The organism is Pontibacter sp. HSC-36F09 (assembly GCF_024171605.1).
GTDB lineage: Bacteria > Bacteroidota > Bacteroidia > Cytophagales > Hymenobacteraceae > Pontibacter.
Genome location: NZ_JALKAA010000005.1, coordinates 1 through 230,686, shown reverse-complemented (window position 1 = coordinate 230,686; position 230,686 = coordinate 1). Strand labels below are relative to the sequence as shown.

Annotated in this window: 202 protein-coding genes and 3 tRNA genes (1 of these 205 cut by a window edge); 121 read left to right on the top strand and 84 right to left on the bottom strand. The window is 49.6% G+C overall.

The annotated features are described in order from the left end of the window. Positions 1-935, top strand: the 3' portion of a protein-coding gene (gene glf, locus L1278_RS15525) for a UDP-galactopyranose mutase (protein ID WP_253405933.1). Its footprint begins 268 nt before the window's first position; 935 of the gene's 1,203 nt are visible here — the last part of the coding sequence; the start codon falls outside the window, past its left edge; the stop codon is at positions 933-935. 59 nt (positions 936-994) lie between these two features. Next, positions 995-2,308: an amine oxidase gene (locus tag L1278_RS15520; RefSeq protein ID WP_253405932.1), complete on the top strand. Its 1,314-nt coding sequence runs from the start codon at positions 995-997 to the stop codon at positions 2,306-2,308. Here the strand turns inward: L1278_RS15520 and L1278_RS15515 are convergent. Together L1278_RS15515 and L1278_RS15510 are read right to left on the bottom strand one after the other, a co-directional pair. Continuing rightward, on the bottom strand, positions 2,305-4,041 hold the full coding sequence (locus L1278_RS15515; RefSeq protein WP_371927365.1) for an amino acid permease: 1,737 nt from the start codon (positions 4,039-4,041) through the stop codon (positions 2,305-2,307). The genes L1278_RS15520 and L1278_RS15515 overlap by 4 nt on opposite strands. 8 nt (positions 4,042-4,049) lie before the next feature. Further along, positions 4,050-5,165, bottom strand: a complete 1,116-nt coding sequence (locus L1278_RS15510; protein WP_253405930.1) for a lysylphosphatidylglycerol synthase transmembrane domain-containing protein — start codon at positions 5,163-5,165, stop codon at positions 4,050-4,052. A gap of 373 nt (positions 5,166-5,538) precedes the next feature. On the opposite strand from L1278_RS15510, the gene L1278_RS15505 reads away from it, so the two are divergent. Next, complete coding sequence (locus L1278_RS15505; protein WP_253405929.1) at positions 5,539-5,694, top strand: hypothetical protein; 156 nt, start codon at positions 5,539-5,541, stop codon at positions 5,692-5,694. Between the two features lie 326 nt (positions 5,695-6,020). On the opposite strand, the gene L1278_RS15500 is transcribed toward L1278_RS15505, so the two are convergent. After that, positions 6,021-7,448, bottom strand: a complete 1,428-nt coding sequence (locus L1278_RS15500; RefSeq protein ID WP_253405928.1) for an APC family permease — start codon at positions 7,446-7,448, stop codon at positions 6,021-6,023. A gap of 337 nt (positions 7,449-7,785) precedes the next feature. On the opposite strand from L1278_RS15500, the gene L1278_RS15495 reads away from it, so the two are divergent. Beyond that, positions 7,786-7,947 carry a hypothetical protein gene (locus L1278_RS15495; RefSeq protein WP_253405927.1) on the top strand — a complete coding sequence of 54 codons (162 nt, stop codon included), beginning with the start codon at positions 7,786-7,788 and terminating at the stop codon, positions 7,945-7,947. A 166-nt stretch (positions 7,948-8,113) separates the two neighbouring features. Here the strand turns inward: L1278_RS15495 and mnmE are convergent, their stop codons facing one another. The 9 genes from mnmE to L1278_RS15450 all read right to left on the bottom strand — a co-directional run bounded on the left by mnmE (position 8,114) and on the right by L1278_RS15450 (position 17,653). Next, on the bottom strand, positions 8,114-9,493 hold the full coding sequence (gene mnmE / locus L1278_RS15490) for a tRNA uridine-5-carboxymethylaminomethyl(34) synthesis GTPase MnmE (protein WP_253405926.1): 1,380 nt from the start codon (positions 9,491-9,493) through the stop codon (positions 8,114-8,116). Positions 9,494-9,563: 70 nt separating this feature from the next. Continuing rightward, positions 9,564-10,106, bottom strand: coding sequence for a thioredoxin fold domain-containing protein (locus L1278_RS15485; RefSeq protein WP_253405925.1), 543 nt, complete (start codon positions 10,104-10,106; stop codon positions 9,564-9,566). A gap of 74 nt (positions 10,107-10,180) precedes the next feature. Next, positions 10,181-11,059 (bottom strand): metal ABC transporter permease, encoded by an 879-nt coding sequence (locus L1278_RS15480; protein ID WP_253405924.1) that lies wholly within the window; start codon positions 11,057-11,059, stop codon positions 10,181-10,183. 348 nt (positions 11,060-11,407) lie between these two features. Continuing rightward, complete coding sequence (locus L1278_RS15475) at positions 11,408-12,691, bottom strand: iron chelate uptake ABC transporter family permease subunit (protein WP_253405923.1); 1,284 nt, start codon at positions 12,689-12,691, stop codon at positions 11,408-11,410. A 206-nt stretch (positions 12,692-12,897) separates the two neighbouring features. After that, a complete protein-coding gene (locus L1278_RS15470) occupies positions 12,898-13,689 on the bottom strand; it encodes a metal ABC transporter ATP-binding protein (RefSeq protein WP_253405922.1) in 792 nt (263 codons plus the stop codon). A 12-nt stretch (positions 13,690-13,701) separates the two neighbouring features. Continuing rightward, positions 13,702-14,634 (bottom strand): metal ABC transporter solute-binding protein, Zn/Mn family, encoded by a 933-nt coding sequence (locus L1278_RS15465; protein WP_253405921.1) that lies wholly within the window; start codon positions 14,632-14,634, stop codon positions 13,702-13,704. Between the two features lies 1 nt (position 14,635). Then, positions 14,636-15,292 carry an iron dependent repressor, metal binding and dimerization domain protein gene (locus tag L1278_RS15460; RefSeq protein ID WP_253405920.1) on the bottom strand — a complete coding sequence of 219 codons (657 nt, stop codon included), beginning with the start codon at positions 15,290-15,292 and terminating at the stop codon, positions 14,636-14,638. 146 nt (positions 15,293-15,438) lie between these two features. Next, a complete protein-coding gene (locus L1278_RS15455; RefSeq protein ID WP_253405919.1) occupies positions 15,439-16,437 on the bottom strand; it encodes a 3-oxoacyl-ACP synthase III family protein in 999 nt (332 codons plus the stop codon). 76 nt (positions 16,438-16,513) lie between these two features. Continuing rightward, complete coding sequence (locus L1278_RS15450; protein WP_253405918.1) at positions 16,514-17,653, bottom strand: glycosyltransferase; 1,140 nt, start codon at positions 17,651-17,653, stop codon at positions 16,514-16,516. Between the two features lie 51 nt (positions 17,654-17,704). On the opposite strand from L1278_RS15450, the gene L1278_RS15445 reads away from it, so the two are divergent. After that, on the top strand, positions 17,705-18,517 hold the full coding sequence (locus L1278_RS15445; RefSeq protein WP_253405917.1) for a 2,3,4,5-tetrahydropyridine-2,6-dicarboxylate N-succinyltransferase: 813 nt from the start codon (positions 17,705-17,707) through the stop codon (positions 18,515-18,517). Between the two features lie 90 nt (positions 18,518-18,607). On the opposite strand, the gene L1278_RS15440 is transcribed toward L1278_RS15445, so the two are convergent. Both L1278_RS15440 and L1278_RS15435 read right to left on the bottom strand, forming a co-directional pair. Continuing rightward, positions 18,608-18,997 (bottom strand): VOC family protein, encoded by a 390-nt coding sequence (locus tag L1278_RS15440; RefSeq protein ID WP_253405916.1) that lies wholly within the window; start codon positions 18,995-18,997, stop codon positions 18,608-18,610. Between the two features lie 2 nt (positions 18,998-18,999). Next, entirely contained in the window at positions 19,000-19,905 is a 906-nt protein-coding gene (locus L1278_RS15435) for a 3-hydroxyacyl-CoA dehydrogenase family protein (protein ID WP_253405915.1), read from the bottom strand. Positions 19,906-20,340: 435 nt separating this feature from the next. On the opposite strand from L1278_RS15435, the gene L1278_RS15430 reads away from it, so the two are divergent. Then, entirely contained in the window at positions 20,341-20,493 is a 153-nt protein-coding gene (locus L1278_RS15430) for a lmo0937 family membrane protein (RefSeq protein ID WP_140623340.1), read from the top strand. 66 nt (positions 20,494-20,559) lie between these two features. After that, a complete protein-coding gene (locus tag L1278_RS15425) occupies positions 20,560-20,709 on the top strand; it encodes a lmo0937 family membrane protein (RefSeq protein ID WP_007660460.1) in 150 nt (49 codons plus the stop codon). A gap of 74 nt (positions 20,710-20,783) precedes the next feature. Here L1278_RS15425 and L1278_RS15420 read toward each other — a convergent pair whose 3' ends face one another. Then, entirely contained in the window at positions 20,784-21,434 is a 651-nt protein-coding gene (locus L1278_RS15420) for a hypothetical protein (protein ID WP_253405914.1), read from the bottom strand. A 63-nt stretch (positions 21,435-21,497) separates the two neighbouring features. Continuing rightward, a complete protein-coding gene (locus L1278_RS15415) occupies positions 21,498-23,123 on the bottom strand; it encodes an ABC-F family ATP-binding cassette domain-containing protein (RefSeq protein ID WP_253405913.1) in 1,626 nt (541 codons plus the stop codon). Between the two features lie 333 nt (positions 23,124-23,456). Between L1278_RS15415 and L1278_RS15410 the strand changes: the two genes are divergently transcribed. Both L1278_RS15410 and L1278_RS15405 read left to right on the top strand, forming a co-directional pair. Further along, positions 23,457-23,927: a DUF4199 domain-containing protein gene (locus L1278_RS15410; RefSeq protein ID WP_253405912.1), complete on the top strand. Its 471-nt coding sequence runs from the start codon at positions 23,457-23,459 to the stop codon at positions 23,925-23,927. A gap of 54 nt (positions 23,928-23,981) precedes the next feature. Next, a complete protein-coding gene (locus tag L1278_RS15405; protein WP_253405911.1) occupies positions 23,982-24,440 on the top strand; it encodes a DUF4199 domain-containing protein in 459 nt (152 codons plus the stop codon). A gap of 88 nt (positions 24,441-24,528) precedes the next feature. On the opposite strand, the gene L1278_RS15400 is transcribed toward L1278_RS15405, so the two are convergent. Further along, on the bottom strand, positions 24,529-24,759 hold the full coding sequence (locus L1278_RS15400) for a hypothetical protein (protein WP_253405910.1): 231 nt from the start codon (positions 24,757-24,759) through the stop codon (positions 24,529-24,531). Positions 24,760-25,072: 313 nt separating this feature from the next. On the opposite strand from L1278_RS15400, the gene L1278_RS15395 reads away from it, so the two are divergent. After that, positions 25,073-25,471, top strand: a complete 399-nt coding sequence (locus L1278_RS15395; protein ID WP_253405909.1) for a hypothetical protein — start codon at positions 25,073-25,075, stop codon at positions 25,469-25,471. Between the two features lie 50 nt (positions 25,472-25,521). Here L1278_RS15395 and L1278_RS15390 read toward each other — a convergent pair whose 3' ends face one another. Next, a complete protein-coding gene (locus L1278_RS15390) occupies positions 25,522-25,911 on the bottom strand; it encodes a hypothetical protein (protein ID WP_253405908.1) in 390 nt (129 codons plus the stop codon). A gap of 269 nt (positions 25,912-26,180) precedes the next feature. Between L1278_RS15390 and L1278_RS15385 the strand changes: the two genes are divergently transcribed. After that, positions 26,181-26,996: a murein L,D-transpeptidase catalytic domain family protein gene (locus tag L1278_RS15385; RefSeq protein WP_253405907.1), complete on the top strand. Its 816-nt coding sequence runs from the start codon at positions 26,181-26,183 to the stop codon at positions 26,994-26,996. Between the two features lie 74 nt (positions 26,997-27,070). Here the strand turns inward: L1278_RS15385 and L1278_RS15380 are convergent, their stop codons facing one another. Next, complete coding sequence (locus tag L1278_RS15380) at positions 27,071-27,268, bottom strand: hypothetical protein (RefSeq protein ID WP_116543560.1); 198 nt, start codon at positions 27,266-27,268, stop codon at positions 27,071-27,073. 278 nt (positions 27,269-27,546) lie between these two features. Between L1278_RS15380 and L1278_RS15375 the strand changes: the two genes are divergently transcribed. Together L1278_RS15375 and L1278_RS15370 are read left to right on the top strand one after the other, a co-directional pair. Then, the gene (locus L1278_RS15375) at positions 27,547-28,344 is read left to right on the top strand and encodes a M48 family metalloprotease (protein WP_253405906.1); all 798 of its coding nucleotides are present in this window, start codon (positions 27,547-27,549) and stop codon (positions 28,342-28,344) included. 34 nt (positions 28,345-28,378) lie between these two features. Beyond that, a complete protein-coding gene (locus L1278_RS15370) occupies positions 28,379-29,290 on the top strand; it encodes a diacylglycerol kinase family protein (protein WP_253405905.1) in 912 nt (303 codons plus the stop codon). A 7-nt stretch (positions 29,291-29,297) separates the two neighbouring features. On the opposite strand, the gene L1278_RS15365 is transcribed toward L1278_RS15370, so the two are convergent. Continuing rightward, positions 29,298-30,527: a metallophosphoesterase gene (locus tag L1278_RS15365; RefSeq protein WP_253405904.1), complete on the bottom strand. Its 1,230-nt coding sequence runs from the start codon at positions 30,525-30,527 to the stop codon at positions 29,298-29,300. Next, entirely contained in the window at positions 30,527-31,162 is a 636-nt protein-coding gene (locus L1278_RS15360) for an LON peptidase substrate-binding domain-containing protein (RefSeq protein WP_253405903.1), read from the bottom strand. The genes L1278_RS15365 and L1278_RS15360 overlap by 1 nt, the downstream gene beginning before the upstream one ends. A 158-nt stretch (positions 31,163-31,320) precedes the next feature. Between L1278_RS15360 and mtgA the strand changes: the two genes are divergently transcribed. Together mtgA and L1278_RS15350 are read left to right on the top strand one after the other, a co-directional pair. Then, a complete protein-coding gene (gene mtgA, locus L1278_RS15355; RefSeq protein ID WP_253405902.1) occupies positions 31,321-32,058 on the top strand; it encodes a monofunctional biosynthetic peptidoglycan transglycosylase in 738 nt (245 codons plus the stop codon). Further along, positions 32,045-32,539, top strand: coding sequence for a DUF4440 domain-containing protein (locus L1278_RS15350; protein ID WP_253405901.1), 495 nt, complete (start codon positions 32,045-32,047; stop codon positions 32,537-32,539). Before mtgA ends, L1278_RS15350 begins: the two co-directional genes overlap by 14 nt. A 181-nt stretch (positions 32,540-32,720) precedes the next feature. Here the strand turns inward: L1278_RS15350 and L1278_RS15345 are convergent, their stop codons facing one another. From L1278_RS15345 to L1278_RS15330, 4 genes are all read right to left on the bottom strand, one after another. Next, a complete protein-coding gene (locus L1278_RS15345; protein WP_253405900.1) occupies positions 32,721-33,860 on the bottom strand; it encodes an App1 family protein in 1,140 nt (379 codons plus the stop codon). Positions 33,861-33,916: 56 nt separating this feature from the next. Beyond that, positions 33,917-34,753, bottom strand: a complete 837-nt coding sequence (locus L1278_RS15340; protein ID WP_253405899.1) for a M48 family metalloprotease — start codon at positions 34,751-34,753, stop codon at positions 33,917-33,919. Between the two features lie 216 nt (positions 34,754-34,969). Then, positions 34,970-37,819, bottom strand: coding sequence for a pitrilysin family protein (locus tag L1278_RS15335; RefSeq protein WP_253405898.1), 2,850 nt, complete (start codon positions 37,817-37,819; stop codon positions 34,970-34,972). A 90-nt stretch (positions 37,820-37,909) separates the two neighbouring features. Then, the gene (locus tag L1278_RS15330) at positions 37,910-38,320 is read right to left on the bottom strand and encodes a hypothetical protein (RefSeq protein ID WP_253405897.1); all 411 of its coding nucleotides are present in this window, start codon (positions 38,318-38,320) and stop codon (positions 37,910-37,912) included. Between the two features lie 141 nt (positions 38,321-38,461). Here L1278_RS15330 and L1278_RS15325 point away from each other — a divergent pair, with 141 nt between their 5' ends. After that, on the top strand, positions 38,462-39,529 hold the full coding sequence (locus L1278_RS15325; RefSeq protein WP_253405896.1) for a DNA topoisomerase IB: 1,068 nt from the start codon (positions 38,462-38,464) through the stop codon (positions 39,527-39,529). Between the two features lie 46 nt (positions 39,530-39,575). Here the strand turns inward: L1278_RS15325 and L1278_RS15320 are convergent, their stop codons facing one another. Continuing rightward, positions 39,576-41,174, bottom strand: a complete 1,599-nt coding sequence (locus L1278_RS15320; protein ID WP_253405895.1) for a hypothetical protein — start codon at positions 41,172-41,174, stop codon at positions 39,576-39,578. A gap of 47 nt (positions 41,175-41,221) precedes the next feature. Then, a complete protein-coding gene (gene pgi / locus L1278_RS15315) occupies positions 41,222-42,871 on the bottom strand; it encodes a glucose-6-phosphate isomerase (RefSeq protein WP_253405894.1) in 1,650 nt (549 codons plus the stop codon). 237 nt (positions 42,872-43,108) lie between these two features. Between pgi and L1278_RS15310 the strand changes: the two genes are divergently transcribed. The 5 genes from L1278_RS15310 to L1278_RS15290 all read left to right on the top strand — a co-directional run bounded on the left by L1278_RS15310 (position 43,109) and on the right by L1278_RS15290 (position 48,541). Continuing rightward, positions 43,109-43,297, top strand: a complete 189-nt coding sequence (locus L1278_RS15310; protein ID WP_253405893.1) for a hypothetical protein — start codon at positions 43,109-43,111, stop codon at positions 43,295-43,297. A gap of 113 nt (positions 43,298-43,410) precedes the next feature. Beyond that, positions 43,411-44,157, top strand: coding sequence for a beta-phosphoglucomutase family hydrolase (locus L1278_RS15305; protein WP_253405892.1), 747 nt, complete (start codon positions 43,411-43,413; stop codon positions 44,155-44,157). Between the two features lie 32 nt (positions 44,158-44,189). Continuing rightward, on the top strand, positions 44,190-45,011 hold the full coding sequence (otsB, locus tag L1278_RS15300) for a trehalose-phosphatase (RefSeq protein WP_253405891.1): 822 nt from the start codon (positions 44,190-44,192) through the stop codon (positions 45,009-45,011). Then, complete coding sequence (locus tag L1278_RS15295; RefSeq protein ID WP_253405890.1) at positions 45,004-47,406, top strand: glycoside hydrolase family 65 protein; 2,403 nt, start codon at positions 45,004-45,006, stop codon at positions 47,404-47,406. Before otsB ends, L1278_RS15295 begins: the two co-directional genes overlap by 8 nt. Before the next feature lie 196 nt (positions 47,407-47,602). Then, the gene (locus tag L1278_RS15290) at positions 47,603-48,541 is read left to right on the top strand and encodes a 1-phosphofructokinase family hexose kinase (RefSeq protein ID WP_253405889.1); all 939 of its coding nucleotides are present in this window, start codon (positions 47,603-47,605) and stop codon (positions 48,539-48,541) included. 56 nt (positions 48,542-48,597) lie between these two features. On the opposite strand, the gene fbaA is transcribed toward L1278_RS15290, so the two are convergent. The 3 genes from fbaA to L1278_RS15275 form a co-directional block, all read right to left on the bottom strand. Continuing rightward, positions 48,598-49,668: a class II fructose-bisphosphate aldolase gene (fbaA, locus tag L1278_RS15285; RefSeq protein ID WP_253405888.1), complete on the bottom strand. Its 1,071-nt coding sequence runs from the start codon at positions 49,666-49,668 to the stop codon at positions 48,598-48,600. A 106-nt stretch (positions 49,669-49,774) separates the two neighbouring features. Beyond that, on the bottom strand, positions 49,775-51,184 hold the full coding sequence (locus tag L1278_RS15280; RefSeq protein WP_253405887.1) for an exonuclease domain-containing protein: 1,410 nt from the start codon (positions 51,182-51,184) through the stop codon (positions 49,775-49,777). A 136-nt stretch (positions 51,185-51,320) separates the two neighbouring features. Further along, the gene (locus tag L1278_RS15275) at positions 51,321-52,469 is read right to left on the bottom strand and encodes an AI-2E family transporter (protein WP_253405886.1); all 1,149 of its coding nucleotides are present in this window, start codon (positions 52,467-52,469) and stop codon (positions 51,321-51,323) included. Positions 52,470-52,818: 349 nt separating this feature from the next. On the opposite strand from L1278_RS15275, the gene L1278_RS15270 reads away from it, so the two are divergent. The 15 genes from L1278_RS15270 to L1278_RS15200 all read left to right on the top strand — a co-directional run bounded on the left by L1278_RS15270 (position 52,819) and on the right by L1278_RS15200 (position 68,761). Beyond that, a complete protein-coding gene (locus L1278_RS15270) occupies positions 52,819-54,681 on the top strand; it encodes a DNA topoisomerase IV subunit B (protein WP_253405885.1) in 1,863 nt (620 codons plus the stop codon). After that, a complete protein-coding gene (locus L1278_RS15265) occupies positions 54,674-57,421 on the top strand; it encodes a DNA gyrase/topoisomerase IV subunit A (protein WP_253405884.1) in 2,748 nt (915 codons plus the stop codon). Before L1278_RS15270 ends, L1278_RS15265 begins: the two co-directional genes overlap by 8 nt. Before the next feature lie 61 nt (positions 57,422-57,482). Then, a complete protein-coding gene (locus L1278_RS15260) occupies positions 57,483-58,274 on the top strand; it encodes a lipopolysaccharide assembly protein LapB (RefSeq protein WP_253405883.1) in 792 nt (263 codons plus the stop codon). A 148-nt stretch (positions 58,275-58,422) separates the two neighbouring features. Beyond that, positions 58,423-59,499 carry a lipopolysaccharide assembly protein LapB gene (locus L1278_RS15255; RefSeq protein WP_253405882.1) on the top strand — a complete coding sequence of 359 codons (1,077 nt, stop codon included), beginning with the start codon at positions 58,423-58,425 and terminating at the stop codon, positions 59,497-59,499. A 20-nt stretch (positions 59,500-59,519) separates the two neighbouring features. Then, complete coding sequence (gene thrS, locus L1278_RS15250) at positions 59,520-61,460, top strand: threonine--tRNA ligase (protein WP_253405881.1); 1,941 nt, start codon at positions 59,520-59,522, stop codon at positions 61,458-61,460. A 117-nt stretch (positions 61,461-61,577) separates the two neighbouring features. After that, the gene (gene infC, locus L1278_RS15245; RefSeq protein ID WP_188499629.1) at positions 61,578-62,102 is read left to right on the top strand and encodes a translation initiation factor IF-3; all 525 of its coding nucleotides are present in this window, start codon (positions 61,578-61,580) and stop codon (positions 62,100-62,102) included. Positions 62,103-62,125: 23 nt separating this feature from the next. Beyond that, entirely contained in the window at positions 62,126-62,320 is a 195-nt protein-coding gene (gene rpmI / locus L1278_RS15240; RefSeq protein ID WP_076666337.1) for a 50S ribosomal protein L35, read from the top strand. 97 nt (positions 62,321-62,417) lie between these two features. Then, positions 62,418-62,762, top strand: a complete 345-nt coding sequence (gene rplT / locus L1278_RS15235; protein WP_220627401.1) for a 50S ribosomal protein L20 — start codon at positions 62,418-62,420, stop codon at positions 62,760-62,762. 230 nt (positions 62,763-62,992) lie between these two features. Beyond that, entirely contained in the window at positions 62,993-64,264 is a 1,272-nt protein-coding gene (locus tag L1278_RS15230) for an alginate export family protein (RefSeq protein WP_253405880.1), read from the top strand. Between the two features lie 199 nt (positions 64,265-64,463). Then, positions 64,464-65,642, top strand: coding sequence for a site-specific integrase (locus tag L1278_RS15225; protein ID WP_253405879.1), 1,179 nt, complete (start codon positions 64,464-64,466; stop codon positions 65,640-65,642). 3 nt (positions 65,643-65,645) lie between these two features. Further along, entirely contained in the window at positions 65,646-66,089 is a 444-nt protein-coding gene (locus L1278_RS15220) for a helix-turn-helix domain-containing protein (protein ID WP_253405878.1), read from the top strand. Positions 66,090-66,441: 352 nt separating this feature from the next. Beyond that, positions 66,442-66,810 (top strand): hypothetical protein, encoded by a 369-nt coding sequence (locus L1278_RS15215; RefSeq protein ID WP_116545457.1) that lies wholly within the window; start codon positions 66,442-66,444, stop codon positions 66,808-66,810. 78 nt (positions 66,811-66,888) lie between these two features. Next, the gene (locus tag L1278_RS15210; protein WP_253405877.1) at positions 66,889-67,227 is read left to right on the top strand and encodes a hypothetical protein; all 339 of its coding nucleotides are present in this window, start codon (positions 66,889-66,891) and stop codon (positions 67,225-67,227) included. Between the two features lie 151 nt (positions 67,228-67,378). Continuing rightward, positions 67,379-67,888, top strand: coding sequence for a hypothetical protein (locus tag L1278_RS15205; protein WP_253405876.1), 510 nt, complete (start codon positions 67,379-67,381; stop codon positions 67,886-67,888). Positions 67,889-68,146: 258 nt separating this feature from the next. Continuing rightward, complete coding sequence (locus L1278_RS15200) at positions 68,147-68,761, top strand: recombinase family protein (protein WP_253405875.1); 615 nt, start codon at positions 68,147-68,149, stop codon at positions 68,759-68,761. A 49-nt stretch (positions 68,762-68,810) separates the two neighbouring features. Here the strand turns inward: L1278_RS15200 and L1278_RS15195 are convergent, their stop codons facing one another. Both L1278_RS15195 and L1278_RS15190 read right to left on the bottom strand, forming a co-directional pair. Continuing rightward, the gene (locus tag L1278_RS15195; RefSeq protein ID WP_253405874.1) at positions 68,811-69,794 is read right to left on the bottom strand and encodes a phospholipase D family protein; all 984 of its coding nucleotides are present in this window, start codon (positions 69,792-69,794) and stop codon (positions 68,811-68,813) included. A 57-nt stretch (positions 69,795-69,851) separates the two neighbouring features. Next, positions 69,852-72,617, bottom strand: coding sequence for a DNA methyltransferase (locus tag L1278_RS15190; RefSeq protein ID WP_253405873.1), 2,766 nt, complete (start codon positions 72,615-72,617; stop codon positions 69,852-69,854). A gap of 1,321 nt (positions 72,618-73,938) precedes the next feature. On the opposite strand from L1278_RS15190, the gene L1278_RS15185 reads away from it, so the two are divergent. Further along, on the top strand, positions 73,939-75,708 hold the full coding sequence (locus tag L1278_RS15185; protein WP_253405872.1) for a hypothetical protein: 1,770 nt from the start codon (positions 73,939-73,941) through the stop codon (positions 75,706-75,708). Positions 75,709-75,796: 88 nt separating this feature from the next. Beyond that, the gene (locus L1278_RS15180; RefSeq protein ID WP_253405871.1) at positions 75,797-76,339 is read left to right on the top strand and encodes a hypothetical protein; all 543 of its coding nucleotides are present in this window, start codon (positions 75,797-75,799) and stop codon (positions 76,337-76,339) included. A 97-nt stretch (positions 76,340-76,436) separates the two neighbouring features. On the opposite strand, the gene L1278_RS15175 is transcribed toward L1278_RS15180, so the two are convergent. Next, a tRNA-Met gene (locus L1278_RS15175) sits at positions 76,437-76,510 on the bottom strand. A 135-nt stretch (positions 76,511-76,645) separates the two neighbouring features. Between L1278_RS15175 and L1278_RS15170 the strand changes: the two genes are divergently transcribed. The 8 genes from L1278_RS15170 to bshB1 all read left to right on the top strand — a co-directional run bounded on the left by L1278_RS15170 (position 76,646) and on the right by bshB1 (position 85,337). Beyond that, positions 76,646-77,047, top strand: coding sequence for an START-like domain-containing protein (locus L1278_RS15170; RefSeq protein ID WP_253405870.1), 402 nt, complete (start codon positions 76,646-76,648; stop codon positions 77,045-77,047). 100 nt (positions 77,048-77,147) lie between these two features. Next, the gene (locus L1278_RS15165) at positions 77,148-78,575 is read left to right on the top strand and encodes an LptF/LptG family permease (protein ID WP_253405869.1); all 1,428 of its coding nucleotides are present in this window, start codon (positions 77,148-77,150) and stop codon (positions 78,573-78,575) included. A gap of 117 nt (positions 78,576-78,692) precedes the next feature. Then, entirely contained in the window at positions 78,693-78,968 is a 276-nt protein-coding gene (gene rpsO / locus L1278_RS15160; RefSeq protein ID WP_116543530.1) for a 30S ribosomal protein S15, read from the top strand. A gap of 146 nt (positions 78,969-79,114) precedes the next feature. Continuing rightward, positions 79,115-81,253, top strand: coding sequence for a polyribonucleotide nucleotidyltransferase (pnp, locus tag L1278_RS15155; protein ID WP_253405868.1), 2,139 nt, complete (start codon positions 79,115-79,117; stop codon positions 81,251-81,253). Positions 81,254-81,447: 194 nt separating this feature from the next. After that, positions 81,448-82,311, top strand: a complete 864-nt coding sequence (locus tag L1278_RS15150) for an RNA polymerase sigma factor RpoD/SigA (protein WP_007656436.1) — start codon at positions 81,448-81,450, stop codon at positions 82,309-82,311. Positions 82,312-82,482: 171 nt separating this feature from the next. Continuing rightward, positions 82,483-83,421 carry a thioredoxin-disulfide reductase gene (gene trxB, locus L1278_RS15145; protein WP_188499624.1) on the top strand — a complete coding sequence of 313 codons (939 nt, stop codon included), beginning with the start codon at positions 82,483-82,485 and terminating at the stop codon, positions 83,419-83,421. A 135-nt stretch (positions 83,422-83,556) separates the two neighbouring features. Then, complete coding sequence (locus L1278_RS15140; protein ID WP_253405867.1) at positions 83,557-84,603, top strand: M23 family metallopeptidase; 1,047 nt, start codon at positions 83,557-83,559, stop codon at positions 84,601-84,603. Between the two features lie 14 nt (positions 84,604-84,617). Further along, on the top strand, positions 84,618-85,337 hold the full coding sequence (gene bshB1, locus L1278_RS15135; RefSeq protein WP_253405866.1) for a bacillithiol biosynthesis deacetylase BshB1: 720 nt from the start codon (positions 84,618-84,620) through the stop codon (positions 85,335-85,337). Between the two features lie 83 nt (positions 85,338-85,420). Here the strand turns inward: bshB1 and accC are convergent, their stop codons facing one another. Then, the gene (gene accC, locus L1278_RS15130) at positions 85,421-86,920 is read right to left on the bottom strand and encodes an acetyl-CoA carboxylase biotin carboxylase subunit (protein WP_253405865.1); all 1,500 of its coding nucleotides are present in this window, start codon (positions 86,918-86,920) and stop codon (positions 85,421-85,423) included. A gap of 209 nt (positions 86,921-87,129) precedes the next feature. Here accC and L1278_RS15125 point away from each other — a divergent pair, with 209 nt between their 5' ends. After that, positions 87,130-88,368: an aminotransferase class I/II-fold pyridoxal phosphate-dependent enzyme gene (locus tag L1278_RS15125; RefSeq protein ID WP_188499620.1), complete on the top strand. Its 1,239-nt coding sequence runs from the start codon at positions 87,130-87,132 to the stop codon at positions 88,366-88,368. A gap of 106 nt (positions 88,369-88,474) precedes the next feature. Then, positions 88,475-88,666 carry a histone H1 gene (locus L1278_RS15120; RefSeq protein WP_116543523.1) on the top strand — a complete coding sequence of 64 codons (192 nt, stop codon included), beginning with the start codon at positions 88,475-88,477 and terminating at the stop codon, positions 88,664-88,666. Between the two features lie 77 nt (positions 88,667-88,743). Here L1278_RS15120 and tyrS read toward each other — a convergent pair whose 3' ends face one another. Then, a complete protein-coding gene (gene tyrS, locus L1278_RS15115; protein WP_253405864.1) occupies positions 88,744-90,048 on the bottom strand; it encodes a tyrosine--tRNA ligase in 1,305 nt (434 codons plus the stop codon). A 417-nt stretch (positions 90,049-90,465) separates the two neighbouring features. Here tyrS and holA point away from each other — a divergent pair, with 417 nt between their 5' ends. The 9 genes from holA (at position 90,466) to trmB (ending at position 101,622) form a co-directional block, all read left to right on the top strand. Further along, the gene (gene holA / locus L1278_RS15110) at positions 90,466-91,515 is read left to right on the top strand and encodes a DNA polymerase III subunit delta (RefSeq protein ID WP_253405863.1); all 1,050 of its coding nucleotides are present in this window, start codon (positions 90,466-90,468) and stop codon (positions 91,513-91,515) included. Positions 91,516-91,745: 230 nt separating this feature from the next. Beyond that, positions 91,746-94,796, top strand: a complete 3,051-nt coding sequence (locus L1278_RS15105; protein ID WP_253405862.1) for a tetratricopeptide repeat protein — start codon at positions 91,746-91,748, stop codon at positions 94,794-94,796. 24 nt (positions 94,797-94,820) lie between these two features. After that, positions 94,821-96,509 (top strand): TonB-dependent receptor, encoded by a 1,689-nt coding sequence (locus L1278_RS15100; RefSeq protein ID WP_253405861.1) that lies wholly within the window; start codon positions 94,821-94,823, stop codon positions 96,507-96,509. Between the two features lie 6 nt (positions 96,510-96,515). Beyond that, entirely contained in the window at positions 96,516-97,625 is a 1,110-nt protein-coding gene (locus L1278_RS15095; RefSeq protein WP_253405860.1) for an SPOR domain-containing protein, read from the top strand. Between the two features lie 52 nt (positions 97,626-97,677). Beyond that, complete coding sequence (locus tag L1278_RS15090; protein WP_253406016.1) at positions 97,678-98,331, top strand: MotA/TolQ/ExbB proton channel family protein; 654 nt, start codon at positions 97,678-97,680, stop codon at positions 98,329-98,331. A gap of 2 nt (positions 98,332-98,333) precedes the next feature. Beyond that, positions 98,334-98,729, top strand: a complete 396-nt coding sequence (locus L1278_RS15085) for a biopolymer transporter ExbD (RefSeq protein ID WP_253405859.1) — start codon at positions 98,334-98,336, stop codon at positions 98,727-98,729. Positions 98,730-98,740: 11 nt separating this feature from the next. Continuing rightward, the gene (locus tag L1278_RS15080) at positions 98,741-99,658 is read left to right on the top strand and encodes a hypothetical protein (RefSeq protein WP_253405856.1); all 918 of its coding nucleotides are present in this window, start codon (positions 98,741-98,743) and stop codon (positions 99,656-99,658) included. 14 nt (positions 99,659-99,672) lie between these two features. Continuing rightward, entirely contained in the window at positions 99,673-100,965 is a 1,293-nt protein-coding gene (locus L1278_RS15075) for a folylpolyglutamate synthase/dihydrofolate synthase family protein (protein ID WP_253405855.1), read from the top strand. A gap of 3 nt (positions 100,966-100,968) precedes the next feature. Continuing rightward, entirely contained in the window at positions 100,969-101,622 is a 654-nt protein-coding gene (gene trmB, locus L1278_RS15070; RefSeq protein WP_253405853.1) for a tRNA (guanosine(46)-N7)-methyltransferase TrmB, read from the top strand. A gap of 478 nt (positions 101,623-102,100) precedes the next feature. On the opposite strand, the gene L1278_RS15065 is transcribed toward trmB, so the two are convergent. Next, on the bottom strand, positions 102,101-102,724 hold the full coding sequence (locus tag L1278_RS15065; protein ID WP_253405851.1) for a hypothetical protein: 624 nt from the start codon (positions 102,722-102,724) through the stop codon (positions 102,101-102,103). Between the two features lie 227 nt (positions 102,725-102,951). Between L1278_RS15065 and mnmA the strand changes: the two genes are divergently transcribed. The 5 genes from mnmA to L1278_RS15040 are packed head-to-tail and all read left to right on the top strand — an operon-like array spanning position 102,952 to position 109,624. Continuing rightward, a complete protein-coding gene (gene mnmA / locus L1278_RS15060) occupies positions 102,952-104,079 on the top strand; it encodes a tRNA 2-thiouridine(34) synthase MnmA (protein WP_253405849.1) in 1,128 nt (375 codons plus the stop codon). Then, entirely contained in the window at positions 104,079-104,813 is a 735-nt protein-coding gene (locus tag L1278_RS15055; RefSeq protein WP_253405847.1) for a hypothetical protein, read from the top strand. The genes mnmA and L1278_RS15055 overlap by 1 nt, the downstream gene beginning before the upstream one ends. Before the next feature lie 8 nt (positions 104,814-104,821). After that, entirely contained in the window at positions 104,822-106,462 is a 1,641-nt protein-coding gene (locus tag L1278_RS15050; protein WP_253405845.1) for a S8 family serine peptidase, read from the top strand. Between the two features lie 57 nt (positions 106,463-106,519). Further along, positions 106,520-107,173, top strand: a complete 654-nt coding sequence (rpe, locus tag L1278_RS15045) for a ribulose-phosphate 3-epimerase (protein ID WP_253405842.1) — start codon at positions 106,520-106,522, stop codon at positions 107,171-107,173. Between the two features lie 21 nt (positions 107,174-107,194). Beyond that, the gene (locus tag L1278_RS15040) at positions 107,195-109,624 is read left to right on the top strand and encodes a TonB-dependent receptor (protein ID WP_253405840.1); all 2,430 of its coding nucleotides are present in this window, start codon (positions 107,195-107,197) and stop codon (positions 109,622-109,624) included. Between the two features lie 58 nt (positions 109,625-109,682). Here L1278_RS15040 and L1278_RS15035 read toward each other — a convergent pair whose 3' ends face one another. Then, positions 109,683-110,549: a DUF2911 domain-containing protein gene (locus L1278_RS15035; protein WP_253405838.1), complete on the bottom strand. Its 867-nt coding sequence runs from the start codon at positions 110,547-110,549 to the stop codon at positions 109,683-109,685. Between the two features lie 1,663 nt (positions 110,550-112,212). Here L1278_RS15035 and L1278_RS15030 point away from each other — a divergent pair. From L1278_RS15030 to hisB, 5 genes are all read left to right on the top strand, one after another. Beyond that, entirely contained in the window at positions 112,213-116,772 is a 4,560-nt protein-coding gene (locus L1278_RS15030; RefSeq protein ID WP_253405835.1) for an MBG domain-containing protein, read from the top strand. A gap of 363 nt (positions 116,773-117,135) precedes the next feature. Then, entirely contained in the window at positions 117,136-117,987 is an 852-nt protein-coding gene (hisG, locus tag L1278_RS15025; RefSeq protein ID WP_188499603.1) for an ATP phosphoribosyltransferase, read from the top strand. After that, the gene (gene hisD / locus L1278_RS15020) at positions 117,987-119,276 is read left to right on the top strand and encodes a histidinol dehydrogenase (protein WP_253406015.1); all 1,290 of its coding nucleotides are present in this window, start codon (positions 117,987-117,989) and stop codon (positions 119,274-119,276) included. The genes hisG and hisD overlap by 1 nt, the downstream gene beginning before the upstream one ends. Next, complete coding sequence (gene hisC, locus L1278_RS15015) at positions 119,269-120,315, top strand: histidinol-phosphate transaminase (RefSeq protein WP_253405834.1); 1,047 nt, start codon at positions 119,269-119,271, stop codon at positions 120,313-120,315. Before hisD ends, hisC begins: the two co-directional genes overlap by 8 nt. Before the next feature lie 45 nt (positions 120,316-120,360). Continuing rightward, positions 120,361-121,455, top strand: a complete 1,095-nt coding sequence (gene hisB / locus L1278_RS15010; protein ID WP_253405833.1) for a bifunctional histidinol-phosphatase/imidazoleglycerol-phosphate dehydratase HisB — start codon at positions 120,361-120,363, stop codon at positions 121,453-121,455. Between the two features lie 75 nt (positions 121,456-121,530). On the opposite strand, the gene L1278_RS15005 is transcribed toward hisB, so the two are convergent. Next, a complete protein-coding gene (locus tag L1278_RS15005; protein WP_253405832.1) occupies positions 121,531-121,938 on the bottom strand; it encodes a hypothetical protein in 408 nt (135 codons plus the stop codon). A gap of 286 nt (positions 121,939-122,224) precedes the next feature. Between L1278_RS15005 and L1278_RS15000 the strand changes: the two genes are divergently transcribed. The 9 genes from L1278_RS15000 to L1278_RS14960 all read left to right on the top strand — a co-directional run bounded on the left by L1278_RS15000 (position 122,225) and on the right by L1278_RS14960 (position 130,176). Continuing rightward, positions 122,225-122,431 carry a hypothetical protein gene (locus L1278_RS15000; RefSeq protein ID WP_253405831.1) on the top strand — a complete coding sequence of 69 codons (207 nt, stop codon included), beginning with the start codon at positions 122,225-122,227 and terminating at the stop codon, positions 122,429-122,431. A 74-nt stretch (positions 122,432-122,505) separates the two neighbouring features. Then, positions 122,506-123,915 (top strand): anthranilate synthase component I family protein, encoded by a 1,410-nt coding sequence (locus L1278_RS14995; protein WP_253406014.1) that lies wholly within the window; start codon positions 122,506-122,508, stop codon positions 123,913-123,915. Position 123,916: 1 nt separating this feature from the next. Next, complete coding sequence (locus tag L1278_RS14990) at positions 123,917-124,480, top strand: aminodeoxychorismate/anthranilate synthase component II (protein ID WP_253405830.1); 564 nt, start codon at positions 123,917-123,919, stop codon at positions 124,478-124,480. 85 nt (positions 124,481-124,565) lie between these two features. Further along, positions 124,566-125,576, top strand: coding sequence for an anthranilate phosphoribosyltransferase (gene trpD, locus L1278_RS14985; protein WP_253405829.1), 1,011 nt, complete (start codon positions 124,566-124,568; stop codon positions 125,574-125,576). A 29-nt stretch (positions 125,577-125,605) separates the two neighbouring features. Continuing rightward, positions 125,606-126,430: an indole-3-glycerol phosphate synthase TrpC gene (gene trpC, locus L1278_RS14980; RefSeq protein WP_253405827.1), complete on the top strand. Its 825-nt coding sequence runs from the start codon at positions 125,606-125,608 to the stop codon at positions 126,428-126,430. Between the two features lie 39 nt (positions 126,431-126,469). Then, positions 126,470-127,111, top strand: a complete 642-nt coding sequence (locus L1278_RS14975) for a phosphoribosylanthranilate isomerase (protein WP_253405825.1) — start codon at positions 126,470-126,472, stop codon at positions 127,109-127,111. An 89-nt stretch (positions 127,112-127,200) separates the two neighbouring features. Continuing rightward, the gene (gene trpB / locus L1278_RS14970) at positions 127,201-128,391 is read left to right on the top strand and encodes a tryptophan synthase subunit beta (protein ID WP_253405823.1); all 1,191 of its coding nucleotides are present in this window, start codon (positions 127,201-127,203) and stop codon (positions 128,389-128,391) included. Further along, the gene (trpA, locus tag L1278_RS14965; RefSeq protein ID WP_253405821.1) at positions 128,381-129,169 is read left to right on the top strand and encodes a tryptophan synthase subunit alpha; all 789 of its coding nucleotides are present in this window, start codon (positions 128,381-128,383) and stop codon (positions 129,167-129,169) included. The genes trpB and trpA overlap by 11 nt, the downstream gene beginning before the upstream one ends. Beyond that, the gene (locus tag L1278_RS14960; RefSeq protein ID WP_253405820.1) at positions 129,166-130,176 is read left to right on the top strand and encodes a bifunctional 3-deoxy-7-phosphoheptulonate synthase/chorismate mutase; all 1,011 of its coding nucleotides are present in this window, start codon (positions 129,166-129,168) and stop codon (positions 130,174-130,176) included. Before trpA ends, L1278_RS14960 begins: the two co-directional genes overlap by 4 nt. A 141-nt stretch (positions 130,177-130,317) precedes the next feature. On the opposite strand, the gene L1278_RS14955 is transcribed toward L1278_RS14960, so the two are convergent. Then, a complete protein-coding gene (locus tag L1278_RS14955; RefSeq protein ID WP_253405818.1) occupies positions 130,318-132,366 on the bottom strand; it encodes a S9 family peptidase in 2,049 nt (682 codons plus the stop codon). Positions 132,367-132,801: 435 nt separating this feature from the next. On the opposite strand from L1278_RS14955, the gene hisH reads away from it, so the two are divergent. From hisH to hisIE, 4 genes are all read left to right on the top strand, one after another. Beyond that, the gene (gene hisH, locus L1278_RS14950; RefSeq protein WP_253405816.1) at positions 132,802-133,383 is read left to right on the top strand and encodes an imidazole glycerol phosphate synthase subunit HisH; all 582 of its coding nucleotides are present in this window, start codon (positions 132,802-132,804) and stop codon (positions 133,381-133,383) included. Beyond that, on the top strand, positions 133,380-134,102 hold the full coding sequence (gene hisA / locus L1278_RS14945; RefSeq protein WP_253405814.1) for a 1-(5-phosphoribosyl)-5-[(5-phosphoribosylamino)methylideneamino]imidazole-4-carboxamide isomerase: 723 nt from the start codon (positions 133,380-133,382) through the stop codon (positions 134,100-134,102). The genes hisH and hisA overlap by 4 nt, the downstream gene beginning before the upstream one ends. Then, positions 134,096-134,854, top strand: a complete 759-nt coding sequence (hisF, locus tag L1278_RS14940) for an imidazole glycerol phosphate synthase subunit HisF (RefSeq protein WP_253405813.1) — start codon at positions 134,096-134,098, stop codon at positions 134,852-134,854. The genes hisA and hisF overlap by 7 nt, the downstream gene beginning before the upstream one ends. Positions 134,855-134,971: 117 nt before the next feature. After that, positions 134,972-135,577, top strand: a complete 606-nt coding sequence (gene hisIE, locus L1278_RS14935; protein WP_253405811.1) for a bifunctional phosphoribosyl-AMP cyclohydrolase/phosphoribosyl-ATP diphosphatase HisIE — start codon at positions 134,972-134,974, stop codon at positions 135,575-135,577. Between the two features lie 51 nt (positions 135,578-135,628). On the opposite strand, the gene L1278_RS14930 is transcribed toward hisIE, so the two are convergent. From L1278_RS14930 to L1278_RS14920, 3 genes are all read right to left on the bottom strand, one after another. Beyond that, complete coding sequence (locus tag L1278_RS14930; protein WP_253405809.1) at positions 135,629-136,228, bottom strand: hypothetical protein; 600 nt, start codon at positions 136,226-136,228, stop codon at positions 135,629-135,631. Positions 136,229-136,293: 65 nt separating this feature from the next. Then, the gene (locus L1278_RS14925; RefSeq protein WP_253405806.1) at positions 136,294-137,151 is read right to left on the bottom strand and encodes an alpha/beta fold hydrolase; all 858 of its coding nucleotides are present in this window, start codon (positions 137,149-137,151) and stop codon (positions 136,294-136,296) included. Between the two features lie 24 nt (positions 137,152-137,175). Next, positions 137,176-137,730, bottom strand: a complete 555-nt coding sequence (locus tag L1278_RS14920) for a TetR/AcrR family transcriptional regulator (protein ID WP_220627178.1) — start codon at positions 137,728-137,730, stop codon at positions 137,176-137,178. A gap of 236 nt (positions 137,731-137,966) precedes the next feature. On the opposite strand from L1278_RS14920, the gene L1278_RS19685 reads away from it, so the two are divergent. Further along, entirely contained in the window at positions 137,967-139,670 is a 1,704-nt protein-coding gene (locus L1278_RS19685; RefSeq protein WP_253405804.1) for a DUF748 domain-containing protein, read from the top strand. A gap of 10 nt (positions 139,671-139,680) precedes the next feature. On the opposite strand, the gene L1278_RS14910 is transcribed toward L1278_RS19685, so the two are convergent. Next, positions 139,681-141,459, bottom strand: a complete 1,779-nt coding sequence (locus L1278_RS14910) for a chloride channel protein (RefSeq protein WP_253405802.1) — start codon at positions 141,457-141,459, stop codon at positions 139,681-139,683. A 188-nt stretch (positions 141,460-141,647) separates the two neighbouring features. Here L1278_RS14910 and L1278_RS14905 point away from each other — a divergent pair, with 188 nt between their 5' ends. After that, positions 141,648-142,460 (top strand): metallophosphoesterase, encoded by an 813-nt coding sequence (locus tag L1278_RS14905; RefSeq protein WP_253405801.1) that lies wholly within the window; start codon positions 141,648-141,650, stop codon positions 142,458-142,460. Between the two features lie 17 nt (positions 142,461-142,477). Here the strand turns inward: L1278_RS14905 and mnhG are convergent, their stop codons facing one another. From mnhG to L1278_RS14870, 7 genes are read right to left on the bottom strand one after another with little or no spacing between them, the layout of a single operon-like run. Continuing rightward, on the bottom strand, positions 142,478-142,879 hold the full coding sequence (mnhG, locus tag L1278_RS14900; protein ID WP_253405799.1) for a monovalent cation/H(+) antiporter subunit G: 402 nt from the start codon (positions 142,877-142,879) through the stop codon (positions 142,478-142,480). Positions 142,880-142,882: 3 nt separating this feature from the next. Further along, a complete protein-coding gene (locus L1278_RS14895; protein ID WP_253405797.1) occupies positions 142,883-143,152 on the bottom strand; it encodes a monovalent cation/H+ antiporter complex subunit F in 270 nt (89 codons plus the stop codon). Next, positions 143,149-143,646 (bottom strand): Na+/H+ antiporter subunit E, encoded by a 498-nt coding sequence (locus L1278_RS14890; RefSeq protein WP_253405796.1) that lies wholly within the window; start codon positions 143,644-143,646, stop codon positions 143,149-143,151. The genes L1278_RS14895 and L1278_RS14890 overlap by 4 nt, the downstream gene beginning before the upstream one ends. A gap of 1 nt (position 143,647) precedes the next feature. Then, positions 143,648-145,156 carry a proton-conducting transporter membrane subunit gene (locus L1278_RS14885; protein ID WP_253405793.1) on the bottom strand — a complete coding sequence of 503 codons (1,509 nt, stop codon included), beginning with the start codon at positions 145,154-145,156 and terminating at the stop codon, positions 143,648-143,650. 9 nt (positions 145,157-145,165) lie between these two features. Continuing rightward, positions 145,166-145,528, bottom strand: coding sequence for a Na+/H+ antiporter subunit C (locus L1278_RS14880; protein ID WP_253405792.1), 363 nt, complete (start codon positions 145,526-145,528; stop codon positions 145,166-145,168). Between the two features lie 3 nt (positions 145,529-145,531). Further along, positions 145,532-146,074, bottom strand: a complete 543-nt coding sequence (locus tag L1278_RS14875; RefSeq protein WP_253405791.1) for an MnhB domain-containing protein — start codon at positions 146,072-146,074, stop codon at positions 145,532-145,534. Continuing rightward, on the bottom strand, positions 146,071-148,386 hold the full coding sequence (locus tag L1278_RS14870) for a putative monovalent cation/H+ antiporter subunit A (protein WP_253406013.1): 2,316 nt from the start codon (positions 148,384-148,386) through the stop codon (positions 146,071-146,073). Before L1278_RS14870 ends, L1278_RS14875 begins: the two co-directional genes overlap by 4 nt. 161 nt (positions 148,387-148,547) lie before the next feature. Between L1278_RS14870 and L1278_RS14865 the strand changes: the two genes are divergently transcribed. Beyond that, a complete protein-coding gene (locus tag L1278_RS14865; protein ID WP_253405789.1) occupies positions 148,548-149,471 on the top strand; it encodes a universal stress protein in 924 nt (307 codons plus the stop codon). Positions 149,472-149,522: 51 nt separating this feature from the next. On the opposite strand, the gene L1278_RS14860 is transcribed toward L1278_RS14865, so the two are convergent. The 4 genes from L1278_RS14860 to L1278_RS14845 all read right to left on the bottom strand — a co-directional run bounded on the left by L1278_RS14860 (position 149,523) and on the right by L1278_RS14845 (position 154,122). After that, a complete protein-coding gene (locus L1278_RS14860) occupies positions 149,523-150,851 on the bottom strand; it encodes a Na+/H+ antiporter NhaA (protein WP_253405787.1) in 1,329 nt (442 codons plus the stop codon). Positions 150,852-151,044: 193 nt separating this feature from the next. After that, positions 151,045-152,118 carry an alanine racemase gene (locus tag L1278_RS14855; protein ID WP_253405785.1) on the bottom strand — a complete coding sequence of 358 codons (1,074 nt, stop codon included), beginning with the start codon at positions 152,116-152,118 and terminating at the stop codon, positions 151,045-151,047. A gap of 4 nt (positions 152,119-152,122) precedes the next feature. Beyond that, a complete protein-coding gene (locus tag L1278_RS14850; protein WP_253405784.1) occupies positions 152,123-152,575 on the bottom strand; it encodes a GNAT family N-acetyltransferase in 453 nt (150 codons plus the stop codon). Next, positions 152,515-154,122: a sodium:solute symporter gene (locus L1278_RS14845; RefSeq protein ID WP_253405783.1), complete on the bottom strand. Its 1,608-nt coding sequence runs from the start codon at positions 154,120-154,122 to the stop codon at positions 152,515-152,517. The genes L1278_RS14850 and L1278_RS14845 overlap by 61 nt, the downstream gene beginning before the upstream one ends. A gap of 455 nt (positions 154,123-154,577) precedes the next feature. On the opposite strand from L1278_RS14845, the gene L1278_RS14840 reads away from it, so the two are divergent. From L1278_RS14840 to L1278_RS14805, 8 genes are all read left to right on the top strand, one after another. After that, on the top strand, positions 154,578-154,982 hold the full coding sequence (locus L1278_RS14840; RefSeq protein WP_253405782.1) for a hypothetical protein: 405 nt from the start codon (positions 154,578-154,580) through the stop codon (positions 154,980-154,982). A 117-nt stretch (positions 154,983-155,099) separates the two neighbouring features. Beyond that, a complete protein-coding gene (locus L1278_RS14835) occupies positions 155,100-155,462 on the top strand; it encodes a DUF4180 domain-containing protein (RefSeq protein ID WP_253405781.1) in 363 nt (120 codons plus the stop codon). Between the two features lie 31 nt (positions 155,463-155,493). Continuing rightward, complete coding sequence (locus tag L1278_RS14830; protein ID WP_253405780.1) at positions 155,494-156,138, top strand: hypothetical protein; 645 nt, start codon at positions 155,494-155,496, stop codon at positions 156,136-156,138. 24 nt (positions 156,139-156,162) lie between these two features. Beyond that, positions 156,163-156,726, top strand: a complete 564-nt coding sequence (locus tag L1278_RS14825) for a DUF4256 domain-containing protein (protein WP_253405779.1) — start codon at positions 156,163-156,165, stop codon at positions 156,724-156,726. A gap of 79 nt (positions 156,727-156,805) precedes the next feature. Then, positions 156,806-157,873, top strand: a complete 1,068-nt coding sequence (locus L1278_RS14820; RefSeq protein WP_253405778.1) for a DUF5700 domain-containing putative Zn-dependent protease — start codon at positions 156,806-156,808, stop codon at positions 157,871-157,873. A 51-nt stretch (positions 157,874-157,924) separates the two neighbouring features. Then, positions 157,925-158,659, top strand: coding sequence for an acetolactate decarboxylase (locus L1278_RS14815; protein ID WP_253405777.1), 735 nt, complete (start codon positions 157,925-157,927; stop codon positions 158,657-158,659). A 327-nt stretch (positions 158,660-158,986) separates the two neighbouring features. Then, entirely contained in the window at positions 158,987-161,608 is a 2,622-nt protein-coding gene (locus L1278_RS14810; RefSeq protein WP_253405775.1) for a DUF5686 and carboxypeptidase regulatory-like domain-containing protein, read from the top strand. 283 nt (positions 161,609-161,891) lie between these two features. Then, positions 161,892-163,139, top strand: coding sequence for an aspartyl protease family protein (locus L1278_RS14805; protein ID WP_253405773.1), 1,248 nt, complete (start codon positions 161,892-161,894; stop codon positions 163,137-163,139). A gap of 1 nt (position 163,140) precedes the next feature. On the opposite strand, the gene L1278_RS14800 is transcribed toward L1278_RS14805, so the two are convergent. Then, positions 163,141-163,419 (bottom strand): hypothetical protein, encoded by a 279-nt coding sequence (locus L1278_RS14800; protein ID WP_253405771.1) that lies wholly within the window; start codon positions 163,417-163,419, stop codon positions 163,141-163,143. Positions 163,420-163,971: 552 nt separating this feature from the next. Here L1278_RS14800 and L1278_RS14795 point away from each other — a divergent pair. The 8 genes from L1278_RS14795 (at position 163,972) to argH (ending at position 172,570) form a co-directional block, all read left to right on the top strand. Beyond that, on the top strand, positions 163,972-164,640 hold the full coding sequence (locus L1278_RS14795) for a GNAT family N-acetyltransferase (RefSeq protein ID WP_253405769.1): 669 nt from the start codon (positions 163,972-163,974) through the stop codon (positions 164,638-164,640). An 8-nt stretch (positions 164,641-164,648) separates the two neighbouring features. After that, positions 164,649-165,845, top strand: a complete 1,197-nt coding sequence (locus L1278_RS14790; RefSeq protein WP_253405767.1) for an argininosuccinate synthase — start codon at positions 164,649-164,651, stop codon at positions 165,843-165,845. Further along, positions 165,845-166,846 (top strand): N-acetyl-gamma-glutamyl-phosphate reductase, encoded by a 1,002-nt coding sequence (gene argC / locus L1278_RS14785; RefSeq protein WP_253405766.1) that lies wholly within the window; start codon positions 165,845-165,847, stop codon positions 166,844-166,846. Before L1278_RS14790 ends, argC begins: the two co-directional genes overlap by 1 nt. Positions 166,847-167,088: 242 nt before the next feature. Then, a complete protein-coding gene (locus L1278_RS14780) occupies positions 167,089-168,237 on the top strand; it encodes an aspartate aminotransferase family protein (protein ID WP_253405765.1) in 1,149 nt (382 codons plus the stop codon). After that, the gene (locus L1278_RS14775; protein WP_253405756.1) at positions 168,237-169,187 is read left to right on the top strand and encodes an acetylornithine carbamoyltransferase; all 951 of its coding nucleotides are present in this window, start codon (positions 168,237-168,239) and stop codon (positions 169,185-169,187) included. Before L1278_RS14780 ends, L1278_RS14775 begins: the two co-directional genes overlap by 1 nt. A 41-nt stretch (positions 169,188-169,228) precedes the next feature. Continuing rightward, complete coding sequence (gene argB / locus L1278_RS14770) at positions 169,229-170,026, top strand: acetylglutamate kinase (protein ID WP_253405754.1); 798 nt, start codon at positions 169,229-169,231, stop codon at positions 170,024-170,026. Beyond that, positions 170,019-171,083 carry a M20 family metallo-hydrolase gene (locus tag L1278_RS14765; protein WP_253405753.1) on the top strand — a complete coding sequence of 355 codons (1,065 nt, stop codon included), beginning with the start codon at positions 170,019-170,021 and terminating at the stop codon, positions 171,081-171,083. Before argB ends, L1278_RS14765 begins: the two co-directional genes overlap by 8 nt. A 155-nt stretch (positions 171,084-171,238) precedes the next feature. Continuing rightward, a complete protein-coding gene (gene argH / locus L1278_RS14760; protein ID WP_253405751.1) occupies positions 171,239-172,570 on the top strand; it encodes an argininosuccinate lyase in 1,332 nt (443 codons plus the stop codon). Between the two features lie 79 nt (positions 172,571-172,649). On the opposite strand, the gene L1278_RS14755 is transcribed toward argH, so the two are convergent. Further along, on the bottom strand, positions 172,650-173,336 hold the full coding sequence (locus L1278_RS14755) for an MCP four helix bundle domain-containing protein (protein ID WP_253405749.1): 687 nt from the start codon (positions 173,334-173,336) through the stop codon (positions 172,650-172,652). A 187-nt stretch (positions 173,337-173,523) separates the two neighbouring features. Here L1278_RS14755 and L1278_RS14750 point away from each other — a divergent pair, with 187 nt between their 5' ends. The 7 genes from L1278_RS14750 to L1278_RS14720 all read left to right on the top strand — a co-directional run bounded on the left by L1278_RS14750 (position 173,524) and on the right by L1278_RS14720 (position 179,880). Then, entirely contained in the window at positions 173,524-174,246 is a 723-nt protein-coding gene (locus tag L1278_RS14750; protein ID WP_253405747.1) for a peptidase-C39 like family protein, read from the top strand. A gap of 3 nt (positions 174,247-174,249) precedes the next feature. Then, positions 174,250-175,725 carry a RimK family protein gene (locus L1278_RS14745; RefSeq protein ID WP_253405745.1) on the top strand — a complete coding sequence of 492 codons (1,476 nt, stop codon included), beginning with the start codon at positions 174,250-174,252 and terminating at the stop codon, positions 175,723-175,725. Continuing rightward, complete coding sequence (locus tag L1278_RS14740) at positions 175,715-176,971, top strand: glutamate-cysteine ligase family protein (protein ID WP_253405743.1); 1,257 nt, start codon at positions 175,715-175,717, stop codon at positions 176,969-176,971. Before L1278_RS14745 ends, L1278_RS14740 begins: the two co-directional genes overlap by 11 nt. Continuing rightward, positions 176,965-177,690 (top strand): N-formylglutamate amidohydrolase, encoded by a 726-nt coding sequence (locus L1278_RS14735; RefSeq protein ID WP_253405734.1) that lies wholly within the window; start codon positions 176,965-176,967, stop codon positions 177,688-177,690. Before L1278_RS14740 ends, L1278_RS14735 begins: the two co-directional genes overlap by 7 nt. A gap of 138 nt (positions 177,691-177,828) precedes the next feature. Continuing rightward, positions 177,829-178,431: a YqaE/Pmp3 family membrane protein gene (locus tag L1278_RS14730; RefSeq protein WP_253405732.1), complete on the top strand. Its 603-nt coding sequence runs from the start codon at positions 177,829-177,831 to the stop codon at positions 178,429-178,431. A 126-nt stretch (positions 178,432-178,557) separates the two neighbouring features. Beyond that, positions 178,558-179,493 (top strand): DnaJ C-terminal domain-containing protein, encoded by a 936-nt coding sequence (locus L1278_RS14725; protein ID WP_253405730.1) that lies wholly within the window; start codon positions 178,558-178,560, stop codon positions 179,491-179,493. 30 nt (positions 179,494-179,523) lie between these two features. After that, positions 179,524-179,880: a hypothetical protein gene (locus L1278_RS14720; protein ID WP_253405728.1), complete on the top strand. Its 357-nt coding sequence runs from the start codon at positions 179,524-179,526 to the stop codon at positions 179,878-179,880. Here L1278_RS14720 and L1278_RS14715 read toward each other — a convergent pair. Then, positions 179,866-180,615: a pseudouridine synthase gene (locus L1278_RS14715; RefSeq protein WP_253405727.1), complete on the bottom strand. Its 750-nt coding sequence runs from the start codon at positions 180,613-180,615 to the stop codon at positions 179,866-179,868. The genes L1278_RS14720 and L1278_RS14715 overlap by 15 nt on opposite strands. 94 nt (positions 180,616-180,709) lie before the next feature. Between L1278_RS14715 and L1278_RS14710 the strand changes: the two genes are divergently transcribed. Beyond that, entirely contained in the window at positions 180,710-180,910 is a 201-nt protein-coding gene (locus L1278_RS14710) for a hypothetical protein (protein WP_253405725.1), read from the top strand. Between the two features lie 2 nt (positions 180,911-180,912). Here L1278_RS14710 and L1278_RS14705 read toward each other — a convergent pair whose 3' ends face one another. Next, entirely contained in the window at positions 180,913-181,176 is a 264-nt protein-coding gene (locus L1278_RS14705) for a hypothetical protein (protein ID WP_253405723.1), read from the bottom strand. Positions 181,177-181,210: 34 nt separating this feature from the next. Further along, a complete protein-coding gene (locus L1278_RS14700; RefSeq protein ID WP_253405718.1) occupies positions 181,211-181,630 on the bottom strand; it encodes a hypothetical protein in 420 nt (139 codons plus the stop codon). 179 nt (positions 181,631-181,809) lie between these two features. Between L1278_RS14700 and L1278_RS14695 the strand changes: the two genes are divergently transcribed. The 6 genes from L1278_RS14695 to L1278_RS14670 all read left to right on the top strand — a co-directional run bounded on the left by L1278_RS14695 (position 181,810) and on the right by L1278_RS14670 (position 186,519). Then, positions 181,810-182,220, top strand: coding sequence for a hypothetical protein (locus L1278_RS14695; protein ID WP_253405716.1), 411 nt, complete (start codon positions 181,810-181,812; stop codon positions 182,218-182,220). Positions 182,221-182,267: 47 nt separating this feature from the next. Further along, complete coding sequence (locus tag L1278_RS14690; RefSeq protein ID WP_253405714.1) at positions 182,268-182,549, top strand: excinuclease ABC subunit C; 282 nt, start codon at positions 182,268-182,270, stop codon at positions 182,547-182,549. 119 nt (positions 182,550-182,668) lie between these two features. Continuing rightward, positions 182,669-183,664, top strand: a complete 996-nt coding sequence (locus L1278_RS14685) for a cation diffusion facilitator family transporter (protein ID WP_253405713.1) — start codon at positions 182,669-182,671, stop codon at positions 183,662-183,664. Positions 183,665-183,824: 160 nt separating this feature from the next. Then, the gene (gene msrA, locus L1278_RS14680) at positions 183,825-184,457 is read left to right on the top strand and encodes a peptide-methionine (S)-S-oxide reductase MsrA (protein WP_253405712.1); all 633 of its coding nucleotides are present in this window, start codon (positions 183,825-183,827) and stop codon (positions 184,455-184,457) included. Positions 184,458-184,550: 93 nt separating this feature from the next. Continuing rightward, positions 184,551-184,985, top strand: coding sequence for a phage holin family protein (locus L1278_RS14675; protein WP_253405709.1), 435 nt, complete (start codon positions 184,551-184,553; stop codon positions 184,983-184,985). 145 nt (positions 184,986-185,130) lie between these two features. After that, positions 185,131-186,519: a hypothetical protein gene (locus L1278_RS14670; protein ID WP_253405708.1), complete on the top strand. Its 1,389-nt coding sequence runs from the start codon at positions 185,131-185,133 to the stop codon at positions 186,517-186,519. A gap of 191 nt (positions 186,520-186,710) precedes the next feature. Here L1278_RS14670 and L1278_RS14665 read toward each other — a convergent pair whose 3' ends face one another. The 10 genes from L1278_RS14665 to L1278_RS14620 form a co-directional block, all read right to left on the bottom strand. Beyond that, a complete protein-coding gene (locus L1278_RS14665) occupies positions 186,711-187,844 on the bottom strand; it encodes a lipopolysaccharide assembly protein LapB (RefSeq protein WP_253405707.1) in 1,134 nt (377 codons plus the stop codon). A 73-nt stretch (positions 187,845-187,917) separates the two neighbouring features. Further along, positions 187,918-190,470 (bottom strand): DNA gyrase subunit A, encoded by a 2,553-nt coding sequence (gyrA, locus tag L1278_RS14660; protein WP_253406012.1) that lies wholly within the window; start codon positions 190,468-190,470, stop codon positions 187,918-187,920. Positions 190,471-190,537: 67 nt separating this feature from the next. Beyond that, the gene (locus tag L1278_RS14655; RefSeq protein WP_188499541.1) at positions 190,538-190,780 is read right to left on the bottom strand and encodes a hypothetical protein; all 243 of its coding nucleotides are present in this window, start codon (positions 190,778-190,780) and stop codon (positions 190,538-190,540) included. 147 nt (positions 190,781-190,927) lie between these two features. Next, positions 190,928-191,698, bottom strand: a complete 771-nt coding sequence (locus L1278_RS14650) for an SDR family oxidoreductase (protein WP_253405705.1) — start codon at positions 191,696-191,698, stop codon at positions 190,928-190,930. Between the two features lie 10 nt (positions 191,699-191,708). Then, the gene (locus tag L1278_RS14645; protein ID WP_253405703.1) at positions 191,709-192,728 is read right to left on the bottom strand and encodes a metal-dependent hydrolase; all 1,020 of its coding nucleotides are present in this window, start codon (positions 192,726-192,728) and stop codon (positions 191,709-191,711) included. A gap of 2 nt (positions 192,729-192,730) precedes the next feature. Next, on the bottom strand, positions 192,731-193,897 hold the full coding sequence (locus tag L1278_RS14640) for a hypothetical protein (RefSeq protein ID WP_253405700.1): 1,167 nt from the start codon (positions 193,895-193,897) through the stop codon (positions 192,731-192,733). 168 nt (positions 193,898-194,065) lie between these two features. Next, positions 194,066-194,138: transfer RNA gene (locus L1278_RS14635), tRNA-Thr, on the bottom strand. A gap of 22 nt (positions 194,139-194,160) precedes the next feature. Further along, positions 194,161-194,233: transfer RNA gene (locus tag L1278_RS14630), tRNA-Thr, on the bottom strand. A gap of 130 nt (positions 194,234-194,363) precedes the next feature. Beyond that, positions 194,364-196,511 carry a DUF349 domain-containing protein gene (locus tag L1278_RS14625; RefSeq protein WP_253405699.1) on the bottom strand — a complete coding sequence of 716 codons (2,148 nt, stop codon included), beginning with the start codon at positions 196,509-196,511 and terminating at the stop codon, positions 194,364-194,366. A gap of 26 nt (positions 196,512-196,537) precedes the next feature. Then, entirely contained in the window at positions 196,538-197,107 is a 570-nt protein-coding gene (locus L1278_RS14620; RefSeq protein WP_253405697.1) for a YqgE/AlgH family protein, read from the bottom strand. 276 nt (positions 197,108-197,383) lie between these two features. Between L1278_RS14620 and pdxH the strand changes: the two genes are divergently transcribed. The 4 genes from pdxH to L1278_RS14600 all read left to right on the top strand — a co-directional run bounded on the left by pdxH (position 197,384) and on the right by L1278_RS14600 (position 201,293). Continuing rightward, on the top strand, positions 197,384-198,034 hold the full coding sequence (pdxH, locus tag L1278_RS14615; RefSeq protein ID WP_253405695.1) for a pyridoxamine 5'-phosphate oxidase: 651 nt from the start codon (positions 197,384-197,386) through the stop codon (positions 198,032-198,034). A 59-nt stretch (positions 198,035-198,093) separates the two neighbouring features. After that, complete coding sequence (locus L1278_RS14610; RefSeq protein ID WP_253405694.1) at positions 198,094-199,392, top strand: DUF1015 domain-containing protein; 1,299 nt, start codon at positions 198,094-198,096, stop codon at positions 199,390-199,392. Then, positions 199,358-199,939 carry a Maf-like protein gene (locus L1278_RS14605; protein WP_253405693.1) on the top strand — a complete coding sequence of 194 codons (582 nt, stop codon included), beginning with the start codon at positions 199,358-199,360 and terminating at the stop codon, positions 199,937-199,939. The genes L1278_RS14610 and L1278_RS14605 overlap by 35 nt, the downstream gene beginning before the upstream one ends. A 166-nt stretch (positions 199,940-200,105) precedes the next feature. Next, entirely contained in the window at positions 200,106-201,293 is a 1,188-nt protein-coding gene (locus L1278_RS14600; protein ID WP_253405689.1) for a class I SAM-dependent rRNA methyltransferase, read from the top strand. Positions 201,294-201,407: 114 nt separating this feature from the next. Here L1278_RS14600 and L1278_RS14595 read toward each other — a convergent pair whose 3' ends face one another. The 7 genes from L1278_RS14595 to sdaAB all read right to left on the bottom strand — a co-directional run bounded on the left by L1278_RS14595 (position 201,408) and on the right by sdaAB (position 208,938). Further along, positions 201,408-202,799, bottom strand: coding sequence for an rRNA methyltransferase (locus L1278_RS14595; protein ID WP_253405687.1), 1,392 nt, complete (start codon positions 202,797-202,799; stop codon positions 201,408-201,410). Between the two features lie 51 nt (positions 202,800-202,850). Beyond that, the gene (locus tag L1278_RS14590) at positions 202,851-203,255 is read right to left on the bottom strand and encodes a (deoxy)nucleoside triphosphate pyrophosphohydrolase (RefSeq protein ID WP_253405685.1); all 405 of its coding nucleotides are present in this window, start codon (positions 203,253-203,255) and stop codon (positions 202,851-202,853) included. A 37-nt stretch (positions 203,256-203,292) separates the two neighbouring features. Then, on the bottom strand, positions 203,293-204,282 hold the full coding sequence (locus L1278_RS14585) for an acyltransferase family protein (RefSeq protein WP_253405683.1): 990 nt from the start codon (positions 204,280-204,282) through the stop codon (positions 203,293-203,295). An 85-nt stretch (positions 204,283-204,367) separates the two neighbouring features. Beyond that, entirely contained in the window at positions 204,368-205,357 is a 990-nt protein-coding gene (locus L1278_RS14580) for an NAD(P)H-dependent glycerol-3-phosphate dehydrogenase (RefSeq protein ID WP_253405682.1), read from the bottom strand. A gap of 9 nt (positions 205,358-205,366) precedes the next feature. Next, positions 205,367-206,758, bottom strand: coding sequence for an efflux RND transporter periplasmic adaptor subunit (locus tag L1278_RS14575; protein ID WP_253405681.1), 1,392 nt, complete (start codon positions 206,756-206,758; stop codon positions 205,367-205,369). Positions 206,759-206,767: 9 nt separating this feature from the next. After that, positions 206,768-208,246 (bottom strand): TolC family protein, encoded by a 1,479-nt coding sequence (locus L1278_RS14570; RefSeq protein ID WP_253405680.1) that lies wholly within the window; start codon positions 208,244-208,246, stop codon positions 206,768-206,770. A 14-nt stretch (positions 208,247-208,260) separates the two neighbouring features. Beyond that, entirely contained in the window at positions 208,261-208,938 is a 678-nt protein-coding gene (gene sdaAB / locus L1278_RS14565; RefSeq protein WP_253405679.1) for an L-serine ammonia-lyase, iron-sulfur-dependent subunit beta, read from the bottom strand. A gap of 346 nt (positions 208,939-209,284) precedes the next feature. Between sdaAB and L1278_RS14560 the strand changes: the two genes are divergently transcribed. The 3 genes from L1278_RS14560 (at position 209,285) to L1278_RS14550 (ending at position 212,505) form a co-directional block, all read left to right on the top strand. After that, positions 209,285-210,253 carry a tryptophan 2,3-dioxygenase family protein gene (locus tag L1278_RS14560; protein WP_253405678.1) on the top strand — a complete coding sequence of 323 codons (969 nt, stop codon included), beginning with the start codon at positions 209,285-209,287 and terminating at the stop codon, positions 210,251-210,253. 221 nt (positions 210,254-210,474) lie between these two features. Continuing rightward, on the top strand, positions 210,475-212,052 hold the full coding sequence (locus L1278_RS14555) for an NAD(P)/FAD-dependent oxidoreductase (protein WP_253405677.1): 1,578 nt from the start codon (positions 210,475-210,477) through the stop codon (positions 212,050-212,052). Between the two features lie 90 nt (positions 212,053-212,142). Continuing rightward, positions 212,143-212,505: a CoA-binding protein gene (locus L1278_RS14550; protein WP_253405675.1), complete on the top strand. Its 363-nt coding sequence runs from the start codon at positions 212,143-212,145 to the stop codon at positions 212,503-212,505. Between the two features lie 143 nt (positions 212,506-212,648). Here the strand turns inward: L1278_RS14550 and L1278_RS14545 are convergent, their stop codons facing one another. Both L1278_RS14545 and L1278_RS14540 read right to left on the bottom strand, forming a co-directional pair. Next, the gene (locus L1278_RS14545) at positions 212,649-215,159 is read right to left on the bottom strand and encodes an ABC transporter permease (protein ID WP_253406011.1); all 2,511 of its coding nucleotides are present in this window, start codon (positions 215,157-215,159) and stop codon (positions 212,649-212,651) included. A 237-nt stretch (positions 215,160-215,396) separates the two neighbouring features. Continuing rightward, positions 215,397-216,113 (bottom strand): ATP-binding cassette domain-containing protein, encoded by a 717-nt coding sequence (locus L1278_RS14540; protein WP_253405673.1) that lies wholly within the window; start codon positions 216,111-216,113, stop codon positions 215,397-215,399. Between the two features lie 145 nt (positions 216,114-216,258). Between L1278_RS14540 and L1278_RS14535 the strand changes: the two genes are divergently transcribed. Then, positions 216,259-216,978: an arylesterase gene (locus L1278_RS14535; RefSeq protein WP_253405672.1), complete on the top strand. Its 720-nt coding sequence runs from the start codon at positions 216,259-216,261 to the stop codon at positions 216,976-216,978. Positions 216,979-217,161: 183 nt separating this feature from the next. Here L1278_RS14535 and L1278_RS14530 read toward each other — a convergent pair whose 3' ends face one another. The 6 genes from L1278_RS14530 to L1278_RS14505 all read right to left on the bottom strand — a co-directional run. Beyond that, complete coding sequence (locus L1278_RS14530; RefSeq protein ID WP_253405670.1) at positions 217,162-218,334, bottom strand: efflux RND transporter periplasmic adaptor subunit; 1,173 nt, start codon at positions 218,332-218,334, stop codon at positions 217,162-217,164. A 1-nt stretch (position 218,335) separates the two neighbouring features. Next, positions 218,336-222,733, bottom strand: coding sequence for a CusA/CzcA family heavy metal efflux RND transporter (locus L1278_RS14525; protein ID WP_253405668.1), 4,398 nt, complete (start codon positions 222,731-222,733; stop codon positions 218,336-218,338). Between the two features lie 103 nt (positions 222,734-222,836). Then, entirely contained in the window at positions 222,837-223,160 is a 324-nt protein-coding gene (locus L1278_RS14520) for a DUF6660 family protein (RefSeq protein WP_371927364.1), read from the bottom strand. 906 nt (positions 223,161-224,066) lie between these two features. Further along, on the bottom strand, positions 224,067-229,409 hold the full coding sequence (locus L1278_RS14515) for a DUF4082 domain-containing protein (protein ID WP_371927363.1): 5,343 nt from the start codon (positions 229,407-229,409) through the stop codon (positions 224,067-224,069). Positions 229,410-229,763: 354 nt separating this feature from the next. Then, positions 229,764-230,144 (bottom strand): hypothetical protein, encoded by a 381-nt coding sequence (locus tag L1278_RS14510; protein ID WP_253405662.1) that lies wholly within the window; start codon positions 230,142-230,144, stop codon positions 229,764-229,766. Positions 230,145-230,236: 92 nt separating this feature from the next. After that, the coding region (locus L1278_RS14505) for a T9SS type A sorting domain-containing protein (RefSeq protein WP_253405660.1) at positions 230,237-230,686 on the bottom strand (450 nt) is incomplete at its 5' end.

Sequence of the window (230,686 nt, the reverse complement as noted above, 5' to 3'; positions counted from 1 at the left end):
GACAGTTGGTCCCCATGCCCATCAACCTCGATACCATCAACAAATTATACGGCCTCAGCCTGACCTCTTTTGAAGTGGATGATTTCTTTAAATCCGTAGCAGAAGAGGTATCGCCGGTGCGGACCTCTGAAGATGTAGTGGTGAGCAAAGTAGGACGCGAGCTTTACGAAAAGTTTTTCCGCAACTATACCCGCAAACAGTGGGGCATGGACCCATCAGAACTGGACAAGTCCGTGACTTCCCGCGTGCCGGTGCGCATCAACCGCGATGACCGCTATTTTACCGATACCTTCCAGGCCATGCCGCTTCACGGCTACACCAGCATGTTCGAAAAGCTACTGGCCCATCCCAACATCAAGATCATGCTCAATACGGACTACCACGAAATACTCGACGTAATTCCTTTCAAAGAGATGATCTATACTGGCCCGGTGGATGAATATTTTGATTTCAGGTTTGGAAAACTCCCTTACCGCTCGCTTGAGTTTAAACACGAAACGCTGGATGCGCCCGTGCACCTCCCTTCTGCAGTTGTGAACTATCCTAACGAGCACGCCTACACCCGCATCACGGAGTTCAAGTATCTGACGGGTCAGCAGCATCCCAAAACGAGCGTGGTATATGAATATCCGCAGGCTGAGGGAGACCCCTATTACCCGGTGCCGCGCCCTGAGAACACGGCCATCTACAACCAGTACAAAAAGCTGGCAGATGCCACGCCGGGAGTACACTTTGTCGGCAGACTGGCTACTTACAAGTACTACAACATGGACCAGGTGGTGGCACAGGCGCTCACGCTATTTAAAAAGCTGTCGTGCCAGGAAGAGGTGCTGCCCTTGCTGGATAGCGCTTTGGTCGGGCATAACGGACATAGCATAAAGCTCGACGAGGTAGAGCTGCGTGCCGGCATCAAAGGCAGCGGCAAAACCACCTGATATCGATACATTTTGCCTGTTATCGGTCAGGTAGCAGGCAATTCCTACTCCACAGGCTTATGGCAGATAAAGCAACGAACACCACCTTACCTGAAAGTCCTTTTCAGTCCTTCTGGATGGCTGGGTTTGAGTGTACCGATAAACTCAATGCCTTTGGTAACAGGGTAGACTTCCTCACCCTGACAGGCCACCTCGCTTTGCTGGAGCAGGACTATCGGAACCTGGCGCCTTTCCAGATCAGGACAGTGCGGGAAGGTATACGGTGGAGCCAGGTGGAGAAAACTCCCTACCAATACGACTGGACAACCGTAGGCTTCATGCTGAAGCAGGGTCGGGCACTGGGCATACAGCAGGTATGGGACCTCTGCCATTTTGGGTACCCCGATGATCTGACGCCCCTGCACCCCATGTTTGCCAGGCGCTTTGCCGCCATGTGCCGTGCTTTTGTGCAGTTTTACCGTTCCCATTTCCCGGATGGCCCGCTGGTGGTCACGCCGATCAACGAAGTGAGTTTTATCTCGTGGCTGGGAGGCGATGTGCGAGGCACTTCGCCGTATTGTATTGGGCAGGGCTGGGAGGTAAAGTACGGCCTGATGCGTGCCTATATTGAAGGTATAGCGGCCATGCGCGAGGTCGACCCGAATATCCGGATCCTGACCACAGAACCGCTGGTGAATATTGTAGCCCCCCGCGACTGCTCGCCCGAGCTACAGGCCGAGGCGCAGCTGGCGCATGAGCACCAGTTCCAGGCAGTGGATATGCTATGCGGCCATGTTTGCCCCGAACTGGGCGGCCGGCCGGAATTCCTGGATATACTGGGGCTCAACTACTACTACAGCAACCAATGGGAGCTGGGCACGCACGCACAGTTGAGCTGGGTGAACGAGCATCAGGACGAGCGCTGGCAGCCTTTGCGTAATTTGTTGCAAATGGCCTATACCCGCTACCAGAAGCCTATCGCGCTGGCAGAGACAAGCCACCCTGGTATAGACCGTCCGCACTGGATCCGTTTTGTTGCAGAGGAATGCGCCGCCGCCCTGCAGGCAGGTATACCTTTATGGGGCATCTGTCTTTACCCCATCATCGACCGTCCCGATTGGGACCATCTTTCACCCTGGCACCGGTCCGGGCTCTGGGACGCGGAAGAAGAGCCCGGTGAACTGCCGGAGCGTGTGTTGTACCAACCCTATGCCGAAGCCCTGCTAGATGCCCATCAAATGATGGAGGAGCTCATTTTCACGGGTGAAGAAAGAGGAATGTCGCGACCTCACAGTAAAATGTCGGGAAGAAACCTGCGCTTTAGGAAGCTGCGGCAGGCCGTTAATGGAAAATTGAGTATTTTTCTACTTTTTCTCAAGGTATGGCTCATTTAAGCCGCTTTAGTTCCCTGTGGTTGATGGAGCTTGCTATTGTGGTAACCGTACGCAAAGTATACCACCAGGCCCAGCGCCAGCCAGGCCAAAAAGCGGGTCCAGTTTGTCAGGCCAAGTTCCGTCATCAGGTATAGGTTAGTGAGCAGACCCAGCACCGGTATAAGCGAAAGATTTCGGATCCAGGTGAGGACAGTGAGGATAGCGGCAATACCGATAAAGCCCAGCAGCGGTAATTTGTGCTGGAAGCTTTCCCAACCACCATCCAGGCTGAAGAGGCCGCTCACCTCAGCGGCACGGAAGCGGTACAGCAGTGCCACAGCCGTCAGTAACAGCAGCGGCAACACATAGCGGCCATTGACATAGGGCACCCGGAAGCCCCTGTGCGCCGCTGTAGCGGCTTTCTGCTTTTCCTCCAGCAAGAGGATGCCGCCGCACACCAGCACAAACGCGAACAGCGTACCGATGCTGGTCAGGTCTGTGACCTCGGTCAGGTTCATGAAGAGGGCCGGTACGGCCACCACAAAACCGGTGACGATCGTGGAGAAGCCGGGCGTTTTGTGTTTCGGGTGGATACGGGAGAAGGCTCTGGGCAAAAGACCGTCGCGGCTCATGGCCATCCAGATACGCGGCTGCCCGTACTGGAAAACCAGGAGCACGCTGGCCATGGCTATAACGGCACTCACAGCCACAATACCGGCCATAGCATCTAGGTTCACCCTTGAAAACACATAAGCCAGCGGGTCGCCTACGGCCAGTTCGCTGAACGGCACCATACCTGTCAGTATCAGTGCCAGCACCACGTACAATACCGTGCAGATCACTAACGTGAAGATCATGGCGCGGGGCAGGTCGCGCTTCGGATTCTCACACTCCTCGGCAGTGGTGGAAATGGCATCGAAGCCGATGTAAGCAAAGAAAACGGCAGACACGCCCTTCATGATGCCCGCTAGTCCGTTCGGGGCAAAGGGAGTCCAGTTGTCGGTGTTCACATAGAAGGCGCCTACTGTGATGACGAGCAAAATAACGATGAGCTTGAGCAGCACCAGCAAATTGGCCGTGCGCTTGGATTCTTTGATGCCGATGTAGACCAAATACGTAATCAGTGCCGTGATACCCAACGCAGGTATATCCGCTACCAGTTTGAAGTCCCCCAGCAACGGTGCGTTTTGCCAGGCCAAAAAAGCTTCCTGCATATGGGTGGGGAAGGAAGATAAGGCCTGCCCCTGTGCGAGCAGCGTCTGCGCCTCATGGAAGCCGCGCGAAGCGCTCAGGAAATCCATGGTCAGGTACTCGGGCATGCCCAGACCGACTCCCCGGAGCACGGCCGTAAAATAGTCGGACCAGGAGATGGCCACGGCAATGTTGCCGATGGCATACTCCATGAGCAGATCCCAGCCGATGATCCAGGCCACAAGCTCCCCGAAAGAAGCATAGGCATAGGTATAGGCGCTACCCGACACAGGTATAGTAGAGGCGAACTGGGCGTAGCACAGGGCCGAAAAACCGCAGGCGATGGCCGCGAAGATAAAGAGCAGCGAAACCCCGGGTCCGCCGGCCGCGCTGGCATTACCGATGGTGCTGAAGATGCCTGCCCCGATGATGGCGGCGATACCAAAGGCAACCAGATCCCTGAATTGGAGGTTGCGCACCAGGTTGGTTCCCTGGATGTTGCCATCCTCCCTGTAGTCCTCTAAAAGGGCTGTGGCATTTTTGCGGCGGGTAAGGTTCTTCACGTAATTTCTCATTTGACAGGTATAGTGTCGGTGTTGGTAGAGGCAATGGAAGTCTGTGGTTTGGATTCAGTTAGGGTGCTGCTTTTCTTGTTGCCGTACACAACAGCAACCCAGCGCGGGAATACGATCACACCTATTACCAGGTATAGGTAGTAGGTCAACAGGCGATACAGGAGAACAATGATGGTGGTAAATCCACCCAGGAAGGCACCGAAGAAGGCCGGGAAGGCAATTTCAGCAAAGCCAGCCCCACCCGGCGTAACGGACACCAGCAATACCACTTTGTAAATGAGGTTACGGGCGAAAACCAGGAAATGGTCTGCCGCATCCAGGTGCGTGAACGCCGCTATCAGGCAGCCGATAATGGCATACCGGGCCGTCCAGACGAAGCTGGTCGAGATGCTCCCGTGCAGCCAGTAGGACGTATTTTTGGTGCGTAAGTGCCTGGAGGCAATCAACAATTCGTTGGCATGGCTCAGCAGCGTTGGACGCCACTTACGTAATAGCCGGAAACTTCCAATCCGCAGCAAAAGGCGCTTGACGGCTTTCGGGTTCATGAACAGGGCGTAGAACATGGTGAAGGCATACAGGGCGATCAGCAGGTATGAGATACCAAAGGCAATACCCAGGCTTTGCCGGAGCGTCTCGTTCATGTTGTCGAAGGAGGGAATCAACTGCCCATCTGCAAACAGCAACACCAGTGGCACTGCCAGCACAAAGTACAGGTTGTCGAGCATGGCGGTCACCATCACCTGTGCGATGGACTTCCCCAGCGGAATCTTCTCCTTGAACAGGATGTAGGCGGCCACAGTAGAGCCACCCACTACCGAGGGCAGGGCACAGGAGGCAAACTCCCAGAGCATGATCACCCGGAAACTCTGCTTCCAACTCAGTGCTTTGTCTGTTATGTAGCGGATGCGGTACATGTAGCCCAGGTCCCTGATGAGCAGCACCAGCAGGGTGACCCCAAGCCAGAGCAGGCTGGCCTGCCGGAGGGTTTGAAGTTGCCCAGGCTCGTAGTTCTTATACAGCATGTAGCCCACCACACCCAGGCCCAGCAACATGGGTAGGATAAGCCTGCGGGCAGAGAACTTCGCCTGTAGTTTTTCTTTTGTCAGTGTCATTATTATGATGGTATCTACTCAGAACTCCACTCGTCGTATTTTGTGCTAATGGCGAAATGGGTGCTTCGTAGTCTAGGTAAAACCCGTTCTCTTTTCTTGTTGCAATGTCAGGCAGGCACAAGCATGGGATTGAAGAAAAGCCAGTGATACCGATTAGCTTTTCTGGAGCCATGGTAGCTTGAAACAGGAGCGGGTTTATAGGGAAACCAACTTTAAAAGCAGTTATCTGATGGTTTCACTCCAGCTATAATGCTGGGGAAGAGGTTGGGAGCTAGGGGCCCTTGGTGAGGATGGTATGGAGGTTGCAATCGTCTTTGGAAACAGGGGAGGCGTACGGTGAAGGTGCGGCGCCCTTATCGACAGGATAAAGTCTATGGAGCAGCGAGCTTACCAAAGGAGCCAACAGCGCTCTTTCGAGCGGAGGCACACCCAAAGCTTCGCCAGAAATGACTTGGCCACCAAGGAGAACGAGCGGGACGTCTTCCGCATCATCCACAATCTGTTGAAGAACCGCATCAGGATAAGATGAAGCTTGCGCGGTGACAGGCTGGACAAATGCTAACACACTGCATAGCAAAACCGCCAGCAGGACGTTCAGCTTTCGAAACAACTGTGCACCCGTAGTTTTCATCGCAACAAAGGAATAGTGTTGTGCCGATTAATGCAACAGCAAAAGCACATATATTTTTACCTGAAAGTCAAGCTTCAAACGGTATTTTGACGGCCCACCTTCGCCTGTACGCTGTTTGCTATTCCTCCTGAAACCATGAAAGGAGAAGCCAGACCAAGTTTGCTAAATACTAGTAGCAGCGCGTTCCAGCTTCTGATATGAGCGCAGGGTTTATCATGACAATCTCAATGCATCACCTTTTTCTCCGATGGCGCCTGGGCCTCCTTCTGCTGGTTTCTGCGGAACCACCAGTACATGGGAATGCCGGTCAATATCAGGGCCATACCGATGGCTGCCTCCCGTGGACGGACAACGATCGTGTTCACAAAAAGGGCGGCACAGAAAAGGACCATGATGGCGGGTACCACCGGGTACCCCCATACCTTATAGGGCCTGAGGGCGTTGGGCATCTTTTTTCGGAGGATGAAGACACCCATTGTAGTGCATCCATAGAAAATGAAGACAGCGAAAATAATCATGTCTGTCAGCTGGTCGAACGTGCCGGAGAGTACCAACAGGCAGGCCCAGATACTCTGGAAACGGAGTGAGTTGGCTGGTGCCTGCGCCTGGTTGAGCTCGGCCGCTTTCCGGAAGAAAAGTCCTTCGCGCGCCATAGCGAAGTATGTGCGGCTGCTTGCCAGCACAGTGGCATTGGTGCAGCCAAAGGTCGTGACCAGAATCAGGATGGAGATGAATATGGTACCCCCATATCCCCAGAAACTCTTGACAACCTCTACGGCTGCAATCTTGTTTCCGGCCGCATGTATCTGCTCCAGCACCGGTATAGGCAAAATGGACAGATAGGTCATGTTCACGATCAGGTAAATGCCTATTACAGTCAGCACCCCGATCGTAATGCCCCTTGGAATATTCTGCTTAGCGTTTTTGACCTCTCCGCCTAAGAATCCGATGGCTGCCCAGCCCTGGTAAGCCCAGAACGCGGAGAGCATGGCCGTGAAGACAGCGCTGAACGTGACGGGAGAACTGGAAACAGACGAAACTGAGAAGCTTTCCCCGATAGATGACTGATCACTGGAAAGACCGAAAAGCACGATGATACCGATTCCGGTGAAGACGAGCAACAGGATGGCAGTGCTCAGCCATGCCCCCATCCGTACGCCCTTCATGTTCACCCAGGTAAGTAGAACGATCAGCACGATGGCTACAAGCTTTATGTTGAAGTCAGCAAAGGGGTAGAAAATACCTACTATTGTGAAGTCGGATAGCCCTTCGAGTATAGGAGGCAGGGGCACGATGCTATGGAGTGACTGCGCGAAGACATAGGACAAGGAAGAGATCGCTGCCGTCTGGATAACAGTGAAAAGCGACCACCCGTAAATGAAGGCGAAGAAACGGTTGTAAATCTTCTTGTAATAGGCGTACTCGCCGCCTGTATCGGCCAGCAGCCCTGCCACCTCCGCATTACAGAGCGCGCCGAACAGAGAAATAATACCAGCCAGCAACCAGCAGATCAGCACCCACTCAGCCGAGTGCAACTCGGCGGCCATCGGGGCCACTTTCTTGTACACGCCAGACCCAATGATATTTCCTATCACAACGACGATGACCAGGCGCAGGCCCAGTGAGCGGTCCAGTTCTCTTTGTTTCCCCATGTGTTATGTCTTGTGCTGGTCTCTTGACAATTAGGCAATTCTAACCCCAATGTAGGATGGAAAAATAATATTTCATACTAATTTATCCATAGCAGTAAAATGTTGGTAAGCAGAAGCGATTAAGCAAAAGTAACCAGTAAGGATTTGGTAGAGACCGATGACCAATCTGAAAAGCACCAGCATAGTAATCGGGGTATTCAATAGATGATGTGCATTGTCTGTGAACACAAGCTACTGGTTGTCTTTCTTCTTACTTTCAAATGTAGAATGTGAACTGTTGGTTAACTTTCCACCGATGAGCCAGTAATTCTAGTTATTACAAATAATGCATTCGCTTATGAGTACCAGATCAGAAAACCAACAAAAGAAGCAGCGTCAAAAAGAATTTCAGGAAAGGAAGGAATACCAGGAGCGCCTTAAAGCTGAAGCCAAAAAAAGTAAACAGGATAAAAATAGGAATGACGTTGAGATTGACAGATGTGGCAAAAGTGAAGACTAATTAGTAGAACTCTTTTATCTCCTAAAGTTCTTTTAGAAGGATATCGCTTTCAAAAAAAACGGGCTTCCTAAATTCCTTGTAAGAAGGTAGAATGAAACAAGAAGGCCTGTAAATGAGTTATTTACAGGCCTTCTTGTTGGGGTGAGTATTGGGCTATTTCCGGGAATTACTTGCCGATGCAAAACTTTGTGAAGATGTTGTCGAGCAAATCATCGTTCGTAATCTCACCCGTGATCATACCCAGACTATAAAGGGCCCGGCGAATATCGGCTGCTACCAGGTCGCCGCTCATGCCTAAACTTATGCCATTGAGCACGTCGTCCAGCGCTTCGTAGGTTTTGTTCAGGCTGTCGACGTGGCGCAAGTTGGTTACGATGGTCTGCTGCTGTGTGTTGAGTTTGCCAACGTTCACCTTGTCTACCAGCGCCTGTTTCAGGTCTTCTAAGTGAACACCCTCCGCAGCGGAAATCTGCACTAATCCCTCTATACCTGCAAATTCAGCCAGTTTATCAGGTGTAGCCTGGTCTATTTTATTGGCGACAGGAAGCAGCGGCAGTTTCTTCGGATTAAGTTCCTCCATCTCAGTTTGCAACTCTTCCGGCGTCGTGCTAGTGATGTCGAATAGGTAAATGATAATCGAGGACTGGCTCAGCTTCTGCATGGTGCGCTCCACCCCGATAGCTTCTACCTTGTCTGTGGTTTCGCGCAGACCGGCTGTATCGATAAAGCGGAACGTGACACCCCCGATGTTGATCTCATCTTCAATGAAGTCGCGGGTCGTGCCCGGAACATCCGACACGATGGCTTTTTCTTCGTTGAGCAGTTTATTGAGCAGGGTGGACTTGCCCGCATTGGGTTTACCCACGATCACGGTCGGAACGCCATTTTTGATCACATTGCCCAGCTCAAATGACTTGAGCAGCTCGCGAATGATCTGCTGTATGTTCAGGATCAGGGTGCGCAATTGGTCACGGTCGGCAAACTCCACATCCTCTTCGCCGAAGTCCAGCTCCAGCTCAATCATGGAAGCAAAGTGCACGAGTTCACCCCGTAGACGCTTGATTTCCTGCGAAAAACCACCACGCATCTGCTTCATGGCTACTTCATGCGAAAGGGCAGAGTCAGAGGCGATCAGGTCGGCCACGGCTTCGGCTTGAGCCAGGTCAAATTGTCCGTTCAGGAAGGCGCGCTTCGTAAACTCCCCGGCATTGGCCAGGCGGGCGCCTTTCTTCAGGAGCAACTGCATGATCTGCTGTACGATAAAATCAGAGCCGTGGCAGGAGATCTCCACCACATTTTCTTTGGTGTAGGAGTGGGGTGCCACAAACAGGGACACCAGCACTTCGTCCATGATCTTATCCCCGTCGCGGAGCGTACCGAAATGGATGGTATGGCTGTCCTGCTTTGTCAGGTCTTTGCCTTTAAAAACAGAATTGGTGATAGCAATGGCCTCAGGGCCTGAGAGACGGATAACTGCAATGGCGCCTGTACCGGGTGCCGTGGCGACCGCTGTAATGGTATCGGTATGTAAAAAATGATGAATCAAGGTATAGCAAGTGTTTTAAAACACAAAATTACGGATTAATCAGGCATTCTTCACCAAACGTTCGTCATTCCTACTTTTGGGTATACTCTTCCCAGGTTTTTGACTTGTGATGATTGTCTCCGAAATAGGTCAGAACCTGATGGAAAGTGGTCGCATCGAGGTAGCCTGGAACGGGCGTGAGCATGTTAAATTTCTCGTCCAGGTATACGGTAGTCGGATAGCTCATCTGCCCCTGCAGGAGGGCAACTGCCAGCTCGTGCGCCCGATACTGCTCCTGATAGGTATAGGTATGGCCGTTGAGCGTGATCGGATTTTTACCCTCGGCATCCAGCTTCACGGCATAGTAGTTTCTGTTGATATAGGCCACCACTGCAGGATCGGTGAAAGTAGACTTATCCATTTTCTTGCACCAGCCGCACCAGTCCGTGTACACGTCGATGACCACTTTGCGCGGTTGCTTTTTAATCTTTTCGGCAGCTTCTTCCATGCTGATCCAATTAATTTTAGCTCCTTTCTGGCTGGCAGTTACTGCAGTTGTCGTCCCATGCCAGGTATAGCCTGACAGTAAAAGCATCAGCGCAAGCAGGGAAAGGAGGTATGTTTTTTTTGGCACGGTGAGTTTTATTTGAATCAGAACGGTTAAAGGGATGCTTCCTGTATATGTTGCTTTATACCTTGTCTTTCAGGTTAATGCCCGACCATCTGCACACGTTTCTGTCTGCGCAATTTGCCATGTGTGGGTGAGAAAAGGAATGCCAGCAGGAACTCTATACCTGTTACAGTGGCGATAGCACCGGCAATTGAACCATCCAGCCACACGGCCAGGTAGTAACCCGCAAAAGAGGCGATGATTCCCAGCAAAACAGAGATTCCCAGCATAGTTTTGAAATCGTCGGTTAGCAGGTAGGCAGTGGCAGGCGGTGCGACCAAAAATGCCACTACGAGGATCGCCCCAACAGACTCAAAAGATGCTACCGTTGTGAGCGACACAGCACCCATCAGTAGGTAGTACCAAAGGGTAGTAGAAATGCCAATGGCCGCTGCGAAGGCCGGATCAAAAGTGGTCAGGAAAAGCTCTTTATACCCCAGCACAATGAAAGCACCGATCAGCAGCGTGACTACCGCCAGTATCCAGACTGTGCGCGGACCTATGCTGAGGCCTCCTTCAGTAATAATAAGGTCGAGCGGCACGTACGCAATTTCGCCATACAGCACGCAGTCCTGGTCCAGGTCCACCTGCCCGGCAAATACGGAGATGAGAATGATACCGATAGCAAAGAGCCAGGTGAAGGTAACGCCAATGGCCGCATCAGCCTGTACCCGTGCATAACGATGGAAGAATTCGATCAGGAAGGTGGTGAGCACACCCAGCAGTCCGGCCCCGATGAGCATAGGAATCGTGTCACGCGAGCCGGTGAACATAAACGCGATCACGATGCCTGGCAGCACAGCATGCGAAATAGCATCGCCCACCATGGCCATACGGCGCAGTATCAGGAAACAACCTAACAGACTGCAGCACGTCGCTACTAAACTCCCCGTCAATATGATCCAGAATGCGTTCACGTTTGTTCTTGTATAGTTAAATTGTTGATGGTTGAATTGTTAATAGTTCTGCAAACGATTGGTCAAGTCGTGATCTGGGCGGTCAACTTTAAGAATATGTTCTCTTATGTCATCTCGAATGTAATGAGAGATCTGGCTTATTGCAATATTTCAGATTTCTCCCTAAGGTCGAAATGACAATGAAAATTCTTAAGTTGGCAGCATTAGGTCATGACCGGTCACTACAGGATCTCATTTCTGATGCTATACCTTTCGTGCATTCTATACCTTCAGTCAAGTTAATTCCTAAATCTATAATTTTCGACTTCTATTCACTCATCCGCTCAATCACTCATTCACTCATTTCCGTCATGGAATTCTCGCACTGTGCGGGTCCAGATCAGGGTAGTTGAGTTCTTCGATCAGGCGCTGCTCCAACTCCGGGGTGATGATGTGCTCGATCGTTTCAGCGTCTTCGTGCACGTGGTCGGAGGCCAGGTTCAGGTACTGCGTCAGGTATAGCTCCCACAAGCGGTGGAGGCGTACCACCCGGCGACCGCGTTTCTCGCCTTCCGGTGTCAGCACCCAGCGACCGTCATCTTTCTGCAGATAACCCTGTCGCTTTAGCTTTTGCAGTCCACCAAGCGCTTCATTCTTAGGTATGTTGCGCCGCTCCAGCAATTCTTCCAGGCTGCGGGCATTACCATAGTCCTGCCGGAGTTCGCCTAATTGGTAAAGCAGCTTGAGCAGGTTTTCCTCCAGGATGCGGGTCTTGTTGCGCCGCTGCTGCAAGATGCGGGCAACCCAGCCACGACCGGGCGCCAGGGCAAAGGACAGGATGGCGATCATCGACACGATCAGCACGATCCAAGGACCGGTTGGCATGGAAGGGGCAGTGTAAGAAACGAAGGCGCCCGCTATACCTGAAAAAGCACCGATGAGCGCGGCGAGTACGAGCATCACCTTCAGGTTTTCGGTCCAGAAACGAGCTGCCGCCGCGGGCGTAATCAACATGGCGGCCATCAATACAACGCCCACAGCCTGTATACCTACCACCACGGCAAATACGGTGAGGGTGGTAAGGAGTAACTCAAGTCCGCGGACCGGAAATCCGATGGTACGGGCATAAGCCTGATCAAAACAAAGGAGGGTAAGTTCTTTAAAAAACAGCACCACAGCTACCAAAAGCATCACGGCTACCACCCCAAAAGCGATCAGATCTTCCCCGATCAGTGAAGCAGCACTACCGAACAAGAATTTGTCAAGTCCGCTCTGAGCGGCGTTGCCGGTTTGCTGAATGGCAGTGAGCAGCAAAATACCAATACCGAAGAAGACCGATAGTACCAACCCGATGGCTGTATCTTCTTTAATCCGGGAACGGGAAGTAATGTAATCAATCACTACCAACGAAAGCCAGCCTGTTACAAAAGCGCCGATCAGCAGAATGAAAGGATTTTTGGTGCCTGATACAATGAAAGCCAGACAGACCCCTGGCAACACCGCATGGGCCACTGCATCACCCACCAACGCCCGCTTGCGCAGCAGCGTAAAGCAGCCCACCACCGCCGAACTGGCAGCCAGCAGCACCGAGCCCAGCGTCACGTACCGTATGTTGGCATCCGTAAACGAGAAAAACTCTATGAAGTCCTGCATTTTATAAAAGGTTAAATTGCTGATGGTTGTTAAATTGTTAATTGTTTTATCTAGTGATGCTGTTTTAGGTAATATAGCCTGCAACTACGAAATTTATACCTACCAATTGGTAGTCGCGGCAATTCCTTTCTTTGAGCGACAGGGGTGGGTTAACCGTGCACCCAGCTATTAGCGAATAACCATTTAACCATCAATAATTAAAGAATTCAACTCTTCTCCCTTGCCGGGAATTCCTGTTTGCGGAGGAGATCGCCAACTTTGCTGAGCAGAGTGAGTTTTCCGCCATAGGTTTGCTCCAGCAGTTCCTGGTTCAGTACCTGTTCTGTAGGGCCGGAGGCTACCAAGCGCATGTTGAGGAGCACCACCCAGTCAAAGTATTCGGAGGCAGACTGCAGGTCGTGGTGCACTACGATTACGGTCTTGCCCTGGTCACGCATCAGGCGAAGCAGCTGGATGATAGCGGTTTCGGTGGCAATGTCGACGCCGGCAAAGGGCTCGTCCATGAAATAAACGTCGGCATTCTGGGCAAGTGCCCTTGCCAGAAACACGCGCTGCTGCTGTCCTCCGGAAAGCTGCGAGATCTGACGCTCAGCAAAGCTTTGCATACCTACTTGTTCAAGCGCTTCCATGGCTGCGTCCTTGTCGGCTTTGCGGGGGCGCTTGAACAAACCCAGTTGGCCATACCTGCCCATCAGCACCACGTCAAATACAGAGGCTGGAAAGTCCCAGTCCACTGACTCGCGCTGTGGTACATAGCTGATGCGGCTGTATACCTGTTTTAGCGGTTGGTCAAAAATGCGCACATAGCCGCTGCTGACAGGTAGCAGGTTCATCATCGCTTTGATCAGGGTAGACTTGCCTGCACCGTTCGGACCGATCACTCCCACAAGCGCACCAGCCGGTAGGGTAAGATCAATGCCCCACAATACCGGTTTCCGGTCATAACTCACCGTTAGATCGTGTACTTCTACTACTGGATTTTCTACTTGAAGTATCATAGGATATCCTTCTTATTTTAAAGAAGTTACAATCGTGTTCGTGTTGTGTCTTACCATGCCTGTATAGGTTCCCTCCGGGGTGCCCTCTTCGCCCATGGCGTCTGAGTACAGGGTGCCGCCAATCAGTACTTTGTGACCTCGTTCGCTGCAGCCCTGCACCACCGCCTCAATGGCTTTCGGAGATACTGAAGATTCGACAAAGACCGCCTTGATTTTGTTGGCTACAATGTACTTGACAAGTGATGAAACGTCCTGCAGCCCGAATTCGGATAGGGTAGAGATGCCCTGCAAACCGCGCACCTCTATACCGTATGCGTTGCCGTAGTAGCCAAAGGCGTCGTGTGCGGTGATCAGGATACGTTGCTGTTCAGGTATGGAAGCAATGGCGGCTTTGGTTTCGTTGTGCAATGTTGACAGCGCACGCAGGTATTCTGCCGTTTGCTCCTGGTACACCATGGCATGCTGCGGGTCTTTTTTCTGCAGTTCGCTGCTTAGGTGCACAGTCACCTGCATCCAGAGTGAGACATCAAACCAAACGTGCGGGTCGTGACTGTCAGCAAAAGCAGCAGAATTCAACAGATCGGACTTTGGTATACCTGCTGTAGCGGCGAGCACGGTTTTGTAGCGGCTCAGCTTTTCAAGCACTTCACCCATTTTGCCCTCCAGGTGTAGCCCATTGTAAATGATCACATCTGCCTCCGTCAGCATGTTGAGGTCGCCCTGCGTCGCTTTGTACAGGTGCGGATCAACACCGCTTCCCATGATCGCTTCTACGTCTGCTGCATCGCCTACAATGTTCACAACAGCATCTTTCAGTATACCTGTCGTGGTTACAATGCGCATGCGCTTTCCGGCTGGCACCTCGCCCCGGGTGTCGACCTGGGTACAGGCTGTTCCAAGTAGCATTACCAGCAGCAGATACAGGAAAAGGGCAGGAGCTTTCATACTAGGCAGACAGGAAAATATTACGTGCTACTTCACTGGATACTACCAGGTTCTTTTTGTTCTCCAGGTTAATTTCCAGTGAGTTATCGTATGGGATCTTATCGATTACTTTAATCTTGGCTCCCAGGAATATCCCCATCTTGTCGAGGTACTGCAGGAAGAGCGGTTGAGAGTCGTTGACGCCTACTACTGTGCCGGAGCTGTTCACTTCTAGTTCTGCCAGCAGACGCTGCTGCTTAGTATTCATCTCGCCGTCTTCCGTGGGGATCGGGTCGCCATGTGGGTCAAACTTTGGATAGCCCAGAAACTCATCAAGCCGCCGGATAAGCAAGTCAGAATTGATGTGCTCCAGTTCCTCGGCCATGTCATGCACCTCGTCCCAGTTGAACTTCAACTTCTCCACCAGGAAAACCTCCCACAACCTGTGTTTGCGGATGATCTGCAAGGCCACCCGCTCACCGCTCTCCGTCAGGGTCACGCCCCGATATTTCACATAGTCGGCTATACCTTTGGCGCTCAATTTGCGCAGCATATCCGTTACAGAGGCCGCCTTGGTGTCCAAGGCGTCGGCTATTGCATTGGTGTTCACCTCACGGGTACCGCCGTCCGAAAGCTTGTAGATGGCCTTGATGTAATTTTCTTCAGTAAAGCTGTGCACTTATTGTTGATTGAGTGAATGAGTGAGTTAGTGATTGAGTGAGTTGGTAAATGAGTTAATTATTAAATTGTTGAGATTAATAATTTGTCCTTGAAACATCACTCAACCAAAAAAACTCTCATTCACTAACTCACTCAACTTAGAAATTACCATCTGATGAGCGCAGAGGCCCAGGTGAAGCCGGAGCCGAAGGCTGCCATACATACCAGGTCCCCCTCCTTGATGCGCCCTTCCTGTACGGCTTCGCTCAGTGCGATTGGTACGGAGGCAGCCGTTGTGTTGCCGTATTTCTGGATATTACTCATCACTTTTTCGGCTGGTAGTCCCATCTTCTGCTGAATATAAGACGTGATGCGCAGGTTAGCCTGATGCGGTATAAGCATATCAACATCAGATGCTTTATACCCATTCTTGTTAAGTGCTTCTTCAATCACTTCCGGGAAGCGCGTTACGGCATGTTTGAACACCTGGTTGCCGTTCATGTAAGGATAGATGGTGCCCTCGTCGATCATTTCGTGCGTCAGCCGGTCTTTTTTGGTACTGCCCGGGTCGATCACGGCCAATTCTTCGGCAAACTCGCCATCGGCGTGCAAGTGTGTGGAAAGTATACCGCGATCCGTGCTCTCAGAAGGAGTGAGTACCACAGCGCCCGCGCCGTCGCCAAAGATCACGGATACGTTACGGCCACGGGTAGAAAAATCCAGTCCGTTGGAGTGAATTTCAGAGCCTACCACCAGGATGTTGTTGTACATGCCGGTTTTGATGAACTGGTCGGCCACCGAGAGGGCATATACAAAGCCGGAGCACTGGTTGCGCACGTCCAACGCGGGTATATCTTTCAGGCCCATTTCGCGCTGCATCAGCACACCGGAGCCAGGGAACACATAATCCGGGCTGAGGGTAGCAAACACGATCATGTCCACCTCCTCTGGCTTCAAACCGGCCATTTCAAGAGCTTTCATAGAGGCCTTGGCGCCCATGTTGGATGTCGTGTCTACGCCCTCCTGGAAGTAGCGACGCTCCTGTATACCTGTTCGCTCACGGATCCATTCGTCTGAGGTTTCCATGATTTTCTCCAGATCAAAATTGGTGACTATCTTTTCAGGCACGTAGTGGCCTACGCCGGCTATCTTTGAGTTTCGCATAATATAAGGTTTAGCTTTACAAATATACTGATTCTATTCAAATTTAGATTCGTCTAAAAATTAATTTTCAACTTGCTTATACCTTGGTCAGAAGAAGTTTGATTAACTGTAGCAATTTTTCTTCTTCACTTTCCCAGTAAATGGTGTCAGGTATACCTTGTTTGTAAAAATTGAGAGTGCTCAGTTTGGGGTACAGTTCCTGTGCGTTTAGTCGGCTAAAATCAATGGCCAGGCCGGCATCGTTTCCCTCTACTATACCTTGCCACAAAGGGTTTTCCTGGATCAGGATAGGCAGTCCATGTGCCATGTATTCGTAGAGTTTCGTAGGGATGCAGCGAAAAGTACTCGCATTGGGTCGGTAAGGCAGTAAGCCGATATGACTCTCCTGTATTTGTTGCAATATATCCTTATGCGGCACCAGCTTATTGCCACCAATTAGCTCGACAAAAGGCAGTTGATGACAAGCTTTTTCAAGTTTTGTTAAGGTATAGCTGTTGGCGCAATAGCCAATGATGGTTAGTTTCACTTCAGGCCGCACAACCTGTAACTGCTTTGCTAGCTTAATAGCTTCCCACACGCCGTACTCTTCGGCAATAGTGCCGCTGTAAAGCAAACGTAGCGGCCCGGCAGGAGGCAGGCCGGCAGGTATAGCAGTAATTGGCAGTTTTTGACTGCCTTTGTACTTGTTCTCTATAAAGGTATAGCGATCGCCCAAAAAGGGAAGCTCCTCGGCATAACTACGCTCGGCCAGCAGATAGTGATCGATGCTGGAGGCTGTCATCTTTTCGATGGTGCGAATGCTCAGCGCCAGCAGATGTTTAAGCGGCCAGCTATAGTTGTGCTGTGCCCGCAAGTTAAGGCTATAGTTTTCCTGAATATCGTATACAATTCCAACGCCCTTATACCTGGCTTTATATAGGAGCGTAGCTAGTAGCAATTCGTGTGTGCTCACGATCACGAACTGTGGCCGGATGTGCTGGAGCAGGCGGTAGTAATCGCGCTGGGCAGTTAGGCGGCCGGTGCTGAGTCTCCTGAATTGGAAAATAGGGTGGAAGTGCAGGTTGTCCGGTGCTCCGGCAGGTATAGGCGCACTGTATCCGGCCAGATGGATGCTTGCACCAGAAATCTTGCTCAGCGACATGCCCAGCTTTTCATAGAGCCGGGTGTCGTTTATGGGCTTGAGCAGCGAGGCCAGCAGGATTCTCTTTTCAGACATCGCCTAAATTTAATACTTTTACGCTTTGATTCTCTATAAACGAAAAATAGCATGGCATTACAGCAGATAATAGAGCAGGCCTGGGAAAACCGTGACTTGCTGAAAGAACATAATACGATTGAAGCGGTTCGCGCCGTGATAGAAGAGCTGGACAAAGGCCGTCTGCGTGTGGCAGAGCCTGTTGGTAATGACTGGAAGGTAAACGAGTGGGTGAAGAAGGCGGTGCTGATGTACTTCCCGATTCAGGCGATGAAGACGATAGAAGTTGGTCCGTTTGAGTTTCATGACAAGATTGCCCTTAAATCGAACTATGCGCAACTGGGTGTGCGTGTCGTGCCTCATGCAGTGGCCCGTTACGGCGCTTATCTTGCCAAAGGTGTAATCATGATGCCTTCTTATGTAAATATTGGCGCTTACGTGGACGAAGGTACGATGGTGGATACCTGGGCTACCGTAGGCAGCTGTGCACAGGTGGGCAAGCACGTGCACTTGAGTGGCGGCGTTGGGCTGGGCGGTGTGCTGGAGCCAGTACAGGCAGCCCCTACGATTATTGAAGACGGCGCCTTTATCGGATCGCGCAGCATTCTGGTAGAGGGATGCCGCATCGGCAAAGAAGCAGTGATCGGCGCTGGCGTAACAATCACGGGCAGCTCCAAAATCATCGATGTGACAGGCAGTGAGCCGAAAGAGTACAGAGGATATGTGCCGCCGCGTGCCGTGGTTATACCTGGTTCCTATACCAAGAAATTCCCGGCAGGAGACTTCCAGGTACCATGTGCCCTTATCATCGGCCAGCGCAAAGAAAGTACCGATCTTAAAACTTCGCTCAACGATGCACTGCGTGAAAATGCTGTAGCAGTTTAAAATTTTTATACTTCCCTTTATTTAACTGAAAATCCCCCTGCTGATATGGCAGGGGGATTTCTTTTTTTAAAGTATAGCTGAAAGTATAGACTAGCCTCTGGAATGCAGGGCGATGCGGTTACCTTCTGTGTCCATGATCAAAGCCATAAAGCCGATGTCCTCTGCTATCAGCGTCTTGTCCTGCAGCAGTTTACCGCCCGCCTTCTCTACCCTGGCCAGTTCGTTTGCTAAGTCTCCAGACGGGGAGGAGAAGTAGACCACCGTTCCGTCGGCAGAAGGTTTGTACTTCTCTTCATGCTTCACAAGCGAGCCTGAAGCACCTGAAGCCTCCTCGGACCATGGGAACCAGGCCATTTCCTCGTCGCCAATGGTCTGGTAGTGCAGGTTGTAGCCAAACACCGTTTCATAAAAACGGATAGCCCGCGGCATATCGGTCACTGGTATCTCAAACCAGCCTACTACATTAAAGGTCTGTGCCATCGTTATTGTGCAAAGTGTTTTTTCTTGAATCGGTCTGCCACTATCAATTCTTTCGAACCGTGCGACCAGGAATAGAAGCCCTGACCTGTCTTCACGCCTTTATGACCCGCTTGCACCATGTTTACCAGCAGTGGGCATGGGGCATATTTCGGATTGCCGAAGCCGTCATGCAGCACGTTCAGGATAGAAAGGCACACGTCCAGGCCAATGAAATCGGCGAGTTGCAGCGGTCCCATCGGGTGCGCCATACCCAGCTTCATGATCGTGTCAATCTCTTCTACACCGGCCACGCCTTCATATAAAGAGTAGATGGCCTCGTTGATCATCGGCATCAGAATACGGTTGGCTACGAAGCCCGGGTAGTCATTACATTCAGTCGGCACCTTGCCCAGTTGCAGCGACATATCCATTACCTGGCTGGTCACTTCGTCGGAAGTAGAGTAGCCACGGATGATCTCAACCAGTTTCATCACCGGCACCGGGTTCATGAAGTGCATGCCAATCACTTTGTCCGGGCGCTTGGTCACCGAAGCAATTTTGGTGATGGAGATAGAGGAGGTGTTGCTGGCCAGTATCGCTTCCGGCTTGGCAAAAGCGTCCAGGTCTCTGAAGATCTTCAGCTTCAGGTCTACGTTTTCCGTGGCCGCCTCCACGATCAGATCAGCTTCCTGCACACCCTCCCTCATATCGGTATAGGTGGTAATGCGGTCCAGGGTCTGGCTTTTCTGCTCCTCCGTCAGGTTGCCTTTGGCTATGATGCGATCGAGGTTTTTGGTAATAGTAGCGAGCGCCTTGTTGAGCGCCTCTTCTGAAATGTCAACCAATGAAACAGGGAAACCATTTTGGGCAAATACGTGGGCTATACCGTTACCCATAGTGCCCGAACCAATGACTGCTATTTTCTTCATAGATGAATATGCGTGTAGTTAAAAATACATTACAAAGCTAACAGAATTCGGACAAACAACGGTTTTAAAAACATTTATCTTGGAAGACTTCTATTTTGTGTGCTGGCAAAAGTCAGGGCTATACCTATCAGGTACCGGGTATAGTTAATATTCTATACAAAATTATGGCAGTCAATTCAGTTTTTGAAAGAAGTTGTATTTTAGCTGTGTATCAAAAGGATAAGGGTCAATTTACTACACAGTATTATAGCTATATTTTAAAATATTAGTTCAAAGTATACAAAATAATGCGATTATATACATCCTTTAAAGTATAGTGCTCGTAAAAAGCTTAAAACAAAAAAATGCAAAGCAGGCCACCTGGTTTGTTTTGAAAGCCAGACAGACGGTTTTGCTTTCAACGCATTGAAAAGGAGAAATTAAAACAAAAAAACTATGGGAAATTTACTGTATATCATAGCCGTTGTGCTAGTAATCTTTTGGCTGATCGGGTTCCTTGGGTTTCCTGATGCCGTTGGTGGAATCATCCACGTACTTTTAGTGCTGGCTGTTATCGCAGTTGTGCTGCGATTAATACGAAGTGCTTAACCTATATAGCGTAACTACGTTAGATAGGATAACAGACTATATTTTCGAAATTAAAATATTAAAACTATGGGAAATTTATTGTATATCATAGCCGTTGTGCTAGTAATCTTTTGGCTGATCGGATTCCTGGGATTCCCAGATGCCGTTGGCGGATTGATTCACATCTTATTGGTGATCGCCGTGATCGTGGTACTGCTACGACTCATACGGGGCTAATACGAATACCTCAAAAACAGAAAAGGCTGCAAATTTATTTGCAGCCTTTTTTTATTTATTCCTTGCTCTAAGGCCTACTTCCTGAATGGAAAGCTAAAGCCTGCTCGGATGACCGGGTTAGAGTAAGGTGAGGCATAAGAATCGTTGAAGTTGTAGAGCAGCAGTATGTCGGCTGCACCCCGTTCACCAATACGCTGCCTGTAGCCTAAGCCGGCCATGGGTATACCTATAAAGCGCCTGCTGATCTCATACACCCCAGTGTTATAATTCATTAAGGGCAGCTCCACACTCAATTGCTCGTACTCACCGTGAATCAGGAAATTCTCGAAGATCTGCTGTTGGGCGAAAACACGACCTCCGTAGTTGTGCATACTCTCTCCCCTGAATCTCCGATAATGGTACACCCCGCCTATACCTAGCCAAAACGTTTCGGTAGCACGATACCCGACTACCGGCAAGAGTGAGATATTCGTAAAAGTACCGAACTGCAGACCGAAACTCCCGCCCCAGAACATGCGGTCAATCAGAGCCTGTGGAGCTTCTTCACTCGGGCGCACTACCTGCGGACGAATTACCTCTGGCTGTGGCTGCGGTTGTGTGACGCGGGGCTGTTGTGGTTCTACCGTAGGTCTTGTAGGCAACTCGCGTTTGCGGCGTACCGTGTCGGGTTCGGTTTGGGCCATGGCCGCTGTGCTGCCCAGCAGGCAGCACAGGGTTAGTACCATTATATTGTAGCTTAAGCGTAGCGGCATAGCTTGATTGGTTACATGTAGTCGCTGGTTTATACGCTATACCTTGGCAGTAGCATACATTTTTTTGCGCAGCTCTTTGATGTTCTCATCCGACAGGTACTCTTCGTAACCCATGCGTTTGTCGATAATGCCGCGTGGCGTCAGTTCGATGATGCGGTTGGCGATCGTGTCCACAAACTGTAAGTCATGCGAAGAGAAGAGGATGGTGCCATCGAAATCGCGCAGGGAGTTGTTGAGCGCCGTAATCGATTCAAGGTCCAGGTGGTTGGTAGGTTCGTCGAACACCAATACGTTGCCAGATTGCAGCATCATACGGGAGAACATACAGCGCACTTTCTCGCCACCTGACAGCACGTTGGCCTTCTTGAGCGACTCCTCTCCTGAGAACAGCATACGACCCAGGAATCCGCGGATAAAGCTTTCGTCTTTTTCCACAGAGTATTGGCGTAGCCAGTCCACCAGGTTAAGATTCGTGTCGAAGAACTCCTGGTTGTCTTTCGGGAAGAAAGAAGCTGTGATGGTTGTGCCCCACTTAAACTCTCCTGAATCAGGCTGCTCTTCGTTGAATAGGATCTTAAAGAAAGTAGAAGCGGCAATGTCGTTACGACCGATCACCGCAATCTTATCTCCTTTATCAATCATAAAAGAAATATTCGTGAAAAGCGGCTGCCCGTCTATTGACTTGGTCAGGTTCTCCACGTGCAGGATCTGGTTCCCTGCTTCGCGCTCTGGCTTGAAGGCGATGTACGGGTATTTGCGTGAGGATGGTTGAATGTCTTCTACTGTCAGTTTTTCTAGCAACTTGGCACGCGAAGTCGCCTGCTTAGACTTGGAAGCGTTGGCACTGAAGCGGCGGATGAACTCTTCGAGTTCCTTACGCTTGTCTTCAGTCTTTTTGTTTGCATCAGAGCGCTGCTTAAGCGCCAGCTGGCTTGACTGGTACCAGAAACCATAGTTACCGGCAAACATTTTGATCTTGCCAAAATCAATGTCGGCCACGTGTGTACACACGGCGTCGAGGAAGTGGCGGTCGTGCGATACCACGATCACGGTGTTCTGGAAATTATCGAGGAAGTTCTCCAGCCACATGATCGACTCAGCGTCCAGGTGGTTGGTAGGTTCGTCGAGGAGCAGGATGTCCGGGTTGCCGAAGAGGGCCTGCGCCAGGAGCACACGCACCTTTTCGCTACCGCTCAGATCTTTCATGAGGGCGTAGTGCAGGTCCTCGGTTATGCCAAGGCCGCTCAGGAGTTCCGCCGCTTCATACTCTGCATTCCAGCCCTCCAAGTCAGCGAATTCACCTTCCAGTTCAGCAGCACGTACGCCGTCAGCCTCCGTGAAATCTTCTTTAGCATAAATAGCATCTTTCTCCTGCATGATGTCAAACAGGCGCTTGTGACCCATGATGACGGTCTGCAATACCGGCGATTCGTCGTATTCGAAGTGGTTCTGTTTCAATACGGCCAGGCGGGCGTTGGCCGGTATTTCCACGGTGCCGGTGTTCGGGTCGATCTCACCCGAGAGTATCTTTAGAAATGTGGATTTGCCCGCGCCATTGGCCCCGATGAGGCCGTAGCAGTTGCCGGGCAAAAATTTGATGGTTACGTCTTCAAACAGGGTACGCTTGCCATAAGACAGGCTTACATTGTTGGTGCTGATCATAGATAGCTTAAAATGAGTATATGAAACGATTGCGGTGCAAAATTACGAAATAAAAACCGTCTTTTTTTCAAATTGCTGTAAACCAATAGGCTAAGGGCTTACAGAGGGTGGCTTAATTGCTTTTAAATGAAGCCCTTCGGGAAGTGAGCTGAAAAATTAATGACTCAAATCACAACACCAACCCATGTTCTCTAGTATATTGATTTAATTATATACGGCAGATCGCACCTGCTTTGGGGAGCTTTATGTACGACAAGCTCTTTTTTATAACCAATCGTGCGACTAATCTGTTCACTTTTAAAAACTAAGGACTCTTAACAAAATAGTATACATATGGCACTTTCAAGAATCACATATCAAAAGGTATCACTGAAATATGGTATTTTCGTAGGTATAGCGCACATACTCTTTTTTCTGATCATGCGCCTGCTGAACCTGCAAAACAGAGTGGAGCTTTCGTTCCTGAGTGCGATCTTCCTGATCATAGGTATAACGGTAGCTATTTCGCAATTCAAAAAAGCGAAAGGAGGGGACATCAATTATTTCCAGGGCCTGGCGATCGGGGCTACCACAGGCGTGGTGTCCTCTACAATACTGGCCCTCTTCATGGTTGTTTACCTGACTACTTTAGACACAGCATACCTGGTCAGCCTGCAGTCTAGTTCATTGTTCCCGGTGAGTTTATCAGTACTGTCATTCTTTGTGCTTACCATTATTTACGGAACCATCCCCGGCTTCCTGATCGCTTTTGTGGCCATGCAGTGGTTTAAGCGGGAAGAACATGCCATACAGGAGCGCATCTGACCGTAGCATTTATTCCAGCAGACTCATTTGTGAGATATACCCCAAGCACCTACTATGGAAAAAATCGGCCTAAAATACGGCCTGTTAACAGCACTTGCATTGGTCAGCTACTTTCTACTCATGAAGGTAGTTGGCCTCTCGCATATTATTGAGTTGCGCTTTCTCAATGGCCTGATTATGGCAGTAGGTGTTACCCTTTCCATACGGGCGCTTAAGATTATGCGGCAGGGCAATATAGGGTATTTTGAGGGCCTGGGGGTAGGCGTCATCACTTCCGTTCTGGCAACTGTGGTATTTTCCGCGTTTATGGTCGTGTATATTAAAGCGTTTGATGATGGGCTGCTAAAAGTTCTTGCCGGCGAACAGTTTTTCGGCGATCGAATGGCCATCACGCCTGGTATTGTAGTTTTTATGGTCCTGATGCTGGAAGGTGTGATATCGGGCTTTATGGTGTCGTTCATTGCCATGCAATGGTTTAAGCGACGCGACCACAAGGTGCCGGGTAGTCCCTGATCGGGTTTTATTCACAGCAGAGATACAAAAAGAGAGGCGACCCGGGATTTACCTGGTCGCCTCCCTTTTTTAGGATTATATTGTCAGATCAGCTCACCAGGTTGTCTGGCCGCTGTATGATTTGTACAACTACTTCATGTAAATCACCTTCCTCATCTTTTAGCTTATAAATTACCATCGGGTTGTCTACGTCATGTATAGGTGTGATATTGACGACTTTACCTGCATCAAGCCTCTCTTCGAGCTCCAGTGCTAAGTCCTGAAATGCTTTTGCAAAGTTGACCTCAAGCGAACTGGGATTATAATGTTTGGTTTTCATGTTTATTTCATTTTGTATGGGGGAGACGCTACTGCGAAACCGGGAGCCACTATTAAAAATACTATTTCGAGCGTTTGTTTTGTGTACTGTTCTCCAAGGGTTTAGTTACGATATAGCTAATTTTGAATACAAGTTATTTTTATAATTTAATTGTATTTTGAAATATTGCAATTATGTTCTAAAATACGGCTGAACGTACTATTAGAAAAATATAAAATATGTGTGTCTTCAAGCAAAACCTAAATAATGTAATTCCGTTCATAACACTATATAACTTTAGCATAGCCAGATGATGGCATAATACCCGAATACCATGAAAAGAATTATACCTTTTTTAATCATACTAGGATTAACAGTAAGCACGACACAGGCGCAGCGATTGACAGAGACAGACGACGAGCTGGATAAAAAAGTACTGGCATTAAGCCTGAGCGGTCCCCAGATGGCTATTTTGGAAATGAAGCGCGAACTGAATCTGAGTGAAGAGCAACTAAAGCAGGTTGAACTGCTGCACGAAGAACGCTACCAACTGATGTCGGAAGCCGAGTTGAAGCAGGAAGAACCGATAGAACGGCAGCGTACTTACAGAGAAATACAGATACAGCTTGACAAGGTAATGGCTGGCATTCTGAATGAAAAACAGCTGAAGCAATTCCTTGAGCTGGAAGGACGCCAGCACGTTAACATGCTGACTGGGAATGAAGAGGAATAATCACCGGTAAGAATAAAGCAAAAAGCCCGCCTTAAGGCGGGCTTTTTGCTTTATTTTGCAGCAGGTACTGGGCGCAGGTAGGTGATCTCGCTTACTTTGTTCAGGGCGTTAAAGCGTACCTCAGCCCGGTTAGCTTCAGAGAGTTTGTTCCGCTCATTGCACTGCGAGCCGGATTCGAAGTAGTAGATAAAGACACGCTGTCCCCGGCGCATCAGTTGCTCCGCATCAGGTTTGCCGAGGATGTCTTTTATTTCTGCTTCAGGGCGCCCGTACAATTCGCGACGTATTGACTCAAAGTCGTTGACCATAGTATTTCGTTGTCCCTGGCATCCTTTTTTATCTTGTTGCCATTTTTCACTATCAAAGCCTAACATGCGGGCGGGATCAGCGCAGCCCATTAGCATAATCAGTAGCAGGGTATAGAAGGAGTACGTTTTCATGTGCTATTCTCTTACCTCAAAATTGCAGCTTCCGGCCTTGGCATACAAGTAAATGCCCTAATTTATAAAACAGTAAAACTTTAGATCAATAAAAATATAGACTCCTCATATACTAAGATTCAGGTATACAAACGTTTAGCATATACATCCGGTCAGCAGGTGGGGGAAAGCCCTGCAAATTGGACCTAAACATCTTTTAAGGGAACAATTGTTGTGTTTTTTCCTGTTAGTACATTAATTGCGTAAAACCCGATAAGAAGAATAGCCCTATGATAAGAGCCACTGTAACCTCTTTTGCCTTGAGTTTCATGTTGATAGCCACTCCTGGCGGAGCCCGACACGACGAATCTGATCCGATGGGACTCACAGCTGAAACTGTTTTGACTTCCACTTCACTTGCCAACCTTTCCTTTGCTGAGAAGAAACTCGCTTTCGAAGATCATGTACAGGAAGTGTATAGCAGAACAGGATTACAAAAGGCAGGACTTTCCTACAGTGTATTTGAGCGTGCCTATACCGGTTACCACAATTTCAAGCAGGATGAACTGACAGCTGCTGACAAGCAGATTCTGACAGTGGTTGATTTTACCAAGCCAAGTAATCAGAAGCGCATGTGGATCATCGACCTGGCTGCAAGCAAAGTGCTCTACAACAACCTGGTGGCGCATGGTCGTAACACGGGCAATGTAAAAGCAGAGAAGTTCTCAAACGAACCTAATTCCAACATGAGCAGTATGGGCTTCTACCTGACCGATAAAACCTACTATGGCAAGCATGGGCTTTCGTTGCGTTTGTCAGGTATGGACGAGCAGTATAACTCGAAAGCTATGGAGCGTGCCATCGTACTGCATGGTGCTGACTACGTGAGCGAAGATTTTGTAAAGCAGTATGGCCGGCTCGGCCGCAGCCTGGGCTGCCCGGCGGTGCCAAGAGCTATTTCCGGTGATGTGATCGAACTGATCAAGAACAATACGGTACTCTACATTCACAGTGCAGACAAAGCCTATACCTCAGACTATTTGAACGTTGAAAGAGCTGTCGAAGGCTTCGCATCGCTTCAGGATATGCTGCCGACTAACGCATAGACAGGACAAAAAACTACACAAAAAAGCCACGCCGAGATCCGGAGTGGCTTTTTTGGTTTTAATGATTCTTAGGGTCACGTCTGGTCCTTTGTCGTCTTTACCAGGTTGATGCCCGCAAAGAAAAAGATCAGGCCTACAATAAAGGGAACGGCAGCCGTGTACTTGCCAACGGCAGCGCCGTCGCCTCCCATAACAAAGGCATAAGCGCCCCAGATGATGCCAACTATACCTAATATGGTCAGAATGGCACCGAATGTTCTTTTCATATTCATAATATTCTGTTTTAATTGAAGCTGTTTTTGCAGCGATTTTAGTGTATTACGAAATTCATATAAAATAGGGTAGCTATTTATGAATTCTTGCCTTCTATCTATCCTGCAATCTCTATTATTTTCATGGCACTTGCGTATACTTTCTAGTACAATTAAAGTATATGGTGTTGCAACATACCTGGCCAGTACTAAACATCACGCAAAAGCTGACCGGTGAGCAGGGCGTATATAATTATATAATTAGAACCGTGAAGCTATAGAGTAACATGAGAGCAGTCATGAAATTTATCATTGCCATCCTGATTGCGGCGGTTTCGCTGGTCACGTACTGGTGCAACAGGCAGGAGAATGAATTTACCGGCCAGATGCAGCACGTGGATATGACCGTAGAGCAGGAGATTGCCCTTGGGTTACAGACTGCCCCACAGATGGCTTCTCAATATGGTGGGCTTCATCCGGATGAACAGGCGCGGGCCCAGGTTAACGCAATCGGGCAGCGGCTTGTCCAGAATACCCGCGTTGCCGAGACGCCCTATAAATTTGACTTTCATTTGCTAGCCGATGAGCAGACTGTTAACGCCTTTGCTCTGCCCGGCGGGCAGATTTTCATCACAGCAGGTCTGCTTCGTCGTCTGAGTTCGGAAGCACAGCTGGCAGGCGTGCTGGGCCACGAAATAGGGCACGTAGTCGGGCGACACTCTGCCCAGCAGTTAGCCAAGGCAAAGCTCACGCAGGGTTTGACCGGTGCTGCAGCCATAGCTACCTACGATCCTGAAAACCCAGCTTCACGAACAGGTGCCGTTGCTGCTGCTATGATCGGCAAACTGATGAACATGCGTTACGGACGGGAAGATGAATTGGAGTCGGACCAGCTGGCGGTGCGCCTGACAGGGGAGGCAGGCTACGACCCGCGAGCTATGATTGAGGTGATGCGCATACTCGAGGAGGCCAGCGGCGGTGCCAGTGGTCCTGAATTCGCGCAAACGCATCCCAATCCAGGCAACCGTATCGCGGAGATAGAGCGCGCCATCCAACAGGAGTATCGAAACGGTCTGCCTGCTGGCCTGGTAAAATAAGCCCGGGCATTCATCTATAAACTGAGACCTCAACATGCCTACGCAAAAAGACAAGAAACTCCAAAACCTCCTGTTTGTCATCAATCCCATAGCAGGTGATATAGACAAAGAGGAACTGGAAGATGAAATAAAGACAGAATGTGCTACTCATCAAATGAAGTGTACGATCTACCGCACGACAGGCGAAAGTGATGTAGAGCAGATCAAGCAGCTGATAGAGGAAAATACCTATGACGCTGTCTTTGCAGTAGGGGGCGATGGCACGGTGAGTCTGGTCGGCGCCCTGCTGATCGGCACCTCTATACCTTTGGGCATTATTCCGCTTGGCTCCGGCAACGGACTCTCAAAAGACCTGGGTATACCACAGGATACAGAAGAGGCTTTGCAGCTGATCCACGAACATGTTGTGCGCAACATTGACACCATCGACCTGAATGGGAAGCCTTCGATCCATCTCAGCGATCTGGGATTTAACGCCCTGGTCGTAAAGCGCTTTTGCGAAGGGGATAAGCGTGGACCGGGTGCCTACGCGTGGATAGCTTTGCAGGAGTACATAAATTACGAGCCGAAGTTTTACCGCATAGAGACCGACACGGAGAATTTTGAGGGGGAGGCTTTTATGGTAACCATTGCCAATGCCAACGCCTTTGGGAGCAATGCCGCTATTAACCCCAGCGGAATCCTAAACGACGGTCAATTCGAAATCTGCCTGATTGAGCCTTTTCCAAAAGCTGCCGCGCCTGTTTTGCTGGTGAGGATGTACACCGATAATATTGACGGCTCCATCTATACCCGCCGCATCAGCTGTCGAAAGGCTACCGTCTACAACGTAGACCATGAAGTAGTGCATATCGACGGCGAGCCTGCCGAATTAGATGAGGTGATTAGAGTGACGATGCATCCCAAAAGCCTGAAGGTTATTCTGCCTATACCTGAAGAATCATAATCAAAGGCTATACCTCCTGTGTTTGTTTTTTGGGCTTCAAGACGGGGCCTAATTCTTTCCGGAACACAACGGCACCTGGCATTGATACGCTTTCACCTTCCGTAACCGCCAGCGCCTCTATCCATACCTCCCCGGTGTCGTAGTAGTTGAGCACAAAGAAACCCCGCTGCTCCAGCGTAAAGGTGGCTTTGCCGCCCTTCTTCACAAAGGAGGTTTTGCTGCCCGATCCGCTCACGATGTAATGGTTGTCCCGCACCTCAAAGTGCTGCAGATTATGGTCATGCCCCGCCACATACACAATGTTGCTGTACTGATGGAAGATTCGGAGCAGACGCTTGCGCATCTTGCGGTATTTTCGGTGGGACATGTCCTCATAGGCTCCAAATAGCTGACGGTAAAATGGGTATAGAGAACCGAAAATAGGCAACGGAATATAAAAGCGTTTGTGGGCAGCCGTAAGCGGAAATATGTGCTGTTTGACGGTGAACTTGCCACCGTGCAGCGCATTGCTGTATAGTGGGTGGTGCGCTGCCACCACGACTCGCTGGTGTCGGTTACGGCGCAGGATCTGGTTCAGGCGCACAAAGAATTCCTCAATGTCATCATAAGGGCAGCCCTGCCCGGTACCCATCGGCTTTTCGCCCCGTTGCACCCACCACTGTGTGTTGATGATGACTAGTAGCAACCCTTCGGCCAGTTGTATGGCCTCCGGACCCGGACAACCATGCCGGGGCAGGTAACTGTTTTCGTCTTGTAGCCTGTCGACCACATATTTTTCCTGTCGGAGCACATACTCCAGCCCTTTAGAGCGCCCTTTGTTCCAGTCGTGGTTGCCGCTCAGAAAAATCTTGCGCCCCACATAAGCGCCCATTTGCCCTAGCAGGAAATCCAGGCGCTCTTTGGCGGCAGGGTAGTGGCGATGGGTTTCGGCGGGCATTCCCACCGGGTATAGGTTATCCCCCAGGAACAGGACGCTGCCATCGGGTCCTGTGTTTTGCTGCCACTCTTCCAGAATTCGCATGACAGGGTCCGTGCCGTCGGTCGCGACATAGCCCACATCGCCCATAAACGCGATGCTGTGTACCAGCCGTGCCTCGGGTTTAGGCAGGCACTTGCGCCAGCCTACATCCGAAAGTTTATAGAATGGCTTGTTGCGGTACTTGAGCTCCTGCCAGTAGCTGAACAGTCCAAAAACCAAAAACAACACGGTAGGTATGATGAGAAAGTATAGCAGCATCAGAAGTTAGGTGGCGTGAGGTTTTTGAAATGACCGTTGAGCTTGACGCGTTCCTTGAGTTTTTCGGTTTCGGCTACAATGGGTAATACCTGCAGAAGATGCTGTAGAATCATTTCTTGTCGCAGTGCTTCACTATTGCATTGCAACAAGGTATATTCCTGTTCCGTGTTCAAGCCTAAATGGTGGCCAACGTCAAAAGAGGTAAAGTTTTCGGGGAGGTCCATCAGAATATTGCTTATACCCAAGGCTGTGTACAACTCCTGCAACTTTTCGCGTATTTTCTCTTTCGTTAAAATATCCTCGTCTTCCAGGTTCTCTACTTCCTCTACCTGACCGCCAGCATAGAGCCTGCCCGGTGCCTGTTTGTCAAACTCCAGTATCTTAAAGATGCCCAAACCCTGTGTGCGAATGTCCATCTCGCCGCTTTCGTACTTCTTCTCAACCTGCAGCAGCTTGATCTCCGTGCCGTAGAGCCCCACGTTGTTGTTGATGAACGTAGGTATGCCAAATGTAGTGCCGCTTTCGAGGCAGTCGTAGACCAGCTGCTTGTAGCGAGGCTCGAAAATGTGCAGGTTTAGCTTCTCGCCCGGAAATACCACGATATTCAGAGGGAACAAGGGTAAGTACTTTTGCATGGCCTTTTCTTTAGCTCTATAAGAGACAAGTTCGTGTTTTGTATATGGAATACGGGTATGTTTGACGCGTGTTAAGTATTACAATTCAGCTACGCCGCTTTTGTTGCATTATAAGCCAAAACACTTAGCTTTGCGCACTTATTTTTTGAACGCTTATAATGAAGAAGAAACGGCTGGGCTTTCGTGAGATCAGGCTTATCATCACAAAGCTTTTGCTGAGCCTCGTGCTCCTGAGTGTGCTGTGGGTGTTGGTATACCGCTGGGTGGCTCCACCGGCTACGTTGCATATGGTGAAGCGGCGCGCCGAAGCCGGAGCAGCAGGCAAGGATAACCCCGCGATCAGGTATAAGTTCGTTTCTTTGGAGGAGATGTCAGAGCAGTTGCCGTTGGCTATGATAGCTTCAGAAGACCAGCTTTTCCTGGAACACAGCGGTTTCGATTTTGATGCCATTGCCGATGCCTTTAAGCGCAATCAGAAAGGAAAGAACATCAGGGGAGGCAGTACCATCAGCCAGCAAGTGGCCAAGAACGTGTTCCTATGGCACGGTCGGAGTTACCTGCGCAAAGGTGTAGAGGCTTACTTTACTTTCCTGATCGAGTTGCTGTGGGGCAAACAGCGTATCCTGGAGGTATACCTGAACATTGCAGAGATGGGGGATGGGGTGTTTGGCGTGGAAGCGGCTTCGCAAAAGTATTTTAAGAAACCAGCCTCGGAGATAGGACGTCAGCAGTCTGCACGGCTGGCAGCGGTACTTCCCAACCCGATCCGGTATTCCGCCGAAAGGCCATCGGCTTACGTACTTGGCAGGCAGGTGCGTATAGCCCGTGCCATGGGCCGACTGGGTGGAACTACTTATATCAAAACCATACTTCCCCAAAAAGATGAAAAGAAATAAGTTTATCAGTGTACTGGCCCTGGGTATAGGCTTGTCATTTACAGCCTGTCAGCAGAACGAAGAGAAGCAGGTAGAGCTTAGCACCACTGCTCCTGCCAAGCACGATCCAGCGGTGGCAGAAGGGCAGGTGCGCGACATGCTGGCCTCGCAGTCAGCCTGCTGGAGCCAAGGCAACCTCGAGTGCTTTATGCAGGATTACTGGAAATCAGACTCGCTGCTGTTTGTGGGTAAAAACGGCCTGACCTATGGTTGGCAAAAAACTTTGGATAACTACCTCAAGAGCTACCCTGATCCGACAGCCATGGGCAAACTGACCTTCGACCTGCAAGAAATGCGCCACCTGGCCGCAGACCACATGCTTGTAGTCGGCAAATGGCACCTGCAGCGCGACGCAGATTTAGGCGACCTACAGGGACACTTCTCCATCATCCTCAAGCGCTTCCCGGAAGGCTGGAAAATCGTAGCAGACCATTCCAGTTGAGTGATGGAGTGAGTTAGTAATGGAGTGAATTTTAATTTAGTGATACCTGATTGAATCAGGGGAATTAAAATTAAAAATTCAGCTATCCTTTCACAGCGGAATTATGCACTATAGATGTATACCAACGCAGCAAGCTACCAACAATTTAATTAATCACTCAACCACTCAATCACTCAATTAATTACTCATCTCCCTCGGCATCCACTTCGGTTTCTCTGGCAATTTCCGGAATTTCTTCCGTGAAGATATAGCCACATTTTGCAGCGTGTTCAGCGGCTTCCAGGGTTTGTTTTACAAGCACCATCTCCACTTCTTTGTTATCCTTGAACTCGTCGAAAATACTGACCACTTTGGTCGCGTGTTTTTCGATGTTCACATCCCGGATGTAGATGGCCAGCACGCGGCCCGGGTGTTTTCGTACAACTTCGGCGTAAATCTCAGCATCCTGCTGTCCGCTGTCACCTATCAAAATGAACTTGAGCTCCGGGTAGGTGATCAGGATGTTCTCGATCTCTTTATACTTATGGCTCATATGGTCGGAGGAGCCGAGCTTGCTTTCATCAATTCCGAAGTCACGGAGCAGGAGCGGCCCTTGCGGAATTTCATTCAGCTCCAGAAAATGGTAAAGCAGATCGTACGTGTTCCAGGGACTGCTCGAAACATAGAAGAAAGGATTGTTACGCTTGCCGTTACGCCCCAGCTGCAGGGACTTATAAAAGGAGGCCACACCGTGGAAAGGTATACGGGAGTGCGCATTGTTGAGCAGCACGTTGCGTCCAGTCTGCAGCAGGCTTGTAGCACCGGTCCGCACGATGGTATCGTCTATGTCGCTGATGATGCCATACTCTGCATCGGGAGGAGGGACGAGCACATGTGCCTGCGCCTTCACCGGTCCTTCCACTTCCACGGGGGCCTCGGAAAGCGTGATATCGATCGTGTGCCAGATGTCGTCGAGCACAAGTGGCTTTTTTGGGGCGAGGTTCAGCACAAAGTATCCTTCTACATCAGTCGTGATCTCGTGTTTCTGATCTCCCAGGCACAGCTCAATGCGTGCGCCCGGTATTTCCCGGCTGTTAAAGCGTTTGTACATATTCAGGATGTTCTCCCACAACGTGTCATTCTCTTCTGACAGCGTGATGCCCTTATCGACCAACACGCGGCCTTTCACATAGAGGCGGGTAGGAGTGCCATAGCTGCGGTAAGCCATAATGTGCAGCGGACCAAACATATTGAGCTTGCGACGCAGATTAAAAGTCAGCGTGTCAAACTTTTCTTCTCCTTTCAAAACAGCTTTCGCAGCTGTGTTCTTTATCTTTTTCATAGTCGACAGGTATGGGGTTCAACACAAAGGCCTGCCTCTGGGCAGACCTTTGCGAGTTACAAATTCAGGCTTTTTTTCAGTTCGTTAAATTCCGTATTAGCGGCTCCGTCTGTTGCACAGTTACGCTGGCTGGCCTGCTGCTGAATGTTTTCGACGCGGTTATCCGGGTTGGGGTGCGTGCTCAAAAACTCTGGCGGATTGCTGCCCTGCGCCTCCGCATTGAGCTTTACAAAGAAACCGGCTGCACCATCACAAGCATAGTAATCAGTGCCGTCCAGGTATACCACCGAAGCATTATCAGCTTCCGTCTCGGCCCCGCGGCTGAAACGCAAACCGGCCAGTGTACCTGCCAGCTGAGCGGCGATCTGCTGCAGCGTACCCGCATTGTTGCCAAGCGCTACAGAGAGCATCAACGCGATGCCATAGTCGCGCTGCAGCTGCTGCACACTGTGGCGTTTGTCGGCATGGGCAATCTCGTGGGCCAACACACCGGCAAAGTGGTCTTCGTCATCCAGAAACTTCATCAAGCCGGTATACACGTAAATGTGCCCACCAGGAGCAGCAAAAGCATTTAGTGTCTCACGATCATCGATGATCTTCACCGTCCAGACAAACTCATTTCTATACTTGATCTCTCCGGAGTTGAGCACACGGTTCACGATGCGGTCGAGGTGGGTATAGGCTTTTTGTACATTGGCATTACCGGAGTTGCGCTCCAATAACTTGCCCTGTGCTCGGAAAGTAGAATCTACCTGTTGCGACACCTGCTCACCCAGTCGTATATCATCCTGAATCGAAAAGATGACGCCTTCATTGTCTTTGCAGCTACTCATGAAAAACACACTGACAAAGACAAGCAGCCAGGGTGCGGTACGATTGATATACTTCATCATTTAAATAAGAGAGGTAAAATGTATTAAAGCAATGCGCAGGTATAGGCTAAATAAGACCCTGCGATTTGCTTAAAACTAACGCTATTTGATTTTAGTATGCGCTTACGGATTAAAATTAGCCTTGGTTGGAAGGAGTAGTGACAGGTATAACGCATAAAATAGTGCAAATAAAAAAGCCCCTGATATTCAGGGGCTTTTTTTCAAGTGTAGTATGCGCTATTTTACGGACGAGGTACCTACTGGGTTACCGTTGGTATCCAGCTCCACCACTTCGTAGCTCAGCTTCTGCAGTTCTGGCAATACTGTTTTCTTATCGCCTACCACCACGATGTGCATTTTATCAGATGGCAGGTGCTTGGCAGCCAGCGCATCGATTTCCTGCTTCGTCATGTTGTTCAGGATCTGTGTCTGCTTGCCTACGTAATCCTTCTTCAGATTGTAGCGCAGAATGCGGCCCAGGAAGTTCGCCTTCTGACCAGGTGTTTCGTACTGGCGCGCATCCGACTGACCGATCGAGTTTTTCATGAACTGCAGCTCATCTTCCGTGATACCCTTTGTTCTGAAATCGTTGATCTCTTTCATGAACTCTACTACAGAAGCAGCAGTGGCATCGGCACGCACACCAGCCGAAGCAGTGTAAGGGCCAGCAAAGCGGCTGCCACCGAAGCCAGAACGGGCGCCATAGGTATAGCCTTTGTCTTCGCGCAGGTTCAGGTTGATGCGGCTGTTAAAGGCACCACCCAGCACGAAGTTCATCAGCGATGTTTTGTAGTACTCTCCGGTTGCGTCGTAAGGCAGAGCTACATAGCCAATTCTGATCTCTGACTGCGCAGCATCAGGCTTGTCTACAAAGTAGATTTTAGTAGCCGCGATAGCAGGCGCTTTCACGTCAGCTGGCATGGTTACGTTTTTCTTCTTCCATTTTTTCAGGAAGTCCAGCTTGCCGATGATCTCTTTTTCGTTGATATCGCCTACTACTACCAGTTCAGCACCTGTAGGCGTGAAATTGGCAGCATAGAACTGCTTCACATCGTCGAGGGTGATGCTGCTTACCGACTCTGTAGTACCTGAAGTTGGGATCGCCATGATGTGGTTTTCGCCATAAAGCAGTTTGTTGTACACGCTGCTGGCAATAGCCGTTGGCTGTGTCGACTGGTTGGCTATACCTTCCAGTTGCTGCTTTTTCAGACGCTCAAAATCGTCGGCAGCGAACTTCGGACGGAACAAGCGCTCTTCGAGCAGTGCCAATGTTTTGTCCAGGTTCTTTTTCAGCGACTGAACCGTTACATAAGTGTCTTCTGTACCAGAACCGATACGGATAGAGCTGCCCAGTTTGTCAAGTTCGCTGGTGAAGGCTTCCGAAGTGAAGTTTTCGGTGTCTTCGTTCATCAGAGAAGCTGTAAGCGAAGCGATGCCCGCCTTGCCTGCGTTATTGGCCAGCAAACGATGTCCGCCAGGTATAGTCAATTGCAAGGTAACAGTTGGGATCTCGTCAGATTTTGTGCCGATCACCTTCATGCCATTCTTAAACTTCGAGGTATAGAAGTTAGGTACGCTCACGGCTTTGGCCTGACCCGCTACCGGGCGCTTGCTGCGGTCGAAAGTGTCAACTGCCTTGGTATAGCTCAATCCGCTGTAGTCCTGTGGCTGTGCTACCGACACGTTTGTGTCAACGGTATAGTTGTCAGCTTTGGCTACCATTTCCGGCTTGCCTTTTGGTACCACACTCAGGATAACAGCAGGTTTACCTTTGATATACTGGTTATACACACGCACCACATCAGCCTTTGTCAGCGCGTTAATGCGGCGGATTTCCTCCTGCAGGTAGTTCGGGTTGTTACGGAAGGTTTCGTAAGAAGCCAGTTGCGACACTTTGCCACTCACACTCGCCATTCTGTTAATCAGGCTCGACTCAGCAGAAGCCTTGTAGCGCTGCAGATCTTCGTCGGTTACGCCGCGTGTTTCAAACTCAGCGATAGACTTGCGCAACAATTCCTCCATCTGTGCCAGAGTACTGTTCGGATAGGCCATAATGGAAATACCAAACTCACCAGCCAGCTCCGAGGTGGAGTTCATGGCAGAAGCTTGCAAGGCTTTCTGCTCTTTCACGAAGTTTTTGTAGAAGATAGAGTTCCGTCCCTGTCCCAGGATTTCGGCCAACACGTCCAGTGCATGCTCGTCTTTGTGACCAGCCTCCGGCACCGGATACGTAACGCGCAGCATCGGGAAGCGCACATTGTCTTCGTAAGAAATGTAACGGTCTGCGTTAAGTGAAGCGACCATTGGCTTCATGTCCTGCACGGCAGGGCCGGTAGGTATAGCGCCAAAGTATTTCTCCACCAGCTTCACTACTTCCGCCGGATTCACGTCGCCACCCACGGTTACCGTAGCGTTGTTTGGTCCGTACCAGCGCAGGAAGAAGTTTTTCAGATCTTCCACGTTCACGCGGTTCAGGTCCTCGATGTAACCAATGGTGGTCCAGGAGTAAGGGTGACCATGCGGGTACAGGTGCTGCGATGTTTTCTCGTACACAAGACCGTAAGGACGGTTGTCGTAGTTCTGACCACGCTCGTTCTTTACAGTTTCGCGCTGTACCTCAAATTTCTTCTGGGTTACGGCATCCAGCAAAAAGCCCATACGGTCGGCTTCCAGCCAAAGGGCTGTTTCCAATTGGTTGCTTGGCACGGTTTCGAAGTAGTTGGTGCGGTCGCGGTTGGTAGTACCGTTCAGGGTACCGCCTGCATCCGACACGATTTTGAAGTGCTCTTCGTCGGCCACGTTGTCGGAGCCCTGGAACATCATGTGCTCAAAAAAGTGCGCAAAGCCAGATTTACCCACCTCTTCGCGGGCCGAGCCCACGTGGTAAGTCACGTCCACATGCACAACCGGATCGGAGTGATCCTCGTGCACGATCAGGGTGAGGCCGTTGGCCAGTTTGTATTTTTCGTAAGGTATAACCAGCTCATCGCTTTTCTTAGTTACCTTTTCCACGAGTTTTGTCTGCGCCTCGGCAGCACTGACCACACTGGCTGTGAGCACGATACTCAAACCGATTTTCTGAAGCATATTAATTTGTTTTAGGTGAACGATTGGTCTTGTGTTAGGACCAATATAACACATAAAGGTTTAATGCTATAAGAAAATATAGACGAACGCCTATTTTGTCTCGGCAAACACTTGTTTGGCAAACATAACGGACACGGCCAAGGTCAGCAGTGCCACTACCAGCATGGCGGTTGTGAGCAGAAAAGCCATACCTGATGTATGGGTAGAGTTAGGCTCAGGGGCTTCCTGCACCATTTCGAGCAAACGAATGAAATAGGTGCCGGAGCGCCAGCCCAGCAGAAGCGTGAGCAGTCCGGCCTCGGCGCTTCCCAGAAGAAATCCCCAACGGTGTTTTCTGTTCAGGAAATGCCCCGCCACCAGTGCCAGCAAGCCGCCGGCTATACCTGTAAAGAGGGCGGTCCGGGCCTGCTCGCCGGCCACATCTACCGCCACAACGCCACAGCCCAGCAGGAAAACGCCAAAAAAGGCGTAGAGGTAAGAAATCTGTTTATGGATGGTCATGGATATGTCTTTTTTTCTGGGACAAATATAAGGGGAATTGTTGAGGAGGTATAGGCAAAAGCTCCCGTGTAGCCTGTACCGTGGATAACTTTTGCATGGCTTTTATGTATTATAGGCAGCAGGCGCCTAATGCCTTAGCTAATGACAAAGAAAGAACTACACAACCTATATAAGGATCCTGCCCTTTCAGCCGAGTGGGCGGGCCTGCGCTATACCTCAGACGAAAAGCCGGGGCTCACCCGTAATAAGGCCGGCACAGGTTTTTACTACCTCGACCACAAAGGGGAAAAAGTGACCGATGAAAAAACGCTTGAACGCATCAAAAAACTGGTGATTCCTCCTGCCTGGACCGAAGTATGGATCGCGAAAACGGCCCGTGGACATCTCCAGGCCACCGGACGCGACGACAAAGGGCGCAAGCAGTACATCTATCATCCGGAGTGGCAGCATGCCCGCAACCTGACCAAATTCGGGCGCATGATCACATTCGGGAAGTCGCTGCCCGCCTTGCGGGATCAGATCCAGAAAGACATACAATCCCGCCACCTCGACAAGCGCAAGGTAACGGCGCTGGTTGTGTCGATTATGGACAATGCGCTGATCCGGATCGGAAACCGTGCCTATGCCAAGTCAAACAAGTCGTATGGGCTCACTACACTGCGGGACCGTCACGTGACCTTTAATGGCAGCACGGTTACTTTTGCGTTTGTGGGCAAGAAAGGGGTGGAGCAGAAGATCGACCTGAAAGACAGGCGCCTGGCGCAGCTCGTGAAGAAGTGTAAGGATATACCCGGCTACGATTTGTTTCAGTACTACGACGAGGACGGCGAGCGGCAGACGCTGGAGTCAGGCGACGTGAACGAATACCTGCGGGAAGTGACCGCCTATGATTTCACGGCCAAGGATTTCAGGACCTGGGGTGGCACCGTGCGCATGGTGGAATGCCTGGAGCGCGTTATCGACGAAAACCCGGAGATCGACAAAGAGAAAGGTATAAAGGAAGCGGTGAAGGAAGTGGCCAAAGGCCTGGGCAATACCCCAACGGTCTGTAGCAAATACTACATCCACCCCGAGGTAGTGAACCTCTTTCGGGAAGATAAACTGATGAGTTTCCTTAAAAAGCACGATCCCACTAAATCCAAAATCGAACACCTCAGCAGTATGGAACATTTCGTGCTGAAAATGCTGGAGAAGAGCCTTAGAAGTTGAGGTATTTATTTTGTAGGGACTGGTTGCAAACTGTCCCTACAATACTCTAATTTCCTTCCCGGTCGTAGGCGTGGACTTTCACGTCTCTTGTTGTCAGGTCTTTGGCTTCGGTACCGAAGTCGATTTCGTTGCCGCGCTCGGTGTCGTAAATGTGGGTCATTTTGCGCCAGCCTTTTACAGAGGAGTTGTCTGTTATTTCATCTTCACCCAAGCCGCCGTATACCTCGACCAGTATACCTTCAGCTGCATCGCCATCCAATATAAATTGATCATCGCCGCTAAGACCGTGCAGTGTGATCTTTTCTGTTTCTTTTCGGGAGAATGTCCGCTGATAGAGTACCTTTTCAGGTATACCGGTTTGAGCAGGACGTAAGAGTGTCACTTCGGTGCGATCATCATCCAGCCGCCTTACCTGAAAAAAATCCGGCTGATCAGTGCCGGCAATAGTCACCTGAACAGCCAGAATTTCATACATTTCTTCGGCTACTTCAGGTAGTTGGTCGCGGCGGTTTTTCAGATTTTGTAGGATGCTTGCTCCTTTTAAGGTATAGATGGGAGGGGGCAGGTTTTTCACGGCTTTTTCGATCGATTCATCGGTGAGCTTTTCCTGCACATCCTTTGCAATCGCCACCCATTCTTCCCGTGTCAATTCGTGAAGCAGGCGCTCGTCTATGAACCGGGCATTGATCATCAGGGCTTTCACGTCTTTGATGGTCGGTCCGAAAGAGTAGAATTTACGGGCCATGAGCTTGCTGGTGGCAAGGAAAGGTATAGCGCCGTCGTCCATTTTCAGGAATACCTGGTCACGGTCTTTGGGGATGGGTTTATAAATCGTATCGGCGCCTTCTTCATAGACGGCCCAGTCCCACTGGCCTTTGTGGCGGTCCCAGTCACCGACGAGCACATCCAGGAGCCGCGCGCGCACAAAGGCTTTTTGATCAAATTGATGGGTATTTGTCTCGTAACGATTGCATAGGGCATCTTCGGAGTCCGCAAATCCGGTCACGTTTCCGAACATACGCAGTGTGTCGGCCATACCATCGAATTTCTCCTCGAGCATGTATACCTTGCCCTGCACCGCCTTTGCGTATTCACCGAAAGAGTTATCGCTTTTTTGAACGTAATAAAGTGTAGGGGAGCTATGAAAGACGCCTGCCGCTTTAGCCAGTCCAGGAATGATCAAGGCTCCATACGGGTTAGCAGAAGAGATCTGATCGCGGAGAATGTTGGTTACGAAAGTGGGTCGCCAGAATTTAGCCAGCACCTGCACCGGATCTTTGTCGATGGAGCGGAAAGCGTAAATGCGGCCGAGGCTGTCCTGGAGTTGAAAACTGCTGGTCTGGAAGCCGCCCCCTTTCTTCACGACTTTCATGCCGCCGTTCACGCTGGAAAGATCGAATACGGGAAGCTTAACAGGGGTGGTCCAGCTGTCGCGGTGGTGGTTGCCCCAGAAAAGGCGGTAAAGCCAGCTATGGTCGTAGTGGCGTCCGGCCACTGCCCATACGCTGTCAGTGCCAGCCGGAGGCAGGTCATGCTCCCCCGGCTGCACCAAAGCGTCATGTTGGTAAAAATTATCGTCGGCGCAACTGCTTAGCAAGAGTGTGAGAAGCAGCAGAAGCGTCGTTTTAAGGTATAGGTGCTGCATAAGGTATAGATACCATCCTTAAACGCAGCCTCGTCGCAAGGTTTTCGCTATTTACGTTTTTGTCTGTAATAGCTGATCAGTCCGGCTGTGGAACTGTCGTGCTCGGCAGCCTTATCGTGGAGCAGTTCCTCTTCAATGGCGCCGGCCAGTTGCTTGCCCAGTTCCACACCCCATTGGTCGAAGCTGTACACGTTCCAGATCACGCCCTGCACAAAAGTTTTGTGCTCGTACATGGCGATCAGGCTTCCCAGGGAGTAGGGTGTGAGCATGTCGAACATGATGGAGGTGGAAGGTTTGTTGCCTTCGAATACCTTGTGCGGCACGAGTTGCTCCAACTCGTCTTCTGCCATCCCTTTCTTCTCCAACTCAGCACGCACTTCCTCCTCAGTTTTGCCTTTCATCAGCGCCTCGGTCTGGGCAAAGAAGTTGGAAAGCAGCATTGGGTGGTGCTCGCCGATCGGGTTGTGGCTGTTCACCGGGGCCAGGAAATCAGAAGGGATCAGTACCGTGCCCTGGTGGATCAGCTGGAAGAAAGAATGCTGTCCGTTGGTGCCGGCCGCTCCCCAGATCACGGGCTGCGTCTGGAAGTTGACATACTCGCCGTTGCGCATGGCGGTCTTGCCATTGCTTTCCATCTGCAACTGCTGTAAATACTCGGGCAACAGGCGCAGGTACTGGTCGTAAGGCAACACGGCATGGGATTGTGCTTCAAAGAAGTTGGTATACCAGATACTCAAAAGAGCCATCAGCACCGGTATGTTCTGGCGGAGTGGCGTATTTTTCAGGTGCTTGTCCATGGCCTCAGCGCCACGCAGCAATTCCTCAAACTTATCGTACCCGATAGCACAAGCCACCGATAAACCGATGGCTGACCAAAGCGAGAATCGACCGCCTACCCAATCCCAGAAGCGGAAGGTGTTTTCCGGTGCGATGCCGAATTTTGAAACCGCTTCGGTGTTGGTAGATAGTGCCACAAAGTGCTTGCTCACATACGCTTCGTCTTTGGCTGTTTCCAGAAACCAGCTGCGGGCCGTGTGGGCATTGGCAATGGTTTCTTTGGTGGTGAAAGTTTTGGAGGCAATGATGAATAGGGTTGTTTCCGGATCAAGTTTGCGCAGGACTTCTACCGCGTCGGTGCCGTCCACATTCGAAATGAAATGCACTTCGATATCAGGCTTCTGATATTTCTTGAGCGCCTCGGTCACCATTTGCGGACCCAGGTGCGAACCGCCTATACCTATGTTCACGACATGCTTTACTTTTTTTCCGGTGTAGCCGGTCCATTGACCGCTGTGCAAACGGTCGCAAAAATCCTTCATCTGGCGCTGCACGTCACGTACCTCTTCCAGCACATTTTCTCCGTCCACTACCAGTTCCTGATCCGTGAAGTTGCGCAGGGCAATATGCAGCACGGCACGGCCTTCGGTGGCGTTGATCTTCTCTCCGCGCAGCATGCTCTCGATGGCGGCTGGCACATTGGTTTCCTCGGCTAGTTCGGCTAACAGATCCAAGGTTTCTTCCGTGATGCGGTTTTTAGAGAAATCGTATAGCGTTCCGTCTATCTCGAAAGAGAATTTTTTGAAGCGATCCGGATCGGCCTTGAACAAATCGCGCAGGTGCTGATGCTTCAACGCAGCGAAGTGTGTTTCAAGTTTTTTCCAGGTATTCGTTTGGGTCGGGTTGTCGGATTGTAGCATGTTTTATTTTGTCAAGGTGTTACGGCAGGAACTACTCTTAAAGCGCCTGCAAGGTTTTTCAGAATGGGCAGTAAATATAGCCTTTCAGGTATAAAGATACGGTAATTTGGGCAGTGAACACATGAAAGGTATCATTTAGCGGGCTCCTGCGTAGGCCTAAGACCGGTAGATTTCATTCGATGAAGGGAATTCCTGCGTATGAAGCTAACAGGAATGTTAAAAGAAAACCCCCAGACTATGAAAGAGGAAGAAAAGAACCAACCAAACGAAACTCCATCACCAAAGGCCAGAATTTTGAGGGAGGATGATGGAAAAAGAACACCACCAACCCATCCGAAGGAGGTAACCGGCGAACAGCATCAAACCACCCATCCGGAGCAAGCGCCCGATGTACCGCCGCATGAGCGCACAGAAGGTATACCTTAGTCGCCTGTTGATTTTTTGTAAAGTTCACCCTTAAAGCATACGCGGTGTGTTCTTCACAACTGTTCGCAGGCCTTTGGCTTGTCCGAAATCCTGATTATTAAAACTAATAAAACATGAATACGCTTCAGCAAAATCTTCAGGAGAAAAACATCAAAGCCCTGATCTTCGATCTCGACGGTGTCGTAACGCAGACAGCCCGGGTACACGCCCAGGCCTGGAAGCGCATGTTCGATGCCTACCTACAAAAGCGTGGTGAGGAAGAGGGCAAACACTACGAGCCGCTCGACATCGAAACCGACTACCGGGAGTATATTGACGGCATTCCCCGCTACGACGGTGTTCGCAATTTTCTGGAATCCCGAGGCATCACGTTGCCTGAGGGCAGCCCCGAAGACGAAACAGGTCATGAAACAGTAAGCGGCCTCGGGAACCTGAAAAACATGTACTTCCAGGAATTGGTCAGGCAGGGCGGGGTGGATGTGTATGATGATACCATTGCCTGGATCAAACAACAAAAACAAAACGGTATGCGCACAGCCGTTATCTCAGCGAGTAAGAATTGTGTGGATGTACTGCATGCCGCAGGTATAGAGCAGCTTTTTGAAGAGCATGTTGACGGGCTACAGTCCTCTGAACTTGGCCTGATAGGCAAACCTGCTCCGGATGTTTTTCTGGAGGCTGCCCGCCGGCTAGGTATAGCACCTGCCCAGGCTGCCGTTTTCGAAGATGCCCGCAAAGGGGTGCAGGCCGGCAAAGCCGGTGGTTTTGGACTGGTGGTAGGTATAGACCGTACCCACGACGAAGCCGGTCTTAAAGCTAGTGGGGCTGATCTGGTTATCAAGGAATTCCCCAAGCTATAAAAATCCCTAATTCGACCCCTCAAATCAATACTATGATACAGAAACGTGCGGCCCAGGAGCTGCCATCGGCCCTCGACCAACTCTCCGAACTCAAAGCACAGTTCCAAGGCAAAACACCCGCCATTTTTCTTGACTACGACGGCTGTCTGACGCCCATTGTGCAGCGACCTGAAATGGCATTACTGTCGGACGAGATGCGGACGGCACTGCACGAGATGGCTGCCGTGACCAAAGTGGCTGTGGTAAGCGGGCGGGACCGCCGGAACGTGGAAAACCTGGTCAAACTCGATAACCTGTACTTTGCCGGCTCACACGGATTCGATATCACCGGTCCGGGAGGTATGGCCTCCGAACCCGGAGGTGCCAAAGCCGCCCTGCCCGCGTTGGACAAAGCGGACGGCATCCTGCAGGAAAAATTACAAGGTATAGCGGGAAGTCTGGTGGAGCGGAAGCGCTATGCGATCGCTGTACATTACCGCAATGTGGCTGAAGATCAGGTGGAAAAAGTTAGAAAGGCTGTGGACGAAGTGCTGGATACAATGCCAGAACTCAAGATCGGCCACGGCAAAAAGATTTTTGAGCTCAAACCGAACATTGACTGGCACAAAGGCAAAGCGGTGATGTGGCTGATGGAGGAATTGGGTTTGAACAATGGCAACTACATACCGCTTTACATCGGCGACGATATAACGGACGAAGATGCTTTTGCAGAGCTGCAGGGCCACGGGATAGGTATACTGGTAGGCGAGCACGACGACAAAACGGCCGCCACTTACCGGTTGGAAAGTGTGGATGAAGTGCGTGTCTTTCTGGAAGATCTGACAGATACTATCAAACAGCAAAGCAATGGCTGATTGGAGCATCATCTACAACCAATGGGTGCCTAAAGAGCAAACCCTGCGCGAAGCGCTCTGCACACTAGGGAATGGTTACATTGCCACCCGTGGCGCATTTGAAGAAACTCCTGCCGAAGACGATCTCCATTACCCCGGTACCTACCTGGCTGGCGGCTATAACCGGCTCACCTCCGAAGTGGCCGGCAAGCAAATCGAAAACGAAGACCTGGTGAACTGGCCCAACTGGCTACCCGTTTCCTTCCGGCAGGCAGGCGAAGAGTGGTTTCACATCAGCAGTGTTGAGGTGCTCGACTTTAAGCAGGAGCTTGATTTAAAGCATGGTGTGTTGCTTCGTTTCGTCCATTTCCGAGACAGTAAAGGGCGCGAATCGAAGCTCAACACCCGTCGGATCGTCAGCATGGCAAACCCACACCTTGCAGCGCTGGAATGGCAGTTGACGCCTGTTAATTGGTCAGGTGAAGTAGAGTTAAGAGCCGCCCTTGACGGTCGCGTGATCAACAGTGGCGTGGCCCGTTACCGCGCGCTGGCCAGTCAGCACCTTGAAACATTGGAACAAGGCCAACACGACGAAGAGACCATGTACTTGGTCGTGCAGACAGTGCAGTCGAAGACCCGAATGGTGCAGGTAGCCCGTACCAAGGTATACCTGAATGGACAAGCCAGTGGCGTGTTACCTCAGACCAAAATTGAACAGGGCTATACAGAACATCACTTTAAACTACAGGCAACAGAAGGCCAGCCTTTGCGGCTCGAAAAAAGCGTGCTGATCTATACCTCCCGCGACTGGGCCACCACCGAACCATTGCAGGATGCCTGTATCAACAGCTTCCGGCAGGGTACTTTTGAAGAGTCTTTGGAGGAGCATAAGCGGGCCTGGCAACGCATCTGGAACCGCTGTGACCTTGACACGGCCTGCAATACGAAAGTGCAGTCTGTGCTGCGACTGCATATTTTCCATCTGTTGCAGGCCGTTTCGGGCCATACCGTCGACCTGGACGTGGGCGTACCCGCCCGGGGCTGGCATGGAGAGGCTTACAGGGGACACATCTTTTGGGACGAACTCTTCATTTTTCCTTTCCTCAACCTGCACTTGCCGGCCATCACGCGAGAGTTGCTCATGTACCGCTACCGTCGCCTGAACGAGGCCCGAAGCGCCGCAAAAGCGGCAGGGTATAAAGGAGCTATGTTCCCGTGGCAAAGCGGCAGTAACGGCCGAGAGGAAAGCCAGGTCCTTCACCTCAATCCGCAGTCGGGCCGTTGGCTACCTGACAATACTTTCCTGCAGCGTCACATCAGTTCGGCTGTTGCCTACAACGTGTGGCACTACTACCAGGCCACCGGCGACATCGACTTCCTGAGTTACCACGGTGCTGAGATGTTGCTGGATATCGCACAGTTTTGGTCCACGATCGCTACTATCAATCAGGTAACCGGGCGCTATGAGATTCTGCACGTGGTGGGGCCTGACGAGTACCATACCGAGTATCCAGATTCTGAGGAGGTAGGCTTAAACAACAACGCTTATACCAATGTGCTGGCTGTTTGGGTGATCCAAAAAGCGTTGCAGCTCAAAGAGGTGATCGGTAACTCCCGCTACGAAGAATTGCTCACCAAGCGGCACATTACGCCCGACGACCTGACACGCTGGGAGGATATCGGCAAGCGTATGTATGTGCCTTTTCTGGAAGATACCAAAATCATCGCGCAATTTGACGGCTACGACAAACTACAGGAGTTCGACTGGGCGAAGTACAGAGCAAAGCACGGAGAAGCCATGCGGCTCGACCGCATCCTGGAAAGCGAAGGCGACAGCGTGAACAGGTACAAAGCCAGTAAACAGGCCGATGTGCTGATGCTCTTTTACCTTTTTTCTTCGGAAGAATTGATTTCCATCTTCAGGCAACTTGACTACGACTTTAAGCCCGAGCGTATACCTGAAAACATTGCCTACTACGAACAGCGGACCTCGCATGGCTCCACCCTAAGTAAGATTGTGCATGCCTGGGTGCTGGCCCGTTCGGACCGTAAACGCTCCTGGACAAACTTTGAAACAGCCCTGATGAGCGACCTGGAAGATATACAGGGAGGCACCACGGCTGAAGGTATACACCTCGGTGCCATGGCCGGCACGGTAGACCTGGTGCAGCGCGCCTATACTGGCCTCGAGATTCGCGATAATGTACTGTGGTTGAACCCGGTGCTTCCGGACGAAATGCCCTGCCTTAACTTGCAGCTCCGCTATCGCGGACACTGGCTTGACCTGAATATTACCCGCGATAAACTGATCATCAAATTTGACAGGGGATGGTCCAAGGAAGTAAATGTCGGGGTGCGTGGTGAGGTCTATACCTTCAGGACCGGCGACCAAAAGGAGTTCGACATCCGCCGCTAATAAGGTATAAGGGATGCGTTTTAGTGATAGCTATACCTATACCTGATGTCATTTCCTGTAATTCTCGGCCAAGGGGTAGTTTCATGGAAGTATGTACGGGCTTGTTAAGATCTATTAGAGCCTTCATCCGGATGTTTTATAATAGAGGTTTCCCTAGAGTGACGCCTTTCTTTCAGATATTTATACCTGTAGCAGTATGCATAAAGTCCTGACCATTACGATCAACCCGGCCCTTGACAAGAGCACCCACGTGCAGCGTGTGCTGCCCGAGAAGAAACTTCGCTGCGAAGAACCCACTTACGAACCGGGCGGAGGGGGCATCAACGTTTCCCGAGCCATACGCAAACTGGGCGGCAACTCCTGCGCCTGGCTACTGTCAGGAGGCCCAGCCGGAGAAATGCTCTGCAATTTGCTGAAAGAGGAAGGCGTGGAGTACTGGAACGGCCAGACTAAAAGCTGGACCCGCGAAAACCTGATGGTGATGGAAGACAATACCGGCGACCAGTTCCGTTTCGGTATGCCGGGTCCTCGTATTGAGGAGTCGGAGTGGCAACAGGTGCTGGACAAACTTGAAAAGCTGGAGCAAGTTCCTGAATATGTGGTGGCCAGCGGCAGCCTGGCTCCCGGTGTGCCCGACGACTTTTACCTCCGGATGGCGGTGATCGCCCACAAGCGCAACTTCAGGCTGATCGTGGATACTTCGGGTGAGGCCCTTATGAAAGCGGCAGGAGAGGGGCTGTACCTGATCAAACCAAATCTTGGCGAGCTAGCTAAGCTGGCTGGAAAAGAACATATCTCGGCGTTTGAACAGGAAGCGTTTGCTATGCAGGTGATCGATGAAGGCAAGTGCAAAGTGCTGGTCGTGTCGCTCGGCCCACGTGGTGCCATGCTTGCCTCTAAGGAGTCAGGTATACATTATGTGGTTCCGCCCACGGTAAAACAACAGAGTGCGGTCGGCGCCGGAGACAGTATGGTAGCGGGTATGGTGATGGGCTTGCTGCAGGGTCGTCCGCTTGATGAAGTCGTTCGCTATGGCGTTGCCGCCGGTACTGCCGCTACCATGACGCCAAGCTCGGAACTTTGCCGCAAAGAGGATACTGAGGAGATTTACCAGTGGTTGCTGAAGCATAAGTAATAAAATAAAAAAGGGTGAAGCTTTCGCCTCACCCTTTCCCTTATCAGTAAACTAGATTATGAATTGCGATTCACGCAGTTCAAATCCTCAAACGCCTCTTTTAACCTAGCGATGAAATTTTCTTCACCTTTGCGCAGCCATACGCGTGGGTCGTAGTATTTTTTGTTCGGGGAATCCGGACCCTCTGGATTGCCGAGCTGACCTTGTAGATAATCTTTCTTCGACTCGTAGTAGTTCTTCACACCTTCCCAATAGGCCCACTGCATGTCGGTGTCAATGTTCATTTTGATGGCACCATAACCGATCGCTTCTGTGATTTTCGCCTTCTCAGAACCCGAACCACCGTGGAATACGAAGTTCACCGGGTTGTCGCCTGTACCGTATTTCTCCTTGATGAAGTCCTGTGAATTTTTCAGGATCTCTGGACGCAGCTCCACGTTGCCTGGCTTGTATACGCCGTGCACGTTACCGAAAGCCGCTGCGATCGTGAAGCGGTCGCTTACCTTCTTCAGTTCTTCGTAGGCATAAGCTACTTCGTCTGGCTGGGTATACAGTCTGGAGCTGTCCACGCCGGTGTTGTCCACGCCGTCTTCCTCGCCGCCCGTTACGCCTAGTTCGATTTCCACGGTCATGCCGATCTTGTTCATGCGCTCCAGGTAGCTGGCGCAAGTCTCGATGTTTTCTTTGATCTCTTCCTCAGAAAGGTCGAGCATGTGGGAGCTGTAAAGTGGCTTGCCGTGCTGCTCGTAGTATTTCTCGCCAGCGTCTAACAGACCGTCGATCCATGGTAGCAATTTCTTGGCGGCGTGGTCAGTGTGCAGTACTACCGGCACACCATAGGCTTCAGCCATCAGGTGCACGTGCTGGGCTCCGGAAACAGCGCCTGCAATGGCAGCTTTCTGGTTGTCATTCTCAAGGCCTTTGCCAGCAAAAAAAGTGGCACCACCGTGCGAGAACTGAATGATTACGGGAGAGTTAAGCGCCTTGGCTGTTTCCAGCACGGCATTGATAGAGTTTGTGCCAATCACGTTGACGGCTGGCAGCGCAAAGTTATTTTCATTGGCATACTTGAACAGCTCTGTTACTTCATCGCCGAACAATACCCCTGATCTGAAACGTTTTTCCATGAATGTTTAAGTTTTATTTCGATTTGAAATTACGGATAAATAATTTCTTAACCGAAAATTGATGGCAGGCGCTTCAGAAAAAAGGGGCTATACCTGTTAGGAAAGCTTAATCAAACACAAGAACCTTGTCTTTGTGCTTGCCGCGCATGTGGCCGCGTATGATCTGCTGTATGTCCTTGTTGTCGTTGTAGCGCTGAATCTCCGACTTAAAGTCGTCAAGCGAGCTGGCCGAAAAGTACTCGTCCACAAAGCCAAAGCCCAGGTAGGTGCCGTGCTCCACCACTACCACAGACTTCTCACCCAATTCACGGCCCTTGCCCACGATCACAAAACTGTTGTGTTCATAGGTAAACGACTCGATGGCGGCATCCACCCGGGCATTGTACTCCTCAGGGCTTTCCTCACCAATACAAGCGCCCTGGCAGATGTGTACCTGGTAGTCGAAGCAGGCGCCCGGCGTTTTATACAGGTCACACAGCTTCTGGCACAGGTTATATTTGGACACTTTGTGGTAAAGGAATCCCTTGGCCTTAAACTGGTTTGATAGCGCGATGATAGGCGTCATATTCACATCATCGGCCTTGTTGATGCTACCGAATGTCAGTCGCTTATACCCTTTGTCGTCCTGGTAGGTGAAAATACCGGTGTTGAACACACTGCGCCGCTGCTGGCGGTTGTAGTGCGGCTTCATGCGCTTGATTTCGGCAGACTCAAACAGTAATGCCACCAGTTCGTTGCCCATTAGCTCGTAAGTGATATCGGCGATCTGGTTCTTAAACTCAATAGATTTGCGGCTCTTGTAGTCGATGTTGAAGTGCTGGATAATGCGCTTCTTGATGTTAATGCTCTTGCCCACATAGATCACCTCGCCTGCTTCGTTGTAGAAGTAGTATACACCCGGAACCGTCGGCAATGCATCCACCTGCTCCTTGCTGATGGCGGGAGGAAGGAGTGAGGCTTTGATTTCGTTTTTAAGCTGTTCTGAAGGATCAGCCATATGCTGCGCTCCGTCAATGACCGGCCGGTTGATCTTGATCAGCTTGTCAAATAGCTTGGCCGTCGCCTCAGCATCGCCAATGGCCCGGTGGCGCATCTGCAGGTCAATGTCGATGCTTTTGCAGAGTTTTTCGAGCGAGTAAGACGGCAGACCAGGTATGAGCGAACGGCTCAAGCGCACGGTACAAAGCGTTTTGCGCTGAAAGGTAAAACCCAGATCGGCAAATTCTTTTTTGATGAATGAGTAGTCGAAGCGCACATTATGAGCCACGAACACCTTCCCCTCCGTGAACTGCACAATGTCTTTGGCCACTTCGTAAAACTTGGGTGCGTCCTGCACCATGTCGTCGGTAATGCCGGTGAGTTGAGAAATGAAATAGGGTATCGGGCGCTCCGGGTTGATCAGGGTGCTATATTTATCCACGACTTCGTTTCCATCGTGAATGAAAATGGCAATCTCGGTGATCCTGTCCTGCGTGGGCTGACTACCCGTAGTCTCAATGTCTATGATGGCGTACAAGCTGATTCTTTTTAGGCTTATTTGAAGCGACCTTCGGCGCTGTCCAAAGGGCTATCCTGTAAACCAATATTCTTAGCAATACGTTTCAAATTGAACACTCGCTATACCTTGTGCAAACAGCTTTAGCAAATGCGGGCTATTGCTCAGCCTCGCGGTCATCCTCGTAGCGCTCCCTTCGCGCTTTTTCGCGCAGCTTATCGAACATTTTCCGGAAGCGCCCCGATTTCTGAGCTTTCACATCGTCTATGTCAGCCAACAAAAAGCCAAAAGGTTGTAGTGGTTCATAGGCATCGAAAATTACCTTCAGGATCGCGATCATAGGTATAGAGATGATCATACCGGCCGCTCCCCATATTTCACCACCGATCAGCAAGGCAATGATGGCAGCAAAAGGGTTGATACTTACCTTGGAACCAACAACATAGGGTGTAATGAAGTTGCCCTCCAGAAACTGCACAAACATGAACACCAGCACCACCAACACCGCCTCAAACAGGCTACCGGTTGTGGCCAGTGTGAACAACGCCGGCAGCATGGCCCCGATCAGGATGCCAATATAAGGTATGATGGTCAGGATGGAGGCAAAAACACCGAAGAAGATGGCATACTTGACGCCCAGGATGAGTAGTCCGGCCGAGTTGAGCAGCGATACGATTACAATCACGATCATCAGCCCTGAGATATAGCTCTGCGCCACTAACTGTATGTTGTCGATGGTATGGTTCAGGCTACTACGGCGCTCCTTCGACACAAACTTGTACATGAATTGCTCCAGGTGGTCGCGGTAATACAGAAAGCAGAACACAAAAATGGGCACGATGGTGATGATCGTCAGGGCGCCGGTGGTCAGCGAGATGGTGCTGCCGACAAAAGTGGTCGAAATCTCCCGCAAGCCGCCCACTGTGTTGCGGAAAAGCTCGCTTTTGTTGGCCGGCTGTATGCCAAAGTTGTGGTAGAGGTAATCCTGTACCTTCATCAGCAAGGCATCAAAGTTTTTGCCAATGGTATCCAGTTCCGAAGTGAGGCTAATGACTTGCATGGACAGAAACCAAATCACCAACCCCAGCACGATCACCACCATTACAATGCTACAGAGAATAGCCAAAGCACGCGGTACGCGGAATTTTTCGAGGTCGCGGGTGAGGGGCAGCAGGAGCAGGGCAAACAGCAAAGCAAAGGTCAGTGGCATCAGAACTGACTTGAAGCTTTGGAGTGTCCAAATAGCTAGAAAAAGGCCCAGTAAAATGATGACATACTTAAAATACCGGGGTAATTTAATTTCCATAGGGTGCGAATGTATGTAGGTATACGGCTTGTGTTTGACCGCATTTAGTTAAGCAAATGTAATGCGCAAGTATAGTTATATCTAACTATTTTTATGCTAATAATTTTAGCTAAGTTATACCTGCGTATTTCTCTTATTTTTGTGAACTGATCGCAATGTGCATTGGTTGTATAGAAGTGGTTGATGATTTCAACTATTTTAGCTATATTTGCTGACTAATAATATTAGCATTAGCCTTCTTTTAAAGATGAATCGGTTAGACGCCGGAACTATTTGTAGCGTCCGATTTCTTTTATTTTTCTATATTTCCGAGTGATTCCACTAAATCAAATACACTTACGCTTACAGAATGGCAGAGTTAGAGCATAATTACAACGAAGACAGCATTCGCTCGCTGGAGCCCCGCGAACACATCAGGCTACGCCCCGGTATGTACATCGGTAAGTTGGGAGACGGTTCTTCGGCCGATGATGGTATTTACATTTTGGTGAAAGAGGTAATCGACAATTCCATTGACGAACACGTGATGGGGTATGGCAAAACCATCGACATCAAAATATCGGACCACAAGGTGCAGGTACGCGACTATGGCCGCGGTATTCCGCTGGGCAAGGTAATTGACTGCGTGAGCAAGATCAACACAGGTGGTAAGTACGACAGCAAGGCGTTCCAGAAGTCTGTTGGTCTGAACGGTGTAGGTACCAAAGCGGTAAATGCCCTTTCAAGCCAGTTCCGCATCCAGTCCGTGCGTGACGGGCAGATGAAGGCTGCAGAGTTTGAGCGTGGTGTGCTGACAAACGATCTTCCGCTGGAAGCCACTTCGCAACGCAACGGCACGCTCACGACATTTACGCCGGACGATACCATTTTCAAGAACTACCAGTACAACCCGGATTATCTGGAGAACCAGATCTGGAATTACGTATACCTGAACGCCGGTCTGACGATCAACTTCAACGGCAAGAAATTCTACTCCGAAAACGGTCTGCTCGATCTTTTGAGAAATAAAGCCGATGAGGAGAGCATGCGCTACCCGATCATCCACCTGAAAGGCAACGACATTGAGCTGGCCATCACACATGGTAACGACTACGGCGAGGAGTACTATTCTTTCGTGAACGGTCAGTATACGACTATGGGCGGTACGCACCTGGCGGCCTTCCGTACGGCATTGGTGAAAACGATCCGCGACTTTTATAAGAAAGACTACGATGCGGCTGATATTCGTGGCTCCGTTGTTGGTGCCATTTCGCTTCGTGTGCAGGAGCCGGTTTTTGAGTCGCAGACCAAGACAAAACTGGGCTCGATTGACATGGGTCCGGATGGCCCGGCAGTGAACTCCTATATCAATGACTTCATCAAGGAGCACCTTGATAATTACCTTCGCATCAACCAGGCGACGGCCGAGGCGCTGAAAAAGCGCATTGAGCAAAGCGAGCGGGAGCGCAAGGACATGGCTGGCGTGAAAAAACTGGCCAACCAGCGCGCCAAGAAGGCCAACCTGCACAACCGTAAGCTGCGCGACTGCCGTCTGCACTTCAACGAGGACAAGCACGAGAACGCCCTGCTATCCACACTCTTCATAACGGAGGGTGACTCAGCAAGTGGTTCCATCACAAAATCCCGCAACGTGGACACGGAGGCAGTTTTCAGTTTGAGAGGTAAACCACTGAACTGCTTTGGCCTGAAGAAAAAGGTGGTATACGAAAACGAGGAATTTAACCTGCTGCAGCACGCTTTAAATATTGAAGAGGGGCTGGAAGGTTTGCGCTACAACCGCGTAGTGATCGCCACAGATGCCGACGTGGACGGTATGCACATTCGTCTGCTACTCCTAACCTTTTTTCTGCAGTTTTTCCCTGATCTGGTGAAGAATGGCCACGTGTACATTCTGGAAACCCCGCTTTTCCGGGTGCGCAATAAGAAAGAAACGATCTATTGCTACAACGAAACCGAAAAGCAGGCCGCGATCGAGAAATTAGGCAAGCGTCCGGAGATTACTCGCTTCAAAGGTCTGGGTGAGATTTCGCCGGACGAGTTCGGCAAGTTCATTGGCGATAACATCAAATTGAAGCCTGTGTTCCTGCAGAAAGACACGACGATACAGAAAATGCTGAGCTACTACATGGGCAAAAACACGCCGGAGCGCCAGCAATTCATTATTGAGAATCTGAAGTTTGAGAAAGACATAGTTGAGGAAGTATATGCATAACGACGAACTGAACAACGAAGGTATAGAAAGAGAAGAGGAGCAAGAAGTTGCATTTACAGACGGTGAAGAAGAGATAATCCATAACGTCACCCCGGTATCCGGTCTGTACGAAAACTGGTTCCTCGACTATGCTTCTTACGTAATTCTGGAGCGTGCTGTACCTGCCATTGAGGATGGTCTGAAGCCGGTGCAGCGCCGCATCCTGCATGCGATGAAGGAGATGGACGATGGTCGCTTTAACAAAGTGGCCAACGTGATCGGTCAGACCATGCAGTACCACCCGCACGGTGATGCCTCCATTGGTGATGCCATGGTGAACCTGGGTCAGAAAGATCTTTTGATTGAGACGCAGGGTAACTGGGGCGATGTACGTACGGGCGATAGTGCGGCTGCGCCTCGTTACATCGAAGCGCGTCTGTCCAAGTTTGCGCTGGATGTGGTTTTCAATCCGCAGACGACACTGTGGCAGTTGAGCTACGACGGCCGTAAGAACGAGCCGGTGACTTTGCCGGTGAAATTCCCGCTTTTGCTTGCGCAGGGTGTGGAAGGTATAGCCGTTGGTCTCTCGACTAAGATTATGCCGCACAACTTTAAGGAGCTGGTCAAAGGATCTATCGATGTGCTGAAAGGCCGCACGACAACCTTGCTGCCTGACTTCCCTAACGGCGGTATGGTGGATGTGACCAACTACAACCATGGTATGCGTGGTGGTAAGATCCGGGTTCGCGCTACAATTGAGAAGGTGGACAAGACGATGCTCATCATCCGTGACGTGCCTTATGGCATCACGACCACAGGACTGATGGAGTCGATCGTAAAGGCGAGCGAGAACAACAAGATCAAGATCAAGAAGGTAGTCGACAATACGGCTGCCGATGTGGAGATACAGGTACAACTGCCTCCGGGCGTGTCGCCTGACCTGACCATGGACGCGCTCTACGCGTTCACGGACTGCGAGGTATCTATTTCTCCAAACACCTGCGTTATCATCGACGACAAGCCCCACTTCCTGAGTGTGGACGAGTTGCTGCGCATTTCCACCTTCAAAACAGTGGACTTGCTCAAGCGTGAACTCGAGATCCGTAAAGGTGAGTTGGAAGACAAGTGGCACTACTCTTCGCTGGAAAAGATCTTCATCGAGAACCGCATTTACCGTGATATCGAGGAGTGCGAAACCTGGGAAGCTGTGCTAGAGGCGATCGACAAAGGTTTGGACCCGTTCAAAAAACTGTTGCGCCGCGAAGTAACCCAGGATGACATCATCCGCCTGACTGAGATCAAGATCAAGCGTATCTCCAAATTCGACTCTTTCAAAGCCGATGAGTACATCAACAAACTGGAAGAAGAGATGGCTGAGGTGGATGACCACTTGGCTAACCTGATCCGCTATGCGATCGCTTACTTTGAAGGATTGCTGAAAAAGTACGGACAGGGACGCGACCGCAAAACGCAGGTGAAAACCTTCGATGTGATTACAGCACAGAAAGTTGCGATCGCCAACCAGAAGCTTTACATGAATGCCAAAGACGGTTTCATCGGTACCGGTCTGCGCAAAGACGAGTTCGTTTGCGATTGCTCCGACATGGACGATATCATTGTATTCCGCAAGGATGGCAAGTTCACCGTGTCTAAAGTAGCCGAGAAAACCTTTGTGGGCAAAGACATCATCATGGCCGGCGTTTACAATAAAAACGACGAGCACATGGTGTACAACATGATTTATGTTGATGGCAAGACCGGCGTGTCTTTTGCGAAGCGCTTCTCTGTGAAGTCGATCACCCGTGACAAGGAGTACGACCTGACCAAAGGAAACAAAAACTCCAAGGTACATTACCTGACCGCTAACCCGAACTCGGAGTCAGAGGTGGTCAATATCACCTTGGCGCCGCAGTCAACGGCCCGCATCAAACAGTTCGACTATGACTTTGCCGAACTGATGATAAAGGGCAAAGGATCAAACGGTAATATCGTGACCAAGTACCCAATCAAGAAGGTGGTGCAGAAGAGTCTGGGCGAGTCTACGCTGGGCGGACGTGAGATCTTCTACGACGAGGTGATCGGACGTCTGAACACCGAGGGGCGCGGTCGTTACCTTGGCTCATTCAACACCGACGACACGATTCTGGTGGTATATGAAGACGGTACTTACGAGCAGACCACATTTGATCTGGCCAACCACTACACCGTGGAGAAGATCAAAGTGCTGCAGAAGTTTGATCCGGAGTTGGTAGTGTCCACTATTTATTACGAAGGAGAGAACAAAACCTACTATGTGAAGCGTTTCAAGATTGAGACTTCTACAGTAGGTAAGAAATTCAGCTTTATACCCGAGACCAAAAATTCCAGACTCGAAGCCGTATCTACGCACTCGGTTCCGATGGCCACCATCAGTTTCAAGCGTTCGCTGCGAGGAGAGAAAGAAACAGAGAAACTGTTGCTTAGCGAATTCATCGACGTGAAAGGCTGGAAAGCCATGGGCAACAAGCTCAGCTACTTCAAAATCTACGACGTGAAAGTGCCGAAGCTGGAGGAAATGGAGCATGAGGAAAAGCCTAAGGCTAAAAAAGTTACCACAAAGCGAGAACCTGTTACCTTGCCTTCCGAATTGAAAGAACTTGCAGAAGAAGCAGCCAAAGTCAGTGGGGCTCAACTTGATACGCTTGAAGCCGTAGAAGAACTATCAGATGACGGCAGTGCAATAAAGGCTTTGAAGAAAAAGAAGCAGCTGGATTTATTCTAAATTAAGTTCTTTTTTGCATAAGTCGTTTCAAAGCAATATATTAGGTTGCTGATTACGAATTATGCGATTACTTATCAAAGCTATACCTGTTTTACTCATCATGCTCGGTTTTCTGATTCGTCCACTAGACGCATTAGGAGATTCCGGGCATGATGTGCTTTTAAAGAAAGCCTATGAGCTGAAAGAGCAGTACAAGGAAACAGAGGCCTTGGCCGTATATGAGCAGATTATCGGCGCTGACGAATCAAATTTTGAGGCGCTTTGCCAAGCCAGTCTCCTGCACAGCCTGATGGGAAACCGATTTTCAGACGATACTCGCAAGATTAACCATTTCAGCACCGCCAAGGCGTACGCGCAACGCGCCTTCCTGCTGGACTCTACAGATGCCCGTTCTAACTATGCCATGGCACTCTCGCTGGCTTCACTGGCCATGGTGTCAGGCCCGAAGCAGCGATTGGCGATGATCAGCGAAACAAAATCATACCTGGATGGGGCGTTGGCAGCCGATGAGCGTTACTCTGATGCCTGGCATTTACTCGGACGCTGGTATTTTAAAATGGCCAATCTCAACTTTGCTGAAGTCACAACCTATAAAGTTATGCTGGGCGGAATGGCAGATAAACCTGCTACAAACAAGGATGCGATATACGCAATGGAAATGGCTATTCTGCACAACCCGAACAACCTGCGCTATTATTTTGACCTGGCCAATATTTATCAGGAAATGAAAAACAAAGAAGCTTGTATGTCTACGTTGCAGCGTGCGATGGCCCAGAACCTCGAGTTACAAACGAAGGAGGAGCTGGAGTTGAGCAGGCGCTGCAAAATGATGTTGCAAGCATATCAGAGGTAACTGGATACAATTGCAACACAAAGGGCCTGCTTCTGTCTGGAAGCAGGCCCTTTGTGTTGTTTAAAAACTATATGGTTGTGTGTTTGTCGATATTTAGGCAAATTATCTATAATTTAGCGCCAATCTAGACAGTAAGAAAAGACAGTACATGATGTCTCGTTGGGCCTTTAGTTGGGTAGTGGTGGTATTGATGCTTGCAAGTTGTGGTAAAGAAGAAGGTACACGGGAACAAATGGTAGACCTGGCGGCCGTAGCTGTGGAGGATCCCGCGAAACAGTTGATCAGTCTCAGCGAAGCCATTGAACGGTCGAAACGTGACGGCAGTCTTTACGCCAGGAGAGCCATGGTGCTGCTGCGGCAGGATGAGTTAGACAAAGCACTAAGCGATGTAGACGAAGCGATCAGGCTGTCTAAGGAGCCTGCCAATTTCTTTGTGAAAGCACAGGTGCTATACCTGATGGGGCGGCGTGAAGAAGCTTTGCCACTGGCATTGCAGGCAGAAAGAAACTCTTTTGAGAGTTCTTCCCTGTACGTGCTTTTGACGGAGCTATACCTGGATAAGGGCGAGTATGCGAAAGCGGCTCATTTTGCGCGGCAGGCGCTCGAGCTTTCCCCTGACGATCCGTATGCGGTCTATTACAAAGGCAGGGTGTCGGAAGTGACGGGCGATACGACGGTTGCCATCAACCATTACCACCGGGCGCTGGAGTACAATCCTGACTTTGTGCAAACGCATCGATCTTTGGCGGGGCTATACCTGGCACAACCGGACCTGACCCAGGCCAGAAAGCATACAGAGCAAGGGTTGCGGCTGTCGCCGGAAGATCCGCAGTTGTGGCATTACAAAGGGATGCTTCAACTGCAGTCATCGCGCAAAGATAGTGCCCTAGTTAGCTTCGAAAAGGCGCTCGCTCTTGCAGATACGATGCAGGCGGCCCACTTTCAGTTGGCACAGCTGCGGCATGGCTTGGGAGAAAATGAACTGGCCTTGCAGCACCTGGAGAATGCGCCAAGGTATAGCAAAGAGCTAAAGTACCTGTCTGTGCGGGCAAGTAGTCTGGAGCGAACAGGAGAGAATCTGGCAGCATTGCGAACTTTCGAGCGTATGCTGGCCATAGAACCGAAACATACCTATGCCCGGCAGAGTGTTGCCCGGCTCCAGTACAGATTAGAAAGACCCAGACCCCAGCTCGACAGTATGGCTGTCAGGCAGCGGGGCTTTTAAAACGATACTAAGAAAAAAACATGATCAACATCACTTTGCCAGACGGCTCTGTACGCCAGTATTCGAAAGGTGTAACAGGCCTCGAGATCGCCACCAGCATTAGCGAGGGACTTGCCCGCAATGTTTTGGCCGTTAAGGTGAACGGTTCCGTTTGGGATCTGTCTCGCCCCATAGAAGAAGATGCCAGCGTGCAACTGCTTACCTGGAACGACGATCTGGGCAAAAATACGTTTTGGCACTCTTCGGCTCACTTATTGGCGGAGGCCCTGGAAGAGCTATACCCAGGTATAAAGTTCGGCATCGGACCGCCTGTTGAGAACGGCTTTTACTATGATGTGGACTTGGGTGAGGGCAAAACCTTTTCGCAGGATGACTTTGCCAAAGTAGAGCAGAAAATGCTGGAACTGGCACGCGCAAAAAATGAGTATAAGCGTCAGGAAGTTTCAAAGGCCGACGCCATTAAGTACTTCACCGAAAAAGGCGATCAGTATAAGCTTGACCTGCTCCAGGATCTGGAAGACGGTACGATCACCTTCTATACCCAAGGCAAATTCGTGGACCTTTGCCGCGGACCACACATCCCGAACACAGGCTTCATCAAGGCTGCCAAGCTGATGAACGTGGCCGGTGCCTATTGGAGAGGCGACGAAAAGAGCAAGCAGCTGACACGTATCTACGGTATCACCTTCCCGAAACAGAAGGAGCTGACAGAATACCTGGAGCGCCTGGAAGAAGCAAAGAAACGCGACCACCGCAAACTGGGCAAAGAACTGGAACTGTTCGCTTTTTCTGAGAAGGTAGGTATGGGCTTGCCGCTTTGGCTGCCGAAAGGCACACTGCTGCGCGAGCGACTCGAGCAGTTTATGCGCAAGGCCCAGGTGAAAGCAGGCTACCAGCCTGTCGTAACGCCGCATATCGGCAGCAAGGAATTATACGTTACTTCCGGTCACTACGAGAAGTATGGCGCTGACTCCTTCCAGCCGATCAAGACGCCGAACGAGAACGAGGAGTTCCTGCTCAAGCCAATGAACTGTCCGCATCACTGCGAGATCTATAAAACCCGTCCGCGCTCTTACAAAGAGCTGCCCGTACGTTTTGCCGAGTTCGGTACTGTGTACCGCTACGAGCAAAGCGGCGAGTTACACGGCCTGACACGCGTGCGTGGCTTTACACAGGACGATGCACACATTTTTTGCCGTCCAGACCAGGTAAAGGAAGAATTTATCAAGGTAATTGACTTAGTGCTGTACGTTTTCAAGGCGCTTGGTTTTGAAGACTATACCGCTCAAGTTTCCCTGCGTGATCCGGAGAACAAAGCCAAATACATCGGCTCAGACGAGAACTGGGAAAAAGCCGAAAGCGCCATTATCGAGGCGGCTGCAGAGAAGGGACTTACCACTGTAACCGAACTGGGCGAAGCCGCGTTTTACGGACCTAAGCTCGACTTTATGGTGCGCGATGCGCTGGGCCGCAAGTGGCAGTTGGGAACTATTCAGGTAGATTATAACTTACCAGAAAGGTTCCAGCTCGAATACATCGGTGCTGATAACGCCAAACATCGCCCAGTGATGATTCACCGTGCGCCTTTTGGCTCGTTGGAGCGCTTTGTGGCCGTGTTGATCGAGCATTGTGGCGGAAACTTCCCGTTGTGGCTCAGCCCCGAGCAGTTTGCCATATTGCCAATCTCAGAGAAATACCAGGATTTTGCGCAGCAGGTATACGACCGCCTGCAGCAAGATGACATCCGGGGTTTTGTGGACAACCGCGACGAGAAGATCGGACGTAAGATACGTGATGCAGAGGTGAGCAAAGTACCTTACATGCTAATCGTGGGGGAGAAGGAGCAGGAGAACGGAGCCGTGTCGGTGCGCAAGCACGGAGAAGGCGATCTGGGCACCATGACAGTGGATGAGTTCATCGCTACCTTTCAGTCAAAAATTGCTGAGATACTGAACAATTAAGAAGAGATATTTTTTTCTTGATATAAAATGTGCGATATTCGCACCCTGATTTAGAACTAAATTTAAGGAGGTAAAACTATAGCTACGCCAAATAAGCGCTACATCCCACGCGGAAAAGTGGAGGAGCCATACAAAGTCAATGATAAAATAACTGCCAGAGAAGTCAGGTTAGTTGGTGACAATGTAGAGCAGGGAGTATTCTCAACCAGAGATGCTCAAAAAATAGCGAACGAGCAGAATCTTGACCTGGTTGAGATTTCGCCAACAGCTAATCCGCCGGTATGCCGTATCATCGACTACTCGAAATTCAAGTACGAGCAGAAGAAGAAAACCCGTGAGATGAAAGCCAAAGCTCAGAAGGTAGTCATCAAGGAGATCCGTTTCGGCCCTAACACAGATGACCACGATTTTGAGTTTAAGCTGAAGCATGCGAAGGCTTTCCTCGAGAGTGGCTATAAGATTAAGTCTTATGTACACTTTGTTGGCCGTACGATCGTGTTTAAGGAAAGAGGTGAAATTCTGTTGTTGAAGTTCGCCCAGGCGCTGGAGGACATCGCGAAAGTGGAGCAGCTGCCCAAACTGGAAGGAAAGCGAATGTTCCTGATCCTTTCTCCTAAAGTGGCTCCTCCTGTTAAAAAGTAATTTGTTTAATTAATTATATACACATGCCAAAAGTTAAAACAAAATCTGGTGCAAAGAAGCGTTTTTCTTTGACAGGTACTGGCAAAATTAAGCGTAAGCACGCTTACAAAAGCCACATCCTGACCAAGAAGACGACTAAGCAGAAGCGTAATTTGACACACACTGGCCTTGTTAGCACAGCTGATATGGACAGAGTGAAGCTGATGCTTCAAATCTAATTCCCCGGAGTTAGAACGGTTAATTTTTTAGTACGAACCCGGTGCCTGGTCTTTTGAAGATTACAACTTAATCACCAGCCGCCAAAACTTTTTAGAAATGCCTAGATCGGTAAACGTTGTCGCAGCGCGACACAGAAGAAAAAAAATGATGAAAATGGCCAAAGGTTACTTTGGCCGTCGCAAGAATGTCTGGACAGTTGCGAAAAACGCAATTGAAAAAGGTTTGCTTTATGCTTACCGCGACAGAAAAGCGAAAAAGAGAGATTTCCGCTCCCTTTGGATCCAGCGTATCAACGCAGGTGCACGTGAGCATGGCATGTCTTACTCTCAGCTGATGGGCGCTCTGAAAAAAGCGAACATCGACCTGAACCGCAAAGTACTTGCTGACCTGGCGATGAACCATCCGGAAGCCTTCAAGAGCATCGTTGACAAAGTAAAGTAATTTACTTTCGCTATATGACCAAAAAGGGCCTGACGCAAGTCAGGCCCTTTTTGCGTTTATACCTGTTGGTAAACTAAGCAATGTCATTTTTGCGCATGATAGCAGTCATCGCTTAGGTGTAGTTATTTGTTCTATTTCGCATCGTTACGGCTTCGAGCGCATCAGCAGGCAAATCATCTCTGCGCAGCGCACGTCAGCCGGCATCATTCACCATATAAAGCGATGCGATTATGAAAATAAGTTTTACACGGAAAATGCTGCTGCTATCGGTTTTGGTGTGGCTGCCGCTGGAGGCGGCCTGGTCGCAGCTATACCTGACACCGCAAGTCAGGCCCAGGGCGGAGTGGCGCAATGGCTATCAGAGTCTGCCTAACGGCCAGGACGGGGCCTTCTTTGTGAGCCAGCGCTCCAAAATTACGCTCGACTACAAGCAGGACAAAGTGCAGACACGGTTTAGCCTGCAGGATGTACGGGTATGGGGCGATGAAGCACACTCAAAAGATATCCCGTCTATGGCCATGCACGAGTCCTGGGGCGAGTTTGCTTTATCAGATAAGTTTGCCGTCAGGCTTGGCCGGCAGGAGTTCGTCTACAACAACGACCGCCTGCTGGGCAATGTGGACTGGGTGCAGCAGGCACGCAGCCACGATGGGCTACTGCTTAAAGCAAGATGGCAAGGTATAAGCGTGGATGCCGGTGGCGCTTTCAATCAGGAGAAAGAGGCCTTGTTTGACACCCATTATGGCATGAACAACTACAAGGTACTGGGGTTCCTGTGGGCGCAGAAACAGCTGAGCGAACAGTTGTCGGTTTCAGCCATGCACATCAGCGACGGCTTTCAGCGGCCAGACACCGTGGGGGGCGTGTACTACAGGCATACGTATGGCCTAGACCTGACTTACCAGCGGGAACGTGCGCAATTCAATGGCTCGCTATACCGACAATCGGGCGAACACGGTAGCGGAAAAAAGATAGCGGCCTATCTGGCAGTTGCAGAAGTCGCCTATACCGTGCAGCCTTTCCGGTTTACATTAGGGACTACCTATTTATCAGGTATGGCCGGTGATGAGCGCAAGGTGCATTCCTTTAACACGCTGTATGCCACAAACCATAAGTACTATGGCTTCATGGACTACTTTATTAATGTGCCGACTGACACACGACAAGGCGGACTACTCAATAACTACCTCAAGGCCACCTTTAGCCCAGAGTCCAGGTATAGCCTTTCGTTGGACTACCACTACTTTGCGTTGGCTAAAAACCTACAGGCTACGGAAACGCAGGCAGGCACAAATAACAAGTATCTTGGCTCTGAGCTCGATGCGGTACTCAACTACAAGCACTCCAACCAGATCCAGTTTTCCGTGGGGTATAGCAGTTTGTTTGCAGGCAGCTCGATGGCCGCGATCAAGCCGGGCGATGCATCAGCTTACGCCGACTGGGGGTGGGTGATGGTCAACATTCAGCCGCGAATCCTGCTGAAGTCATTTGAGAAGGAGTAAGGACGGGGCATAAAAAAGCCCTAGACTTGCATCCAGGGCTCTGTAGCGGGGAGCAGAATCGACCCTATGGCCGAATACAGCCTTTATTAGCTGTTTTTGCATTTAATTATAAACCCAAAGCTATATTTTACAGTAGTTGACATCAATTGAGTTAGTTGTTAGTTATCCTTTTTCCAACTGTACCATGAATGTTCGACTAATGATTCAAAAGACAAAGGCAGATAGGTCAGGCCAATGTCCCATTTATGTAGAAGTTTCGATTAATCCCAAGGGTGGCAAGAAGGATACCAAACGAATACCGACAGGGGAGAAGATAGCGGTTCGCTATTGGAGTCGGAAGCAAGAAGTCATGTCCAGCTACGAGGGCTATCAGGGTGTCAATAGTGCTATCCTGAAGAAAAAACTGGAAGTCCAGCAGCATGTACGGGAAAACCCGAACGCAACACCCGCTGATATCAAGGCCCTTTGTGAGAAAAAGCCCCTCGCCAGACAGCCCACAGTTCTGGAACTGTATGAGGAGTTCCATAAGTTTAAGGGGCATATGCTTACCCTTAATGGCATGAAGGCGATTGACGGCCTGAAGAAACTCTTGACGGACTACATCGAGACAGGTCATACCCTCACCCTATCTGACTTAAGCCTGAACATCTACGACACCCTGCTTAAGTTCGCCCGCTCTAAATATAATAGCCCGAACACAGCTGTGAAAAGGTTAGAAACATTGCGGACTTTTTTTAATTATTTGACTGATAGAGGTATTAATACCAACATGGATTACAGAAAGTGGAAACTCCCACGGTTAGTACCCACTAAAATGATTACCCTTTCCTATGAAGAACTCACCAAGTTGTACGAGTTACAGTTGGAGAATGAGCGGCTTGCCAAAGTCAGGGACTTATTCATAATTCTCTGTACAACGGGATTAAGGTTTAGCGATGGAAGCCAACTGAAACCGCACGATGTTCATGCCGATAGCATTCAGATTCTGGCTGCGAAGACCAAGCAAGTCCTCACTATACCATTGAATAAGTTTTCTCGTGGTATCCTCAATAAATACGATAATGACCTAAGTGCCTTGGCTATCAGTAACCAGAAATTTAACGATTACATCAAAGAGGTATGTTGTGAAGCGGGAATCAAAGGGACTGTATCTGTTCGTGACAAAGAAAAAAAGGGAAAGATGGTGATTAAGCAAAAGTGGGAAGTCATTTCCTCACATGCGGGGAGAAGAACGTTCGTCACGTTGAGTTTGATGCTCGGTATGAGACAGGATATCGTCATGGCCCTGAGTGGCCACAGCGATTACCGTTCGTTCAGAAAGTACATCGACCACACCGATTCTATAAAATCAGCAGAAATGTCCAAGTGGGATAAATAGCGTATGGGTAAGACTTATTCTTCTGAACTGCACCCACGTGCGGGGCTTGTGGTAGAATTCGACAATCAGGGTTCCTTGCTTAGGTACATTCTGCACTTTTTCTATGAACAATTAGAAGAGGTGGGCACAGATATGATGGATAGACTTACCAATGAAGGTATTATCAAAACCGTAGCAAGGGCCAGTTCAGGTAACGAAGTGGTTTCCAGAACTTTTCTTCTTGACTGTCATGAACTACTGGTAAGGCTTAATCTGATAGATACACCACGCTCAAGCAACACCTTACAGCTTTACACCATACAGGAAGTGGCCAAACTTTTGGGTGTAACAAGACAGACTGTATACAATATTATCAATGCTGGTTTACTGCAACCCGTACAACTTAAGGGTATAAAGGGGCAAAGAATCCGCAAGGGCGACATAGACAGATACCTTGACATGAAATGACAATGCTAAAACTGGCCATGCCTGCAATAGTAGCCAAAAGCTTTCCGCCTCTGAGGACTGTATTGGTAGGTGCTACAAGGACTACTAAAAAGGTGAGTATAGCCGCAATTGTTCAACCATGTTTGTCGCTTCATTGAAGTTGGCGACAACCAGCATGCTCAACCTTACTTCATTATCTGGCAACCGAGGCGGTGGGATTAATCAATTCAGATTGATTAGAATTTGGCAGCATGAAAAAGCAGATATAGAAATTTGTATATAGTATATTCGTTAATCCAGCTACGGTTATCTGTCAAAAACGACAAAAAACCGTATGTTTATTCCGTATATCCCGTAGTTACCTGTCATATCAATGGATGAAGAAATAGTATCTGATGAAGAAATGGCAACAAGAATTAGGAAACTGGTTCTTGATGTAATTGAATTATGGTCATCAAAAGAAGCCCAACTGAACTACCAAAAAAATGTTCCTATTGCAAATGTGTCAGCAGAACTGTTTGAGCAATGGACAGATTTTTATAATCCTGATGATAGAAAGTTTAAGATGGCTTTTAATGAAACTGAGTTAAAATTATTAGCGGATTTCGAACATGTTTTAGAACGTGAGACCACAAGAGTTTCACCTTATAATGTGCCTGATATTGAGCTTTTCGTGTATACCTTAGAGTGGAGAGAAATCAATAATGCTGCGATTGAATTGCTCAATAAAATTAAAAACTAAGTCAGGTAACAATGCACAGGCTGTAGTTTTGGCTGACGCCTTACCATAGCCTGTACCAGACGTTAGCCTAAATTTTGAATGAAGAAAAAACTCATATACATTTTTGCTTTCATAGGCTTGATTGCTACTGTTAAGGTCATATATGATTTTATTAAAGAACAGAGTGAAGCTTCTCAATACTTATCTGTGTGTGAAAATGTGAAAGTTGGCATGACGCTGGAGGAAGCAAAGAAGGTAATGGGGGACTATGAATATTACAGAAGGAGAAATAGAAGTGAAATCTGGACAAGCTTTAATAATAGCACAGAAAAGACATACTACCTTACTTATCCTGCGGTGTTCCTTGCTTCGACTGGTACAGAAATATATTTTGACCCTGATACGCAATTAGTCACTAAAGTAGTTTGTGGTGAGTAAGAAAAAACAAGGCTAACACAGCACATGAGTAAAGCTGCGGCTATGCCTTGCTCACCTCATGTACAAGGCCGTTGTAAAATCACACCCATAAGCCAGCTGTGTCGCCTTATGGCTAAGCCGTTGGCAAGTGTTGGTGGAGGAGTTTAAAGATATGAACACACAGAGTCTGTTAGAAACTTTAGAAACCAACAAGCCACAGGAGGTAGAGCGTAGTGTCTGCGAAGAGCATCAAGCGGCCAATGAAAAAGAAAAAAGGATGAGGGGCTGGTGGCGTGCGGTTGTATTTCTTTCAGTATTGTGGCTGATAAACCCTTTCATTGGCACGAAGACTGGTTCTCCTGCACTTATAAACCGCATGTCCTACGGTGATGCACTTGTTTACCTTCTGTGGGTGTATCTACCTTTAGCTGCTTTAGTTTATTTTCGTTTGGTATACAGGGCGCAGCAAGACGTTGACAGCGGTAGCAAAATGGTCTTAAAAACAACAATTGAGAATCTCTCCAAGGACAAGCTCAAAAAGAAAGTTACCCTTCGCACCTCTGACAAAAAGTATAAATCGTTCACCATTTACGAACCTGAATCCGAGCTTGACCCTGCCAAACCAATTACCTTGCATTTTCTTAAAACAACAAAAGCTGTGCTGTCATACTCACAGCTATAGTAAATTCTCAGAAGCTTGCCAACACGGCACAGGCTATAAACTCAGCTTCGCCTCGTACACAGCCTTTACTAAACATTACCACTTAGTCGCTTCTACACGTACGCCTTGTCGATGGTGTGTTCAAAAAAGGGTCTTCAGGATTAGGCTCTCTGGCGGGCTGGAATCGCATATTTCATCGTCATGAAAATGTGTTCACGTAAGGTAAACCTTAAAATAACACGTGCCGTTCAGGCTCTTGAACCGTTTTAATCAAAAGCCATGAATAACGTAGCCCTCCTAACCCGTGTGTCATCGTCAGACCAGAGCCACGACCGCCAAGTGACCGAACTCACCGAGTTCGCATCCTCAAGAGACTACGATGTCGTAGCGGTGGTGACTGAGACCGTCAGTGGCGCAAAGAAGAACTCAGAGCGGAAGGGAATCCAGCAAGTCATCAAGCTGGCTGAGGCGAGGAAAATCAACAAGGTGTTAATCCACGAGGTCACAAGGCTTGGACGTGACACCGCACAGGTATTGGACACACTTAAATCCCTACACGCCAACAAGGTGAGCGTTGTTGTGAAGAACTACACCCTTGAGACGTTGAACCCTGATGGCACTGAGAACTCAATGGCTCAATTCCTTTTTACCATCCTGACTGACATCGGCAGAATGGAGCGAATGACCCTGATTGAGCGGGTCAAGAGCGGCATGGCTGAGGCAAAGCGTAAGGGTAAGCATTTGGGTCGCCCTGAGGGCAGTACCAAAGATATAGTGAAGCAGCACCCCAAGGTGGTGCGTTACCTACGGTCAGGGCAAAGCATAAGGGAAACTGCGAAGCTGTGTGGCGTTGGCATCAGCACCGTGCAGCGGGTCAAGAAGCTGTTAGCCTAAGATTCATTTTTATCGTCTGGCGTACCCGCTGAGGTTACAGAAGCTACGTTTAACTCATGTCTTCTTCCGTGGTTGCTGTAATCATTCTGAAGACATCATTGATTTTATTGATAGCAGGTATCACCGTATCTTCAATTTGCTTTATACAACCAGCTATTTTTGTGATAGCATCCTCATTTGTGGTGAAGTAATCAAGGTGCTTCCACTTAGTTATACCTATTTTTACCCTCTTCATTTGGCTGCCCCAAGATACCGTACCTTTCGGTAGTGACGATTCAACCCTGTGTCTGAAGTCTTCAGAAAGCATGTCATACACCTTTCTTCGCTCTTTGAAATCATCATAGACAAGCTGAACATTAATTCTCCACGCAGAATTAGTTACAATGATTTCCAGCTTGATGTTCTTTGATATGAATTCTTGACAGACAAGACCTAAGTTATCCTTGTTAACTTGAAAATCTTGAGCGGAGTATAATCTGTTTAGTTCGTTGGTAAGGTCTGTGATGACTGATTTATGGTTGAACTCACCGCTCCCAACAGTGGCGTTCGGCCCTACTGAGGAAGTGATAACGGTCTGCTTATGTTCGACCTTGCCATGCCCTGTTATCTTCCCTCTTGATGCAGCTATGATGGATTTGGCTTCCTGCACCCCATCTTCGTACAGTTGTAAGTCATCTGCTCTACTAATAAATACGCCCATCTCCCTGTTATTCTTTTCAGAGAACTCATACAGGTTCATGGACGTGATAATCATCTCCTGCTCGTTGTAGTAACATTTGGCATGCAGGTTCTCATGGAAGTATAGGTTGATGGTACGAAGTCCCTCTATCTTTCTTCTTTCAACAGGCAGCAGTTCGCTCTTCCCATAAACGAAGTCTATTCGTACACCGTCATCAGACTTCTCTTTCAACCTTTCAAACAAGTTATTTGAAATCTTCAGGTAAGGGGAAACGATAACCAGTTCCTCCTTCGCATTAACAATGATGTCCTCTATCTTATAAGAGATTCCTGCCGTCCTTAAAAATTTTGCCATCTTCCTGTAAATAATTAAACTTTGAACCCGATGTTGGTTAGTGGATGTGTTCTTGAATTAAATTTCGTCCGCAATCGGCACCTTTTTCTTTGCCTTTTTAGGCTTCTCCTTGGCGAACAGACCAGCCGTGTAGCGTTCGTAGAGGTCGAACAGGAACTCCATGCGCTTCGCCTCCGATGGGAACGCCTGCGGTCTGTAGCACACGTCCACGGCCCTGTCCAAGTCTTGGTGCGCCTTGACCAGCTGGGGCGGCATGGTCAAGGGGTCATAGAGGGCGGCAAGGGAACTGTCGGGGAACATTGACCTAATATCCAGCACCTTCTGAGCGGCCAACTCCGCAGCCTTTACCTGCTTTTCAGAAGGGTTCTCTGGCCAAGCAAAGTTGTTGTAAACTATACCGTTGGAGTATTGAATCCTGCTTTCCAACCTACCAGTTACATTCCTTACCCACGCCATGTGCATCTCAGAGGAGAGGACACCAAACAAGAACAGGTTTGCATCTGGTATCATGTAGTTCTTGTTGCTGGTGATGACCTCCCTGTCCATGTATCCTATCGGGATGTACTTCCTCCGCTCAGAAGACACCTCTGGAATTATCAGGTAGTCCCTTCCTGTGTGACGGATTTCATCAAACAGATAGGGTGTGGCGGCTTTCTTCACCGTTGCAGCCTTCGTGCTTTTCAACCTGAACTCCCTCACTTTCTGTACCCGCTCCAAGACCAAGGGCATGGCTTTCAAATCCATCGGTGAGGCGTCCTTCAACCATAGACACCACCTGAACCTGCCATTGATGAACTCCTCTGCCCCTATGAACTTTTTCATCCATCTCTCCGCCTTTGGTTCACGCTGCAAGAATTCCTCCTTCTCGGCATCGGTGAAAAGAAAGTTGCCATTGTCTGTTGGTTTGTTTCCATAGACCATCTCTGGTACATGGGACACTGGCTTTTTCCTTCTCGTGACAAGAATCTCCTTGGCGTCTACCAGATAGGGATTCACGTTCTTCGCTTTTATCTCCTGTGGTTCCCCTTTTATCGTGGCGTACTCATAGATGTATTTTTCAGGGGTGTCAAAGCTGGCGAACCCGATAATCACAACGTGAACCCCTGCATTGCCCTTTGCTTCATTACTCCAACTGAAGGAGCGGTGTGCGAAGTGAATCTTTATGTTGTACTTTCTGTAAAGCTCACCCCATAATACTGCTACCTGCTCACCTTGTGTAATAGAGTTGGTTGAGACGAAAGCTACCTTAATGGTGGTTCCTTGTATATACTGTGCTGCTTTGACGTACCATGCTGCAACGTAGTCTAACGCCCCTGCACTGTTTACACCGACAAATACTTTTGCCATGTCCTCTTTTTGGGATAGGCTTTGATTAGACTTTCCAAGAAATGGCGGGTTCCCATAGAGGTAGGTAAGCTGCTCTTTTGGCACCACACTTTCCCAATCTATTTGCAGAGCGTTACCATGAACGATGTTAGCGGCCTTCTTGAGGGGGAGGCGTACGAAGTACTGACCGAACTCCTGAGAGATAGCCATGTTCATCTGGTGGTCTATCAACCACATGGCCACCTCAGCGATGCGGGCGGGAAACTCTTCGTATTCGATACCATACATCATGTCAACGTCCAGCCACATGATTTCACGCACGTCAATGAACTGCTGCCCCGTCTTGTTCAATGCCCTTAGTATCTCAATCTCAAGTAGCCGTAGTTCACGGTAGGTTATCACGAGGAAGTTGCCGCACCCACAGGCAGGGTCTAAGAATGTCAGGCTGCTCAGTTTCTTATGAAACTCATTGAGTTTTGCACGGTTGTGGCGAACGCTCTCGAATTCGTCCCACAGTGCGTCCAGAAACAGGGGTTTTATAACCTTAAGGATATTCTTCTCGCTGGTGTAGTGGGCCCCAAGGTTCCTACGCTCTTTCGGGTTCATTACACTTTGGAACATCGAACCGAATATGGCTGGACTGATTCGGCCCCAATCGAGCGCACAACAGTCTAAGAGTGCCTGCCGCATCTGGCTGTCGAACGAGGCGGGCGGCAACGTCTCCTCAAATAGTTTCCCGTTGACGTAGGGGAAAGCGTTTAGCTGCTCGTCAATGTTCTTTAGACGCTTCTCACGTGGCGTGTTGAGAATATAGAACAGTTCGCTGATGCGTCCCGCCAAGTCGCTGCCGTCCTCGTGGGTGCGCTGCTCGAGTAGGTCTCGGAATGTGTCCCGCTCGAAGATTGTGGTGTCGTCAGCGAACAGGCAGAACAGGAGTCTAACGAGGTACACCTCAAGCGCATGTCCCTCATAGCCTATCTCCTTGAGTCTGTCATGCAGCTTGCCCATCAACTCAGCCGCCTTGATGTTTACAGGGTCTTGTTCCTTGTAGACACGCTGCTGGTAACCAGCGATGAAGCCAAAATGCTGCACATGCTTCACGAAGTCCTTTAGCTGGAAGGAAACCATTGACTCGTCCAGAACATCGTAGAGCCTGAAATGGTCGAAGTCGGACACCACGATGTACGATGGCAATTCGTGTTGCTCAAGGCCATGCAGGTAGTCTCTTGCTTGCTGGTATGCTTTGTCAAGATTCTTGCCCTTGCTCTTCATCTCCACCAGCAACGTACCCTTCCACAGCAGGTCAATGTACCCGTCCTGCTCATTGAGCTTCTTCACTCTATGCTCGAATGTACCCACCTTCTTCTGGCTTATTCCGAACACATTAAAAAAATCTATCAGGAATGGCTTAGCATCGGCTTCCTCCTTGTGGGTGTTCTCCCATTCTTTGGTGAATCTTGCCGCCCTGTCCTTTATTTCATTCCAGCTTAATGCCATGTTCTGTCTGTTTTCCAGATTACAAGTTAAACATTATTTATAGAAAATATTGAATGTTTCTCAACAAGTCACCTAAACTAACTGAACCTGTTGTGGCAAGTAAAAGGGTTGTTAAAGGGGACTTGCACGAGTTGGAGACGAGGTGTAGGTTGTAAATTTTTTTTGAGAAGGGCTTGTTTCTACTTTGCAATTGGTTTTTATAGAAAAATATAAATCCTGATTTCAAAATTAGAAATTTGTCGCAATCGTAGAGATGGGGGCCTCCGTGATTTGAGAATGTCTGTCACATGGGGGGGGGAGGTCGGATACCCCCCCCGCAGGGGGCACTATTTCGTGGCGTTTTCCTCTAAAATCGCCACTCTCCCCATGTGGACGCATGATGATTACCGTCTAATCGGCTGTGATGGCCGATTCACTTGTCTGAAAAGGGAGGAATAAAGGGGAATTACGGTAACATAAAATTATCTGCACCATTGCCAGTCAATTCATTATAGTCTTGGGTTGCACCCGTTTAACCTTACTCGGCACATTTGAATAGAACAGGTAACTGACGGTGGCCTGAATCACTCCTTACCACTACCAGACATGCGCCCTGGTGGGCGCACCGTCAGGTTGGGGGCCGCAACCATCCACAGTGCCGCACAGCCTACGGACACGGTATAACAAGGTGTACTTCTGTCAAGAGTATTCTCTCTTCTATTCTCTATACCTATGGTGTTATATCGCATTGATGGGGTATACTGTCTCTCTAAGGGTATTATTAGTATTATAAAAAATTCCTCTCTCTATCCCTTCCCTACGTCACACGAGTTGAACCCTTCTTTGACCCTGAAATCACCCATTTTACGGTAAGAAAGCAATCCTTTCAGAAGGTATATGTCACACGAGTTCATTCGACTCAGCATAGAGCGTTTACCCTTTATGTCACACGAGTTACATGGGAGTGCTATATGTCACCCGACTTGAACACATGTAACTCCACCTCATAACCAACTGAATTACAGGTTATTGCAAAATAATTCAAATAAATATGCCCCTGCTTTTTATTTCTGGTTCCTAAAACATACTATTGACTTGTTGGGAGATGTGGCCAAACTACAAAAACGGTCAACAGCCGCATTTTCCCTGTCTTTGCAAAAATACCGTGTCCCCAAGCCATTCTCTTGCGAACGTGACTATTTAGTGCAAAGGGGCAGAGAGGTTGGGTTCGTCATTGGCCAGTTAAGCGGCCTCTCTGGTTCCACCCCGAACGCTTAGCACACACTGATTTGGACATCAGTGACAATGACAGCATAACATTATTACTTAACTCTTACAACAAATGACTAAACTACCCCATCGCAGGGCTGTACTCCTTTTTGTGCCTGCCAGCGTTGACATGAAACAAATTATGCGGGACAACGGCTTCTCGCAGCGACAGATTAACGACCACCTTGACAAGTACCACTACTTTCTAAGCACCATCTATAAAGGGTACCTGAACCAGTATGACAGGAACCCTAAGGGCTATACCAGAATCAAGGACAACCACCTGAAGCCCTTCCTGCAAGGCTACAGAGACACTGTGAAGAGAAATCTTCTCAAGTGGGGTATCATCGAGACCAACAACCACTACATCATCGGCAAGCGGTCTAAGGGGTGGAGGATAACCCCCAAGTACGCAGGGAGCTACAGGACAGAAATCTGCATCAACGACACCTTCGAGAACAACCTGAGAAACAAGAAAGCCTACGTGAACACCTTCAAGGGGCCTGTTCAGTACCTGCATGACATGATACAGCGAATCGGGATTCGTGCCGAAGAGGCACACGATTTCGTCACTGAGAAGCACAGGAAGTCACTGCAACTCTTCCACTCCATCAACGCCAATCACTTCATCGCCTACAACGAAGAGGCTGAGCAATGGGGACTGTATGAGTTCAACAGCGAACATTTCGCAGCTGGTGTGGAGGCGTTGGAACGCAGCATCAATGACAAGTACAATGCCGACCTGATAGCCATCAACACCATTGACAACGGCATCTTCAATCTAAGCTTGGACGAGTACGGCAGGCTGCACACGCCCCTGACCAATTCCAGCAGGTTCCTCAGACAGTTTCTGTTCGACAAGCGAGACCCTGAGGCCCCACTCTATAACCTTGACCTGAGTTGCTCACAGCCATTCTTCCTGAACATACTGCTTACCGCACACTACCGTCACAACATGCCTGAATCCGTCACCCGCTACATAGAGGATACTTCGACTGGAACCCTGTACAGCAGACTGATGGCTGAGTTGGGAGTGCCTGCACACCGTAGGAACTGGTTCAAGACGGAGTTCTTTGGTAACGTGTTCTATTGCAGCATCTACACCATGAACCTTGAGAACAACCTTCTGGCACAGGGCTTCAAGAAGCTATACCCTGACGTGTTCGAGTTCATCAAGAACGCCAAAAGGAATGTGTACGAGGGCAAAAAACTGGTGAGAAGCTATAAAGACCTGTCACGTCAGATGCAACAGGTGGAGTCAGACGCCATTCTAAACAGGGTCGTCATGCGGGCACAGAAGCAGGGCATTTGGTTAACCACCATCCATGATGCCTGTATCGTGCTGAAAGAGGATGTCCAGAGCGTCTATACAGCTATGGAGGACGTCTTCAGGGAAGAGTACTCGCTGGCTCCCACCATCAAGGTAGAGGCTCTGAGAGGGACAAAACAAGGAACAACCATGCTGGCTGTAGTGGTAGAGGAAGTGAATACAGATGCTATGGTAACCATGACCACCGACAGGGCCACCACCACCGAGGCAACATCACCAGAAGTAGACACAACTTCATGTTTAGACAGCGATACAACAAGTGAAGACCAACAGAGGCAGGTGGACGAAGTGATAAAAGCACTGCCTGTAGACAAGTGGTGTCCTTACTTCTCAAGTGTTTACTTAGACACCGTGTCAAACGGCAAATCTTCCGACCAATCATGGAAGCAACAAACAAAGATGCAGGAAGAGGACAAGTCAATGTTCAATTCCGATGCTGACTACAGGAGCAGTTGGATTGCCGTCATCAAGGAGTGGAAGCTTAAGGAATATGGTGACCGTCAGGCTGCATAGCCTTAGGTTAAAATACTGCTTGCCTGAATCGGCATGCACACCGTGGGTAACCCACAAGAATAATTTATTATAATAAGATTTAAACTCAATGAGAAAAATTAACACAAAAGAATGGCTGAAGACAGCCGCACAAACAGGAGTAGAAGAGGAATTATTTTCTTCAAGAGCGAGACAATTATATAATCACTACATTAAGTACAGCATATTCCGAACAGAGCCGATAAAAAGGAAAACGGACAGCAAGAGATACGAAGTCATGGTTGATGGGGATATATGCAAGCTGAGTCAGGCCCATATCAATTCTGAGACGGTAAAGGATGTTATTAAGGAGGTTTCCTTCAATACTACTTATAGGTATGTGACGGTAGGGCGTGACGACCCTGACTATGATGAGTTTGGCCCTTATTCGGCTTCACCAATAGCACACACACATAATCCTTTCATGAGGATTTCGTGCGATAGACTTACCTTAGAGCGACTTGACATCGTAAACAATCATGTGCTTTGCAGCTTCAGGATAGACTCAGTGGGCAATGAGTACCTGTTCGTAGACTACAACGGGGATAGCGATTCACTAACGGGGATTAGGGAAATCATAGCACATGGCAGACAATTCAAACGATTTAATTAAATCGTTAACCATTTCTAAGAATTCGTTAGCAATACGTTAGTATAAAAATAAAAAACCGCTGTAGTGTTAAACTACAGCGGTTTTTGTTAATTCATCGTAGCGGGGAGCAGAATCGAACTGCCGACCTCAGGGTTATGAATCCTGCGCTCTAACCATCTGAGCTACCCCGCCGAATTGTGATGCAAATATAAGGGGTAAGTTTTAAAAAAAGCAACAATTGATGCACAAAAAAATATTTTAATTTCTGTATATTTAGCCAATCGGAAATTAATACTATACTTACTCAGTCACTTACAACTACAGATAATGAAAGCTACCAAGACGAAATTTGTGCGTGAGTACCCCATAAATGCATCTGCCCGTTTGCTGTACCCATACTTGAGCACCCCAAGTGGCCTTTCGCAGTGGTTCTGTGACGACGTTTCTATAAACGAGGACAAGCTGTTCAACTTCTTTTGGGATGGCAGCAACCATTGGGCTGAGATGACGAGCCATCGTACGAATCGCTCAGTGCGCTTCATTTTTCTTAGCGAGGACAAAACGCACCCTTCGGACCCATCCTATATCGATTTCTCGATCGAATCAAGTGAACTGACTCAAGAGCAGTATCTGAAAGTGGTCGACTACTCGGAGGAGGATGACGAAGAAGAGTTGGAAGAGTTGTGGGAGCATTTAATGCAGAAATTGCGCGAAATAGTAGGAGGGTAGCACATCTTAGCACCAAAGGCTTATCTTTGCACGATTTTTGAAAGTCCAGTGTTAGAGAAAACAACCGGGTTTTCAGACGCCCGCATGCCAACTGGCCCACATGAAGAAACTAGATAAGCTAATACTTAAATCATTTGCAGGCCCTTTCTTCCTCACGTTTGCCATCGTGGAGTTTATTCTGCTCACGCAGTATATGCTCAAATACCTCGATGAACTGGTAGGAAAGGACCTGGGATACGATGTTTTTGCAGAGTTGCTGTTTTATTTCAGCATCAACATGGCGCCTGTCGCACTGCCGCTCGCGGTGCTGCTCTCAGCCCTGATGACTTTCGGAACGTTGGGGGAGCACCACGAACTTACCGCCATCAAAACGTCAGGCGTGGCCCTGCCGCGCATTCTGCGTCCCGTAGCCTTTTTTGTGATTGCGCTTTCCATTGGAGCTTTCTTTTTCAACAACTATGTAGTTCCAAAGGCGAACTTGAAGGCTTACAGCCTGCTGTGGGACATCAGGCAGAAAAAGCCGGCCATGAACTTCAAGGAAGGAGCTTTTTACAACGGTCTGCCCGGCTATAGTATCAAAATAAACGAAAAACTGGAGGATGGCCGCTCCCTGCGCGACATCATGATCTACGACCACTCCAAAGGTGGCAACAACACCACGGTGATTCTGGCCGACTCAGGGCAGATGTATACCGAATACAACGACAATTACCTGATCCTGGAATTGTTCCGCGGTAATACCTACGTTGATCAGAACAACGGGGGATTCCGGAATTCATCGGAGCAGTTTGTGCGCGAAAAGTTTGATGCCACTAAGATCATATTCAGTCTGGCTTCTTTTGAACTGGGCCGCACCCGCGAAGAGCTCTTCTCGGACAACAAGATGATGAAGAACATCGGGCAGCTAGCAGCGGTAACAGACTCGCTGCGAAACTCCGGTGCGCGGGAGCGCCGGCTGTATGCCCCGAATGTGGATCCGTTCTACATGTATTTCAAAGCGGATACGGGACAGGTGAAGAATGGCCTGCCACTTACAAAAGTGCTCCCTGACTCGGTGCATGAGAAGAAGGCATTGCCACCCATTACGGCTGACGTCATGCTGACAGCAGCCAATAAAGCCCGTAATGTGAAAAGCTTTACCGATAGCTACAGAGAACGTGTGACGACGCTGAACCGGGATGCAAACAATTACGAAATTGAGATTTTGCGCAAGTATACCCAGTCATTCGCTATCGTGATCATGTTTCTGATCGGGGCACCGCTGGGAGCCATCATCAAAAAGGGAGGTCTGGGTGTGCCCGTGATCATCTCCATCATGTTCTTCATCGTGATGTATGTGCTGGGCATACTGGGAGAGAAGTGGGCTAGAGAGGGGCTGATCTCGGTAGAGGCGGGGATGTGGGGTGCGAATGCCATCCTGTTGCCGATTGGCCTGTTCTTCCTCTACCAGGCGCAGAACGACTCCAGCCTGCTCGAATTAGACTTCTGGCGCAAACTGATGACCCGTTTGAAGCGCAGCAAAATATAGCGCTGAGTCAAAATAACTCGCTGCAAAAAGTTTTTTAATATAGATATTTTATTTAACTTTGCGGCTTATACGGGAAACTATCCACTGATTATAACAGATTGATATTTTTTATACGCAATGAAATTAACTACTGAAGCGAAACAAGAAATTTTTGAAAAGCACAGCCTGAGCAAGTCTAAAACAGACACGGGTTCTGCAGAAGGCCAGATCGCGCTGTTCACTACGCGCATTGCTGATCTGACAGAGCACCTGAAGGTTCATAAGAAAGACTTCGGCACTCGTCTTGGTCTTCTTAAGCTGGTAGGTAAAAGAAGAAGACTTCTGAACTACCTGCAGAAAAATGACATTGAAAGATACAGAGCGATCATCGCCGAGCTTGGTATCCGTAAATAAGCTTATAGAAAAATAGGGAATTTCTGACAGGGATTCCCTATTTTTTTCTATTCCTCTTTATATTCCCCTTCCTCTTTGCCAGTACCCCAGCAGCGGCTGCAAACGGTAGCCCTGTTCTATTTGATGCTAAAAAATAATAATTGAAGATGTCACAAAACGCGATCACAAAAACAATCTTTCTTCCGGATGGCCGGGAGATCATTATTGAAACTGGTAAATTAGCCAAGCAGGCCGACGGATCTGTTGTAGTAAGAATGGGTAACACCATGCTACTGGCAGCTGTTGTTTCTAACAAAGAAGCCCGTGAGGGAGTTGACTTTCTGCCCCTTTCAGTAGACTATCAGGAGAAGTTTGCTTCTTCTGGCAAAATCCCCGGAGGCTTCCTCAAAAGAGAAGCGCGCCTTTCTGACTATGAAATCCTGATTTCCCGTTTGGTAGACCGTATCCTGCGCCCTATGTTCCCGGGCGACTACCATGCCGAAACGCAGATGACTATAAATATGATCTCTGCAGATGCTGAGATTTTGCCAGATGCACTTGCAGCCCTGGCAGCTTCTGCAGCGCTTGCAGTTTCTGATATTCCTTTCAACGGACCTATTTCTGAAGTGCGCGTAGCGCGCATCGACGGTCAGTTCGTAATCAACCCAAAAGCTTCTGACCTGAAAAGCGCAGACATCGACATGATTGTGGGTGGCTCAATCGACAGCGTTGCGATGGTTGAAGGCGAAATGAACGAGGTTTCTGAAGAAGAGATGCTTGAAGCAATTGCTTTCGCACATGAAGCCATTAAGGTACAGTGCCAGGCGCAGATGGAGCTAGCTGAAATGGTTGGCAAACTGCAGAAGCGCGAGTACTCACACGAAATACACAATGACGAATTGCGTCAGAAGGTATACGCTGCCACTTACGACAAGGCTTATGAAGTTGCCAAGCGTGGCCGTGCCAACAAGTCTGAGCGTAAAGAAGGATTTGCTTCTGTGCTGAACGAGTTTGTGGAGTCACTGGGCGAGGAGCATGGCTACGACATGACACTTATCAAAACTTATTACCACGACGTAGAGAAAGACGCCGTTCGCAAGATGATCCTGAACGACCGTGTGCGCCTGGATGGCCGTCAGCTGAATGAAATCCGCCCTATCTGGTCAGAGATCAACTACCTGCCAGCTACGCACGGTTCTGCTGTTTTCACACGCGGTGAGACACAATCCCTAACTACAGTGACATTGGGCACCAAACTGGACGAGCAGATGATCGACAGTGCGATGGTATCCGGATACAACAAGTTCCTGCTGCACTATAACTTCCCAGCCTTCTCAACAGGTGAGGTGAAGCCAAACAGAGGTCCTGGCCGTCGTGAGATCGGTCATGGTAACCTGGCACTCAGAGCGCTTAAGAAAGTGCTTCCTGCAGATTCTGAGAACCCGTACACAATCCGTATCGTGTCGGACATTCTGGAGTCTAATGGTTCTTCTTCCATGGCGACCGTATGTGCCGGTTCACTGGCCCTGATGGATGCTGGTGTTCCTGTGAAGGATGGCGTTTCAGGTATAGCTATGGGCTTGATCACAGACGAGAGCACAGGCAATTTTGCCGTTCTTTCTGACATCCTGGGCGACGAAGACCACCTGGGTGACATGGACTTTAAAGTGGCTGGTACCAGCAAAGGTATCACGGCCTGCCAGATGGACATCAAAGTACAGGGTTTATCGCATGATGTGTTGAGCCAGGCACTTGCTCAGGCAAGAGAAGGTCGTCTGCACATCCTCAACGAGATGAACAAGACCATTTCTTCGCCTAATGCTGACTACAAGCCACACACCCCACGCTCATTCAACATTGTGATAGACAAGGAGTTTATTGGTGCCGTGATCGGACCAGGCGGTAAGGTAATCCAGCAGATCCAGAAGGACACTGGAGCTACGATCATCATCGAGGAGAAGAACGAAAAAGGCCATGTGAACATCTTCGCCAGCAACCAGGAATCCATGAACAGTGCCGTGAGCAAGATCAAAGGCATTGTGGCACAGCCGGAGATTGGAGAGGTTTACATTGGTAAAGTGAAATCTATCCAGCCTTACGGGGCCTTTGTAGAATTCATGGCCGGCAAAGACGGTTTGCTGCACATTTCGGAGATCAAGCACGAGCGCCTCGAGACTATGGATGGCGTGTTGGAAATTGGTGAAGAAGTGAAAGTGAAGCTAATCGACGTAGACAAGAAAACCGGTAAGTTTAAGTTGTCACGCAAGGCTATTCTACCTAAGCCAGGCGCCGAAGCGCAACAGTAATCCCATAATTTTTATACTCCTGATGCCCGTTCCGTATAAGGCGGAGTGGCGTCAGGAGTATTACGTTTTGCAGTGGCGTAAATGCTTCTTGATTTTATTCTTAAAATGTAAGAACTTTGCGCGATTTTCTGATGTTACCACTCCGAGCCCGGAATTAAGATTTTCACATTTTTTTGTTATAACAATATACTCTGATGAGACAACTCAAGATAAGCAAACAGATCACCAACCGCGAAAGCCAGTCGCTGGACAAGTACCTTCAGGAGATTGGTAAAGTCGATTTGCTTACACCGGATGAGGAGGTATCGCTTGCTCAGAGAATCAAAGAGGGAGATCAGTTTGCACTTGAGAAGTTGACCAAAGCTAACCTGCGTTTCGTAGTGTCGGTGGCCAAGCAGTACCAGAACCAAGGCCTATCACTAGGCGACCTTATCAATGAGGGAAACCTGGGTCTGATCAAAGCGGCCAAGCGTTTCGATGAAACAAGAGGTTTTAAGTTTATCTCTTATGCAGTTTGGTGGATCCGTCAGTCTATTCTGCAGGCATTGGCCGAGCAGTCTCGTATTGTGCGTCTGCCACTGAACCGCGTTGGTTCTCTCAACAAGATTTCTAAGTCATTTTCTGAACTGGAGCAGAAATTCGAGCGTGAGCCTTCACCGGAAGAAATTGCAGAGGTGCTAGAGCTGACAACTGCTGAGGTTGTTGACACACTCAAGATCTCTGGTCGCCACGTGTCAGTTGATGCTCCGTTTGTGCAGGGTGAGGAAAACCGCCTGCTGGATGTGCTGGAGAACGAAGACGAAGAGTCACCTGACACAGGACTGATGAACGACTCGCTTCGCAAAGAAGTGCAGCGGGCCCTGTCTACCCTTACCAAACGCGAGGCCGACGTGATCACGCTATACTTTGGTCTGAACGGTGAGCATTCACTTACGCTGGAGGAAATCGGGGAGAAGTTCAATCTGACCCGTGAGCGTGTACGCCAGATCAAGGAGAAAGCTATCCGCAGACTCCGTCATACTTCCAGAAGCAAAGCACTGAAGCCTTACCTCGGTTAAGCCCATAAGAACACTACAAAGAGCCCTGTCCGTAAGGTCAGGGCTCTTTGCATTTCTAGCAGAAGAAGCCCGTCCTCTGCCGGGTTTGTGCTAATTAACACAGGAAGTATGCAGGCAGAGCATCATATTTTTTGTATACTTGCAACCAATTTCGAATAAGCCTCACATAACATGGAAATAGAAAAAGTAAAATGTCTGATCATCGGATCAGGCCCAGCTGGTTATACAGCAGCTATCTATGCTTCCCGTGCCGGACTTAACCCTGTGCTGTACCAGGGATTGCAGCCCGGCGGCCAGCTCACCATCACCAATGACGTAGAGAATTACCCTGGCTACCCGGACGGTATCAACGGTCCGCAGATGATGGAAGACTTTAAGCGCCAGGCCGAGCGTTTTGGAACCGATGTCAGGTACGGCATCGCGACAGCCGTGGATTTTTCTTCGCAGCCGCACAAGGTAACTATTGACGACCAGAAGGTAATCGAAGCCCATACCGTGATCATCTCTACCGGCGCATCGGCCAAGTGGCTGGGTATGGAGTCGGAAGCCCGTTTGAATGGCAGCGGGGTAAGTGCCTGTGCCGTTTGCGATGGTTTCTTTTACCGCGGTCAGGATGTGGCGATTGTAGGTGCCGGCGACACGGCCGCTGAAGAGGCCACTTACCTGGCCAACATCTGCAGTAAGGTATACATGATCGTTCGCCGTGACGAAATGCGTGCCTCTACCATCATGCAGGAACGCGTCAAGAAAACCAAGAACATCGAAATACTCTGGAATTCAGTAACGGACGATATTCTGGGTGAATTCGCTGTGGAAGGCGTGCGTGTGCGCAATGTGCTCACAGACGAACTGCGCGAGATTCCGGTGAAGGGATTTTTCGTGGCGATCGGGCATCAGCCAAACTCCGGCATTTTCGCTGACTACCTGAATCTGGACGAGAATGGGTATATCCGTACGATTCCGGGAACGAGCAAAACCAATATAGACGGTGTGTTTGCCTGCGGCGATGTGCAGGACTTTACTTACAGACAAGCCGTAACGGCAGCCGGCTCAGGTTGCATGGCCGCTCTTGACGCAGAACGCTATCTGTCTGCGCAAGATTTGCACTAAATTTACCAGTAGGTTATACCTGTCAGGCATAATTTGTTTTGACGTGGCGGGAGATGACCACAATAAAATGGCGAGGCGGTAGTTAGTTTTGCGACATTGAGCTTCATAAATCTGCTCCGCCTAATATTCAATACAATGCTAAAGTATAAAGCACCCCTTACGATTGCACTCTTTTTGCTCTGTCTCGTTTCCGGGATGGGCAGTGCCTTTGCTCAGGGTAAGGTCAAAGATCTTTTTAAGGTAAAGTCACCTAAGATAGATTATGTACGACCTGACACCACCATTTTGATCAAGTACGAGGAGTTTCCGGAGGATGATTCGGATGCTGGCAAGTCTATTTTCTTCAACCCAAAGAAACAGCTGTCCATCGTCAGTGAAGACACGTCTGAACTAGACTTGGGGGAGCAGCATATTGTAGAGGTATCAGAGGAAGTGCTGATCGACTCAACCTGGATCAAGATTGCAGGCTACTACGCCATATGGGATACCCGGAACATCAATCCCTACCGCATGGATGGCCGTCAGTTAAAGGATACAGTGGATATCACCCTGTATGACCCAAGAGTCAAGCGCGATTACAAAATGCCCTTGGAGAAAACGCCTGTGACAAGTCGTTTCGGTCACAGAGGGTATCGCTGGCACTATGGCACTGACATCGACCTTGACACCGGGGACTCTATTTACGCTGCTTTTGACGGGGTGGTACGTATCAATAAGTGGGACGGCGGTGGATATGGCAACTACATCGTGTTGCGCCATTACAATGGCTTGGAAACGCTTTATGGCCACATGAGCAGGACCATTGCGGAGACCGGCCAGTTTGTGAAGGCGGGGGAAGTGATAGGACTAGGCGGCAGCACCGGCCGTAGCTCGGGTCCGCACCTGCACTACGAGGTGCGCTATCAGGGCAATCCCCTGGACCCGGAGTTGATGTACGATTTTCCTGACTATCTGCTTAAGGGGCAAAGCTTCGTTATCACGTCAGCCTTGTTCAACTATTACAACAAGTCGAAGAGCAGCAGCGGCGGCTCGCGTAAATCAAGCTACCATAAGGTGCGAAGCGGCGATACCCTGTCAGGTATAGCCAAGCGGTATGGCGTTTCTGTCAGCCAGATCACTAAACTGAACGGGATCAGCACGCGTACGACTCTGAAGGTGGGACGTTCGCTCCGAATCAAATAAGAAAGCAATTGATCATGAAGTTAGATATACTTGCCTTTGCCGCACACCCGGATGATGTAGAGCTTGGCTGTGCCGGTACTTTGATTGCCCATATCGCCGCCGGTAAAAGCGCTGGGGTGGTGGACCTGACACGTGGAGAACTTGGCACGCGGGGTACACCGGAAGAGCGCCTGGCAGAAGCAGAGGACGCCGCCCGGATCATGGGACTTTCCGTGCGTGATAACCTGAACTTTGCAGACGGTTTTTTCGCCAATGACAAAGAGCACCAGTTACAGATCGTACGTAAAGTACGCCAGTACCAACCTGATATTGTGCTGATGAATGCCCTGCACGACCGTCATCCGGATCACGGACGCGGGGCAGCGGTAGTGGCGGAGGCCTGTTTCCTGGCCGGGCTCAAAATGATCAAAACTTTGGGGGATGATGGTTTGGAGCAGCAGGCATGGCGCCCAAAAACTACCTACAATTTCATACAGGACCGGTATATCAAGCCTGACTTTGTGATGGATGTGACACCCTATTGGGAGAAAAAACTTGAAACTATCCGGGCATTCCGAACGCAGTTTTACAACCCTGACGACAGTTCACCTAACACCTACATCTCTTCACCTGAGTTTCTGGATTTCATAGAAGCCCGCGCCCGGGAGTATGGTCATGCCATTGGCGTAACCTTTGGCGAGGGCTTTTCCTCAGCCAAACAGGTAGGGGTTCGTAGCCTTTTTGATCTGGTTTAATTTCCTGATAAAGCATAAAATAGCAAAAGGGGCCGGTCTAATGACCGGCCCCTTTTGCTATTTTATAATTAGACTATACCTTGCTATGCCCTGTTCTTACGCCAGTTAGAAACACTTCCGGTCTGTGTGCCAGTACTTGTCGCGCTGGCCTTTGGCTTGTTATTCCCTAATAGCATCGCCGCCAAAACAGCCGAAATTTCTTCCGCATCCTCAGTTGGCTTAGCCTCCAGTACGCTAGGAGTAAAATAGCGCTCAATGAATTTGGTGTCGAAGTTACCAGAAACGAAGGCCTCATGGTGCAGCACGAATTTGCCAAAAGGAAGCGTGGTCTCTATACCTGTGATCTTATACTCGTCAATCGCCCGCAGCATTTTCTCGATGGCTTCCTGACGATCTTTACCAAAAGTCACCAGTTTCGCTATCATCGGGTCATAGTAGATCGGAATATCCATCCCTTGCTCAAAACCATCGTCTACGCGTACGCCAAGTCCCTGTGGACGCACGTAGGTTTCCAGGCGACCGATGTCTGGCAGGAAGTTGTTGGCCGGGTCTTCGGCGTATACCCGCAGTTCCAGCGCATGTCCGTTTATTTGCAGGTCCTCCTGGCGGAAGTGGAGCGGTTTGCCCTCGGCGATCAGAATCTGTGCTTTCACCAGGTCCAAACCCGTAATCTGCTCTGTTACAGGGTGCTCTACCTGCAGGCGGGTATTCATCTCCAGGAAATAGAAGTTCAGGTTCTCGTCCACCAGGAACTCTACCGTGCCAGCTCCTACATAGTCGCAGGCTCTGGCCACGTCAACGGCGCAGCGGCCCATTTCATCACGCAGTTCTGGAGTGAGGACGGCAGAAGGTGCCTCCTCGATCACTTTCTGGTGACGGCGCTGAATTGAGCATTCCCGCTCAAACAAATGCACGATGTTGCCGTGTGTATCGCCCAGCACCTGTATTTCGATGTGGCGCGGAGAACCGATATATTTTTCGATAAAGACCGAACCATCGCCAAAAGCAGATGTCGCTTCGCTGACAGCCAGTTTCATCTGTTCTTCGAACACCTCTACGCTTTCCACCACGCGCATCCCTTTGCCACCACCACCGGCGCTGGCTTTGATCAGGATGGGGAATCCAACGTTTGAGGAGATCACTTTGGCCTCTTCAACATCGGTTATGGCTTCTTCCGTGCCTGGAACCATGGGGATCTTATACCTGGCCACGGCAGCTTTGGCGGCCAGTTTGCTTCCCATCAATTCAATGGCTTCCGGGGAAGGGCCGATAAAGATCAGACCGGCTTCCTGCACCTGACGAGCGAAATTTGCGTTTTCTGATAGAAAGCCGTAGCCCGGGTGAATCGCATCAACCTGCAGTCGTTTACAGACCTCAATGATCACATCACCCCGCAGGTAGGACTCATTTGATTTGGGACCACCGACGCAAACGGCTTCATCAGCGTATCGCACATGCAGGGCGTTACGGTCGGCCTCGCTGTAGACGGCTACCGTGCTGATACCCATTTCTTTGGCAGAACGCATCACGCGCAGGGCGATTTCACCACGGTTGGCTACCAGTATCTTGTTGATTTTTCTCATGCTGCAGCTTAGCTTTATTTTTCTTCAAAGAAACGGTATAACAGGCAAACTTAAAAATGAGCTGCCGAAAAAGGGGAGGGAGCTGTATTAGAAATTGTTTATGAATCTATAAAATCATAAATTTGCAAGCAGTATAATATAAACTGAATATATAGTATAACCTACTACATAAAATCCTTAAATTATCCCGTAACTTAATTAAACACAAGGTGGATTTATTTGAAAAGTTGTTGACCAACAGAGGTCCGTTAGGCAGCCACTCACATTATGCGCATGGCTATTTCACATTTCCAAAGCTTGAAGGGGAAATTGCCCCGCGTATGAAGTTCAGGGGCAAAGAGGTGCTTACCTGGAGCCTTAACAACTACCTGGGCCTGGCAAACCACCCGGAAGTGCGCAAAGCCGATGCCGAAGCCGCTGCGGCCTGGGGTATGGCGACGCCGATGGGTGCCCGCATCATGTCTGGCAACACCAATTATCATGAGCAACTGGAGTCAGAACTGGCGGATTTTGTGCAGAAGCCGGATGCCCTTTTGCTGAATTTCGGTTACCAGGGAGTGGTGTCTATTATCGATGCGCTGGTTGACCGCCACGATGTGATTGTATACGATGCCGAATCGCATGCCTGTATCATTGACGGCGTTCGTCTGCACCAGGGTAAGCGCTTTGTGTATTCGCACAACGATATGGCCAGCCTGGAGAAGCAACTGGAGCGTGCCACGCGCTGGGCTGAGAACACAGGTGGTGCCATTCTGGTGATCACTGAAGGTGTGTTCGGTATGTCCGGTAACCTGGGCAAGCTGGACGAAGTGGTGAAGCTGAAGGAGAAATTCAACTTCCGTCTGTTTGTGGATGATGCGCACGGGTTTGGTACTATGGGTAAGACCGGTGCCGGCACAGGTGAGCATTTAGGCTGCCAGGACGGTATAGACGTTTACTTCTCTACATTTGCCAAATCAATGGCCAGCATCGGTGCATTTGTTGCTTCTAACGAACAAGTGGTAGAGTACCTGCGCTACAACATGCGCTCTCAGATCTTCGCTAAGTCGCTGCCAATGCCATTGACTATTGGAGCCATCAAGCGTTTGGAGCTGCTGCGTACCCAGCCGGAGCTGAAGGACAAGCTATGGGAAGTAGTACACGCCCTGCAGTCTGGTCTTCGCGAAAAAGGCTTTAATATCGGTACTACAGAGTCACCGGTTACGCCTGTATTCCTGAACGGTCAGATTCCGGATGCTACCCAGCTGACACTCGATCTGCGTGAGAACTACAACATCTTCTGCTCTATCGTGGTTTATCCGGTTGTGCCAAAAGACGTGATCATGCTTCGCCTGATCCCTACAGCTGTGCATACCCTGGACGACGTGAAAGAGACGATCGACGCTTTTGAAAAGATTGCACAAAAACTAGATAAAGGCCTATACTCTAAGTCAGCAGTATCTGTTTAATTTGCTCTGGAGGCCTATATTAAAGTTTGCTAATCTTTGCATGTTATCATTTAATGTGTATATTGGAGCAGTAAAAACAAATGTTTCACTATAATTAACACCTCAAATGAACAACAACTTTAGCAAACTCAAGGACCTTGTAATGTCGTTGGAAGCTGACTTCGAAAAATTCTATGACAAAAACAATGCAGCTGCTGGTACGCGAGTACGCAAAGGCATGCAGGACCTGAAAAACATGGCGCAGGACATCCGTAAGGAAGTTCAGGACATGAAAAACAGCACTCCAGAGAAGAAATAAGCTTCTTAAAGCACCAAAAAACAAGAAAGGTGATCTGCAAAGATCACCTTTCTTGTTTTTAAATGACTGTTTATCAATTAGTTAATGGAAATCAGGAAATAGTTTTTCTTTCCTTTTTGCACTACCAGGTATTTTTCCTGCAGCAGCTCGTAATTTACAGGTTCTTCCGTTCCCTGGATCTTCTGGCGGTTGATACTCACGCCCCCGTTCTTAATCATGCGCTTGGCCTCACCCTTCGATTCGAAAATATGGCCTCCTGTCACGTCAGAAAGCAGATCACTTACTGTGGCCGCTCCCTCGTAGTTATTTCTGCTTACCTCTATCTGCGGCACGCCTTCGAATACAGATAGCAAAACATCCTCTTTTAGGCCTTTTAGAGTCTCTAAATCGCCTTTTCCAAATAAAATTTCAGAGGCATCGACAGCTGATTTGTAATCTTCTTCTGAATGCACGCGAATTGTAACATCTTTAGCCAGCGCTTTTTGCAATACACGCAAATGAGGGGCCTGTTTGTGCTCTTCGGTCAAGTGCTCAATCTCGTCCTGAGGTAGCAGCGTGTATACCTTAATCAGCTTTTCAGCCTCTTCATCCGACAGGTTCAGCCAGAACTGGTAAAACTTGTAAGGGGAGGTATAGGCGGGGTCGAGCCATACGTTACCACCCTCGGACTTGCCAAATTTAGTACCATCTGATTTGGTCACCAGTTTGCCTACCAGGGCGAAGGCTTTGCCGTCGTCCATACGACGTATCAGTTCGGTTCCCGTCGTGATATTTCCCCACTGGTCCGAGGCACCCATTTGCAAACGCACGTTCTTGTTCTTGTAAAGATGGTAGAAATCGTAGCCCTGAATAAGCTGGTAAGAGAACTCCGTAAAGGAGAGGCCTTCGGCACGGTTGCCTTCTTCATCTGCGCTAATGCGTTTCTTCACCGAGTCTTTGGCCATCATGTAGTTTACGGTCAGGTGCTTGCCCACCTCGCGCAGAAAACCCAGGAAGCTAAACTCTTTGAACCAATCGTAGTTGTTCACGATCTCGGCTGCATTGTCGCCGCAGTTGAAGTCCAGGAACTTCTCGAGCTGCTTTCGTATACCTGCCTGGTTGGCCTGCAGGGTCGCTTCGTCGAGCAGATTTCGCTCGGCCGATTTGCCGGATGGATCGCCGATCATGCCAGTGGCACCGCCTACCAGCGCAATCGGCTTATGACCGGCACGCTGCAGGTGCACCAGCAACATAATAGTAGCCAGGTTGCCAATATGCAATGAGGATGCGGTCGGGTCGAATCCGATATAACCAGTGGTCATGCCGGAAGCCAATTGTTCTTCTGTACCGGGCATGAAATCGTGGAGCATGCCTCTCCATCTTAATTCTTCTATCAGATTCATGTAAGCTTAAAAATCGTCAGTTTGGAGCAAATATAGGAAAGAGTTGGCAAATTCGCGGTCTGTAATTCCCTTACGACCGAGTCATTCCGAAAACAACCTCAAGGTATAGCGCTTGCCATGTACAGCTAAAGCTATACCTGTTGATTCATTTTGAAATTGCAACAGGGAATTTCTCTTGACTGCTAATATAAGCTTTTCACTTGCATATAGTTAAATGCACTGGCTATACCTAAAGATTGAAGATTCACGAAGGAGACCACAGTATTCACTGTCTTAATTATACAATAGGCAGGAGGAGGAGAACATATCGGAGGTTTATTCCTTTTTGGTGGTTGAGCCTTTCATTTGCAGCGCAGATACCTGTATATTTGGTGTCAGTATACCTGATCCGTCACCACCTTATACCTGACCAACACAATGTCGCACACCCCGGAGGGCATCTTGGAGCAATTAAAGAAAAGGCAGTTTGCGCCCGTGTATTTTTTGCAAGGAGAGGAATCCTTTTACATTGACCAGATTGCTGACTTTATAGAAAAGCACGCGCTGCAGGAGCACGAAAAAGGCTTCAACCAGGTGGTGGTATACGGCAAGGATGTGGATGTGGCCACGGTGTTGTTGCAGGCTAAGCGTTTCCCGATGATGTCGGAGCGACAGGTCGTGATCGTAAAGGAGGCGCAGAGTATTGTGGACCTGGAGCGGGAAGAAGGGATCAGACAGCTGGAAGCCTACCTGCAAAACCCGCTGCCTTCTACTATACTGGTGTTCTGCCATAAGCACAAAACACTGGATGGTCGTAAGTCGCTGGGCAAGGTGGTGCAGAAACACGCTGTGCTGCTGACCACCAAAAAGTTGTACGATAACCAAGTGCCTGCCTGGATTACCGGTTATGTGAAGACTAAAGGCCTGCAGATCAGCCCCAAAGCGGTGCTGCTCCTCAGCGAGTTTATAGGCGCCGACCTGTCACGCCAGGCCAACGAGATAGACAAGCTGTTGATCAACCTGCAGCCCGGGCAGATAATAGACGATCGGGTGGTACAGGAGAATGTCGGCATCAGCAAGGAATACAATGTTTTTGAGCTCCAGTCGGCACTTATCGCACAGGATGCGCTCAAGGCCAACCGGATCGTGCAGTATTTTGAAGCGAATCCTAAAAATAACCCCCTCATACCTAACCTGAGTCTGCTCTTTACGTTTTTCACCAAGCTTTTAACCCTGCACCAGTCCGCTGATAAGTCAGAGTCTGGGGTGCGGAAGAGCCTGGGCAACCGAGGCTTCCTGGTAAAAGAGTATATGCTGGCGCTGCGGGTTTTTCCGCTTATGTGCGTGGTGGATATCATTCACCATATCCGGGTAGCCGACCTGCAGGTGAAGGGCATAAGTGGCGGCGATATGAGCGAATCAGAGATTTTAAAGGAACTGGTTTTCAAGATATTGCATCCGGTTCCGAGAACTTTGACCTCCCATTAAGCACAATTTCCCGCGATCAGCACAATATTTGCTGCTGCTGCGGCATTGTATAGAGGTGTGAGGTGTTTTCCGTTGCTTAGTTGCCGGATGTTTAACGCTTGTGGTTCGTGCGGTTATCGATTTTTAATTAACTTTGAGTTTGCCTGTCGGGCATGGCGCTTGCGGGCGTCTATACCTGTTTTATAAGAATAAGCCATAAGAATAGCTCGTAATCGGGCAGTAAGATACATATGAAGATAGCCTATAAAGTAGCGCTGGCATCGGTTTTGGCTGGGGGAAGCCACATGGCGGTGGCCCAGCACACCCAGGTGTTCACCACAAAAGACAAGCACTACCATGAGGGGGTGGAATTGTTTGACCGCGCCAAGTACGGAGCAGCTCAGGAGGCCTTCCGCAAGTACATCAACCTGATCGGAGACGACGCCAAGACCGCAGACGCGCAATATTACTATGCGCTGAGTGGCTTATACCTGCTGCACCCCGACGCTGAGCAGCTGATCCTGAACTTTACCCGCAAGTTCCCGGCCCACCCGAAGACGACCCTGGCGAACTACGAGCTGGGCCTTTTCTATTTTGAAAACAAGGACTACAAAAAGGCGGTAGAGAAACTGGAGAGCGCCCCGACGCATCTTCTGAGTATCAAGCAGAACAAAGAGCTAGAGTTTAAGCTAGGCTATTCTTATTTCGCCACTAAGGACTTCAAAAACGCCAAGATCTGGTTCGACAAAAACAAGACGACCGGCTTCAGAGAAGACGAGAACCGTTTTGCGTATGCCTCTAACTACTACGCCGGCTATATTTCCTACCGCGAGGGCGACTACGACGCAGCGAAGGCTGATCTTCTGATTGCTGAGAAGAACGAGGCTTATGCGCAGATCGTGCCTTACATGATCACGGAGATCCTGTATAAGGAGCAGGATATTTTCGAAGTGATCAAATACGGGGAGGCGGCTTTGGCCAAAACCCCGAAAGTACAGCAGGCAGAAGAAATCGCGCTTTTGGTAGGGGACGCTTATTACCAGCGTGCCGAATACAAAAAAGCCGAGGAGTATTTTAGCCAGTATGCCCAGGGCAAGCGCAAGCTGGACCCGGTGATCCAATACAAGATTGCCTACACCGACTACAAGAACGGCAACTATAAAAACGCGATTGCCAATTTTAAGGAAGTAGCCAGCAAAAAGGACGCGCTCGGACAGAATGCAGCTTACTACTTAGGGTTAAGCTATCTGCGCGAGGACAACAAGCAGTATGCCCTCACCGCCTTTGATCAGGCCCGCAAAAATGACAAGGATAGAACGATCACGGAAGCCGCTACCGTCAAATTTGCACAGGTAAGTTACGAGCTGGGTAACTTCCGCGACGTTTTCAACTCCCTGCAGAACTTCAACCAGGAATTCCCTAAATCGGAGCATACCGCTGACGTGGACGCCCTGCTGACAGAGGCTTACTTCAACTCCAACAATTACTCAGAGGCGATCCGGCACATTGAGAATATGCCGGACAAGAGCTACCGCATGCTGGAGACTTACCAGCGCATGACGCACCTGTACGGCGTGAACCTTTACAATGAAGGCAAATTCCCGACGGCAGTTACCTTGCTCGATAAATCGCTGCAGTATCCTTATGACAAGGAGATCACGGCGGCCAGCCACTTTGTGAAAGGGGAGGCCTACTCGATGGGGCAGCGTTATGTGGATGCTATCAACAGCTACGCTGCCGTATTCCGAAACAGCGAAGCCCGCAAGTCGGAGTACTATATGAAGTCGCGCTATGGTATAGCCTATGCCTATTACAACAGTAAGGAGTACGACAAAGCCATGCCGCACTTCAAGGCCTACGTGGACGGTACCAGCACCAGCGACCCGAACCACTTTGATGCCATGATGCGCCTGGCTGACCTGCATTATGTGAAAAAGCAGTATGCACCTGCCTTGGCGCTCTACGACAAAGTATTGGCCTCTAATTCCAATGACAAAGACTATGTATACTTCCAGAAAGGTATAGTACAGAGTCTGATGGGGAACAAAGAAGCAGCCAAGCAAAGCCTGCAGACCGTGTACAGTCAGTACCAGAAGTCGCGCTACGTGGAGCCGGCCATGTACCAGCGTGCCATCATCGATTTTGAAGGAGGCAACTACCAGTCAGCTGTTTCTGGTTTCACGGCGCTGATCCAGGGAAGACCGCAGAGCCGACTGCTACCGAATGCCTTGGAAAAGAGAGGTATAGCTTATGCTAACCTGGGCCGTAATGCAGAGGCCGCGGCAGATTATAAACGCGTGCTCGACGAATTCCCGAACTCCCGTTCTGCCAGTGGTTCACTCTATAGCCTTCAGGAAGTGTTGGCTACCCAGAACCAAAGCGCTGAATTTGATACGTATGCCGAGAAATTCAGAACGGCTAACCCCGAGAGCAATGCCCTCGAAAGCATTGAGTTTGAAGCCTCGAAGACACTTTACTTCAACGAAAAGTACGATCAGGCAGTCGCTAAACTCGAGAATTACCTGAAGGCCTATCCGAACAGCCCTTATGTGAGCGAAGCCAACTACTTCCTGGCGGATTCTTACATAAGGGTGAACCAGCCGGACAAAGGCTTGCCGCTCATGAAAGCTGTTGTGGAGGAAAACAAGAGTGAGTACGTGAACCGTGCGATTCAGAAAGTGGCTGACGCCGAGTTTGAGAACAAGAACTACGAAGAGGCGATCAAGTATTACAGCCGTCTGCGCGACACGGCCACAAACCGTCGGGAGCAGCAAACTGCTCTGACTGGCTTGATGAAGAGCCACTTCCTGTCAAACGACTATGCCGCGTCGAAGCGCATTGCCAACGAGCTGATCAGCCAGGGTAATTCCGCACTTTATGTCTTCAACACAGCGCAACTCTACAAAGGCAAAGCAACCTATGCCGAAGGCAATCTGGACCAGGCCCTGAAAGAACTGCGTGAAGCATCCGCGTCCGCGACAGATGAAAATGGAGCGGAAGCGCACTACCTGGTGGCGGAGATCCTGTACAAGCAGAAAAAATATGCAGAGTCGATTGATGTTGCCTTTGACTTCAACACGAAGTTCTCCAGCTATGATTTCTGGCTGGGCAAGTCATTCCTGATCATCGCTGATAACTATGTGGCGCAGAACGAAACCTTCCAGGCCACGTCAACACTTAACTCCGTTATAGAGCACTCACCGGTGCCGGAGATCGTGGCAGAGGCAAAACAGAAGCTGGCCAAACTGGGTGGCGCCCCCAGCACAGCCCCGGCTGACTCAGTAAAGGGAAGAAAGCGATAATGCATCATGAAGAGAAATAGCAACATGAAGAATAGATTTAAAAAAGCTTCCATAGCAGCGATTGTACTGTGTGCCGGGTATAGCTTTCTGAACAGTGCCCAGGCGCAGACAACAGGTTGGGGCGAAGGTGCTAAGCTACAGGATTCTGAAGTAGTGGTGGAGAAGGATCGCAAGATCGAACTGCCGCGGGCTTCACGTAACTACCAGAAGTTTGCCGTGGTTGCTCCGGAGCCGGGTGAGCGCAATGTGCGTTACCGTTTCAATGACTACCGCCTAGAAGGGCAGGATGTTGACCTCCAGATGCGTGTACTCACCATCAAGCAGGACGAACTGACCAAGCTGTACGGTAACTATGTAAAGGCAGGTATAGGCAACTACGGTACGCTTTACCTGAAAGGCTACTTCCATAACAAGCGCAGCAATACGGCTTCCTACGGAGCGGATATCAGCCATATTACCTCTGCCAGAGGACCGGTGGACGGGAAGAATTCCGCTGTGACAAACTCCGCCATCAACCTGAATGGCGAGTCGTACCTGCAGGGCCTTACCTTGGGTGGTAAGCTAGGCTACGGACGCGACAAATATCATTTCTACGGATATGGTCCCCAAGAAACCACTGTGGACCGTGACACCATCAGCCAGGTGTTCAACCGCGTGAATGCCGAAGGGTATATGCACAACCATGGTGCCGGTATGCCGCTCCTGTTCAAAGCAGGTTTGAACGTGAACTACCTCAACGACCGCTACGACATGCGGGAGACGAACATCGCTGCCAAACTGAATACCGAGTACGGTTTGGATGATGTGTCTGCTTTTAAGGTTGATGCTGACCTCTCATTGGTATCGCACAAGGACTCTGCTTCTGTTAGCCGTACCTTGTTCAAAGTTCATCCGCAGTACGAACGCCAGCTGAATGCCATCCGGCTTGCGATCGGTGCTAACATCGCCTACACAGGCGACACTGTGAACGACGCCCGCAAATTCAATGTATACCCAACGGTACGTGTAGGAGTGGAGCCAGTAAAAGGTAACCTGTTGATTTACGCAGGTATAGGTGGCGACCTTCAAAGGGTTACTTTATATCAGCTGACCCAGGAGAACCCATACCTGGCGCCGAATGTACGAGTGGCAGATCAGAACAAAGGGCTGGAGGTATACGGCGGTATGCAGGCCAACATTGCTAACTTTGTACACCTGACGGGTCGTGTGGCCTACCAGAACTTCCGCAACATGTACTTCTACAACAACTCGGCAAGCGACTCATCCAAATTTGACCTGTTGTATGACGACGGCGTAACAAATGTTTTGAATATTTATGGAGAGGCTACTTTCAATTATTCAGACGAACTGCGCATTGGATTAAAGGCTGATTATAACAAGTATAGCACAGCCACCTTAGAGCAGGCATTTCACCGTCCGGAGCTGATGGCAAGCGTTTTTGCCACCTACAACTTCTATGATAAGATTCTCTTTAATTCAGAACTTTACTATATTGGGAGTTCTTTCGGGCGCGTTAACCATCCTGACGGCACATTCAGGCTGCGGGAAACGGATACGATCGTGGACCTGAACCTAAAGGCCGATTACAGATTCTCCAACAGATTCACAACTTTTCTGATGGTGAATAATTTGTTTGCGCAGAAGTACGAAAGGTTTGTAAATTACCCCAACAAAAGTATCAACCTGATAGGAGGAGTCTCTTATTCATTCTAAGTGCCTATGGTAGAAAAGCACATCAAGCACCTGCTCTATAATCACGACTGCGTGATCATACCTGATTTTGGCGGGTTGATTACGCGCTATGTGCCTGCCCGGATCAATCCGGTGAAGCATACGCTGGTGCCGCCGTCCAAAAAGATTGCTTTCAACGAAAAGCTGGTTCTGAACGATGGACTGCTCATCAGCACCATCGCTTATGCCAACAGTAGTTCAAAAGAAGAGGCCAGGCAGCTGGTCGTCTCTTTTGTGCATGAGGTACGAACCCGTCTGGAAAGTGAGCAGCGGTTTGAGCTCACCGACATCGGCGTGTTCAAATACAACCACGAGCAGCGACTAGTATTTGAATACACAGAAGGTGATAACCTGCTGGAAGCAAGCTTCGGCCTGCCCGAGATCGTCGCAAGACCGATCCGTCATGAGGAGCCGGCTGTGCTGCGCACCCTCATTAAGGAGCGCCAGGCAGCAGATCCCGCACCGGCCAATAAACCTTTCAAAGCCCGACTGAAGCGCGCCTACCACGTGGCTGCCGGTCTGGCCCTGACAGGTTTGGTAGGAACGGCCCTGTACATGCTATCCCTTCAAACGGATTATAACCTGAGCAGCCTGTACCCAACTTCGCTTTTAAATGACGAGGAGCTGGCGAGCGAAAAGACTTCCACTGTTACTATACCTGTTCAACACGAAGCTACTTTAGGACATGATGTAATGGATGCATCGGAAGCAGGTATAGAAGAAGGAGCAGATGCCTGGAGCGACGCTTCAAGCAATACTTCCGGACAGGATGCTCAATATGCTGCAGATGAATTCGTTAATGAGAAGGCTGAGTCAATTATAGAAGAAGTAGCACCGGCACCCGTAGTGACCACGGTAAGCGATAAAGATGGTCGTTTTTATATTATTACGGGCGGTTATGCCCGCATGCTGAACGCGGAGTTCAGCCGTCAGGAGATAGCGGAGTTCGGCCATGAGGCCAAAGTTCTGGAGCCTGGCAAAGGCAGCAGGCTCTTTAAAGTATCTGTAGCGGACTTTGCTTCGGCGGAGGAGGCGCAGGCTGCTATGAATACCTACAGAAAATCATTCGGAGAAAATATTTGGGTTTATAATAATTAACATGACATCTCTCTTCTTACAAATTACAACGACTCCTGCTGATACGACTTCTATGTTGATGGAGGGTGCAGAAGCAGCGGAAAACTCAGTTTCGTTGATGGACCTGGCGATGGCGGGTGGCTGGGCCATGATCCCGCTGCTACTTTTGTCACTGGCTGCTGTTTACATTTTCTTCGAGCGTTACCTCACCCTCATGAAGGCCGCTAAAAACCCCGATGGTTTCAGCGATCGCATCAAGAGCATGGTACTGGCAGGCGACATTAATGGTGCACGCATGCTGTGCGCCCAAACGAACACGCCAGTAGCCAGAATGCTGGGCAAGGGGATTAGCCGCATTGGTAACCCGCTTAAAAACATTGAGACTTCTATCGAGAACGTAGGCAAGATCGAAATTAGCAAGCTGGAGCGAAACCTGGCTTCCCTCGCTACTATTGCAGGTGCAGCGCCTATGCTGGGCTTCCTCGGTACGGTAACAGGTATGATTCAGGCCTTCATTGCCATTGCACAGGCGGAGGGTACCATTAGCCCGCAGCTGCTTTCGGCTGGTATTTACCAGGCGATGGTAACAACCGCTACCGGTTTGATTATCGGTTTGCCTGCCTATGTAGGGTACAACTACTTGGTGTCCAAGATCGACAATATTGTGCACGGTATGGAGTACACTTCGATTGAGTTTATTGATCTTCTACAAGAACCACAACTTTAAGCATGAATTTACGCTCTAAAAATAAGATCAATCCAGAGTTCAATATGTCGTCGATGACCGACATCATATTTCTGTTGCTCATATTTTTCATGCTTACCTCAAACTTTGTAGCGCCTACCGGCCTACCGGTTAGTTTGCCTACAAGTAAGTCATCTACCATTGTCATCCAAAAAATAAACGTTACCATCACGCCGGACTTAAAGTATTTCTTAAACGGCAAAGAGATCAATCTATCAGATCTTGAGCCGCAATTGGCAGCACTTTTGCAGAAGGCAGAAGAAGGCGTGGTTGTACTACATGTCGATAAGAGCGTTCCGGTGGAGTACCTGGTAAATGTTGCCAGTGTGGCGGCAGGTCTAAACGCGAAGGTAACGCTGGCCACAACGCCGACAGAATAATAAGTATTGAGATGGAGATAGCATTAAATAAGGAAGAAGAGAAAAACAGGAAAATTGCGGCAGGTATAAGTATAGCCCTGCACGTGATTATCCTGTTGCTTTTATTCTACCTGCTGGCTTGGAGTGGGGCACCGGGTAAGCCGGACAAGGAAATGGGTATTGAGATTGATTTTGGTATGGATGCTGTAGGCAGTGGGGATGTGCAGTCGAAGGCTACTCCAAACGAGTCCAAGAACGTGCAGGACAGCAAGCCTGCTCCGACGCAGCCGGAACCATTACCTGATCCGAAGCCTGTTGTAGCAGCTACACCAACCCCTCCAACTCCGGTTGAAACGCCAAAAGTAGTGACTACAACTGCTGATGCGCCTGTGGTCGTAAAAGAAGAAGCAAAGCCCCAGCCAAAGCCACAACCGAAAGAGGAAGTGAAGAAGCCGGTGGAGAAACCAAAGGAGGAAGTGAAGAAGCCAGAGCCTGAAAAGCCACGTGCGCTATACCCTGGTAAGCCAACTGAAAGCACCGGCACCGGCAAAAGCGGCACATCGAACGAAGCCACTGGTAACAACAATGGCGACGACGCCAACAAAGTAGGTGATAAAGGTGACCCAAGAGGCATCATGGGGGCCAAGAACTACGAAGGCACGCCAGGTGGTGGTGGTGGTGGCGACGGTCTGGATATGGCCGGCTGGCGTTATGACATTTCTCCGAAGCGCGACCCTTACGAAAATGAAACAGGTTTTGTGAAGTTCCGCATCCGCATCGACGCTGACGGCAACCTGATCGGCATTGACCGACTGGAAAGCACGGTGTCGCCCCATGTAGAGAAATGGTACCGTGAACAGCTACAGAAAACAACCTTCAGCCGCATAGGAGGAAGCAGAGCTACAACTGGCGCTACTGGTACGGTTACCTTTGTGATCAGATCACGCTAATTTCTATTGATTTCATGACTTATCAAGAATGTCTTGATTACCTATACCAGCAATTGCCGATGTTTCAACGCATCGGCAATGTTGCTTTTAAGAAGAGCCTCGACAACATTATAGCCCTCTGCGATGCACTTGGTCAGCCGCAGCATAAGTTTAAGACGGTGCACGTGGCAGGTACCAACGGCAAGGGCAGTAGTTCGCATATGCTGGCAGCCGTGCTTCAGAGCGCCGGCTACAAGACGGGCCTCTATACCTCGCCGCATCTCAAGTCCTTTACCGAAAGGGTGAGAGTGAACGGTGCTGAGCTGCCACAGGATTACCTGATCCGCTTTGTGGAGCAGCACAAGGACTTGTTCGAGCAGGTAAAACCTTCCTTTTTTGAGATGACTGTGGCGCTTGCTTTTCAGTATTTTGCTGACGAGCAGGTAGACGTTGCCGTGATCGAAGTAGGCCTGGGTGGCCGATTGGACTCTACCAACATCATTTCGCCGGAGCTTTCGCTTATCACGAATATTGGTCTAGACCACCAGGCGCTGCTGGGCGATACGCTGCCCGAAATAGCAGGGGAGAAGGCCGGCATCATCAAGCCCCACACACCTGCCGTGATCAGTACCAAACAAGCTGACATCGTGCAGGTATTCGAGCAAAAGGCTGCTAATGAACAGGCTCCGCTTTACTTCGCTACTGATAGCATTCGCGTGCACGTGCTGGAACAGCATCTGGAGGGACAGGTATACGATGTATACCTGGATGGTAACTTGTGGCTGCCTTCACTCCAGTCTGATCTGGCAGGGGTATACCAGCAGTATAACCTGCCCGGTGTGCTCAAATCACTGTTGCTGCTTCGTGAGCGAGGGTTTAGTATCTCAGACGAAGCCATTCGCCAGGGTATAGCTAACACTAAATCTATCACAGGCCTGAAAGGACGCTGGCAGGTACTGAGAGTTAATCCATTAACTATTTGTGATACAGGGCACAATGTGGATGGTATTAAACAAATACTTTATCAGTTGCATGCGCTAAATCCTAAAAAGGTACACATGGTTTTTGGGGCCGTGAATGACAAGGATGTTACCACCATCCTGCAACTTTTGCCAAAAGAGTATACTTATTATTTCTGTCAGGCCCAGATTCCGCGCGCTTTGCCTGTGGGGGAGCTCCAGGAAAAAGCCAGTCAGGTAGGCTTGCAAGGTGAAGCGTATGCGACGGTGAGCGCAGCCATTGCGGCGGCCAGGCGAAATGCGAAACCGGATGAGGTAATATTTATTGGAGGTAGTACCTTTGTGGTCGCAGAGATTGACGAATTATAAAAGATGGGAAGAAGTAAATTAGCAAAGTTTGCCGCCATAGCGGAGCGTGAAAATGTGATAGAACCAGAAGGGGAACTCTATGGTCAGTTGAAGGGTAAGTGGCGGGAAGAGTTTTTCGAAAATGACAATCCCCTGATTCTGGAGATAGGCTGCGGCCGTGGGGAGTATACCGTGGGGATGGCCCGCCTGTATCCGGACAAAAACTTCCTGGGACTGGACATTAAGGGAGCCCGGATATGGAAGGGCAGTTCGCTGGCGGAAGAGGAAGATCTGCACAATGTGGCTTTCCTGCGCACCTTCATCGAGAACCTGGAAGATAACTTTGCAGAAGGAGAGGTGGACGAGATTTGGGTGACCTTCCCGGACCCGCGACCGAAAGACCGCGATATCAAGCGCCGGCTTACTTCGCCGCGTTTTCTTGACCTGTATGCCAAAATTCTAAAGCCTGGCGGCATCCTTCACTTGAAGACCGACAATCAGATGCTCTTTGATTATACTCTGGAAGTGTTGCAGGAGCGTGATCCGAAAGACCTGCTCTATACCTCTAACCTGTACCAGTCCGATCTGCAGGAGCATACCATGGGCATTTACACCACTTACGAAAAACGCTACCTGGCCGAGGAGATCACCATCAAATACCTGCAGTTCAAGGTATAAGCACTCAGGTATAATCACAATAGTTTAAAACAAGACGGTCCGCTATACCCAGGTATAGCAGACCGTCTTTGTTAATTTGGCATGGTTACCTCGTAGTATTTCAAGGTATACAAGGTATAGCAAGTCTAATAAAAAATCAAGTTCAAGCCCGGTGCACGATTCGGGCAGGTTGCGACCTGTCCTTACAAGCGATCATATTTTCTAAAAGGCTCTGCTACAAGGCTCTTCGGGATTTATCAATTCCGAAGCAAACTGTCGGGGATTTCCTAATCCCCTTGCTAAGATTCACAGGTATACGGGGACAAGGATGTCCCCGGCAGAAATGCTTCCGGACATGGATGTCCGAAAGAGCATTCAGGGGATTTTGGGCATTTAGATTGAGAACGTTCAGAATGGTTTACGCCTGGGAAAGACATTACAGCTTAAAGTCGCTAGATTCCAACTCTTAAACTTCTCAACTCTAAAACTCCTAAACTTCCTAATTTTCTTCTATCTCTTCGAAGATTTCCTGAAGCTCGTCAAAGTCTTTTAAACCAGGCTTGATCTCGTGTCCACCGCGCAGGCCGATGCCGGCAGGTTTGATTTCTTTCAGGACGGTATTGATATTTTGACGGTGAACTCCGAAGCCCAGGTATACCTGAAAGCGTTTCGAGATGTTTTTTAGGAACTTGATGTTGGTCTCGTCGATGTTATCAAAATCTGATGAATAGATCAGGAAGCTGTCAACAGAAGGGCTATACAGCTCCATCATTTCCAGCAGTTCACTTTCTACCGTGTCTTTATTGATAAACACCTTCTGAATAACCGGACGGTTGATCTCTTCGATTTCGTCGATTAGGTAGGGCGTATCGAGCTGAATGTAGTCGAGGCCGAAGTCATCGGCGTACTGGTTGATGATATCGGGCTTGGCGCGCTCAAACTCGCCGGCCAGTTTCACGCCAGATACCCAGCCCACAATTTCCTTCAACGTATCGGAAGTCATACGCTCCTTGTCATCCAGTTTCAGGTTAAAGCTGATAATATCAACGCCCATGCCGGCGCAATAACGAGCATCGCTCAAATTGTTTATTCCGTTTACTATTACGGAGGTACGTAAGCCCATAGCAGTCTATCTTTTTAGAATCGTGTCGGTTCTGTTCGTCTTATTTTATTCCAAAGTAAGTCCCAAATCGGGTACAATGCCATATTTTTTAATGTTTTTTTTAACGTACTACCTCTTTCCAAATTGTTGTCGCTACAATATTTGCCCGGCTGAATCTTTATTAGTGCCCTGATGTTACTATCTTTGTAGTAAAATTATATCAATTCGAATTACAATACTGAAGATAAATGAGTAAGTTAGGAAGGGTATTGGTAGCCATGAGCGGCGGCATTGACAGCTCCGTGGCGGCAGTGATGTTGCATGAGCAGGGCTATGAAGTGGTGGGGATGACCATGAAGACATGGGACTACGCATCGAGCGGCGCCAGCAAGAAGGAAACCGGCTGCTGCAGCCTTGACTCGATCAACGACGCCCGCAACATAGCCGTGCAGCTTGGCTTCCCGCATTATATCATAGACATACGCGAAGAGTTTGGTGATTTTGTGATCAACCACTTTACGGATGAATACATAGCCGGTCGCACGCCGAACCCATGCGTGCTGTGCAACACACACATTAAATGGGATGCCTTGCTGCGTCGCGCTGACCAGCTGGGTTGCGATTTTATCGCGACTGGACACTATGCCAACATCCGCGAGGAAAACGGTCGATATGTGATATCCAAAGGCTTGGACGAGAGTAAGGATCAGTCCTATGCCCTGTGGGGTATCTCACAAAAGAGTCTGGCCCGTACTATTTTCCCATTGGGAGGGCTGCGCAAGACTGAGATTCGCCAGATGGCGATGGACCGCGGCTTTACCGAGCTTGTAAACAAGCCGGAGTCTTACGAGATCTGCTTTATACCTGACAACGACTACCGTAGCTTCCTGAAGCGCCGCGTAGAGGGTCTGGAAGAACTGGTGGCCGGTGGAGAGTTTGTGCTCGAAGATGGTACCATAGTGGGTAAGCACGAAGGGTATCCGTTCTATACCATCGGGCAGCGCAAGGGCCTGGGTATAGCACTTGGTTTCCCGGCCTATGTTACCCGTATCGAGAAAGACGCTAACCGCGTTGTGCTGGGCAATTACGAAGATCTGGCAAAGAATGCCATGACAGTGGGCAAGCTCAACATGGTGAAGTACGAGAACCTGATCGGTCAGCCTATACCTACCATTACGAAAGTAAGGTATAACGACCCGGGTACAGAGGCCATTATCGAGCAGGAAGGCGATAAAATGAAAGTACACTTCCTGAGAGGTGTGCACGCGATCGCGCCTGGGCAGGCTGCCGTGTTCTACGAAGGCAACGATGTGATCGGTGGTGGCTGGATCGAGACGAATTTTAACTCAGACTATAACCTGAACGTGTTGCAATAATGAGAAGAGCCCTTTTGCTTCTGGTTGTGCTGTCCGCTTTTGTGGCTGGCTGCGAAAGTAAATACAAGGACCCTGACCCGGTCGCGATGGGCTACGACTATTATCCGCTGGAGATAGGACAGTACCGGGTGTACAATGTTACTGATATAAGGGTTTCCAATAATATTAGTCATACCTCCCAATTTCAATTGCGTGAAAGGGTAGACACGAGCTTTCATGACCAAACCGGACAACTCGTTTATAAAATTGTTCGCTCTGTAAGACCAAATGAGAACAGCGGCTGGTTAGACGACTCTGTTATAATCGTAAATAAGTCAGAGCGGATGGTATTGGCAATGAAAGATAATACGAAGTATATAAAAATGGTGTTCCCCGTTGATAGACAAAAAATATGGGAGATGGATGCCTACAATAACAGGGTTATAGTTGATTCGGTTGCTAGATTGTATCAAATTAAAGAGCGTTACACTTATGAAAATGTAGACCAATCTTTTAATATTGAGGATATTGAATTCTCGAATACTGTTACAGTTAAACCTATAGTACACTTTGTAGAAGGTAGAATAGATGAACGTCGAGAGGTTTATGCTAGAAATATTGGTCTTGTGTATCGTTTATTTAACAAATCAACTCCCTGTGAATTTACCAGTAGAAATGATTGTCCTAAGAATGTGGGTTGGATAGCTAGCGGCCACGAACGGGAGGAAATCTTAATCGAGCACGGTAAACTATAAGACTTATTATGCGATCTCTCACCCTGTTCGTCTGCCTCCTGCTTCTAGCCCTTTCTGCAAAGGCGCAGGGGAGTGGCGGCGCAGAGCAGAAGCATCTGATCTACTTCACTGACAAAAACAATTCTCCTTTTACGATAGCACAACCAGCGCTATACCTTTCAGCCAAGGCAATCGAACGCCGGAGCAAGCAGGGTATAGCGCTTTCCGTTCGTGACCTGCCTGTTGACCCAACTTATTTGAGCGGGCTGAAGGCAACGGGCGCGAAGGTGCTCTATACCTCCCGTTGGTTCAATGCAGCCGTCGTGCAATGCTCTCCTGAAAAACTGGCCGAGTTGCAGACACTCGCTTTCGTAAAGGGAGCTCAACAACTCAACCGCTTGCCAACAGCAACATCCGGCAAGAAAGGCACGCAATCCAACGATAGTTTAAAGCTTGCCAGCGCCTCTTTCGACGCTTCTTATTTTGGTCCCTCATTCCACCAGTCCAACATGCTGGGTATACCTGAGTTGCATGCGGCTGGTTACCAGGGCGAAGGCATTACCATTGCCGTGTTCGACGCTGGTTTTCCAGGCGTGAACAGTATTAATGCTTTTTCACACATTTTCCAGAATGGGCAGTTAAAGGGCACTTACGATTTTGTTGGCAAAAAGACAGATGTTTACGGACACAGTCAGCACGGCACTTCGGTGCTGTCGACGATGGCCGCCTATGAACCGGGCCGCATCGTAGGCACGGCCCCTAAAGCCAACTATTACCTGTTACGGACAGAAGATGCGGCTACCGAGCATAACATTGAGGAGGTGAACTGGCTGCTAGCCGCCGAGTTTGCTGACAGTGCCGGGGTGGATGTGATCAACTCTTCGCTCGGCTATACCTTGTTCGATGCACCTTCTTACAGCTATACCTACAGCGAGCTCAACGGCAACACCACCATCATCACCCGCGCAGCTGATCTGGCTGCTGCCACCGGTATGCTGGTGGTGACGAGTGCTGGCAACGAGGGCAACAAAGCCTGGCGCTATATTTCAGCACCTGCCGATGCCGACTCTGTCCTCACCGTAGGCGCTGTGGATTCGCTCGCGGTGCATGCACTCTTCAGCTCCGTTGGGCCTACGGCAGATCAAAGGCTAAAACCGGATGTAGTGGCGATGGGGCAGCAGGTATACGTGCTGTCTTCTTCAGGTAACTTAGGCCGCTCCAGTGGCACCTCTTTCTCAGGACCGATCATGGCAGGTATGGTCGCCTGCATCTGGCAGGCACGCCCGAAGCTCACCAATATGGAGTTGCTGGAATTGATGCGCCAGTTAGGTAATAATTACAACAACCCCAACAATACTATCGGTTACGGCATTCCGACTTATAGCCGGCTTGTAACAGGTATGGCGGATGAACTGGCGGCTGGTATCAGCATCACCAACCCGGTTTCGGAAGAGCCTATTGTGCTGCGGATGGATGAAACCTGGCAGCAGGAAAACGCCCTGGCGCGGCTCTATGATGCGTCTGGTAAGCTGGTACATAGTCAGATGCTGTTTGCACATCAGGCGGTGCATACGCTCAGCATCAGACCTTCCCGGCTCAAAAAAGGCATATACCTTTGTCAGGTGAGTTCCAACAGCAGAAACGTCACCCTGCGCTTTGTCAGGCTCTGATGCCGCTGTGTTTGTTTTTCACACGATGGATTCTATCTTAATTTCTATATTTGTTTCATGAAACCAATTATTGCCCCCTCTGTACTAGCTTCTGATTTTGCCAACCTGCAGTCCGAAGTAGAAATGCTGAACGAAAGCCAGGCCGACTGGCTTCATATCGACATCATGGATGGCCGTTTTGTGCCCAACATTTCATTCGGATTTCCGGTGCTGCAGGCCATTCAGCGCCATGCCATAAAGCCGCTTGATGTGCACCTGATGATCGTGGAGCCGGAGCTTTACATTGAGCAGTTCAGAGAGGCGGGAGCCGAGATCATTTCTGTGCACCTGGAAGCCTGCAACCACCTGCACCGTACTATCCAGCAGATAAAAGCAACGGGAGCCAAGGCTGGTATAGCCCTCAACCCCCATACTTCCGTACAACTGCTCGACGATGTGATCGCGGACGTGGATCTGGTATGTCTGATGTCGGTAAATCCTGGATTTGGCGGACAGAAGTTCATAGAAAACACCTACCGCAAGATCGAATCCCTGAAAAACCTGATCATTGCCCGCAATTCCAAGGCACTGATTGAGATTGATGGTGGCGTGAATCAGCAGAATACACCTTTGCTATTGGAGAAAGGGGCGGATGCTTTGGTAGCCGGCAGCTTCGTGTTTAACTCAGCAGATCCGTTGAAGACCATCGCCAATCTGAAAAATCAGGCCTAATTCAAAACCTAAGCACCCCTTATGCACCGATATCTTGCGGTATGGCTCTTAATGCTGCTGCCAGCAGGTGTCTATGCACAGCAGGGTATCATAAAGGGTACGGTTCTGGACCAAAACCGCCAGCCACTCGAAATGGCCACGGTAGGGGTGCAGGGCCGTACCCTTGGCGCTCAAACTGATGCCCAGGGCAGGTATAGCCTCAAAGTACCTGTTGTTGAGGAAATCGTTCTGGTAGTGCGTTTCCTCGGTTATAAGCAGCAGGAGCGGCGTGTGCGCCTCGAGGCAGGGCAGGAGCTGCTGCTCGATTTTGTATTGGTAGCCGACCCGCAGCAATTACGGCAGGTGGATGTGCGGGGAAAACGCGAAGACGATACCCGCGAGCAGGTAAGCGTGACCAAGCTGGATCCGACACTCACGAAAACCCTTCCTTCCGCTTTCGGGGATTTTAACATGATTTTGGCCACGCTGCCCGGTGTGACCAGTAACAACGAACTGTCCTCGACCTATTCGGTGCGGGGTGGCAACTACGACGAAAACCTGGTATACGTCAACGGAATCGAGATTTACCGTCCTTTTCTGATCTCGGCGGCCCAGCAGGAGGGGCTGAGCTTCATAAACCCCGACCTGGTGGCCAACGTGGAGTTCTCTTCCGGAGGCTGGCAGCCTAAGTATGGCGACAAGCTGTCCTCGGTGCTCAACATCGAGTACAAGCGACCCACTTCTTTTGCCGGATCTGTGACCGGTAGCCTCACCGGGGGCGCCATACACCTGGAGGAAGCCTCCAAGAATAAGCGGGTTTCATACCTGATGGGCCTACGCCACAAGAACAGCAGGTACATGTTGCAGGGGCTGCAGGTAGACGGAGAGTACCGGCCCACTTTTACAGATGGGCAGGTATACCTGAGTTTCGATCTGGGCAAAGAGCCAGAGCGCACTAAACTGGGATTGCTGGGCAGTTACGCGCGTAACAATTTCAGGGTGGAGCCCGAAGACCGCACCACCACTTTCGGTACCCGCCAGGCCCCCCTTCGGCTGCTGGTGGCTTACGAGGGACAGGAGAACATGGAGTACGATACCTATCAGGTGGGAGCCAATCTCAGTCATCAGGTGTCGGAAGAGTTATTGACAGAATTTATCATTTCTGGCGTACACTCGCTCGAGCGCGAGTTTCGGGATATAGAGGCCTTGTACCGACTCTGCGACGTGAATACGCTTGGGCGCAACGACAAAGGCGAATGCCTGCGTGACCGGGGCATCGGCAGCCAGTATGACCATGCCCGCAACGCCTTGAAAGCGCTGGTACTAGCTGCTGAGAGCCGCAATACCTGGCGCCTGAGTGCCCGCAGCACCGTGCTGGCCGGAGCCAAGGCCAGCCTGGAGCGCATCAACGATCGCCTGGCTGAGTACGGCTTCGTGGATTCCTCAGATTATGTGACCATGGCTTATCAGCTCGATCCAGAATTGATTCTACATACCCAGCGTTATAACGGCTATGTGCAGCATACCTACGAGTTGGATTCGCTCAAAACGATCACCTATGGTATCCGGGCCAGCTACTGGAGCTACAACAATGAACTAACCATTACCCCGCGGGTGCAATATTCTTTTATCACCCGCCAGAATCCTGACCTTTCGTTTAAAGCAGCTGTCGGTCTCTACTACCAGCCCCCCTTTTACCGGGAGCTGCGTAATTTCCAGGGCGAGCTAAACCCGGACCTGAAAGCGCAGCGTTCTTTGCATGCCGTGGTAGGTAGCGACTATCTTTTTAAGACCTGGGACCGTGACTTTAAGCTGACCACTGAGGTCTATTACAAGCACATGACCAACGTTGTGCCCTATGATCTGGACAATGTGCGGCTGCGCTATTACGGACAAAACAATGCAAAAGCTTATGCAGCCGGTTTTGACGTGCGGGTGAACGGGGAGTTTATAAAAGGGGCGGAGTCCTGGCTGAGCTTAGGGATGATGCAGACGCGTGAGAACGTGCAGGGTGACTCCAGCCTCATATACAACAGTTCCGGCGAAATAACCGGAAGCCAGGATCGGGGGTATTTGCGCCGACCGACAGATCAACTATTGAACATTGGCGTGTTCTTCCAAGACCACCTGCCCGATAACCCAACCATCCGGATGTACCTGAACGCAGTGTATGGTAGTGGACTGCCATTTGGTCCGCCAAATCGTCCGGATTTCCGCAATGCTTTTTCAGGCAAGTCTTATAAGCGTGTGGACATCGGGTTCTCGAAGCTTATAGCCTTAGGAGATGACCTGACGGAGCGAAAGAAAGTATCGTTGGAGAGTCTTTGGATAGGCCTGGAGGTGCTCAACATCATCGATGCAAAGAACCGCATTTCCTACAGCTACGTCACAGATGTAAACGACCTGACCTACGCTATACCTAATTTCCTGACTGGCCGGCGCCTCAATCTTCGCTTCATCGCCCGGTTTTAAACAAAAAGCGGGACTCCGATAGTCCCGAAGCCCCGCTTTAATTCTTATCTCAGCGCTATTACCTGCGTTTTTTCCATTCATTATACGCCGATTCGATCTCCCGCGCATACGTCTGATAACTTTCCGGCTCCTTGGGTCCCAACTGCATGGCCTTTGCGCTTAGGTTAACCGCTACCTGGTATTCTCTGTTCAGCGCATACAGCCTGGCTTTCACCCAGTTATTAAAAAAAGTCTCTTTAATGGCGATCGACTTGTTGATGTATTGTAAAGCTTTCTCGTGCTGGTCTTTGCGCGAGGTCAGGTAATCGGCAGCCTGTGCCCAGGTATACCAGTCGTCAGGAGCGGCTTCCTTCAGGGCCTTATTAATGTTGGCAAGCGCCTTTTTCTCAATTTCAGTTTCAATACGGATCGTCACTTTTGAATTCTCCCAGGTTAGGTTCAGTGTGCCGGTGTTAGTGCTGATATCACTAAAGGCGAACTGCAATGTTTCCTGGAAAGGAATCTTAGTCGGCGTTACCCGCAGGTATGCCACGTCATTTAGTTCACTGTAGCCTTCCAAACCCCAAAGCGTGGTGTCTTTGTTCAGCACAATGTTCCATTCCGTCTCATTTTCTGGCAGGATAAAGAAAGAATAAGTACCAGCCGGGACACGTTCGTGGTTCAGGAAAAGATCATCTTCGAATGTGATCAAAGTAGCCTCGTTGGCGCCAGCTCGCCAGAGCTTTCCGTAAGGCACCAGCGATCCAAAGATCTGACGCCCCTTAACACCAGGTGCATGGTAGCGCACCGTTATCTCAGTCAATCCAATAGTTTGTTTCACCAAAGCGGCAGGACTGGCCTGCGGCAGTTTGATCTGGGCGGCCGCTTGCTGACTAAGTGTGAAGCAAAAAACAAGGGCCAGTAAACTGAGCAAATACTTCTTCATGATCTATATACGTGTGTAGCGCCTTCGGTAGTATGTGCTTATACCGAAAAAACTATGCCAAAGCTAGAAAAAATATATATAAAATTTTTGATACAAAGTTAGCTAAAAATAGCATTGGTTTTCAAAGCACCATTCGCTATAACATTTCATAAACCTTGCTAAGGGTCTAAAAATTGGATGGTAAGCTTGCTAACAATAGTTGAAAGGTATATAAACTTTAATATAATATATAAATAAACTAAAAAATTATTTGAAGAGTATAACCTTTGAGTTGTAATTTTGTATAAAGCTATTAATTAATTTACATTTTATAAGCTTAGGTGTGGTTTTAAGAGAACATGTCTTCTATAGTGTTGCTATGCATCAATCAGGAGAGTCATGTTCTTTTTTTATGTCTAAGCTATAATTGTCACCAACATGCTACTACCAGTTGCACCTTAAATCATCAAGGTGAGATGAATTGAAAAACTTTTAACCCTAAACCCTTTATTACTACTTTATGAATGGTAAATTTTTACTAAAACGAACATGGGGCATTTCGCGCACTTTGCAACTGCCGTTTCTGGTTACGGTGTTCCTTATACTGACTGCATTTGGTGCGAGTGCCCAGAGCGGTGCTACAGTCATAACAGACAAAGAGGACTATGCACCCCGGTCAAATGCCGTTTTTACTGGAGCCGGCTTTAATGCCTTTGAGGATGTTGTTTTAAAGGTTAAGAACCTAAGTCAACCTTGTAATACAATAGCTCCAGATTCGTCGTATCTGCCCTGGACTGTTAAGGCAGATGCTAGCGGTGCATTTGTAACAGATTGGTTGGTTTGTGATTGTCCGGGTGATTCATTAAGATTAAAATCTGTCGGACAAACCTCAGGGGCAGTTGCTTATGCTTATTTTACTGATGCTGCTGAATTTATAGCTACAATTACACCAACATCTTCTAAAGCCTCAGCTTCAAGTATTTCTTACAAAATAACGATTAGAAACCAGAATACTTTAGGGACAACTACTAGTTTAAGCTCCTTTAGAATCAAAGTACCTGAGGGTTATGGAGCTCCGGTATATATAAGCCCAGTTGCAGCAGATCAAGACAAATCATGGGGGGCAGGATCTTTTAATGTAAATACTAGAGAGATCAGTTTTGCAGCTTTAGGTGGTAACAATTCACTATCTAGCACTCAGGAGTTAAATTTTGTTGTTGTTTTGAATAATCCTATAGTACCTGGTAATTATATATGGACAACAAGTGCGTATAGCAACACAAATTATGGTGGTAATAGTTTTGCGGTAAATCCATCAGCTGGGCAGCCTAAAGTTTCTATAATACCTGACTGTACAGCACCTTCAATTTCTTCTCAGCCAGTCTCTATAAGTCCTGCATTAGTTTATGGTAATGACGCAGTCTTTACTGTATCAGCAGCCGGAACAGCCCCCTTGTCCTATACCTGGCACGAAGGTATTACTTCAAATGGTACTACGATGTGGTCTGCCCTTTCTGATGGAGCTATTTACAGTGGCACTGCAACCTCAACCTTAACATTGTCGAGCCCAGGTGCTGCATTGACTGGCAGACAGTACAGAGCAGTTGTGTCAGGAAACTGTGGGACGCCGGTAACCAGTGAGCCTGTTGCTTTGAATGTTGAAAAAGCGACAGCTACTGTAACATTGGGAGACCTAACGTTTGACTATACTGGCAGTGCTAAATTCGCCACTGCAACAACGGACGCAATAGGTTCAAGTACTTTCACTATTACTTATGATGGCTCAACAGAACAACCTATTAATCATAAGCCTGGAGGTTATGCAGTAGTTGCTACATTACTGAACGCTAATTTCTCAGGTAGTGCAACAGGCACGCTTCTGATTAATAAAGCCGATCAAGTCATCATCTGGGAAAATCCGGCTTCTATCACTTACGGCACGGCCCTTTCAGTTACACAACTCAATGCCACTGCCCTGGGCGGTGCTACATTGACTTACACTCCTGTGGAGGGTACAGTGCTCAACGCCGGCGATCACGTGCTGACTGTTTCTGCTGCAGAATCAGACAACTACAAGGCAGCTAGCGAAGAGGTGACACTCGTGGTGAATAAAGCTACTGCAACCTTTACACTTGGTGACCTCACACATACGTATGACGGTACAGCTAAAACTATACAAGTTGCTACCGTACCCGAAGGCTTAACAGGCGTGACAGTTAAAAACGATGGTCAGGTTAACGTGGGCACTTATGCGGTGACTATCTCAATAGATAATGAAAATTACAAAGGATCAACCGCTGCAGATCTTAAAATCGACCCTCGCGCTATCACTGTGACTGCCCATGTAAATCAGTCGAAGGTATACGGCACAGCTGAACCAGCTCTTACTTATGAGATTGCTGATGGCAGTTTGGTTAACCCATCGCACTTGGCTGGAGCTTTAGAAAGAGCAGTAGGTGAGAATGTAGGTTCTTACGCGATCAACAAAGGCACATTGGCAGCTACTTCAAACTACGCGCTGACATTTGTTGGTGCTGATTTCGAAATCACCCGACGCAGTGTGGCTGTGACTGCTGATGCCCTAAGCAAGGTATACGGCGCTGCTGATCCGGAATTGACTTATCAGGCTACGTCAGGCACTGTAGTGAATAATGATACTTTCTCTGGTGAATTAGAAAGAGCCGCTGGTGAAAATGTTAGCACTTACGCCGTTTCGTTGGGTACCCTTAGCCTGGGTAACAACTATAATCTGAGCCTCACCGAAGGTACACTGTTCACTATCACTCCGAAAGCGCTGATAGCGTCTATTACTGCAAGGGATAAGGTATACGACGGCACTGCCACTGCTACTGCTGCTGGCACTGTGGAAGGACTTGTAGAAGGCGATCAGGTAGAGGTGAACGTTAACAATGCTAGCTTTGCTGATAAGCATGTGGGTAGTGGCAAGACTGTAACAGCCGGTGTGTCTATTATGAGCACCAACTATACCTTGAGTAACAATACAGCTTCAACAACTGCAGGTATTACTGCCAAACCAATCGCTGGTTCATTTGAGGCGAATAACAAGGTATACGATGGTACTGATGCTGCAACGGTATCAAGCAGAAATCTGCAAGATGTGATCGGACAGGATGATGTTCAACTAACTGGCGGCACGGCCACTTTTGCTGATGCAAATGCAGGAAATGGTAAAGTGGTTACTATTTCAGGTGCAGTGCTCTCAGGTGATGATAAGGACAATTATTTGTTAACTGCTGTAAGCACAGCCTTGGCAAACATTACCCGGAAGACTGCTTCAGTAACGCCTATTGCCAACAGCAAAACGTACGGTGCTTCAGACCCTGCCTTGGAAGGTGAGTTAGAGGACTTCCTGGCTTCGGACAAAGTGACTGCTTCTTACAGTCGCCTGGCGGGTGAGACTGTTGTCGGCGGTCCTTACGCCATTACTGCCACACTGAGCCCAGCCGATGTTCTGAGTAATTACGAGATCACCTACAACACGGCCGAATTCACCATCACGAAAGCAGATTTGGTTGTGACGGCTGACGCTGCTGAAAAAGTGTATGGTGATGCTAACCCGACCTTTACGGGCACGATTACAGGTATCAGGAACAACGACGACATTTCAGCTTCCTACACTACAGTAGCTGCTGAGACAAGTGAAATAGGGGAGTATGACATCAGTCCTTTGCTAAGTGGCGATGCACTAACGAACTACACTGTGACATCAACTAATGGTACTTTGACGGTGTTAAAAGCTGGTTTAGCAGTAGTTGCACATGATAAGGCTAGAATCTTTGGAGTGGCAAATCCTGTGTTGGACGGTACATTAACCGGCATCAAGAACGGCGATGCCATTACAGCCATCTACAACACAGCGGCTGATGAAGCTTCGAATGTAGGAACTTACTCTATCACAGCTTCACTTGTAGATTCAAATAATAAGTTACGCAACTATACTGTAAGCAACACGTCTGGTACGCTTACTATCATTCAGGCACCAGCTTCCATTGCCGTGACTGGTTTGTCTAAGACTTACAACCGTGCTGAGCAGGCAGCCACTGTTACGACTTCTCCTGAAGGTTTGGCGGTTACTGTAACGTATGATGGAAGATCAGACGTGCCAACGGCAGCAGGTTACTATGCAGTAGTAGCAGTGCTGAACAACAGCAATTATAGCGCTACAGATGGTGAAGGCACGCTGGTGATTGCTCCGAAAGAAGTGACTGCAGCCTTGGCAAATGCAGGCAAGGTATACGATGGCACGCAAACCGCTGGTGGTACTACAGCCACCTTGGATGGGGTTATCTCGCCTGATGATGTTACAGCTACAGTAACGGGTGCGGTTTATAGTGATGCAAATGCAGGAGATAGGACCATTACAGCTACAGTATCGCTCGCAGGAGACGATAAGGCAAACTACACGCTAGTATCTGTAACACCTGCCACCGCCACTATTTCTCAAAGAGCTGTTACGGTTGCTGCAATAGCGAAGAGCAAGGTATACGGTGACAGCGATCCAGCCTTAACTTACGTGCTGAAGATGGGCAATCTGGTAGATGGCGACGATTTTAGTGGCGAACTAAAAAGAGAAGTTGGTGAGGACGTTGGCTCATATGCCATCAACCAGAACTCACTGACCGCGGGCGCTAACTACACGATCACGTACGAGGCTGCAAATCTTACTATCACACCGAAAGCGATTACTATCACAGCTAATGCGAAAAGTAAGACCTATGGAGATCTAGACCCAGCACTGACCTATGCTATCACGACAGGCTCTCTCGTAGGTACTGACGCCTTTACAGGTTCGCTTTCCAGACAAAACGGTGAGAACGTTGGTACTTTTGCGATCGAGCAAGGCAGTGTTGCCCTGAGTAGCAACTACTCGCTAACTTATAATGGTGCTGATCTGAGTATAAGTCCGTTGGCAGTTACTGTAACAGCAAACGCTAAACAGAAATATTGCGGTCAAGCAGATCCCGCGTTAACCTTTGTGTCAAGCCCTGAAGTAGGTTCTACGTTGGCAAATGGTGTACCAATCAGCTTTACAGGAGCACTATCCAGAGTAGCTGACGAAACCGTAGGTACATATGCCATTGGTCAGAGTACGCTCTCAAACAGTAATTACTCCATCACTTATGTACCCGCAAACCTTGATATTCTAGGTATAACTGTTGATGCAAGCGCCAGCAGCAAACCTGTAGCATTGGGCTCATCAGCGAGTCTGTCAGCAACTGTGACAGCTGGTACTGTAGGTATTGGTGCTGTTCCGGTGACTTTCACTGTTACTGATGAAATTGGTAAACCTGTTTTCAGTATCGAAGCTACATCAGATGGATCAGGAGTAGCGAGTGCGGTAATTCCAAGTTCAGCTTTACCGCTGGGTGTATACAAGGTAGAGGCTGTGGCTGGTTCTGCATGCTCTTCATCAACAGCTTATATACCTGTGTTTGATGCGAGCGGAAGCTTCGTAACCGGTGGTGGATGGATTGACTCTCCAGTTGGCGCGATGCCTGCAAATCCTGAAGCAATTGGTAAAGCAAACTTTGGATTTGTATCAAAGTACAAGAAAGGCAGCAGCCAGGTAGACGGTAACACAGAGTTCCAGTTTAGTGCGGGCAGTATAAACTTTAAGAGTACCATACACGAGTCTGGCTCGCTGGTGATAGCCGCTGGCAAAGCTACCTACCGCGGCACGGGAACTGTGAACGGTGCATCAGGTTACAAGTTTACTATAACCGCTATCGATGGTGATTGGAAAGGTGCAACAGAGGCAGACAAATTCAGAATTAAAATTGTCGATGGAAGAGGTCAAACAGTATATGATAACCAGATTGGCAGCGCTGAAAACTCCGGAGATGCCACTAAGTTAGGTATCAATGGTACAGGTGGTGGCTCTATCGTGATCCACGAAGCAAAAGAGCTTACGGCCAGCAACGGCAAAAAGCTCGAAACAGCTGACCAACTCGAAGGCTTGTCTTCTGCCCGTTTCGATAACTATCCAAATGCTTTCTCTGACAGAACGACGATTCGCTTCGCTTTTGATACGGAGCAGCACTTCGCGCTGGAGGTATACGATGTGAGAGGCTCGCTGATCAGAAAAGTGGCGACTGGCAAGGCAGATGCCGGACAGGTATACGAGTACGAACTGGATGCCCGTCACCTGGCAGAAGGCGTGTACATTGCCCGTCTGATCACTGGCTCTAAGGCGCAGTCCATTAAGATGATCCTCAAGAAGTAAGCTGACGCTTGCCGGGTCTTTTGGCCCTTAAATAAAAAGGCACTTGTCGTAACGGACGGGTGTCTTTTTTTATGCCCAAATTATACCTCACAGAAAAACAATACCGGCGCTTGTTTGTATAAAACAAAATCAACTGTACCTTTGCAGCAGCAGATGAGCATAACCACGCTATATAGCATTCTTTTCACTTCTACGGCAGCGCCTGCTGCCTGTGGTTCTGCTGCGCATCACCATCATTTCCATCATTCCTCGTAAGAGGAATAAAACAATCATATAGCCCCCTATAGGGTCATTGCACCCTTTCTATACTTTGCCTTTAGCAAGGTCATTTGTATTTGTACCCATTTAATCCATTCAACATATATGCTACGTTTAGCAATCCAGAAATCCGGTAGGCTGAGTGAAGACTCGCTCAAACTGATCCGTGAGTGCGGTATCTCGTTTATCACCAGCTCACTCAAACTCAAAACCGAATCAACCAACTTCCCGCTCGAAATCCTATACCTGCGTGATGACGATATACCGGGCTATGTGGCCGATGGCGTGGCCGATATAGGTATAGTAGGAGAGAATGTGCTGGTAGAGGAAGGCATGCAGCACCTGGCCGTAGAGCAGCTGGGCTTTTCTAAATGCCGGCTTTCGCTGGCGGTGCCGAAGGGCGACCCATACGAAGACATCAGCGACCTGCAGGGAAAAAATATTGCCACATCCTATCCTAAACTGCTCCAGGCATACCTGGATGAAAAAGGCGTGCAGGCCAACATCCACACCATCAGCGGTTCTGTAGAGATCGCCCCCAGCATCGGGCTGGCAGAAGCAATTTGCGATATCGTGAGTTCGGGCAGTACTCTGATCAGCAATGGGTTGCGCGAGGTGGAGCGTGTGTTCAAGTCACAGGCGGTCCTGATCGCGAACGGCGGCCTGAATGCTGAAAAGCAGGAGATACTGAATAAACTGTTGTTCCGCATCCACGCCGTGCAGCGCGCCCAAAAAGCGAAATATATTCTGCTGAACGCCCCGAACGAGAAGATTGCTGAAATCAGCCAGTTGCTGCCGGGTGCAAAATCACCTTCTATTCTGCCACTGGCCGAAGAGGGTTGGAGCTCACTGCACTCGGTTGTAAATGAAGATGATTTCTGGGAGATCATTGAGAAGCTGAAAGAGGCTGGTGCACAGGGCATATTGGTAGTACCCATTGAAAAGATGATCATATGATGCGCAAAATAGAATATCCGGCCCGAGCAGACTGGCAGGAACTGGCAAAGCGACCCACTCGAAACTATGAAGACCTGGAGGCAGGTATAGCCCAGACCTTCCAACTGGTGCAGGAGCAGGGCGATGCCGCTTTGCTGGAGCTGACGCAAAGGTATGATGGCGTAAAACTGACAAGCTTCTTTGCTACGCAGGAGGAGATTGCAACGGCAGAATCTGAATTGTCCGCCGAACTGAAAGAAGCAATTCTGCAAGCATATAGCAACATACAGCTTTTTCATGCGCAGCAGGCCGAGCAGCCTAAACAGGTGGAGACCATGCCAGGCGTGACGTGCTGGCGCAAGAGCGTGCCGATCGATCGGGTGGGCTTATACATTCCGGGAGGCACGGCACCTTTATTCTCAACTTTACTGATGCTGGGGGTACCTGCCAAACTAGCCGGTTGTCCGGAAGTGCTTTTGTGCACTCCACCTTCCAAAGACGGGAATATACATCCGGCTATACGCTACACAGCCTCGCTGCTAGGTATAGATAAAATTGCCAAGGTGGGCGGTGCACAGGCTATTGCAGCCATGGCCTTCGGTACGGAGTCTATACCTGCGGTGAACAAGATTTTCGGACCGGGTAACCAGTACGTGACTGTAGCAAAGCAGATGCTCAGCAAAACCGGGGTAGCCATCGATTTGCCGGCCGGACCATCCGAAGTGCTGGTAATCGCAGACGACTCGGCCAACCCTGCTTTTGTAGCGGCTGATCTGCTTTCGCAGGCGGAGCACGGTGCTGACTCGCAAGTGGTGCTCTTAACTACTTCTGCCCAACTGCTAAGCAGCGTAGCGCAGGAGCTACAGGCACAACTGGAGATTTTGCCCCGCAAAGAGTTTGCCGCCAAAGCTTTACAAAACAGCTTAGGTATACTGTTTGGAAGCGTAGATGAAATGCTGCGTTTTTCAAACCTGTACGCTCCGGAACACCTAATCCTGTCTATCAACAATTTTGAAGAGGTACTGGACGATATCACAAACGCCGGTTCTGTCTTTCTAGGCAACTATAGTCCGGAATCGGCGGGCGACTACGCCTCTGGCACGAACCATACCCTGCCTACCAACGGCTATGCCCGCGCTTACAGCGGTGTGTCGCTCGACAGCTTTGTGAAGAAGATCACTTTCCAGCACATCACGCCGGCAGGCTTACAGAACATTGGGAAAACGATTGAAGTAATGGCTGCTGCGGAAGGTTTGGAAGCTCACAAAAATGCAGTAAGTATCAGGCTAAAGGAGGTGCAAAATGTTTAACCTGGAGAGAATTGTACGTCCGAACGTACTGAAAATGAAAGCCTACTCCTCCGCACGTGATGAGTTCAAGGGCGCGGCCAGTGTCTTTGTGGATGCCAACGAAAACAACCTGGGTAGCCTGGCCGGAGAAGGATACAACCGTTACCCGGACCCGCATCAGAAAAAGTTGAAAGAGAAGATAGCAGATATAAAAGGCGTGAAGGCATCCCAAATTTTCCTGGGTAACGGCTCTGACGAGGCCATTGATTTGCTGTTCCGGATGGTATGCCGGCCGGGACAGGACAGCATGCTGCACCTGCCGCCAACATACGGCATGTACGAGGTGTCTGCTAACCTGAACGAGGTGCAACTGGACGCTGTGCAGCTGACACCCGACTTTCAGATCCCGGTTTTGGAAGTGCTGCGGCAGGTGAAAGACACGACCAAGCTGATCTTTGTCTGCTCACCCAACAACCCTACCGGCAACCTGATCGAGGCAGAAAGCATCGAAACCCTGCTGGATAATTTTGACGGACTGGTGGTGGTCGACGAAGCCTACATTGACTTTGCCGATGCGCCTAGCTGGTCCACGCGATTAGCCGAGTACCCGAACCTGGTCGTTTTGCAGACATTCTCCAAAGCATGGGGTATGGCGGGTTTGCGGTTAGGTATGGCCTTTGCCTCGGAAGAGATCATCGCGCTACTCGACAAGATTAAGCCGCCTTATAATATAAATGAAGCCACCCAGGAACTGGCGCTGAAAGCACTGGAGCAGACAGAGCAACTGGCCTACATGGTGGAGGAGATCGTGCAGGAAAGGGAGATGCTGACTCAGGCGCTTCCGACGCTGAATGCCGTGGAAAAGGTATACTCTTCGGATGCCAACTTCCTGTTAGTGAAGGTGAAAGAGGCTAATCGTCTCTATACCTATTTACTGGAGCAAGGCATTGTCGTACGCAATCGCTCCGGTCTGCCCGGCTGCGAAGGCTGCCTGCGCATATCCATCGGCACCGTAGACGAAAACCAGCAACTCTTTCAGGCCATTGCTAAATTTAAATAACTGTAGCCGTCAGCATGCTACATGCTACCAGATAGACTAACATTAATGAAAAAAGCATTATTTATAGACCGTGACGGCACCATACTAGTCGAACCGAAAACGGATTTTCAGGTGGACTCTTTCGAAAAATTCGAGTTCCTGCCAAAAGTGATTCGTAACCTGTACAAGATTTACAAAGAGCTGGATTATGAATTGGTCATGGTTACCAACCAGGACGGACTCGGAACAGATTCTTACCCGGAGCATACCTTCTGGCCTTATCAGAATAAAATGCTCGACATCCTAACAGGCGAAGGTATAGCGTTCGCTGACATCCTGATCGACCGAAGCTTTGAACATGAAGGGCTGGAGACCAGAAAACCAGGTATAGGTATGATGAAAAAGTATCTGTCCGGTGAGTATGATCTGGAGAACTCTTATGTGATAGGAGACAGGCTAACGGACGTACAACTAGCCAAAAACCTGGGTGCCAAGGCTATTTTTATCGGTGAAAAATCGGTAGAAGAAGCTGCATTATGCACCAACGATTGGGACGAGATCTATACCTTCCTGAAGCTGCCGGCCCGTCGCGCCACGATCAGGCGCCAAACGAATGAGACGGACATTGCCATTGATCTGAACCTGGATGGTACCGGTAGGATGGACATCCATACCGGCCTTGGCTTTTTTGACCATATGTTGGAGCAGCTCGCAAAGCATGGCAAACTGGACCTGAGCATACAGGTAAAAGGTGACCTGCACATCGACGAGCACCATACCATTGAAGATACCGGATTGGCCCTTGGCGAAGCTTTTCTGGCTGCATTAGGAGACAAGAAAGGTATTAGCCGCTATGGGTTTTTATTGCCGATGGATGATGTGCTGGCGCAGGTAGCCATTGACTTTAGCGGAAGACCCTGGACCGTATGGGAGGCTGAGTTCAAGCGCGAGAAAGTCGGGGACATGCCGACTGAAATGTTCTTCCATTTCTTTAAGTCGTTCAGCGACGCGGCCAAGTGCAACCTCAATGTGAAAGCCGAAGGGCAGAACGAGCACCACAAGATCGAGGCCATCTTCAAGGCATTTGCCAAAGCGATTCAGGTGGCGGTAAAACGCAATCCGGAAGACAACTCTATACCTAGCACGAAAGGGACTTTGTAAAATGACTGGAAATAAAAAGGCTGACTGTAAGTTAACAGTCAGCCTTTTATCTGGTTGTAAGCGGTTGGTTGGATTTTAGCAGGCGCGCAACCAGTCGCTGGCTGCTTCTATATCATCAAAAGTTTGAATAAAGCTTTGGTCTTCTGTGCAGTTGAGCGTCTTGTCAGCGGAAAGGCGACTAAAAGTGCTCGGAGAGTATACCCAGGCAAAACATTCCAGCCCGGCAGCCTGCATCCTCGGGAGCCAGTCCTGGCCCACCCATTTGGAGGCCCCTGACCAGATCCCTTCCACGTTCGTATTGTCGTTCAGCACCTTGGTGCAGTTCGATTCCAGCAGCAGTTCCAGAATTTTCTCGCAGCCAGCTACTACGGTGTCGTAGTTCTGGTAGCCGCGCCAATTTACATATAGCCAGCCCTCCGTGTGGTTAAATTCAATAAGTATATTACTTTGTCTGTGTAAGATTTCGTTTCTAACCAATTTCATAGCACCCTCTCCAATATATCCGGCTTTACCCCAGTTTGCTGGCCTAGGTTCTGTTCTAAACCATTGGCCAGGGTAAATACATACAAGTGGAATTGGTTCTACTCAAAAATCAGACCCAAACAGTGTCCGCCAGCCAGGATGCTCCAAATAGCTGGCAAATAAAGTTTAACCGTAAGGAGCATGGCGGTTGCTTTTACAAAAAATTCCCAAATAAGGAATTTGCTGTCCCAAATCAAGGTACGGGCGATTATACAGGCAGCGTACAGTTTTTTCTAAAAAGTTGAGGATGGATCTGGAGGCATCTGATCAAAAAATATTTTCCAGAGAATTTGTATTCCCCGGTTTAGCCTTTACCTTTGCAACACAGGGGGCCATATTCCCTGTTTTCAAAAAAGCACATGATCCAAAATTTTCTTCATACTGCATGGTGGTGGCACGTTACGCAAAGTCTCGTGAACAGCCCCGCTATGTATATTATGAAGAGATAGTATAGTCTATAGCCAAAGGTATAAAAGCCTGCTGTTCGCCTGAACAGCAGGCTTTTTTGTTTTTAATTCTATTTGAATGATGACAAAGTATAAGATCACGACAACTTATAAGCGGCTTTTGGCCGACACACTTACACCGGTGAGTGTATACCTGAAACTGCGCGACCGTTTCCCAAACAGCATCCTGCTGGAGAGCTCGGATTACCACGGCGCAGAGAACAGCTTCTCTTATATCTGCTGCAGTCCGTTGGCGAGCATCAAAGCCGAAAAAGAAGTTTTGACCGAAGTGTTTCCGGATGGCAGCACCGTAGATACGCCCATCACCAAAGAGCTGAATGTGCCTGCGAGACTGTCTGCTTTTGCCGGCAGATTTGAGCCTGAGCAAAACAACTTCAACTTTATCAGCAATGGTTTGTTTGGCTACATGAACTACGATGCGGTGCGCTATTTTGAAGACATCAAGCTCGATTTGCGCGCCGACTGCCAGCAGATGCCGGACCTGTACTATGCCGTTTACCGCTACATTATTGCCATCAACCACTTCACCAATGAGGCTTTTATTTTCTCGCATTCTTATGGAGAGGAAAAGGAGACAGGTATAGTACAGCTGGAGGCCCTCCTCAACAGCCGCAACATTCCGAGCTATACCTTTAAGTCGATAGGTGAGGAGGCATGTAACATTAGCAGAGAGGCGTTTCTGCAAAATATCAGGCGGGCGAAAGAGCATTGTTTCCGGGGCGATGTGTTTCAGTTGGTATTGTCGCGTCGCTTTGAGCAGGCTTTTCAGGGTGATGACTTTAATGTATACCGGGCCCTCCGCTCTGTTAACCCCTCGCCATACCTGTTCTACTTCGACTACGGCAGCTTCAAGATCTTTGGCTCTTCGCCGGAGGCGCAACTGGTTATCAAAGACGGCAAAGCCAGCATTTTTCCGATAGCAGGTACTTTCCGAAGAACCGGTGATGATGCCGCCGACGCTGCACTGGCCGAAAAACTCCTGGCTGACCCAAAAGAGAATGCCGAGCACGTAATGCTGGTAGACCTGGCACGCAACGACTTGAGCCGCAACGGGCACAGCGTGGAAGTGGAGACTTTCCGGGAAATACAATTCTACTCGCACGTCATTCACCTGGTATCCAAAGTATCGGGGCAGTTGCACAACCAGGAAGACTCGCTGCAAATGGTAGCCAGTACTTTTCCGGCCGGTACACTCTCTGGTGCTCCCAAGTACAAGGCCATGCAACTGATCGACCAGTACGAAACCACTAACCGCTCTTTTTACGGAGGCTGCATCGGCTTCATGGATTTCAACGGCAATTTCAACAGTGCCATTATGATCCGCTCTTTTCTGAGCAAAGACTATAAACTTTTCTACCAGGCCGGTGCAGGTATAGTCGCCGCCTCTGACGAAAACAGCGAATTGCAGGAAGTCGACAACAAACTAATGGCCCTGCGAAAAGCCCTCACCTTAGCACAGGAGATCAACTAATATGAAAGTTCTGTTAATCGACAATTACGATTCGTTCACTTACAACCTTGTGCACCTGTTGCAGGAACTGGGAGCTGAAGTAACCGTGCGTCGCAACGACAAGACAAGCCTGGAGGAAGTGGCGCAATTTGATAAAATCATGCTTTCGCCGGGACCCGGTATACCTGATGAGGCCGGGATGCTCAAGGAAATCATCCGGGAGTTTGGGTCGAGCAAAAGTCTTTTCGGAGTATGTCTAGGGCATCAGGCAATAGGTGAAGTGTACGGCGGTAAGTTATTAAACAGCAATAAGGTATGGCACGGTATAGCAACTCCTGTTGAAGTGATTTGTGAGAAAGAACCGCTTTTCCGAAATCTGCCGAAGCACTTCAACACCGGCCGCTACCACTCCTGGTTGGTGGAGCAAAACCTGCCTGACTGCCTGGTGCCAACGGCAGTAGATAATTCCGGCAATATCATGGCGCTGCGCCACCAAAACTATGATGTGCGTGGCGTGCAATTCCACCCGGAGTCCGTGCTGACAGAGCATGGGCGGGAGATGATCAAGAACTGGCTGGAAAATTAGACATAGGAATAAGTGACAAAGGACTAAACAGCGATTAACAAGATGTCCTTTGTCTTCAATCAAATAATCATTTGTCAAGAGCAACATGAAAGAAATACTGAATCACTTATTTGAACATAAAACCCTGACCCGGGAAGAGGCACGGGAAGTGCTGAAAAACATTGCTACTGGCAGGTATAACCAAAACCAGGTTTCGTGCTTCCTGACGGTATACATGATGCGCAGCATTACGGTGGAGGAACTGGAAGGCTTTCGCAATGCCTTATTGGAGCTTTGCCATCGGGTAGACCTGGATGCTTATGATCCGATTGATCTTTGTGGCACAGGCGGTGATGGCAAGGATACCTTTAACATCTCTACGCTTTCATCCTTTGTGGTAGCGGCAAATGGCATTGCGGTGGCTAAGCACGGCAACTACGGGGTTTCTTCTTCCTGCGGCTCGTCGAACGTGCTGGAGGCGCTAGGTATAAAGTTTACCACCTATACCGACAAACTGGAACGCAGCATCGCCGAGTATAACATCTGTTTTCTGCACGCCCCGCTTTTCCATCCGGCCATGAAAAGTGTCGGGTCCATTCGGAAAGACCTTGGCGTGAAGACTTTTTTCAACATGCTTGGCCCGATGGTGAACCCGGCTTTCCCGAAGAAACAGTTGGTGGGTGTTTTCAGCCTAGAACTGGCCCGCATGTTTGGCTACCTCTACCAACAGCAGCCTGACATCCGATATAGCATCCTCCATACCTTGGACGGTTACGACGAAATCTCCCTGACCAGTCCTTTTAAAGTGATTGCAGATAATAAAGAGCAATTGCTCGATGCCAATGACTTGGGCCTCGGTCGTCTGGAGCACAGTCAGATTAAAGGCGGAGGAGGTATAGCGGAGTCTGCCGACATTTTTCTAAAGGTGCTCAAAGGTGAAGGCACGCCTGCTCAAACTGATGTAGTCGCCGCCAATGCAGGTATGGCCATCAACTGCGCCCGTCCCGAAACGGCTGTACCTGAAGCTGTGCAATTAGCTAAAGAAACACTACAATCCGGCAAGGCTTATACCTTGTTTAACAAAATGATACAGGATACAAAGCTGGTGACAGCCTGATTATTTCAACAACTTCAATTTCGATAACCATGAATATACTCGACCAAATCATCGCCCATAAATACAAAGAAGTAGAAGAACGCAAGGCACTATACCCGGTGAAGCTACTGGAGAAGAGTTTATACTTCGAAACACCTTGCCTATCGCTGGAGCGCTACCTGTTGCGGCCAGACAAGAGTGGCATCATTGCCGAGATCAAGCGAAAGTCTCCTTCCAAAGGCGATATCAACCCGTACGTTTCGGTGGAACGCACTTCCATTGGCTACATGCAGGCAGGAGCATCGGCATTATCTATCCTGACGGACTCACACTATTTCGGGGGCAAGAACGAAGACCTGATGATCGCCCGCAAGTATAATTACTGCCCGATTCTGCGCAAAGACTTTACAGTTGACGAATACCAGATCGTAGAGGCCAAGTCTATCGGAGCCGATGCCATTTTACTGATTGCGGCAGCTTTGGAACCCAACAGACTAAAACAACTGGCCGCTTTTGCCCGCTCTTTTAGACTGGAGGTTTTGCTGGAGGTGCATTCTCATCAGGAACTGGAAGCGTCGCTTTGTGAGAACGTGACAATCGTGGGAGTGAACAACCGCAACCTCCAGACTTTCCAGACCGATGTTGCCTTGTCCCTGGAGCTGGCGCAGCACATTCCGGCAGGTATGACCAAGGTGTCGGAGAGCGGATTGAAATCACCTGAGACATTGGTGGAGCTGCAGCAGGTGGGTTATAATGGCTTCCTGATCGGGGAGGCCTTTATGACAGACGGTCGTCCGGAGCGTGCCGCTGCTGAGTTCATCCGGGAGCTGCGCCAACTGCAACAGCGCGATTCGCTTGTGCAGGCGCAGTCGTAAACTCAAATTACACATAACACTATTCAAACGATCGGCAGAATGAAAGACCTGAAAATAAAAGTTTGCGGTATGCACGACCCGGAAAACATCCGGCAGGTCGCTGCACTACAACCCGACTACATGGGCTTTATCTTTTATAAAGGCTCCAAGCGCTACTGCGAAGGCCATATCACCCCGGAACTCTTAGCTGAGCTTCCGGCAGGTATAAACAAAGTGGGTGTTTTCGTGAATGAAACTACAGAAGATATACTGGCTACCGTAGAGAAATATGGACTGGATCTGGTGCAACTACATGGCCATGAAACCCCGGGGCAATGCCGGGAATTGCAGGAGACAGGTATACGCCTGATCAAGGCCTTTTCGGTAGATGATCGTTTTTCCTTCGAGAACACCTTGCTCTACGAACGTTACTGCGAGTTCTTTCTTTTCGACACGCGTGGCAACAACTTTGGCGGCAACGGTACGGTCTTCGATTGGGAAATGCTCAAAGGCTACTTCTCACCTATACCTTACTTCCTGAGCGGGGGTCTGAATCTGGAAAACCTGCAGAGCAAAGAGTTTGAAAAGCTACGGCCAAAGCCCTTTGCCATTGACGTGAACAGTGGTTTTGAGCTAGAGCCGGGGCTTAAGGATGTGGAAAAGCTGAAAGAGCTAGTCACATTGATAAAGGAAAGAGACTAAATTAACTGTCATCTCGACGACAGGAGCGATCCAGATCCAAAGCTATCAGATTTCTCCCGCTGTCCGAAATGATAAAATAAAAATATCACATGAAATATTCAGTAGACGATAACGGATTTTACGGCAGGTTTGGCGGGGCTTATGTTCCCGAAATGCTATACCCCAATGTGGAGGAACTGCGGCAGAATTACCTGAACATCATGGCCGAGCCGGATTTTCAGGAGGAAATGCAGAGTTTGCTCCGGGATTATGTGGGTCGCCCGACGCCATTATACTTTGCCAAACGCCTTTCCGAAAAATATAACACGAACATCTACCTGAAGCGGGAGGACCTGAACCATACCGGTGCACACAAGATCAACAACACCATTGGGCAGATCCTGTTGGCTAAGCGGCTGGGCAAAACCCGCATCATAGCCGAGACAGGTGCCGGTCAGCATGGCGTGGCCACGGCTACGGTTTGTGCGCTCATGAACCTCGAGTGCATCGTGTATATGGGTGAAGTAGATATTGAACGTCAGGCGCCTAATGTGGCTCGTATGAAAATGTTAAGTGCTACCGTAGTGCCCGCCACCAGCGGCAGCCGCACGCTTAAAGATGCGACCAACGAAGCTATCCGCGACTGGATCAACAACCCGGAAGACACCTATTACATTATAGGTTCTGTGGTAGGTCCGCACCCGTACCCGGACATGGTGGCGCGTTTTCAGTCAGTGATTTCAGAAGAAATGAAAGCGCAGTTGCTGGAGAAAACAGGCAACGAGAATCCGGATTATGTCGTGGCCTGTGTGGGCGGCGGCAGCAACGCGGCCGGTGCTTTTTACCATTACCTCGACAGGCCTGAAGTAAAGCTGGTCGCCGTGGAAGCCGCTGGCTTAGGTATAGACTCCGGTGAGTCCGCTGCTACCTCGGTGCTAGGCAAAGAGGGTATCATTCACGGCAGCCGCACTTTACTAATGCAAACCCAAGACGGGCAGGTGACAGAGCCTTATTCCATTTCCGCAGGCCTGGACTACCCGGGTGTGGGACCGCTGCATGCGCATCTGCATAAGTCAGGCCGTGCGATTTTTGAGAGCATCACCGACGAGGAAGCACTGCAGGCCGTGCTGGAACTGACCCGTCTGGAAGGCATCATACCTGCGCTGGAAACAGCACACGCTTTGGCAGCAATCGGCAGACTGGGCGCGAAGCCAGATGAAGTGGTGGTAATCAACCTTTCAGGGCGCGGCGACAAAGATTTGGCAACTTACTTAAACAGATTCAATTTCGATGACAAATAGAGTTCAGCAACTATATGCCCAAAAGCCAAAAGGCTTGCTTTCAGTCTACTTCACGGCCGGCTTCCCTAATTTAGAAGATACGGTGCCAATTATACTGGAATTGGAGAAAAACGGGGTAGACCTGATCGAGATCGGTATGCCTTTCTCGGACCCGCTGGCTGACGGCCCGACTATACAGCAAAGCTCCGAAGTAGCGATCCGAAACGGCATGACTATACCTAAGTTATTTGCACAACTACAGGATATCCGGCAGCATACCCAGATACCGCTGGTGCTGATGGGCTACCTGAACCCGGTGATGCAGTATGGCGTGGAGCGCTTTCTGCAGAAAGCCAGCGAACTAGGTATAGACGGATTGATTTTGCCGGACCTGCCACTTTCGGACTATGTGCGGGAGTACAAGGTGGTGTTCGAGAGGTATAAGCTCAGCAACATTTTCCTGATCACACCGCAGACGCCGGAGCGTCGCATCCGTGAAATCGACACCCACACCAATGGTTTTATTTATATGGTATCGTCGGCTTCGGTGACGGGTGGTACTTCGGGGCAGTCGGTGGTTAACACTACTTATTTTGAGCGGGTGAAAGGGATGGGCTTACGCAATCCGGGCATCATCGGATTTGGTATACACAACCAGGAAACATTTGCTCAAGCCTGCCACCATGCCAGCGGCGCTATAATTGGCAGTGCCTTTATCAAGGCATTGGCCAAAGAAGGCAGCCTCAGCGAAAACATCAGGACATTTATTCAGAGCATCAGACAGAAAGAAACAGCATGATCATACAATTGCAACAGGGTATACCTGCCGAACTACTGGAAGCTATACTGCAGGAAGTGAATGGTATCGGCTTTAAGGCCAACGAAGTAAAAACACAGGAAGCGCACTACATTGTCGGTATCGGTAAGAAAGATTTTGACATCCGCACGCTGGGGCAGTTGCCGGGTGTGGCGGACATTCACCGCGTGTCAGACGAGTACAAACTGATCTCCCGCAAGTGGCGCGTCAATCCTACGCTAATCGACTTAGGCGATGGCGTAGTGATCGGAGAGGGCAACTTCAGCATCATGGCTGGTCCGTGCTCTATTGAGAGTGAGCGGCAGATTGAGTTGGTAGTGGAGCACCTGAAAGCCAACAACGTGAAGATCATGCGGGGCGGCGTGTTCAAGCCGCGCAGTTCTCCTTATGCTTTCAGAGGTATGGGGCTGGAAGGCTTGCGCATGTTCCACGAACTTTGCAGCCAGAACGGCATCAAAATCATCACCGAAGTCATGCAGGTATCGCAGATAGAAGACATGGTAGACTTTGTGGATGTGTTTCAGGTAGGTGCCCGTAACAGTCAGAACTTCAATTTGCTGGACGCACTGGGTGAAGCACAGAAACCCGTGTTGCTGAAGCGGGGCATCTCCGGAACGATAGAAGAGTTGCTGCAAGCTGCTGAGTACATCTTTTCCAACGGCAATGAAAAGATCATGCTGTGCGAGCGCGGTATACGCTCCTACGAAAACTCCTACCGTAATGTGCTGGACCTGAACGCTGTGCCGGTGCTCAAAGCCAAAACTCACTTGCCGGTAATTGTGGACCCATCACACGGCATCGGCCTGCGCGACCATGTGGAACCGATGTCGTTGGCTGCTGTAATGGCTGGAGCCGACGGCGTGATCTACGAAACGCATCAGAAACCGGAGGAAGCTTTCTCAGATGGACAGCAGACGGTGAATTTTCAGGAATCGGAGCGTTTGATTAAGCGGATGCGGCAGGCGTATGAGTTGCGGGAAAGTTTTTAGATTAGTATATAAAAGTCCCCATTTGAAGTGAGAGGTGGATGTTAATTCATACAGGAGCCAACACCCCTGTAGTCCCCTCAAGGGTCAGTCTCCATATAAGCACAAAAAAGCCCGGTACTGAATGGTACCGGGCTTTCTGTTTTAGTTTGCTTTTTTCTCAAGCGTTTCATCTAACCATTTGAAGAACTCACGCTGCCACACCATGGCATTCTGCGGCTGCAGTACCCAGTGATTTTCGTCAGGCAGGTATAGCAAGCGGCTCTTGATGCCTTTGAGTTGCGCTAGCTGGAAAGCCTGCAAACCCTGCTCTATGCCTACACGGAAGTCCTGACCGCCCTGTACAATCAAAATCGGCGTATCCCACTTGTTTGCTAGCTCGATCGGGTTGTACTCCTTGTAGCTTTGAGGTGATTTGGTCTCCCAATAAGGACCCTTTAATTCATTGTTGGCGAAGAACATCTCCTCGGTAGTACCATACCAGCTTCGCATGTCGAACAGGCCATCGTGCGCAATAAAGGTTTTGAAACGACCTTCGTGAAGACCGGCCAGCATAAACACGGAATAACCGCCGTAGCTCGCACCAATCGCACCCAATCGGTCTTTATCTACATAAGATTCTTTTGCCACATCATCGATAGCAGACAGGTAGTCTCGGATAGGTTGACCACCCCAGTCACCACTGATCTGTCGGTTCCACTCATCCCCATGGCCCGGCATACCGCGACGGTTTGGTGCCACCACGATGTAACCCTGAGCCGCGATCAGCTGCAGGTTCCAGCGGTAAGAGTAAAACTGTGTGAGAGCCGACTGCGGTCCGCCCTGGCAATAAAGTAGTGTTGGGTATTTCTTGTTCGGATCGAAGTCCGGTGGGTATACCACCCATGAGAAGAGGTCTTTGCCATCGCTGGCTTTGATCGTGCGTGGCTCCACTTTGCTCTTCGCCAGCTTGCCGTATACCTCGTCATTCACTGTGGTCAGCTGCGTCAGCTTGCCTGACTTGGTTTCCAGGCGGTATAGTTCCGGAGCACGGTTCATGTCGTTACGCGACACGATCAGGTTATTGCCAGTCTGCCCCACGATACCGTTCACATCGAACTGTCCTTTCGTTACCTGGCGTATACCTTTAGTAGTGAATTTGTCGAGGTTCTTAGTGAGCGCGATCTCATATACCTGTATCGTGCCTTTGGTTGGGGCCACAAACCAGATCTTGTTGCCATCATTGCTCCACTCAAATCCGTTGATCGTCTCGTCCCAGTCTTTGGTCAGGTTGTGCTTTTTGCCTGACTTAGTGTCCAGCACGATTAGCTCGTTCTGGTCGGCTTCGTTTCCGTCTTCGTCCATGGCCAGCCAGACCAGTTTAGAACCATCAGCGCTGTAAATAGGGTGGGTGTCGTAGCCATGGTTACTCTCGGTGAGGTTAGTCGTCTTGCCGCTGGCGATGTCGTAGTGGTAGATGTCTGTGTTGGTGCTTACGGCATACGCTTTACCGAACTTTTTCTTGCTCACGTAAAGAATAGCCTTGCTGTCCGGGCTCCAGATCACGTCTTCTTTGCCCCCGAAAGGCATTTGTGGCGCATCGAATGGTTCTCCCTTCATCAGGTCGACTGGCGTACCTAGCTGGCCGTTGTAGTAGCTGGCGAAGAAGATGTGCTGAAATTTACCGTCTTCCCAGGTATCCCAGTGACGGTAGTTCAGGTCGTCGTATACATAGGCATCCGATTTCTTTAGTTCCGGGTAGATGTCGGTACTGTGCATCTTTTTCACTTCCACTTCACGGGAGAAGAGCAGGTGTTTTCCGTCCGGCGAGAAACGCACGTTGCTCAGTCGACCTTCCACGTTGGTCAGTTGTTTTGGCTCGCCCTTGCCACCTGCTAACTGCCACAATTGGCCTTTGTGCAGGTATACGATGTTGCCGGTAGCCTTGTCGATGTGCACCACGCTTTCACCGCCTTTGGTCGAAGTCAGCTGGGTTGGTTGTCCGCCCGTAACAGGTATAGCATAGAGGTTGCGCTCGGTGTTGTTTTCCTCCACATTGGGGTAGCTGATGCCATAGATCACAGATTTACCGTCGGGAGTTATGGTTTCTGCAGAAACCCGACCCAGCTTCCAAAGCAGTTCCGGGCTCATGCGCTGTTGTGCATGCGCCATTGTCACGGCAAACACACCAGCCAGTATCATTATCTTTTTCATACTTCAAAAATACCCAAAACCTGACATTCTGAAAAGGTAATTGAGCTTGCCAAGAAAAAAGAATCAGGTATAATCATGGTATTACGTTGGGCGTACCCTATATTTGTAGCAATGAAAGGCACACTGGCACATCTGCACCATCATGCACGAAACAAAAGTTTCGGAGCCGCTAGCCTATGGATTTGATTTAATGTATTAAATACATATTTCCAAAAGCCTGACTCCGAAACGAGTCAGGCTTTTTTTGTTTATCTGAATCAAGATTTAAGAATTGACAGGATTGGAGTTGCTTAAAAACTTTTAGGAGTTCTCTCTGTTTCGTTTTGCGAACATTTTTGAAACGTAAACTGAATCAAGCCTAAGGTTGCAGACGCTTTAAACACGTTCTATTTTATCTATTATTCATTAGTCACTAATTTATTAGTCATCAAATAAATGAACCTCGTTATAGTTGATTACAAAGCTGGTAATGTGCAGTCGGTGCTGTTTGCACTGGAGCGGCTGGGGGTGCAGGCTACGCTAAGTTCTGATTTTGAAACGATCAAGGCGGCAGATAAGGTGATCTTTCCGGGAGTGGGAGAGGCTTCATCGGCCATGGCGCAGCTGCGGGTCCGCAATCTGGATAAGTTACTGCCAACACTCGAGCAGCCCTTTTTCGGGGTGTGTTTGGGTATGCAGTTGCTCTGCGATCATTCTGAAGAGGGCGATACGGACATGTTGGGCATCATCCCTTTGCCTGTCAAGCGATTTCAAACAGACCTGAAAGTGCCGCACATGGGCTGGAACCAGCTGGAGAAGCTGCAATCGCCTTTATTTACAGGTATAGCCGAAGGGGAATACGCCTATTATGTACATAGCTTTTATGTACCGCTGAGTAAGTATACCATTGCCCAGACTTCTTATCCGGAGCCCTTCTCGGCTGCCTTACAATATAAAAACTTCTACGCCGCGCAGTTTCACCCTGAAAAAAGCGGTCCTGCCGGTTCACAGATCATCAAAAACTTCCTTGCCTTATGATGGAGATTATACCTGCCATTGACCTGATCGGTGGTCAATGCGTGCGCCTCACCGAGGGTGACTTCGACCAGCAAACTACCTACGACAGCAACCCGCTGGAAGTAGCCAAACGCTTTGAAGCCAGTGGTATCAAGCGCCTGCACCTGGTGGACCTCGACGGCGCCCGAGCCCGCAAACCGGTAAACTTAAATGTTCTCGAAAGCATTGCCGCCAACACCAACCTTGTTATCGACTTTGGCGGTGGTTTGCAGTCAGACGAGGCGGTGAATCAGGCTTTTAATGCGGGTGCTGCGCAGATCACAGCCGGAAGCATAGCGGTACGTGAGCCGGAGAAGGTAAAAAACTGGCTCCTGCAGTATGGCGCAGACAAGATCATCATCGGAGCGGATTTTAAAGGCACCAACATCGCTATCAGTGCCTGGACCGAAGAAAGCAAATACCCGCTGCAGGATTTTATGTCAGGTTACCTGAAAACCGGTGCCAAACTGTTCATCTGCACTGACGTGAGCAAAGACGGCAAGCTGCAGGGACCATCCACCAACACCTACCGTCACCTGAAACTCACCTTGCCCGATGCCCAGGTGATTGCCAGTGGTGGCGTCACGACCGTGCAGGATCTAGAAGATTTACAGGAGATTGGCGTAACTGGTGCCATTATTGGCAAAGCGATCTACGAAGGAACAATCACATTAAAGGACTTAGCGCGATTTTTATGTTAACCAAACGCATTATACCTTGTCTTGATATCAAGAATGGTCGCACCGTAAAGGGTGTCCGTTTTGAGAACATCCGTGATGCCGGCGACCCGGTAGAACTGGCCAAGTGGTATGCAGAACAGGGTGCAGACGAACTGGTGTTTCTGGATATCACCGCCACCAACGAAGAGCGCAAGACCTTTGCAGAACTCGTGCGCGATATTGCCCGCCACATCGATATACCTTTCACAGTGGGTGGCGGCATCAGTGCTGTGGCTGATGTGGAGGTGCTTCTAATGGCCGGTGCTGATAAAGTGTCGATCAACTCCGCTGCCATACGCAACCCGCAACTGGTGGAGGATTTGACACTTCGCTTTGGCAGCCAGTGCGTAACCATGGCTATCGACACCAAGTATACCGAAGCCACAGGTTGGAAGGTATACGCCCGTGCCGGAACCGTAGAAACCGAACATGCCACCGTGGATTGGGCCAGACGAGTGGTAGACTTAGGAGCGGGCGAGATCCTGCTCACCAGCATGAATAACGATGGAACCAAAGCCGGTTTTGCACTCGACATCACAAAGGCCGTTTCAGAAGCTGTTTCCGTGCCTGTTATCGCCTCAGGAGGCGCCGGCACCATGCAGCATTTCGCCGACGCATTCCAGATAGCCCATGCCGATGCTGCCCTCGCCGCCAGTCTTTTCCACTTCCGTGAACTAGGTATACCTGATCTGAAGCGGTTTCTTAAAGCCGAAGGCATAGCGGTGAGAGTGTGATTTTTGATTGAGTGATGGAGTGGATGAGTGAATGGTTAAAAGAACCTTTGTAGGGACAGGTCGTGACCTGTTGGAATCGTGCACCAAATAACAATTTAACAATCTTAAAATTACCCTATGTTAGATTTCGATAAAATGGACGGCCTAATACCTGCCGTTATACAGGATGCTGAGTCGTGCCAGGTGCTGATGCTGGGCTACATGAACCAGGAGGCATTTGATAAGACGCAAAAAGAGGGGCTGGTAACGTTTTTCTCCCGCTCGAAAAACCGCCTCTGGACCAAGGGTGAAACTTCCGGCCATACTTTAACGGTGGTTAATATAGCCGAAGATTGCGACAACGACTCGCTCTTAATCAAAGTAAATCCCAACGGACCAACCTGCCATACCGGTGATACTAGTTGCTTTGGGGAAGATGCATCCGCTAAACGCATGGCGGCTATCCAGTTTATTGCCAGACTCGAAGAGGTGATTCAGCAACGCAAAGCGAACCCGACGGAAGCATCCTATACCAATTTCCTTTTTGATAAAGGCGTGAACAAGATTGCCCAGAAAGTAGGGGAAGAGGCTGTGGAAACCGTGATCGACGCCGTGGCCGGCAAACTGGACACCATGAAAGGGGAGGCTGCCGATCTACTCTACCACTTACTGGTGCTGCTGGCAGCTACCGGACTGGAGTTAGCCGATGTGGTGGCTGTGCTGCAGGAACGTCATAAAAAATAAAAACCAGTCGCGTTTGCGGCTGGTTTATACCTTATAGAGAAGCAAATTTGTTTAGTGAGCGTTTACCAATTTCAGGTTATTGAAACTGCCTTTTAAGTTAATGTTGCACTTGCGGGGTTTAGTCGGGTTGCTCTCGTAAGAGGTAGGATCTGTCACATTGCTGATCATCACTTCAAAACTGCCGCTCGCCAGGCCAGTCGTGGCATTGTATGCCGTGATCTCAATCATGCCTTCCATCCGGTTACCACTGCTGAACAAAGCGCTTTTGCTTGTCTTGTTGTAGTAGTGGTAGTAGGTAATATCGGCACGTCCCTTTTTGTTGTTGGAAAGCGAACGGATTGGATAGGTGCCGATATAGCCATTCAAAAGATCCGCTTGCTTAATATTAAATACCACGGCATCATTGCCAGTCGGACGGGACGGCGCAAAATCTAACTGTAGTTTTTCTTCATCCGACAAGAGTTGCATTTCCCTCAGGCTAAGGCTGTAGACTGCTTTTTCTTCCTCCTCAGATTCCAGATAATTAAATGTCCTTTCCATGGTAGCCTCCACTTTAGGTACGATCGTGGTGCTCTCATCATCTTTCTGGTCACATGAAAATGTAAAAAATGCAATGACTAAAAGCCATGTTGAAGGTATGATCTTTTTCATAGTTTTAATTTGACTATAAAGGTATGAAAAAGAATACTATATCTGCAATAAATATTACATATTCTTTATATAAAATGTTTAATCATATCAGTGATTTCTCCTCCTTTTTCCTCCTGCACAAAGTGACCGGCCTCTAAACGCTTTACTTCCGCTTCCGGAAATGCTTGTTGCCATTTATCAAGTAGATGCAGCGGTAGAAGATTGTCTTTCTCTCCCCAAAGAATCAGTTTAGGTATAGCACGAAGCTTTTCACGCTGCTTCCAAAGGCTGGCAAACCACGGCCCAGCCTCCTTCAGCGCAACGGCAAAGTGCCAGGTTCCAATACGGTTACGACTGTTGTTGAGCGGTTTCAGATAATGATGGTGCACGTCTTTGCTGAGGTGACGTTTCTGGTGGTATCCTTTAGGCAGGAGCATGCGCGCCGAAAAGCCCAGGTTCAGGTATAGGAACTGCCCGACGCTTCCATTGAGAAAACCACTGATTTTCATCATCTGCTTTTCGTTTTCCAGCGACCACATCCAGGTATTTAAAATAACCAGACGCTTGACATTTTCCGGATGCCTGAGGGCGTAATTTAGACCGATTGGACCGCCAAAATCGTGTACCACCAAGGTAATGTCTTTCAGTTGAAGCTGATCGATCAGTTGCTCCAGGTTCTGTGCGTGTGCTTCGGGGGTATAGGAAAAGTCCACTGGTTTGTCGGACAGTCCAAAACCCAGATGGTCGGGGGCTATGCAGCGGTGGGTTCGGCTTAGCGCCTTGATCTGCTGTCGCCAGACAAACGACCAGGTAGGCGTACCGTGCACAAACACGATGGGTTCGCCCTGCCCTTCATCCACGTAATGCATCTGACCGGTTTGTAGCTGCACCGTATGGTGCGTAAAAGGGTACAGAATGCGGTCAAGCCAGTTAGGTGATTTCATATTGTTCTTTAAATCAATCAACAATCACTTCTTGTACTTCATAATCAGGAGGGAGGCCACGTCATCGATGGGGTAGTTGTCGTAGAGCAGAAAATGGCTTGCCATACCGTCGATGGAGGCGAAGAGGAGTTTGGCTTCGAGGTCAGGGAAAGGGATGCCTGCCTCGATCAGGTTTTGCCGGATGCGGTCTTCGATGTAGGCTGTTTGCTCTTGCATGCCGTCCATCAATTTCCTGACTACTTCAGACTGTATCCGGATGCCGTGCAGCAGCTTCCAGAAATCCTGTTTCTCCTTCAGTAGCTTCACAGTTTGCCGGATATGTTGCTCTATACCTGAGCCACCTTGTTCAGGCGTTTGTACAAAGGAGGCGTGTATGTCTTCCACACTGCGCCGAAAGATCTCTTCCAGCAACTCGTCTTTGCTTTTGAAATAATTGTAGAGCAGGCCGAGTGACATGCCTGCTTGGCTGGCGATGTTGCGGATCGAAGTCGCTTCATAACCCTTCGATGCGAATAGCCCTAAGGCTACCTCAACCAATTTATTAATGCTGTATTCTCTTTTTTCCTGAAACCGGGGCATTTTATCCTGAACATTTGCTCAAATATACAATGATTGAACGTTCGTTCATAATTAAAGTTGTGCATTTAGTTGGTTTGATCTATCCATAACGACAATTCCTGGTGCTCGCGTATTCACAGACTCCATATTTACATCACTCGTCTTCCGTAGTTGCTGTATTCAAAAACATAAGCCAAGCGGAAAGGTGGTGAACACATCATGCCTGTGTTCGTATTCAACTGAAACTAATCCGAAACGTGGAAATAAAAACGCTCTTCCGTAAATGGTGGGTATGGCTACTCCTCATTCTTGCGCTATTCTTCATCCTCATTGGCTTTATCACATCACTATATTTTAACCCCTGGCTACAGGAAGAACTGGAGTCGCGGGTAAAAACAGAATCGAACGGGCTCTATACCTTAAACCTGCATGGCCTCGATTCGTCATTACTAAGCGGACGCATCACAGCGGACTCCATCCAACTAGTGCCTGAATTTGAGTTATGGGATAGGCGCCACGAAGCCAATCAGCGCGACACTATAGAAGTAAAGGCGCCCCGCACCCTGATCGATCTCAATACAAACAGACTGGTATTGGCAGGTATAAACTTCCTTGGGATTTTGCGCGGAAAACCACTTGACCTGAGCAGGCTTCGGGTAACTAAACCAGATATTCTGATCACAGTAATGCGCCAGGATACTACTGAAAGTCATGAACCGCTGCACAAAGCCGTAGATGGGATCATGAAAAACCTGCAGATCGGGAGCATCGAAGTAACGGAGGCCTCACTGCGTATACGGGAAGGACGGGATGCGAAATCAGATCGGATCGTACTCGAAGATCTAATGATGACAGTGAAAGACTTCAACCTCGACAGCATCGCCTTACAGGATGAAGAACGCGCTTACTACGCCCGCCGCATTGCCATGGAATCGGGAAAAGCCGAATTCACGCTGCCAGAAGGCACTTACAAACTTCAGGTAACAGCGCTTAAAGCCAATACGGAAGACGGGACGCTCAACATCGGCAACCTGAAACTGATTCCGCTATTGGAGAACGCAGCCCTCGCACGTTTAAAAGGGAAAGCCGTTTCGACGATTCGACTGGAGGTGCCGGAAATAAACCTGAGTGGCGTAGATTACAAAGTGCATTCCAGATACAATAACCTGGCAGCCAAAAATATAGTGATCAAAAATCCATCTTTGAGCGCGTACATGGACAGGAAGAATTTTGCAGTGAAGGGAAATAAATCACTCCCGCACGACATTATTCAAGAGCTAAAGACAGGGTTGACCATCCAAAAGATAGAGGTGCAGGGGATGCACATCCGTTACGAAGAGCTTGCGGAGGAGGCGACAGAGAAAGGCATCATTACCTTTGAAAACCTTTACGCAACGATCAGCAACGTGACCAACGATAAAAACCGGATGTCCGCCAAGACTCCGGCTGTGGTGGAGGCAAAAACGGAGGTATACGGAAAAGCACCACTTTCCGTCACCATCAGGCTGAACTTATTGGATCCGGATGGCTACCATACCATACAGGGCACAGCCGGGCCCACCGATCCGGCGGTGCTTAATCCGATTTTGGAGCCGACTACGTTTATCAGCGTGAAAGAGGGCAGTCTGCAGAAAAGTGATTTTAAGATGGAACTGTACCGCAACAAAGCCAGCGGCAACCTCAATGTGCGTTATCAGAATTTTAAAGTGGATGTGCTGACAAAGGACGAAGATAAGCGCCAATCATTTGCCAAAAAGCTTCTTTCTAAAGTGGCTAATAAAATTGTGATCAAGTCCGATAACCCGGAAGTAGGGGAAGCACTTCGTGCTGGTAATATTGACGTGGTGCGCGCCAGAAACCGTTCCGTTTTCAACTACTGGAAAGACTGCCTGGTCAGTGGTTTCCGAACTGCGGCAGGCATCGAAGGTATAGGCGCTGACCTTAAAGACCCCAACAGATAATACTGAGGAGTTAGTTGCCTGTTGTTTTGATCAAAAGCTTGCGGTATTTGGTAAAAATACTTGACTTGGAGACGAAACCAAGGTATAGCTCGTCCTGGAGAACGGGCAGGTTCCAGGCGCCTGTTTCATCGAATTTCTTCATCACGTCGGCCATGGTATCGTTGTGGCGCACTACGGTAGGGCGCGCCGACATCAGTGCTGTCACCAGTACCTTGTCATACTTCTCCTGTTTAAACATGATTTCGCGCACATCTTCGAGCAGGATGATGCCTCGTAGTTTTTGTTGTTCGTCCACCACAGGGTATAAGTTGCGGCGGCTCTGAGCAATCACATCCACCAGTTCGCGCAGTGTGGCAGTATACCTGACAGGGTGAAAATCAGTCTCTACTAAGTGGCGGATCTGCATGATGTGAAGCACGGTGCGATCCTTGTTCGCTGTAAGTAGTTCTCCTTTCTGGGCCAGTTTCTTCGTGTCGAGTGAAAAGGGTTCAAAGTACTTGACCATGGCATAAGCGGAGGCCGACACGATCATCAGCGGAATCATCAAGGTATAGCCGCCTGATATTTCAGCGATCAGAAAGACGGCAGTGAGTGGAGCGTGCATAACACCACTCAGGATGCCGGCCATCCCAACCATTGTAAAGCTACCTTCGGGCAATTTGTGAATCTGCAGCATATTGGTGAGTCGGCTCAAAAAGAAACCAATGTGGGCTCCCACAAACATAGCAGGCGCAAAGTTGCCGCCATTGCCGCCCCCTGCAATTGTGAAGGTCGTAGCCGCAACTTTTACTAACGCCAGCATCCCGACAAAACCCAGCACCAACCATTCATTCGTCCCGAAAAACGAAAGCCAACTATCTTGCAGCAGTGCTTCAGGCTTACCACTCTCCAATAGTTTAACAGCTCCATACCCTTCGCCGAAGAGCGGCGGAAACAGCATGATCAGCAACCCGAGCAGTACACCGCCCACGAGCGCCCGGCGGTAAGGCTGGTCCTGAAAGGGCTCAAAAAGTGCTTCGATGCGCCATGCTGCCCGGCTATAATAAACTGACATTAGTCCGGTGAGTATACCTAGCAAGATGTAAAATGGCACATGCGATGCGGCAAAGAAACCTAACTGATCAGCAAAGAAAAGCTGCTCTTCTTTTAGGATAATGCGCGAACAGAGGGCGCCCACCACAGATGACATGATCAGAGGTATAAACGCAGCAATACTAATGTCGGCAAGGAGTACTTCGATAGCGAAGAGCACACCCGCAATAGGCGCATTGAACACAGCCGCTATACCTGCAGCCGCGCCACAAGCCAGCAACAAAGTACGGTCGCGGTAGTTGAGGTGGTATTCCCGGCCGAAGTTAGAACCGATGGCAGAGCCTGTCACCACAATAGGCGACTCAAGACCAGCCGAACCCCCAAAGCCAGCTGTGATACCACTAGTGAGCACATGCGAGTACATTTTGTGCGACTCCACCAAACTCGACTTCTGAGAAATAGCATGCAGAATACTGGCTGTGCCACGACCAAGCTGCCCCTTAAACATGACCCTCACAAGAAACACCACCAATAAAATGCCTACAAGTGGGAACACCACCAGCCACACCGGCTCCTCGAGCAACCGGTTGCCATAGGCCAGCAACTGCTGAATGTAGTGCACCAGTGTTTTGAGGATTACGGCAGCAAGTCCGGCTGTAAGGCCAACCAATACACTGGAAATCAGAATGAAATTGCGGGTGGAGGTATGTCGGCGAAGCCAAAGGAGAGGTAATTTATACTTGCGGAGCTGTGGCATGTGGGACTATACGGGAAAGATCAGCCGGGTTTACAAAAAAAGACCACTTAAAGTTTGGAACAAAAATCTGCGGTCCTAAAAGTATAAATTTTAGTCGCCTAGAAAAAAAATAACACTGGAAATCTAACCTGTAGGGCCGTTTCTTAGTTATTATATTGGTTAAGACCGAACCAGAAACGATACAATAAATGCCTATGCACCACGAGCCCGACAGAAGTGGAAACCTGATACTGAAAGACCTGCGCGGCCATTTCCATATCATTGGAGATGTGCACGGCTGTTTTGATGAGCTAATGGCGCTGCTACAAAAGCTTGGATATGAGGTATATGATGACAAAGCAGCAGGCAGATACCGTGTGACACCGCCCGAAGATTGCATGGTGGTGTTTGTAGGCGATCTGGTGGACCGTGGTCCGAACTCGCCGGAAGTGCTGCGCCTGGTCATGGACATGGCAGAGCAGGAGGTAGCCCTTTGCGTCAGCGGCAACCACGACGACAAACTCTACCGCAAGCTGATGGGGCGCAACGTACAGGTCCGTCATGGTCTGGAGCTAACCATGGCCCAACTCGAAAATTATGACCAGGCTTTTATCTTAAGGGTGCGGGAGTTCCTGGGCCATTTGCCGCACCACATTATCCTGGATGAAGGTCGCCTGGTAGTGGCACATGCCGGTCTGGAAGAGCGCTTGCACGGGCGGCACAGCAAATCGGTGCGCGACCTATGCCTGTATGGGCCTACCACCGGGGAAACGGATGCACATGGCCTGCCGGTTCGCCTCGACTGGGCCGCAGAATACTCCGGCGTGGCGGTAGTGGTATATGGGCACACGCCAGTACGGGAGCCGCGCTGGAAGAACAACACCATCAACATCGACACAGGTTGCGTATTCGGAGGCAAGCTAACAGCCCTGACGTATCCAGACCACATCCTGACCACTGTAGAAGCTTTCGATACCTACGCTGACTCCATCCGTCCTTTTTTACATCATCCCACACATTAATCCTGCTATACCTGCTGCTACAGATGCTTGTTGTCCCGCTCGTGGTCGCGGTGCGTGCTGTGCTCTTTGTGCAGATAATCTTTAAACTCCTCCAGGTCGGTACGCTCCCAAAAAGGGATCTTGTTGCGCACAGCAGTACGCCCGATCACGTGTGCTGCCACCGGGGATGTCAGGAGTGTAAAGCCAATGATCAGCAACACTTTTAATAGTATGTCGGGCTCATTAAAGTACGTTCCCATCCCTGTCAGAATGAGACCAACCCCCAGCGTCGACCCCTTGGTGATAGCTGACATGCGGATGTAGAAGTCCGGGAAGCGCAGAAGCCCGATGGCAGCGATCAACATAAAGATCACCCCCATGATGATGAGCACCGAACTGATGATTTCGCGGATGAGCAGAAAATTTATGTTTTCGAACATAGGCTATCGGGTTGATTTCATGAGATAATAGGCAAAAGAGATTGAGCCAAGAAAACCGAATAGGGACAGGATAATGGCTACGTCAATAAAGTCGTGGTTGCCGGTGAGCTCCGTATAGATCGCCACAATACCGATGATATTGGACACGAACATGTCAAAGCACGTAATGCGGTCCGGCAGCGTAGGGCCCAGCGCAAACCGTATACCGATCAATACCAGGCAAATGCTGAGGGCAGCCATGGCGAATATGAGAGTGAAGGAAAATAGGCTCATCGGGTCAGGTTCAATATGCGTCGTTCAAATCCGTCTTTAACTTCCTGCTTGGCGGCTTCCACATCATTGTCTTTTACATAAAGCGTGTGCATATAGATAAACTTGCGGTCAGCGCTTACATCGATCATCAGCGAGCCCGGTGTCACAGTGATCATAGTAGCCAGCATCGTAATTTCCAGGTCGGTCGTGACAGAAAGCGGAACAGCCAGCACAGCAGGCTTCATGCGGTAATTGGGCGTCAGGATGTCGTAGGCAACCCTGAAATTGGCCACCACTAGCTCTTTCAGGAAAAAGGCAATCAGACTGATCGCCCGCGGCAGTTTATGAAAGTAGGAGCGGTGGTAAGAAGGTGTGGTCAGCCAGAGCAGAAACATGATAAAGGACGCCACCAACACTGCCCAGACCGCATTGTAAGGCACCATGGGATCACCATATTTGAAGTAAAGGTAACTGCCAATGAAGGCGATCAGAAAATGGGCGATAAATGTTTTCATACTATCTTTTCAATACGGCGTTAATGTATAATTCGCTGTTGAGAAGTTGCTCGGCCGCCAATTGCGCCATCGCCACCACCGGCTCGGCATAAAGCCCGATAAAGAGAATAAACACCGTCATTATAACGACCGGCAGGTATAGCAGGCGGTTGTGGTGCTGCTTCTGCTCCGTCATCACTTCCAGCAAAGGGTCCGACTCCGGTTTCTTTTTCCAGAATACCTCATTCCAGATTTTGGTCATCGAGAAAATGGTCATCAGGCTGACAGCCAGCGAAACAAGCACAATGACAAAACTGTCGATCTCAAAGCCGGCCTTGGCTAGCATAAACTTGCCCCAGAATCCGGAGAAGGGCGGTATACCTGCCAACGAGAAGGCCGATATAAAAAACAACACCGACAGTAAGGGTTGCTGCAGGTATACACCGCCAAGTTTTTTGAGCGCGAAGGTGCCATGGCGGTGCGCCACCACACCACTGATCAGAAAGAGATTGGTCTTGACCAGGATGTTGTGGATGATGAAGTAGATGCTCCCCGCTATGGCCAGGGGCGTAAACAGCGCCAGTCCCATGAGCATATACCCGATCTGGCTGACAATATGGAAGGACAGGATCTTGCGGAAATCGTTTTGCGAAGCGGCGCCCAGCACCCCGAGCACCATGGTAAAACCTGCCAGCACCGTGAAAAGCGGAATAGTCAGATCCTGGTCGGTCACAAATATCAGCGTGAAAAGACGGATAAGCGCATACATCCCTACCTTGGTAATGATGCCTGCTATAAAAGCGGAGATGGCAATTGGCGGGGTATGGTAGGAGGCCGGAAGCCAGAAAAACAGCGGAAAAATGGCAGCCTTTATACCGAATGCGATCAGGAAAAACATGCCTGCCATATTAATAAGAGCCGGATGTGCAGCCGGCGTGCGCACGAGCACAGCCAGCTCAGCCAGGTTGAGCGAACCCAGCGTGCCGTACACCACTCCTATACCTGCCAGCAGAAAATTGGTAGCCAGAAAGTTGATGGTCACATACTTGATCGCTCCCTCCAACTGCGGTTTGGTACCGCCCAGCGCAATCAACACAAAACAGCAAATCAGGAGCACTTCGAACCAAACAAAGAGGTTGAACAAATCACCCGTGAGACAGGCTCCCGACACGCCCAGTTGCAGGACGAGGAGCACTGGGTAGTAGCCGAACGTCTGACGCGCCTTATCCAGCCCCTTGATAGAAAAAAGGTAAACAGCCATACCTGTGATGGAACCGCTGATCACAATCATGGCACTGAATAAGTCCGCCACCAACGTAATGCCATAGGGTGCGGGCCAGCTACCGACTTGGGTGGTGCGGATGCCGTTTTCATTTATATCGAAGAGCAGCATAAAAGAAGCAATCAGCAGACAGACCTGGGCCATGATGCCGACAAACTGTTGCGCGCGCACAGACCGCCAGAAAAAGAGGCTCAGGATAGCCCCATACAGCGGAATAAGTATAGGCAACATGATGAGCAGGTGGTTCATAGAGGGCGCTTAGTGGTGTTCTTCTATCTGGTCGGTGGTGCTCATGTCGTCGAGGTCGGTGGTGCCGAATGACTGGTATACCCGCTTGATGAGCACAATGGTAAAGGACTGAATGCCGAAGCCGATCACGATGGCAGTGAGCAGCAGCGCCTGTGGCACCGGGTCGGCAAAAGGCTCTACCGCTACATTTTCATCCGGCCCGATAATGGCCGAGCCCCCGCGTGTCAGGCGCCCAATGACGAAAAGGAAGAGGTTGGTGGCCAGGCCGGAGAGGATCAGACCAAGTATTAGCTTGAAGAAGTGCCGGTGCAGGATCAGGTAGATGCTCGCAGAATAAAGAATTCCGATAATAAAAGGCAGTATGAGTTCCATGGCTTATTCTTCTGACATCACAAAGGTTATTTTGAGCACCACCCCGATTACCAGCAGGTATACCCCTAAATCAAATAGTATCGGCGTACCCGGTTTACCCAGCACAGGTATGTAAAAATCACTCCAATAGGCGTGCATGAAAGGCTGACCGGACAGTAAACCGAACACCCCGCTGGTGGCAGCCAGAAACAAACCCGTAGCGATAATGTAGACAGATTCGATGCGGACCATGTGGTGCTTTATGTCCGGATGCCGGGCCATTTTCCTTCTCCGCCACACATTCACGCGCATCATCCGCATCAGGTAGAGCGAGCGGCTTTGGTTAGGCTGTCGCGGGTAGCCGTAAAGGTTCAGCTTCAGGAAAGTGTCGACGGTGTGTTGCGGACCGTGTGTCATGGTATGGAATACGAAAGCGATGGACCCGATGAGACCTCCGATAAAGCCACCGCCCGGGTGGTTGTGGCCCCGAAACAAGGTATAGACCGAGAAGATGATGAAGAGAGGAATGAGGATGCGAATGGCGGTCGCGAGTATAATGGTTTTCATGGCTTTTCTCCTTTCTGCATACGTAGTTTCAGCATGGCCATAATCCCGATGGCTGCTACGGCCAGCACCACGATCTCGCCGAGTGTGTCAAAAGCCCTGAAATCTACCAGGATCACGTTGACGATGTTGCGCCCATGCGCGAGCAGGTAACTGTTTTGGCCGTAATAGGCTTTTAACTGCGAGTCGAGCGGATACTGTTTGACGATCAGGATGACGTACGTCATCACAGCCCCGAAAGTAAGTGAGATCAGTACGTACTTATAGCGCTCCGTGGCGTGAGAAAGGTATTTGAAGGTTGGGAGCTTGTGCAGAATCAACACAAAGATCACGACCGTAAGTGTTTCGATGAGCAATTGGGTGGCAGCCACATCCGGCGCACCAAACAAGATGTAAAGGAGCGCTGCCGAGTAACCAACTATACCCATAATGGCGATGGAGGTGAGGCGGGACTGTGACTTAAACAGGAAAACGAGTGCCGACACGATCATGAGCAGCAGCACCACTTCGTACAGGCGCAGTTGAGAGAGCTCATGCAGACGGTTGCCAAGTTCCAGCCGCGGCCCGTCGTCCCACAGCGCGAGCACAACCAGGGAGATCTGTGCCGTAACAATGGCCGCAATGTAGCTGCGCAGATAGCCATTCTGAATCGTAGCGGTAATTTTGGTTGCTCCGATCAGAAAGCCCTTGAGCGTGAGTTGGTACAGATTGGCCGGCCCGAAAAGGTACAGTTTGTTAAATCTACTGGCGTAGCTCAGCAGTCGGTTAGCGTAACGGTACACCACGTAGCCAAGCGCCATGGTTAACAGACTCAAGCCCAATACCAGGTTAAATCCGTGCCAAAGGGCCAGTTCAAACACCTGCTCTACACCCAGCATGGATTCCGCTGCGCGGCGCAGCAGCGGCGTCACAAAAAAGCCCGGCAGCAGACCAAACACAAGTCCTGCGGAGGCCAGCACAACAGGTGGCAGGTATAGCAAGAGCTTGTCGGGGTGTTGCAGGGGAGTTGGCTTCGTACTGCGGCGCCAGAAGACGCCAAAACCCAGCGCGATGGCCACGGCCACGAACACCATTCCCGAGAAGAAACTCACTGCAAAAAGCATCCACCGGAAGGGGCTTTCCTCGAGGGTGGCTTCGTATAGCAATTCTTTGCCAATGAATCCGAAAAAAGGAAGCAAACCCGCCATGGACATACCTGCTAGCAGCGCCGCAATGGCCGTGTAGCGCATGGAGCCGGACAAGCCTGTGAGCTGTGTCAGGTCGCGGGTGCCGGTGGCGTGGTCCACGTTGCCGGCCACCAAAAACAGGGTGCCTTTGTAGAGGGCGTGCGCCAGCAGGAAAACCACCATCGCCTCCATAGCCGGAGCAGTTCCTATACCTGTCATGGTCACCAGCAGCCCCAGTGCGCTGATAGTGGTATAGGCCAGTATGGCTTTCAGGTCGGTATGTTGTGTGGCAAGCAAAGCACCCAGCACGGTGGTGATGCCACCCACCAGCATCAGGGTATACTGCCACTCGTCGGTGCCACCCATCACGGGAGTGAGCCGGGCAAGCAGGTATACACCGGCTTTTACCATAGTGGCTGAGTGCAGGTAGGCGCTGACGGGCGTTGGTGCTTCCATGGCGTTGGGTAGCCAGAAGTGAAAGGGGAACTGCGCCGACTTGGTGAAAGCACCCAGCAGGATCAGCACGAGCGCAGGCAGGTATAGCGCATGGTTTGTTACGAGATCGCCCCGCTCCAGCAGCTCGCTCAAGGTATAGCTACCGCCTGCCATGCCTAGCAGAATCAGGCCGCCCATCAGGGCCAAGCCGCCGAGCCCGGTGACGAGCAGTGCCTGCAGGGCGGAGTTGCGCGATTTTTCCTTGTCCTGGTTAAAGCCGATGAGCAGGTATGAGCTAATGCTGGTGAGCTCCCAGAATACAAAAATGGAAATAATGTTGCCTGCCAACACAAGCCCGAGCATCGCCGTCATGAACAGCGTCAGGTATAAATAGAACCGTCCCAGCAAAGGATGACCTTTGAGGTAGCCGCCCGCGTACAGCATGATGAGGGTGCCAAAACCCGTGATGAGCAAAGCGAAGAGCAGGCTGAGTCCGTCCAGGAAAAAGTGCAGGTTGATGTTGAGAGAGGGAGCCCAATCATGCAGTTCGCCTAATTTGTCGCCGCCAAGCACGGCGGGAGTGAGGGTGAGCAGGTATACAAAGATGGAAAAGGGCAACGTCGCCATAGGCACTAATACCCACTTGCCTAGCCAGCGGTGAAGCAGAGGCGCGGCAAATGCCAACAGGAAACCTGCGAGTATAGCTAAAAACATCAAAAATGCTTAGTTTGTAAATGTATCCGTATTAAATTCGTAGCTGATACAACAATTAGTACCAATCTGCGCATTTAATGTTACGTCGGGGGCGAAATAGAGGGGGTGAGTACGAAAAAGAGCAGCGCAGCATATGTTAACCCATAAACCCAAACATTATCATGAACTCGCTGAAACGTATTATGGTGGGGCTCGACCTGACGGAGATGGACGATACACTCATCCGCTACACGGCTTTTCTCTGCTCCATATCTGAAATAGAGCATGTGTACTTCATCCATGCCGAAAAAAGCCTGGATATACCTGACGAGGTACTTGAAAGCATGCCAAACGGGATGCCGGCCGACGAAAAACTGCGCACTGCGCTTGTTGAGAAAGTTGGACATTACTTCGGACCCGATAGCCGGGTGCAGGTAGAAGTGCAGGTAGTGGAAGGCTCGCCACTGAAAGAATTGCTGCACCTGTCTAAAGATAACCAAATTGACCTGGTGGTGGTAGGACGCAAATTCCGCATGCGCGGAAGCGGTGTGCTGGCCCAGAAGATTCTGCGCAACGGCCGTGTGAGTGTGCTATTTGTGCCGGAAAATGAAGATACCGTTCTAAGCCACATTATGGTCAGCGTCGATTTTTCGGATTATTCCCTGATGGCGCTTGAGCGCATGCTCAATTCAACGCTCCTGAGACCTGATGTGCGCATCACGTGCCTGCACGTTTACCAGGTGCCTACCGGTTACATCACCTTGGGCATCAGTTATGAGGACTTTGATGAACGCATGCAAGGTTTCGCCCGCAACAAGTTTGAGCAAGTGCTGGACCGATTCCCTGCGTTGAAAGACCGTGCAACCCTCCGACTTGTAAAACAGGAAAACGAGGATGATGTAGGCGAATTGATTATGGTGGAGGCCAAGCGTGCCAAAGCTGACATGCTCGTGATCGGCGCTAAGGGCAAATCGGCTGCCGCGCTGTTTGTGCTGGGTAGCACAACCGAGAAAATTTTGCGCTACAACGACGACGTTCCGATGATCGTGTATAAGAAAGAGCAAGAGGAGATCGGCTTCCTGGACGCCCTGCTGGGAAATGACTAATGAATTCTCAATTTTCGTTAATCATTGCACATTATTCATTAAAAAGACCTGCTATACCTGCGTGTGTAGCAGGTCTTTTGTTTTGCCCGCCACCGCCAGCACCAGCAGGCCGAGCAAGCCGGCCACAGCAGCAGCGGCGTAAATGCTGATCTTTACAAGGTTAAGTTGCTCGGTGGCAGGAAACACCTGCTGCGCCTGAAAGAGCGACAGCATAAAGCCGGCTCCCAACAGCAGCGTACCGCCCGTCAGTTGTCCCCAGTGTACGGTGGCAGGTATACGCGCTATACCTGTCAGCGAGGCCAGCCAGGCAAATAGCAGCATGCCGATGGGTTTGCCGAGCACTAGTGCCAAGAATATACCCATCGGGACAGGCCCAAGCAGGTCACGCCAGGCAAAGCTGTTGTAGGTAAAGGGCACAAAAGCCAGTGCGAAAAGGGGCAGGGAGAGGTAAGCTGCCCAGGGCAAAAGCCTTCGCTGCAAGCGCCGCAACGGGGACAGGGTCTTTGTGCAATTGAGGCGCAGGGTATGGGCAGCGGCCTGGAAATCCTCTTCTATTTCTTCGCCGGGTTCGGGCCGCTTCATCATGCGCAGGGCGTGGAGCTGTCCCATTATGGTATCGGTGGTCGTCACAAAATCTTCTTCCATCACCCTCGAATGAATCGGAATGACAAGTGCCAGCAACACACCCGCCACGGCACCCTGCACACCTGCCAGCAGAAAGCACAGCAGCATCACCAGGCCCAGCAGCAGGTATAGCCACATCGTACGGTTGCGCAGCGCCCGCAACACTACCAGCAAACCAAACACACCCGTAGCAACCGACAGCACCAGCAGGTTTTGGATAGAGGTATAGAGGATCACGCTGAGCAGCAAACTGGCTATAGCTTGCATGATGGCAGTCGAAGACAGGAACACGCGCAGCGAAAACGGCAGGGAATTACTCGCCAGTGCCAGCAGCGCCAGTACGGCCGCCACATCAGCCGTTGCCACCACACTCCAGCCTGCCTGCGCAGCTACCGGAGCCAGGTATAGGTATAGCGCCGCAGGTATAGCCATACCTCCAGAAGCCGCAGCTACAGCAAACATTCTATCAGGCCACTCCTTTAGCTCACCCACCCGCAGTACCCGTTTCAGTTCGAGCCCCATAACCAGGTAGAAAAGCGCCAGCAAAACCTGCTGCACCCAGAAGCCGATCGGTTTTGAAACGCTGTAGGTCCCCAATGTAATGGTCAGTGGGTTTTCCCACAGGTATAGCCAGGAAGCACCCCAGGGAGAGTTGAGCCACGAAAGGGCCAGCAAAGCGACTACCATAGTAAACGTACCTCCACGCGCCAACACCTGTTCGAAACTTTCGAAGGAGTAAACGATACGATGGATCAAAGTCGGTTTAGCAGCCAAGGTATAAAGAGATAGCCATATTCAGATACACCATAGAGACGTAGCTAGCCCTGAAAAGTTTTGGCCCAGCTATACCTATTAGCGAAAACCATATAAAAGCAGCAACGCCCTCTATCCGGCATGTATTGGATGGAGGGCGTCAGGTATAGCTCAGTTAATCAAGGCTGGAGGTACATCATTCCACCACCTGTTTGTCGATGTAGCGGGAATTCATGATACTGAGTGCCCCCATATACCGAAGGTTGAAGCTGATCACATCACCCACCTTGTAGTTCTGCTCGTTATCGCCCAATTCCACTACCAGCATGTCGGAACTGGCACCTACTACACTCAGACCATGGTCTTTGGGGAGGAGGTATTTCGGGTTGATGTCCAACAGCCCGACATCCAGAATGGCGCGGTGTGATGTTTTGCCGTAGAGGCTTTCGTCTATTTCGAAGCTCTCGCCGCTGGGGTTTTCAGCCAGCATCCCGATCGGGATCATGGGTTTCTCATTGAGCTCGATGATCTCGGCGCAAAACTCAAACACATCGTCGTACATACCTTCAAAGGTCTCGCCGGTGAACAGGTTGAGCCCGAAATAAAGCGCCTCACCAATCCGGAAATGGTTGACACCCCGCGGCATCAGGTGGTTGAAGAGCAGCGGAATTGTAACAGAAGTGCCCCCCGACACCCAGGGGATTTCGATGTTGAATTTGGCGTCGATGATCTGCTTGTATAGGCTGAGCTGAATCAGTTTGTCCTGCGTGGGCATCACGCCGTGCAGGCAGTTGAAGTTGGCACCAAGACCGATCACGGAGATACCGGGTAGCTTAAAGATCTGGGCATAGAAGTCCACCAGATCATCGCCCATCACGCCTTCACGCAGATCGCCCATCTCAATCATGATGATGATCTTATGCGTTGTGTTTTGCCTGACGGCCTCTGCTGACAAAAGCCGAATGATGTCGAGCTCGGTTTCAAAGCTGACGTCGGCGTAGCGGATAATGTCCGGGATACTTTGTTTCGGCGCTGGTTTGATGTAAACGGTTTGCACATCGGGTGCCATGTTCTTGATGGCGATCAGGTTAGACACGCGGGAATCGTGTACCTCCTTTACTCCCAGATCGAGCACTTCCTTCAGGAAAGTTTCTTCGCCGCAAAGCAGTTTGGTGACAATGCCCCAGTCGATGTTCTTTTCACGAAAAATCCGGTCGAGGTGGTTGTAGTTGTGTCTGAGTTTTTTGCGGCACAGTTTTAAGACGGCCATGCTGTTATCGGATAAGTCTGTATTCTAAATATTTGTTGGTGAAGCCCATTTTCTCGTAGAGGTGGCGGGCCGGGTTGTCAGGTTCTACGTGCAGGGCGATGCTGCCTTCACTTGTCTCAGCTGCCAGTTGCACCAGTTTTTTGCCTACGCCCTTGCCACGCTGGTTGCCATGCACAGCTACGTATACGAGTATGTTCTCCGGTATGTACCCGCTCATACCTGTATTGTTCAGGATAAGTGCGCCCACAACTTTATCATCTTCCCGGGCCACGATCACCGAACCGCCCTTTCCCTCTGCATCCGACAGCGCGTAGTCCATGCACTTGGCAATGTCCTCGCGGGCGTCACCGTACTGGTCCAGGTGATGGAACAGGAAGTCAAGGACCTCATCGCGGTTTAATTGCTGGTGATTGGCTGGGGTATGGATCTCGTATTGGACGGAGTTGTTTTCTGCCATTTTTCTTTTTCTGTTTTATTGGGGTAAAGTATTGTTAACGTAATGTAAAGTACAAGGGCAGCGGTGAGGCCAAATAAATTAGGATCGAGGCCGTAGGGCAAGTTAAAGCTTAGATCGAACCACGGCATGTTTACGAGACCTTCGGTGTTCATGGTTACCTGCAGCAGAATAGTAGTAGCGCCACCCACGAGCATAGCCCAGAAAGCTGCCACGCTGCTGCGTCGCTTCCAGAACAGCGCACCAATAATGGGCACAAATAGGCCGGACACCATAAAAGCGTAGGAGTAGAGCATCAGGTCGAGCACGTTGGTCATGTTGGTAGCCAGCCAAAGCGCAAAGGCTCCGACAAGGAGTGTGATCAATTGCGACAAGCGCAGCATCCTGGGCGAATCCGGGTCGGTATTAGTGAAATGCCCAATCACATCCGTTACAATATTGCCCGACGAAGCCATCAGACAACTGTCTGCAGTAGAAAGGATGGCGGAGAAATAGGCAGAGAGCATCAGGCCCATTAACCCGACCGGCAGCACCGAGTGCAGCAGCATCGGCAGCCCCGATTCCGGGTCTACTGCAGCGCCCATTCCGAGTGCGTCGAACATACCTTGCTCAGCAGCCACCCGGGCCAGTATACCTAAACTCACACCCATAAATGCCATAATCGGCCACTCAAACAAACCGGCCAGGTACCAGGCCCGTTTAGCGGTTCTCTCATCTCGACAGGCGTAGATGCGCTGGTAGAGCGTCATACCTACAAACCAGATTGGAATGATGGTAATGGCCCAGTTCACGATTTGCTGCCAGGTGATATTGGTGAGCGTGAGAAACTCGGCCGGCAAGGTGCTGCGAATCGCCTCCATGCTGCGACCGGACTGCGCTGAAAGCCAGGCAAAGTCCGTGAGTTGGCCAAAGCTGATCTGCTCCACACCACCACCAACTGCCAGAAAAGAAACAGGTATACCAATGAAGATGAGTCCGCCCATCAGGATAGCCCATTGTATAGTGTCGGTATAGATAACGGCTTTCATGCCACCCATCACGGTATAAACCACCGCTATGATGCCCATGATGAGAAGAGCAGTATTGAGGTCGAGGTTCATGAAGGTGCCGCTGGCCAGTTTGGCACCCGCCAGAATCTGGGAGCTGGTAAAGCCGGTATAGCCGATGGCCGAGATGATGCCCGCCAGCAGCGCCACCCGAGCGTTAAAGTAGTGACCGAAGATCTGGGGGAAGGTGAGGAACTTGTCGAAAGCCGGATTGCGCTTGACCTTGGGTATAAGAAAGACCGCTGCCAGCCAGGCACCGAGCAAACCGGTAAAGAGCATCCAGGCACCCGAAAGTCCCATCACGAAGCCGAGCCCGCCCAGGCCAATCGAAAAGCCACCGCCTACATCCGTTGCCACTACTGAGAGACCAATGTGACTGCTTCCCATGTTCCGGCCTCCTACATAATAATCGTCTGCACCCTGGTTCTTTTTGAGAAAGTAAAAACCAACGCCCAGCATAGCCAGCATATAGAGCACGAAGATGGTAAGGTCAATAATGTGCATGTATTAGAATAGTATAATTTTGTGTAATGCTTATCAGTATCGGGTATTTTGAATATACTCAAAATCCTTTTAAAAAGCCCGTTTTAGTCTTGAAAAGCGCTCTCAAGGGATAGGATTAGCTAAAACGGTGTGTGGTTTTTATACAAATCGCGTGAAAACATGCAGCGACTGGTAGCGGGTCAAAAAGAGGGTTAAAGGGCAGGTTTTGTTAGGATAATAATATTTAGACAGAACTAATGAAACGGGTTATTTAGCCCGGTAGATTAGTTTTGAAAAGGAGGAGTTCTAGGTTAAATTATTATGAATATTGGGTTGAAAATTTAGATAAATGCTTATATTGGAAGGGCGCTATATAAGTGCAATAGTTGAAGAAGGAAGTTCAGTTAGGTATGGTGCAGCTAGCTGGAGTAAGTGCTCCTGCAATGCTCTAGTTGGCGTGCATGTGAAAGTATAGAATGGAAATAAAGAACTCTATCATATTAGACGAAACTGACCAACTCCTGTTGCTTCACAAGTGGGAAACGGTTTTTTTAATAGATAAAAGAAGTAGTTCTGTTCTGTTGCAAGAAGAGTACGTTAGTGACCCAACATGCGGAATAATAGACAAGGATAATAAATGGGCTGTTGTTGCTGGTGACCATTTAACAGTTTGGAATGAAGGGAATACAAAAGTTGTAGATGAACTGGCTGACATACATTCAATAAGAACAAAGAATACAGATACTATAGAAGTTTTGATTGACCCATGGAGTACTAAATCTTCAATATGGAAGGTGAATGTTCTGACCCTTGAAAAATCAAAAATTAGGGACTTCTTGGAGTATAGAGACAAACCTTACACAGAAGAAGTGAACTGGTAAAAACACGAAACGCCAACAAGGTTTATACCTTATGCTTCGGCTGATAGCCTCTCATAAGGTATATACGAGATGTTAGGTGGTTTTCTAAAAGGCCACTTGCTTGCTAATTCAGACAAAATGAAAATAGAAACACATTCTATAAACGACACTAAAATAGCCGAAGTGACTTCGGAAGACAGGATAATCAATAGTATGGAAGACGGAGTGGACTTATTAGGGAGCCTGTACTTTCAGGGATTTGATCGAATTATAATACACGAGAAGAACATCACACCTGACTTCTTTGAACTGAAGAACGGAATGGCAGGCGAAATACTGCAAAAGTTTTCCAATTATCGCGTCCGTTTGGCTGTCGTTGGAGACTTCTCAAAATATACCCGCCAGAGTGTTCAAGACTTCATTTATGAGAGCAACAAAGGCAAACAAGTCAATTTTGTGAGCTCTCTTAAAGAAGCGCTGGAAAACTTTCCCAATAACTGAAAACTAAAAGCAACAGATAGCCATTGCTAAAATGAAAAAGTATTTCACCCCGCTACTTTTCCTTATACCTGTTGGCATACTTTCTTATTCTTATAGCCTGACGAGTTTTCTGTTGCTTGCAGTCATTGCCCTGTGCCTGACAGCTTTATTGGTGGTAGGTATAGCAAAGATTTTTCGCCCAAGCCTCGATCAAAAATGGATGAGACTGCCTTTAATTATAACAACTATTTGCGCTTTGGGTGTGCTGGTTGGCCTGCTGCGTCCCTTAGATCCTGCAGTGGTGAACGCTGGTGATGCGAGCCAAAAGTTAGCCTATGCTTATGAAACAGACCAGGCAGACCGCATGACCGTTGGCGCATATCTTAGCCTGTTCGAAGATAGCATGGCGGAGCGAGACAGCATAAGACTCATGCAAGTCACCCAACTCTACCAGGACAAACAAATCAGCTTGCCGATCGATAAATTTTATGCCGCTTTTGTGTTCCATCACAGCAAGAAAAGTGAACTCTATGAGATTGCTCAAAAGCTGGCTGGAGAAGCTGCTGCGGTAAGCGAACTAAAGGATAATTACGTGGTGCAATGGCTGGCCAAAGCAACTTACGACAGGTGGCTGGTCTCGCTCGGAAAACCTGAGAAGTATGGCACGCAAGACAAGTTTAGCATTAGTGTGGAATAGCTATTTTAAAACATAGAGATCACTATGGGAAATTCAAAAGAAGTAACGACGGAGCAAAGTAAAACACTCCTCGACACTCTCAAATCCCGCTTTGAGAAAAACATGCAACGCCACACAGGTATAGCATGGGTGGATGTGCAAGCCAGACTGGAAGCGAACCCTGCTAAACTGTGGTCGCTGCTCGAAATGGAGACAACAGGAGGTGAGCCTGATGTGGTGGGACAAGACCCGAAAACCGGCGAATTCATTTTCTTCGATTGCGCAGCCGAAAGCCCTAAAGGGCGCCGGAGCGTTTGCTACGACCGCGAAGGACTTGAGTCCAGGAAAGAGCACCGACCGGAAAATAATGCGCTGGATATGGCTGCTGAAATGGGCATCGAGATTTTATCAGAAACGGAATATCGGGAGCTACAGAAGCTTGGCAAGTTCGATCAGAAAACCTCAAGCTGGATCCAGACACCAGCCGACATCAGAGAACTTGGAGGGGCGTTGTTTGCTGATTTCCGCTATGGATATGTGTTTGTGTACCACAATGGGGCGCAATCCTATTACAGTAACCGGGCATTCCGCGGCTCGCTGCGGGTCTGAGCATCTTCAGCTAGCTAAGCTATACCTTGCACCAGCCAGTATCATTTTAGATCGATCAATTAAACAAACTTATACCTACATGAAAAAACTTTTTACCCTTTTGCTTTTAGCTGCTTCCGGATATACTGCGCAGGCACAGGTGGTGGATGTATCTTCGGCCGAACGCTACTTTGAACTGGTAGACACCCTGAAATCAGGTAAGCGACTGCACGATGCTACCTGGCAGCAATTTCTGGCCATGGAAGGCAACCAACAGTACATCGAAAACCAGAATTACAAGGAAGCTTATCTGAACAACTTTCGCAAGACAATGGAAGTGGTTTACATGCCTGAGCATGACAGCCTCCTGCAAGTCCGGTTACAAGACCGGCAGGCGAACTACATGACCTACAGCATTCACGTGTACAAAGCGCATGAAGCAGAACTGCGTCAATACCTGGCGCAGTTGGCTGCCGATAAAGAGGACTATTTGAACACGATGTACCAAACCTGCTACAGTATGCTGCCAAAACGCATGCACAGCAAGAACCCTGAAACCGGCGTATACCTGATCGCGCTGGGCAACGATGCGGTGGCTCATAAAGGAAACATAGTGCTTAATGTTTGGCTCGAGTACAAGTTCAACCAGGTGAAGCCCGGCGCGGTGGGTGGTCATGAACTGCACCATACCCTCAACAAACCAAAGCGCTATGATGTGGCCGAAAAAGATAAGAGTCTTCTGTTGATGCTGGAACTGCTGATGAACGAAGGCGTACCTGATCTGATCGACAAGAAATATGCGGTTGCGCCCCACATGCCGGACGATATGCAGTGGGGAACCTACTTGCTGGACCTGGGCAAACAGCACCTTCCCAAAGTTGATGCCGCCATCAAAGTGATAGCCTCCGGCGAAAAGCAGTACTCCAGCAAAGAAATAAGAAACCAGGTGATAGGTATGAGTGGTCATGTGCCCGGCTTCTACATGAGCGATGTGATTGAACGAAACGGGCTCAAAAAGAAGCTGGTGTCGAATATGGACAATCCATTCCAGATCATCTACCTCTACAACAAAGCTGCCCGCAAAGACAAATCGAAGCCCTTTGTTTTCTCTGACGAAGCCGTTGCCTACCTCAAGAAAGTAGAGTCCGGAGCCAAAGTTTTAAACTAAAGCTATATTTGTCTGCTACCTCAGGTGGGGTCGCAGACACAAAATAAAAACATGAAACATCTTTCACTTGTCTCTTTCAGTCTTATGACTGCTCTTCTGTTGAGCGGCTGCACCACAGATACCGATCAGGCCGCGGCTACTGCTGCCAGCGAAGTACAGGTAGTGGGAGCGATGCGTAATGTGATGTGGAAAAGCGAACTGGCTGGCACGATCGACCTGGATTCGATTACCGGGAAAGAGCAGCTGTACGGGTTGGGGCCGGTAGAGTACTTGGCGGGCGAGTTGTTGATCATGGATGGGAAGTCCTATAAATCGGTGGTAGTGAGTGACACGACCATGCAGGTAGAAGAGACCTTTGCGGCCAAAGCCCCGTTTTTTGTTTATGCCCGGGTGCCCGCCTGGCAGGAGCGCACCTTACCGGACTCCATCCAAACCATGCAGCAACTGGAGCTATACCTGGACAGCGAAACCCAAAACAGCAAACGGCCATTTCCATTTAAGGTGAGCGGCGAAATCGAGCATGCAACCATCCACATTGTCAATCTGCCGGCTGGCTCTAAAGTTAGTAACCCTGACGAAGCCCACCAGGGGCAAGTGAATTATACGCTGGGCGATGAGATAATTGACATTGTCGGTTTCTTCTCGACCGAGCACAAAGCCGTGTTCACCCACCACGACACTTTCATGCACCTGCACCTAATCACAAGTGACCGTTCTAAAATGGGCCACCTGGATGAAGCGGCATTCAAACCGGGCAGTTTGACGCTATACCTGCCGAAGGAATAGCGCAACATTGCCTTATTCATAACAGCTGCTATACCTGTAGGAAGTCCTCAGGTATAGCAGCTGTTTCTTTTTTCGGGTTTTTCCTTATTTTTTTGAAATACCATGCAACGGATAGAGGTTAAATTGCATCTTAACTATATATTGCGGTAAGAATTCTATTGCTTGCTGCTTCTACCTTAATCCCTTTTTATGAAAACTAATTTAGCGTCCTTTCTGTGCTATACGCATTCCCTTGCCTGTGTTCAAACCTGCTCTGGTTTCAGTTCACAAAGCTAAGCCCCTTACTACTTCCTGACATTCAAGCTTTCTAATTAGCCAGATATTCCTATGCGTTTATTTTCCTGTCTGCTTACCCTTTTACTGGTCCTGTTTCAGTTCTCACTTTCTGCGCAAGGTATACGCGGGAGCATCAAAAACCAGAAAGGCGAAGCGCTACCATTTGCCTCGGTTTACATCACCAATCTCAACAACGGCTCGTCGAGCAACGCGAACGGCGATTTTGAGATAAAGCTGCCAGCCGGAAAGCACACGGTGGTGGTGAAATACATCGGCTATGAAGCGCAGCAGGTGCAGGTCGAGATCACGGATAGCTGGGTGCAGCAGGATTTCCGATTGGGAGAGCAGTCCTTTGCCCTAAAAGAGGTGCAGGTGAAGGGCAAAGGGGAGGACCCGGCTTATACCATTATGCGCAAGGCCATCGCCAAGAAAAAATACCACCTGCTGCAGTACGACAGCTACAAGATGAAGGTATACGTGAAAGGAACCGGTGAACTGACCGATGCGCCTTTCTTTCTGAAAAACAAACTCAAAGAAGAAGGGGTGAAGCTGAACGAAGCCTATACTTTGGAATCGGTGAGTGAGATCAAGTTTGCCCAACCCAACAAGTTTGAGGAGAAGGTGATCTCCATCCGCACTTCAGGCGATAACAAAGGGAGTATTTCGCCGATGACTTTTGTGAGCGCGAGTTTCTACAATGATAAAGTAGTGGAGATGGTGTCGCCACTTTCTCGTTCCGCTTTTGCCTATTACAAGTTTCAGTACGAGGGCAGTTTTCAGGAAGGCAACATCGACGTGAACAAGATAAAGGTGACCCCACGCTCCCGCGGCGATAATGTGTTTGAAGGCTACATCTACATTATAGAAGGCTACTGGGCCATCCACAGCCTCGACCTCAAAACCAGCATGATGGGCTTCCCGATCAAGGTGAAGCAGAATTATGCCGAAGTAGCCCCAACTGTCTGGATGCCGACCACGCACCAGTTTCATTTTTCTGGCAAGGTGATGGGCTTTGGGGGTGAGTTCCGCTACCTGGCTTCCAGCTCTGATTACCAGGTGGTGCTCAACAAAAAGCTGGTGGCGCCCAAAGAGATCATCGATGAGAAAGTAGAAGAAGTACCCGAAGCCATAGCCGCTATCAAGTCGAGCAATAAAAACCCCAACCTGGAAGCATTGGCTAACCAGGACAAACTGACGCGCAAGCAATTCCGGCAGCTCATTGTACAACAGGAAAAGGAAGCCCTGAAAGAGCAGAAAGATCCGGAAGTAGTGTCGGAACGCAGGTATACGGTCGACAAACTGGCCACCAAACGCGACTCTGCCTACTGGGATTCGGTGCGCCCTGTGCCGCTTAGTGACAAAGAACTTAAAGGCTACCAGCGCGATGACTCCCTGGCGCAGATCAAATCGGCTGAGCTGACAGGCAAAGACTCCACAAAGGTTATCAAAAAGAGAAAATTCAAGCCGCAAGACCTGGTGATGGGTGGCGGTTACAGACTATCGCCGCGAACTCGCGTGAACATCGATCCGACTTTCACGAACGTGTATTACAACACCGTAGAAGGTTGGAACGTGAATCTGAGCGGAAAGCTGCGCCACCAGTACGACAGTCTGCGTCGCAGTTTTGAAGTTGCGCCTACGTTCCGATATGGCTTCGACAGCGAGACATTCTACGGCAAGGCACGCATTTCGCATGCTGTGAGGACCAAAGGCAAATCGCATTTGCTATATTTGGAAGGAGGTAAGTTTGTGGAGCAGTTCAACAGCGAAAACCCGATCCATCCGCACATCAATACGCTCAGCACACTGCTTTTCCGCCGCAACTACATGAAGATCTATGAGAGGAGTTTTGTGGAGACCGGATTCGAATACAAGCCATCGGTTTGGTTGAAAGTGAGCGGAAATATGGAGTGGTCGCAGCGCAACCAGCTTTACAACAACACCGACCGCAGCTTCTTTTACACTGATGAAGACAGAACCTTTACCCCCAGCACGCCGGACAATGTGGAGCTGGAGAGCACCGAGTTTCCAAAGCATGAAGCGCTAGTGCTGCAGGCTAACCTGAGTTACCGCCCTGTGCAACGCTATCGACTATACAACGGCCGCAAGATTCCGATTATGGAGCGCTCGCCGGAGTTGCTGTTGATGTACCGCAAAGGTATTTCAGGAGTACTGGGAAGCGATGTGAACTTCGATCAGGTGCAACTGGGCATCAACCATGCGCTGGCGTTTGGCGTGCGGGGCAAGCTGGAGTTTGAATTGCGAGGCGGTACTTTCCTGAATAGCAAGCGCATGTACTTCATGGACTACAACCACTTCGACGGCAACCGCACTATTCTGACTAGCCTGAAACCGGCCGGCTCGTTCCGACTGCTCGACTACTACCAGTACAGCACTAACGGCAGTTATTTTTCAGCGCACACGCACTACCAGTTCCGCAAGTTCCTGCTTACCCAGATTCCGGAAGTGCGCTTCACAGGTATAAAGGAAAACGTTTTCCTCAACTACCTCAAAACGCAGCACTCGCCGCACTACTATGAAGTAGGTTACTCACTAGACAACGTGTTCCGGGTGTTCCGCTTGGAAGCAGCCGCCTCTTTCCACGACCGCAGCTTCCAGGAGATTGGTTTCCGGGTAGGTATAGCGACGCTGCTTAATTTTAATCAGAGGTAGAGATAACGGGTATAGGACATAAGTGCAGTTTTCCCTTTTTAAAGGCGGAAATGGGCAGTTGTCTTGAGCTGGCGATGAATAGTTCGGGATGGTATAAGTTCAGCAGATATGAAGCTGAACTTATACCATCCGGGCGTCTGCTGCGTGTCTGAAGTTTGCGAGCCACAGCGTCAGGCCTGTTTCTTTTGCACTAAAACAATAATATTCAGTATCGATACTATCTTGTCTTAAAATCTACGTATATAGATAAGACTGATTCTCTGTGTCTTACGTAGGTCTTCCCATGACAAGGTTTTCTTCCTTTCTACTGCTTTGTCTTTGCTTCTGTCTGTCATTTTCCGAAGCGATGGGGCAGGCGTTTGCCAGCGATACTGTCTACTTCACCTCCAAGCGCAAAAGCATCACTTTTCCTTTCAAGCTGGTCCATAACCTGATCATCATCCCGGTGCAGATCAACGACTCGCAACCCCTGAATTTCATTCTGGACTCCGGTGTGAAAAACACGCTGATCACCCGCCTGAATTACTCCGATTCGCTCAGTCTGAACGAGGCCGGTCGCATTAGCATACAGGGGCTGGGCAGCGGGCATGAAATGGAGGCGATCTACTCGAGAGGCAACGTTATGCGCATGCCAGGTATAGTAGGCGTCAATCACCAGGTATACGTGCTGATGGAAGATGTTTTTAACCTTTCTACCCGTATGGGGATGGCCATACACGGCATCATCGGCTACGACATTTTCCGGAATTTCATTGTTAAGATCAACTACAGCAGTAAAACGCTCACGCTTTACCGACCGGACACGAAGCTCAAGGTTCCGAAAAAGGGCGAGGTATACCCGCTCCACATTGAGAACACCAAAGCCTACGTGGAGGCGGATGTACGGCAGCATAACGGGGATTCCATTAAAGTGAAGCTGGTGATCGATACGGGCGCAAGTCACTCTATATCGCTATACCTGCCAACGGATGAGCGTCTGCAATTACCGCCTAAAGTGATGGAAGCCTACCTGGGTCGGGGTTTGAGCGGGGATATCAATGGCAAGATCGGTCGCATCAACAGTTTTTCTCTGGGCAGGTACGAGCTGCGCGATCTGCCGGCATCTTATCCAGACGAGGAGTCGATCAAAGCGGCCCTTAACCTGGCAAACCGCAACGGTAACATAGGCTCGGATATTCTGAAGCGTTTCACCGTGATCTTTGACTATCCGCACGAGCGCATGGTGCTGATGCCCAACAGCAAATACAGCGAACCGTTTTACTATAACATGACCGGTTTTGAGATTAGCACGCCATTGCCCGGAGCCAACTTTTACATCGTGTCGCATGTCATAGAGGACTCACCTGCCAAAGCGAGCGGACTGCTGCCCGGCGACCAGCTCATCAACATCAACGGCCGCGATTGCACAGAACTGGCGCTGGACGAGCTGCTGGAGCTCTTCGAAAGCAAGCCGGGCCGAAAGGTAAGACTAAAGCTGAAGCGCGACTCTAAATTGGTAAACGTGGAGATGGTTTTACAGAGCCGGATCTAACTTAGGCCTGCTGCATATCCGTGTATACCTGCACCCCCAATAAAATCACCGCCATTACAATCAGGCCTATGCCAACATAGAACCTCACTTTAGGAATAGGGGCAGCCACCAGATTGCCGGCCGCATCGGGTTTGCTAAAGCGTAGGTTGGATAGGATAAGACCGTTGCCGAAGCTCAGCCAAATGGCCGCCATGAGTGGGTCACGAGTCAGGAACAGGTAGGCCGTGCCGATGGCAGAAAAGATGAGGCCGATGATAACGCTGAGGGATAAATTCTTCATTGCGCTGCAAGATACGCAAAGCAGCTAAAATTTTGAGTAGTGCGCTTTGTTACCAGCACAGCATTTAGATGCTAATTTCAAAAAACAGAGATCTTTTAAACTATATGTTGTAACATTTTGTAGTAAGGTGTAAATTTTATCATAATCTACAATTAATTGTTGTAGATACCGATATTAATTGCAAACCTTTGCTTTCTGGAACAGGCAAAGACCTGTTTTTATAAAATTTGAACCAACAAATTGAAATGAAAAAAAAGCCGACTTTATCATCTGCGATGGTAAATCACCTTTCTCTGAAGGGTGCGTCTTTTTCTATTCTGTCTGCCAGGATAGTTTTGAGGGCTATTAATGCCGTGGTCCGTTACAGGCCCTAGGCCGACGTGCTTCCCGACTACCCATGTGGTAGTCATTCTTCCCCAATTTTTTTATGAGTGATTGTTGCCTGAAGAAGGTATGCGCAGCCGTATATCCGTTTCAGAGCATTGTTTCAATTATTTCTAATTCTGTATCAGCTGGTTATGCGCAAGCATAGCCTGGTATATAATTTCTATAATGAATCCATCTCCTTTTATCATTACCGTTGCCACTGCGCAACACACCAGCTATGCGCAGCAGATCTGCGACGAAATGGAATCTTCGGCCAAGGCCAGAGGTACAGGTATAGCCAAGCGTACCCCGGAGTACATTGCCCAGAAAATGCTGGAAGGAAAGGCCGTGATCGCCCTGGACGTGAACGGCGTTTGGGCTGGCTTCTGCTACATCGAAACCTGGAGCCATGGAAAGTACGTGGCTAACTCAGGTCTCATTGTGTCGCCGGAACTTCGTAAAAGCGGTCTGGCCAAACTGATCAAGAACAAAATTTTTGAACTGTCGCGCACCAAATACCCGGATTCAAAGATATTCGGCCTAACTACCGGTTTGGCCGTGATGAAGATCAACTCTGACCTGGGTTACCGCCCGGTTACTTATTCCGAGTTGACCGACGACGACGCATTCTGGAACGGCTGCAAGAGCTGCGTGAACTACGAGATCCTGGTGATGAAGAACCGCAGCAACTGCCTCTGTACCGCCATGCTTTACGATCCGGCACGTGAGCAGAAACCGATTGCCCGCGAGCAGCTCCAAATCCTGACTCCTGTGGAAGAACCGTCTATACCTGTGGGTTACGGCACGTTTGCGCAAAGCCACGGAAACCAAAACACTAACCCGACAAGCATCTAACCCATATTATGAAGAAGAAAGTTGTTTTAGCCTTCAGCGGCGGCCTGGATACCTCTTACTGTGTAAAGTACCTGAAAGAAGAAAAGGGACTGGAAGTGCATTCTGTGCTGGTGAACACCGGCGGATTCTCAGCAGAGGAGCTGCAGCAGACCGAGCAGCGAGCCTACGACCTAGGCGTGACGCAGCACACCAATCTGGAAGAAACAGAATACTATTACCAGAGCTGCATCAAGTACCTGATATTCGGAAACGTGCTGAAGAACAACACCTATCCCTTGTCAGTGAGTGCCGAGCGCGTGACGCAGGCCATGGCCATCGCGCGCCACGCTAAAGCCCTGGGTGCTGACTATGTGGCCCACGGAAGCACCGGAGCTGGTAACGATCAGGTGCGCTTCGACATGATCTTCCATGTGATGATTCCGGATATCGAGATCATCACGCCGATCCGTGACATGAAATTGTCGCGTGAAGAAGAGATTGAATACCTGAAGCAGCACGGCGTGGAATACGACTTCGTGAAAGCGCAGTACTCGATCAACAAAGGCATTTGGGGTACCTCAGTGGGTGGCAAAGAAACCCTGACCTCGCACCAGCCACTGCCGGAATCAGCCTACCCAACGCAACTCACCAAAGAGCAACCTGAGCGTGTGACGCTGCATTTCGTGAAAGGCGAACTGACAGGTATAAACGACAAGGTATACGAGAGCCCGGTACAGGCAATCCAGGCGCTGCAAGGTATAGCAGGTCCTTTTGCCATTGGCCGCGACATCCATGTGGGCGATACGATCATCGGCATCAAAGGCCGTGTTGGCTTTGAGGCAGCTGCCCCGATGGTGATCATTAAGGCGCATCATACCTTGGAGAAGCACGTGCTTACCAAATGGCAGCTTTATTGGAAAGACCAACTGGCAACCTGGTACGGCAACTGGCTGCACGAAGGACAGTTCATCGACCCAACCATGCGCAACATCGAGACCTTCCTGCAGGAGACGCAGGAGAATGTGACCGGCAAGGTACACGTGCTGCTGGCGCCTTACCGTTTCCAGGTAGAGGGTATCGAGTCGGAGCATGATTTGATGTCGTCGAAGTTTGGCAGCTACGGTGAAATGAACAATGCCTGGTCGGGTGAGGATGTGAAAGGCTTCTCCAAGATATTCGGCAACCAGGCCATGATGTACCACAAGATCAACAACACCGAACTATAATGTCAACAAGTATAAAAGCAGGTATAGTAGGCGGAGCAGGGTATGCCGGTGGTGAACTGCTGCGTTTAATACTGCTTCACCCGAATGTTGAACTGGCTTTTGTACAGAGCCGCAGCCAGGCAGGTAAACCGGTATACGCCACGCACCCTGATCTGCTGGGAGAAACCGAAATACTGTTTTCAGCTGACGCCGCTATACCTGTGGATGTGCTTTTTCTGTGCGCCGGACATGGGGAGGCGGCCAAATTTCTGGCAGAAAACGAAGTATCTGCTGAAACAAAAATCATCGACCTGAGCCAGGATTTCCGTTGGAATGAAGGTACGGCCACTGCCAACGTAAATGCCGATGGCCGTAGCTTTGTGTATGGTTTGCCGGAACTACAGCGTGAGCAGATTCAGCAGGCGGAGCACATTGCCAACCCGGGCTGCTTTGCCACAGGTATACAATTGGCTTTGCTACCGCTGGCCAAGCAAAATCTGCTGAATACCGATGTGCATGTAAGTGGTATCACGGGTTCTACAGGAGCCGGCCAAAGCCTGAGCGCGACTTCGCATTTCAGCTGGCGCACTGAGAACGTATCGACCTACAAAGTGATGGAGCACCAGCACCTGCACGAGATCAAGCGCAGTCTGAAAAGCCTGCAGTCCGAAGGTCAGCCGGACATTCACTTTATACCTTACCGCGGTCCATTTGCGCGCGGAATCTTTATTACCGCATACCTGCAGTCGGACCTTTCGTTGGAAGAGGCCCAAGCTATGTACAAGGACTATTACAAAGGACACCCTTTTACCCTGGTGACCGATCAAAACCCGGACCTGAAGCAGGTGGTGAACACCAACAAATGCGTGCTATACCTGCAGAAGCTTGGCAACATGCTCGTGATCACCAGCCTAATTGATAACCTGCTAAAAGGAGCCGCCGGACAGGCCGTCCAGAACATGAACCTGGTTTTTGGTTTGGACGAAACGACTGGCTTAAAGCTGAAAGCTGCGGCTTTTTAAAAGTTTTATAGCGCGAGCGTCCTCGCTCGTGTTTAGTATAGAGGGGGCCTTTGGCCCAGTTGTATGTTTTCTCAGTTTAGCACAAGGGGCCGGAGGCCCCACGATAGCAAGTCACGAGCGAGGCCGCTCGCGCCATAATTCAGACAAATAACAATCAACAACCAGCAATTCAACAATGCTCACATACCCAAGAACTCTGTTCTATACCTATTTTCTAACCTCTTACATCTAATTCCATAGCCATGAACCTCTTTGATGTATACCCGCTCTTCGATATCGAACCTGTAAGAGCAGCCGGTCTGTCTGTTTGGGACAAGGAAGGCAGAAAATACCTCGACCTCTACGGCGGCCACGCCGTTATCTCGATCGGTCATTCTCACCCTCACTACGTAAAGCGCATCGCGCGTCAGCTATACGACATCGGCTTCTATTCCAACGCCGTGCAAATGCCGATGCAGCAGGAACTGGCCGAAAAGCTGGGCAAAATCAGTGGCTACGAAGCCTACATCTTTTTCCTGTGCAACTCCGGCGCCGAGGCTAATGAGAACGCCCTGAAACTGGCTTCTTTCCAGACGGGTCGCAAAAAGGTCATTTCCTTTAAGGCCTCTTTCCATGGCCGTACTTCAGCTGCTGTCGCTGCCACTGACGACCCGAGCATTGTGGCGCCGATCAACCAGACCGATAACATTATTTTCCTGCCGTTTAACGACGTAACCTCTTTTGAGGAGGCGCTGCAACTGCACGGAGGAGAGTTGGCTGCTGTGATTGTGGAAGGTATACAAGGTGTAGGAGGGGTAAACATCCCGACAGTTGATTTCCTGAAAGCACTGGAAGCAGGCTGTAAAAAAGTTGGTGCATTATTGATATTAGATGAAGTGCAGTCAGGTTATGGCCGCTCAGGTAAATTCTTTGCGCACCAGCATGCTGCCGTCCAGCCAGATCTGATTACGGTTGCCAAAGGTATGGGCAACGGCTTCCCGGTAGGTGGTGTGCTTATCAGTCCGGAAATAGAGGCACGTCATGGTATGTTGGGTACAACATTTGGAGGCAACTACCTGGCCTGCGCTGCGTCGCTGGCTGTGCTGGAGGTTATAGAGAAAGAGAATCTGCTGGAAAACGCCACTATCATGGGGCACTACCTGAGAGAGCAGCTCGAAGGGATGCCAGGTATAAAAGAGGTGCGCGGACAAGGTTTGATGATCGGGATTGAACTCCACGAACCCTGCGCTGCCATCCGTAAAGAACTGCTGAACCAATATGGTATCTTTACGGGAAGTTCTTCCAACAAAAACACATTACGTCTGTTGCCCGCTCTCACTATCAGCAAAGCGGAAATCGATCAGTTTTTGAAAGCCTTTTCATCCATTCTTACCAAAAAAGTAACTGCCTGATGAAGCAATTCACTTCCGTACACGATGTGCAGGACGTCGCCGCTCTGGTGAACGAAGCACTCGAACTAAAAAACAACCCTTACGCGCATAAATTGCTCGGTCAGGATAAAACCCTTGGCCTGATCTTTATGAACCCTAGTCTGCGTACCCGCCTGAGCACACAAAAGGCCGGTATGAACCTGGGTATGAACGTGATGGTGATGAACCTGGACAAAGAAGGCTGGGCACTGGAAACCCGCGATGGCGTGATCATGGACGGCACCACAGTGGAGCACATCCGTGAAGCTGCTGCGGTGATGGGCCAGTACTGCGACATCATCGGCATCCGCTCTTTCCCGAAACTGCAGGACAGAGAAGAAGATTATAGCGAGGATCTCCTCAACAAATTCATTGAGCTGACCGGCGTTCCAATTGTAAGCCTGGAATCAGCGACACGCCATCCGCTCCAGAGCCTGGCCGACCTTGTAACAATCAAAGAGCAGGCGGCTGCAGGTAAGCGACCAAAAGTCGTGTTGAGCTGGGCTCCGCATATCAAGCCCATTCCGCATTGTGTTGCCAATTCATTTGCTGAGTGGATGCAGCAGGCGGATGTGGAGCTCGTGATCACCAACCCGGAAGGCTACGACCTGGCAGAAGAGTTTACGAAAGGTGCGCAGGTACTGCACAACCAGGACGAGGCTTTGCAGAATGCCGACTTTGTGTATGTAAAGAACTGGTCGAGCTACGAGCAATATGGCAAAGTGCTGACAGACGGTGAGGGCTGGATGATCACTAATGAAAAGCTGGCCCTGACCAACAACGCCAAAGTAATGCACTGCCTCCCGGTGCGCCGCGGTTTAGAGCTAAGCCATGAAGTGCTGGATGGTCCAAACTCACTGGTGATCGAACAAGCGAATAATCGTTTATATGCTGCGCAGGCTGTGTTGAAGCGAATTTTGGAGAATAATTGAATTGCTCATTCGCTAACGCATTCATTCACTCATTAAAAAACATGTACATAGTTAAAATAGGCGGCAATATTTTAGACAATCCGGAACGCTTGCAGCGGTTTTTGGAGGATTTCGCGCAACTGCCTGGTCCGAAGCTGCTGGTGCATGGCGGCGGCAAAATAGCCTCTACTATTGGTTTGCAGTTAGGTATACAGCCAGCTTATGTAGAAGGTCGCCGCCTGACCGACGCTGAAACCCTCAAGCTGGTGACGATGGTATACGCCGGACTCATCAACAAAAATGTGGTGGCACAGCTACAGGCGCTCGGTTGCAATGCCATCGGGATGACCGGCGCTGATGCCAATGCTATACCTGCCACCAAACGCCCGGTCACAACGGTAGATTATGGGTTTGCCGGGGATATTGCTGGTCCCGAAACCATTAATGCCACCGCCATACGTGCGCTGCTGGATGCCGGACTTACCCCCGTTTTTGCTCCGCTCACCCATGATGGAAATGGCAACCTGCTCAACACCAACGCTGATACCATCGCTTCAGTACTGGCAACAGCACTAGCACCGCATTATGAGGTACAGTTGGTGTACTGTTTCGAAAAGAAAGGCGTGTTAGCCGATGCGGAAGATGATGCTGCTGTTATACCGCATATTGATCAGTACAGGTATAGCGTCTTGAAAGCAGACGGAGTCGTAAAAGATGGGATGATCCCCAAGCTGGACAATGCGTTTGCGGCGCTTCGGCAGGGCGTGAGCGCTGTGCTGATTGGAGAAGCGGAGGGGCTGCCTTCTCTGGCTGATTCCGGTCAATTTTCAGGCACTACCATCACGCTCAGTCATGCATAAGGAAAACTTATACCTGGAGGCGCTGGAACTGCTAAAGCAACTCATCGCTATACCTTCCTTTAGCAAGCAGGAAGACAAAACTGCTGATCTGCTGGCTGGTTTTCTGGAGAGTAAAGGGGTGAAGATAGAGCGCAAACTGAACAATGTTTGGGCGTTTAACAGGCATTATGACCCGTTGCTGCCCACGCTGTTGCTCAACTCGCACCATGATACTGTCAAACCCAATACCGGCTATACCCGCGACCCCTTTGCTGCTACTGTTGCAGATGGTAAACTCTACGGACTGGGAAGCAATGATGCAGGTAGTTGTCTGGTGTCGCTGCTCACAACTTTTCTTTACTTTTATGAGCAGACCGGACTCAGGTATAATCTGGTTTTTGCGGCTACGGCTGAAGAAGAAATTTCAGGTAAAAATGGGCTGGAGTTGATCTTACCTGAACTAGGTGAATTAGAGGCAGCTATTGTGGGTGAACCAACGCTCATGCAACTGGCCGTGGCCGAGAAAGGCTTGCTGGTGCTTGACTGTGTTGCTAAAGGCCGATCCGGGCATGCGGCCCGTGAAGAAGGGTTGAACGCAATTTATGAGGCGCTGCCGGATATCATGTGGTTTCAGAATTTCCGTTTACCGGAAGTTTCCGAGCACCTGGGCCCGGTAAAGATGTCAGTGACCATAATACAGGCAGGCACGCAACACAACGTAGTGCCCGATCAATGTCAATTTACAGTAGACGTGCGCCTGACCGATGCCTACTCCATGGAAGAAGTGCTGGAAGTGATTCGCCAAAACGTAAAAGCAGAAGTAACACCACGTTCCATGCGACTCAAGCCTTCTTCTATACCTTTGCAGCACCCCCTGGTAAAAGCAGGTATAGCACTTGACCGTAGCACTTATGGCTCTCCGACGACATCCGATCAGGCGCTGCTCTCTATACCTTCGCTCAAACTCGGACCCGGTGACTCCGCACGATCGCACATGGCAGACGAGTTTATTTACCTGCACGAGATAGAGCAAGGTATAGCGCTTTATATTGATATCCTCGAAAGGGTAGTAAAGTAGTACCTGGGCGGGAATCGAACCTGTTACCTGTTATTCCGAATGCAATGAGAAATCTGATAAAATTTGGCAAGTAGACCTATCAGATTTCTCTCTGTGTTCGAAATGACAGTAAAAAATCACTCATTCACTCAATCACTAACTCACTCAATCAAAATATGAAACTCTGGCAAAAGAACACCGACGTTAAAAAGGAGATCGAACAATTTACGGTGGGTCGCGATCCGGAATTTGACATGCAGTTGGCTGCTTTCGATGTATTGGGCTCTCTGGCGCATACACGTATGCTGGAGCAGGTGGGTTTGCTGGAGAAGGACGATCTGGACGCTTTACAGCAGGAGATGAAAGCCATTTATCGTCGCATCGTGGCTGGAGATTTTGAGATTGAGTCAGGCGTAGAAGACATCCACTCGCAGGTAGAGTTGGAGCTGACGCGTAAGTTGGGTGAAGCCGGTAAGAAAATTCACAGCGGCCGCTCACGTAACGACCAGGTGCTGGTGGACCTGAAGCTATACCTGCGTTACGAACTGCAGCAACTGGTACAGGAAGTAAAACTTTTGTTTGATGTGATGCAGGAGCAGAGCGAGCGCCACAAAGACAAACTACTGCCCGGCTATACCCACCTGCAGGTAGCTATGCCTTCGTCCTTCGGTTTGTGGTTTGGTGCCTATGCCGAAAGTCTGGTTGATGACGTACTGCTGCTGCAGGCGGCATATAAAATTACGGACAAAAATCCACTGGGCTCTGCAGCAGGATACGGTTCTTCCTTTCCGCTCAACCGCCAGTTGACAACGGATTTGCTCGGCTTTGGCACCATGAACTACAACGTGGTGTATGCGCAGATGGGTCGGGGTAAAACGGAGCGGGTGGTGAGTACCGCCATGGCTTCAGTAGCGGCTACGCTGGCGCGGATGTCGATGGACCTTTGTCTGTATATGAGCCAGAACTTTGCTTTCGTAAGTCTACCAGATAACCTGACTACGGGATCGAGCATCATGCCGCATAAGAAGAACCCGGATGTGTTTGAGATCATGCGCGGCAAGTGTAATAAAATGCAGGCCCTTCCAACTGAAATCTCCATGCTGCTCGTCAACCTGCCTTCCGGCTATCACCGGGAGCTGCAGTTGCTCAAGGAATCGCTTTTCCCGGCTATCACTGAACTGAAAGATTGCCTGCAGATGATGACCTTTATGCTGCCGCAATTACAGGTACGCGATCAGATAATGGACGAAGAAAAGTACAAGTATGCCTTCAGCGTAGACGCCGTGAATGCGGAGGTATTGGCAGGAATGCCTTTCCGGGATGCTTATAAAGTGGTGGGCGAACGAATTGAAGCAGGCACCTTCACTGTTCCGGAGTCCGTCACCCATACCCACGAGGGCAGCATCGGTAATCTTTGCAATCAGGAAATCGCTGCCTTGATGGACCAGGCAATTGGTGGCTTCCAATTCGAAAGAGCAGAGCAGGCGCTGAGTGAACTGGTAAAATAAGTTGAAATGAAAGGCCTTGTGCATGATAGCACAAGGCCTTTCAATTTCAGGTATAGCTTACTTTTCTACCTGCCATTTTTTAATTCAGATGGTAATTCTGCGGCTTGATGTTATTCAGTTTTCGGGTGGCTTGCAGGAGTGTGATCACCAGCAGGCCTATAAACACCGACATACCAATCACCAGGTAAGAGAGAATCTTCAGTGTTTTTACCTGTCTGTCAGCCGACAGGTACAATTCTTTTCCTACTTCCCCCTGCAGCCTGATCAGTTCGTGTAGCGGCACCAGCAAGTGCAGGAAAGCCTGATGCCCTTCTGTACGGTATAGGTGCTCTGCCTGTGCTTTTTCTCCTTCGGTGCTTAGTTTTAAGATGTGATCCTGCACCGCCACCAGCTTTCCAAACTCTTTATTATAGGTAGCCAAACCGGCGCTTTCGCGCTCGATTAGGTATGTTTGCTCAAACTGGTTGATCAGTGTTTCGATCTCCAGTGTATTAGCTTCCACAAGCTTTTGCAGACGGTCCTGTTCCGCGGCAGAGCCTGAAAGAATATGGTCCTCCAATGTCAGGCGGTTCTGGTAATAGCGTTCCATCACATCCGAAATAACCAGCGAAGGCACCAGGCGGTCGTGGTATACCTCGCTAAACTGGTTACTCACCCGCCCGATGCTGTAGCTGGCAAACCAGTTCGCCAGAATAATGATAGCAAACACTGAACCCAGCGCAAATGCCACTTTATCACGTTTTGTAATCCGATAGGCCCAGTTCATATTAAATAAGCGTTATGTAAAAGACAAGATACGTTTTCGACTTATATTCCCCAATATAAACCTGATTTATTGAGGCACTGATCCTGCGGCATACTGTTACTTCTTCTTTCTAAAATACAGATAACTTCTTTCATAGTCCGCGTATAACAGGCACACTGATATTAAGTGCAACACAAAATAGCTGCCTGTGATTCCGATCAAGATCCATACGCAACCTGATGACTCCACCTGCGGACCTACCAGTTTGCATGCGGTGTATCGTTATTTCAAAGACCCCATCTCGCTAAGCGAGGTCATCAAAGAAGTGCCATACCTGGACGAAGGCGGCACACTGGAGGTTTTGCTGGCCTGTCATGCCCTCAAGCGGGGCTATAAGGCCCGCATCTATACCTACAACCTGCATATTTTTGATCCTACCTGGTTTCTGCTCACCAACGAGGAAATCATCGTGAGACTGGAGGAGCAACTGGCCTTTAAGAAAGGCGGCAAATTTAAACGGGCTACCCTGGCTTACATTGATTTTCTGCAAAGAGGCGGCGAGTTGCGCTGCACTGACCTGACCAAAGGGCTGCTGCGGGAGTATTTTGAAAAAGGCATTCCGCTGCTCACAGGACTCAGTGCCACTTACCTGTACCAAAGTTCCCGGGAAACGAGCGATGAAGCCGGCAACTCCATTTACGACGATGTGCGTGGTTACCCGATGGGGCATTTTGTGGTGCTGTGTGGCTTTGCCGATGATCAGAGACAGATTGTGGTAGCAGATCCTTATCAGGAGAATCCTTTTTTTCAAAACAATTACTACGAGGTGAAAGCATCGCGCCTGCTCAACTCTATTATGCTGGGCATGGCTACTTTTGATGCAAACCTGCTGGCCATCAAGCCAGTGGACTCTGAACCCATCGACGAATAAACCATGCGAAAAATAGTTGTAGTGGATTATCCCAAAGACTGGGATGTGGCGATTGAAGACGTGGAAGTGGTGGATGTGCAAACCTACCTGACAGATACCGCCTATACGGACATAAAGAATGCCCGAATTTTTAACCTGTGCCGCTCTTACAAATACCAGAGTGCCGGTTACTACGTGTCCTTGTTAGCCGAGGCCAGAGGACACAAGCCTATACCTAGCGTGGCCACCATGCAGGACCTCAAAAGCCCGACCATTGTGCGGGCCATAACCGTGGAGCTCAACGACCTGATCCATAAAACGCTGGGTAGTCTACGGTCCAAGTCTTTTACCCTGAGCATTTACTTCGGGCAGAATGTGGCACAAAAGTACGAGAAGCTCTGCAAGCAATTGCACGACCTGTTCCAGGCGCCGCTCCTGCGGGCGCAGTTCGTCTATAAAGATGAATGGGTGCTACAAAGTATTTCGGCTATACCTATCAACGACGTACCAGAGCATCACTGGCGCTATTTGCTGCGTTTTGCGAAGTCCTATTTTGCGAGACACCGCTTTTCGGGTGCTAAAATCGGGCGCAACAAAATTTACGATCTAGCCATACTGGTAGATCCGGATGAAAAGGAACCTCCGTCCAATAAGAAAGCTTTGCAGCATTTTGTAGAGGCTGGTGAGAGCATGGGCTTTTATGTTGAGATGATCACGAAAGACGACTACCGCAGATTGGCTGAGTTTGATGCACTCTTTATCCGCGAGACTACATCAGTCAACCACCATACCTACAAATTCGCCCGTAAAGCGTATGCCGATGGCCTGGTGGTGATCGACGATCCGATCTCAATCCTGCGCTGCACCAACAAGGTATACCTGGCCGAATTGCTCACCAAAGCCAAAGTTCCTATACCTAAAACGATGATCATCCACAAAGACAACCGCGATCTGGTGGAGCAGGAGCTCGGTATACCTTGCGTGCTCAAGAAACCAGACAGTTCTTTTTCGCAGGGTGTTGTGAAGGCCAAAGACAGCGAAGGACTGCAGCGGGAACTGGATGAGATGCTGGTAGATTCTGAGCTGATCATCGGGCAGGAATTTACACCAACGGATTTTGATTGGCGCATTGGTATTATGGACAAGCAGCCGCTTTATGCCTGCAAGTACTTCATGGCCAAGGGACACTGGCAGATCTATAACTGGAGTGGCAAAAAGAACGATACCGAAGGTGACCACGAAACGGTGCCGTTTGAGGAGGTGCCCTTCGCAGTGCTGCACACGGCCATCAAGGCGGCAAACCTGATCGGCAACGGGCTGTATGGAGTGGATATAAAGGAGATTGACGGAAAAGCCTATGTGATTGAAGTGAATGATAACCCCAGCATCGACGCCGGTTGCGAAGATCAGATACTCAAAAAAGAGCTTTATACCGCTATCCTTAAATCCATAAAGAAACGCATAGATGACAACAAGAACGTTAGAACAGATGAGTACTAAACCCGCGACATTGCACCTGTTTGAAGGCTATGGTGTGGAGATGGAATACATGATCGTGGACCGGGACACCCTGCAGGTACGGCCCATCACCGACCAGCTGATCTATGATGAGGTAGGTGCCTATGTGTCGGATGTAGAGTTTGGCAAAATGGCCTGGTCCAATGAACTGGTCCTGCACGTAGTGGAACTGAAAACACAGTCGCCCGCTCATACCCTGGAAGGACTGGAGAATGATTTTCAGGAGCATGTCAGGAAGATCAATCAGCTGCTCGAAAAGCATAACGCCATGCTGCTGCCGACGGGAGCCCACCCGCTCATGGATCCTTTTAAAGAAACCAAACTCTGGCCACACGAACACAACGCCGTGTACGAGGCCTACAATCGCATCTTTGACTGTCGCGGACACGGCTGGGCCAATTTGCAAAGCACACACTTGAACCTGCCCTTTGGCAGCGATGAAGAATTCGGAAAGCTGCACGCTGCCATCCGGATGGTGCTGCCGCTTATACCTGCCCTGGCTGCGTCTTCCCCTGTGCTGGACGGTAAAGTCTCTGGCTTGTTCGACACTCGCCTGGAGGTATACCGCCAAAACCAGCGCAAGATTCCGGCTATTGCCGGCAAGGTAGTGCCTGAGGCTGTGTTCACCCAAAAAGATTATGAGGAGCAGATCCTGAACCGCATGTATGAGGCTGTGGCACCACACGATCCGGAAGGTGTACTGCAGGAGGAATTCCTGAATTCGCGCGGTGCCATTGCCCGCTTCGACCGCAGTGCTATCGAAATTCGCATCATTGACATTCAGGAGAGTCCGGTAGCGGACATGGCCGTGCTGCAGGCTGTGGTGGCTGCCATACAAGCTTTGGTAGCCGAGCGTTGGGTGGGCATAGAGAAACTAAAACAGTGGGATGAAGACCGGTTGTCGGACCTCTTCCTGCAGGTGGTACGCAAAGGACAGGAGGTTGTCATCAACGACCGTGACTTTATCGATTGCTTCGGCTTTGACTGCAAAGACAACTGCACGGTGGGCGAACTGTGGAAGCACATTGTAACCGAAACGCTCAACCTCGAAGAACAGCCCTGTGTGGCCTATGCCCTTAATGTGATTTTGTCGCGCGGCTGCCTTTCCAAGCGCATCGTAGAGGCAATGGGCGAAAACCCTGGTGAGCAGGATATCCGGCGGGTATACCTGAGCCTTGCACGTTGCCTGGAACAAGGCAGCGTTTTTATACCTGAAAAGCCATGCTGAGATTACTACTGACTTGTGAACACGGAGGAAATCTGATTCCAGCTGCCTATGCACCACTCTTTCAGGGGCACGAGGAAATACTGGAAACACACCAGGGCTACGACATCGGTGCACTGGAACTGTACAATACCCTGAAACCCATTGCTGATGTTGGTTTCTATGCTGAGACCAGCCGGCTGCTGGTGGAACTGAACCGTTCCCTCCATCATGCCAAGCTTTTCTCAACTTATACCCAGGTACTGCCGCCTGCTGAAAAGGAGCGGCTGCTTGAAAAACACTACAAACCCTACCGAGAGCAGGTAGAGCAAATGGTATCGGATTTTGTATCAGCGGGAAGGGGCGTGCTGCATGTGGCTGTGCATACCTTTACACCGGTACTGAACGGAGAGGAGCGCCAGGCTGACATTGGACTGCTCTATGACCCGAAACGCAAGTACGAACAGGCTTTCAGCAAAGAATGGAAAGCGGCCCTCAACAAAGCAGACAAAGACCTGCTGGTCCGCTTCAACTACCCGTACCTGGGTATAGCTGATGGCTTTCCGACATACCTGCGGCGTAAATTCACGGCCAATGAGTATGTGGGCATCGAACTCGAAGTAAACCAGAAATTCCCGCAGCAAGGAGGTGCTCGCTGGCAGGAATTACAGATGCTGTTGGCCCGTACGCTTCAGGAACTGGTAAACCGTAATGGTGCTTTGTTTTCGAAGCATACTATTTAGAGAACAAAATATGTTGTAATACAGTACTAATGTTATATATGAAGAGTTTTGCATATAACTTTAGCACTATCTCTTTCATTAGCTAATACCCAAACAGGGATCACTCTTTTTATTTTTAATAAATTAAAATCTAAAACTATGAAGATCAGAAGTTTACTTAACCTGGTGTTTGTTCTTGTAGCCGCGCAACTGATGTTTGCCTGTAGCTCAGCCAAATACTATGAATTTGCCGGCCACAAGCAGGCGCCTTATAACGACATGAAAAAGCCTGCGCCAAAGCAGGAGGTAGCCCCTAAGATTTCGTTGAGTGAAGTCGCTATGGCTGCAGCTGAAGAAAAAGCTACAGAAAAAGCAGTAGCCGAACCTGTGCTCGAAGCTAGTGCTGCTGTACCTGCCGCTCCCGTTGCGCCAGCTCCGAAAGTTGCCCCGATCGCCCCTGTTGCTGCAGAAGAAGTGACGGTGACAGAAGCTGAGGCACTGGCCATGGCGAAAGAGCGTCTTGCCAGTATGACCAAGGCCGAGAAAAAAGAATTTAAGAGAGAGATTCGAGAAGCTCTGAAGCAAGACCGTGGAGGCGATTTAAGTATCATCAAAATTATTCTGGCTGTACTGCTTCCTCCATTGGCTGTGTTCCTGCACGTAGGTATAGGCACGCAGTTCTGGATCAGCCTCATCCTGACGCTCCTCTTCTGGATTCCGGGAGTGATCTACGCGCTACTTGTCGTGACAGACACCATCTAAAGTCCAGGCTTTCTTCAAGTCTTAAAAGCACTGTCCTCCGGGGCGGTGCTTTTTGTTTTATACCTGTTAACCCCCGGTGCAGGATTGCGTTTTATACCTGTAACTGACCTTTATACCTATACAAGCATGGACTACAAGGACTATTATAAGATTCTGGGCGTTGAGAAATCTGCCTCCCAGGCCGATATCAAAAAGGCCTACCGTGCTTTAGCCAAAAAGTATCATCCGGACAAGACCAAAGGCGACAAAGCGGCCGAAGAGAAGTTCAAGGACGTCAGTGAGGCTTACGAAGTGTTGGGAGACGAACAGAAGCGAAAGCAGTACGACGAACTAGGTGCCAACTGGCGACAATTCCAGCAGCAGGGCGGCCAGTACCAGGGCAGGCCCGGCGGTGGCTATGGTGGCACTTCTTACCAGGGCGATATGGGGGATATGTTTGGTGGCGGAAGCGGTTTTTCTGATTTCTTCGAGCAGTTCTTCGGAGGTGGATTTTCGCAGCAGGGCGGAGGCTTCCGGGCAGGCAGGCGCGCACCCAAAGGCCAGGACTACGAAGCCGAGATGCTCATCACGTTGCAGGAAGCTTACAGTGGTACCTCTCGATTATTAACTGTCAATGGCCAGCAACTGCGGATTACCACCAAGCCTGGCGTGTCGGATGGCCAGGTTCTCAAGATTAAAGGCAAAGGTGGTCCGGCGGGGGCGGGTGGTACGGCCGGAGATCTGTATATCCGGGTGCAGGTGCAGGCTTTACCGGACTTTGAACGGCAGGGCGACGATCTGCACACGAAACTGAACCTCGACATGTACACGGCTACCCTGGGAGGCGAGATGCAGGTAAATACACTGACCGGCAAGCTGAAGCTTAAGATACCAGCCGGCACTCAAAATGGCAAGACCCTGCGCCTGCGCGGAAAAGGGATGCCAGTGTACGGCAAGGCAGACCAGCACGGAGATTTGTACGTAAAGATAGAAGTGCAGCTGCCTGTACATCTATCGGAAGAGGAGCGGGGCCTGATGGAACGACTCAGGGAACTGCATCAGCGCAAGACAGCCAGCGTATAAAAAGCGAAGTAGAATTTTAAGCCAAATGCCATGTTAATGACCATCGACCATTTCAGTATCCATAGCCCGATCGATAGCTTTGTAGACAGCCTGGCCGATAGCAACCTGACCTGCTACGCCAGCGACTTGCTCGAGCAACAAGGCTGCAAAAGCCTACAGGAACTGAGTGAGGCGGTAAAGCGCGCCACAGAGGTGTGTAATTGTATGCATGTACCGCTCAAAGAGAATTTTAAAGTCGTCTACCGCTCACGAAACGGAGAAGTAGTGCAGGATTGGCGCCTGTCCCGCATGGCCTATTTACTCACCGCCCTGAACGCGGATTCCCGCAATGCCTCTGTAGCCCAACTACAACTCGAAATGGTAAACCAGATGCTACGCCATACCTGAATCAGTAGCTTGTACGTGTGCAAACCCTTCTTTTAGCAAAGCCTCCTTCCAGCCGAACTGCAGACACAAGCGTTCAAAGTGTTGTGGGAGAGGCGCTTTTATTTCAATAAAACTTTTCTGGAAAGGATGGGCAAATGCCAGCGAGGCCGAGTGCAACAGCATGATCGGGGACTCGAGTTGTTCCCGGAACATTTGGTTGTGCCGCCAGTCTCCGTGTCGCTTATCCCCCACAATGTAATGCCTGATGTGTGCAAAATGTTTCCGGATCTGGTGCATGCGCCCCGTTTCGGGCACAACTTTAACCAGCGAGTAGCGGGCCGTGCTGTAGCGGCCGACAGGTATAGGCAGCTCTACTGTCGCCATGCGCTCATAGTGCGTCGCGGCATCCTGTGGTGCTTTGTGCTTGTGGTCTTTATCAGAGCGGATGGGACTGTCGATCGTATCCTTTTCAGGGGTATAGCCGCGCACGATGGCGTAGTATACCTTATCGACCAGCTTTTCTTCAAATGCTTTTACCATTGGTGTAACAGATTCCGGGTTTTTAGCAAAGAGTAATACGCCGGAAGTGCCGCGATCGAGGCGGTGAGCTGCGTATACCTGATAGCCTAACTGGTCGCGCAGCATCTGGAGGGCAAACTCTTTTTTCTCCTCTGCTATGCGCGTGCGGTGCACCAGCAAACCATTGGGTTTGTTCACTGCTACATAGCTTTCGTCCTCGTATATGATCTCTAGCACGTTAAATTTTTTTTCGACAAAGATAGCCTAACTTGTAAGAATTGAAGGGAAAGCTGCCTATACTTGCCGAAAATCTTGGAGAAGAACACACAGCATGGCCATATCGTTTGACAACCTGAGGAGAGGTAAAAAGTATGTGATGGAGAATTACGGCGAGCGCTTTGAGTTTCAGGTGCTTGATATGCCCGAGGAGGGAAGTTACCTGGTGAAAGACCTGCATACGCTGGAGGTATTCAATTTGAACGACCTGATCCGTTATGGCCGCGGCAAAGATTTTGACATGCAAGAACTATAGTATCAGGTACTTCTGGTGACTTTTCCTTTCAGGTCCCAGTGGCTGCGCACTACCTTGCCGGTTTTGCTGTCACGCACGATCTTACGTACATAGCGCTCCCCAGAGATCGCACCATCTTCCAAACGCTTACCGATGAATAAGGTAACAGCTTCGCCATTTTCATTAGTGATGAACGTGAGGTCCTTGCCATTATAGTGCTGGTCAAGTTTGCTGTCGGGCGCATACAGTTTGTCAAGCTTTTCGAGTAGTTTAGGTCCCAGTGCCATATGTTCTACTATAGTCTGCTTCAGTTACAGAAATTCAATTATAAGATAAATGACTTGCCAGCGTACCCCAGACCTGGGCATCCTTCGCGTCATGAAAAACCTCGAATTCAATGCGTTTTGTGCTCAGGTCGTTGATCTGATTGCATATTTTGTGCGTAACAATTTCCTGGAATACATCGATGGGCGTAACGCGGGCAAACCGCTTCAGTGAAGTTTGGGTTAACCGGCTGGCTGCCAGTTGAGCCAGGGAGTGCTGCATCGATATATCCACTTGAAACCCAATGCTGTTATCGGTCACCCAGCTCGCAGCCTGATTCGAAATGGCCATGTCAAGGCCTTTTTCGTAGCTGCATAGGAGCGCCTGTTCATCTGGGGGAAGGAGCCATTTTAGGTATACCTGATTGGAGTTAGAGTCGTAGCTGATTTGGCAATAGTTGTCTTTATATTGCTTCATGTTTGTTTTCAAGTAATTAGGCCGTATCAGTACAATAATATTTAGGGTTCTATAGTTCAATGACCTTTACATTTAAAGATTTATTAGTAGGATAATTAAATGAATTGCTGACTATAAGTAACTTTAAGTCAATTGATTGGGTAAAAAATACTAACAAAAAGATAATCCAAACTATTACTATGTTCTATGTACATGAAAATAAAGAACATTTGGTGCACAGCAGCAATTACCTTGAGATCAGGGTGAATGCAGGAGAAAAATTGTTACTATCTAATTGGCAGGGATGGCTGGACTCAGCAAAAGGACACTCAGGTTGTATGAAAATTCTAGATTTAGTAAATGAATATAAGATTACTAAAATTTTGAATGACAACTCCAAGGTGACAGGCCATTCGGGAGACACTAAATGGATGGGCAAGGTATGGATACCCGGTTTGCGTGAAGCAGGCGTACAGTATTTTGCCTGGGTGTATTCTTATGAATTCTTCACACAGCTTGAGATTGACAACACGGTGGACAATAGCTCCGGTATTGCCATGCGCACTTTCTTCCTTCCGGAGGATGCCCGGCAGTGGCTGCAGGATTCCTAACCAGGTATACCTTCTTTCGTATACCTTGTTACAAATTCACTTATGCTATGCAGCCAAACCAGCACACCAATCACTTCTATGTATACATCATGGGCGATCAGTCCCAGCTACAGCTGAGCATTGGCGTTTCTGAAGACCTACTCCAGCAAATGTCCGGCAATGAAGGCCGCTCCGGACAGGCTAAACTAGTGTATTACGAGCACTACGACCTGGAGGAAATAGCACGGGTGCGTGAACAGCGCATCAAATCGGCCGGACCTGAGGATCATCTACGTCTGGTGGAGTCCATGAATCCTAACTGGCTTGACCTGACAGATACACTGTGCTAGGTTAATTGGCCGCCATTCTACCCACTATTTTACATTAAGTTTGTCTCAGGCGACTGTACCTTGTATCTTGTCAGGTATAGGACGGTGTGCCATGCACCTGCCGGTATCTAGCTATCGCAATGAATAAAATGCCACCCCAGCAAAACGAGAACGTACGCATGCAACTACTTGTGCTGGTTGTGGGTGTGTTGTTGCTGTTTGCCAAGTTCCTGGCATATTACCTTACCAATTCCAATGCGATTCTCACCGATGCCTTAGAATCCATTATCAACGTGGTGGCCGGTGGTTTTTCACTCTACAGTCTGGTACTTTCTGCGCGGCCAAAGGATCTCAACCACCCTTATGGGCACGGCAAGATAGAGTTTGTGGCTGCCACGCTGGAGGGCTCCCTGATCCTGGTGGCAGGAGGGGCCATTATCCTTAAATCCTTTTATAACCTCTTTGAACCACAAGTCATTTCCAGACTCGACTCAGGTATATACCTGATCGCGATTTCGGGCATCATTAATTTCATAGTTGGTTACATGACCGAGCAACGTGGCAACAAAGCCAATTCCATGGTGCTGGTGGCGGGAGGCAAGCACCTCAAAACCGACGCATATTCTACAGCAGGTATACTGATCGGTCTGCTGCTGCTATACCTTACCGGACAGGTATGGCTGGATAGTGCGGTGGCTATCCTGTTTGGCGCTTTCATCTGTTACACTGGCTATCGTATTCTGCGGGCCTCGCTGGCAGGTATAATGGATGAGGCGGATTATGAATTACTAAAACGCATTGTGCGGGTGCTGAACGATAACCGGCGCGAAAACTGGATCGATATTCACAACCTGCGCGTGATCAAATATGGCAACACGTTGCACATAGACTGCCACCTGACAGTGCCGTGGTACCTCACCGTATTGGAGGCGCACGAAGAGGTGGAGGCCGTTGGAGCGCTCGTACGGGAACAGATCGATCCTGATATTGAGCTATTTATTCATACAGACCCTTGTGTAGAAGTATCCTGTCCTATCTGCACCAAATCAGATTGCAACGTCCGGCGGGCGCCGCTAAGAAAGCGGGTGGAATGGGACCTGGATAAAGTGATCGCCGATAAAAAACATGCTATTTAGGTGCCGGATAACGGATAAATGAAAACGTGGGAGGGGATTGCTGGATTTTTTTAACAAAAACCATCCGCCGCGGTTAAATTAGCGTAGCCAATAATAAGGCTTGTGGCGTATGGTTCGGAAATATACCTTTCTTTTGTTCCCTCTTTTACTCCTGCTTTGGATGTGTACAGAATCCGGAGGGGAGCAGCGTACTTTTTTGCAACAAAGTGCCTACAGTTACGGCGATAGTCCGGATACCGTCGGGCTCAGCAAAGCGACTTTTGCAGGTGGCTGTTTCTGGTGTACCGAGGCTTATTTTGAAAGGCTAAAAGGCGTGGACCGCGTAGAGTCCGGCTATACCGGTGGGAGAGAGGAGCAACCTACCTACGAGCAGGTGAGCTATGGTAAAACGAGTCATGCCGAAGCGGTGCGCATCTGGTATAGACCAAATGTCATCTCTTACAAGGAATTGCTGGAGGTGTTCTTCGCCACGCACGATCCGACTACCTTAAATCGCCAGGGGCCTGATGTAGGCAAGCAGTACCGATCCGCCATTTACTTTCACGATGAAAAGCAACGGAGCCAGGCCAGTAATTACATGCGCGCTCTTGAGGATGCGGGTACATTCCGCAACAAAATTGTGACAGAGCTCAAACCTGCCGGCAAATTCTGGATTGCCGAAGATTATCACCAGGATTATTACCGCAACAATCCCGACGACCCTTATGTCGTATCCATTGCCAAACCCAAGGTTTTAAAGTTTGAAGACGCTTTCCGTAGCAAGTTGAAAGACAGCTATTTGAAACAGAAGTAGACCACTGAAAATTACAGAAAAACTAGTTGAGAATATCCATAAAACTTTGTATCCGTATTAGGACAAAAAATTGTAACTAAATCACTACAAACTATGGACTTTTTACTCAACTTATTAGTAAGTGCCGGTGTCATTCTGTTATTGGCCTATGCACTGCCACAAGTGCACGTGAAGAGCTTTTTAACAGCTCTTTGGGTGGCTTTTCTGATTGGTCTTTTCAATGCAACGATCGGCTGGTTGCTGCGCGGCGTGCTTAACCTGGTGTCTTTTTTCCTGCTCGAAGCTATTATAGGCCTCATCGTTACGACGCTCATGATCAAGCTGGTTGACATGCTGGTGCGTAATTTTAAGGTAGATGGCTGGTGGCCTGCCTTTGTTATTGCCATTGCAACAGCTATAGCCCTGGCTCTGCTAGGCTGGGCAAGGGGTGGAGACGAAGAATATGCGAAGCTCGATAATCAGCCAAAACTGGAGCAGTATTTCGCTCATGCCAAGACCGCTGAAGCTAATACGATCCGGTTTATTTAAGAATCTACAACAGGTATAGCAAAAGTAGCCAGATGAGTCATCTGGCTACTTTTTTTATGTTTAATAATGAATGGAAATTTAGAATCCCTGCATTATATTGTTTTAGCTATATTTAAGTGAAGAATAACTCGACCTTAACTGTAGCATGAAAACAAATTTTATACTCCTCTTTTTCTTTGCCCTTTTCTGGCAAAGTGCACATTGCCAGCACATCAATTTCGAGCATGATTCTTTGGATGCGGTTTTATTGAAGGCGCAGCGAATACGCAAACCAGTTTTTATACTCATTTCCGGGCCCGAAATCTCTAAAGAAGTACCCAGACAAATGCGTGAACAGATGGTAGGATCAGGACTTGATCATCCGGAAGTCACAGAGACATACAACAGTCAATTTGTTAACTTCAAAGCCCCTTATAAATCTGCGGTCGGTATTCGCCTGGCTACCAGGTATAATATACGGGCATTTCCGACCTTCCTATACCTGAGTTCAGAAGGTATACTGATCCATCGCAATCATGGAAATTACAGTTCCCCAAAGCGCTACTTAGATGATATCAAAGCGTTTCAGGACAAGCAGAACAGCACGCATAATTTAAGTTACTTCGGGAAGGAGTTTGAAAAGGGGCGGAGAGACGTTGATTTCCTGAGACAATACCTGCAGTTACACAAAGAAATGGGAGTGGAGCCAGCTACAGAGTTACTGGACGCTTATGCCAGCAGTCTGTCAGAAGCAGGTATAATGTCTTTTTCAGAGCTGGTCTTTATTTATGAATTTGGACCTGTAGTCGGTAGCCAGGCTTACGTATATGCCCGTCAGAAACAGACACTTATCGATAGCCTGTATAGGACCTTGCCGTACGGGAAACGCGTTGAGATCAACAACAAGGTCATTGGCAATACCATGCGGAAAGCCATTGAAACAAAGGACAAACAGATGGCAGCGCGAGGCGCGGGCTTTGCACGGAATACCTGGTCCAGTGATCCGGCTCGTGGGCAAAGGATCTATTTGAACAACATGCTCAGTTTCTATAGAAGCACCAAAGACACAGCAAGTTATATTCCTAGTGCCATTCATTACTATAACCGTTACTTCATGGCCATTCCGCAGGATTCTGCTGCGAAGATGGTGGTCAGGGAAAAACAACTGCTACAGGCACGCAGAGCGTCTGGTGCAGCAATGGCTGATAATGTGCGGGATACAGGTCAGCACACAGAAACCATGGTCGTGACGCGGTTTGAGACGGTGCCCAGTACCTATACCATGGAACTGAACAACGCTGCGTACTACATCTATCAGACTGGTACAAATAACAAAATGGCACTGAGCAACGCTGCAGATTGGAGTAAGCGTACTGTGGAGCTTGATCCGACTGTTGCCTTTTACCATACCTATGCGATGTTGCTCTACAAACTGGATGACTTCAAAGGGGCTGAGGTTAACATACAGACTGCCATCAAACTTGCTAAACAAAACAGGACACCGACGGATTGGCTGCAGGAAGAATTGCGCAAAATCAAAACAAGGAAATTGTAATCAACTTGTATCTCAGAAACGAGATGCGTCTACTTAACATAAAGTATATTATCAGTGACACTTATTATAGAGTATAAATGCTCGTATATAATCAGTCTTATAATTTATATTATGTTAAGTATGTAATATGGTAATAAGAAAGGGAGCCTGTTATAGACTCCCTTTCTCATATCTTAATCGAATATTTCAGATTAGTTCTTCAGTTTCTTGCCGATTCTCTCCGCATCAGCAGTACGCTTCAGGCGCGTATACACACGCTGCAGGTTTGCTAGTGTGGCCTGGTCTTCTGGCTGAATTTCAAGAGCTTTCTCGAAGTATGGCAATGAAGCTTCGTAGTGCTTTACGGCCTGCTTCTCAAGTGCCGGACCTTTCTTCTTGTAGGTAGCGTAGTCCATCTTGGCTGCTTTGTTGTTAAATTCGCTGCCTTTGTTGTACTCCAGTACACCCAGGTTAAAGAATCCGTCGAAGTTGTTTGGATCTACTTCTACAGCTTTCTTGTAGTTTTTGTAAGCCTCGTCGATGTTTCCTTTGCGCTCCTGCAGGTTACCACGAACGGCGTACAAGCTGGCATTCTTAGGGTCGGCCTCGATCGCTTTGTCAAGCTTCGCCATCGCCTCTTCTGCACGGTCGTTTTTCAGGTAGTAACGCAGCTCTTCCTGCATCAGGTATACACTGTTTGGATGCTTCTCCAAACCAGCAGCTATAGACGCCATTACCACATCGTCGGGTGCTTCAGTGGCCTGCTGCAACTGAATTTTGTTCTTGTATACATCTTCCGTTGTGTGGCCAATGCTGATCAACTTATCATAATACTTCACCGCTGAGGCATAATCCTGCTTGGCAGTTGAAGCATAAGCAGCATAAAGTACAGCTGTTGTATCTTTAGGGTTTACCTTAGAAGCCATGTCATACTTGGCGATGGCATTGTCCCAGTCCTGCTTGTTGTGGAATTCAACTGCCTGGTTCAGGATTTGACCGTACAGCATCTCCATACGCTCAGGCACCATTTTACCGAATTGTCCATTTTCACCGTCAATTTCCAGCGTTTTGTTAAACGAGGCAAGCGCCACTTCCGGTGTTTGCTCAGTAGCCAGTTTACCATAGATCGGGTTACCGATCAGGTCCTGGTTGATCACACCGTGGTAGAACCAGGTTTTCGCTTTATCATGCGTCTTTTTGTGCTCGGTTGCTTTGTTAATGTCAGCCAGCGCTTTGTCCAGCGTGCCATTCTTGTGGTTAAGCACGGCGCTATTCACTGCCGAGTTCTGAGCGACAGCAACCTGAACGGTTACAGCTGCCATGGCTGTCATCAATATTTTTTTCATACTGTTCAGAGATTGGTTTTTGTTTATTTGTTTGTTAAACGATAATTAAATAAAATAAAATTCCATTTACAGATTAAACTTCATCTTCATCAACCTCAGGGTCTATCTGAGTGTCTGGCTGCAAAGAGTCTTCCGGTTTCAGTTCTGACTGCTCCATCAGGGCTTCAGCTACTTCTTCTTCGTTCTCCATTTCTACTTTTGCAACCGATGAGATCTGGTCACCTTCCGTGAGTTTGATCAGTCTTACCCCTTGGGTAGCACGACCAATTACACGGATATCGGCTACACGCAGACGAATCGTTATACCTGAGCGGTTGATGATCATCAGGTCATCTGTATCTACTACGCCCTTAATAGCCACCAACTTACCGGTTTTGTCTGTCACGTTCAGGGTCTTCACTCCTTTTCCGCCGCGGTTCGTTATACGGTATTCTTCCAGCAAAGAGCGTTTGCCGTATCCATTTTCGGAAACAACCAGCAGTTCGGTATCCTCGTTTTCTACACAAACCATACCAACAACCTTATCATCTGGTCCGGCTAGTGTTACGCCGCGCACACCGGCAGCGTTACGTCCCATCGGCCTAACCTGGCTTTCATTAAAGCGAATGGCACGACCAGAACCCAGTGCAATAATCACTTCGCTGTTGCCGGTCGTAAGCTGCACATCCAGCAAACGGTCGCCTTCGTTGATCGTGATCGCGTTGATGCCATTGGTTCGAGGTCTTGAGTAAGCCTCCAACACGGTCTTCTTGATCGTACCGTGTTCCGTACAGAATACCAGGTTGTGGTTCAGTACGAAATCCTGGTTCTTCAGGTCACGCACATTGATCACCGCTCTGATTTTGTCGTCTTTCTCAATGTTCATCAGGTTCTGAATAGCGCGTCCTTTGGTGGTCTTCCCTCCTTCCGGAATCTCGTATACTTTCATCCAGAATACACGGCCAAATTCGGTGAAGAACAGCATGTGATGGTGCGTGCTGGCAACAAAAAGATGCTCAGTGAAATCACTTTCTTTAGACGCAGCAACGCCTCTCGAACCAACACCACCACGGCTTTGGCTACGGTACTCACTCAGCGAAGTGCGCTTGATATAGCCTTCATGCGAAATGGTGATCACCATGCTCTCTTCCGGAATCATATCCTCGTAAGAGATATCGCCGGTAGAAGCTTCGATGCTGGTGCGGCGCCCGTCACCGTAGCGCTCTTTTATCTCATTTAATTCATCTTTGATGATCTGCATACGCAGGCCTTCGTCGTTCAAAACAGAAGTCAGGTAGTCGATCAGTTTCATGATCTCTGCATACTCTGCCTGAATCTTGTCGCGCTCCAGACCGGTCAGGCGCTGCAGACGCATATCAAGTATAGCACGTGCCTGGATCTCTGACAGGGCAAAACGCTCCATCAAACCATTGCGGGCAATCTCCGGATCACGTGACGATCTGATCAGGTTGATCACTTCGTCCAGGTTGTCGAGGGCAATCAGCAAGCCTTCCAGAATGTGGGCGCGCTTCCTGGCTTCGTCCAGCTCAAACTGTGTTCTGCGGATCACCACCTCGTGTCTGTGCTCTACGAAGTAATGGATCAGCTCTTTCAGGTTCAGTGTCATCGGACGGCCTTTTACCAGGGCCACGTTGTTGACACCAAACGAAGATTGCAGCGCAGTATACTTGTATAAGTTATTGAGTACTACGTTAGGTATAGCATCACGCTTCAGGTCATACACAATGCGCATGCCGTCTCGATCTGACTCGTCTCGTAGGTCGGATATACCTTCTATTTTCTTGTCGTTGATCAGAGCCGCAGTCTTCTCGATCAGAGAAGCCTTGTTGACCATGTAAGGAATTTCCGTTACAATGATCTGTTCCTTGCCAGCTGAATTCGTCTCAAAGTTGGCGCGCGCACGCATCAGCACGCGACCGCGGCCTGTCTCGAAAGCAGCCTTCACACCATCGTAACCATGGATGATACCACCTGTCGGGAAGTCAGGGGCTGTCACATAGTGCATCAGTTCAGCTACTGTGATCTCCCTGTTATCGATGTAAGCGATCGTTCCGTTTATCACCTCCGTCAGGTTGTGCGGTGCCATGTTGGTGGCCATACCTACTGCAATACCGGATGTGCCGTTTACAAGCAGGTTCGGGAACTTGGCCGGCATCACAGACGGCTCTTTTAGGGAGTCGTCGAAGTTGGGCACAAAGTCCACGGTGTTTTTCTCGAGGTCAGCCAGAATCTCGTCGGCAATACGCTTGAGGCGGGCCTCCGTGTAACGCATCGCAGCCGGCGAGTCGCCGTCTATCGAGCCGTAGTTACCCTGGCCATCTACTAGCGGGTAGCGCAGCGACCATTCCTGTGCCATACGCACCATGGTCTCGTATACCGAGGAGTCACCGTGCGGGTGGTACTTACCCAGCACCTCTCCTACAATACGGGCTGATTTCTTGTAGGATTTGTTATAGGATACCCCCAGTTCAGACATACCGTACAGTACACGGCGGTGTACTGGCTTCAGGCCGTCTCTCACGTCAGGTAAGGCTCTGGAAATGATAACAGACATTGAGTAATCGATGTATGCACCGCGCATCTCGTCTTCAATGTTGATCGGTATTATTCGTTCGCCTTCGTTCATGTTCAAGGTCTAAATAATAGTTTTGTGTTGGTTAATATACTAATCAGGCAACAGCCTGCACTATTCGTTAATTCTTGCGCTGGCTCTTGTCGTTGCTGCGCTTGCGCACCTCCCCTGTTTGCTTGGGCAGCTTTTCGCCTATCTTAGGGTTCTGCTTTTTGTAAATGGGTTGGCCGCGAAACTCCTGTTCGCCATGCAAGTGCTCCATGCGCACCTGGCAGGAAGAGATCGGACACATCGGTTTACAGGATGAAACAGTCAGAAGCAGCAGAGCAGCGCTAAAGAGTAAAAGCAATCTAATTTTTGCCATGCATATCGGGTTAAGAAGAGCACTGGAAACAGGTGATTTGCTCTTGTATCCTTATCATACAAAAGTAGTGAAATTTGGATTAATAAACCAGCGTTTCAGGGGATAGTTTAGCTACCCAAAACATTGGTTTTATACCTGTTTTGCTGCTTAGAGAGGGTGAAAACCATTTATTGTAAAACCGCCGTCTACTGCCAGTGTTTGCCCTGTGATATAGGCGGCCGCCGGCATGCAGAGAAAGGCCACGGCGCCTGCCACATCCTCGGGCTTGCCAATCACACGCATCGGTGTTCTGATGAGCACTTCGTGCAGGTACTGTTCGTTCTGCAGCACGGTCTGGGCAAGGGGCGTACTGATGTACCAGGGAGCGACGGCGTTCACACGAATCCCGTCTCGGGCCCACTCACCTGCCAGGTTTTTAGTTAGTTGCACCAGTGCGGCTTTGGTCATCCCATAAATAGCACCGGTCCGCACATGCGTCAGCCCTGCAACGGAAGTCACCTGAATGATATTGCCCTGTCCGGATGCTTTGAGCAAGGGGTAAAAACTACGGCATAGTTCAAAGGCAGAGCGCAGGTTCGTGCTCATCACAAAATCATATTCGGCCTCTGTGTAGTCGGTGGTTGGCTTCCGGATGTTGGTGCCTACGTTGTTTACCAGTATATCGAGCGCTCCCCAGTGGCTGTGGACTTTGTTAAGCAGGGCCTGTCGGCCTTCTACAGTGCTTACATCGGCTGTTAAAACTTCCAATCTTTCCGGAAAATTCGCCTGTAACTGTTGCAGATCCTCTTCTTTGCGCGCCACTGCCAGCACTTCGGCGCCTAACCCGATAAATTCTTCCACTATGGCTGCGCCTATACCTTTGGAGCCACCTGTTACCACAGCTTTTTTGCCGCTAAGCAACCATCTTGCTGATGTCATATGCCTGACTTTAATTTTTATTACCCAGTATCCGGTGCAAATAAGCTTTCAGATAATTGCCGTCTATTTTCGGACGGTTGTTGATCTCTTCGAACTGAAGGGAGCCATCCTGCTTACGCCATACGTGGTATACGAACACATACTGCCCCTTGCCTTCCTGCCAGCCGTCAAACTGACCAAAACGCAGGTCCTTGATGTGAATGCCCTCAGGGGCCTCCTCTACCGCATAGTAGCCCTTTGTGATCTGTAGCAGACGCTCCATTTTCGGATCGCCCCGGTACTCATCCAGCAATTGTTCCTGGCGGGGCTCAAAGCTATACCTGATGATTTGGTCTTGGTCCAGCAAGGAGTAGAAGCCGTTGTAATAGCCGTCTTCTGTTGCCGCTGTAACAGACCAGAGCAGGGTGTTCATGGGAGTGGCTTTCACGATCTCTGAGTCGTAACGTATACCTTGCGCTTCCAGACTATCCCTGAAAACGCTTTTAGCATAGGCCTGTGCTCCGAAAGAGAATACAATGTAGAGTGAACTGATGATTAATCCTGCATTGTTCCAGCGCCTTCTTTTAGGATTGCGCCGGTCATAAAACAGCACAGCGATCACACAGATCAGGAAAGGAACCGTATAAAATGGATCGATAACGAAGATGTTGTAGAACGCTACGCCGTAATTGCTGAAAGGCCAAAGGAGTTGGGTGCCCCAGGTAGTGAAGCTATCCAGTATAGCATGGGTCGTGAAGCCCAGGAAAAACAACAGGGTCCAGTCCCGGAAGGTGGCGTGCTCATTTTTGTAAAGTCGCCAGAGCACCCAGCCCAGCAAGGGCGAGGCGATGATGGCAAAGAAGAAGGAGTGCGTGATGGAACGATGAAAGCTCAGTTGCCCCACCATGTCCAGCAAAGGATTGGCCAGTACGTCCAGATCAGGTATAGTGCCGGCTATGGCGCCCCAAAGCAGTGCCTTGTTGCCCAACTTACGGCCGGCCACCGCTTCGCCTACAGCGGCTCCCAGTACGATCTGCGTCAGTGAATCCATGCCTATTTAATGATCGGTGCGCGCTTAAACTCTTTCTCGCGGTCGAAGAGGAAACGATAGGTCACATACGTTTTGAGGACGCGGCTGCCTACCTGCTCCACCACCTTCATCATTTTCGGGTTAAAGTCCCCGATCCAGTTCATTTGCAGATCGTAGTAAGGTATGTTGGGGTTGCCTTGTACCAGCTTGGCTGCAGACACCACCATAGCGGCCTCTACGCCTTTTCCCTGGCACTCCGGCGTGATGCCGAACACAATGCCATACATCGTCTTGCAGGACCCTCTCCAGCGGTGGTAAATGAATTTGATTTTGCCCCACGTATCCAGTTTCCCGTTCACGTGTTTGAATAGCTGATTCAGCTCAGGTATAGCGATGAAGAATCCGGCGGGCTCTCCTTTGTGGTAGGCGAACCAGATGATCTTTTCGTCCAGCACTGGTTTCAATGCCTTCATGATAGACTTGGCTTGCGCTTCACCCATGGCTTTCACGCCTTCGTGCTTCACCCAGCCTTTGTTGTATACGATCCGGAAATCCTCGGCATATTTGTCCAGGTTGTTTTTGTCGATGTGCTGAAAGGTATAATCCGGGTCAGACAGGATGCGTTGCGCCTTTTCATGGTATTCCGGCGTAAGCGGATCTTCTACAGTACGGTAGTAAACGTACTGATTGAAGTATAGCTGAAAGCCGTAGTTCTCGAACAGTTGCTGGTAGTAGGGATGATTGTAATTCATGCAATAGGTAGGCTCCAGGAAGCCGTCCACCAGCAAGCCCCACCACTTGTCCCGTTCCCCGAAATTGATCGGGCCATCCATGGCTTCCATGCCTCGTTCCTGCAACCAGTGGCGGCAAGCCTCGAAAAGTGTGTTGGCCGCCTGCTGATCGTTTATACAATCAAAGAAGCCCATGCCGCCGGTCGGCTGCTCAAAGGAGTTCGCTGTTTTCTTGTTGATGAAAGCGGCCACCCTGCCGATAGATTCCCCTTCTTCGTCCTTTAAAATCCAGCGGATTGCTTCACCGTCACGCAGGAGCTTGTTTTTCTTAGGGTCGAATACCTGGTTCACATCCTTGTCAAGCGGGCGGATATAATTCGGGTCTTTGCGATAAAGCCTTATTTGTACTTTAAGAAATTCTTCGGCCAGTTCGGGAGTGTTTACTTCAATCAGTCGCATAGGATGTATTCGGTGCTTGGATGATTCCCCAAAATAAGTCATAAAACTTGAAAAAGCATATATAGCCTCAGTTGTTAGGAACCAAAAACGTTGAGAGGGACAGCAGATGTGGAAGTTGGAAGGGTATAAATACAAAAAAGGCTTCAGAAAAATCTGAAGCCTTTTAAGAGCCCCCAGTCGGAATCGAACCAACGACCTACTGATTACAAGTCAGTTGCTCTACCAGCTGAGCTATGGAGGCGGTAAAAGTGCAAATAAAGTTGAGCCCCCTGCCGGGATCGAACCAGCGACCTACTGATTACAAGTCAGTTGCTCTACCAGCTGAGCTAAGGAGGCGATACTTTATTTATGTTGCCCTATCGTTCTAAAGCGTTGCAAAGGTATAATAAGGTTTTTAATATACAAACACCCGTTACTGGATTTTTCGCGCTTTTGCGATAAGCTTTTGAGTATCAAACAGAAATTTTTATCTTCTGAAAGCGGCCAGCTGCCGTTGCAGGATATCGATGCGTTTCTGCGTGTCATCAATGCGGCCTTCATATTCCTCGCGTAGTTTATCGGCGTTCTTGGAACGGGCAAAGAAGTCGAGGTTCGTGCGCAGGGTCTGTATATCGTTCTGTAGCTGGCCAATTTCGCGACGAATTGTCTGTTCTTTCTGGTATAGCTTCTGCGAAGCATCCGGACTGTTTTTCAGGCGGTCCACCTGCAACTGCGCCACGATGGTCATACGTTCGTCGTAAGGCAGGTCAGGAACACGCTCCAGGTACCGTTCCATCAGAGAAAGGAATCGCTCCTCTACCCGCGTGTTCACACGCTTGTTGCTGGCATCCAGGGTGTCCCATTCTGCTACGATCCTGTTGAAGTCATCCAGTGAAGTCGTCGTGTTGGGTTGTGTCAGTTCCTCCGTTATACGGTCGCAAAGGGCCAGTTTTTCAGAAGAGAGTTTTTCCATTTCGGCACCCTTCTGCTGTTCCTGGGCCTGCTTGCGGTCGAAGAACTCGTTGCAAGCCGCTCTGAAGCGCTGCCAGATCTTATCAGAATGCTTATCCGGCACGCGGCCTATGGTCTTCCACTTCTTCTGAAGCTGGATCATTTTCTCTTTGGTCGTATTCCAGTCGGTGCTTTCCTTCAGACTCTCGGCCTGCTCACACAACTCCGTCTTCAGGCGCAGGTTCTGTGTTTTCTGCTCATCCAGGCCTTTAAAGAATTGGTTCTTGTGCTGGAAGAAAGCCTTGTAGTTGCCCCAGAAATTTTTGTTAACCTCTTCAGCGTATTCTTTCGGTACAAGGCCGGCGCTGTCCCACTCTTCTTTGAGCTTCTGGATCTCGTCCGTCTTGTCACGCCATTCGTTGATGCGGTCTGTGTTAAAGTTCTGGAACTCCTGCAAACGGGCCAGCAGCCCGCGCTTCTTCTCCAGGTTAGCCATCTCAATTGTTTTGCGCTCTTCCATGTACGAACGGCGCTGCTCGTGCACTTTCTCTGAAGCCTGAATAAAGCGCTCCCAGATCGCGTCGCGCTGCTCGTTCGGCACAGGTCCTATGTTCTTCCACTCTTCATGCAAATGGCGCAGTTCCTGGAGGGCTTTGTTGATGGAAGGCTCGTTCTGAAGGGCCTCGGCACGTTCTATCAGCTGCATTTTGGCATCCAGATTGCGGCGCCTGTCCAGCTCCTTCATTTCGAAGAACATGCTGCGGTTGTTGTAGAAGATGTCGAGCAGGGCATGGTACGAATCCCACAGTTCTTGCGCTTCACCTGGCGGCACGGGTCCGATGCTCTTCCACTCGCCCTGCAGCTTCTTCAGTTCGTCGCTGCTGTTTTTGGTTTCTGCAGACTCCACCAGGGTACGCAGTTGCTGTAGCAACTCGCGCTTGCGCTCCAGGTTGCGAACGCGCTGTTCTTCACTGAGCTGCCGGTCCTGGTAGCGAGCCTCCCGGTAAGCGGCATAGAGCTGCTCGAGTTCTGTGTGCGCTACAGGCGCATGGTAGTCAAAGTCTTCTTCGGTGCCTCCTTCCTGTCGGAAACGATCAAGTGCCTGGCCCTTTTCAATTTGAAACTTATCCTCGTACTGGCGATGGATTTCCTGTATCTTTTTGTACTTGCGCTTTGCGTCAGGCACTTTGAGAAGTTGGGTCAGGTGATGGCGTATATCCTCCAGAGGCATCTGGCTGTAATCTGTGTGGTCGTCCTCATCCAGCTCTTCTTCGTCGTGGTGCTCATCAGCAGGCACTACAGGCGCCTTCGTATCGGTTGCCTCAGGTGCTGCCGTGGTGGCAGATGAATTAGTATCTGTTGTTTCCGTTGGAGGGGCTGCTTCTGTAGCTGGTGCCTCAGGGAGGTTTGCTTCAGCAAATACCTCGGTTATTTCTTCTGTTTCTGATGTCTCCTCCTCGGAAGCCAGTGCTGGGTTGATTTCAGGCTGGACTTCTTTGGGCACACCTGCATCGGATGGCTTGTCCTGTGCGCTTTCCTTCTGTGCGTTGATCTCGGCGAGGCGCTGTTCTACAATGTCCATCGGAGACGAGGCCTGTTGCCCGTTGGCTTGTGCTTCGTCTTGTGGCCGGGGCTTGTTGGCCTCAGCTCCGTTTGCGTCGGTGTGCTGTTTATCAGTTGTCATGACTTCAGTTTTTAGTCCACTTTTTGTCAGTTCAGGCGGGGGTCTACCGGGTAGTTTGAAAGTACCTTGTATTTTCCGCCCATTTGGCGCAATATGTTCCGCCAAAGTGTATCTGCTTCCAAATTAAATAATTTATTCGCAGCATTGTTGTTTACGATCCAAACATTTTTGTCGATCTCCTCCTGCAACTGGCCGGGTGTCCATCCGGAGTAGCCAAGAAAAAACTTGATATCTGCCGGTGTCACCTCGCCGGTGCCAATCAAAGTGCGCAGCGATTCGAAGTCGCCCCCCCAATATAGGTTGTTGTTCAACTGCACTGCCTGAGGCAAGTCCGCTATCTGGTGTACGTAGTGCAGGGTGTTGTACTGCACTGGCCCCCCTATACCTAATTCGGCCTCAAAGGTATCGTTATATACATCAACCACATCAGACAGCTTAAGGTTTGACAAACGGTTCAGTACCAGCCCAAACGTTCCCTCCCCTTCCACGTGGCTGCAGATCAAAACCACGGTGCGCTCAAAATTGGGATCACCCAGGTATGGCTCCGATATCAGAATACTGCCGTTTTGTGGTTTATTCTCGCTTTCTTCCTCCATTGTTTTCCAGGGTTTAATTGCTTTACCTTACATAAACTTCTGGCCTGGCAGGCCTGGCAATTGCTATTTATACCTATTACGGAAACAACACATAAGGGTACAAATCCTGTCAAATGCCAACAGCGTTCAAAAACATCCGCCTTTCCACATAAAGTCTGCCAACACTGGAAATAAGTCTTCTAATTTTATAAAATATTTTTAAATTATTGCAATATTAATTAAAATTTAAGCCTCAGCCGATTATTTTATAATTTTGGGCAAATCATCGCTTTCGCTATGCCGCTCCAACACAACATTGCCTCTATCCGGAAGAACTACTCCCGGCAGGCGCTTACAGAAGAATCCGTTTCCAACGACCCGCTCGACCAGTTTAAGCTATGGCTCAACGAAGCCATTCTTTCTGAAGTGCTGGAGCCAACTGCGCTCGTGCTGTCCACTGTGTCGGCCGATTGCCGGCCTTCGGCGCGGGTGGTGCTTTTAAAGGAGGTCTCTTCTGATGGTTTTGTGTTCTTCACCAATTACGACAGCCGCAAAGGACAGCAGCTGGCCGAGAACCCATACGCATCGATCACCTTTTTCTGGGCGGAGTTGGAGCGGCAGGTGCGTATAGAAGGAACGATTGGGAAAGTGACAGAGGATGTGTCGGATGTGTACTTCCACAGTCGGCCGCGCGGCAGCCAGATCGGGGCCTGGGCCTCGCCTCAGAGCCGTGAAATTGAAAGCCGTTCGGAATTGGAACAGGCGGAGGCGAGGTATGAAAAGGACTTTGCCAACCTGGACGTAGTGCCGCGACCGCAGCACTGGGGAGGCTATGTACTGAATCCCGATCGCATCGAGTTCTGGCAAGGCCGTCCTAACCGCTTGCACGACCGCATCGTGTTTGAGAGAGCCGATGCACAGTGGTCCCGCAAACGTCTAGCTCCCTGATTTTATACCTGAAAAACTTATACCGCTAAGAGCTATACCTATACCTGTAAGCAAACCTGATGGCCGAAATATTACCCATTAAAGCGTGGCGTTACAAAGAAGAGCTGAGCCAGTCGATTGAAGAACTGACCTCTCCCCTTTTCGATGTGGTGTCGGCAAAACAGCGGGAAGCGCTGTACCAAAACCCGATCAACAGCATTCACCTCTCGGTTCCTCGTGGCGAAACGCCAGCCGATACCGCGGCCGACATGCTGCAGGAATGGAAAGCCACCGGTACGATCGTGCAGGACCCGCTGCCCAGCATTTATGTGTATTACCAGTATTTCAGGCTGCCCGGCAACGACCGCGAGTACTGCCGCAAGGGATTCATTTGCCACATCAAAGCCTATGACTGGAACGAGGGCGTGCTCCTGCGCCACGAAAACACGATACCAAGTGCCGTGAATGATCGCATCGATCTCCTGGATAAGACGCTGATGAACACCAGCGCTACTCACGGGCTGTATACCGATCCTGATTTCGTACTGGAGCGCTACATGGACGAGAGCATCCAGACGCCGCTTTATGTGACCGAAGACTACCAGGGCGTGCGCGACGTGCTGGCCGTGATCCACGACCACGACGTGATCAGGCACTTCCTGGAGGCGCTTGAATCGCGTCAGGTACTACTGGCCGATGGGCACCACCGCTATGAGGGTTCGCTCGAGTACCGTAAGAAGCGTATGGCTGCTAATCCGAATCACACCGGCACGGAGGCCTACAACTACCACCTGATGTACCTGACCAACACCGAGGCTGACGACTTGCGCATTCTGCCAACACACCGTGTTTTGGAGAGAATAGACCTGACGGACGAGGAGTTTCTGGAGCGCCTGCGTGCTTATTTTGTGGTGACACCCAAAGAGGATGCGTACGAACTCAATGAAGTGATCGTGGGTAAGAACTGGGCCTTCGGGCTATACCTGTCAGGCAATGCCTACAAACTGCGCCTCAAGCCGGAAGTGCACCACCTGATCGATTGGCCAGTTCCCCAGGAAGTGAAAGACCTGGACCTGACTGTGATGCATTATTTCGTTTTCGCAAAGGTGTTAGGTATAGACCGGGAAGCGCAACGCGACTATCCTGGACTGAGTTACGTGCGCAATTTTACGGCATGTGTCAGCCAGGTGGACTCCGGCAAATCGCGTTTGGCCCTGATCACCAACGAGGTTTCGATGGAACAGGTGAAAAGGGTATGTTACAGCGGGGCCATCATGCCACAGAAGTCCACCTTTTTTTATCCGAAAACAATCTGCGGATTCTTATTCAGCTCAATCAAAGAAAATGAATTCATCTCGCCCGATACTGCTTGCCTCTAACTCTCCGCGCCGCAAAGAACTTTTAGCCGGGCTTGGACTTCAGTTTGAGGTGCGGGTGAAAGAAGTGCACGAGGATTTTCCGGAACACCTGCAGCGCGAACAAGTAGCTGAGTTTTTGGCCTCCCACAAAGCCGATGCTTATACCTCCGACTTGCAGAACGAAGTACTGATCACGGCCGACACCATCGTTTGCCTGGGTGAGCGCATCCTGAACAAACCTGCCGATGCTTCGGAAGCCTTTGCGATGCTGCGAGCCTTATCCGGAACCCATCATGAAGTGATCACGGGTGTTTGTATCCTGACAAAGAATTCCAAGACCATCTTCCATGATGCAACCAAGGTATACTTTAAAAAGCTGAGTGACGAGGAAATCAACTACTACATAGAGCACTACCAGCCCTTCGACAAAGCGGGTGCCTATGGTATACAGGAATGGATCGGCAAGATCGGGATCGAGAAGATCGAGGGTTCCTATTTTAACGTAGTCGGGCTGCCTGTTCAAAAACTCTATACCTATCTCAAAGACTTGCAGGTTATTGCATTGTAACTGTCTGATACATAAATTATTATTAATACGAAGGTATAGCATAATTAAAATTCCGGTCTTATACGGAACAAATTGCCTGGTCTCTAGCCTTTCATACTACCATACTGCTTTAGCACAAGCATCATTTCAACATCAGCTCATTAAATAATCATCATATTTATATTGGATGCCATATAGCAAATTATACCTGGCCAAAGGAAAAGAACACTCATTGAAGCGTTTTCACCCGTGGGTTTTCTCTGGCGCGATCAAAAGAATTGAAGGAACGGAGCCGCAAGAAGGCGACACCGTAGAGGTATACTCCAACCAGCGTGAATTCCTGGGCATAGGTCATTGGGCGCCGGGTTCCATTGCGGTACGGGTGTTCTCCTTTGAGAAGGTCGAGTCGGATTATGCCTTCTGGAAAAGCAAGGTGCAGCAAGCCTATGACTACCGCAAACGACTTGGCCTGATCGACAATACGCACACCGATGTATACCGCCTGGTATACGCCGAAGGCGATGGCGTGCCCGGCCTGATTGTGGACATATACAAAGACACGGCTGTGATCCAAACCCACTCTGTGGGCATGTATTCGGTACGTGAGTACGTTGCCAAAGCACTGCAGGAAATTTACGGTCCGCACCTGAAAGCGGTATATGACAAGAGCGCAGAGTCACTTCCCGCAAAGTCGCCGGTGCAGGCTGAGAATGGCTATTTGTTCGGCGAGTCGAGTGGTGGCGTGGTGGTGACCGAGAACGAGCACCAGTTTTTCGTGGATTGGGAAAGCGGCCAGAAAACAGGTTTCTTCATCGACCAGCGCGAGAACCGGGAACTATTGGCCCGTTATGTGAAAGACAAGTCGGTGCTGAACACTTTTTGCTATACCGGTGGTTTCTCGGTATACGCCCTCAACGCCGGTGCCAAAGAGGTACACTCAGTTGACGTGTCGAAGAAGGCGATTGAGCTAACGATCAAAAACGGAGAACTGAGTCAGGCTCCTGATCGCCACGAAGCCTTTGCCGTCGATACGTTTGAGTTCCTGAAAGGAAAGGAAGACCGCTATGATGTGATCATCTTGGACCCTCCTGCTTTTGCCAAGAGCCAGAAAGTGCGGCACAATGCCGTGATGGGCTACAAGCGTCTGAACGCCGAGGCCATGAAGCGCATCAAACCGGGCGGTATCCTGTTCACCTTTTCGTGCTCTCAGGTGGTAGATAAGTACCTGTTCAACAACACGGTGATGGCAGCCGCCATCGAGGCCGGCCGTAACATCAAGATCATGCACCACCTCTCCCAGCCCGCCGATCATCCCATTTCTATCTTCCACCCCGAAGGCGAGTATTTGAAGGGGCTGGTGCTGTTTGTGGAGTAAGGAAAGTTTAGGAGTTACTGTGTATTTTTAATTTCTTCAATTGAAACAAATACAAAGGCCCGCTATCATGGTGGGCCTTTTGCTTAAGTATAAGTTCTCTATATTGATAATCTCCTAAACTCCCCAACTCTTAAACTCTAAAACTGAGGGCAATTCCATGCGGATGCGCCATTCTTTAGGATAGTAGTTGTTGAGGCGGCTGCCTACTTGTTTGGCCCAGCCGAGGGGCAAGCCTTCGAATTGCAGCAGAATCCAGTCATTACTGTTGCCGCTGATGCCGATGTCTTCTTTGCGGAGGTAGCGCAGTGCTGCTTCCTGTTCGAGCTCTTCGGTGCGGAATGCTGCTTTGTTGAGGTGCTGCGACAGCGCCAAGTCCTGCAGAGGTTTCAGTTTTTTGCCTTTCGCTTCGGCTATTTCGGTGCCGGCGTGAATCACATACAGGTTCTGGTAAAGCTCGTCTACTTCTTCAAAGAGATTTTCAGTTATAGCCGAGATCACTTCCCCATGCTGCACCCATGCAAAGCGGTCTGGCTCCACTAGCCAATCGTTGACCAGGGCTTGTTCTTTTTTGCCAGCCAGTGACAGCTTATACTTTTTCTTTTTCGTTGATCGCTGTGGCGCCTCATATTCCCCGGCTTTGCGAATAACGCATAAAAAGAAGCCTTCACCCTGCACCTGGTGCGGATAGAAGCGATAGCCGGAAACGCCGTCAAGCGAAGTCGCCTCTACTCCCCATGCCGGGTCCAGCGCAAATGAGAGCGGTTGCGCCTTTTCCTGTTCAGCTAGCCAGGCAATGTTCTGTTCGTTTTCAGCCAGGTTCCAGGTACAGGTACTGTAGATCAGGATGCCGCCCGGCCGTAGGGATTCCCATACGTCCATTAAGATACGCTGTTGGCGCTGGGCGCAGAGGTTCACATTCTCGTCTGACCATTCGTTCATTGCCTGCGGGTCTTTTCGGAACATACCTTCGCCACTGCAGGGAGCATCTACTACCATCACGTCAAAAAACTCAGGTAGGCGGCCGAAGTCGCGCGGGTCGTTATTTGTCACCACTACATTTCCGCTACCCCATTTAGTCACGTTCTCGGCTAGAATACTGGCGCGGCTACGGATTACTTCGTTGGCTACCAACAAACTGTCAGGTGAGATCAGGCTGGCGATGTGGGTCGACTTGCCGCCGGGCGCGCCGCAGAGGTCCAAAACGTGGAGCGACTGGCTGAGATCCACATGCTGACGCAGGGCCTGCTCTAAAAACATGGAACTGGCCTCCTGCACATAGTAGCCCCCGGCGTGCAGGCGAGGATCCAGCGTAAACTGTGGACGCACTGGCAAATAATACCCCGTTTCTGTCCAGGGTATACGCGGCAGGTTTGGCTGTCCAGTCAGCTTGTTTCTGTTTAACCGGATACTGGTGGGCGCGGCTTGTTGCAAGGCCTCCTCAAATCGGGTATAGTCAGAACCCAACTGCCTTTTCATGCGCTGCGCAAATGATTGTGGTAATTCCATCCCCAAAGGTACGGTAATTTGACCTTTTCGTGAAAAGGTTGGCTTTACTTGTTACTCAGAAAATTGTTTTTCTGCCAGCGTCACGAATTCCTGCATAACGGGGATGTCGGCCGGACACCAATCGTAATTGGCCAGATCCTGAGGCACTACCCAGTGGTAAGACCGGTGTTCTTCGGGGTTAATCGCTCCTTTGTTGTACTGGCAAATGTAAGGTATAAGCTCAATGGTTTTGTCGCCGTAGGTATGAACCACAGGCGTAAGCCGCCGCACCGGGGTGATGCTTAGGTTAAGTTCTTCCTGTATCTCCCGTACCAGGCAGGCTTCCTCTGTCTCACCTTCTTCTATTTTTCCGCCCGGGAATTCCCAGAGCATGGCTTGCGGCATGGTTTCGCTGCGCTGGGTGATCAGCACGCGTCCAAACTGCTCGATCAGGGCACAGGTTACTTTTGTAATCATAGCTTAAGGTATAAAGATTATGCGGATGTATGGGCTTTTACTTTGATACTATTTTGCTTAAATATGATTCTGACCAGTAGAACACCATACCTGCCACGAGGCATATCGCCAGACTCAGCGTAATATTTGTATCGTCCTGCACCAGGCCAAAGTAGAGCACCTGTACCAGAAAAATGTGGTAAGATGCTTTGCCAAGGGTCGCCATAGCCTGGAATGCTATAAAGTCTGATTGCCTTGGGAAAGCCAGTATTCCCAGGTAGATCAGCAAAGCCGCATAAGGGAAAGTAAGAAACACCTGCGCCTGCCATTCCGGTCTGAAGTAAGGGAGACTGATACCCTGATATTGATAAAAATACAGGTATACCCCACTGGCAATTCCAGTCAGGATCAAGAGCCAGCTATACTTGTTGTCAGAACTGGTGATCAGACGAGATAGCCACAGGCCTAAGCCAATGGCTGAGAAATACCGGAACAGAGCGGCATCGTAGAGGTAGCGGTCCTCTTCGAAATAGCTAATCTGGTAGGCTACCAGCTGGAAGGCGATCTCGATGAGTACCAGCACCAAAGTCGTACGCACTGGCCAGCAATTAAAGGTATAGCCGATCAGCGGAAGGACTAACAGGGACTGCAGCAAAAGCGTGATAAAGTAATTGCCTTTGCCTGAAACTGGCAGTACTCCGATCAGGTTCTTCCAATCCAAGGTATAGACATCCCGAGCGTATACCTGTTCCCAAACGTAGCCCGCTATCAGAGAGATGCCATACATGATCAAAAGCGGAAAAAGGATGCGCAGAGCTTTCTTCTGGAAATAATGCAAGGTATAGAGCTGACCAAAATGCAGGGTCTTGCTGCCGTAGGACATCCCCAGATTCAAACCCATCAGTACCATAAAAATCGGAACGGCCTGCCAGATGTGAAAGACCGCGTAGCTCGCCACCAGCTGCTCACGCGAGAGCGAGTGCAAGAGAAGCACGGCAATGATGGCCAGACCCTTTAGGATGTCAATTTGCTGAAAATGCTGTTTCATGTGTCAGGCTCGGCCAATTGGCATGGGCTTTAAACGCGAAAGGCACACCACCGGGTATGCCTTTCGCGCTATTTGGCAGCTCAACTTAGGTGAGCTTTTCTTTCAAAATCTCAAACTCCACTGCCGGCGCGATGCGCTCATACAGAATCAGGTATACCGCTTTTGTGATTGGCATATTTACTTTCAGCTTTTTGTTAAGCTCGTAAATGCTCTGCACGGCATAATATCCCTCCGCTACCATATTCATCTCGATCTGAGCTGATTTCACGGTATAGCCGTGGCCGATCATGTTGCCAAAAGTACGGTTGCGGCTGAACTGCGAGTAAGCTGTTACCAGCAAGTCGCCCAGGTAGGCCGAACCGTTCAGGTCACGGTGGATTGGCATGACGGCATGCAGAAAACGCTCGATTTCCTGCATCGCATTCGAGACGAGTACTGCCTGAAAGTTGTCACCATAGTTCAGACCGCGGGCTATACCGCAGGCCAGCGCGATGATGTTCTTGATCACGGCGCAGTACTCGACCCCGTCCAGATCTTCGAGTGGGTTGGCTTTCGTGTAGCGGTTACGCAGCAATTCACAGAAGCGCTCCGCCGTAGGCAGATCATACGAGCCGATGGTCAGGTATGACTGCTTCTCCATCGCCACTTCCTCGGCATGGCACGGACCGGCAATGACCAATTGGTGGCTGTTCGGTACGTTGTACTGTTGACCCAGATAATCGGTGATCAGGATGTTCTGCTTCGGGATCATTCCCTTGATAGCAGAAATCAGCACTTTACCTTCCAAGGCATTTTGCTCCAGACCGCTCAAAGCCTCTTGTATAAAAGCCGCCGGTACTGCCAGTATAACCCAGTCCGCCCCGGCTACGACGCTACGCAGGTCCGTTGAGGGCTTTACGTAGTTCAGGTCGTAAGTCACGCCGCTCAGGTAGCGCGGGTTATGGCGGTAATTGATCAGGTGCTGCACATCGTTCTCGTTGCGCATCCACCAGTGTACCTGCGATTTATTCTCTGACAGGATCTTCACCAGCGCCGAGGCCCAGCTACCCCCTCCTATTACTGCAATTTTTTCCAAATCGGATGTTTATTTTTCTTCACCATTCGCATCAGCCAAAGCTGATTTGTTCAGTGACTTCTCGTCTTTCACGGCCACTTTGGCACCGTCTTTCAGGGTTTTCGAAACAGCTCTGAAAGGACCTGAAACTACCTTCTGTCCTTCTTTCAGGCCGCTTAGGATTTCGATGTTATCGAAGTCGCTGATGCCCGTTTTCACCTTCACAGATTTAACCGTGTTGTTGGCATCATGCACAAATACTACCTCTTCGATCGGGCCGGCAGGTGCTACAGGGGCCTCTTCCGCATTTTTGTCTGCGTCTTTTTCTTCACCATTTTCGCCTTCTGCCTTGGCTGGCTTGTTAGAACGAGTTGTCACTGCCGACAAAGGTACAGATAAAACATTGCTTTTGCGCTCTGTGATGATATCAACTGAGGCGGTCATTCCCGGGCGGAATGGACGCGCGTTCTTATCTGCCAGGTGGCTGTAAGACTCGTTCAGCAAGCGGATACGCACCTCAAATTCGGTTACTGCCTCTAATGATGCTGCGTCTTTCGCTGTGTTCGCAATCGAGGTCACAATGCCTTTGAACTTCTCGTCGCGGCTTGTGTACGAGTCCACTTCCACAATTACGGAGTCGCCCATACCTACCCGGATGATATCGTTCTCGTTCACGTTCACACGCACTTCCATGTTGTTGAGGTTGGCAATGCGCATGATCTCCGTACCAGCCATTTGGGAAGTACCCACCACGCGCTCTCCTCTCTCCACATTAAGTTTTGACACGGTTCCACTTACAGGTGCGTAGATGGTCGTTTTGTTCAGGTTTTCGCGGGCATCGTTCAAAGAGGCCTGCGCATTCTGAATACCAAATTCGGCGGCGCGAACACTCTGCGCCAGTGACTCTATCTCCTGCTTACCGGCTTCGTACTGCGCTTTGATCTGCTGGTACTCGGCTTCAGAGATTACTTTCTGGTCAAACAGGCTCTTGTTACGCTTGTAGTTTTGCTCTACCTGAGTAAAATTAGCACGCGATTGTGCAAGACGCGCCTTTGACTGTGACAGGTTAGCACGGGCTTGGTTTACGCCAGCCGTCTGCATGTCTACCAATGATTTGTAGTTATCGGGACGTATGCGCACCAGCAACTGGCCCTTTACAACAGAGTCGCCTTCCTGTACGGTCAGCTCAATGATCTCACCCGATACGTCCGGGCTGATCTTTACTTCCGTTTCAGGTTGCACTTTGCCTGAGGCGCTTACTTTTTCAACGATCTCGGTGCGCTTGACATCCGCCAGCACGACCTCCGTTCCTTCTTCTTTGCCGATCCAGCCTGCCTTTTTAGCTACAAGAGCCAGTACAAGAATCAGAATCAGTCCGCCTATCAGGGTGTAGATAAGCTTATTAGATTTTTTTGCAGCCATAATTTTATATTAGAAAGAGAGGTCTTTGCCCTGGTAGAAATCCAGAACTTTTAGTTTAAAGGTATATTCATATTTAGCTTGTATCAAGCTGGACTGGGCAGAGCGATAAGTGTTCGCTATCACGTTGAAATCTACGGTATTGATCACACCACCCTGGAGCCTTAATTCAGCATTGCGGAAGTTCTTTTCAGAGGCGGTTACCTGCTGACGGGCCGCTGCATAACGACGCTGCGCCGCAAGGGCATCCACATACGCCTGCTCAATCGTCTGGCGCAGGTTGTTTTTAGCAATATCGGCATTGAGCTGGGCATTCTGCTGCTGTAGCTTGGCGCGCTGCACATTGGTGCGTACCTGCAGGCTGTTCAGGATTGGGATTTGAAGCGACACACCTGCCTGCGTGTTCAGGTTATCATCCCACTGGCGGAACATGCCATAGTGCTCATCAATACGGCGTGTTTCCACGTTTTCAAACCACAGCGTCTGAGAGGCGTTGCCTGTTTCGTTTAAGTATACGGTTTGGGGCACACGGCCATTTACTACCCGCTCAATATCTACCAATCTGCGACTGGTACTGGCATATCGGCTTCCTGCACCTGCAAAAAGGCTTAGACGTGGGTAGTAAGCGCCCCGTGCTACACTAAGACCAGTTTCGGCGCTGCGCAACCGCAGCTCTGTTGCACGAATGGCGGGAAGCGTCTGCAAGGCTACATCGTATACCTGGCTTCCATCCACGATCACCGGATTCTCATCAGGCTCCGGAATGTTGGGTATCTCTACCTGAAACTCCTGATTGGTAGGTATATTTAGCAATTGCATTAGAGTCAGTCTGGAAATATCGCGCTGATTCTGTGCTGTGATATGATTCAGTTCGTCTGTTGCCAGTTGCGATTCAAGGTCTAGTACAGAGTTTTCTGCTAGGCTGCCTGCTTTGAAAAGGACACGCGTGCGGCTCAGTTGCTGGTTAGTCAGGTTGCGTTGCAAATCAGACACACGCATTTGCTCGTTGGCAAACAGAATGTTCAGGTAAGCGGTCACGATCTGGATCGTAATGTCGTTTTGAGCAGACAGATACTCCTGCTCACTTGCCTCCAGATTCAGACTATTCTGCTTGATCTGATTCACCTGCTGAAAACCTGAGAACAGCGGCAGCGATGCATTGATCGAGACGTTGGATGTGCGTGCGTTCTGTGTTTGCAGGTTAAATGACACCGGATCCTGGAAGGAACCCGTGTTGAAGCTATAGTTGCCACTTGCGTTGATGCTCGGCAGTCGGGCAGCCCGCGACTGATTCAGATCGGCTCTGTCAAGATCACGATTAAGGCTGCTTTGGCGCACATTCAGGTTGTTTGCTTTGGCATATTCAACTGCTTCCTGCAGCGACCAGATGCCATCGCCCCCTGCTCCTTGCTGCTGTGCCATGGCAGAACCAAAACCGCCTACAGTTAAGCCAAGAGCCAGTAACAGCACTTTGTTTGACATTTTTTTCATAGTATGATTTCTTCTTAGAGATCGATATTCGGTATGTAGATCACATGCTTCACCCAGCTCAACTGCTTCAGGTACTCCAATGTGATGGGCTTAATGCCCGAGTCCATCTCAATGAACTGGCGGGCCATCTCGTTTCTGCCCTTGCGGGACACGTTCATTGTGGCAATGTTGCAGTCATCGTGCGCGATTACAGTAGCGATAAAGGCAATGCTGCCCTTCACGTCATCCGCGTCGATGATGAGGGTATGCAAGTTGGCCGAAAAGCTGGCAGTAAACCCGTCTACCTCCACAATATTGATCACGCCACCTCCCCGGCTCTGCCCGATCACTTCTACCTGGCGGTCTCCTGCCTTCAGATTCAGCTTGATGGTGTTAGGGTGCATGGTAGAGGCATTGCCAACAGAACGGAAGGTATATTTCAGGCCGCGCTCTTTAGCATGGTCAAAAGCCTCCTTGATGCGCTTGTCATCCGTTTTGAAGTCCAGCAGGCCGGCCACGATGGCGCGGTCAGAACCGTGGCCCTCGTAAGTTTGAGCAAAGGAATTATAGAAAGTAATGATGGCCTCTTCGGGAGCAACCCCTAATACCCGTATCGCCGCGCGCGCAATGCGCACGACACCAGCGGTATGGGAGCTTGAAGGACCAATCATGATGGGACCTATCATATCAAAGACACTGCTTTTTTCTGCCATGGAGATAGAGCGGGTAAATATCGTAAAACCCAAATTTAACAAATAAGGCTAATGATAACATTTTTTCGCCGTTATATTCTCTGGATTTCTACCAACAGTCAGATTTACTCTATTAAAAGAGTCATTAAGACCATTAACTTTCGATTGTATTAGTTTAATCCACAGGATTCCTGTACACAGGATGTTCGTAACACACAGAAGGTTGCCTGCGAGTCGTGGATTTATTTCCCTTGATTTATGTTTTGAAGATAGAGCGCGATAAAAATTTGCTTGATGCCGGAATCTATGCGATTGTTTTACTTTATTTGTAAGCTAATGGCGACTCATCAACCCCCATCTGTATACCATGGAGCAACAACCTTTTAAGCCGGAAGTGCTGGAGCAGCTCAGAAGACTGGAAGCCAAGTACGTGCCGCTCGGGCAGGACCTGGCTGCCTATCTGGAAGGGCTTTACTACACAGACTACCTCAACTACTGGGACTACATTCACCTGGATACTTTGTTGAGTCTGCAGAATCCGCGCACGTCTATACCTGATGAAAAGATATTCATCATGTATCACCAGATCACGGAGCTGTACTTTAAGCTCTGTCTGGAAGAATACAGACAAATAGGTGAAGATAAGGAGCTTATAGGTGATGTGCTCCTGAAACGCTTGAAGCGCATCAACCGCTATTTCGAAAACCTGATCGACTCATTTGATGTGATGGTGGACGGCATGGATCCGAAACAATTCCTGCAGTTTAGAATGGCACTAATGCCGGCCAGCGGTTTCCAGTCGGTACAGTACCGGATGATCGAGATCGCCTCTACGGAATTACGCAACCTGACTGATAAAGAGAAACGCAAAGCGCTGGGATTGCAGAGTACTCATGAAGAAATGATGGGCTGCATTTATTGGAAAGAAGGCGCTACAGAAGTTTCATCCGGTACCAAGACCCTCACCCTGATCCGTTTTGAGGAAAAGTACACCCAACAGCTGATTCAGTTTGCAAGGCAGTATCAGGACATGAACGTTTGGTCTGCCTACAAGCGTTTGTCTGAAGAGGAACAGCAAAACCCACGACTCATTCGTCAGTTGCGTGAACTGGACAGCAACGTGAACGTGAACTGGCCGCTGATGCACTACAAATCGGCCGTTCGCTACCTGCAGCGCGATCCGGAAGTGATCGCCGCTACCGGGGGCACGAACTGGCAGAAGTATCTGCCTCCAAAATTCCAGAAGCGCATCTTCTACCCTGAGGTATGGAACGAAGAAGAACTCGAAAGCTGGGGCAAAGGCTGGGTAGAGAAAGTGCTGAATGGGGATGTTTAGGATTTTTGAATGATTGATTGAGTGAATGAGTGATTTAAAAATGGTTGAATTGTTTAATGGGTTGATTGCTGGTCAGTTTGCATTTACTTTTTACCTGTCAATGTAAAGTGTCAGCTTTCTCTTTATATACTACTCAATCAAAAATAATAAAAATCACTCATTCACTAACTCACTCTACCACTCAATTAAAACTTTAAGGATAACTACCTTACTAATTGTAAATGAATAAGAAAGAAGTTGAAGTCGTGTTATCGCCGGAAGTGGCTTACAACGACGAACTGTTGGAGCGTGAGCTTATTGTAAGTGCCGGTCTCAAGCCGGATGATGTCAAACACATCCACCGTATCAAGCGCTCTATAGATGCGCGCGGTCGCCAGGTTTTGCTCCGTGTACGGGCCGATCTATACCTGGATACCCCTCCTGCCGATATCCTTTCGGCCAGGTATACTTATCCGGATGTCAGCTCAGCCAAAAAGGTCATCATTGTGGGCGCGGGTCCTGCGGGTTTGTTTGCAGCTCTGCGCTGCATTGAACTGGGATTAAAGCCTATCGTGTTGGAGCGCGGCAAAGATGTCCGTTCCCGCCGTCGTGACCTGGCCGCCATCAACAAAGACCACATAGTAAATCCTGATTCGAACTACTGTTTTGGCGAAGGCGGTGCCGGTACATACTCCGATGGCAAGCTATATACCCGCTCCAAAAAACGCGGCGATCTGCAGCGTATCCTTGAGATTTTTGTGCAGCACGGCGCTACCCGCGACATCCTGTTCGATGCGCACCCGCATATCGGTACTAACAAACTGCCCCGCATTATCTCCGCTATCCGCGAAAGCATAGTAGCTGCCGGCGGTGAAGTACTGTTTGACACGCGCTTGACTGATTTTATACTGGAGCATAATGAGATGAAAGGCGTTGTAACCCAGGATGGTCAGGAATATACCGGTGAAGCCGTGATTCTGGCAACTGGCCACAGTGCCCGTGATATTTTTGAGTTGTTGCACCACAAAGGCATCACCATCGAAGCTAAGCCTTTTGCCATGGGCGTGCGTGTGGAGCACCAGCAGAAACTGATCGACAGCATCCAGTACAAGTGCGAGGACCGTGGTTGCTGGCTTCCGGCCTCTTCGTACGCGCTGGTGCACCAAACGGTATACGACAACAAACAGCGTGGCATTTTTTCGTTCTGCATGTGTCCGGGCGGCTTTATCGTGCCCTCGGCTACGGCTCCCGGCGAGGTGGTGGTGAATGGCATGTCGCCGAGCCGCCGCGACTCTAAGTTTGCCAACTCAGGTATAGTCGTGGCGATTGAGTTGGAAGACATGGAGTTGGACAAGTACGGTCCGCTTGCCGGACTGCGGATGCAGGAAGCGCTGGAGCGCAAAGCCTGCGAAATGGCCGGTGGCACCCAAAAAGCCCCCGCCCAGCTCCTTCTCGACTTCACCCGTCAGAAAACCGGCGGCGCTTTATTGGAAACATCTTATCAGCCTGGTCTCACGCCTGTAGATATGAACGAACTGTTCTCACCAGCCATGGCCTATCGCCTGCGGGAAGGATTCAAGGCCTTTGGCAATAAAATGCGCGGCTACCTTTCGAACGACGCGCAGATCATAGGAGTAGAAAGCCGCACCTCTTCCCCGGTTCGTATACCGCGTGACCGTGAGACAATGGAACACGTGCAGATCAAAAACCTATACCCTTGCGCAGAAGGCGCGGGATATGCAGGTGGAATTGCGTCGGCTGCCATGGATGGGGAGCGCTGCGCCGAGAAGATTGCGGCCAAAGTGCTGCGACAGGTATAGCCGATGATATTGTATTCGGTTTATACCTGCTTGCGCTGTAACGTTTCTGTGCTGATCAGGGTTAAATAGTTAGATCAACATATCTGAACCATGAAAAAGACACTTGTACTGGGTGCTACCGATAACTCTTCCCGCTTTGCCTACAAGGCCATTCACCGATTGCAACAACACGGACATGAGGTGGTGCCAGTGGGCATCCGCAAAGGAGAAGTTGGCGGGCAGCCCATTATCACGGATAAAGAACAGAAAATTGAAGGGGTTGACACGGTGACACTTTATGTAGGACCGCAAAACCAGCCGACCTGGTACGATTACATTATTTCGCTTCAGCCGAAACGCATCATCTTCAACCCGGGTACGGAAAACCGTGAATTGGAGCAAATGGCGGAGGATGCAGGTATAGAAACCATGCACCACTGCACGCTGGTGATGCTGGCTTCCAGCACCTATTAAATTTTTCCGGAATTTTTACTTGGGAGCTGCAACCTCCCAAAAAGCCGGGCGTATAAACCAATATAATCAAAGTTTGCAGATGGCATTTGTTGTCTATGCGAATTTTAGAAAAAGGGATCTTTCAAGAGATCCCTTTTTTGTTTTTACGCCTCACGCCGCAGTACTTCCAAAGGCGGCCTGTTAAGCACGCCGCGGCTATTGAGCAAGCCCACCGCTACAGTCAACAAAGTAACTACCACGAAAATAATCAGTAGCGGCCAGAGCACTGGCACAAACTCCATTTCAAAGCTGAATACTGCCAAGGCCCACGCAGCTCCGAAGGCAATGACACAGCCTACAGCGGCGGCCAGTATACCTAGCATGGCGTATTCCATCAGTGTTATACCCAGAATCTGTTTTTTGTTAGCGCCCAGTGTGCGCAAAAGCACGCTCTCCTGCACCCGCTGGAATTTGCTGACATTGACAGAGCCCACCAGTACCAGCAATCCGGTGAAAATGCTAAAAAGCGCCATGAATTGAATCACAAAAGAGATCTGGCTAACGACTTCTTCCAACGTACGCAGGATCAGGTCGAGGCCGATGGCGGATACGTTCGGAAAAGCCTCTACGACACGGCGTTGGAACTGCGCGGCCTGTTGCTCATTGTCACTGCGGGTCATCAGCACATGGAATTGCGGCGCCTCCTCCAGCACGCCCTTCGGGAAAAGCATCTGGAAGTTGGTCTGCACCCGGTTCCAGTCCACGCGGCGTATGTGGGCTACACGTGCAGGTATAGTCGCTCCCTGTACATTGTAAACCAGAGAGTCTCCTACTTTCACCTTGATGCGTTCTGCGTACCCTTCTTCCAGCGAGACAGGCACTTTGTCGCCAGCTTTATACTGTCCTTCGCTCCACTCACCGGCTTCCGTCTTCTCAGAATCACTTAAATGGTCGCGGTAGGTTACCCGGTATTCTCGTGTGAAGTTCCTCGGCCTGATTTCCAAAGTTGTGTCTTTGCGCACATCCGCCAGGGTCAGGTTATTGATTTGTTCCAGCCTTACCGTCACAATCGGGTCGAAGTACAGTATCGGTAGCCCTTCTTCTTTGGTTAAGTTGGCTACCTGGTCCCGCTGACTGTTTTGGATATCAAAGAGTACCAGGTTGGGCTGGTTCTCAGTGCCGGAGAGCGACACCTCGCTCAGCAAAGTGCGTTGCACCATGAAGAGCGTACCGATCAGTGCCGTGCCCAGACCAATCGATACCATCAGCAACAAAGTTTGGTTGTTTGGGCGGTATAGGTTTGCCAGGCCCTGGCGCCACACGTAGCCCCAGTGGGTCGGGAAAAAGCGTTTAACGGTCCAGGACAGGCCTTTGGCGAGCAATGCCAGCACCAGGAAGGCCGCAATGACACCTCCTGTAAAATAGAGCGCCTGCCACCAGGTGCCTAATTGCCAACGCGAGAAGACTACAATAAAGCCAAGCAGCAAACCATAAACTGCCCAGCGAAGTGCGTCTTTCTGGTTGGTCAAATGTTCTACGGTGGCCCGCAGCGTAATCAGTGGCGATACCTGTCGGATGCTTAGTAATGGCAACAGTGCAAAGAGCACTGATACCACTACTCCCATTAGCACGCCTTGTGTAGCGGCGGCCGGTGAGAAGTAAGCGTCCACACTGACAGGTAGGAAGGTTTTGAACAGCTCCGGCAGAATCAGTTGCACGACACTGCCCAGAGCCGCGCCGGCTATACCTCCTATCAAGCCCATACCAATTACCTGGAAAAGGTATACCAGGAAAGCCTGTTTGCCGCTCATACCCAGACAGCGCAGAATGCCGATGGTTGCCAGTTTGTCGCGCATGTACACGTGCACGGCGCTGGCCACGCCCACGCAGCCCAATAGCAACGCCACAAACCCGACAAGTGCCAGAAAACGGGCTAGTTCATCATAAGAGCGCCCCATGCTCGCTTTCCGTGTTTCCACGGTGTCGTAGAACATGCCAAGTTCCTCAAAACGTGGGTCCAACTTATTGCCCAGTGTATCCGGCTGCACGGCTTCGTTTAGATCGTAGTAATAGTAATACGAAACCCGGCTGCCGCGCTGAATAAGGCCGGTTTCCGGCAGGTATTGTCTGGGAATGTACACCACGGGCGCTACGGCAGCGGTCATGGCTGTTTGACCAGGTATGCGGTGAAGCGCCCCTTCTATAGCAAATGTCACAGCGCCAACCCTAATCGAGTCTCCGATCTGGGCTTCGTACTGCAACATCAGGTTATAGTCTACGAGTGCGCGTTTGTCTTCCCGAAAACTGCGGCTGGCCTCTACCGGGTTGGTCTCGATGGCTCCGAAGTAAGGAAACTCACCCTCCAGTGCCCGCACCTGCACCAGACGGGTATCATTGCTTTTCACAAAATAGACCATCGACATCATGCGGTTCTCGTCAGAGCGTTTACCCAGTGTGCTCACGGAGTCAATGATAGCCAGGGAAAGGGAGTCGGGCTCTTTGTTCATGCCCATCACCAGATCAGCCCCGATCAGGGTCTTGGCTTTCTCGTCGATGGCTAACTGCAGACTGTCCCGGAATGAGTTGATGGCGACCAAGGCGGCTATACCTAGCACAATCGATGAAAGGAACAGCAACAGCCTGCCCCGGCTGCGACGGGTATCGCGCCAGGCCATTTTCAGGAGCCAGGGTATATTCAGTTTTGGTCTATCCGGATTAGGCTTATTGTCAGACAAGGTATACTTGATGTTTAGTGAGATAAGTATTTATGAACCTGTTGCTTATGATTAATTAGGCAAAAGAGTACTTAGACAAAGGCAAAGGCGTGAAGAGTATAAAACCTGTTGTTGCATTTTCTGTAAACTTCGGCCTCTATCATCTTTTGTCAAAGAATTCTTGTGTCAGGAGTCTACTCAGAGGCTGGAGTCTTCCGGCTGATGCACTGTTTCAGCAGTCCTCGTGTCGGACACCACATGTCCGCCTTTGATGCGGATGATGCGCTGCGTCTTTTCGGCCAGTTCCAGGTCGTGGGTCACGAGCACCAGCGTGGTACCGGCTTCGCGGTTCAACTCAAACAGGAGTTTCTCCACTTTATCACCGGTTTCCTCATCCAGGTTACCCGTTGGCTCATCGGCAAAAAGAATGGTAGGTCGGTTCGAAAAAGCCCTTGCCAGCGACACGCGCTGTTGTTCTCCCCCTGATAATTGAGTCGGATAGTGGTCGTGGCGTTCGGCTAGGCCTACACGAGCCAGCAAGTCCATGGCTTCGCGTTGCACGTTTCGCTCTCCGCGCAGTTCCAGCGGTACCATCACGTTTTCGAGCGCTGTGAGCGTAGGTATGAGCTGAAAATTCTGAAAAATAAAGCCCACGTATTGGTTGCGAACCTGTGCCCGTGCATCTTCGCTCAGGTTGTCGAGCTGCACGCCGTTGAGGATGACGGAGCCGCTACTAGCCCGGTCGAGTCCGGCGCACAGACCCAGCAAGGTCGTTTTGCCGCTTCCGGATGGTCCTACAATAGCGCAGGTGTCACCAGCTTGCAGTTTAAAGTTGATGCCCTCGAGCACGGTCAGGTGACGGTCGCCGCTGTCGTAGGTTTTCTTCAGGTTATTGATTTCTAGTATAGTAGACACGTAGCTTGTGTTTTTTGAAATTAAACGACAGGTATAGCACTACAGGTATAGAAGTACGCTGTGCTATTCCCGAACCTAATAACTTATAGAGGTCGTTATAGGTTTTAAGATTGATAAAACTAAATTTAGGAAAAAAATCAGGTACATGAATAATAAGAGTAAGTATATCCCCCTTTTTCTAGCTTTCTACCTTACCCTGCCAGGCTGCGAACAGGCAACCACCACAGAGCAGGTAGCAACGGAACAACAGGTACAGAATGACTCAATCACGACAGCCGAAGCCCCGAAAAATGAGCGCATCAAGACCATCGTGTTTTTCGGTAACAGCCTCACCGCCGGCTATGGATTGGAGCCCGACCAGGCCTTCCCTGCCCTTCTTCAGGAGCGCATCGATTCGCTGGGTCTGCCTTATAAGGCCGTAAATGCCGGACTGAGCGGCGAAACCTCCGCCGGTGGCAAAAGCCGTATTGACTGGTTATTGAAACAACCGATCGATGTGTTTGTGCTGGAACTGGGCGCTAACGACGGCTTGAGAGGTATAGATCCGGCTTCGACCTATGATAACCTCGGTACGATCATCGACAAGGTGCGTGAACAGAATCCGGATGCGGAAATCATCCTGGCAGGTATGCAGATGCCGCCAAGCATGGGGCAGCGCTTTACGAAAGAGTTCGAGCAGGTATACACCCGACTGGCGGAAGATAAAGATGTGGTGCTTATACCTTTCCTGCTGGAAGGCGTGGCCGGTGACCGGGCATTGAATCAGGGTGATGGCATTCACCCGACTATAGAGGGACAACGCATTCTGGCGGACAATGTATGGACGGTGCTGGAGCCAATATTAGTGGCCAATAGAGCGTCCTAAGGCACTTTTTAAAAAATAATTAATTTATTTTCAAATATTTGTAACCAAATACAACCTCTGCCACGTATAAAAGCATGGCTAAAAGTTGAAAGTTTAATTAATAATTAATCCTTTCAAAAAATAACAGCGCTGGTCCCTTTATTGGAGCCAGCGCTGTATTTTTTTAGATCAATGCTATACCTGTTATTCTTCTGCTACTTCCGATTTCATCTTCTCGGCCAGGACATAATAGGCACCTTTCGTGATAATCTGTGCTGTTTCAGGAAGCGCTTTCAAAGGTTTCACTTCCATAAAACCACTCTCGGCTATACCTGTCTCCACTTCCTGCATCCGGAATGTGGTAGGCCCCTCTTTTACAAACACGTAGTGCTTGCCTTTGTAGCGCACTACTGACTCTTCGGGTAATGCAGGCAGCTCCTGCTTTCCAGCCAAAATCTGTGCATTGACATACATGCCTGGCAGCAGGTTGACATTTTGGTTATTCTCCAGATCGGCATGTACCGTTACCATGCGGGAATCGCCCTCAAATGCCCTTCCCAAAGCAAATATCTCTGCTTCCAGCGGCTCTCCTGCCACGTTTGGTAAGGTAAACAGCACCTTTTGCCCTTCTTTCATCTTATTGAAGTCACGCTCAAACACGCTGAGTTCCAGGTGCAAGTGACGGTTGTCCACGATCTCAAACATTTGCTGACCTGGCTGCGCATAGGAGCCCATGTTCACGTTGATGACCCGCACATAACCGCTGATAGGCGAAGTAATGGCGAAGGACGAGGTGATCTGTCCCGCTTCCACGTTCTTCGGGGAAACGCCCATGGCAGTGAGATGGGTAGCAAGTGCCTTGAGGCGAGCCCGCTGTACCTGCACATCCGACTCAGCCTGTTCGAAACGCTTGCGGGAACCCACTTGCTCTTCGCTCAGCGTGCGCTGTCGTTCGTAGTCCTGTTCGGCAAAGCGCAGCTGGTTGCGGGTAGTCAGGTACTCTTCCTGCAGCTTGATCAGCTCCGGGTTCTGGATGGTAGCCAGCACTTTCCCTTTCTGAATGTACGCTCCTTCTTTGACAGGTATACTGCGCACCACGCCACCCATTAAAGGGTTGATACTGGCTATGTTTTGCGGTGGCAGTTGAAGTTGACCGTTAGCTGTGATACGGGCCGATAGCGGCTTGTTCTCAATTGATCCCAATTCAATGTTGCCTACTTTTTGCTGCTCTTCCGAAAAGGTAACAACAAAGGGTGATGAGCTTGCGGTCACTTCCGTTGTGGCGGTCTCCGTTTCTTCGGCAGGTGCCTGCTTAGAGCATGCCGCCAGACTGATAAGTCCGCAAAGGGTGATGATTCTGATTTTATATGCTGTCATGTTATTCGATTCCTGCTGTGAATTCTAAACTGATAATGGTTTGATTGTAGTCGCGTAGCGCGTTGAGGTAATTACTGCGCAATTGGTAAGCCTGGTCCAGCGCCTGTACATACTCCACGTAGTCGATGTCGCCAGTCTGGAAGCTGAGCTCAGCCGCCTTGTTCATCTGATTGGCCTGGCGCAAGGCGCCCTGCTCAAAGAAAGCCAGGGTATTGCTATGCTTCTGAAGTTCCTGCGCCAGATTTTGCAGTTCCGTCAAGAGCAGTTGCTGCTGGTAGCGTACCTGGCTCTTCACGGCCTCCTCGTTCATTTTAGCCGCCTTAATGCGCGATCGTTGCGCACCAAACCAAAGCGGAACGGCTATACCTACTTCATAACCCGTGAAGCGGTCGCCAGCGCCATACACTCTGTTGGGATTGTCACGCGGAGCCTCTCCTCTAAAGGTCTGATTGAAGTAGCCTAACGTAAAGTCTGGTAGGATACGCGATTGCTCCAGTTGTTTCTGCCTTTCGGCTACCTGCGTGGCGCTTTGCAAAAAGGCCAGGTATGGATTAGCCGCCAGGGCTGTGCTATCGGCTTGCAGGAGCAGTTCCCGCTTGCTTAATCGTTCTTCAGCAAACTGAAGCGGCTCCTGTGCCTGCAGGAGTTGTTGAAGACGACGCTCCGCAATTTGCTGATCTGCCTGTGCCTGCTGCAGCTCTGTTTTTATACCCAGGCTGCGGGTTTCGGCGGTTGCCTGTTCCAGGTAACCTGTCTCCCCTGTCTGGAAACGAATGGTTGCGGCCCTGGTGAAACGACCGTACAGGCTATCCTGCTGCTGGAGCAGGCGAAGGCGTTCGTTCTGGTATTGCAGTAGGTACCAGGCAAGCTTAACATCCCGGATCAGCTCCCGCTCCACTATCTGCTTTTGCGCCTCGGCCTGTTGGATGGTGGCGTCTGCCAGTTTGGCCTGGTCGCGGTAAACCGTCGGGAATGCGAAATGCTGGGATGCGGAAATGTACTCGTCCTGGTTGGTGGTGTTGATTTGCCCGCGACTATAGGAAAGGTTAGTCTTCGGGAGGTCGGTGGCCGCCCCGCGCAAAGCTTGTTCACGCTCCACGCTATAAGCAGCGCTCTTCAGGCCCAGGTTATGCTCACGGGCATAATTGATACTTTGCTCCAGATTCAAAGGAGCCTGTGCAGATTGCGCCATACCCTGGCCGGCGAACAACACACCGCTTGCAAGCAGCAACAATGTGATGAAGTGTGCTCGTACAGTTTTGCGGTGAACCTCTTCTTCAGCGGGTTTTTCATTGGAAGAGAAAACATAGTAAAGCACCGGCAGCACCACAAGCGTCAGCAAAGTGGAGGTAAACAAACCTCCGATCACTACCGTTGCCAGCGGGCGCTGCACCTCTGCTCCGGCAGAACCGGATAGCGCCATTGGCAGGAAGCCCAACGCCGCTACGGAGGCCGTCATCAGCACGGGTCGAAGGCGTACGCTGGTGCCTAGCAGCACTCGTTCGTATGCATCGGTCATCCCTTCCCGCTTGAGTTGGTTGAAGTAACCGATCAGTACGATGCCGTTTAGCACCGCCACCCCAAACAGCGCGATAAAACCTACGCCAGCCGAGATACTGAAAGGCATGTCGCGCAACCAGAGCGCAAAAATTCCGCCGATGGCTGATAAAGGTATAGCAGTGAAAATGAGTAGACTTTGCTTCACGGACTTAAAGGCAAAGTATAAGAGCAATAGGATCAGCAGCAGGGCGGCAGGAACCGCAACAGACAATCGTTGCTTGGCATGCACCAGGTTCTCAAACTGACCGCCGTATGTAATGAAATAGCCCGCCGGAAGCGGCAGTTCGCGGTCCAATTTTTCCTGTATTTCCGACACAATCGACTCCACATCGCGCTCGCGCACATTGAAGCCCACCACAATGCGGCGACGGCCATCCTCACGGGAAATCTGCATCGGACCTTCTTCAAACTTAATGTCGGCTACTTGCTGAAGCGGTATTTGTCCGCCCTGTGGCAGTGACACAAACAGGTCTTCGATATCATTCAGGTCGTTGCGGGAACCGCCTTCCATGCGCACAACCAGGTCGAAGCGGCGGTCACCTTCGTAAATGGCCCCGGCTGTCTGTCCGGCAAAGGCTGTGCGAAGCACCGCGTTCACGTCCGCCACCTGCAGACCGTACTGCGACATGCGGGCGCGGTTGTAGCTTACAACAATCTGTGGCAGACCGGTTACTTCCTCCACGTAAATGTCTTGCACACCTTCTACGGGGGCAATCAGTTTGTCAACTTGTCCAGCCAGATCAGAAAGCTGGTCCAGGTCCTCCCCAAAAATCTTGATGGCCACATCCTGTCGGGCTCCGGTCATCAACTCATTAAAACGTAACTGGATCGGTTGCTGGAAGCCGTAGTTTACGCCCGGTAGCACTTTCAGGGCCTCGTCCATTTTGGCGGCAAGTTCCTGACGCGTGCTCGCGCTGGTCCATTCGTCTTTATCTTTGAGCAGGATCATCACGTCAGCTGCCTCAATGGGCATCGGGTCGGTAGGAATCTCAGCAGTTCCTATTTTGCCGATCACTTCCGTTACCTCCGGGAATTGGGTCAACAGAATTTCGCTGGCTTTAGTGGTTGTCTCGATTGTCTGGCTGAGTGAGGCACCGGGTACCAGTCGCAGGTCCATGGCAAAGTCACCTTCCTCCAGATCAGGAAGAAATTCGCCACCCATGCGGCTGAACACAAATAGGCTGAATGCAAAAAGAATCAGGGCTGCTCCGATGACGATTGCCTTGCTACGCAGGGCGAACGTGATCACGGGACGGTATACTCGCTCCAGAAAACCCATTAGCCTGTCAGAAATGTTTGGTTTGTGCTTGGTGGTCTTGCTTAACACCAGCGTCGAAACCATCGGCACATAAGTCAATGACAGGATAAAAGCCCCCAGAATGGCAAAGCTTACGGTCTGTGCCATCGGCTTAAACATTTTCCCTTCTATGCCTACCAGTGCCATGATCGGCAGGTATACGATCAAGATGATGAGCATCCCGAAGGCAGCGGAGTTCATGATGTTGGAAGCTGCATCCTTTACCTCCAGGTCCATTTCGCGCTGCGTCAGACGGCGGAGTGGCAGGTCCTTGTTCTTAACGACAATGAAGTGCAGCACGCCCTCCACTATGATCACAGCTCCGTCCACGATCAAACCAAAGTCAATGGCTCCCAAACTCATCAGGTTACCTGACACGCCGAACACATTCATCATACCCAACGCGAAAAGCATTGATAAAGGTATAACAGAGGCTACCACGAGTCCTGCCCGCAGGTTGCCCAGCAAAAGCACCAGCACGAAAATCACGATCAGGCCGCCTTCGATCAGGTTGGTGGCCACCGTATTTATTGCCTTACTCACCAGATCGCTTCGATCCAGGTATGCTTCTATTATGATGCCTTCCGGCAACGAGGACTGGATGCTGGCTACTTTGTCCTGCACGTTTTTGATCACCTCAGAAGAACTGGCGCCTTTTAGCATCAACACAATACCGCCCACTACTTCTCCTTCGGTATTTCGGGTCAGGGCACCGTAGCGCACTGGATGGCCATACTGGACCTTGGCCACGTCGCGCACTAGTACGGGCAGGCCGTTTCGGTTGGATACGACGATCTGCTCAATATCCTCCAGCGTACTAACCAGCCCTAGACCACGGATGAAGAAAGCGTTCTGGTTTTTCTCGATGTAAGCTGCGCCGGTGTTTTCGTTATTCTGCTCCAGTGCCCCGATCACGTCGGTCACAGTCAGGTTCATGCTACGGAGGCTTGCCGGGTTTACGGCCACTTCATACTCCTTCAGAAAGCCGCCGAAGCTACTTACATCCGCCACGCCTGGCGTCCCAAGCAGTTGCCGCCGCACGATCCAGTCCTGGATGGTGCGAAGCTCTGTCGGACTGTACTTTTTCCCACTTTCAGGATCGGTCACCAGCACATACTGGTAGATCTCGCCCAGGCCGGTTGTAACGGGGGCCAGTTCAGGCGTGCCCATGTCCTGTGGGATCTGCCGTGCAGCGTCGCCCAGGCGCTCCGTTATCATTTGCCTGGCCAGGTACTGGTCGACCTCGTCCTTAAACACGACCGTGATCACTGAAAGCCCGAAACGCGATACAGAGCGCATTTCAACTACATCCGGCACGTTGGCGAGCGCCATTTCAATGGGGGTAGTAATGAAGCGCTCCACTTCCTGGGCGGCTAGTGTGGGTGAAGAGGTGACCACCTGCACCTGGTTGTTGGTGATGTCGGGAACGGCGTCTACAGGCAACTGTGTCAGGGAATAGGTTCCCCAGACGATCAATGCCAGCACCATCAGCCCGATCACCAGTTTGTTGTGTATCGAAAAATCGATGATCTTATTAAACATGGTAAGCTTGATTTTAAATCAATGGAATAGATATGCAGCAAAACCGCAGGCGCTGTTTCGGGCCTGTGGAAATACTTTCACTGCATTTAAATTGAGTTTATGATCAGTCTACCAGCCGCGGCGGATGCCACCAGGCAGAGGCGATCTTGATTTCGCCTAACTCCGGGTAGATGAGTGGTTTGGTCTGAGGAATGACAGCTACACGGAAAAGAATATGTTCCGGTTCTACTGCAACCGTAAAAGTAGCACAACAGCCACAGCTACAAAAAAGCGGGCACGTGTCTTCGTGAAAGGGTGATTCGCCGGTGGTGTCGGCAACGTCGATCAGGTTGGGATGATGCTCGTGGCTGTCCATGATCTTATCTGTGCACGGCAGGCAGGCCGTCCATAACAGGAATAGGGAAAATAAGATGGCCACGAGTTTCATTTATACAAATATAAGCCATTCTATTTTAAACAGGTCCCAATAGCCTTAATTCAGAATTATTCTTGAGAAACTGAAATTAGTTCTTTTTTAATTTCTTTCGAGAAGAGCAAAATGTTTAGCAAGCTGTAAACTGTTCCTTAAAGAAGATTCAATATTTTGAACAACTCAAAAAATAAATAGCTCAGGAGCACAGAACTTTTAAATTCTTCTGTGCTTCTGAGCTAGTACACAACTGATGCTAAGAAATTTGCTTATCTAGCTTTATCGCATAATTATTATTGCTGAGCTTTTATAAATAGGTGAAGTAATACGTTATTCTGACTCACTTATAATTATTTAATGTGCAAGAGCTTTGTGCTATTTATGTTACTTTGAGTTTTCAGTTTTAAAATAAACCATCCTTTAGCAATCTACCTGGCAGCGATTTTTATTGCATTATTGCTGCTCCCATTTGCCTCCATGCAGCCTGATCGGAAAAAGCGTCCATGAACGACACTTCAGGTCGAAGAAGCAGAGTATTTCCAGATGGTTGCGAAATGGAAATATACGTTGCCTTTGGAATCTAAACAGTAAAAGTAATCTTTAACAAAAAGTGTTCTCCCTCCATACCTAGCACGAATGACTAATGCCCCTGCTTGGTGAAGGTACTTTGCAGGAGACACCACAGCCCCTGTGGTTATGAATGGAAGTTCTCTTGGCAATTTCGAGATGCCTGATTCCTAAAGATCCTCGTAAGCGACGAGAATGCCACTGCTGTCCGGGCGGAATAATGTATCAAGATAAGAAGCTGATAAAATAGAGCAGCTCTATATAACTGTCATCACAGAGAATCTAGAGTTATAGTTGTAACTCTATTGTATCCGCAAAGTCACGACACTCTACTCTGGCATTCCTAACAAATCGCTCTTATCTATTAATTACAATTGTCTGAGTCAAGGTATGGCTTTTGCTTTGAAGCCGGAAGGTATAGACACCGTATGGAAGACTTGGTGAAAACTTTAAATCTTCCGTGAAACCTCCGTCTACATCGGTTTTCATGTTGAAGCTAGCCACCTTACTGCCTACGCTACTAAATAATGTTAATGTAAAATCCTCTGAGTTACCCAACCCAGTCACCTCTACCTGCACCCCCTCTCCTAATGATGGGTTAGGAAACACATGCATTGCAGGCTGGTTCTTATCTTCTGAGAGATTACCGGCAGGACGAGAATTTGTACTCAAGGCACTAGCGCTGGTAGAAGACTGTGTTTGATTGGTAAAAGCATTTGAAGTATTGAAAACAACATCCACCCAATAGTTGCTGGATGCGTAATTGCTGTTGGGGAAAGCAGGGCTATTGGTGTAGCGATAGATACCATTGGCCTCATTCGCATCATTTCGAAGTCCGGTGAGGGATCCATTTACTACGGCCTGACTAAAGCCGAAGTCATCTACAGAATAATATCCGGCACTGCTATGATAGGAAATTACGTAAGTTGTACCTGCTGTGATGGCCACTGGAGACGCAAAGGAAGCCTCCTGCCAACCAGAAGCCGTCTCATTGGCGAAGGTAACTGAGGCCATGAGAGTGCCGGTAATGCTATAAAGTTGCCCTGTATGGGTGCCACTATTACCGCTCTGTTTATAGAACCGTATACCTGTGACGAAACCTTCAGCGCTTGATTGGAATTTCATCCCTAACTGTAGAGCATTCCCATCGTTCTGCAGGCTACCATTTGGTGCTGAATTAGGTTGAAACACTGTGCAGGGACAATCTGAGGTGGCGGCATTGACCGTTACACTCACTATTGCAGAGGTTGTTACTGCTCCTGAGTTGTCAGTCGCCCTTGCCGACAAAGTATAATTCCCAGCAACTACGTTTCTCCATGCAAAACTATAGGGACTAGCTAAATCTTCACCGAGTTTTGTTACCCCATTATAGAACTCTACTTTGGTAACGGTGCCATCCTGGTCTGAAGCAGTGGCTGCAATGGCGATAGATCCAGGTGCTGTGAAGGTGGCATTATTGGCTGGTGAAGTGATAGTAATTGTAGGTGGTACATTGGCAGGGGAATTTACATTAATCGTTATTGCGGCTGAGGTTGTAAAAGCTCCACCATTGTCAGTTGCCCTCGCTGTGATTTCATAGCTTCCTGCCGTCACTCCTGTCCAGGTATAGGTATAGGGGCTCGTGAAATCCTCCCCTAACTTTGTACTTCCGCTATAAAACTCTACCTTTTCTATACTGCCGTCTGTATCAGAGGCACTGGCTGCAAGGGCGATAGTGGCAGGAACTGTGAAGGTAGCGTTGTTGGCTGGTGAGGTTATAGCCACTGTCGGTGCTTGATTCGCAGCATTGACAGCTATGCTTACTGGGCTTGATGTAGTGACACCCCCTGAGTTATCCGTTGCCTTCGCCGACAACTGATGCGTACCCGCTGCCACATTCTGCCATGAATAGCTCCAGCCATTTCCTCCATCAACATCCTCTCCCAGCTTCGTTACCCCGTAAAAGAACTCTACCTTCGTAATTGTGCCATCGGAATCAGATGCCGCTGCAGCAATAGTAACAGAGGCAGGCGCCGTGAAGGTGGCGTTGTTAGCCGGAGAAGTGATTGAAACGGTTGGCAACTGGTTGGCGGGCGGTGAATCTGTGTTGAAGACTACGTCTACCCAATAATTGCTGGATTGGAAACCAACCGATGGAAAAGCAGGTGAGTTAGTATACCTGTATACACCATTTACGCCGCTTTCTCCGTTAACCAACGCCCGAAGTGGCCCATTTACAACTGCCTGACTGAAATAATTATAGTCTGAAGTGTAGTTTCCTGCACTACTGTGGTAGGAAACAACATAAGTGGTACCAGCGGTAACAGCTACAGGTGAGGCAAAGGTAGCCTGTTGCCACCCTGAAGTGGTCTCATTTCTAAAGGTGATGGAAGCCAGTAAGGTTCCGTTGCTGGTGTGGAGCTGCCCTGTATGGGTGCCCGTGTTGCCTGTATATTTGTAGAAGCGCACTCCTGTCACAAGTCCATTCACAGTACTTCGGAATTTCATACCTACCTGTATTGCCCGCCCGTCGTTCTTTAGATTGCTTACAGGTATAGCAGTAGGTTGGAACACGGTACAAGGACAACCTGACGGAGCCGGACTTACTGTGACGTTTACAGCTGCCGAGGTGGTAACTGCATCGGTATTATCAGTTGCTCTGGCCGTAATTTGGTAACTTCCAGCCGCTACATTGCCCCAGGTATAGGAGTATGGACTCGACAAATCCTCGCCTAGTTTTGTTTCCCCTCTGAAGAACTCCACCCGGGTCACAGAGCCGTCGGTGTCAGACGCGGTGGCAGCTATGGTGATGGTAGCAGGTGCTTTGAACGTGGCACTGTTGGCCGGCGAGTTAAGGCTCACCACTGGTGCTTGATTGTTTGAAGTAACGGTAATATTGATTACAGTAGAAGTAGCAGTAGCTCCACCACTGTCAGTCACCCTCGCAGTAAGTTGGTAAGTACCCGGTGCTACACTATTCCAGGTATAGGTATAAGGACTGGTAAGGTCTTCTCCCAGCTTGGTCGTACCTTGGTAAAACTCCACCTTACTCACTGTTCCATCTGCGTCAGAGGCCGAAGAAGCCATACTGATAGTAGCGGGAGCTGTAAAGGAGGCATTGTTAGCAGGTGATGTCAGAGAAACAGTGGGTGCTTGGTTTGTGGCTGCGTTCATGACAATTGCCACAGTGCCCGAAGTGGTTGTAGCGCCTGCATTATCAGTGGCTCTGGCAGTGAGCTGGTAAGTTCCCGCAGGAACATTATTCCAAGCAAAGCTCCAGCCATTGCTGCCATCAGCATCCTCCCCCAACTTAGTCGGGCTATTGAAAAACTCCACTCTTGCTATACTTCCATCAGAATCAGAGGCAGAGGCTGCTATGGCGACGGAAGCGGGAGCTGTAAAGGAGGCATTGTTAGCCGGTGAGGTAATCGAGACTACAGGTGGCTGGTTACCCGGTGAGGACGCCGTGTTGAATACCACGTCCACCCAATAGTTGCTCGCCGAGAAGCTACTTGTCGGGAAGGCTGGTGCTGCTGTGTAACTGTATACGCCGTTTGCTCCATCCGTGCCGCTCTGTAGGCCGGTCAGAGGACCATTGATAATTGCCTGATTGAAACCATTATCGTCAGCGGAATAGTTACCTGCGCTGCTGTGGTAGGAGATAATATACGTAGTGCCTGCCGTAACTGCCACAGGTGAAGCAAAATTTGCTTGCTGCCAACCAGTGGATGTTTCGTTGCTGAAGGTTACTGTGGCGAGCAAAGAGCCAGTGCTACTGTAAAGCTGGCCCGTGTGGGTACCCGTGTTACTGATCTGCTTATAGAAGCGCACACCTGTAACAAATCCATTGGTCGAGGCGCGGAATTTCATCCCAAGCTGCAGCGCTTGTCCGTCATTCTGAAGCGCTCCTGTTGGAGCACTCGCAGTTGGAAATACAGAACATGGGCAAGCCACAGGTGTAGTTGTTCCTCCAATCGATACATTGACAACAGCAGGTGAGCTCAAATTTCCAGAGTCATCAAACGCTCTGCTCCTAATCGAAGCAGGGCCCGAGCCACTAAGGGTCCAGTTGAGTGACCAACTTGTAGTGCCAGTCGCCAAGCGCCATGTGGCGCCACCGTCTGTTGATACCTCCACACCAGCTACAGTATTGGCATCTGCAGCAGTACCACGTATCGTTATGGCGACTCCATTTGCTAAGTTTGTCCCCTCAGCGGGTGATGTTATAACGGTGGTAGGAGCTTGGGTATCAGTTGAAGCAGTAGCAGCCACCATGCCGGGCCTAGGGGTACCAGGCTGCACACTCATGTCTGCAAACAAATTTATGGTAGCTTGTTGCAGCGCCACACTTGGGGCTGCACTTCCCCTGTCATGGTTGCTGTCCAGCCCCCATGAGTATTGTACGGTACCAGCACCAAACACAAGTGCCCCGCTACTATGCTTGTAGAGTGACAAGTGATGCGTTTTGCCGTTTATTATGGTCCTTGAAAGTATGATTCTACCGCTTGGGTACGTTGACCTGTATTGTTCTTGTTCAGAGTTCCACTCGTAACCTATGATTCCGTTGGTTAAGGTTGCTGTTTGACTGCTACCAAGTGATGCTATACTCGTGTTTCGCCAAAAACGCAGGTTGCTGTAGGTGCTGGGCACTTGGAGTGCTGCAGTGTTTTCTTCCCAACTGATTTGACCTGTCAGCTCATTTTCAGGGTTGCAACCGTCTACTAATTGGTCCCCTGTTCTATACTCACATCCACTGCGCCATAGCCCAGTCCATTCCGGGCTAGGGTCACATTTGCCGGTACAGGTATTTTCACCAGCTCCACCTTCTTTATAGCATACCAGCGTACGGTGAGATTTCCCGCTTCCGTCAATGCTATTTTCCCAACGCGTCTTCCAGTACACTTCATTCCCACTGAAAAATGCGAGGTGTGTACCTGCGTTGCGGGCTGCTGTTACATGAGCCCGTTGTACGCCTGACCAATATTCGTCGTGCCCTACTGATAAGAATACTTTATGATTTTTGATGAGATTACCTCGGCGATCACTGTCAACATTCGTTGTGTACGTCACGTCATACCCATTGGCTTCCAACCATCTTATCATTGGGTACTCTGCATTGAAAAGCCAGTCTTCCTGAGGACCGCCACCGCCGCCGCCATTCCGTGTGATAAATGGCCTGTTATAGCTCACTTTAACGGCCTTGCCTCCTGAACCAGTATAAAGGCTTTTTCCATTGTTGTTATCTCCATATATGTTATAGGCCTGCCAGGTAGCATCAGCGGTTTGGAAAAACAAATCAGAACTGCTGTCGTCCTTTCTAACAATGAAGGTTATATGACTTGAGCCGCCCGTGTCTGTCCTGGTCAGTTTGGCAATGTATATACCTGACACCGCTGTGTTAGGTATAGCCCAGCTTGCAGACTCCGCCCAATTGCCACAGTCTACTAAACCAGTAGATGAATTAGTGAGACAATTTGGCTGGCTTTGTGGTAAAGCAGCCGTAACTGTAGCATTTCCCTGGAACCTGGCTCCGTTGCCTTGGTAGTAACCCAATCGGTATACACGAATGGTATAAGCTCTTGCGTTGGTCTTTATTTTGAACCGGGCTGTTTCCCCTATATTATAACTGATGTCTGTTGCATACCCTTGGATAGATAAATCGCCAGCCCCACTGATTTGCCATTCAGAAGACGGATTTCCAGCCTTCGCATTTTCAACCACAATGGAGTTTTGTGCTGAGACTTCTAATATGTTTATGCTGCAGATTAGAGACAAAAAGAGACATTTCAGTGTGACTGACCAAAAGCTACCTTTGAAGAAACTCCCATCAACACTTTTGGATAAACCTTGTCTGTGATAAGATTTTCCAGCCAGCTTTTGGCTTACGAGATTAGCGTTGCATTTCATTTGTCTCTATTTCAAAAATTTTGGAGCATAAGCATAAGTTTTGCATTAAACATCGAATTCTACAGTCAGAACCGACCGCCTCACTTTCCTGGAAATTGAATCATCTGGCCACTGTTTCAGATAAACCATACAACAGCGCGATAGACATATATGGGTTTACAATAAGTCTTATTTAGCTTTCTGTAAAATAAAGGGCTTCCATTGGGGCATCCGTTTTTCATCTAGAATAGTGACCACCAAGCCCCGTATATCATTTGGGAACTCTATTTCATGTTCTTTACCATCTCCTGAAAAGCTCCGCTCCGCTTCCCCTACCTGCACTGTGTAAGTAGTAGGTGCCGCATCTGCCTTGTCCTTCTTGATAGAGAACTTCCTTACTTTATCAGGCAACGTAACGTGTTCAGGAACTTTATCTGTTGGAGATCTGGCGGCTCCAATCTTCAGGTTAACAGACTCAGGAACATTGCCCTTCTGCACCTTTACAGTGAATTCCTGTGAAAAAGAGATGTATGGAAGAGCGATGAATAGAGTTATAAAGAGTAGTTTCATGATAGTGCTTGTTTAGTATATGCGTCTGATTTAAAATCTAAAGAAAGAGTACTGGGACCGGTATAGTGTTATTCCAGTCCCAGTAGGAAGAATTACCTTTCAACTATGAGTCTGGTAGTAATAGCACCGCTATCTGTCTGAAGCCTAATCAGGTAGAGACCTTTCGCTAATCTGGAGCCATTAATCTCTACTGCGTTGCGCACTCCGGCTTCGGCTCGTCCCTGCTTCAGAACCTTTACCAAGGCTCCTTTTGAATCATATAGATTTAGTGTATACTCCCCATTTTGAAGAAGCGTGAAGTTTATGTTAGCCTTGTCCGAGAACGGGTTAGGGTAAACGAGCAATCCTTCACTCTCTACTCCCTCTATCGCTTGCAGTGTATTTACTAAGTTTGCAGCAATACCTGTAGAAGTGAAAGTAAAGGAGATGGTCCTCGGGGCGCCCGGTGTGCCGGTGCCGTTGGCGCCCGAGTAGGGGGTGGCCCGGAGGGTGTAGGTGCCGGTGGCCGGCGGGTTCCAGTTGCCGTAGTAGTAGTTGCCGTT

Coding starts and splice junctions, on each gene's coding strand:
- L1278_RS15520 (WP_253405932.1), top strand. CDS start 995: ATGGCAGATAAAGCAACGAACACCACCTTACCTGAAAGTCCTTTTCAG.
- L1278_RS15510 (WP_253405930.1), bottom strand. CDS start 5,165: ATGACACTGACAAAAGAAAAACTACAGGCGAAGTTCTCTGCCCGCAGG.
- L1278_RS15505 (WP_253405929.1), top strand. CDS start 5,539: ATGGAGCAGCGAGCTTACCAAAGGAGCCAACAGCGCTCTTTCGAGCGG.
- L1278_RS15500 (WP_253405928.1), bottom strand. CDS start 7,448: ATGGGGAAACAAAGAGAACTGGACCGCTCACTGGGCCTGCGCCTGGTC.
- L1278_RS15495 (WP_253405927.1), top strand. CDS start 7,786: ATGAGTACCAGATCAGAAAACCAACAAAAGAAGCAGCGTCAAAAAGAA.
- L1278_RS15475 (WP_253405923.1), bottom strand. CDS start 12,691: ATGCAGGACTTCATAGAGTTTTTCTCGTTTACGGATGCCAACATACGG.
- L1278_RS15470 (WP_253405922.1), bottom strand. CDS start 13,689: ATGATACTTCAAGTAGAAAATCCAGTAGTAGAAGTACACGATCTAACG.
- L1278_RS15465 (WP_253405921.1), bottom strand. CDS start 14,634: ATGAAAGCTCCTGCCCTTTTCCTGTATCTGCTGCTGGTAATGCTACTT.
- L1278_RS15455 (WP_253405919.1), bottom strand. CDS start 16,437: ATGCGAAACTCAAAGATAGCCGGCGTAGGCCACTACGTGCCTGAAAAG.
- L1278_RS15450 (WP_253405918.1), bottom strand. CDS start 17,653: ATGTCTGAAAAGAGAATCCTGCTGGCCTCGCTGCTCAAGCCCATAAAC.
- L1278_RS15445 (WP_253405917.1), top strand. CDS start 17,705: ATGGCATTACAGCAGATAATAGAGCAGGCCTGGGAAAACCGTGACTTG.
- L1278_RS15440 (WP_253405916.1), bottom strand. CDS start 18,997: ATGGCACAGACCTTTAATGTAGTAGGCTGGTTTGAGATACCAGTGACC.
- L1278_RS15435 (WP_253405915.1), bottom strand. CDS start 19,905: ATGAAGAAAATAGCAGTCATTGGTTCGGGCACTATGGGTAACGGTATA.
- L1278_RS15430 (WP_140623340.1), top strand. CDS start 20,341: ATGGGAAATTTACTGTATATCATAGCCGTTGTGCTAGTAATCTTTTGG.
- L1278_RS15425 (WP_007660460.1), top strand. CDS start 20,560: ATGGGAAATTTATTGTATATCATAGCCGTTGTGCTAGTAATCTTTTGG.
- L1278_RS15420 (WP_253405914.1), bottom strand. CDS start 21,434: ATGGTACTAACCCTGTGCTGCCTGCTGGGCAGCACAGCGGCCATGGCC.
- L1278_RS15415 (WP_253405913.1), bottom strand. CDS start 23,123: ATGATCAGCACCAACAATGTAAGCCTGTCTTATGGCAAGCGTACCCTG.
- L1278_RS15410 (WP_253405912.1), top strand. CDS start 23,457: ATGGCACTTTCAAGAATCACATATCAAAAGGTATCACTGAAATATGGT.
- L1278_RS15405 (WP_253405911.1), top strand. CDS start 23,982: ATGGAAAAAATCGGCCTAAAATACGGCCTGTTAACAGCACTTGCATTG.
- L1278_RS15400 (WP_253405910.1), bottom strand. CDS start 24,759: ATGAAAACCAAACATTATAATCCCAGTTCGCTTGAGGTCAACTTTGCA.
- L1278_RS15395 (WP_253405909.1), top strand. CDS start 25,073: ATGAAAAGAATTATACCTTTTTTAATCATACTAGGATTAACAGTAAGC.
- L1278_RS15390 (WP_253405908.1), bottom strand. CDS start 25,911: ATGAAAACGTACTCCTTCTATACCCTGCTACTGATTATGCTAATGGGC.
- L1278_RS15385 (WP_253405907.1), top strand. CDS start 26,181: ATGATAAGAGCCACTGTAACCTCTTTTGCCTTGAGTTTCATGTTGATA.
- L1278_RS15380 (WP_116543560.1), bottom strand. CDS start 27,268: ATGAATATGAAAAGAACATTCGGTGCCATTCTGACCATATTAGGTATA.
- L1278_RS15375 (WP_253405906.1), top strand. CDS start 27,547: ATGAAATTTATCATTGCCATCCTGATTGCGGCGGTTTCGCTGGTCACG.
- L1278_RS15370 (WP_253405905.1), top strand. CDS start 28,379: ATGCCTACGCAAAAAGACAAGAAACTCCAAAACCTCCTGTTTGTCATC.
- L1278_RS15365 (WP_253405904.1), bottom strand. CDS start 30,527: ATGCTGCTATACTTTCTCATCATACCTACCGTGTTGTTTTTGGTTTTT.
- L1278_RS15360 (WP_253405903.1), bottom strand. CDS start 31,162: ATGCAAAAGTACTTACCCTTGTTCCCTCTGAATATCGTGGTATTTCCG.
- mtgA (WP_253405902.1), top strand. CDS start 31,321: ATGAAGAAGAAACGGCTGGGCTTTCGTGAGATCAGGCTTATCATCACA.
- L1278_RS15350 (WP_253405901.1), top strand. CDS start 32,045: ATGAAAAGAAATAAGTTTATCAGTGTACTGGCCCTGGGTATAGGCTTG.
- L1278_RS15345 (WP_253405900.1), bottom strand. CDS start 33,860: ATGAAAAAGATAAAGAACACAGCTGCGAAAGCTGTTTTGAAAGGAGAA.
- L1278_RS15340 (WP_253405899.1), bottom strand. CDS start 34,753: ATGATGAAGTATATCAATCGTACCGCACCCTGGCTGCTTGTCTTTGTC.
- L1278_RS15335 (WP_253405898.1), bottom strand. CDS start 37,819: ATGCTTCAGAAAATCGGTTTGAGTATCGTGCTCACAGCCAGTGTGGTC.
- L1278_RS15330 (WP_253405897.1), bottom strand. CDS start 38,320: ATGACCATCCATAAACAGATTTCTTACCTCTACGCCTTTTTTGGCGTT.
- L1278_RS15325 (WP_253405896.1), top strand. CDS start 38,462: ATGACAAAGAAAGAACTACACAACCTATATAAGGATCCTGCCCTTTCA.
- L1278_RS15320 (WP_253405895.1), bottom strand. CDS start 41,174: ATGCAGCACCTATACCTTAAAACGACGCTTCTGCTGCTTCTCACACTC.
- pgi (WP_253405894.1), bottom strand. CDS start 42,871: ATGCTACAATCCGACAACCCGACCCAAACGAATACCTGGAAAAAACTT.
- L1278_RS15310 (WP_253405893.1), top strand. CDS start 43,109: ATGAAAGAGGAAGAAAAGAACCAACCAAACGAAACTCCATCACCAAAG.
- L1278_RS15305 (WP_253405892.1), top strand. CDS start 43,411: ATGAATACGCTTCAGCAAAATCTTCAGGAGAAAAACATCAAAGCCCTG.
- otsB (WP_253405891.1), top strand. CDS start 44,190: ATGATACAGAAACGTGCGGCCCAGGAGCTGCCATCGGCCCTCGACCAA.
- L1278_RS15295 (WP_253405890.1), top strand. CDS start 45,004: ATGGCTGATTGGAGCATCATCTACAACCAATGGGTGCCTAAAGAGCAA.
- L1278_RS15290 (WP_253405889.1), top strand. CDS start 47,603: ATGCATAAAGTCCTGACCATTACGATCAACCCGGCCCTTGACAAGAGC.
- fbaA (WP_253405888.1), bottom strand. CDS start 49,668: ATGGAAAAACGTTTCAGATCAGGGGTATTGTTCGGCGATGAAGTAACA.
- L1278_RS15275 (WP_253405886.1), bottom strand. CDS start 52,469: ATGGAAATTAAATTACCCCGGTATTTTAAGTATGTCATCATTTTACTG.
- L1278_RS15270 (WP_253405885.1), top strand. CDS start 52,819: ATGGCAGAGTTAGAGCATAATTACAACGAAGACAGCATTCGCTCGCTG.
- L1278_RS15265 (WP_253405884.1), top strand. CDS start 54,674: ATGCATAACGACGAACTGAACAACGAAGGTATAGAAAGAGAAGAGGAG.
- L1278_RS15260 (WP_253405883.1), top strand. CDS start 57,483: ATGCGATTACTTATCAAAGCTATACCTGTTTTACTCATCATGCTCGGT.
- L1278_RS15255 (WP_253405882.1), top strand. CDS start 58,423: ATGATGTCTCGTTGGGCCTTTAGTTGGGTAGTGGTGGTATTGATGCTT.
- thrS (WP_253405881.1), top strand. CDS start 59,520: ATGATCAACATCACTTTGCCAGACGGCTCTGTACGCCAGTATTCGAAA.
- rpmI (WP_076666337.1), top strand. CDS start 62,126: ATGCCAAAAGTTAAAACAAAATCTGGTGCAAAGAAGCGTTTTTCTTTG.
- rplT (WP_220627401.1), top strand. CDS start 62,418: ATGCCTAGATCGGTAAACGTTGTCGCAGCGCGACACAGAAGAAAAAAA.
- L1278_RS15230 (WP_253405880.1), top strand. CDS start 62,993: ATGAAAATAAGTTTTACACGGAAAATGCTGCTGCTATCGGTTTTGGTG.
- L1278_RS15225 (WP_253405879.1), top strand. CDS start 64,464: ATGATTCAAAAGACAAAGGCAGATAGGTCAGGCCAATGTCCCATTTAT.
- L1278_RS15220 (WP_253405878.1), top strand. CDS start 65,646: ATGGGTAAGACTTATTCTTCTGAACTGCACCCACGTGCGGGGCTTGTG.
- L1278_RS15215 (WP_116545457.1), top strand. CDS start 66,442: ATGGATGAAGAAATAGTATCTGATGAAGAAATGGCAACAAGAATTAGG.
- L1278_RS15210 (WP_253405877.1), top strand. CDS start 66,889: ATGAAGAAAAAACTCATATACATTTTTGCTTTCATAGGCTTGATTGCT.
- L1278_RS15205 (WP_253405876.1), top strand. CDS start 67,379: ATGAACACACAGAGTCTGTTAGAAACTTTAGAAACCAACAAGCCACAG.
- L1278_RS15200 (WP_253405875.1), top strand. CDS start 68,147: ATGAATAACGTAGCCCTCCTAACCCGTGTGTCATCGTCAGACCAGAGC.
- L1278_RS15195 (WP_253405874.1), bottom strand. CDS start 69,794: ATGGCAAAATTTTTAAGGACGGCAGGAATCTCTTATAAGATAGAGGAC.
- L1278_RS15190 (WP_253405873.1), bottom strand. CDS start 72,617: ATGGCATTAAGCTGGAATGAAATAAAGGACAGGGCGGCAAGATTCACC.
- L1278_RS15185 (WP_253405872.1), top strand. CDS start 73,939: ATGACTAAACTACCCCATCGCAGGGCTGTACTCCTTTTTGTGCCTGCC.
- L1278_RS15180 (WP_253405871.1), top strand. CDS start 75,797: ATGAGAAAAATTAACACAAAAGAATGGCTGAAGACAGCCGCACAAACA.
- L1278_RS15170 (WP_253405870.1), top strand. CDS start 76,646: ATGAAAGCTACCAAGACGAAATTTGTGCGTGAGTACCCCATAAATGCA.
- L1278_RS15165 (WP_253405869.1), top strand. CDS start 77,148: ATGAAGAAACTAGATAAGCTAATACTTAAATCATTTGCAGGCCCTTTC.
- rpsO (WP_116543530.1), top strand. CDS start 78,693: ATGAAATTAACTACTGAAGCGAAACAAGAAATTTTTGAAAAGCACAGC.
- pnp (WP_253405868.1), top strand. CDS start 79,115: ATGTCACAAAACGCGATCACAAAAACAATCTTTCTTCCGGATGGCCGG.
- L1278_RS15150 (WP_007656436.1), top strand. CDS start 81,448: ATGAGACAACTCAAGATAAGCAAACAGATCACCAACCGCGAAAGCCAG.
- trxB (WP_188499624.1), top strand. CDS start 82,483: ATGGAAATAGAAAAAGTAAAATGTCTGATCATCGGATCAGGCCCAGCT.
- L1278_RS15140 (WP_253405867.1), top strand. CDS start 83,557: ATGCTAAAGTATAAAGCACCCCTTACGATTGCACTCTTTTTGCTCTGT.
- bshB1 (WP_253405866.1), top strand. CDS start 84,618: ATGAAGTTAGATATACTTGCCTTTGCCGCACACCCGGATGATGTAGAG.
- accC (WP_253405865.1), bottom strand. CDS start 86,920: ATGAGAAAAATCAACAAGATACTGGTAGCCAACCGTGGTGAAATCGCC.
- L1278_RS15120 (WP_116543523.1), top strand. CDS start 88,475: ATGAACAACAACTTTAGCAAACTCAAGGACCTTGTAATGTCGTTGGAA.
- tyrS (WP_253405864.1), bottom strand. CDS start 90,048: ATGAATCTGATAGAAGAATTAAGATGGAGAGGCATGCTCCACGATTTC.
- holA (WP_253405863.1), top strand. CDS start 90,466: ATGTCGCACACCCCGGAGGGCATCTTGGAGCAATTAAAGAAAAGGCAG.
- L1278_RS15105 (WP_253405862.1), top strand. CDS start 91,746: ATGAAGATAGCCTATAAAGTAGCGCTGGCATCGGTTTTGGCTGGGGGA.
- L1278_RS15100 (WP_253405861.1), top strand. CDS start 94,821: ATGAAGAATAGATTTAAAAAAGCTTCCATAGCAGCGATTGTACTGTGT.
- L1278_RS15095 (WP_253405860.1), top strand. CDS start 96,516: ATGGTAGAAAAGCACATCAAGCACCTGCTCTATAATCACGACTGCGTG.
- L1278_RS15090 (WP_253406016.1), top strand. CDS start 97,678: ATGTTGATGGAGGGTGCAGAAGCAGCGGAAAACTCAGTTTCGTTGATG.
- L1278_RS15085 (WP_253405859.1), top strand. CDS start 98,334: ATGAATTTACGCTCTAAAAATAAGATCAATCCAGAGTTCAATATGTCG.
- L1278_RS15080 (WP_253405856.1), top strand. CDS start 98,741: ATGGAGATAGCATTAAATAAGGAAGAAGAGAAAAACAGGAAAATTGCG.
- L1278_RS15075 (WP_253405855.1), top strand. CDS start 99,673: ATGACTTATCAAGAATGTCTTGATTACCTATACCAGCAATTGCCGATG.
- trmB (WP_253405853.1), top strand. CDS start 100,969: ATGGGAAGAAGTAAATTAGCAAAGTTTGCCGCCATAGCGGAGCGTGAA.
- L1278_RS15065 (WP_253405851.1), bottom strand. CDS start 102,724: ATGGGCTTACGTACCTCCGTAATAGTAAACGGAATAAACAATTTGAGC.
- mnmA (WP_253405849.1), top strand. CDS start 102,952: ATGAGTAAGTTAGGAAGGGTATTGGTAGCCATGAGCGGCGGCATTGAC.
- L1278_RS15055 (WP_253405847.1), top strand. CDS start 104,079: ATGAGAAGAGCCCTTTTGCTTCTGGTTGTGCTGTCCGCTTTTGTGGCT.
- L1278_RS15050 (WP_253405845.1), top strand. CDS start 104,822: ATGCGATCTCTCACCCTGTTCGTCTGCCTCCTGCTTCTAGCCCTTTCT.
- rpe (WP_253405842.1), top strand. CDS start 106,520: ATGAAACCAATTATTGCCCCCTCTGTACTAGCTTCTGATTTTGCCAAC.
- L1278_RS15040 (WP_253405840.1), top strand. CDS start 107,195: ATGCACCGATATCTTGCGGTATGGCTCTTAATGCTGCTGCCAGCAGGT.
- L1278_RS15035 (WP_253405838.1), bottom strand. CDS start 110,549: ATGAAGAAGTATTTGCTCAGTTTACTGGCCCTTGTTTTTTGCTTCACA.
- hisG (WP_188499603.1), top strand. CDS start 117,136: ATGCTACGTTTAGCAATCCAGAAATCCGGTAGGCTGAGTGAAGACTCG.
- hisD (WP_253406015.1), top strand. CDS start 117,987: ATGCGCAAAATAGAATATCCGGCCCGAGCAGACTGGCAGGAACTGGCA.
- hisC (WP_253405834.1), top strand. CDS start 119,269: ATGTTTAACCTGGAGAGAATTGTACGTCCGAACGTACTGAAAATGAAA.
- hisB (WP_253405833.1), top strand. CDS start 120,361: ATGAAAAAAGCATTATTTATAGACCGTGACGGCACCATACTAGTCGAA.
- L1278_RS15005 (WP_253405832.1), bottom strand. CDS start 121,938: ATGAAATTGGTTAGAAACGAAATCTTACACAGACAAAGTAATATACTT.
- L1278_RS15000 (WP_253405831.1), top strand. CDS start 122,225: ATGGATCTGGAGGCATCTGATCAAAAAATATTTTCCAGAGAATTTGTA.
- L1278_RS14995 (WP_253406014.1), top strand. CDS start 122,506: ATGACAAAGTATAAGATCACGACAACTTATAAGCGGCTTTTGGCCGAC.
- L1278_RS14990 (WP_253405830.1), top strand. CDS start 123,917: ATGAAAGTTCTGTTAATCGACAATTACGATTCGTTCACTTACAACCTT.
- trpD (WP_253405829.1), top strand. CDS start 124,566: ATGAAAGAAATACTGAATCACTTATTTGAACATAAAACCCTGACCCGG.
- trpC (WP_253405827.1), top strand. CDS start 125,606: ATGAATATACTCGACCAAATCATCGCCCATAAATACAAAGAAGTAGAA.
- L1278_RS14975 (WP_253405825.1), top strand. CDS start 126,470: ATGAAAGACCTGAAAATAAAAGTTTGCGGTATGCACGACCCGGAAAAC.
- trpB (WP_253405823.1), top strand. CDS start 127,201: ATGAAATATTCAGTAGACGATAACGGATTTTACGGCAGGTTTGGCGGG.
- trpA (WP_253405821.1), top strand. CDS start 128,381: ATGACAAATAGAGTTCAGCAACTATATGCCCAAAAGCCAAAAGGCTTG.
- L1278_RS14960 (WP_253405820.1), top strand. CDS start 129,166: ATGATCATACAATTGCAACAGGGTATACCTGCCGAACTACTGGAAGCT.
- L1278_RS14955 (WP_253405818.1), bottom strand. CDS start 132,366: ATGAAAAAGATAATGATACTGGCTGGTGTGTTTGCCGTGACAATGGCG.
- hisH (WP_253405816.1), top strand. CDS start 132,802: ATGAACCTCGTTATAGTTGATTACAAAGCTGGTAATGTGCAGTCGGTG.
- hisA (WP_253405814.1), top strand. CDS start 133,380: ATGATGGAGATTATACCTGCCATTGACCTGATCGGTGGTCAATGCGTG.
- hisF (WP_253405813.1), top strand. CDS start 134,096: ATGTTAACCAAACGCATTATACCTTGTCTTGATATCAAGAATGGTCGC.
- hisIE (WP_253405811.1), top strand. CDS start 134,972: ATGTTAGATTTCGATAAAATGGACGGCCTAATACCTGCCGTTATACAG.
- L1278_RS14930 (WP_253405809.1), bottom strand. CDS start 136,228: ATGAAAAAGATCATACCTTCAACATGGCTTTTAGTCATTGCATTTTTT.
- L1278_RS14925 (WP_253405806.1), bottom strand. CDS start 137,151: ATGAAATCACCTAACTGGCTTGACCGCATTCTGTACCCTTTTACGCAC.
- L1278_RS14920 (WP_220627178.1), bottom strand. CDS start 137,730: ATGCCCCGGTTTCAGGAAAAAAGAGAATACAGCATTAATAAATTGGTT.
- L1278_RS14910 (WP_253405802.1), bottom strand. CDS start 141,459: ATGCCACAGCTCCGCAAGTATAAATTACCTCTCCTTTGGCTTCGCCGA.
- L1278_RS14905 (WP_253405801.1), top strand. CDS start 141,648: ATGCCTATGCACCACGAGCCCGACAGAAGTGGAAACCTGATACTGAAA.
- mnhG (WP_253405799.1), bottom strand. CDS start 142,879: ATGTTCGAAAACATAAATTTTCTGCTCATCCGCGAAATCATCAGTTCG.
- L1278_RS14895 (WP_253405797.1), bottom strand. CDS start 143,152: ATGAGCCTATTTTCCTTCACTCTCATATTCGCCATGGCTGCCCTCAGC.
- L1278_RS14890 (WP_253405796.1), bottom strand. CDS start 143,646: ATGAAAACATTTATCGCCCATTTTCTGATCGCCTTCATTGGCAGTTAC.
- L1278_RS14885 (WP_253405793.1), bottom strand. CDS start 145,156: ATGAACCACCTGCTCATCATGTTGCCTATACTTATTCCGCTGTATGGG.
- L1278_RS14880 (WP_253405792.1), bottom strand. CDS start 145,528: ATGGAACTCATACTGCCTTTTATTATCGGAATTCTTTATTCTGCGAGC.
- L1278_RS14875 (WP_253405791.1), bottom strand. CDS start 146,074: ATGAAAACCATTATACTCGCGACCGCCATTCGCATCCTCATTCCTCTC.
- L1278_RS14870 (WP_253406013.1), bottom strand. CDS start 148,386: ATGTTTTTAGCTATACTCGCAGGTTTCCTGTTGGCATTTGCCGCGCCT.
- L1278_RS14865 (WP_253405789.1), top strand. CDS start 148,548: ATGAACTCGCTGAAACGTATTATGGTGGGGCTCGACCTGACGGAGATG.
- L1278_RS14855 (WP_253405785.1), bottom strand. CDS start 152,118: ATGGCCGTCTTAAAACTGTGCCGCAAAAAACTCAGACACAACTACAAC.
- L1278_RS14850 (WP_253405784.1), bottom strand. CDS start 152,575: ATGGCAGAAAACAACTCCGTCCAATACGAGATCCATACCCCAGCCAAT.
- L1278_RS14845 (WP_253405783.1), bottom strand. CDS start 154,122: ATGCACATTATTGACCTTACCATCTTCGTGCTCTATATGCTGGCTATG.
- L1278_RS14840 (WP_253405782.1), top strand. CDS start 154,578: ATGGAAATAAAGAACTCTATCATATTAGACGAAACTGACCAACTCCTG.
- L1278_RS14835 (WP_253405781.1), top strand. CDS start 155,100: ATGAAAATAGAAACACATTCTATAAACGACACTAAAATAGCCGAAGTG.
- L1278_RS14830 (WP_253405780.1), top strand. CDS start 155,494: ATGAAAAAGTATTTCACCCCGCTACTTTTCCTTATACCTGTTGGCATA.
- L1278_RS14825 (WP_253405779.1), top strand. CDS start 156,163: ATGGGAAATTCAAAAGAAGTAACGACGGAGCAAAGTAAAACACTCCTC.
- L1278_RS14820 (WP_253405778.1), top strand. CDS start 156,806: ATGAAAAAACTTTTTACCCTTTTGCTTTTAGCTGCTTCCGGATATACT.
- L1278_RS14815 (WP_253405777.1), top strand. CDS start 157,925: ATGAAACATCTTTCACTTGTCTCTTTCAGTCTTATGACTGCTCTTCTG.
- L1278_RS14810 (WP_253405775.1), top strand. CDS start 158,987: ATGCGTTTATTTTCCTGTCTGCTTACCCTTTTACTGGTCCTGTTTCAG.
- L1278_RS14805 (WP_253405773.1), top strand. CDS start 161,892: ATGACAAGGTTTTCTTCCTTTCTACTGCTTTGTCTTTGCTTCTGTCTG.
- L1278_RS14800 (WP_253405771.1), bottom strand. CDS start 163,419: ATGAAGAATTTATCCCTCAGCGTTATCATCGGCCTCATCTTTTCTGCC.
- L1278_RS14795 (WP_253405769.1), top strand. CDS start 163,972: ATGAATCCATCTCCTTTTATCATTACCGTTGCCACTGCGCAACACACC.
- L1278_RS14790 (WP_253405767.1), top strand. CDS start 164,649: ATGAAGAAGAAAGTTGTTTTAGCCTTCAGCGGCGGCCTGGATACCTCT.
- argC (WP_253405766.1), top strand. CDS start 165,845: ATGTCAACAAGTATAAAAGCAGGTATAGTAGGCGGAGCAGGGTATGCC.
- L1278_RS14780 (WP_253405765.1), top strand. CDS start 167,089: ATGAACCTCTTTGATGTATACCCGCTCTTCGATATCGAACCTGTAAGA.
- L1278_RS14775 (WP_253405756.1), top strand. CDS start 168,237: ATGAAGCAATTCACTTCCGTACACGATGTGCAGGACGTCGCCGCTCTG.
- argB (WP_253405754.1), top strand. CDS start 169,229: ATGTACATAGTTAAAATAGGCGGCAATATTTTAGACAATCCGGAACGC.
- L1278_RS14765 (WP_253405753.1), top strand. CDS start 170,019: ATGCATAAGGAAAACTTATACCTGGAGGCGCTGGAACTGCTAAAGCAA.
- argH (WP_253405751.1), top strand. CDS start 171,239: ATGAAACTCTGGCAAAAGAACACCGACGTTAAAAAGGAGATCGAACAA.
- L1278_RS14755 (WP_253405749.1), bottom strand. CDS start 173,336: ATGAACTGGGCCTATCGGATTACAAAACGTGATAAAGTGGCATTTGCG.
- L1278_RS14745 (WP_253405745.1), top strand. CDS start 174,250: ATGCGAAAAATAGTTGTAGTGGATTATCCCAAAGACTGGGATGTGGCG.
- L1278_RS14740 (WP_253405743.1), top strand. CDS start 175,715: ATGAGTACTAAACCCGCGACATTGCACCTGTTTGAAGGCTATGGTGTG.
- L1278_RS14735 (WP_253405734.1), top strand. CDS start 176,965: ATGCTGAGATTACTACTGACTTGTGAACACGGAGGAAATCTGATTCCA.
- L1278_RS14730 (WP_253405732.1), top strand. CDS start 177,829: ATGAAGATCAGAAGTTTACTTAACCTGGTGTTTGTTCTTGTAGCCGCG.
- L1278_RS14725 (WP_253405730.1), top strand. CDS start 178,558: ATGGACTACAAGGACTATTATAAGATTCTGGGCGTTGAGAAATCTGCC.
- L1278_RS14720 (WP_253405728.1), top strand. CDS start 179,524: ATGTTAATGACCATCGACCATTTCAGTATCCATAGCCCGATCGATAGC.
- L1278_RS14710 (WP_253405725.1), top strand. CDS start 180,710: ATGGCCATATCGTTTGACAACCTGAGGAGAGGTAAAAAGTATGTGATG.
- L1278_RS14705 (WP_253405723.1), bottom strand. CDS start 181,176: ATGGCACTGGGACCTAAACTACTCGAAAAGCTTGACAAACTGTATGCG.
- L1278_RS14700 (WP_253405718.1), bottom strand. CDS start 181,630: ATGAAGCAATATAAAGACAACTATTGCCAAATCAGCTACGACTCTAAC.
- L1278_RS14695 (WP_253405716.1), top strand. CDS start 181,810: ATGTTCTATGTACATGAAAATAAAGAACATTTGGTGCACAGCAGCAAT.
- L1278_RS14690 (WP_253405714.1), top strand. CDS start 182,268: ATGCAGCCAAACCAGCACACCAATCACTTCTATGTATACATCATGGGC.
- L1278_RS14685 (WP_253405713.1), top strand. CDS start 182,669: ATGAATAAAATGCCACCCCAGCAAAACGAGAACGTACGCATGCAACTA.
- msrA (WP_253405712.1), top strand. CDS start 183,825: ATGTGTACAGAATCCGGAGGGGAGCAGCGTACTTTTTTGCAACAAAGT.
- L1278_RS14675 (WP_253405709.1), top strand. CDS start 184,551: ATGGACTTTTTACTCAACTTATTAGTAAGTGCCGGTGTCATTCTGTTA.
- L1278_RS14670 (WP_253405708.1), top strand. CDS start 185,131: ATGAAAACAAATTTTATACTCCTCTTTTTCTTTGCCCTTTTCTGGCAA.
- L1278_RS14665 (WP_253405707.1), bottom strand. CDS start 187,844: ATGAAAAAAATATTGATGACAGCCATGGCAGCTGTAACCGTTCAGGTT.
- gyrA (WP_253406012.1), bottom strand. CDS start 190,470: ATGAACGAAGGCGAACGAATAATACCGATCAACATTGAAGACGAGATG.
- L1278_RS14655 (WP_188499541.1), bottom strand. CDS start 190,780: ATGGCAAAAATTAGATTGCTTTTACTCTTTAGCGCTGCTCTGCTGCTT.
- L1278_RS14650 (WP_253405705.1), bottom strand. CDS start 191,698: ATGACATCAGCAAGATGGTTGCTTAGCGGCAAAAAAGCTGTGGTAACA.
- L1278_RS14645 (WP_253405703.1), bottom strand. CDS start 192,728: ATGGATTCACTGACGCAGATCGTACTGGGAGCCGCTGTAGGCGAAGCG.
- L1278_RS14640 (WP_253405700.1), bottom strand. CDS start 193,897: ATGCGACTGATTGAAGTAAACACTCCCGAACTGGCCGAAGAATTTCTT.
- L1278_RS14625 (WP_253405699.1), bottom strand. CDS start 196,511: ATGACAACTGATAAACAGCACACCGACGCAAACGGAGCTGAGGCCAAC.
- L1278_RS14620 (WP_253405697.1), bottom strand. CDS start 197,107: ATGGAGGAAGAAAGCGAGAATAAACCACAAAACGGCAGTATTCTGATA.
- pdxH (WP_253405695.1), top strand. CDS start 197,384: ATGCCGCTCCAACACAACATTGCCTCTATCCGGAAGAACTACTCCCGG.
- L1278_RS14610 (WP_253405694.1), top strand. CDS start 198,094: ATGGCCGAAATATTACCCATTAAAGCGTGGCGTTACAAAGAAGAGCTG.
- L1278_RS14605 (WP_253405693.1), top strand. CDS start 199,358: ATGAATTCATCTCGCCCGATACTGCTTGCCTCTAACTCTCCGCGCCGC.
- L1278_RS14600 (WP_253405689.1), top strand. CDS start 200,106: ATGCCATATAGCAAATTATACCTGGCCAAAGGAAAAGAACACTCATTG.
- L1278_RS14595 (WP_253405687.1), bottom strand. CDS start 202,799: ATGGAATTACCACAATCATTTGCGCAGCGCATGAAAAGGCAGTTGGGT.
- L1278_RS14590 (WP_253405685.1), bottom strand. CDS start 203,255: ATGATTACAAAAGTAACCTGTGCCCTGATCGAGCAGTTTGGACGCGTG.
- L1278_RS14585 (WP_253405683.1), bottom strand. CDS start 204,282: ATGAAACAGCATTTTCAGCAAATTGACATCCTAAAGGGTCTGGCCATC.
- L1278_RS14575 (WP_253405681.1), bottom strand. CDS start 206,758: ATGGCTGCAAAAAAATCTAATAAGCTTATCTACACCCTGATAGGCGGA.
- L1278_RS14570 (WP_253405680.1), bottom strand. CDS start 208,246: ATGAAAAAAATGTCAAACAAAGTGCTGTTACTGGCTCTTGGCTTAACT.
- sdaAB (WP_253405679.1), bottom strand. CDS start 208,938: ATGGCAGAAAAAAGCAGTGTCTTTGATATGATAGGTCCCATCATGATT.
- L1278_RS14560 (WP_253405678.1), top strand. CDS start 209,285: ATGGAGCAACAACCTTTTAAGCCGGAAGTGCTGGAGCAGCTCAGAAGA.
- L1278_RS14555 (WP_253405677.1), top strand. CDS start 210,475: ATGAATAAGAAAGAAGTTGAAGTCGTGTTATCGCCGGAAGTGGCTTAC.
- L1278_RS14550 (WP_253405675.1), top strand. CDS start 212,143: ATGAAAAAGACACTTGTACTGGGTGCTACCGATAACTCTTCCCGCTTT.
- L1278_RS14545 (WP_253406011.1), bottom strand. CDS start 215,159: ATGGCCTGGCGCGATACCCGTCGCAGCCGGGGCAGGCTGTTGCTGTTC.
- L1278_RS14535 (WP_253405672.1), top strand. CDS start 216,259: ATGAATAATAAGAGTAAGTATATCCCCCTTTTTCTAGCTTTCTACCTT.
- L1278_RS14530 (WP_253405670.1), bottom strand. CDS start 218,334: ATGACAGCATATAAAATCAGAATCATCACCCTTTGCGGACTTATCAGT.
- L1278_RS14525 (WP_253405668.1), bottom strand. CDS start 222,733: ATGTTTAATAAGATCATCGATTTTTCGATACACAACAAACTGGTGATC.
- L1278_RS14520 (WP_371927364.1), bottom strand. CDS start 223,160: ATGAAACTCGTGGCCATCTTATTTTCCCTATTCCTGTTATGGACGGCC.
- L1278_RS14510 (WP_253405662.1), bottom strand. CDS start 230,144: ATGAAACTACTCTTTATAACTCTATTCATCGCTCTTCCATACATCTCT.